The 223,049-nt window shown below is 74.8% G+C and carries 203 protein-coding genes and 2 pseudogenes (2 of these 205 running past the window's edge); 99 read left to right on the forward strand and 106 right to left on the reverse strand.

Going from position 1 to position 223,049, the window contains the following annotated elements; all coding sequences use genetic code 11:
- The 10 genes in view from ACZ6CZ_RS14015 to ACZ6CZ_RS14060 are tightly spaced (at most 34 nt apart) and all read right to left on the reverse strand, a layout consistent with a single transcriptional unit that may run on beyond the window.
- On the reverse strand, positions 1-715 hold the 5' portion of the coding sequence (locus ACZ6CZ_RS14015; protein WP_469019404.1) for a glycosyltransferase family 9 protein. 278 nt of this gene lie to the left of the window's left edge; 715 of the gene's 993 nt are visible here — the first part of the coding sequence; its start codon is at positions 713-715; its stop codon lies beyond the left edge, outside the window.
- Positions 712-2,151, reverse strand: coding sequence for a PfkB family carbohydrate kinase (locus ACZ6CZ_RS14020; RefSeq protein ID WP_469019407.1), 1,440 nt, complete (start codon positions 2,149-2,151; stop codon positions 712-714). Before ACZ6CZ_RS14020 ends, ACZ6CZ_RS14015 begins: the two co-directional genes overlap by 4 nt.
- Complete coding sequence (locus ACZ6CZ_RS14025) at positions 2,148-2,861, reverse strand: D-sedoheptulose-7-phosphate isomerase (protein WP_469019409.1); 714 nt, start codon at positions 2,859-2,861, stop codon at positions 2,148-2,150. The genes ACZ6CZ_RS14020 and ACZ6CZ_RS14025 overlap by 4 nt, the downstream gene beginning before the upstream one ends.
- Entirely contained in the window at positions 2,858-4,090 is a 1,233-nt protein-coding gene (locus ACZ6CZ_RS14030) for a glycosyltransferase (protein ID WP_469019413.1), read from the reverse strand. Before ACZ6CZ_RS14030 ends, ACZ6CZ_RS14025 begins: the two co-directional genes overlap by 4 nt.
- Positions 4,087-5,049, reverse strand: coding sequence for a glycosyltransferase (locus tag ACZ6CZ_RS14035; RefSeq protein ID WP_469019415.1), 963 nt, complete (start codon positions 5,047-5,049; stop codon positions 4,087-4,089). The genes ACZ6CZ_RS14030 and ACZ6CZ_RS14035 overlap by 4 nt, the downstream gene beginning before the upstream one ends.
- Positions 5,046-6,056: a glycosyltransferase family 9 protein gene (locus ACZ6CZ_RS14040; RefSeq protein ID WP_469019417.1), complete on the reverse strand. Its 1,011-nt coding sequence runs from the start codon at positions 6,054-6,056 to the stop codon at positions 5,046-5,048. Before ACZ6CZ_RS14040 ends, ACZ6CZ_RS14035 begins: the two co-directional genes overlap by 4 nt.
- Positions 6,053-6,601 (reverse strand): D-glycero-alpha-D-manno-heptose-1,7-bisphosphate 7-phosphatase, encoded by a 549-nt coding sequence (locus ACZ6CZ_RS14045; protein WP_469020495.1) that lies wholly within the window; start codon positions 6,599-6,601, stop codon positions 6,053-6,055. The genes ACZ6CZ_RS14040 and ACZ6CZ_RS14045 overlap by 4 nt, the downstream gene beginning before the upstream one ends.
- Positions 6,602-6,606: 5 nt before the next feature.
- Positions 6,607-7,602 carry a glycosyltransferase family 2 protein gene (locus ACZ6CZ_RS14050; RefSeq protein ID WP_469019420.1) on the reverse strand — a complete coding sequence of 332 codons (996 nt, stop codon included), beginning with the start codon at positions 7,600-7,602 and terminating at the stop codon, positions 6,607-6,609.
- Positions 7,599-9,233 (reverse strand): carbamoyltransferase family protein, encoded by a 1,635-nt coding sequence (locus tag ACZ6CZ_RS14055; RefSeq protein ID WP_469019422.1) that lies wholly within the window; start codon positions 9,231-9,233, stop codon positions 7,599-7,601. The genes ACZ6CZ_RS14050 and ACZ6CZ_RS14055 overlap by 4 nt, the downstream gene beginning before the upstream one ends.
- 34 nt (positions 9,234-9,267) lie before the next feature.
- Positions 9,268-10,266 (reverse strand): NAD-dependent epimerase/dehydratase family protein, encoded by a 999-nt coding sequence (locus ACZ6CZ_RS14060; RefSeq protein ID WP_469019424.1) that lies wholly within the window; start codon positions 10,264-10,266, stop codon positions 9,268-9,270.
- 610 nt (positions 10,267-10,876) lie between these two features.
- Between ACZ6CZ_RS14060 and dhaK the strand changes: the two genes are divergently transcribed.
- Genes dhaK through ACZ6CZ_RS14075 form a run of 3 tightly spaced genes read left to right on the forward strand, consistent with a single transcriptional unit; the run spans position 10,877 to position 12,937 of the window.
- Positions 10,877-11,869: a dihydroxyacetone kinase subunit DhaK gene (dhaK, locus tag ACZ6CZ_RS14065; RefSeq protein WP_469019427.1), complete on the forward strand. Its 993-nt coding sequence runs from the start codon at positions 10,877-10,879 to the stop codon at positions 11,867-11,869.
- A 47-nt stretch (positions 11,870-11,916) separates the two neighbouring features.
- Positions 11,917-12,534, forward strand: coding sequence for a dihydroxyacetone kinase subunit DhaL (dhaL, locus tag ACZ6CZ_RS14070; protein WP_469019429.1), 618 nt, complete (start codon positions 11,917-11,919; stop codon positions 12,532-12,534).
- Positions 12,527-12,937, forward strand: a complete 411-nt coding sequence (locus ACZ6CZ_RS14075; protein WP_469019432.1) for a PTS-dependent dihydroxyacetone kinase phosphotransferase subunit DhaM — start codon at positions 12,527-12,529, stop codon at positions 12,935-12,937. Before dhaL ends, ACZ6CZ_RS14075 begins: the two co-directional genes overlap by 8 nt.
- 81 nt (positions 12,938-13,018) lie before the next feature.
- Here ACZ6CZ_RS14075 and ACZ6CZ_RS14080 read toward each other — a convergent pair whose 3' ends face one another.
- Positions 13,019-13,795 carry a glycoside hydrolase family 75 protein gene (locus ACZ6CZ_RS14080; RefSeq protein ID WP_469019435.1) on the reverse strand — a complete coding sequence of 259 codons (777 nt, stop codon included), beginning with the start codon at positions 13,793-13,795 and terminating at the stop codon, positions 13,019-13,021.
- A 438-nt stretch (positions 13,796-14,233) separates the two neighbouring features.
- On the opposite strand from ACZ6CZ_RS14080, the gene ACZ6CZ_RS14085 reads away from it, so the two are divergent.
- Positions 14,234-15,241 carry a fibronectin type III domain-containing protein gene (locus ACZ6CZ_RS14085; protein ID WP_469019436.1) on the forward strand — a complete coding sequence of 336 codons (1,008 nt, stop codon included), beginning with the start codon at positions 14,234-14,236 and terminating at the stop codon, positions 15,239-15,241.
- A gap of 170 nt (positions 15,242-15,411) precedes the next feature.
- Entirely contained in the window at positions 15,412-15,951 is a 540-nt protein-coding gene (locus ACZ6CZ_RS14090; RefSeq protein ID WP_469019438.1) for a hypothetical protein, read from the forward strand.
- Between the two features lie 12 nt (positions 15,952-15,963).
- On the opposite strand, the gene ACZ6CZ_RS14095 is transcribed toward ACZ6CZ_RS14090, so the two are convergent.
- The 4 genes from ACZ6CZ_RS14095 to ACZ6CZ_RS14110 form a co-directional block, all read right to left on the reverse strand.
- Positions 15,964-16,536, reverse strand: coding sequence for a PadR family transcriptional regulator (locus ACZ6CZ_RS14095; RefSeq protein ID WP_469019439.1), 573 nt, complete (start codon positions 16,534-16,536; stop codon positions 15,964-15,966).
- 65 nt (positions 16,537-16,601) lie between these two features.
- Complete coding sequence (locus ACZ6CZ_RS14100) at positions 16,602-18,617, reverse strand: NADPH-dependent 2,4-dienoyl-CoA reductase (protein WP_469019441.1); 2,016 nt, start codon at positions 18,615-18,617, stop codon at positions 16,602-16,604.
- Positions 18,618-18,895: 278 nt separating this feature from the next.
- Positions 18,896-19,273 carry a hypothetical protein gene (locus ACZ6CZ_RS14105; protein ID WP_469019442.1) on the reverse strand — a complete coding sequence of 126 codons (378 nt, stop codon included), beginning with the start codon at positions 19,271-19,273 and terminating at the stop codon, positions 18,896-18,898.
- A 110-nt stretch (positions 19,274-19,383) separates the two neighbouring features.
- Entirely contained in the window at positions 19,384-20,268 is an 885-nt protein-coding gene (locus tag ACZ6CZ_RS14110; RefSeq protein WP_469019445.1) for a hypothetical protein, read from the reverse strand.
- A gap of 331 nt (positions 20,269-20,599) precedes the next feature.
- Between ACZ6CZ_RS14110 and ACZ6CZ_RS14115 the strand changes: the two genes are divergently transcribed.
- The gene (locus tag ACZ6CZ_RS14115) at positions 20,600-22,678 is read left to right on the forward strand and encodes a SpoIIE family protein phosphatase (protein ID WP_469019447.1); all 2,079 of its coding nucleotides are present in this window, start codon (positions 20,600-20,602) and stop codon (positions 22,676-22,678) included.
- A 99-nt stretch (positions 22,679-22,777) separates the two neighbouring features.
- Here the strand turns inward: ACZ6CZ_RS14115 and ACZ6CZ_RS14120 are convergent, their stop codons facing one another.
- The gene (locus tag ACZ6CZ_RS14120) at positions 22,778-23,527 is read right to left on the reverse strand and encodes a putative protein N(5)-glutamine methyltransferase (protein ID WP_469020497.1); all 750 of its coding nucleotides are present in this window, start codon (positions 23,525-23,527) and stop codon (positions 22,778-22,780) included.
- 419 nt (positions 23,528-23,946) lie between these two features.
- Here ACZ6CZ_RS14120 and ACZ6CZ_RS14125 point away from each other — a divergent pair, with 419 nt between their 5' ends.
- Positions 23,947-24,396, forward strand: coding sequence for a MarR family winged helix-turn-helix transcriptional regulator (locus tag ACZ6CZ_RS14125; protein ID WP_469020500.1), 450 nt, complete (start codon positions 23,947-23,949; stop codon positions 24,394-24,396).
- A 36-nt stretch (positions 24,397-24,432) separates the two neighbouring features.
- On the opposite strand, the gene ACZ6CZ_RS14130 is transcribed toward ACZ6CZ_RS14125, so the two are convergent.
- Positions 24,433-25,146: a GNAT family N-acetyltransferase gene (locus ACZ6CZ_RS14130; RefSeq protein ID WP_469019450.1), complete on the reverse strand. Its 714-nt coding sequence runs from the start codon at positions 25,144-25,146 to the stop codon at positions 24,433-24,435.
- Between the two features lie 367 nt (positions 25,147-25,513).
- Between ACZ6CZ_RS14130 and ACZ6CZ_RS14135 the strand changes: the two genes are divergently transcribed.
- The 5 genes from ACZ6CZ_RS14135 (at position 25,514) to ACZ6CZ_RS14155 (ending at position 30,326) form a co-directional block, all read left to right on the forward strand.
- Complete coding sequence (locus ACZ6CZ_RS14135; protein ID WP_469019452.1) at positions 25,514-26,119, forward strand: sulfite oxidase-like oxidoreductase; 606 nt, start codon at positions 25,514-25,516, stop codon at positions 26,117-26,119.
- Positions 26,112-26,918, forward strand: coding sequence for a ferredoxin reductase (locus ACZ6CZ_RS14140; RefSeq protein ID WP_469019454.1), 807 nt, complete (start codon positions 26,112-26,114; stop codon positions 26,916-26,918). The genes ACZ6CZ_RS14135 and ACZ6CZ_RS14140 overlap by 8 nt, the downstream gene beginning before the upstream one ends.
- A gap of 296 nt (positions 26,919-27,214) precedes the next feature.
- Positions 27,215-28,183, forward strand: a complete 969-nt coding sequence (locus ACZ6CZ_RS14145; RefSeq protein WP_469019456.1) for an acetylxylan esterase — start codon at positions 27,215-27,217, stop codon at positions 28,181-28,183.
- 102 nt (positions 28,184-28,285) lie between these two features.
- Positions 28,286-29,452: a serine hydrolase domain-containing protein gene (locus tag ACZ6CZ_RS14150; RefSeq protein WP_469019459.1), complete on the forward strand. Its 1,167-nt coding sequence runs from the start codon at positions 28,286-28,288 to the stop codon at positions 29,450-29,452.
- 130 nt (positions 29,453-29,582) lie between these two features.
- A complete protein-coding gene (locus ACZ6CZ_RS14155) occupies positions 29,583-30,326 on the forward strand; it encodes a GntR family transcriptional regulator (protein WP_469019462.1) in 744 nt (247 codons plus the stop codon).
- On the opposite strand, the gene ACZ6CZ_RS14160 is transcribed toward ACZ6CZ_RS14155, so the two are convergent.
- Complete coding sequence (locus tag ACZ6CZ_RS14160) at positions 30,296-31,054, reverse strand: class I SAM-dependent methyltransferase (RefSeq protein ID WP_469019464.1); 759 nt, start codon at positions 31,052-31,054, stop codon at positions 30,296-30,298. The genes ACZ6CZ_RS14155 and ACZ6CZ_RS14160 overlap by 31 nt on opposite strands.
- Positions 31,055-31,179: 125 nt before the next feature.
- Between ACZ6CZ_RS14160 and ACZ6CZ_RS14165 the strand changes: the two genes are divergently transcribed.
- Positions 31,180-31,578, forward strand: coding sequence for a nuclear transport factor 2 family protein (locus tag ACZ6CZ_RS14165; RefSeq protein WP_469019468.1), 399 nt, complete (start codon positions 31,180-31,182; stop codon positions 31,576-31,578).
- A gap of 35 nt (positions 31,579-31,613) precedes the next feature.
- Here ACZ6CZ_RS14165 and ACZ6CZ_RS14170 read toward each other — a convergent pair whose 3' ends face one another.
- On the reverse strand, positions 31,614-32,534 hold the full coding sequence (locus ACZ6CZ_RS14170) for a hypothetical protein (protein WP_469019470.1): 921 nt from the start codon (positions 32,532-32,534) through the stop codon (positions 31,614-31,616).
- A gap of 154 nt (positions 32,535-32,688) precedes the next feature.
- On the reverse strand, positions 32,689-33,924 hold the full coding sequence (locus ACZ6CZ_RS14175) for a cytochrome P450 family protein (protein ID WP_469019474.1): 1,236 nt from the start codon (positions 33,922-33,924) through the stop codon (positions 32,689-32,691).
- A 437-nt stretch (positions 33,925-34,361) separates the two neighbouring features.
- Here ACZ6CZ_RS14175 and rho point away from each other — a divergent pair, with 437 nt between their 5' ends.
- Both rho and ACZ6CZ_RS14185 read left to right on the forward strand, forming a co-directional pair.
- Positions 34,362-35,570, forward strand: a complete 1,209-nt coding sequence (gene rho / locus ACZ6CZ_RS14180) for a transcription termination factor Rho (RefSeq protein WP_469019477.1) — start codon at positions 34,362-34,364, stop codon at positions 35,568-35,570.
- 124 nt (positions 35,571-35,694) lie between these two features.
- Positions 35,695-36,858 (forward strand): D-alanyl-D-alanine carboxypeptidase family protein, encoded by a 1,164-nt coding sequence (locus ACZ6CZ_RS14185; RefSeq protein ID WP_469019482.1) that lies wholly within the window; start codon positions 35,695-35,697, stop codon positions 36,856-36,858.
- Between the two features lie 47 nt (positions 36,859-36,905).
- On the opposite strand, the gene ACZ6CZ_RS14190 is transcribed toward ACZ6CZ_RS14185, so the two are convergent.
- The 10 genes from ACZ6CZ_RS14190 to ACZ6CZ_RS14235 form a co-directional block, all read right to left on the reverse strand.
- A complete protein-coding gene (locus ACZ6CZ_RS14190; RefSeq protein WP_469019486.1) occupies positions 36,906-37,835 on the reverse strand; it encodes a glutaminase in 930 nt (309 codons plus the stop codon).
- Between the two features lie 55 nt (positions 37,836-37,890).
- Positions 37,891-38,907, reverse strand: coding sequence for an asparaginase (locus ACZ6CZ_RS14195; RefSeq protein WP_469019490.1), 1,017 nt, complete (start codon positions 38,905-38,907; stop codon positions 37,891-37,893).
- Positions 38,908-39,049: 142 nt separating this feature from the next.
- Positions 39,050-39,727, reverse strand: coding sequence for a FadR/GntR family transcriptional regulator (locus ACZ6CZ_RS14200; RefSeq protein WP_469020505.1), 678 nt, complete (start codon positions 39,725-39,727; stop codon positions 39,050-39,052).
- A gap of 195 nt (positions 39,728-39,922) precedes the next feature.
- Positions 39,923-40,759 carry an undecaprenyl-diphosphate phosphatase gene (locus ACZ6CZ_RS14205; RefSeq protein ID WP_469019494.1) on the reverse strand — a complete coding sequence of 279 codons (837 nt, stop codon included), beginning with the start codon at positions 40,757-40,759 and terminating at the stop codon, positions 39,923-39,925.
- An 84-nt stretch (positions 40,760-40,843) separates the two neighbouring features.
- Complete coding sequence (gene crcB, locus ACZ6CZ_RS14210; protein ID WP_469019498.1) at positions 40,844-41,197, reverse strand: fluoride efflux transporter CrcB; 354 nt, start codon at positions 41,195-41,197, stop codon at positions 40,844-40,846.
- Positions 41,194-41,574 (reverse strand): DUF190 domain-containing protein, encoded by a 381-nt coding sequence (locus ACZ6CZ_RS14215; RefSeq protein ID WP_469019502.1) that lies wholly within the window; start codon positions 41,572-41,574, stop codon positions 41,194-41,196. Before ACZ6CZ_RS14215 ends, crcB (ACZ6CZ_RS14210) begins: the two co-directional genes overlap by 4 nt.
- Positions 41,571-42,035, reverse strand: a complete 465-nt coding sequence (gene crcB / locus ACZ6CZ_RS14220; protein ID WP_469019504.1) for a fluoride efflux transporter CrcB — start codon at positions 42,033-42,035, stop codon at positions 41,571-41,573. Before crcB (ACZ6CZ_RS14220) ends, ACZ6CZ_RS14215 begins: the two co-directional genes overlap by 4 nt.
- An 80-nt stretch (positions 42,036-42,115) precedes the next feature.
- The gene (locus ACZ6CZ_RS14225) at positions 42,116-43,072 is read right to left on the reverse strand and encodes an SMP-30/gluconolactonase/LRE family protein (protein WP_469019507.1); all 957 of its coding nucleotides are present in this window, start codon (positions 43,070-43,072) and stop codon (positions 42,116-42,118) included.
- A 181-nt stretch (positions 43,073-43,253) separates the two neighbouring features.
- Positions 43,254-44,813 (reverse strand): glycoside hydrolase family 53 protein, encoded by a 1,560-nt coding sequence (locus ACZ6CZ_RS14230; RefSeq protein ID WP_469019512.1) that lies wholly within the window; start codon positions 44,811-44,813, stop codon positions 43,254-43,256.
- 119 nt (positions 44,814-44,932) lie between these two features.
- Positions 44,933-46,954 (reverse strand): beta-galactosidase, encoded by a 2,022-nt coding sequence (locus tag ACZ6CZ_RS14235; protein WP_469019514.1) that lies wholly within the window; start codon positions 46,952-46,954, stop codon positions 44,933-44,935.
- A 228-nt stretch (positions 46,955-47,182) separates the two neighbouring features.
- Between ACZ6CZ_RS14235 and ACZ6CZ_RS14240 the strand changes: the two genes are divergently transcribed.
- From ACZ6CZ_RS14240 to ACZ6CZ_RS14265, 6 genes are all read left to right on the forward strand, one after another.
- On the forward strand, positions 47,183-48,496 hold the full coding sequence (locus tag ACZ6CZ_RS14240) for an ABC transporter substrate-binding protein (RefSeq protein WP_469019517.1): 1,314 nt from the start codon (positions 47,183-47,185) through the stop codon (positions 48,494-48,496).
- A gap of 140 nt (positions 48,497-48,636) precedes the next feature.
- The gene (locus tag ACZ6CZ_RS14245; protein WP_469020508.1) at positions 48,637-49,503 is read left to right on the forward strand and encodes a carbohydrate ABC transporter permease; all 867 of its coding nucleotides are present in this window, start codon (positions 48,637-48,639) and stop codon (positions 49,501-49,503) included.
- A complete protein-coding gene (locus ACZ6CZ_RS14250) occupies positions 49,500-50,441 on the forward strand; it encodes a carbohydrate ABC transporter permease (protein WP_469019519.1) in 942 nt (313 codons plus the stop codon). The genes ACZ6CZ_RS14245 and ACZ6CZ_RS14250 overlap by 4 nt, the downstream gene beginning before the upstream one ends.
- A complete protein-coding gene (locus tag ACZ6CZ_RS14255) occupies positions 50,438-51,469 on the forward strand; it encodes a LacI family DNA-binding transcriptional regulator (RefSeq protein ID WP_469019523.1) in 1,032 nt (343 codons plus the stop codon). Before ACZ6CZ_RS14250 ends, ACZ6CZ_RS14255 begins: the two co-directional genes overlap by 4 nt.
- 161 nt (positions 51,470-51,630) lie before the next feature.
- On the forward strand, positions 51,631-51,981 hold the full coding sequence (locus tag ACZ6CZ_RS14260) for a VOC family protein (protein ID WP_469019527.1): 351 nt from the start codon (positions 51,631-51,633) through the stop codon (positions 51,979-51,981).
- Positions 51,982-52,086: 105 nt separating this feature from the next.
- Positions 52,087-52,503: a MarR family winged helix-turn-helix transcriptional regulator gene (locus ACZ6CZ_RS14265; protein WP_469019529.1), complete on the forward strand. Its 417-nt coding sequence runs from the start codon at positions 52,087-52,089 to the stop codon at positions 52,501-52,503.
- Positions 52,504-52,564: 61 nt separating this feature from the next.
- On the opposite strand, the gene ACZ6CZ_RS14270 is transcribed toward ACZ6CZ_RS14265, so the two are convergent.
- Both ACZ6CZ_RS14270 and ACZ6CZ_RS14275 read right to left on the reverse strand, forming a co-directional pair.
- The gene (locus tag ACZ6CZ_RS14270; protein WP_469019531.1) at positions 52,565-52,963 is read right to left on the reverse strand and encodes an SseB family protein; all 399 of its coding nucleotides are present in this window, start codon (positions 52,961-52,963) and stop codon (positions 52,565-52,567) included.
- A gap of 130 nt (positions 52,964-53,093) precedes the next feature.
- Positions 53,094-54,062, reverse strand: coding sequence for a pyridoxal-phosphate dependent enzyme (locus ACZ6CZ_RS14275; RefSeq protein WP_469019535.1), 969 nt, complete (start codon positions 54,060-54,062; stop codon positions 53,094-53,096).
- A gap of 275 nt (positions 54,063-54,337) precedes the next feature.
- Here ACZ6CZ_RS14275 and ACZ6CZ_RS14280 point away from each other — a divergent pair, with 275 nt between their 5' ends.
- Positions 54,338-54,739, forward strand: a complete 402-nt coding sequence (locus ACZ6CZ_RS14280; RefSeq protein WP_469020511.1) for a (2Fe-2S) ferredoxin domain-containing protein — start codon at positions 54,338-54,340, stop codon at positions 54,737-54,739.
- Positions 54,740-54,850: 111 nt separating this feature from the next.
- Here the strand turns inward: ACZ6CZ_RS14280 and ACZ6CZ_RS14285 are convergent.
- The 5 genes and pseudogenes from ACZ6CZ_RS14285 to ACZ6CZ_RS14305 all read right to left on the reverse strand — a co-directional run.
- Positions 54,851-55,480, reverse strand: a pseudogene (locus ACZ6CZ_RS14285) (DUF6629 family protein); the annotation flags it as partial.
- A 161-nt stretch (positions 55,481-55,641) separates the two neighbouring features.
- A complete protein-coding gene (locus ACZ6CZ_RS14290; RefSeq protein WP_469019538.1) occupies positions 55,642-56,055 on the reverse strand; it encodes a DUF7144 family membrane protein in 414 nt (137 codons plus the stop codon).
- Between the two features lie 34 nt (positions 56,056-56,089).
- Positions 56,090-56,560 (reverse strand): SHOCT domain-containing protein, encoded by a 471-nt coding sequence (locus ACZ6CZ_RS14295; protein WP_469019542.1) that lies wholly within the window; start codon positions 56,558-56,560, stop codon positions 56,090-56,092.
- Positions 56,561-56,687: 127 nt separating this feature from the next.
- On the reverse strand, positions 56,688-56,885 hold the full coding sequence (locus tag ACZ6CZ_RS14300) for a hypothetical protein (RefSeq protein ID WP_469019545.1): 198 nt from the start codon (positions 56,883-56,885) through the stop codon (positions 56,688-56,690).
- 127 nt (positions 56,886-57,012) lie between these two features.
- Positions 57,013-59,703 (reverse strand): helix-turn-helix transcriptional regulator, encoded by a 2,691-nt coding sequence (locus ACZ6CZ_RS14305; RefSeq protein ID WP_469020514.1) that lies wholly within the window; start codon positions 59,701-59,703, stop codon positions 57,013-57,015.
- A 285-nt stretch (positions 59,704-59,988) separates the two neighbouring features.
- Here ACZ6CZ_RS14305 and ACZ6CZ_RS14310 point away from each other — a divergent pair, with 285 nt between their 5' ends.
- Positions 59,989-62,205, forward strand: a complete 2,217-nt coding sequence (locus tag ACZ6CZ_RS14310) for an FUSC family protein (protein ID WP_469019549.1) — start codon at positions 59,989-59,991, stop codon at positions 62,203-62,205.
- A 153-nt stretch (positions 62,206-62,358) separates the two neighbouring features.
- Here ACZ6CZ_RS14310 and paaE read toward each other — a convergent pair whose 3' ends face one another.
- The 5 genes from paaE to paaA are packed head-to-tail and all read right to left on the reverse strand — an operon-like array spanning position 62,359 to position 66,114.
- Complete coding sequence (paaE, locus tag ACZ6CZ_RS14315; protein WP_469019551.1) at positions 62,359-63,477, reverse strand: 1,2-phenylacetyl-CoA epoxidase subunit PaaE; 1,119 nt, start codon at positions 63,475-63,477, stop codon at positions 62,359-62,361.
- Positions 63,477-63,992: a 1,2-phenylacetyl-CoA epoxidase subunit PaaD gene (gene paaD / locus ACZ6CZ_RS14320; protein ID WP_469019555.1), complete on the reverse strand. Its 516-nt coding sequence runs from the start codon at positions 63,990-63,992 to the stop codon at positions 63,477-63,479. The genes paaE and paaD overlap by 1 nt, the downstream gene beginning before the upstream one ends.
- Positions 63,986-64,819: a 1,2-phenylacetyl-CoA epoxidase subunit PaaC gene (gene paaC, locus ACZ6CZ_RS14325; protein WP_469019558.1), complete on the reverse strand. Its 834-nt coding sequence runs from the start codon at positions 64,817-64,819 to the stop codon at positions 63,986-63,988. Before paaC ends, paaD begins: the two co-directional genes overlap by 7 nt.
- 9 nt (positions 64,820-64,828) lie before the next feature.
- Positions 64,829-65,131, reverse strand: coding sequence for a 1,2-phenylacetyl-CoA epoxidase subunit PaaB (gene paaB, locus ACZ6CZ_RS14330; protein ID WP_469019562.1), 303 nt, complete (start codon positions 65,129-65,131; stop codon positions 64,829-64,831).
- Positions 65,128-66,114: a 1,2-phenylacetyl-CoA epoxidase subunit PaaA gene (gene paaA, locus ACZ6CZ_RS14335; RefSeq protein ID WP_469019565.1), complete on the reverse strand. Its 987-nt coding sequence runs from the start codon at positions 66,112-66,114 to the stop codon at positions 65,128-65,130. Before paaA ends, paaB begins: the two co-directional genes overlap by 4 nt.
- A 251-nt stretch (positions 66,115-66,365) precedes the next feature.
- Here paaA and paaI point away from each other — a divergent pair, with 251 nt between their 5' ends.
- Positions 66,366-66,755, forward strand: coding sequence for a hydroxyphenylacetyl-CoA thioesterase PaaI (paaI, locus tag ACZ6CZ_RS14340; RefSeq protein WP_469020516.1), 390 nt, complete (start codon positions 66,366-66,368; stop codon positions 66,753-66,755).
- Positions 66,752-68,095 carry a phenylacetate--CoA ligase PaaK gene (gene paaK / locus ACZ6CZ_RS14345; RefSeq protein WP_469019567.1) on the forward strand — a complete coding sequence of 448 codons (1,344 nt, stop codon included), beginning with the start codon at positions 66,752-66,754 and terminating at the stop codon, positions 68,093-68,095. The genes paaI and paaK overlap by 4 nt, the downstream gene beginning before the upstream one ends.
- Here paaK and ACZ6CZ_RS14350 read toward each other — a convergent pair.
- Positions 68,073-68,930, reverse strand: coding sequence for an oxygenase MpaB family protein (locus ACZ6CZ_RS14350; protein WP_469019569.1), 858 nt, complete (start codon positions 68,928-68,930; stop codon positions 68,073-68,075). The two genes, paaK and ACZ6CZ_RS14350, sit on opposite strands and share 23 nt — an antisense overlap.
- 136 nt (positions 68,931-69,066) lie before the next feature.
- On the reverse strand, positions 69,067-69,900 hold the full coding sequence (locus ACZ6CZ_RS14355; RefSeq protein ID WP_469019571.1) for a helix-turn-helix transcriptional regulator: 834 nt from the start codon (positions 69,898-69,900) through the stop codon (positions 69,067-69,069).
- A 104-nt stretch (positions 69,901-70,004) separates the two neighbouring features.
- On the opposite strand from ACZ6CZ_RS14355, the gene ACZ6CZ_RS14360 reads away from it, so the two are divergent.
- From ACZ6CZ_RS14360 to ACZ6CZ_RS14375, 4 genes are all read left to right on the forward strand, one after another.
- Positions 70,005-71,222, forward strand: a complete 1,218-nt coding sequence (locus ACZ6CZ_RS14360; protein ID WP_469019573.1) for an MFS transporter — start codon at positions 70,005-70,007, stop codon at positions 71,220-71,222.
- Between the two features lie 436 nt (positions 71,223-71,658).
- Entirely contained in the window at positions 71,659-73,020 is a 1,362-nt protein-coding gene (locus tag ACZ6CZ_RS14365; RefSeq protein ID WP_469019575.1) for a bifunctional o-acetylhomoserine/o-acetylserine sulfhydrylase, read from the forward strand.
- 5 nt (positions 73,021-73,025) lie between these two features.
- Positions 73,026-74,171, forward strand: a complete 1,146-nt coding sequence (gene metX, locus ACZ6CZ_RS14370; protein WP_469019577.1) for a homoserine O-acetyltransferase MetX — start codon at positions 73,026-73,028, stop codon at positions 74,169-74,171.
- A 121-nt stretch (positions 74,172-74,292) separates the two neighbouring features.
- On the forward strand, positions 74,293-75,372 hold the full coding sequence (locus tag ACZ6CZ_RS14375; protein ID WP_469019580.1) for an LLM class flavin-dependent oxidoreductase: 1,080 nt from the start codon (positions 74,293-74,295) through the stop codon (positions 75,370-75,372).
- Between the two features lie 69 nt (positions 75,373-75,441).
- Here the strand turns inward: ACZ6CZ_RS14375 and ACZ6CZ_RS14380 are convergent, their stop codons facing one another.
- Positions 75,442-76,863 (reverse strand): non-reducing end alpha-L-arabinofuranosidase family hydrolase, encoded by a 1,422-nt coding sequence (locus ACZ6CZ_RS14380; protein WP_469019582.1) that lies wholly within the window; start codon positions 76,861-76,863, stop codon positions 75,442-75,444.
- Positions 76,864-77,183: 320 nt separating this feature from the next.
- On the opposite strand from ACZ6CZ_RS14380, the gene ACZ6CZ_RS14385 reads away from it, so the two are divergent.
- Positions 77,184-78,572: an MFS transporter gene (locus ACZ6CZ_RS14385; RefSeq protein ID WP_469019585.1), complete on the forward strand. Its 1,389-nt coding sequence runs from the start codon at positions 77,184-77,186 to the stop codon at positions 78,570-78,572.
- A 60-nt stretch (positions 78,573-78,632) separates the two neighbouring features.
- On the opposite strand, the gene ACZ6CZ_RS14390 is transcribed toward ACZ6CZ_RS14385, so the two are convergent.
- The 4 genes from ACZ6CZ_RS14390 to lnt form a co-directional block, all read right to left on the reverse strand.
- On the reverse strand, positions 78,633-80,681 hold the full coding sequence (locus tag ACZ6CZ_RS14390; protein WP_469019590.1) for a helix-turn-helix domain-containing protein: 2,049 nt from the start codon (positions 80,679-80,681) through the stop codon (positions 78,633-78,635).
- 76 nt (positions 80,682-80,757) lie between these two features.
- Positions 80,758-81,567 (reverse strand): 3-hydroxybutyrate dehydrogenase, encoded by an 810-nt coding sequence (locus tag ACZ6CZ_RS14395; RefSeq protein ID WP_469019593.1) that lies wholly within the window; start codon positions 81,565-81,567, stop codon positions 80,758-80,760.
- Between the two features lie 54 nt (positions 81,568-81,621).
- A complete protein-coding gene (locus ACZ6CZ_RS14400; protein WP_469019595.1) occupies positions 81,622-82,101 on the reverse strand; it encodes an NUDIX hydrolase in 480 nt (159 codons plus the stop codon).
- A gap of 77 nt (positions 82,102-82,178) precedes the next feature.
- On the reverse strand, positions 82,179-83,789 hold the full coding sequence (gene lnt, locus ACZ6CZ_RS14405; protein ID WP_469019597.1) for an apolipoprotein N-acyltransferase: 1,611 nt from the start codon (positions 83,787-83,789) through the stop codon (positions 82,179-82,181).
- A gap of 264 nt (positions 83,790-84,053) precedes the next feature.
- Here lnt and ACZ6CZ_RS14410 point away from each other — a divergent pair, with 264 nt between their 5' ends.
- On the forward strand, positions 84,054-85,130 hold the full coding sequence (locus ACZ6CZ_RS14410) for an O-antigen ligase family protein (protein ID WP_469019600.1): 1,077 nt from the start codon (positions 84,054-84,056) through the stop codon (positions 85,128-85,130).
- 30 nt (positions 85,131-85,160) lie between these two features.
- Here ACZ6CZ_RS14410 and ACZ6CZ_RS14415 read toward each other — a convergent pair whose 3' ends face one another.
- Both ACZ6CZ_RS14415 and ACZ6CZ_RS14420 read right to left on the reverse strand, forming a co-directional pair.
- Entirely contained in the window at positions 85,161-85,706 is a 546-nt protein-coding gene (locus ACZ6CZ_RS14415; protein WP_469019602.1) for a hypothetical protein, read from the reverse strand.
- A gap of 120 nt (positions 85,707-85,826) precedes the next feature.
- Positions 85,827-86,612, reverse strand: a complete 786-nt coding sequence (locus tag ACZ6CZ_RS14420) for a glutamate racemase (RefSeq protein ID WP_469019604.1) — start codon at positions 86,610-86,612, stop codon at positions 85,827-85,829.
- 39 nt (positions 86,613-86,651) lie between these two features.
- Here ACZ6CZ_RS14420 and ACZ6CZ_RS14425 point away from each other — a divergent pair, with 39 nt between their 5' ends.
- On the forward strand, positions 86,652-87,845 hold the full coding sequence (locus tag ACZ6CZ_RS14425; protein WP_469019607.1) for a glycosyltransferase: 1,194 nt from the start codon (positions 86,652-86,654) through the stop codon (positions 87,843-87,845).
- Positions 87,846-87,854: 9 nt separating this feature from the next.
- Here ACZ6CZ_RS14425 and ACZ6CZ_RS14430 read toward each other — a convergent pair whose 3' ends face one another.
- Positions 87,855-89,144, reverse strand: coding sequence for a TerD family protein (locus ACZ6CZ_RS14430; RefSeq protein ID WP_469019609.1), 1,290 nt, complete (start codon positions 89,142-89,144; stop codon positions 87,855-87,857).
- A gap of 302 nt (positions 89,145-89,446) precedes the next feature.
- Between ACZ6CZ_RS14430 and ACZ6CZ_RS14435 the strand changes: the two genes are divergently transcribed.
- The 4 genes from ACZ6CZ_RS14435 to ACZ6CZ_RS14450 all read left to right on the forward strand — a co-directional run bounded on the left by ACZ6CZ_RS14435 (position 89,447) and on the right by ACZ6CZ_RS14450 (position 94,243).
- Positions 89,447-89,884 (forward strand): DUF6643 family protein, encoded by a 438-nt coding sequence (locus ACZ6CZ_RS14435; protein ID WP_469019611.1) that lies wholly within the window; start codon positions 89,447-89,449, stop codon positions 89,882-89,884.
- 42 nt (positions 89,885-89,926) lie between these two features.
- Complete coding sequence (locus ACZ6CZ_RS14440; RefSeq protein WP_469019614.1) at positions 89,927-90,754, forward strand: MOSC domain-containing protein; 828 nt, start codon at positions 89,927-89,929, stop codon at positions 90,752-90,754.
- Positions 90,755-91,027: 273 nt separating this feature from the next.
- Positions 91,028-91,633, forward strand: a complete 606-nt coding sequence (locus tag ACZ6CZ_RS14445) for an Rv1733c family protein (RefSeq protein ID WP_469019618.1) — start codon at positions 91,028-91,030, stop codon at positions 91,631-91,633.
- A 156-nt stretch (positions 91,634-91,789) separates the two neighbouring features.
- Complete coding sequence (locus ACZ6CZ_RS14450; protein ID WP_469019621.1) at positions 91,790-94,243, forward strand: right-handed parallel beta-helix repeat-containing protein; 2,454 nt, start codon at positions 91,790-91,792, stop codon at positions 94,241-94,243.
- Here the strand turns inward: ACZ6CZ_RS14450 and ACZ6CZ_RS14455 are convergent.
- The gene (locus ACZ6CZ_RS14455) at positions 94,225-96,546 is read right to left on the reverse strand and encodes a hypothetical protein (protein ID WP_469019624.1); all 2,322 of its coding nucleotides are present in this window, start codon (positions 96,544-96,546) and stop codon (positions 94,225-94,227) included. The genes ACZ6CZ_RS14450 and ACZ6CZ_RS14455 overlap by 19 nt on opposite strands.
- 291 nt (positions 96,547-96,837) lie before the next feature.
- Between ACZ6CZ_RS14455 and ACZ6CZ_RS14460 the strand changes: the two genes are divergently transcribed.
- The gene (locus ACZ6CZ_RS14460) at positions 96,838-97,680 is read left to right on the forward strand and encodes a DeoR/GlpR family DNA-binding transcription regulator (RefSeq protein WP_469019627.1); all 843 of its coding nucleotides are present in this window, start codon (positions 96,838-96,840) and stop codon (positions 97,678-97,680) included.
- 29 nt (positions 97,681-97,709) lie between these two features.
- On the opposite strand, the gene cds1 is transcribed toward ACZ6CZ_RS14460, so the two are convergent.
- Complete coding sequence (gene cds1, locus ACZ6CZ_RS14465; protein ID WP_469019631.1) at positions 97,710-98,834, reverse strand: L-cysteine desulfhydrase Cds1; 1,125 nt, start codon at positions 98,832-98,834, stop codon at positions 97,710-97,712.
- A gap of 369 nt (positions 98,835-99,203) precedes the next feature.
- On the opposite strand from cds1, the gene ACZ6CZ_RS14470 reads away from it, so the two are divergent.
- Both ACZ6CZ_RS14470 and ACZ6CZ_RS14475 read left to right on the forward strand, forming a co-directional pair.
- Positions 99,204-99,527 (forward strand): hypothetical protein, encoded by a 324-nt coding sequence (locus tag ACZ6CZ_RS14470; RefSeq protein WP_469019634.1) that lies wholly within the window; start codon positions 99,204-99,206, stop codon positions 99,525-99,527.
- Between the two features lie 197 nt (positions 99,528-99,724).
- The gene (locus ACZ6CZ_RS14475; protein ID WP_469019637.1) at positions 99,725-100,348 is read left to right on the forward strand and encodes an ATP-binding protein; all 624 of its coding nucleotides are present in this window, start codon (positions 99,725-99,727) and stop codon (positions 100,346-100,348) included.
- Positions 100,349-100,488: 140 nt separating this feature from the next.
- Here ACZ6CZ_RS14475 and ACZ6CZ_RS14480 read toward each other — a convergent pair whose 3' ends face one another.
- Positions 100,489-100,761, reverse strand: coding sequence for an SHOCT domain-containing protein (locus tag ACZ6CZ_RS14480; RefSeq protein ID WP_469019641.1), 273 nt, complete (start codon positions 100,759-100,761; stop codon positions 100,489-100,491).
- A gap of 178 nt (positions 100,762-100,939) precedes the next feature.
- Between ACZ6CZ_RS14480 and ACZ6CZ_RS14485 the strand changes: the two genes are divergently transcribed.
- The 5 genes from ACZ6CZ_RS14485 (at position 100,940) to ACZ6CZ_RS14505 (ending at position 104,000) form a co-directional block, all read left to right on the forward strand.
- Positions 100,940-101,497 carry a TetR/AcrR family transcriptional regulator gene (locus ACZ6CZ_RS14485; RefSeq protein ID WP_469019644.1) on the forward strand — a complete coding sequence of 186 codons (558 nt, stop codon included), beginning with the start codon at positions 100,940-100,942 and terminating at the stop codon, positions 101,495-101,497.
- An 80-nt stretch (positions 101,498-101,577) separates the two neighbouring features.
- Positions 101,578-101,973 (forward strand): (R)-mandelonitrile lyase, encoded by a 396-nt coding sequence (locus tag ACZ6CZ_RS14490; protein WP_469019647.1) that lies wholly within the window; start codon positions 101,578-101,580, stop codon positions 101,971-101,973.
- A gap of 26 nt (positions 101,974-101,999) precedes the next feature.
- A complete protein-coding gene (locus ACZ6CZ_RS14495; protein WP_469019649.1) occupies positions 102,000-102,584 on the forward strand; it encodes a DUF4865 family protein in 585 nt (194 codons plus the stop codon).
- A 71-nt stretch (positions 102,585-102,655) separates the two neighbouring features.
- Positions 102,656-103,555, forward strand: coding sequence for a phosphotriesterase family protein (locus ACZ6CZ_RS14500; RefSeq protein ID WP_469020519.1), 900 nt, complete (start codon positions 102,656-102,658; stop codon positions 103,553-103,555).
- Between the two features lie 250 nt (positions 103,556-103,805).
- Entirely contained in the window at positions 103,806-104,000 is a 195-nt protein-coding gene (locus tag ACZ6CZ_RS14505) for a DUF1272 domain-containing protein (protein ID WP_469019651.1), read from the forward strand.
- Positions 104,001-104,044: 44 nt separating this feature from the next.
- Here ACZ6CZ_RS14505 and ACZ6CZ_RS14510 read toward each other — a convergent pair whose 3' ends face one another.
- Positions 104,045-105,283 carry an ROK family protein gene (locus tag ACZ6CZ_RS14510; protein WP_469019654.1) on the reverse strand — a complete coding sequence of 413 codons (1,239 nt, stop codon included), beginning with the start codon at positions 105,281-105,283 and terminating at the stop codon, positions 104,045-104,047.
- A gap of 85 nt (positions 105,284-105,368) precedes the next feature.
- On the reverse strand, positions 105,369-106,028 hold the full coding sequence (locus tag ACZ6CZ_RS14515) for an alpha-ketoglutarate-dependent dioxygenase AlkB family protein (protein ID WP_469019656.1): 660 nt from the start codon (positions 106,026-106,028) through the stop codon (positions 105,369-105,371).
- A 108-nt stretch (positions 106,029-106,136) separates the two neighbouring features.
- On the opposite strand from ACZ6CZ_RS14515, the gene ACZ6CZ_RS14520 reads away from it, so the two are divergent.
- On the forward strand, positions 106,137-107,282 hold the full coding sequence (locus ACZ6CZ_RS14520) for a methyltransferase (protein WP_469020522.1): 1,146 nt from the start codon (positions 106,137-106,139) through the stop codon (positions 107,280-107,282).
- A gap of 50 nt (positions 107,283-107,332) precedes the next feature.
- On the opposite strand, the gene ACZ6CZ_RS14525 is transcribed toward ACZ6CZ_RS14520, so the two are convergent.
- Both ACZ6CZ_RS14525 and ACZ6CZ_RS14530 read right to left on the reverse strand, forming a co-directional pair.
- The gene (locus ACZ6CZ_RS14525) at positions 107,333-108,232 is read right to left on the reverse strand and encodes a class II fructose-bisphosphate aldolase (RefSeq protein WP_469019660.1); all 900 of its coding nucleotides are present in this window, start codon (positions 108,230-108,232) and stop codon (positions 107,333-107,335) included.
- A gap of 156 nt (positions 108,233-108,388) precedes the next feature.
- Positions 108,389-109,270, reverse strand: a complete 882-nt coding sequence (locus ACZ6CZ_RS14530; RefSeq protein WP_469019662.1) for an SIS domain-containing protein — start codon at positions 109,268-109,270, stop codon at positions 108,389-108,391.
- Between the two features lie 153 nt (positions 109,271-109,423).
- Between ACZ6CZ_RS14530 and ACZ6CZ_RS14535 the strand changes: the two genes are divergently transcribed.
- A complete protein-coding gene (locus ACZ6CZ_RS14535; RefSeq protein ID WP_469019665.1) occupies positions 109,424-110,203 on the forward strand; it encodes a DeoR/GlpR family DNA-binding transcription regulator in 780 nt (259 codons plus the stop codon).
- A gap of 70 nt (positions 110,204-110,273) precedes the next feature.
- On the opposite strand, the gene ACZ6CZ_RS14540 is transcribed toward ACZ6CZ_RS14535, so the two are convergent.
- A complete protein-coding gene (locus tag ACZ6CZ_RS14540) occupies positions 110,274-110,669 on the reverse strand; it encodes a luciferase domain-containing protein (protein WP_469019668.1) in 396 nt (131 codons plus the stop codon).
- Positions 110,670-111,056: 387 nt separating this feature from the next.
- Here ACZ6CZ_RS14540 and ACZ6CZ_RS14545 point away from each other — a divergent pair, with 387 nt between their 5' ends.
- Both ACZ6CZ_RS14545 and ACZ6CZ_RS14550 read left to right on the forward strand, forming a co-directional pair.
- Positions 111,057-112,292 carry an MFS transporter gene (locus ACZ6CZ_RS14545; RefSeq protein WP_469019670.1) on the forward strand — a complete coding sequence of 412 codons (1,236 nt, stop codon included), beginning with the start codon at positions 111,057-111,059 and terminating at the stop codon, positions 112,290-112,292.
- Between the two features lie 149 nt (positions 112,293-112,441).
- Positions 112,442-113,197: a maleylpyruvate isomerase family mycothiol-dependent enzyme gene (locus ACZ6CZ_RS14550; RefSeq protein WP_469020525.1), complete on the forward strand. Its 756-nt coding sequence runs from the start codon at positions 112,442-112,444 to the stop codon at positions 113,195-113,197.
- Positions 113,198-113,236: 39 nt separating this feature from the next.
- Here ACZ6CZ_RS14550 and ACZ6CZ_RS14555 read toward each other — a convergent pair whose 3' ends face one another.
- Positions 113,237-113,629, reverse strand: a complete 393-nt coding sequence (locus tag ACZ6CZ_RS14555; RefSeq protein ID WP_469019673.1) for a MarR family transcriptional regulator — start codon at positions 113,627-113,629, stop codon at positions 113,237-113,239.
- A gap of 86 nt (positions 113,630-113,715) precedes the next feature.
- Here ACZ6CZ_RS14555 and ACZ6CZ_RS14560 point away from each other — a divergent pair, with 86 nt between their 5' ends.
- Positions 113,716-115,206, forward strand: coding sequence for an MFS transporter (locus ACZ6CZ_RS14560; protein WP_469019675.1), 1,491 nt, complete (start codon positions 113,716-113,718; stop codon positions 115,204-115,206).
- Positions 115,207-115,302: 96 nt separating this feature from the next.
- On the opposite strand, the gene ACZ6CZ_RS14565 is transcribed toward ACZ6CZ_RS14560, so the two are convergent.
- The 3 genes from ACZ6CZ_RS14565 to ACZ6CZ_RS14575 form a co-directional block, all read right to left on the reverse strand.
- Positions 115,303-115,968 (reverse strand): response regulator, encoded by a 666-nt coding sequence (locus ACZ6CZ_RS14565; RefSeq protein WP_469019677.1) that lies wholly within the window; start codon positions 115,966-115,968, stop codon positions 115,303-115,305.
- Positions 115,965-117,197 (reverse strand): sensor histidine kinase, encoded by a 1,233-nt coding sequence (locus ACZ6CZ_RS14570; protein ID WP_469019680.1) that lies wholly within the window; start codon positions 117,195-117,197, stop codon positions 115,965-115,967. Before ACZ6CZ_RS14570 ends, ACZ6CZ_RS14565 begins: the two co-directional genes overlap by 4 nt.
- 108 nt (positions 117,198-117,305) lie before the next feature.
- Complete coding sequence (locus ACZ6CZ_RS14575) at positions 117,306-118,034, reverse strand: TetR/AcrR family transcriptional regulator (protein ID WP_469019682.1); 729 nt, start codon at positions 118,032-118,034, stop codon at positions 117,306-117,308.
- Between the two features lie 243 nt (positions 118,035-118,277).
- Here ACZ6CZ_RS14575 and ACZ6CZ_RS14580 point away from each other — a divergent pair, with 243 nt between their 5' ends.
- Positions 118,278-118,745 (forward strand): nitroreductase family deazaflavin-dependent oxidoreductase, encoded by a 468-nt coding sequence (locus ACZ6CZ_RS14580; protein ID WP_469019684.1) that lies wholly within the window; start codon positions 118,278-118,280, stop codon positions 118,743-118,745.
- Here the strand turns inward: ACZ6CZ_RS14580 and ACZ6CZ_RS14585 are convergent.
- Positions 118,735-120,057 (reverse strand): geranylgeranyl reductase family protein, encoded by a 1,323-nt coding sequence (locus ACZ6CZ_RS14585; RefSeq protein ID WP_469019686.1) that lies wholly within the window; start codon positions 120,055-120,057, stop codon positions 118,735-118,737. The genes ACZ6CZ_RS14580 and ACZ6CZ_RS14585 overlap by 11 nt on opposite strands.
- 131 nt (positions 120,058-120,188) lie before the next feature.
- On the opposite strand from ACZ6CZ_RS14585, the gene ACZ6CZ_RS14590 reads away from it, so the two are divergent.
- Together ACZ6CZ_RS14590 and ACZ6CZ_RS14595 are read left to right on the forward strand one after the other, a co-directional pair.
- The gene (locus tag ACZ6CZ_RS14590) at positions 120,189-121,544 is read left to right on the forward strand and encodes a M20/M25/M40 family metallo-hydrolase (RefSeq protein ID WP_469019689.1); all 1,356 of its coding nucleotides are present in this window, start codon (positions 120,189-120,191) and stop codon (positions 121,542-121,544) included.
- 62 nt (positions 121,545-121,606) lie between these two features.
- Complete coding sequence (locus ACZ6CZ_RS14595) at positions 121,607-122,323, forward strand: MBL fold metallo-hydrolase (RefSeq protein WP_469019692.1); 717 nt, start codon at positions 121,607-121,609, stop codon at positions 122,321-122,323.
- A 35-nt stretch (positions 122,324-122,358) separates the two neighbouring features.
- Here the strand turns inward: ACZ6CZ_RS14595 and ACZ6CZ_RS14600 are convergent, their stop codons facing one another.
- The 3 genes from ACZ6CZ_RS14600 to ACZ6CZ_RS14610 all read right to left on the reverse strand — a co-directional run bounded on the left by ACZ6CZ_RS14600 (position 122,359) and on the right by ACZ6CZ_RS14610 (position 124,763).
- Complete coding sequence (locus tag ACZ6CZ_RS14600; protein WP_469019694.1) at positions 122,359-123,399, reverse strand: NUDIX hydrolase; 1,041 nt, start codon at positions 123,397-123,399, stop codon at positions 122,359-122,361.
- 137 nt (positions 123,400-123,536) lie between these two features.
- Complete coding sequence (locus ACZ6CZ_RS14605) at positions 123,537-123,728, reverse strand: hypothetical protein (RefSeq protein ID WP_469019696.1); 192 nt, start codon at positions 123,726-123,728, stop codon at positions 123,537-123,539.
- Between the two features lie 81 nt (positions 123,729-123,809).
- The gene (locus ACZ6CZ_RS14610) at positions 123,810-124,763 is read right to left on the reverse strand and encodes an ROK family protein (protein WP_469019698.1); all 954 of its coding nucleotides are present in this window, start codon (positions 124,761-124,763) and stop codon (positions 123,810-123,812) included.
- Between the two features lie 293 nt (positions 124,764-125,056).
- Here ACZ6CZ_RS14610 and ACZ6CZ_RS14615 point away from each other — a divergent pair, with 293 nt between their 5' ends.
- Positions 125,057-126,118 (forward strand): LacI family DNA-binding transcriptional regulator, encoded by a 1,062-nt coding sequence (locus tag ACZ6CZ_RS14615; protein WP_469019700.1) that lies wholly within the window; start codon positions 125,057-125,059, stop codon positions 126,116-126,118.
- Between the two features lie 28 nt (positions 126,119-126,146).
- Here ACZ6CZ_RS14615 and ACZ6CZ_RS14620 read toward each other — a convergent pair whose 3' ends face one another.
- From ACZ6CZ_RS14620 to ACZ6CZ_RS14640, 5 genes are all read right to left on the reverse strand, one after another.
- Positions 126,147-127,445: a DUF6986 family protein gene (locus tag ACZ6CZ_RS14620; RefSeq protein WP_469019702.1), complete on the reverse strand. Its 1,299-nt coding sequence runs from the start codon at positions 127,443-127,445 to the stop codon at positions 126,147-126,149.
- Between the two features lie 159 nt (positions 127,446-127,604).
- Positions 127,605-128,567: an electron transfer flavoprotein subunit alpha/FixB family protein gene (locus ACZ6CZ_RS14625; RefSeq protein WP_469019704.1), complete on the reverse strand. Its 963-nt coding sequence runs from the start codon at positions 128,565-128,567 to the stop codon at positions 127,605-127,607.
- Positions 128,568-128,620: 53 nt separating this feature from the next.
- Positions 128,621-129,406, reverse strand: a complete 786-nt coding sequence (locus tag ACZ6CZ_RS14630) for an electron transfer flavoprotein subunit beta/FixA family protein (RefSeq protein ID WP_469019707.1) — start codon at positions 129,404-129,406, stop codon at positions 128,621-128,623.
- Between the two features lie 219 nt (positions 129,407-129,625).
- A complete protein-coding gene (locus tag ACZ6CZ_RS14635; protein ID WP_469019709.1) occupies positions 129,626-130,135 on the reverse strand; it encodes a flavin reductase family protein in 510 nt (169 codons plus the stop codon).
- Between the two features lie 208 nt (positions 130,136-130,343).
- Positions 130,344-130,757, reverse strand: coding sequence for a TlpA family protein disulfide reductase (locus ACZ6CZ_RS14640; protein WP_469019712.1), 414 nt, complete (start codon positions 130,755-130,757; stop codon positions 130,344-130,346).
- 75 nt (positions 130,758-130,832) lie between these two features.
- On the opposite strand from ACZ6CZ_RS14640, the gene ACZ6CZ_RS14645 reads away from it, so the two are divergent.
- The gene (locus ACZ6CZ_RS14645) at positions 130,833-131,249 is read left to right on the forward strand and encodes a DUF4395 domain-containing protein (protein ID WP_469019714.1); all 417 of its coding nucleotides are present in this window, start codon (positions 130,833-130,835) and stop codon (positions 131,247-131,249) included.
- 188 nt (positions 131,250-131,437) lie between these two features.
- On the forward strand, positions 131,438-132,166 hold the full coding sequence (locus ACZ6CZ_RS14650) for a lysophospholipid acyltransferase family protein (protein WP_469019720.1): 729 nt from the start codon (positions 131,438-131,440) through the stop codon (positions 132,164-132,166).
- 76 nt (positions 132,167-132,242) lie between these two features.
- Here the strand turns inward: ACZ6CZ_RS14650 and ACZ6CZ_RS14655 are convergent, their stop codons facing one another.
- From ACZ6CZ_RS14655 to ACZ6CZ_RS14670, 4 genes are all read right to left on the reverse strand, one after another.
- Positions 132,243-132,836 (reverse strand): transglutaminase-like domain-containing protein, encoded by a 594-nt coding sequence (locus ACZ6CZ_RS14655; protein ID WP_469019723.1) that lies wholly within the window; start codon positions 132,834-132,836, stop codon positions 132,243-132,245.
- A gap of 94 nt (positions 132,837-132,930) precedes the next feature.
- Positions 132,931-134,001: a threonine aldolase family protein gene (locus tag ACZ6CZ_RS14660; RefSeq protein ID WP_469019726.1), complete on the reverse strand. Its 1,071-nt coding sequence runs from the start codon at positions 133,999-134,001 to the stop codon at positions 132,931-132,933.
- Complete coding sequence (locus tag ACZ6CZ_RS14665) at positions 133,998-134,744, reverse strand: SDR family NAD(P)-dependent oxidoreductase (protein ID WP_469019730.1); 747 nt, start codon at positions 134,742-134,744, stop codon at positions 133,998-134,000. The genes ACZ6CZ_RS14660 and ACZ6CZ_RS14665 overlap by 4 nt, the downstream gene beginning before the upstream one ends.
- Positions 134,745-134,782: 38 nt before the next feature.
- The gene (locus ACZ6CZ_RS14670) at positions 134,783-136,180 is read right to left on the reverse strand and encodes a DUF6421 family protein (RefSeq protein ID WP_469019733.1); all 1,398 of its coding nucleotides are present in this window, start codon (positions 136,178-136,180) and stop codon (positions 134,783-134,785) included.
- A gap of 436 nt (positions 136,181-136,616) precedes the next feature.
- Here ACZ6CZ_RS14670 and ACZ6CZ_RS14675 point away from each other — a divergent pair, with 436 nt between their 5' ends.
- Positions 136,617-137,300 (forward strand): glycerophosphodiester phosphodiesterase, encoded by a 684-nt coding sequence (locus ACZ6CZ_RS14675; protein WP_469019735.1) that lies wholly within the window; start codon positions 136,617-136,619, stop codon positions 137,298-137,300.
- Positions 137,301-137,327: 27 nt separating this feature from the next.
- On the opposite strand, the gene ACZ6CZ_RS14680 is transcribed toward ACZ6CZ_RS14675, so the two are convergent.
- Positions 137,328-137,870: a GNAT family N-acetyltransferase gene (locus ACZ6CZ_RS14680; RefSeq protein WP_469019740.1), complete on the reverse strand. Its 543-nt coding sequence runs from the start codon at positions 137,868-137,870 to the stop codon at positions 137,328-137,330.
- 71 nt (positions 137,871-137,941) lie between these two features.
- On the opposite strand from ACZ6CZ_RS14680, the gene ACZ6CZ_RS14685 reads away from it, so the two are divergent.
- The 3 genes from ACZ6CZ_RS14685 to ACZ6CZ_RS14695 all read left to right on the forward strand — a co-directional run bounded on the left by ACZ6CZ_RS14685 (position 137,942) and on the right by ACZ6CZ_RS14695 (position 139,887).
- Complete coding sequence (locus tag ACZ6CZ_RS14685) at positions 137,942-138,334, forward strand: VOC family protein (RefSeq protein WP_469019743.1); 393 nt, start codon at positions 137,942-137,944, stop codon at positions 138,332-138,334.
- Positions 138,335-138,588: 254 nt separating this feature from the next.
- Positions 138,589-138,963 carry a VOC family protein gene (locus ACZ6CZ_RS14690; RefSeq protein WP_469019749.1) on the forward strand — a complete coding sequence of 125 codons (375 nt, stop codon included), beginning with the start codon at positions 138,589-138,591 and terminating at the stop codon, positions 138,961-138,963.
- Positions 138,964-139,122: 159 nt separating this feature from the next.
- A complete protein-coding gene (locus ACZ6CZ_RS14695; protein WP_469019751.1) occupies positions 139,123-139,887 on the forward strand; it encodes a VOC family protein in 765 nt (254 codons plus the stop codon).
- 12 nt (positions 139,888-139,899) lie between these two features.
- Here the strand turns inward: ACZ6CZ_RS14695 and ACZ6CZ_RS14700 are convergent, their stop codons facing one another.
- Positions 139,900-140,508, reverse strand: a complete 609-nt coding sequence (locus ACZ6CZ_RS14700) for a MarR family winged helix-turn-helix transcriptional regulator (RefSeq protein ID WP_469019754.1) — start codon at positions 140,506-140,508, stop codon at positions 139,900-139,902.
- Entirely contained in the window at positions 140,505-142,169 is a 1,665-nt protein-coding gene (locus ACZ6CZ_RS14705) for an FUSC family protein (protein WP_469019756.1), read from the reverse strand. Before ACZ6CZ_RS14705 ends, ACZ6CZ_RS14700 begins: the two co-directional genes overlap by 4 nt.
- Before the next feature lie 190 nt (positions 142,170-142,359).
- On the opposite strand from ACZ6CZ_RS14705, the gene ACZ6CZ_RS14710 reads away from it, so the two are divergent.
- The 7 genes from ACZ6CZ_RS14710 to ACZ6CZ_RS14740 all read left to right on the forward strand — a co-directional run bounded on the left by ACZ6CZ_RS14710 (position 142,360) and on the right by ACZ6CZ_RS14740 (position 149,361).
- Positions 142,360-142,926: a DUF5134 domain-containing protein gene (locus ACZ6CZ_RS14710; protein WP_469019761.1), complete on the forward strand. Its 567-nt coding sequence runs from the start codon at positions 142,360-142,362 to the stop codon at positions 142,924-142,926.
- A gap of 117 nt (positions 142,927-143,043) precedes the next feature.
- Positions 143,044-143,973, forward strand: a complete 930-nt coding sequence (locus ACZ6CZ_RS14715; protein WP_469019764.1) for a M56 family metallopeptidase — start codon at positions 143,044-143,046, stop codon at positions 143,971-143,973.
- Between the two features lie 51 nt (positions 143,974-144,024).
- Positions 144,025-144,720, forward strand: a complete 696-nt coding sequence (locus tag ACZ6CZ_RS14720; protein WP_469019769.1) for a phosphatase PAP2 family protein — start codon at positions 144,025-144,027, stop codon at positions 144,718-144,720.
- Between the two features lie 79 nt (positions 144,721-144,799).
- A complete protein-coding gene (locus ACZ6CZ_RS14725; RefSeq protein WP_469019771.1) occupies positions 144,800-145,576 on the forward strand; it encodes an HAD family hydrolase in 777 nt (258 codons plus the stop codon).
- Between the two features lie 113 nt (positions 145,577-145,689).
- Positions 145,690-146,352, forward strand: coding sequence for a TetR/AcrR family transcriptional regulator (locus ACZ6CZ_RS14730; protein WP_469019774.1), 663 nt, complete (start codon positions 145,690-145,692; stop codon positions 146,350-146,352).
- A 116-nt stretch (positions 146,353-146,468) separates the two neighbouring features.
- Complete coding sequence (locus tag ACZ6CZ_RS14735; protein ID WP_469019776.1) at positions 146,469-147,830, forward strand: FAD-dependent oxidoreductase; 1,362 nt, start codon at positions 146,469-146,471, stop codon at positions 147,828-147,830.
- A gap of 139 nt (positions 147,831-147,969) precedes the next feature.
- A complete protein-coding gene (locus ACZ6CZ_RS14740) occupies positions 147,970-149,361 on the forward strand; it encodes a nucleobase:cation symporter-2 family protein (protein ID WP_469019779.1) in 1,392 nt (463 codons plus the stop codon).
- On the opposite strand, the gene ACZ6CZ_RS14745 is transcribed toward ACZ6CZ_RS14740, so the two are convergent.
- Positions 149,278-149,634, reverse strand: a complete 357-nt coding sequence (locus tag ACZ6CZ_RS14745; protein ID WP_469020527.1) for an ArsR/SmtB family transcription factor — start codon at positions 149,632-149,634, stop codon at positions 149,278-149,280. The genes ACZ6CZ_RS14740 and ACZ6CZ_RS14745 overlap by 84 nt on opposite strands.
- A 139-nt stretch (positions 149,635-149,773) precedes the next feature.
- On the opposite strand from ACZ6CZ_RS14745, the gene ACZ6CZ_RS14750 reads away from it, so the two are divergent.
- Positions 149,774-150,853 (forward strand): NADH:flavin oxidoreductase/NADH oxidase, encoded by a 1,080-nt coding sequence (locus ACZ6CZ_RS14750; RefSeq protein ID WP_469019782.1) that lies wholly within the window; start codon positions 149,774-149,776, stop codon positions 150,851-150,853.
- A 75-nt stretch (positions 150,854-150,928) separates the two neighbouring features.
- Here ACZ6CZ_RS14750 and ACZ6CZ_RS14755 read toward each other — a convergent pair whose 3' ends face one another.
- Together ACZ6CZ_RS14755 and ACZ6CZ_RS14760 are read right to left on the reverse strand one after the other, a co-directional pair.
- Positions 150,929-155,332, reverse strand: a complete 4,404-nt coding sequence (locus tag ACZ6CZ_RS14755; RefSeq protein WP_469019785.1) for a cation-translocating P-type ATPase — start codon at positions 155,330-155,332, stop codon at positions 150,929-150,931.
- Between the two features lie 47 nt (positions 155,333-155,379).
- Positions 155,380-156,018: a hypothetical protein gene (locus ACZ6CZ_RS14760; protein WP_469019788.1), complete on the reverse strand. Its 639-nt coding sequence runs from the start codon at positions 156,016-156,018 to the stop codon at positions 155,380-155,382.
- 387 nt (positions 156,019-156,405) lie between these two features.
- Here ACZ6CZ_RS14760 and ACZ6CZ_RS14765 point away from each other — a divergent pair, with 387 nt between their 5' ends.
- Entirely contained in the window at positions 156,406-157,362 is a 957-nt protein-coding gene (locus ACZ6CZ_RS14765) for a pectate lyase family protein (RefSeq protein WP_469019791.1), read from the forward strand.
- 47 nt (positions 157,363-157,409) lie between these two features.
- Entirely contained in the window at positions 157,410-158,213 is an 804-nt protein-coding gene (locus ACZ6CZ_RS14770) for a pectate lyase (RefSeq protein ID WP_469019795.1), read from the forward strand.
- A 60-nt stretch (positions 158,214-158,273) separates the two neighbouring features.
- Here the strand turns inward: ACZ6CZ_RS14770 and ACZ6CZ_RS14775 are convergent, their stop codons facing one another.
- Positions 158,274-159,089, reverse strand: a complete 816-nt coding sequence (locus ACZ6CZ_RS14775; RefSeq protein WP_469019799.1) for a PaaX family transcriptional regulator C-terminal domain-containing protein — start codon at positions 159,087-159,089, stop codon at positions 158,274-158,276.
- Positions 159,090-159,161: 72 nt separating this feature from the next.
- Between ACZ6CZ_RS14775 and ACZ6CZ_RS14780 the strand changes: the two genes are divergently transcribed.
- Together ACZ6CZ_RS14780 and ACZ6CZ_RS14785 are read left to right on the forward strand one after the other, a co-directional pair.
- Positions 159,162-160,844: an acyl-CoA dehydrogenase family protein gene (locus tag ACZ6CZ_RS14780; protein WP_469019801.1), complete on the forward strand. Its 1,683-nt coding sequence runs from the start codon at positions 159,162-159,164 to the stop codon at positions 160,842-160,844.
- 145 nt (positions 160,845-160,989) lie between these two features.
- Positions 160,990-162,987: a HEAT repeat domain-containing protein gene (locus tag ACZ6CZ_RS14785; RefSeq protein WP_469019803.1), complete on the forward strand. Its 1,998-nt coding sequence runs from the start codon at positions 160,990-160,992 to the stop codon at positions 162,985-162,987.
- A gap of 78 nt (positions 162,988-163,065) precedes the next feature.
- Here the strand turns inward: ACZ6CZ_RS14785 and ACZ6CZ_RS14790 are convergent, their stop codons facing one another.
- Positions 163,066-163,653: an Rv1733c family protein gene (locus ACZ6CZ_RS14790; RefSeq protein WP_469019807.1), complete on the reverse strand. Its 588-nt coding sequence runs from the start codon at positions 163,651-163,653 to the stop codon at positions 163,066-163,068.
- A 275-nt stretch (positions 163,654-163,928) separates the two neighbouring features.
- Between ACZ6CZ_RS14790 and ACZ6CZ_RS14795 the strand changes: the two genes are divergently transcribed.
- The 4 genes from ACZ6CZ_RS14795 to ACZ6CZ_RS14810 all read left to right on the forward strand — a co-directional run bounded on the left by ACZ6CZ_RS14795 (position 163,929) and on the right by ACZ6CZ_RS14810 (position 167,844).
- Positions 163,929-165,014: a WD40/YVTN/BNR-like repeat-containing protein gene (locus ACZ6CZ_RS14795; RefSeq protein WP_469019810.1), complete on the forward strand. Its 1,086-nt coding sequence runs from the start codon at positions 163,929-163,931 to the stop codon at positions 165,012-165,014.
- Between the two features lie 106 nt (positions 165,015-165,120).
- Entirely contained in the window at positions 165,121-165,798 is a 678-nt protein-coding gene (locus tag ACZ6CZ_RS14800; protein ID WP_469019813.1) for a uracil-DNA glycosylase, read from the forward strand.
- The gene (locus ACZ6CZ_RS14805; protein WP_469019816.1) at positions 165,795-166,790 is read left to right on the forward strand and encodes an N-acetylglucosamine kinase; all 996 of its coding nucleotides are present in this window, start codon (positions 165,795-165,797) and stop codon (positions 166,788-166,790) included. The genes ACZ6CZ_RS14800 and ACZ6CZ_RS14805 overlap by 4 nt, the downstream gene beginning before the upstream one ends.
- A 133-nt stretch (positions 166,791-166,923) precedes the next feature.
- Positions 166,924-167,844 (forward strand): sirohydrochlorin chelatase, encoded by a 921-nt coding sequence (locus ACZ6CZ_RS14810; RefSeq protein ID WP_469019819.1) that lies wholly within the window; start codon positions 166,924-166,926, stop codon positions 167,842-167,844.
- A gap of 90 nt (positions 167,845-167,934) precedes the next feature.
- Here ACZ6CZ_RS14810 and ACZ6CZ_RS14815 read toward each other — a convergent pair whose 3' ends face one another.
- Entirely contained in the window at positions 167,935-168,966 is a 1,032-nt protein-coding gene (locus ACZ6CZ_RS14815) for a lactonase family protein (protein WP_469019821.1), read from the reverse strand.
- Between the two features lie 148 nt (positions 168,967-169,114).
- Positions 169,115-170,605: an FUSC family protein gene (locus tag ACZ6CZ_RS14820; protein ID WP_469019823.1), complete on the reverse strand. Its 1,491-nt coding sequence runs from the start codon at positions 170,603-170,605 to the stop codon at positions 169,115-169,117.
- A gap of 273 nt (positions 170,606-170,878) precedes the next feature.
- Here ACZ6CZ_RS14820 and ACZ6CZ_RS14825 point away from each other — a divergent pair, with 273 nt between their 5' ends.
- Both ACZ6CZ_RS14825 and ACZ6CZ_RS14830 read left to right on the forward strand, forming a co-directional pair.
- Positions 170,879-171,367 carry an Lrp/AsnC family transcriptional regulator gene (locus ACZ6CZ_RS14825; RefSeq protein WP_469019826.1) on the forward strand — a complete coding sequence of 163 codons (489 nt, stop codon included), beginning with the start codon at positions 170,879-170,881 and terminating at the stop codon, positions 171,365-171,367.
- Positions 171,368-171,565: 198 nt separating this feature from the next.
- Positions 171,566-173,152 carry an MFS transporter gene (locus ACZ6CZ_RS14830; RefSeq protein WP_469019828.1) on the forward strand — a complete coding sequence of 529 codons (1,587 nt, stop codon included), beginning with the start codon at positions 171,566-171,568 and terminating at the stop codon, positions 173,150-173,152.
- Between the two features lie 96 nt (positions 173,153-173,248).
- Here ACZ6CZ_RS14830 and ACZ6CZ_RS14835 read toward each other — a convergent pair whose 3' ends face one another.
- Positions 173,249-173,998 carry a LysR family transcriptional regulator substrate-binding protein gene (locus ACZ6CZ_RS14835; protein ID WP_469019830.1) on the reverse strand — a complete coding sequence of 250 codons (750 nt, stop codon included), beginning with the start codon at positions 173,996-173,998 and terminating at the stop codon, positions 173,249-173,251.
- 58 nt (positions 173,999-174,056) lie between these two features.
- Here ACZ6CZ_RS14835 and ACZ6CZ_RS14840 point away from each other — a divergent pair, with 58 nt between their 5' ends.
- From ACZ6CZ_RS14840 to ACZ6CZ_RS14875, 8 genes are all read left to right on the forward strand, one after another.
- On the forward strand, positions 174,057-174,455 hold the full coding sequence (locus ACZ6CZ_RS14840) for a DUF5997 family protein (RefSeq protein ID WP_469019833.1): 399 nt from the start codon (positions 174,057-174,059) through the stop codon (positions 174,453-174,455).
- Between the two features lie 259 nt (positions 174,456-174,714).
- Entirely contained in the window at positions 174,715-175,569 is an 855-nt protein-coding gene (locus ACZ6CZ_RS14845) for a DUF4132 domain-containing protein (protein ID WP_469019835.1), read from the forward strand.
- On the forward strand, positions 175,566-180,590 hold the full coding sequence (locus ACZ6CZ_RS14850; protein WP_469019837.1) for a hypothetical protein: 5,025 nt from the start codon (positions 175,566-175,568) through the stop codon (positions 180,588-180,590). Before ACZ6CZ_RS14845 ends, ACZ6CZ_RS14850 begins: the two co-directional genes overlap by 4 nt.
- Before the next feature lie 139 nt (positions 180,591-180,729).
- Positions 180,730-181,899, forward strand: a complete 1,170-nt coding sequence (locus tag ACZ6CZ_RS14855; RefSeq protein ID WP_469019840.1) for an ATP-binding protein — start codon at positions 180,730-180,732, stop codon at positions 181,897-181,899.
- 5 nt (positions 181,900-181,904) lie between these two features.
- Positions 181,905-185,600, forward strand: a complete 3,696-nt coding sequence (locus tag ACZ6CZ_RS14860; protein ID WP_469019842.1) for a vWA domain-containing protein — start codon at positions 181,905-181,907, stop codon at positions 185,598-185,600.
- A complete protein-coding gene (locus ACZ6CZ_RS14865; RefSeq protein ID WP_469019845.1) occupies positions 185,597-187,387 on the forward strand; it encodes a hypothetical protein in 1,791 nt (596 codons plus the stop codon). Before ACZ6CZ_RS14860 ends, ACZ6CZ_RS14865 begins: the two co-directional genes overlap by 4 nt.
- Positions 187,388-187,681: 294 nt before the next feature.
- The gene (locus ACZ6CZ_RS14870; RefSeq protein ID WP_469020533.1) at positions 187,682-188,434 is read left to right on the forward strand and encodes a helix-turn-helix transcriptional regulator; all 753 of its coding nucleotides are present in this window, start codon (positions 187,682-187,684) and stop codon (positions 188,432-188,434) included.
- 118 nt (positions 188,435-188,552) lie between these two features.
- Positions 188,553-188,966 (forward strand): VOC family protein, encoded by a 414-nt coding sequence (locus ACZ6CZ_RS14875; protein ID WP_469019847.1) that lies wholly within the window; start codon positions 188,553-188,555, stop codon positions 188,964-188,966.
- Positions 188,967-189,286: 320 nt separating this feature from the next.
- Here the strand turns inward: ACZ6CZ_RS14875 and ACZ6CZ_RS14880 are convergent, their stop codons facing one another.
- Positions 189,287-189,709 (reverse strand): secondary thiamine-phosphate synthase enzyme YjbQ, encoded by a 423-nt coding sequence (locus tag ACZ6CZ_RS14880; protein ID WP_469019850.1) that lies wholly within the window; start codon positions 189,707-189,709, stop codon positions 189,287-189,289.
- A gap of 94 nt (positions 189,710-189,803) precedes the next feature.
- Between ACZ6CZ_RS14880 and ACZ6CZ_RS14885 the strand changes: the two genes are divergently transcribed.
- The gene (locus ACZ6CZ_RS14885; RefSeq protein WP_469020536.1) at positions 189,804-190,880 is read left to right on the forward strand and encodes an NAD(P)-binding domain-containing protein; all 1,077 of its coding nucleotides are present in this window, start codon (positions 189,804-189,806) and stop codon (positions 190,878-190,880) included.
- Between the two features lie 93 nt (positions 190,881-190,973).
- On the opposite strand, the gene mltG is transcribed toward ACZ6CZ_RS14885, so the two are convergent.
- Both mltG and ACZ6CZ_RS14895 read right to left on the reverse strand, forming a co-directional pair.
- Complete coding sequence (mltG, locus tag ACZ6CZ_RS14890) at positions 190,974-191,945, reverse strand: endolytic transglycosylase MltG (protein WP_469019852.1); 972 nt, start codon at positions 191,943-191,945, stop codon at positions 190,974-190,976.
- A 43-nt stretch (positions 191,946-191,988) separates the two neighbouring features.
- Positions 191,989-193,791, reverse strand: coding sequence for an ABC transporter ATP-binding protein (locus ACZ6CZ_RS14895; RefSeq protein WP_469019855.1), 1,803 nt, complete (start codon positions 193,789-193,791; stop codon positions 191,989-191,991).
- Positions 193,792-193,905: 114 nt separating this feature from the next.
- On the opposite strand from ACZ6CZ_RS14895, the gene ACZ6CZ_RS14900 reads away from it, so the two are divergent.
- A complete protein-coding gene (locus ACZ6CZ_RS14900; RefSeq protein ID WP_469019859.1) occupies positions 193,906-194,355 on the forward strand; it encodes a MarR family winged helix-turn-helix transcriptional regulator in 450 nt (149 codons plus the stop codon).
- Between the two features lie 49 nt (positions 194,356-194,404).
- Here ACZ6CZ_RS14900 and ACZ6CZ_RS14905 read toward each other — a convergent pair whose 3' ends face one another.
- Together ACZ6CZ_RS14905 and ACZ6CZ_RS14910 are read right to left on the reverse strand one after the other, a co-directional pair.
- Positions 194,405-196,174, reverse strand: coding sequence for a peptide-N4-asparagine amidase (locus ACZ6CZ_RS14905; protein ID WP_469019861.1), 1,770 nt, complete (start codon positions 196,172-196,174; stop codon positions 194,405-194,407).
- Between the two features lie 99 nt (positions 196,175-196,273).
- Positions 196,274-196,993 (reverse strand): L,D-transpeptidase family protein, encoded by a 720-nt coding sequence (locus ACZ6CZ_RS14910; protein ID WP_469020539.1) that lies wholly within the window; start codon positions 196,991-196,993, stop codon positions 196,274-196,276.
- A gap of 374 nt (positions 196,994-197,367) precedes the next feature.
- Between ACZ6CZ_RS14910 and ACZ6CZ_RS14915 the strand changes: the two genes are divergently transcribed.
- The 4 genes from ACZ6CZ_RS14915 (at position 197,368) to ACZ6CZ_RS14930 (ending at position 202,286) form a co-directional block, all read left to right on the forward strand.
- On the forward strand, positions 197,368-199,395 hold the full coding sequence (locus ACZ6CZ_RS14915; RefSeq protein WP_469019863.1) for an ABC transporter ATP-binding protein: 2,028 nt from the start codon (positions 197,368-197,370) through the stop codon (positions 199,393-199,395).
- Positions 199,392-201,173, forward strand: a complete 1,782-nt coding sequence (locus ACZ6CZ_RS14920; RefSeq protein WP_469019867.1) for an ABC transporter ATP-binding protein — start codon at positions 199,392-199,394, stop codon at positions 201,171-201,173. The genes ACZ6CZ_RS14915 and ACZ6CZ_RS14920 overlap by 4 nt, the downstream gene beginning before the upstream one ends.
- Positions 201,174-201,506: 333 nt before the next feature.
- Complete coding sequence (locus tag ACZ6CZ_RS14925; protein WP_469019869.1) at positions 201,507-201,977, forward strand: DUF5709 domain-containing protein; 471 nt, start codon at positions 201,507-201,509, stop codon at positions 201,975-201,977.
- A gap of 42 nt (positions 201,978-202,019) precedes the next feature.
- On the forward strand, positions 202,020-202,286 hold the full coding sequence (locus tag ACZ6CZ_RS14930; protein ID WP_469019871.1) for a type B 50S ribosomal protein L31: 267 nt from the start codon (positions 202,020-202,022) through the stop codon (positions 202,284-202,286).
- Positions 202,287-202,303: 17 nt separating this feature from the next.
- Here the strand turns inward: ACZ6CZ_RS14930 and ACZ6CZ_RS14935 are convergent, their stop codons facing one another.
- Complete coding sequence (locus ACZ6CZ_RS14935; RefSeq protein WP_469019874.1) at positions 202,304-203,098, reverse strand: metal-dependent hydrolase; 795 nt, start codon at positions 203,096-203,098, stop codon at positions 202,304-202,306.
- Positions 203,099-203,243: 145 nt separating this feature from the next.
- Between ACZ6CZ_RS14935 and ACZ6CZ_RS14940 the strand changes: the two genes are divergently transcribed.
- Positions 203,244-205,757 (forward strand): DEAD/DEAH box helicase, encoded by a 2,514-nt coding sequence (locus tag ACZ6CZ_RS14940; protein WP_469019877.1) that lies wholly within the window; start codon positions 203,244-203,246, stop codon positions 205,755-205,757.
- A 19-nt stretch (positions 205,758-205,776) separates the two neighbouring features.
- Positions 205,777-206,643 carry an acyl-CoA thioesterase gene (locus ACZ6CZ_RS14945; RefSeq protein ID WP_469019880.1) on the forward strand — a complete coding sequence of 289 codons (867 nt, stop codon included), beginning with the start codon at positions 205,777-205,779 and terminating at the stop codon, positions 206,641-206,643.
- A gap of 16 nt (positions 206,644-206,659) precedes the next feature.
- Here the strand turns inward: ACZ6CZ_RS14945 and ACZ6CZ_RS14950 are convergent, their stop codons facing one another.
- From ACZ6CZ_RS14950 to ACZ6CZ_RS14980, 7 genes are all read right to left on the reverse strand, one after another.
- Complete coding sequence (locus tag ACZ6CZ_RS14950; protein ID WP_469019882.1) at positions 206,660-207,604, reverse strand: DUF6397 family protein; 945 nt, start codon at positions 207,602-207,604, stop codon at positions 206,660-206,662.
- A 126-nt stretch (positions 207,605-207,730) separates the two neighbouring features.
- Complete coding sequence (locus ACZ6CZ_RS14955; protein ID WP_469019884.1) at positions 207,731-208,144, reverse strand: roadblock/LC7 domain-containing protein; 414 nt, start codon at positions 208,142-208,144, stop codon at positions 207,731-207,733.
- A 220-nt stretch (positions 208,145-208,364) separates the two neighbouring features.
- A complete protein-coding gene (locus ACZ6CZ_RS14960) occupies positions 208,365-208,967 on the reverse strand; it encodes a GTP-binding protein (protein WP_469019888.1) in 603 nt (200 codons plus the stop codon).
- Between the two features lie 187 nt (positions 208,968-209,154).
- Positions 209,155-209,565, reverse strand: a complete 411-nt coding sequence (locus ACZ6CZ_RS14965) for a DUF742 domain-containing protein (RefSeq protein WP_469019890.1) — start codon at positions 209,563-209,565, stop codon at positions 209,155-209,157.
- Between the two features lie 19 nt (positions 209,566-209,584).
- On the reverse strand, positions 209,585-210,022 hold the full coding sequence (locus ACZ6CZ_RS14970) for a roadblock/LC7 domain-containing protein (RefSeq protein ID WP_469019892.1): 438 nt from the start codon (positions 210,020-210,022) through the stop codon (positions 209,585-209,587).
- Entirely contained in the window at positions 210,019-212,523 is a 2,505-nt protein-coding gene (locus ACZ6CZ_RS14975; protein ID WP_469019895.1) for a sensor histidine kinase, read from the reverse strand. The genes ACZ6CZ_RS14970 and ACZ6CZ_RS14975 overlap by 4 nt, the downstream gene beginning before the upstream one ends.
- Before the next feature lie 51 nt (positions 212,524-212,574).
- On the reverse strand, positions 212,575-213,348 hold the full coding sequence (locus ACZ6CZ_RS14980) for an MHYT domain-containing protein (RefSeq protein ID WP_469019899.1): 774 nt from the start codon (positions 213,346-213,348) through the stop codon (positions 212,575-212,577).
- Between the two features lie 152 nt (positions 213,349-213,500).
- Here ACZ6CZ_RS14980 and ACZ6CZ_RS14985 point away from each other — a divergent pair, with 152 nt between their 5' ends.
- Positions 213,501-214,100 (forward strand): class I SAM-dependent methyltransferase, encoded by a 600-nt coding sequence (locus ACZ6CZ_RS14985; protein WP_469019902.1) that lies wholly within the window; start codon positions 213,501-213,503, stop codon positions 214,098-214,100.
- Positions 214,101-214,115: 15 nt separating this feature from the next.
- Here the strand turns inward: ACZ6CZ_RS14985 and ACZ6CZ_RS14990 are convergent.
- Together ACZ6CZ_RS14990 and ACZ6CZ_RS14995 are read right to left on the reverse strand one after the other, a co-directional pair.
- A pseudogene (locus ACZ6CZ_RS14990) lies at positions 214,116-214,217 on the reverse strand (alpha/beta fold hydrolase); the annotation flags it as partial.
- Between the two features lie 24 nt (positions 214,218-214,241).
- Positions 214,242-215,147: an oxygenase MpaB family protein gene (locus tag ACZ6CZ_RS14995; RefSeq protein ID WP_469019906.1), complete on the reverse strand. Its 906-nt coding sequence runs from the start codon at positions 215,145-215,147 to the stop codon at positions 214,242-214,244.
- 96 nt (positions 215,148-215,243) lie between these two features.
- Between ACZ6CZ_RS14995 and ACZ6CZ_RS15000 the strand changes: the two genes are divergently transcribed.
- Together ACZ6CZ_RS15000 and ACZ6CZ_RS15005 are read left to right on the forward strand one after the other, a co-directional pair.
- The gene (locus ACZ6CZ_RS15000) at positions 215,244-215,540 is read left to right on the forward strand and encodes a hypothetical protein (protein WP_469019911.1); all 297 of its coding nucleotides are present in this window, start codon (positions 215,244-215,246) and stop codon (positions 215,538-215,540) included.
- Between the two features lie 138 nt (positions 215,541-215,678).
- Positions 215,679-216,521, forward strand: coding sequence for a hypothetical protein (locus tag ACZ6CZ_RS15005; RefSeq protein ID WP_469019917.1), 843 nt, complete (start codon positions 215,679-215,681; stop codon positions 216,519-216,521).
- 33 nt (positions 216,522-216,554) lie between these two features.
- Here the strand turns inward: ACZ6CZ_RS15005 and ACZ6CZ_RS15010 are convergent, their stop codons facing one another.
- Positions 216,555-216,737: a hypothetical protein gene (locus tag ACZ6CZ_RS15010; RefSeq protein WP_280885721.1), complete on the reverse strand. Its 183-nt coding sequence runs from the start codon at positions 216,735-216,737 to the stop codon at positions 216,555-216,557.
- A gap of 274 nt (positions 216,738-217,011) precedes the next feature.
- Between ACZ6CZ_RS15010 and ACZ6CZ_RS15015 the strand changes: the two genes are divergently transcribed.
- Complete coding sequence (locus ACZ6CZ_RS15015; protein ID WP_469019922.1) at positions 217,012-218,352, forward strand: esterase-like activity of phytase family protein; 1,341 nt, start codon at positions 217,012-217,014, stop codon at positions 218,350-218,352.
- Positions 218,353-218,358: 6 nt separating this feature from the next.
- On the opposite strand, the gene ACZ6CZ_RS15020 is transcribed toward ACZ6CZ_RS15015, so the two are convergent.
- Positions 218,359-218,670 (reverse strand): hypothetical protein, encoded by a 312-nt coding sequence (locus tag ACZ6CZ_RS15020; RefSeq protein ID WP_469019924.1) that lies wholly within the window; start codon positions 218,668-218,670, stop codon positions 218,359-218,361.
- A gap of 481 nt (positions 218,671-219,151) precedes the next feature.
- Positions 219,152-220,318 (reverse strand): xylose isomerase, encoded by a 1,167-nt coding sequence (gene xylA, locus ACZ6CZ_RS15025; protein WP_469019931.1) that lies wholly within the window; start codon positions 220,316-220,318, stop codon positions 219,152-219,154.
- Positions 220,319-220,504: 186 nt separating this feature from the next.
- Between xylA and xylB the strand changes: the two genes are divergently transcribed.
- Both xylB and ACZ6CZ_RS15035 read left to right on the forward strand, forming a co-directional pair.
- Positions 220,505-221,950 (forward strand): xylulokinase, encoded by a 1,446-nt coding sequence (gene xylB / locus ACZ6CZ_RS15030; protein ID WP_469019933.1) that lies wholly within the window; start codon positions 220,505-220,507, stop codon positions 221,948-221,950.
- A 37-nt stretch (positions 221,951-221,987) separates the two neighbouring features.
- On the forward strand, positions 221,988-223,049 hold the 5' portion of the coding sequence (locus tag ACZ6CZ_RS15035; RefSeq protein WP_469019936.1) for an ROK family protein. It continues 147 nt past the right edge of the window; only the first 1,062 of its 1,209 coding nucleotides appear in the window; it begins with the start codon at positions 221,988-221,990; its stop codon lies off the right edge, out of view.

Here is a 223,049-nt window from a genome sequence, read left to right on the forward strand (position 1 = left end):
TGAGCACCAGCGCGGCCCCCGCGACGAGTGCGGACAGCCGGCCGAAGGGCAGTCCGCCGCTCAGTACGTCCGCCTCGGTGAGTCCGCCGCGCTCGGCGACCGACCGGACGAGGGCGTCCTCGCCGGGGCCGCCGGTGAGCACCACGCGGTGGTCCGTCGCCCGCAGGCACCGCACGACCGCGGCGTACCGTTCGGCGGGCCAGCGCCGCGAGCCGGAGGCCGCGCCGGGGTGGACGAGGACGGCCCCCGGTGCGGGCGAGGGGCCGGGCGGGCGGGGCAGGCGCAGGTCGAGCGGGTCGGCGGGGATGCCGTAGGCGGCCAGGAAGGCGCACCAGCGCTCGCGTTCGTGGGCGTGCGCCTGCCACGGCGGGCCGTCCGGGCAGGCGTGGGCGAGCAGCCGGCCGGGGCGCAGGGCGGCGAGGGCGTCACGGCTCTCGGGTCCGTTGCCGTGCAGGTCGATCGCCACCTCGGGCGCGGGGCCCGGCCAGTGCGTGAGGGACGGCACGGCCCGGCCCGGCGCCCCCGCCGGGAACACGGTGTCGACCGCGCCGGTGGCCAGGGCGGCCTCGCGCAGCTCCGGCGGCACGGCCAGGACCAGCTCGTGGCCGGGATGCGCCCGGCGGATGCCGCGCAGCGCGGGGACGCCGGCCAGCAGGTCGCCCAGGCCCAGCGCGCGCAGCACCAGGACCCGCGGCCGGCGGTCGGCGGCGGTCACCGGGGCCGCCGTCCGCCGGGCGTGGCCGGCGCGGGTGCCAGGGCGGCGCGCCGGGCGAGGCCGGTGGTGGAGCGGCCGTCCAGGTAGGGCAGCAGCAGCACCTGTCCGCCCCAGCTCTCCACCAGGGGCTGCTCGGGCAGCCGGGTGCGGGCGTAGTCGCCGCCCTTGGCCCAGATGTGCGGGCGCAGCTCGGCGAGGATGCGTACCGGGGTGTCCTCGTCGAAGACGGCGACGGCGTCGACGCACTCCAGGGCCCGCAGCACCCGGACCCGGTCGGCGGCCGGGACGAGGGGGCGGCCGTCACCCTTGCGGCGGCGGACGGAGGCGTCGGAGTTGACGCAGACGATCAGGCAGTCGCCGGTGCGGCGGGCGGCCTGGAGTAGGGCCACGTGGCCCGCGTGCAGGAGGTCGAAGCAGCCGCCGGCGGCGACCACGGTGCCCCCGGCGGCCCGGACCCGCGCGGCCGTGCGCACGGCGTCGGCGGTGGCGTCGCCGTCGGCGGGGGCGCCGGGAGGCGTGCCGGGGGCGTCCTGAGCGGCGAGGCCGCGGGCGCCGCCCTCGGCGACGTACCGGGTGGCGGCGTGCACGGCTCCCTGGACGGCGGCCTCGGTGAACTCGCCGTCGGCGAGCAGTCCCGCCGCGCTCGCGGCGAAGCGGTCGCCGGCGCCGCACGGGTCGCCGGTGGCGGCGGCCGGGGTCGGCACCAGCAGGGGCGTCTCGCCGTGCGAGAGCAGCGCGCCCCGGTCGCCGAGGGTCACGGCGACGGCCTGGGCCTGCCAGGCCCGGACCAGGGTGCGGGCGTCCCCGGAGGCCGTGCGCAGGCCCGCCGCGCCGCCGGGTGTCTCGTCGCCGTCGAACTGCGCGGCGAAGGCGCGGGCCTCGGCGGCGGAGGGGGTGACCAGCCGGACGCCGGGGACGGGGGGTTCGCCGCGCGGGTGGGGGTCCCAGACGACGGGCGTGCGGGTGGCGGTCTCGGCCAGTGCCTCCCGCAGGACGTCGGCGGTGCCCCGGCCGTAGTCGGCGACCAGCACGCCCTGGGCGGCGGCGATCACGGCCACGGCCAGGTCCGTGGCCTTGCGGGCGCGGCCCTCGCCGTCGTCGAGGCGCAGCAGCGGCCGGTCCCCGGCGAGCACCCGGGTCTTGCTGCTGAGGGTGCCGTCGAGCGGCAGCTCGACCAGTGCGACCCGGCCGGCGAGCAGCTCCCGCAGGGTCTCGCTGGCCTCGTCGTCGCCGAGTGCCGTGACGAGCGTGACGGGCCGGCCGTCGGCGGCCGCGAGGCAGGCGGCGAGGGCGGCCCCGCCCGGCCGGGAGACCCGCCGGGTACGGTCGACGACCGGCACCGGGGCGTCGGGGGCGAGCCGTTCGGCACGGCCGGTGAGGTCGTGGTCGAGCAGGGCGTCACCGACGACGACGAGCGGGGTGCGGGGGGTGCTCATGTGCGCCTCTTCCGGGGTGCGGCCCGGTCACCGGACACCGCGAGCCGCGCCGGCTGGTCCGGCCGGCCCAGCCAGCCTTCCGCGGCCGCGCGTTCGACCGCCTGGTCGAAGTACTCGCAGAGCATGTGCACCGCCACCAGGTGCAGCTCCTGCACGGTCGCGGACACGGGCGCGTCCACGCACAGCGCCTCGTCGGCCTCCCGTGCCAGCGGGTTGGGGGCGCGGCCGGTCATCGCCCACACCGTCATGCCGAGGCCGTGGGCCCGCTCGGCGGCGCTGAGCAGGTTGGCGCTGGCGCCGCTGGTGGACAGCAGCATCAGGACGTCGCCGGGGCGGCCGTGGGCGGCGGTCTGGCGGGCGAACACCTCCTGGACGCCGTAGTCGTTGGCGATGGCGGTGGTGGCCGAGGTGTCGGCGTGCAGGGCGAACGCGGAGAACGGCGGCCGGTCGTCCCGGTAGCGGCCCACCAGCTCGGCGGTCAGGTGCTGCGCCTGCGCGGCGCTGCCGCCGTTGCCCGCGACCAGGAGGCGGGCGCCCGCGCCCAGCCGTCCGGCCAGCTCGGTGCCCCAGCGTTCGAGCAGGGGCCCGCAGTCGCGGAACGTCTCCAGCGCCTTCATCAGGTCGTCGCAGTGCGCGGCCTCGGCGGCGATGCCGGCCGGGCCGGTGGCGTCGGTCGGGCCGGTGGGGCCCGTGGATCGCGTCTGGTTCATCGGACCACTCCCGAGAGCGAGGGGATGGAGGCGACCGCGCGGTAGACCCCGCCGACACCGTCGGCCACGCGGTCCCACGTGTAGTGGGCCAGCACGCGCCGCCGGCCGGCTGCGCCGTACCGGGCGAGCCGGTCGGGGTCGGCGAGCAGCGCGCGGACGGTGGCGCTGATGTCGTGGTCGTCGTCGGCCGGGACCAGGACGCCGGTACGCCCGTCCACGACCGTGTCGAGCTGGCCGCCGACCGCGGTGGCCAGCACCGGGGTCGCACAGGCCATGGCCTCCAGGGGGACGATGCCGAAGGGCTCGTAGCGGGGCAGGGACAGCACCAGGTCCGCGCCGGACATCAGCCGGGGCATCCGGGTCCGGCTCACCCCGCCGAGCAGGGTGACCCGGTCGGCGACGCCGTACTCGGCGGCGATGCCGCACAGGCGCTCGGCCTCCGGCTCCGCGCCCAGCAGGCCGGCCTCGGGGCCGCCGGCGATGAGGAGTTCGGCGTCGGGCACCCCCGCCAGGGCGCGGATGGCGCGGTCGAAGCCCTTGCGGGGCACGAGCCGGCCGACGGCCAGCAGCCGCTTGCGCGCGCACGCGGGCCGGGCCCGGGACACCGGCGCGAACTGCTCGGGGTCGACCCCGCACGGCACGACGGTGACGCGGTCCTCCGGCAGTCCCATCGCCCGCAGCTCGGCGACCTCGTCGGTGCAGGTGGCGATGATCCGGGCGCACTCGTGCCCGACGGCCTCCTCGACGGTGACGCGCTGGGCGGGGCTGGTGTCGGCGGAGCCCTGGTAGCGGGCCTTCACGGTGCCCAGCGCGTGGTACGTCTGCACCACGGGGACGCCCAGGCCGTGCGCGCCGGTCAGCGCGGCGAGTCCGGACATCCAGAAGTGGGCGTGCACGACGTCGGGTGGCTCCACGGCCCACCGCGCGGCCAGGTAGGCGCCGAACTCGGCCATGTGGGGCAGCAGTTCGTCCTTCGGCACCGGGGCGGCCGGCCCGGCGGGGACGTGCACGACCTGCACCCCGTCGACGAGGGTCATCCGCTCCGGAAGGGTCGCGGAGTCGCGGCGGGTGTACACGGTGACCCGGTAGCCGCGGCGGGCCAGCTGCCGGGCGAGTTGGGCCACGTACACGTTCTGGCCGCCCGCGTCGGGGCCGCCGAGCGCGGCCAGGGGGCTGGCGTGCTCGGAGACCATGGCGACGCGGCCGGCCGTGGGCGGGGTGCGGCTCATCGGGTGACCTCCTTGATCAGGCGCTCCCAGTCGTCCAGGAAGCGCCGCTCTCCGTAGCGGGCCTGTGCCGCGGCTCGGGCGGCCTCCCCGGTGCGCCGCGCGTGCTCCGGCTCGGCGAGGAAGTCCCGTACGGCGTTCTCGAGGACGTCGAGGCGGTTGGAGACCACCCCGGCCGCCTCGGGGACCGCCTCGCGGACCTCGGTGGTGGCCAGGGCGACCACCGGCATGCCCAGGAACATGGCCTCCAGCAGGGACAGGCCGAGCGAGGTCCAGCGCACGGGGTGCAGATAGAGGCGGCAGCGGGCCATCGCCTCGTGCAGCGCGTGCTGCGGCAGGTCCCGGGTGCGGCACCGCCCGGGCGGCAGGCCGAGGTGCCCGGCGAGTCCTTCGGTGCGCATCCCGAACACGTCCAGCGACGCCGCCCCGGCGAAGCGGGGCAGCAGGTCCGTGCCGGTCGTACGGCCCCTGCGCACCGGCTCGTTGACGACGACCGCCGCCCGCGGCTCGGTGCCGGTGTACAGCCGCCCGGGGTCGATGATGCCGTGCTCGACGACCTCGGTCGGGGCGCTGCCGTTGTCCCACATGAGCCGGTTGAAGTGGGTGACGTGCACGACGGGGATGTCGGTGCGGTCGGCGAGGGGGTGGCGGGTGCCGACGGGCGTGCCGTCCGGGCAGTTGTGCTCGACGTACACGGCGGGCACGTCGGTGCCGGGGCGGCGGCCGGTCCAGCGGTGGGCCAGCTCGAGTTCGTGCGGCCGCTGGAGCACCATCAGGTCGATGTCGGCCTCCCGCAGCCGCCGCGGGGTCACCTCCCGCACCGAGGCGGGCCAGTCCCAGGTCAGCGCGCGGCCGAGGCCGTCGGGGCCGCGGTCCCCGGTGACCGGGACCAGGAAGTCGTGGGGGCCCTGCACGAAGGCGGTGAGCCACGAGCCGTGCACGTGCCAGACGAGGATGTTCATGGCTGCCGCTCCTGTATGAGCTTGTGCACCGCGGCGACCACGTCCTGGCCGGTGACCTCGTCCAGGCAGGGGTGGCCGGGTACCGGGCAGTGCCGGGCCCTGCTGTCCGCGCAGGGCGCCGACTGGTCGCCGAGGAGGATGGCGGGCACCCCGTAGGGCGCCCACCGCTCGGCCGGTACGACGGGCGCGAACAGCGACACCACCGGGGTGCCGACCGCGGCCGCCAGATGGGCGGGGCCGGTGTTGCCGCTGACCACGACGTCGGCCAGGCGCAGCACTCCGGCCAAGGTGCGCGGGGTGGTGCGGCCGCCCAGGTCCACCCCGGCGGTGCCGCTGACCCGCCGGGTGAGGCCCATCTCGCCGGGGCCGCCGGTGACGACGACCCGGTGCCCGGCGTCGGCGAGCAGGGTGACGGCCTCGGCGCACCGCTCGGGGCTCCAGGCCCGGGCGGGGCAGCTGGCGCCGGGGTGCAGGACCACGTAGGGGCCGCGTCCGGTCAGGGCGCCGGTGTCGGGGGGCGGCAGGACGCGGAGCCTGCCGTCGTCGCCGGGGGCCGGCGGGAAGCCCAGGGCGGCGGCCGTGTCCAGCGCGGCCTGCGTCTCGTGCCGGCCGGGCAGCCGGCGGTGGCGCACGTCCAGCAGCCGCCCGGGGTGGTCGGTGCTGTCGGCGCCGATGCGGCCGACGCCGGCGAGCCGCAGCAGCAGCGCGGTCGGCAGGGGGCTCTGATGGAAGGAGGTCAGGATCAGGGCGGTGTCGAAGGCCGCCGCGCGCAGCCGGCCGAGGAGGCCGTCGACGTCCGCCTCGTCGACGCGGGGCGGGTCGAAGCCCTCCCAGGGCGCCTCCCACACCCAGACGTCGTCGACGCCGGGCAGCAGCCGGGCGGCGTCGGCGCCACGCGGTCCGCACAGCAGCGTCACCCGGTCGCTGCCGGCGGCGACGGCGCGCACGGCCGGGCCGGCGAGCAGCACGTCCCCGAAGCTGTCGAGGCGGACGACGAGCGTGTTCACGGTGTTCCCCCGCCGATCGGGACGAGGGCCGCGCGCACCGCGGTGACCAGGTCGGGGGCCGAGTCCTCGGCGAACCGGGTCACCTCGTCCGGCGCGGTCGCCGCGTTGGGCACGAGGACGCCGCGGGCACCGGCCGCGCGGGCGGCCAGGACGTCGGCGGCGATGTCGCCGATGACCAGGCAGCGCTCCGGGGTGACGCCGAGCCGGGCGGCCGCGGTCAGCACGAGCCCGGGGCGGGGCTTGCGGCAGGCGCAGCCGTCGCCGGGGGCGTGCGGGCAGAACACCCAGGTGCCGATGCCGCCGAGCAGGGCGTCAGCCCGGTCGTTGACGCGGTGGACGTCGGCGGTGGTGAGCAGGCCGCGCCCGACGCCCGACTGGTTGCTGACGACGGCGGTGGCCAGTCCGGCGGAGCGGGCCAGGGCGACGGCCGCGCGGGCGCCGGGCAGCAGCCGGACCCGGGCGGGGTCGGCGTTGTAGGGCACGTCCTCGACGAGGGTGCCGTCGCGGTCGAACAGGACGGCGGCGAGCGGGGCGTGCCCGGACAGGGGGGTCACGGGATGTCTCCCAGGGGTTCGGCGTGGCGGTGGCGGATCACTCCGTGCAGCCAGTGCCGGACGGCGAGCGGCGGGATGAGCACGCTGGTGCCGACCATGCCGGCGATCTCGTGCACGGTCCGGGGGCCGGGCAGGATGCGGGCCAGGGCGAACTCGGCGGTGCCCAGCGCCCACAGGGCCGCGAGCGCGGCCGCCGGCCGGCGCCGGCCCGCGAGGGCGCAGCCCGCGGCGCCGAGTCCGGCGGCGGTCACGGCCAGGTGCCGGCGCAGCCGTCCCCGGGGCGCGCGGGCGCGGGTCCACCAGTCCGGCCCGTGCAGCCGGTTCATCAGGGCGTCGTCGGCGTTGCCGCGCTGGGCGGGCAGCGAGGCCCACCAGTGCGCGGGGCGGACCGGGTGGCGGGTGACCCGGCGGCCCCGGTGCAGGGTCCAGCCCGCCCGCTCGACGCGCAGGGCCAGGTCGGCGTCCTCCCGGAAGGCCCGCGGGAAGCGTTCGTCGAAGCCGCCGACCCGGGCGAGCGCCTCGGTGCGGTAGGCCATGTCGGCGGTGGCCCAGGCGGCCTGTTCCAGTCCGGCGGTGTTGCGTTCCCAGTCGGTGGGCCGGCGGTCGGCGGGCAGGGGTACGCGCAGCCGCCCCTGGATGCCGCCGGTGTCCTCGCCGGCGCCGGCCAGGTCGTCGGCGAGGAGGCGGGACCAGTCGGGCAGCACCTGGACGTCGTCGTCGAGGAAGACCGTCCAGGGTGTCTTCACCACGCGCCAGCCGGCGTTGCGGGCGGCGGCCGGTCCGCGTCCGCCGGTCCGCAGGGTCTGGAGCCGGCCGAGCAGCGGACCCGCGGCCTCGACCGGCAGTTCGGCCTCGGGGGCGGGGCGGTCGTCGACGAGGACGACCTGCTGCGGGGCGGGCCCCTCGGCGGCGGCCAGCGCGCGCAGGCAGTCGGCGAGGCAGGGCCGGCCGATCGTCGGGATGACGACGGTGTACTCGGGCGCGGGACTCATGCGAAGACCTTTCCGCGCCGGATCGCGAACGGGCCGAGGACGAGCAGGTCGACGGGGGCCGACCCGAAGCACTCCAGGGCGTCGCGCGGGTCGTCGACCATGGGCCGGCCGGCGGTGTTGAGGCTGGTGTTGACGATCACCGGCAGCCCGGTGCGCCGCTCGAAGCCGTCGATCACCCGGGCCACCAGCGGCTCGTCGGCGCGGTCGACCGTCTGGATGCGCGCCGTGCCGTCGACGTGGACGACGGCCGGGATGCGTGCGCGCCAGTCGGGCGCCACGTCGTGCACGAACAGCATGTGCGGGCTGGGCAGCGGCCCGTCGAAGAGTGCGGCGGCCCGTTCGGCGAGGACCATGGGGGCGACGGGCCGGAACTCCTCGCGCCCCTTGACCGCGTTGAGCCGCTCAACGTTGCGCGCGTGCCCGGGGTGGGCCAGCAGCGAGCGGTGCCCGAGTGCGCGGGGGCCGTACTCGCTGCGCCCCTGGAACCAGGCCACGATGCCGTCGGCGGCGAGTTCCGCGGCGGCCGTCTCGGCGATGTCGGCGGGCTCCTCGTACGGCACCGCCGCCCGCTCCAGCCAGTCGCGCAGCTCCGCGTCGCTCCACCCGCGTCCGAGGGCGGCGGTGGCCATCGGCTCCAGGGTGTCCTTCTCGCCCGCGACGTGCGCGGCCGCGCCCAGGGCGGTGCCGGCGTCACCGGCGGCGGGCTGCACCCAGATGTGCCGGAAGCCGCTCTCCCGGTACAGCCGGGTGTTGGCGACGCAGTTCAGGGCGACCCCGCCGGCCATCGTCAGCGCCTCCTCGCCGGTGCGTTCGCGCAGCCGGCGGGCCAGGTGGAGCATGACGTCCTCCAGGCACCGCTGGGCGCTGGCGGCGAGGTCGGCGTGGTCCTGGTCCCACGCCCCGCCGGGCGGCCGGGGCGGCACGAACGACGCCCAGGGCACCGGGCGGGCCCGGAAGCCGCCCCGCTCGCCCGCGTGGACGTAGGGGCGCAGCCGCTCGGCGAAGCGCGGGGTGCCGTAGGAGGCGAGCGCCATCACCTTGAACTCGTCGCTGCTGCGCAGGAATCCGAGGTGCTGGGTGAGGTCCTCGTAGAACAGGCCGAGGGAGTCGGGCAGTTCCTGGGTGTCGAGGACGGTGAGTTCCCGGTTGGTGTACCGGCCGGCCAGGTGGGAGCCGCACTCGCCGCGGCCGTCCAGGACGAGGACGGCGCAGTCGGGGTAGGGCGAGACGGCTCCGGCCGAGGCGGCGTGCGCCACGTGGTGGGGCACGAACCGGACCTTGGCGGGGTCCAGGCCGGGCAGTGCCTCGGCGAGGAAGCCGGGGGCCTGGCGGGCGTAGTCCTGGCGCAGGTGGTCCCAGGGATCGTGCAGTCCGAGCCGGTCGGCGGGGCGGGCCAGGGCGGGGTCGTAGGAGTAGGCGACCGCGTCCAGGTCGGCCGGACGCAGGCCCGCCTGCTCCAGGCACCAGCGGGCCGACTGCTCGGGCAGCTCCCAGGCGGAGAAGGGCAGCGGCCGCTTGCCGTGCTTACGGCGGGAGAAGCGCTCCTCCTCCGCCGCCGCCACGACACGGCCGTCCGTCACGAGGGCGGCTGCCGGGTCGTGGAAGAGTGCGTTGATACCAAGGACGTGCATGGCGCTGCCTCCAGGGCGGCCGGCTGGTGGGTGGTCAGGCCTGCGGCACCGGCTCCCGGCCCACGGGCAGGGCGGCGGCGAAGTAGGCGATGGTCTGCTTGAGCCCCTCTTCCCAGGGCACCTGGGGCGCCCAGCCGAGCAGTTCGCGCGCCAGGCTGGTGTCGGGGCGGCGCCGGCCGGGGTCGTCGACGGGGCGGTCGACGAAGGCGAGCGGGGAGCGGGAGCCGGTCAGTTCCACCACGCGCCGGGCCAGTTCACCCACGGTGATCTCGTCGCTGCCGCCGATGTTGACCGGCCGCACGGACCGGCTGGCGGCCACCCGCAGCACGCCCTCGACGGTGTCGTCGACGTAGCACAGCGAGCGGGTCTGGCTGCCGTCGCCGGCCACGGTGACCGGTTCTCCGGCCAGGGCCTGGCAGATGAAGGTGGGCACGGCACGGCCGTCGTGGGCCCGCATCCGCGGCCCGTAGGTGTTGAACAGCCGGACGATGCCGGCGTCGGTGCCCCGGGCCGCGGCGTGCGCGGTGACGAGTGCCTCGGCGAACCGCTTGGACTCGTCGTAGACGCTGCGCGGGCCGACGGGGTTGACGTTGCCCCAGTAGCCCTCGTGCTGGGGGTGGACGAGGGGGTCGCCGTACACCTCGGAGGTGGAGGCGAGCAGGAAGCGCGCGCCGTCGCGCTCGGCGACCGCGAGCAGGTGGCGCGTGCCGAGGCTGCCGGCGTCCAGCGTCTGCAGCGGCAGCCGCAGGTAGTCGGCCGGCGACGCGGGGCAGGCGAAGTGCAGGACCAGGTCGTACGGCCCCGCCAGCCGCTCCGGGCAGGCGGGGGCCGAGACGTCGCAGTCGACGTAACGGAAGCCGGGGCGGCCGTCGAGGTGGGCGACGTTCGCCCGGACGCCGCACGCCAGGTTGTCGGCGCAGTCGACTTCGACACCTGAATCCAGCAGCCGCTCGCAGAGGTGGGAGCCGAGGAAGCCGGCACCGCCGGTCACCAGGGCACGCCGCCAGGGGAAGGCCGGGGTGGCACCAGTCATAGGGGTTCCTTCGTCCGCACCCGTTCCGCCGCCGCGAGGGGGCGTCCGGGGCGTCGCGTGCGGCCGGGACACGGGGTCGGCCGGCCTGCGGGAAGACGAGGGCAGGGCGCGTGGTCCTCGCCGATGCGCGGGACCGCCCTGGTGGCGCCGCCGTTGGCTGGACGGCACCGGCTGGCAGAGTTCCCCTGCCAGTTGCTTTCACACCTTGGAACCTGATTGTCCGCACCTGCGGCCCTCTACGCGACTTGGGTGACGTTCGGCGACCCTCCGTGTGACGCGCGGGGCGGGCGGGCAGGCGGCGTTCCTTTTCCCGAAGCCGGCCTGACAGGCGTCCGCCGCGGGCGGGGCCCGGCACCCGCTCCGCGACCTCCACGAGCGTGGTGTCGCCCGGTGGGCGGGGTGGAGCGGCCGCGCGCCGGGCACGGGCTGCCGTGTGCCGGGCCGACCACGTGACCTCCGGGCCCGGGAGGGCAGATACTTCCCTCAGGGGCCTGTCGACATCCGCCCCGCCGATGACAAGCAGTCCGCCGCGACCGCGGCGCTCCGGCCCGGGCCGGCCGGCAGGGCCCCGGACCGGAGGGTCACCCGGCCGGCGCATGAGGAGGCAGGCATGAAGATGCTGATCAACGTCCCGGAGACCGTGGTGGCGGACGCGCTGCGCGGAATGGCGGCCGCGCACCCGGAGCTGACCGTGGACGTGGAGAACCGGGTGATCGTGCGCCGGGACGCCCCGGTGGCCGGGCAGGTGGCGCTCATCTCGGGCGGCGGTTCGGGGCACGAGCCGCTGCACGGGGGGTTCGTCGGCCCCGGCATGCTGTCGGCGGCCTGTCCGGGAGAGGTGTTCACCTCGCCGGTGCCGGACCAGATGGCGCGGGCCGCGGCCGCCGTGGACAGCGGCGCGGGCGTGCTGTTCGTGGTGAAGAACTACACCGGTGACGTGCTGAACTTCGACATGGCGGCCGAACTCGCCGAGGACGAGGGCATCCAGGTCGCGAAGGTGCTCGTCGACGACGACGTGGCGGTCACCGACAGTCTGTACACGGCCGGGCGGCGCGGCACGGGGGCCACCCTGTTCGTGGAGAAGATCGCGGGTGCCGCGGCCGCCGAGGGGCAGCCGCTGGAGCGGGTGGAGGCCGTCGCGCGGCAGGTGAACGGCAGCTCCCGCAGCTTCGGCGTCGCCCTCACCGCCTGCGCCACCCCGGCCAAGGGCAGCCCCACCTTCGATCTGCCGCCGGGCGAGCTGGAGCTGGGCATCGGCATCCACGGCGAGCCGGGACGCGAGCGGCGGGCGATGATGACCGCCGGTGAGATCGCCGACTTCGCGGTGCACGCCGTCCTGGACGACCTGCCCGTGCGCAGCCCCGTCCTGGTCCTGGTCAACGGCCTCGGCGCCACCCCGCTGCTGGAGCTGTACGGCTTCAACGCCGAGGTGCAGCGGGTGCTCGGCGAACGCGGGGTCACCGTGGCCCGCACCCTGGTCGGCAACTACGTCACCTCTCTGGACATGGCGGGCGCCTCGGTCACCGTCTGCCAGGTCGACGAGGAGCTGCTGCGGCTGTGGGACGCGCCGGTGCAGACGCCCGCCCTGCGCTGGGGGATGTGACACCCCCGGGCCGGGCGACCGACATCCCTACCACGCGAGGAGTTCCAGTGCTCGACGCCGACTTCTTCCGCCGCTGGATGACGGCGGCCGCCGCGTCCGTCGACCGTGAGGCGGAGCGGCTCACCGCCCTCGACTCCCCCATCGGGGACGCCGACCACGGCAGCAATCTGCAGCGCGGGTTCACCGCCGTCACGGCCGTCCTGGAGGAGGAGGCGCCGGACACCCCGGGCGGGGTCCTCACGCTCGCCGGACGCCGGCTGATCTCCACGGTCGGCGGGGCGTCGGGGCCGCTGTACGGCACGCTGCTGCGCCGTACCGGCAAGGCGCTCGGGGACGCGGCCGAGGTCAGCGAGGAGGAGCTGGCGGAGGCGCTGCGGGCCGGGGTGGACGCGGTGCGGGCGCTCGGCGGCGCGGCGCCCGGCGACAAGACCATGATCGACGCGCTGGTGCCGGCCGTCGACGCGCTCGCGGACGGCTTCGCCGCCGCCCGGACCGCCGCCGACCAGGGCGCGCGGGACACCGTCCCGCTCCAGGCCCGCAAGGGCCGGGCCAGCTACCTGGGCGAGCGCAGCATCGGGCACCAGGACCCGGGTGCCACGTCGGCGGCGCTGCTCGTCGCCGGTCTCGAGGAGGCGGCGGCGGGCGGGGAGGCCGGCGGTGAGTGACGACGGGCTGGTCGGGATCGTGCTGGTGTCGCACAGCGCGGAGGTGGCCGCGTCGGTCGCCGAGCTGGCGAAGGGCCTCGCGGGCGGCGGCGCGGCGGTGCCCGTCGCCCCGGCGGGCGGTACGGAGGGCGGCGGGCTCGGTACGAGCGCCGAGCTGATCTGCGCCGCGGCCGCGTCCGTGGACCGGGGTGCCGGGGTCGCCGTCCTGACCGACCTCGGCAGCGCGGTCCTGACCGTGAAGACGCTGCTGGCGGAGGGCGACGAGCTGCCGCCCGGCGCCCGGCTGGTGGACGCGCCTTTCGTCGAGGGCGCGGTGGCCGCGGTGGTGACGGCGTCGACGGGCGCCGACCTGGACGCGGTCGAGGCGGCGGCCGCCGAGGCGTACACCTACCGCAAGCAGTGAGGTCCGGGCGGCGAGGTGAGTCGGGTGGGCAGGTGAGCGGGTGGGCCGGTGTTCGAGTGGACTGCCGGACGCGGGGTACGGTCAGCCGCCGCGGACGAAGCGCCGGGCCAGCCGCTCGCCCGTCGCCACCGTGCCGGCGTGGCCCTCGATGGGCTCGGCCCGGGAGTCCCTGAAGACGATGTAGGTGACACCGGAGTCCGCCCCGCCCTCGCGCGGGTCGGGGCGGATGCCGAGGGCGCGGGCGGTGGCGTAGGAGGCCTCGCCGATGATGTCGCGCGGGCCGGTGTCGCCGACCACCGCGTACCGCACCCGGCCGCGGTAGACGACGGCCGCGACGGAGCCGCTCCGCACGCCGTGCGCCCGCGGGTTCCAGCGGGCGCTGGGCGCGGGTACGACGATGTAGGGGAGCCGTTCAGCGCTGGGGTAGCGGCCGTTCGACTGCGGGTAGGCGGTCTCGGCCAGGAAGCACGGGTCGGTGCGGCGGTTGCAGCGGGCGGTGGGACGGCCGTCGCAGTCGACGTCCAGGTCGGCCTTCCAGAACACGGCGTCCGGGGTGCCGCACACCGCGACGGCCGCGCGGGTGTCGGCGTCGGTGCGGTAGCGGCCGCGGGAGACCGGCGTGCAGTTCCGTGCCCGGGCCAGCAGCTCGGCGGCGGTGACCCCGCCCTCTTTCCGGGCCGCGGGGGCGGCGGTGCCGGTGCCGGTGGGACGGACCGCGGCGGTGCCGGTGGGACGGACCGCGGCGGTGCCGGTGGGACGGACCGCGGCGGTGCCGGTGGGACGGACCGCGGCCGCGGGCGGGCAGGGGGCGAGCAGGGCGGCTCCGGCCGCGGCGAAGGTCAGGGACTGCACACGCAAGGGGACACGCACGATGAGGAACCCTCTCCTCGGGGACATGGAGGACTGGCCAGGACTGGCCAGGACCAGCCACGATTCGGCCAGACGTAGCCACAATCTGGCGCAAAATAGGTCAAGTGCCATAAAGCGGCACCGCGAGAGGGCCGGATGGAGCACGCGTGTGACACGTCGTGAGGAATCGCGGGCAGGGAGCCGGGGTCCGGGGCCGGAACGGCCCCGGAGCGCCCCGGCCGCCCGCGGCGGCGCGGGACCGGCGACGACAGCGTGTCCGCGCCACTGGCTCAACCACTCCGCCGGGCAGGCGAGTTGAGCCGCACAGAACACCAGCATATGTAACACCCCAGGGCGCCGACGACGGCGGCCCTCTTGATGGAAGGGCCCCGTCCGCGCCATATTGGTCCGGACCATTGCCGTGCCGCCGTTCCGGGAGACGAAGCCGTGCGACACGTTGTCCCGCTCCGCCCCGCACTCGCCCTCGCGGTCTGCGCCGCGCTGCTCGCGCTGGCCGCCTGCGGCCGCGGCGCCGCCGGCGAGGACGGCGGGCGCCTGCCCGCGGCTCCGGCGGGCGTCAGCGCCACGGCCGGCAGCGCCACCAGCGTGCACGTGATGTGGAACGCGGTGGTGGGCGGCGGCTCCCGCGTCCGCGGTTACGAGGTGTATCGCGGCGCCACGAAGGTGAAGGAAGTCCCGGGCTCGCAGCACATGGTGGACGTCACCAGGCTCAGGCCGTCCACCCTGTATGTGTTCACCGTGCGGGCCCGGGACACCGACGGCCGTCTCGGCCCGGACAGCCGGGAGGTGCGGGCCCGGACGCCCGCCGTGACCGCGGCGGACCACGCGCCGCCCACCCGGCCGCGCGGTCCGGCCGGCCGGGCGGTCGGCAGCCGGGCGGTACAGCTGTCCTGGGGCGCGTCGCGGGACGACCGGGCCGTGCTGTCGTACGACGTCTGCCAGGGCGGGGTGAAGATCCACAGCGTGGGCGGGACCCAGACCGCGACCGTGGTCACCGGGCTGCGTCCCGGCACCCGGTACGTCTTCACCGTCCGGGCCCGCGACGCGGCCGACAACCTCTCGCCCGCGAGCACCCCGGTGCGGCTGACCACGCCGGGCCACGACGACGGCCGCGACACCGCGCCGACCGGCCTGCGGGTGACGAGCCACCGGGAGCGGGGGGCGTACTACCTCGACCTGTCCTGGATGCCGCCGCGCGTCGACGGGACGGTCACGGAGTATCAGATCCAGCTCGACGGCAGCGCGGCGACCTCCCTGGTGTGGGGCGGCACCCCGCCGCCGGGGCGGGCGCACACCAGCTTCTACGTGGGCCGGGAGGCGGGGGCCGGGCACCGGGTGCGCATCCGGGCGCGGCTGCCGGACGGCACCTGGGGCGGGTACTCGGCGCAGCGGGCCGTCACCACGGGCACCGGGGGCGCGGGCGCGGGACGTTGAGGACGGGCGGCGCGGGCCCGCGCCGGGGCGGGATCGGTCACCCGTACGGGCGCCGTCCGCATGCGGGCCGGGCCGGCGGGGAGTTGGCTGCGACTGAGGCAGCACGGCCGATCCCCGACCCCGAGGCGGCGCACGAGAGTTCCGCCGACCGTGCCGCCGGAGGGCAGCCCATGCGTACTACACGATTCATTCTCCGCTCCGGCCTGACCCTGGCGGCAGCCGCCGCGCTCCCCACCGCCGTCGCCGGCCCGTCCGCCGCGGTCTCCGGTATCTCGGTGAGCACGACCGGCTCCACGGTCTCGGTGGTCACCAGCGCGTGCACCCAGAACAACGGCAGCTGGGGCAACGCCTCCCTGCTCAGCAGCAGCCAGACCAGCTTCGCCCAGGGCCGCCAGACGGCCCTGTCCGGCACCAGCGTCAGCCAGTCCGCGGCCTGGTCGGGCATCAGCCCGGGGACGTACACCGTCGTCGTGGTGTGCTCCAACGGCACGACCGCGGGCAGCCAGTCGGTGATCGTCTCCTCGCCCTCGCTGCCGACGATCTCGTCGACCTCGACGGCCGCGCCCGCCCGGGGGGTGATGGGCGGTCTGGGCGGCGCCGCCCGCGACTACGGCCCGCTGACGCTGGGGGTGGGCGCGGCGCTGGTGGGTACCGGGATCGTGGCCACGGGCTGGGTCCTGCGCCGCCGGTCGAAGCCGTACCGGCTCTGAGGCGGCCGGGGTTCAGCCGGACGCGCCGGCCGCCGGTCCGCTCCCGTGGGCCGGCAGACCGCCGAACTCCTCGAGCGCGTGGGTGAGCCACTGCGTCCAGAAGGTCTCCAGGTCGATGCCCGCCCGCAGCACCAGGTGGCGCAGCCGGTCCTGGGGACCGTCCTTGCCGGGCGGGAAGTCGCGCCGTTCGATCTCCTCGTACTCCGCCAACTGCCGCCGATGCAGCTCGAGATGGCGGCGCAGATCGCTCTCCAGGCCGGCCGTGCCGACCACCGCGGCCGCCCGCAGCCGCAGCAGCAGGACGTCGCGCTGGGGCTTGGGGTCCTGGGACGCGGCGGTCCAGCGGGCCAGTTCGGCGCGGCCCGCGGGCAGGACCTCGTACCTCTTCTTCTGCCCGCGGGCCGGCTGGTCGGCGGGCAGCGCGCGGATGTGGCCTCCGGCCTCCAGCTTCCCCAGCTCGCGGTAGATCTGCTGGTGCGTCGCGGACCAGAAGTAGCCGATCGACCTGTCGAACCGCCGGGTCAGCTCCAGCCCCGACGACGGCTTCTCCAGCAGGGCGGTGAGGATCGCGTGCGGCAGTGACATGGCCTCATCCTAGGGACGCGCCGCCGGGCCCCTGACGGGCCGGACGGCAATTGCCGGACGGCCCTTTAGAGCGCCGCCGCCACTTCCGTGCCCTGCTTGACGGCGCGCTTGGCGTCCAGTTCGGCCGCCACGTCGGCGCCTCCGACCAGGTGGGCGCTGCGGCCCGCGGCGACCAGCTCGTCGTACAGGTCCCGGCGCGGTTCCTGGCCGGTGCACAGCACGACCGTGTCGACCTCCAGGACGGTGCTGCTGCCGTCGACGGTGACGTGCAGCCCGGCGTCGTCGATGCGGTCGTACCGGACGCCCGGGACCATGGTGACGCCGCGCTGCTTCAGTTCGGTGCGGTGGATCCAGCCGGTGGTCTTGCCGAGTCCGGCGCCGACCTTGGTGGTCTTGCGCTGGAGGAGGTGCACGGTGCGGGGCGGCGCGGGGCGCTGCGGGGCGGCGAGGCCGCCGGGCCCCTGGTAGTCCAGGTCGACGCCCCAGTGCCGGAAGTACGTCGCCGGGTCCTCGTGCGCCTTGTCGCCGCCGTCGGTGAGGTACTCGGCGACGTCGAAGCCGATGCCGCCGGCGCCCAGGACGGCGACGCGGTCGCCGACGGGGGCGCCGTCGCGCAGGACGTCGAGGTAGCCGAGGACGCGGGGGTGGTCGATGCCGGGGATGTCGGGGGTGCGCGGGGTCACGCCGGTGGCGACCACGACCTCGTCGTAGCCGTCGAGGTCGGCCGCGGTGACCCAGGTGCCCAGCCGTACGTCCACGCCCTCCTCGTCGAGCCGGTGGCGGAAGTAGCGCAGCGTCTCGTCGAACTCCTGCTTGCCGGGGACCTTGCGGGCCACGTTCAGCTGGCCGCCGATCTCGCTGCCGGCGTCGAACAGCGTCACCGCGTGGCCGCGTTCGGCGGCGCCGACCGCGCAGGCCAGGCCCGCCGGTCCGGCGCCGACGACGGCGACGCTCTTGCGCAGCCGGGTCGGCGAGAGCACCAGCTCGGTCTCGTGGCAGGCGCGGGGGTTGACGAGGCAGGAGGTGATCTTGCCGCCGAAGGTGTGGTCCAGGCAGGCCTGGTTGCAGCCGATGCAGGTGTTGATGGCCTCGGGGCGCCCCGCCGCGGCCTTGGCGACGAAGTCGGGGTCGGCGAGCATCGGGCGGGCCATGGACACCATGTCGGCACAGCCCTCGGCGAGCAGTTCCTCGGCCAGTTCCGGGGTGTTGATGCGGTTGGTGGTGACCAGCGGGACGGACACCTGGCCCATCAGCTTCCTGGTGACCCAGGTGTAGGCGCCGCGCGGCACGGAGGTGGCGATGGTGGGGATGCGGGCCTCGTGCCAGCCGATGCCGGTGTTGATGATCGTCGCACCGGCGGCCTCCACGGCCCGGGCGAGCGTGATCACCTCGTCCAGCGTCGAGCCGCCGGGCACCAGGTCCAGCATGGACAGCCGGTAGATGATGATGAAGTCCTCGCCGACGGCCTCCCGCACCCGCCGGACGATCTCCACGGGGAAGCGCATCCGGTTCTCGTACGAGCCGCCCCAGCGGTCCTCGCGGTGGTTGGTCTGCGCGGCGGTGAACTCGTTGATCAGGTAGCCCTCGGAGCCCATGATCTCCACGCCGTCGTAGCCGGCCCGGCGGGCGAGGCGGGCGGCGCGGGCGTAGTCGTCGATGGTGCGCTCGACGTCGGCGTCACTGAGTTCGCGCGGCACGAAGGGGCTGATCGGGGCCTGCAGCGCGCTGGGCGCGACCAGGTCGCGGTGGTAGGCGTACCGCCCGAAGTGCAGGATCTGCATCGCGATCCGGCCGCCCTCGCGGTGCACCGCCTCGGTGACGGCCGTGTGCTGGTCGGCCTCCGCCTCGGTGGTGAGCCTGGCGCCGCCCTCGTAGGGCCGGCCCTCGTCGTTGGGCGCGATGCCGCCGGTGACGATGAGGCCGACTCCGCCGCGGGCCCGGGCGGCGTAGAACGCCGCCATCCGCTCGAAGCCGCGCTCCGCCTCCTCCAGGCCCACGTGCATGGAGCCCATGAGCACCCGGTTGGGCAGGGTGGTGAAGCCCAGGTCGAGCGGGGTCAGCAGATGGGGATAGCGGCTCATCGGGGGCCCTCCGTACACGGTGTCGTCCCCGTAGTTGTAGAGGACGCGCGGCGGGTTGTGCAACTAGTTGCACAACCGGGCCGCGGTGACTCCCGCCACCTTTCGCGCTCCGGGACCTCAGCCTTCCGCCTCCCGGTCCGCCCGCCGGCACGTCCGCCGTCCGGGCACACCGGAACGCCCCGGCGGGCGAGGGGCCGGCCGGGGCGTACGGGTGCTTCTCTGTACGGGTGCTTCTCTGTACGGGTGGTGGGGTCGGCCGGAGCCTCGCCCCGGGCGCGCTACTGGGCGGCGCGGGTCTCCAGCCGCAGGTGCAGGTCCCGTTCCTGGTCGCCGGAGGCGCTGGTCTCGTGGACGGTGAACATCGCGTCCAGGGACTGCCGGAACCGGTCGACGGCCCAGTAGCCGCCCTGGACGTCCGCCTGGACGGCGGAGCCCAGCCGTACCGGCGGGCACTCCTTGTCCCGGGGTTCTCCGACCTCGTAGGTGCCCATCCACACCATGGGACGGTTCTCGTGGGTCTGCTGGGGCACCTCGTCGTCACCCCGGTCGGACGTGAAACAGGTGCTCAGGGCGTCGAAAACGGCCCGTGCGTCCTCCGCGGACCCGCTCAGCTCCACCGAGACGGTCTCCGGATGCGACCGCTCCGCGTTCGCCATGATCGCTCCTTTCGTAGCCGCGCTGCAGTGGGAAGGGGTACCCCGCGAAACCGCTTCCATCCTCAGCAAAGCACCATCTCCCCGCGGTCACTACCGGTGCGCGGCGCCGCTCACCCCTCGGTGAACTTGTACGTCTTGCTGTCCGTGAGCACGCAGAACCCCGGTGACACGACGATCACGCGCAGGATGCCGGTGCGGCGGTCGTAGTCGATGCCCTCGGACTCGAAGTTCCCCGAGCAGGAGCTGCGCAGCGGCAGCTGGCGGAGTGCCGTGACGTGGCCGGTGACGTCGGCCGTCCCGTCCGGCGCCGCGGACAGGTCGATCCGCAGCAGCGGCTTGGTGATGCCGAAGAGGGCGCCTTCGGGGTCGTCGGAGGAGCACAGCAGCGTGGTCGGCCCGGAGAAGTCGCAGCCCTGGACGTCGCGCACGGCGTGGTCGAGGCGGACGTCGGAGACGCGCGGCAGGTTCACCGAGGGCGAGGTGACCGGATTGACGCCGGGGGTCGGGAAGACCAGCAGGCGGGTCATCGTGCCCCACTCCCCCGCGAGCATCCAGCGGCCGTCCGGCGAGACGGCGTCCCAGGAGTTGTTGAGGGCCTCGCCGGGGCCGAGCGTGTGGACGTACTCCGACCAGGCGCCGCCGGGGGCCTGCACCCGGAACATCTTGGCGTTGCCGGAGTCGCGCTGGTAGGGCTCGATGTAGTAGCCGTTGTACGAGGCGTCGGGGTCGCCCACGTGATTCCAGCCCCGGGCGCTGAGGCCGACGGGGACGGTGCCGATGCCGGTGTAGCGGTTCGGGCTGCCCGCCGGAACCTCCACGGAGGTCAGGCCCTGGCTCTCGGTCAGCGGGTCGGCGCGGTCGGAGCCGGTCTCGGTCCAGGTGCCGGCGGCGGCAGCGGGCGCGGCGGGTACGGCGAGGGACACGACGGCAGCGGTGGCGAGCGTGACAAGTCCGGTCAGGACTGCGTGACGGCGTCGCCGGGTGGGCGCGGGCATGGCCGACTCCTCGGGCGGGGGGTGGAGACACTCGGTCGGCGGACAGTCTGGCGCGACCGGATAGTCATGTACATAGCAAGCGGGCACCATGGCGGTGAACGGCCGGCGAAGCGGTCCCGGGTCCACGGGGGCCGGTGGCCGGTGGCCGGTGGCCGGTGGCCGCACGAAAGGCGCCCGGCGCGCGCGGGCGCACAGGCAGACGCGGACCCTCGTGTTGAGAGATGGTGGAGATAGCCCCCGTCGGCGTCCGGGAGCCGGGCGCCGACGCGGTAGAACAAGGGGAGTCGGCACGCCGGTCGTGCCGTGCCGAGGGTCGAAGGCGGTGCGTGGCATGAGTGCAGCCGGGGCTCCCGTGGCCGGGAGTGGCGAGCCCGTGCGCGGGCCGGTGCGGCCGGGCGGGCTGCTGGACGTGCTGGGCGTGGCCTCGGTGGTGCTGGACGCCCAGGGGCGCATCGTCCTGTGGAGTCCGCAGGCCGAGGAGCTGTTCGGCTACACCGCGCGGGAGGCGCTCGGGCAGTACGCGGCCCGGCTGATGGTGCATGAGCGGCACATCGGGCTGGTCGGTGAACTGTTCGCCGACGTGCTGCGCACCGGGCAGAGCTGGGCCGGCGGGTTCCCGATCCGGATCAAGGACGGCTCCACCCGTCTGGTGGAGTTCCGCAACATGCGGCTGCTGGACGACCGCGGCGAGGTGTACGCGCTCGGGCTCGCGGCCGACCAGACCACGGTCCGCCGGCTGGAACAGAACGTCGCGCTGTCGGAACGGATGGTCGAGCAGTCCCCGCTCGGGCTCGCCGTCCTCGACACGCGGCTGCGGTTCGTGTCGGTCAACCCGGCGCTCGAGAGGATCACCGGGATGCCGGCCGGGGAGCACGTGGGCCGCACCCTGCGCGAGGTGCTGCCGCGGCTGGACGCCGACGCGCTGGAGTCGGCGGCCTGCCGGGTGCTGGAGACGGGCACGCCGCTGGTCGACCGCTCCCTGGTCGGCCGCACCCCGGCCGACCCGGACGAGGACCACGTGTGGACGCTGTCGCTGTACCGGCTGGAGGACGCCACCGCCCATGTGCTCGGCGTGGCCGCCTCCCTGGTGGACGTGACCGAGCAGTACCGGGCGGGCGTCGAGGCCGAGGCCGCGCGGCGCCGGCTCGCCGTCGTCGCCGACGCCTCCGCCCGCATCGGCACCACCCTGGAGCTGGACCGCACCGCCTGGGAACTGGCCGACGTGGCGGTGCCGGAACTCGCCGACGTGGCGGCGGTGGACCTGCTGGACGCCGTGGTGGAGGGCCGCCGCAGCACGCTCGGCCCGTCCGAGCCGGCGATGCTGCGCGCCCTCGCCGTCCGCGCCGAGCCCGAGTCGGACGCCGCCCGGGCCGCCGACCCGCCCGGCCGGATCGCCCGGTACGCACCCGACCGCCTGGTCACCGAGTGCGTCCGCACCGGCGAGGCGGTCCTGGTGCCCCAGGTCAAGGACGACGACCTGGCCCGGATCGCCCGCTCACCGGAGGCGGCCGTGCTGCTGGGCCGGGCGGGGCTGCACTCGTATCTGGCCGTGCCGCTGATCGCGCGCGGCGAGGTGCTGGGCGCGCTCGACCTCAAACGCACCAGCAACCCGGTCCCCTTCGACGAGGACGACCTGCTCCTGGCGCGCGAGCTGGCCGCCCGGGCCGCGGTGCAGATCGACAACGCGCGCTGGTACCAGAACGCCCGCAGCACCGCCCTGACCCTCCAGCGCAGTCTGCTGCCGACCCATCCGGCGGTGACCACCGGCCTGGAGGTCGCCTCCCGCTACCAGCCGGCGGGCGCCACCAGCGAGGTGGGCGGCGACTGGTTCGACGTCATCCCGCTGGACGGCGGCAGGACCGCGCTCGTCGTCGGGGACGTCATGGGCAGCGGGATCAGCGCCGCGGCGACCATGGGACGGCTGCGCACCGCCACCACCACACTGGCCGCCCTCGGCCTCGACCCCGCGCTGCTGCTGACGCACCTCGACCGGACCACCTCGGGCCTCGACCACTCCATCGCCACCTGCGTGTACGCCGTCCACGACCCGCATCTGCGGCAGTGCCGGATCGCCAACGCCGGGCACCTGCCCCCGGCCCGGGTCCGCCCCGGCCGCCCGCCGGAGCTGCTCGACCTGCCGACCGGGGTGCCGCTGGGGGTGGGCGGGGTCGCCTTCTCCACCATCACCGTCGGTTTCGAGCCCGGGGACGAACTGGTCTTCTACACCGACGGACTGGTCGAGACGCGCCGGCACTCGCTGGACGAACGGCTGGACTTCCTGCTGTCCCTGCTCGACGACCCCGCCCGCCCCCTCCAGGAGTCCTGCGACCTCCTGCTGAGCACCCTGCACCACCCCGACAACCACGACGACGTGGCCCTGCTCATCGCGCGGGCGCAGGAACTGCCGTGACCGCGCGCCCGGCCGCGACGGACAGGCACGCGGCCAGAGCGGACGGGCGCGCGGCCGATGTCCCGCGCGCGGCGTCCACACCCGTCCGCGCCTGCCGGGTCAGGCGCGCACGCCGATCACGACTCGTGCGTACAGCTCCTCCGACACCGCCAGCCGGGTCACCAGTCCGGCGTCGGTGAACGCCTCGACGGCGGCCGCGGCCTGACGTTCGCTCGTCTCGGTGAGCAGACAGCCGCCCGGGGCGAGCCAGCCGGGTGCGTCCGCGGCGACGCGGCGCAGGACGTCGAGGCCGTCGGGGCCGCCGTCGAGGGCGGTCAGCGGCTCGTGGTCGCGGGCCTCGGCGGGCAGCAGACCGACGTCGGAGCTGGGCACGTACGGCACGTTCGCCGCGAGGATGCCGACGCGGCCGCGCAGGGCCGCGGGCAGCGCCTCGAACAGGTCGCCGGTGTGGACCTGGCCGCCGAAGGCGGCGAGGTTGCCGCGGGCGCAGCGCACCGCCTCGGCGTCGATGTCGGCGGCGTGCAGCTCCACCCCGCCCAGCGCGGCGGCGAGTGCGGCGCCGACCGCGCCGGAGCCGCAGCAGAGGTCCACGACGACGGACGCGCCGGGGGCCTGGGCCAGCGCCTGGTCGACGAGGAACTCGGTGCGGCGGCGCGGGACGAAGACGCCCGGCGCCACGGCGATCCGCAGTCCGTGGAACTCGGCCCAGCCGACCACGAGTTCCAGGGGCAGGCCGCCGGCGCGCCGGTCCACCAGCGACATCAGGTGCTCAGGCGATTCGGCGGCGGCGAGCAGCAGCCGCGCCTCGTCCTCGGCGAAGACGCAGCCGGCGGCCCGCAGCGTGCTCACCACGGCGGCGAAGGAGGGCGGCGGCTGCGGGGGTCCGGCGGGCCGCGCGGGTGCGGGACGCACAGGACGCGGGGGCCTCGACGGGTGCGGGGGGCGCGGGGGTCCGGCGGGATGCGGGGGCTGAAGGGGCATGGAGGCGGAGAGCCTTTCGGGAACCGGGGAACCGAAGGGCGCTCTCGCGCTCACCGCTACCGGTGATCCGCGCCGTCGCGGAGGGAGAGCACCCGAACTGACACAGCGGTAACGGGTCTCACCTCCTCGGCAGCCGGCGGCCGCACCTGTCCACGGCCGGACGGCCACCCTACCCCGGCCGGCGGGCGCCCCGGGCGCGGAGCCGGTGAGCGCCCGCGGACTCCCGTCCTCCGGATCAAGTTGTAGTGTGCAACGAGAACGTGCGAGGAGGTGTGCCCGTGACATCCGTGGACGCGGCGGAGGCGGCCGTCGAGACCATCCAGCGCGAGATGACGGCCTTCGCCCGCCGGGCGCGGGCCTCGGCGGGCCGGATGCACCCCGAGCTGTCGCTGGTCTCCTACACGCTGCTCGGGCACCTGGAGGAGAGCGGCGGCTGCCGCGCCACCGACCTGGCGGCGCACTACGCGCTGGACAAGTCCACGGTCAGCCGCCAGGTGGCCGCGCTGGAGCGGGCCGGGCTCGTCGGACGGCGCCCGGACCCGGGGGACCACCGGGTCCAGGTGCTGCACCTCACCGGCGCCGGGCAGGAGATCCTCGCCCAGGTGACGCGCAGCCGCCACGCCGCCTTCCGGGAACGGCTCGCGGACTGGCCGCCGCAGGACCTGGTCCGGTTCGCCGCCTACCTGGAGCGCTACAACGCGGCCCCGCCGGACGCCACCGCCACCGCCACCGGCTGAGGGACCGACCGACGGGACGTTCGCGGCAGGCCGGTCCTAGCCGACCGGTACGGCCTCCCGTCCGTCGGCCAGGCGCTGCGGCGCGCGGGCCGCGAGGAACGCCGTGCGGCGGCGCAACCGGAAGCCCAGCGCCTCGTACAGCCGGATGGCGGTGGTGTTGCCGGCGCTCGTGTGCAGGAACGGGGTCTCCCCACGCTCCCGGATGCCGTGGGCGACGGCGAGGATCAGCCGGCTCGCCAGACCCTCGCCGCGGTGGGCGGCGTCGGTGCAGACGGCGCTGATCTCGGTCCAGCCCGGCGGGTGCAGCCGCTCCCCCGCCATGGCGATCAGGGCGCCGTCACGGCGGATGCCGAGGTAGGTGCCGAGTTCGATGGTGCGGGGCAGGAACGGCCCGGGCTGGGTGCGGGCGACCAGGTCGAGCATCTCGGGTACGTCGGCCGGGCCGAGACGGACCGCCTCCGGGTCCGGTGCGGCGGCCAGGCCGTCGTCGACGAACTGGACGCCGTCGATGCGGGCGGTGACCTCCCAGCCGTCCGGCACCGGGCCGCCGTAGCCGGGCAGCGGCACCTCGGCGCCCGGTCCGGCGAGCGCCGCGAGGTCCGCCCAGTCGGCGGCCTCGGGCTCGTCCGGCAGGGCCAGCCACGGCGACACGTCGAGCGGGTAGCGCAGGACCCGGCCGCGCCGCTCGGCGAAGCGGGCGTGCGGGCCGGTCAGCGCGGCGAGGGCGGGATTGTCCAGGACGTGGCTCATACGGCGGCCCCGGTCACGGTCGCGCCGCGGGCGTGGCCGCGGGTTCCGCTCTCCGGTCCGCCGCACCGCGTGCGGGCGCACCGCGTGCGGACGTACGCCTTGCGCATGTGTTTCCTCGCTCTCCTCGCCGTTTCCACCGGGACGCACCACCGGGACGGGGCGGTGCCGGCACTCAGCGGCAAGGAGCGGCGCGCGGCCGCTATTCCCGAGCGCGCGCAGACTTCACACAGCCGCAATGTTCGCCGCCCGGTCGCCCCGCCCACCGCGCTGACCAGCGGTGGAGCAGGGCCGGGGCGGGACCGGCAGGAGGCCGGGGCCACGCCGGCGGGGGGACGGAGCACGGGCGCCGAAGCCTTAACGTTGAAGTATGAACGTCACCCGAGGCTTCACGGGCCGCCCGCGCGTGGACAACCCGGGGCTGCCGCCCGGCCAGTACGACGCCGGCGACGACTGGCCCGTCCTGTCCGCCGAGGTCACGCCCGCCCTGCTGCCCGCCGACTGGTCCTTCCGCGTCGACGGACTGGTGGAGCGGGAGCACACCTGGGACTGGGACGCGGCGCACGCGCTGCCCGCCTCGGCGTACGCGGGTGACATCCACTGTGTGACGGGCTGGTCGAAGTTCGGGGTGCGGTTCGGCGGTGTCTCGCTGGACGCCTTCTTCGATGTGGTGCGCCCCCATGTGTCCGCCACCCATGCCGTCGCCTGGTCGCACACCGGGTACACCGCGAACCTGCCGCTCGCGGACCTGAGGGGCGGCCGGGCGTGGATCGCCTGGGAGTACGACGGCGCGCCGCTGCCCGCGGAGCACGGCGGACCGGCGCGGCTGGTGGTGCCGCACCTGTACTTCTGGAAGAGCGCCAAGTGGATCGCGGGCATCACCCTGCTCGACCGCGACGAACCGGGGTTCTGGGAGCGCAACGGCTATCACGCGCGGGGCAACCCGTGGGAGGAGCAGCGGTACTCCGGTGACTGAGACGACGACCGGGGCGTTCGCGCCCCCGACCCGGTTCGCGGTGCCCGGGCGGATTCCGGTGAGCGACCAGGCGGCCTCGCGCTGGCAGACCGCGACGCTCACCGCGATCCGGCGCGAGACGCCGCGCGCGGCGACCTTCCGCTTCGCGGTCCCGGCCTGGGCGGGACATCTGCCCGGCCAGCACCTGATGCTGCGGCTGACCGCCGCCGACGGCTACGTGGCCCAGCGCCACTACTCCATCGCCTCGCCGCCGGACGACGCCGGGCACGTGGAGCTGACCCTGGACCACCTGACGGACGGCGAGGTCTCGGGCTGGTTCCACACGGTGGCCCGGCCCGGGGACACGGTCGAGGTGCGCGGCCCGCTGAGCGGTTTCTTCGCCTGGCCCGGCGACCGGCCCGCGCTGCTGCTGGGGGCCGGTTCCGGGGTGGTGCCGCTGATGTCCATGGTCCGCCACCACCGGGCGCGGGGCCTCGACGTCCCGCTGCGGCTGCTGGTGTCGGCGCGCGAGCCGGGAGAGCTGATCTACGCCCGCGAACTCGGGCTGGCGCCGGGGCGGGGTCCGGGGCCGGGCGGGACCGGCGTGGAGGCCGCGGCCGTGTTCACGCGGCGGGCGCCGGACGGTGTGCCGGTGGGCCGTATGACCGCCGCACATGTGGCCCCGCTCCTGGCCGAGCAGCCCCCTGGTGGGTGGGAGGCCTATGTGTGCGGCTCCAACGGTTTCGCCGAGCACGCCTCGCGGCTGCTGGTGGCGGCCGGACAGCCCGTGGACCGCATCCGCATCGAACGCTTCGGCTGAGCCCGCCTCCCCGGCGCCCTTCCCCCGCGCCACCCCGGCACCGCCCTCCCCCTGAGCCCCGCCGCGAGGTACCCCACCCCGCGCGAGGCGAGGCGAGGGTGACCCGGCCACCCGCCGTGCCGCCCGGCGCCCCGGTCCGTCCCGCGCCGCGCCCGGTCCACCGCCGTGAGCAGCGCATCGGCCCCGGACGGCGGCGGCCGCCGGTGGCGTGGTCCACCGCGCGACCCTGGCGACTCGTCCGACCACTCACCTACCGTGTGATGATCCGCAGGTTTCCCTCCCCAAGGCGGTTGTACATGGCCCTTTTCGACCTCCCCCTCGACGAACTCCGCGCGTACCGCAGCGGCTCCACCGAGCCCGAGGACTTCGACGCCTTCTGGTCGAAGACCCTGGAGGAGGCCCGCGAGTTCGACCTGGACGCCCGCTTCGAACCCGTCGACACGGGGCTGTCCACGGTGCGGGTGTACGACGTGACGTTCGCCGGCTTCGGCGGTCACCCGGTCAAGGGCTGGCTGCGGCTGCCGGCCGGGGCGCGGGAGCCGCTGCCGCTGGTGGTGGAGTTCGTCGGGTACGGCGGCGGGCGCGGTCTGCCGCACGAGAACCTGCTCTGGGCGTCGACGGGCCGGGCGCACTTCACCATGGACACCCGGGGGCAGGGCAGCGCCTGGGGCGGCGGGGGCGCCACGGCCGACCCGGTGGGCGCCGCTCCCTCGTACCCCGGTTTCATGACCCGGGGCATCGACGCCCCCGAGCACTACTACTACCGGCGGGTGTTCACGGACGCGGTCCGTGCGGTCGAGGCGGCGCGCTCCCACCCGCTGACCGACGCGGCGCGCACCGCGGCCATCGGGTCGAGCCAGGGCGGCGGCATCAACATCGCCGTCGGGGGCCTGGTCCCCGACCTGGTCGCGGTGGCGCCGGACGTACCGTTCCTGTGCGACTTCCCGCGCGCCGTGCCGCTGACGGACCGTCACCCGTACCGGGAGATAGGCCTGTTCCTTCAGACGCACCGCGGCCGCACGGCGGAGGCGCTGCGCACGCTGTCCTACTTCGACGGTGTCCACTTCGCCGCCCGCGGCCGCAGCCCGGCCCTGTTCTCGGTGGGCCTGGAGGACCAGACCTGCCCGCCGTCCACCGTGTTCGCGGCCTTCAACGCCTGGGCGCACCAGGACAAGGCGATCGAGGTGTACGACTTCAACGACCACGAGGGCGGCGGCCCCTTCCACGAGGCCGAGAAGGTGCGCTGGCTGCGCTCGTACGTCTGAGACCGCGCACTTCCCTCCAGTCCGACCAGTCGGTACGTTCGGGGGGCCCGGGCCGCGGTGTGGCGGGCCGGGGTCTTTACTGCGACGGCGGAGGTCCGGCCCATGTCCGATTCCGAGTACAGCGTGCACGGCCACTGCGACGAGCGGTTCGCCGCGGTACGGGAGGCGTTCGAGGAGAACTTCCGGGCCCGGGACGAACTCGGCGCCGCGGTGGCCGTGACGGTCCGCGGGCGGACCGTGGTGGACCTGTGGGGCGGCTGGGCGGACGCCGCCCGCACCCGGCCCTGGGAGCGGGACACCGTGGTCAACGTGTGGTCGACCACCAAGGGGCCGGTGGCGCTGTGCGCGCACATCCTGGCCGACCGGGGCCTGCTCGACCTCGACGCGCCGGTGGCCGCGTACTGGCCGGAGTTCGCCGCGGCGGGCAAGGAGAAGGTGCTCGTGCGGCACCTGCTGTCGCACCGGGCCGGGCTGGCCGGGCTGCGTGAGCCGCACAGCTTCGCCCAGCTCTGCGACTGGGAGCTGACCACGGCCCGGCTGGCGGCCACCCGGCCCTGGTGGGAGCCGGGCACCCGGTCGGGTTACCACGCGCTGACCTACGGGTTCCTGGTCGGTGAGGTGGTGCGCCGGGTCTCGGGGCTGCTGCCGGGGGCCTTCCTGGAGCGGGAGGTGACCGGGCCGCTCGGCATCGACTTCACCATCGGGCTGCCCGAGAAGGAGTCGGGACGCGCGGCGGAGCTGGTGCCCGCTCACCTCGGGGCGAACGGGCAGCAGGCGTCCGCCGCACGCCAGTTGCCGCCGGTGGCGCTGGCGGCGCTGGCGAACCCGCCGGTGGGCGCGGCCGAGGCCGGCACCGCGCGGTGGCGGGCGGCGGAGATACCGGCCGCCAACGGGCACGGCACGGCACGCGCGGTCGCCGCGCTGTACGGCGTCTTCGCCGGGCGCGGCTCGTTCGGCGGCCGCCGGGTGCTGTCAAAGGCGGCGGCCGAGCGGGTGCGGGAGGGGCAGGGCGCCTGCCGCGACCTGGTGCTGGGGGCGGGCCTCGATCGCGACATGGAGATCGGGCTCGGCCTGTGGCTGAGCGGTCCGCACGGCTCCTACGGACCCGATCCGCGGGCTTTCGGACATGACGGGTTCGGCGGCTCCTGCGGGCTGGCCGACCCGGACGCCGGGGTGTCGCTCGGGTACACGATGAACCGGATGGGGCCGCACATCGCCGACGACCCGCGCAAGACGGCCCTGGTCCGGGCGGTGTACAGCGCCTTGTGAGCGGGGGTGGCGCGGGACGGGTTTCGGCCGAACCGGGGGGCACCTCTTCCCAACTGGTTTAGACCAATGCTAGATCTGGTCGCGCAATGAGCCCGTACGGCTACGTCCCGTGACCACCAGGAGGCGCGGCATGGACCGCACCACCCCCTACGACCACCAGCCGACCGACGACCGGCCCCTGTACTGGAGAATCGCGGCGCAACTGCTCGGCGAACTGCGCGACGGCACCGTCCCGCCCGGCGAACGACTGCCCGGCGAGCGGGAGCTGGCCACCCACTACGGGGTCAGCCGGGAGACCGTCCGGCAGGCGCTGGAGGTGCTGCGCCGCGACGGCCTGGTCAGCACCGACCGGCGGGGCAGCCACGCCACCCTGCCCGGCCGGCCGGTGGAGGACCCGCTCTCCCTCACCTTCCCCGTGGGCGCCCGGACGGCGGACCCGTGCGCGGTCGACCGGTCCACCGTCACCTGGGAGGCGCCGCCGGCCGCCCACGCCTCGGCGCTCGGCCTCGACCCGCACCGCCCGACACTGGTCCACCGCTACCAGTCCGCCGCGCCCGACGGCCGCACCCTGCGGACCGCGGTGACGTCGTTCTCGGCCGTCGCCCTGGCCGAGGTGGCGGAGCTGGGCCGCTACCGCGACCGGGCCGACGGCGCGGCCGCCGCCCAGCTGCGGCGTGCCTACGACTGGATGCGCAGAGCCGGTCTGACCCTGCACCACCGCGACGCCATCACCCCGGCCGTGGACGCCGCGTCGGTCCGGGTGACGCGGCGCGTGCACGACCAGTACGCCCGGCCGCTGGAGATCACCGACCTGACGGTGAACGCCCAGCAGGACGCCCTCGTCTACGAGTTCACGCTGCCCGCCGCCGGCTGACCACCGGCGCGGCGCCGCGCCACCACCATCCGCGCCCGGGGGCTGCCGTCGTCGCGCGTGCCGAACTCCGGCAGGGCGTAGAGGTCCACGGCGAAGCCGGTCCGCTCCAGCGCGGCCAGCACGTCCCCGAGCCGGAAGGCGCGGTAGTACATGACGAACGGCGGCCGCCACAGGGCGTTGCGCACCCGCATCACCGCGTCGAAGCCCAGCAGCGCCCAGAAGGCCGGGCGGGACGGACGGGGCGGCGCGAGCACCGGGAAGGCGAAGCGCCCGCCGGGCCGCAGCGCCGCGTGCACCTGGGCGAACAGGCCCGGCAGCTCACGCGGCAGGAAGTGGCCGAACGCCCCGAAGCTGACGACCAGGTCGAAGCGGGCCGCGAACGGCAGGGCCCGGGCGTCGCCGCGCACCCAGGCGACGTCCGGGGTCCCGGGCCGCTCCTGCCGGCGGGCCACGTCGAGCATGCCGGCGCTGAAGTCGAGGCCGGTGACGCTGCGGCGGCACAGCCGCGCCAGCGCCCGCGTACCGGCGCCCGTGCCGCAGCACAGGTCGAGCCCGTCCTCGAACGGGCCGAGCGGGGCGAGCGCCGCGGTGACGGAGTCGAGCACCGCGGCGGGGGTGCGGAAGGGGGTGTGGTCGAACTTCGGGGCGAGCAGGTCGTAGCCGTGCTCGACGGACGACAGGGCCTGCACGGCGAGTTCGCGGAGGCTGGGGCCTTCGGGGCTGAACATCCGGCCAGCTTAGGGCTGCCGGGAAGGCGCCGGGGCCCGTCGCCGGTACCGCCGTCCGGCTCGCGCAGAGCGCGGCGTACGCTCGGCTGCGCCCGTTGCACCCGATGGACCACGAGGTGATCCCCATGCGCGCGTTCCGTGAGGCGGTCGAGGCCGGCGCTCTCGACACCGTCGAGACCCTGCTGGCCGAGGACGTCGTCTTCACCAGCCCGGTGGTGTTCAAGCCGTACGCCGGGAAGGCGATCACGGCGGCGATCCTGCGCGGTGCCTGGCGCGTGTTCGAGGACTTCCGCTACGAGCGCGAGCTGGCCGGGGCCGACGGCCGCGACCACGCGCTGGTCTTCCGCGCCCGGGTGGGCGAACGCGAGTTGACCGGCTGCGACTTCATCCACCTCGACGAGGACGGGCTGATCGACGCGTTCACCGTCATGGTGCGCCCGCTGTCCGGCGCGCAGGCGCTGGCCGAGGCGATGGGCGCCCAGTTCGAGCGGATCGCGCAGGAGGCGGCGGCGCGGCAGGCCTGACCGCCGCGCCGCCGCGCCGCCGCGAAGGGCGGCTGTCAGTCCTTCAGCTCCCGCAGCGTCGCCTTGGTGTCCGTCTTCAGCCAGTCGGACACCTCCGGGATGGTCGGCGGGTTCTTGTCGGTGTCGTAGGACGTCAGGTAGACGCTGTAGCTCATGGTGTACGTGGTCCAGCCGTCCCGGACGGCGAGCGTGGCGTAGCGGGAGCCGCTGGTGGCGGAGGACCCGGTGGTGGTGTCCTGGCTGACGAGGTACGCCTCGTCCCCGATGCCCTCGACGGTGTCCACGTCGTAACCGGTGTGACTGTCGCCGTAGTTCTTCCACGCGGCCGTGAACTCCGGCCCCGGGTCGGTCCTCTTGTGCAGGTCGACGTCGAGGGAGAGGTAGGCGTCGGCGTAGCTGGACCCGGTCTTCTTCAGGCTGAGGCTGCACGAACTCTGGTCCAGCGCGTCGTCCCGCAGGGCGTTGTGCCCCGGGGCGGTGTCGTCGTCCGGGTACTCGCCCTTGAAGGCGGAGAGATCGGCGGTGGTGCAGAGGTTGGAGGGTGCCGTGTAGCCGCGCAGGTCCGCGGTCGCGTCGTCCCCGGCGCCGCCGAGCGCGAAGACCCCGGCCGCCCAGGCGGCGGACGCCACCACCGCGCCGACCGCGGCCCACAGCACCGCCCGCCCGGCGCCGCCGCCACCGCCGTGGGGCGGCGGCGCGGGTATGGAGGCGTACAGCGGCGGCTGCGCGTACGGATTGCCCGGCGGCAGCTGACCCGGCTGCACCGGGCCCGGCGCGCCGATGAGCGTGGGATGGGCGTAGAAGTCCTGCTGACCCGGTGCCTGCGGACCCGGTGCCTGCGGGCCGGGGCTCTGCGGATGGGGGTAGGGGGCGGTCGGCTGCTGGGGAACCGCGGGCGGCTGCCCGGGCTGCTGCGGCGGCTGGGGTTCGTTCGGAGACTGCGGCGGCGTGGACATGGCGTGAAGATAATGGACCGGAGTAGGGCCAAGTGCCCCGTCGTCCACGATCGTTATGGTCCGGGGACAACTGGTACGGATCTCTGACAACCCCGGCCACAGCTGGACCACCGGCCCCGGACAGGCCGGCCCGGCCCGGGCGGCGCTGTGGCGCTCAGGGCACCGGCCGCACCGGCAGGGCGCGCACGCTGTTGCCGACGAACCCGGTGTGCGGCACGAGATCCGCCTCCGGCACGGCGAGATCCAGCCCGGGGAACCGCGTGAAGATGCGCTCCAGCGCGACGGTGGCCTCCAGGCGGGCCAGCGGGGCGCCCAGGCAGTAGTGGGCGCCGTACCCGAGCGAGAGGTGGCGTACGGCGCCCGGGCGGCAGGGCCGGGTGACGTCGAAGCGGTCGGCGTCGGGGCCGTGGGCGGCCGGGTCGCGGCCCGCGGCGGAGTAGCCGGCCAGCACCGGGGTGCCGCGCGGGACGAGGGTGCCGCCCACGGTGAGGTCGCGCACCGGGTAGCGGAACGGGAAGCAGCTCACCGGCGCGTCCCAGCGCAGCGTCTCCTCCACCACGTCGCCCCAGCTCGCCGCCCCCTCCCGGACCATGCGGAGCTGGTCGCGGTGCGCGCACAGGGCGCGTACGGCGTTGGTGATCAGGTTGAGCGTGGTCTCGTGCCCGGCGATGACCAGCAGCATCAGCGTGCCGATCAGCTCGTGCGGGGCGAGCCGGTCGCCGCCCTCGTCGCGGGCGGCCGTCAGCGCGCCGATCAGGTCGTCGCCGGGGTGCGCCGCCTTGGCCGCGGATATCTCGCCCAGGACGGCGGCGAGTTCCCGGGATGCCGCCACGGCCTCGCGCGGCCCGGTGCCGGTGGCGACGACCCGGCTGCTCAGCCGGTGAAGCCGGTCCCGGAACCCGGGCGGCACACCGAGGAGTTCGCAGATGACGCTCATCGGCAGGGGCAGTGCCACGTGCCGCCGCAGGTCGGCGACGCCGCCGCCGGCCGCCGCGGCCCGCTCCAGGTCGTCGAGCAGCTCGGCCGTCAACTCCTCGACCCGCGGCCGCAGTCGCCCGACCCGGCGCGGGGTGAAGGCCCGGCCGACCAGCGAGCGCAGCCGCAGGTGGTCGTCACCGTCGGCGGTGCTCATGCCGGGTACGGTCGCGAAGGTCAGCAGCGGCCAGCCCTCGGCTATCCGGCCCTCGCGCAGGGCGGTGAAGTGCCGCGGGTCCTTGGCGACATCGGGGTGCTGGAGGAACTCCCGGAGCGCGTCGTGCCCGAGCACGGCCATGCCCTCGACACCGCCCGGCAGCAGGACCGGGGCCACGGCGCCGCGGGCCAGCAGCCGGGCGTTGTCCGCGTGCGGGCAACCCGCCTCGCCGGGTGCGGGGGCGGGCGTGTTCTGCACCGGGTCTCCTGACGGCCGTACGCGGACGGAACGTGGCCGATGGTAGGCGTACGCCTGTCGGCGCGGGGCCGGATTCCGGCACCTCGGCTCCTCGGCACGTCAGTACGTCGGCACCTCGGTACGTCGGCCGGGGCCCCGGGAATACCGGCCCGCGGCGCCGTGTTGACCGGACCAGGACGACCGGTATAGTGCGAGCAGCACAGGTGAGCGCCCCCCTTTGTCGGGCGCCGGTGCCGATCTCCTTCATCCAGCTCCGCGCGGCTCGCTCCGCGAACCCGCTCGGGCTTCTCCGCACCACCTCCGCGACCAGGCCCCGTGTGCCCGTGTCCCAGGTGCTGCTCATGCCGCCCGGAGGCAGGTGGACCCGCCTCCCGCTCGCGGCCCTCCCCCTCGCGTCCCACCGTCTTCGGCTCGCGTCCGTGAAAGGACCACCCCTCATGACCACCACACTCGAACCCACCGCACTCGAACCCACACCCGGACACACCGCACCCGGACACACCACACTCGGACACCCTCCCGTGGCACGGCGGACCGAGGCCGCCAGGCCCCTCGTGACCGGCGTCCTCGACATCGGCCCGGGCGGGAAGGGACACCTGCGGGGCGCGGGCCTGCTCGCCGCTCCCGCCGACCCGCAGGTCCCCGCCGCCCTGATCCGGCGGCACGGGCTGCGCACGGGCGACGCCGTCGAAGGCGTCCTCGGGGCGCAGCGCGCGCTGGCCGAGGTCGCCCGGGTCGACGGCCGGGCCCCCGGCGAACTGCGCGGACGCCGCCACTTCCGTGACCTCACCCCGCTGCACCCGCACGAGCGGATCCGCCTGGAACACCCGGCCTCCGGCCTCGCCGGACGCGTCACCGACCTGCTGGCGCCGGTCGGGAAGGGGCAGCGCGGGCTCATCGTGGCGCCGCCCAAGAGCGGCAAGACCGTGCTGCTCCAGCAGATCGCCGCCGCCGTCGCCGGCAACCACCCGGAGTGCCGCCTGATGGTGGTGCTGCTCGACGAGCGCCCCGAGGAGGTCACCGAGATGCGGCGCTCGGTGCGCGGCGAGGTGTACGCCTCCACCTTCGACCGGGCGCCCAAGGACCACATCGCCCTCGCGGAACTGGTCGTCGAGCGGGCCAAGCGGCTCGTCGAGGCCGGCGAGGACGTCGTCGTGCTGCTGGACTCCCTGACCCGGCTGTGCCGCGCCCACAACAACGCGGCGGGCGCCGGCGGGCGCACCCTGAGCGGCGGCGTCGACGCGGGCGCGCTGCTCGGCCCCAAGCGGTTCTTCGGCGCCGCGCGCCAGGCCGAGGAGGGCGGCTCGCTGACCGTGCTGGCCACCGCCCTGGTGGACACCGGATCGCGGGCCGACGGCTACTTCTTCGAGGAGCTGAAGGGCACCGGCAACATGGAGCTGCACCTGGACCGGGAGGCGGCCGGCCGCCGGGTGTTCCCGGCCGTGGACGTCACCCGCTCCGGCACCCGCCGCGAGGAACTCCTGCTCGCCCCGGCCGAGTTGACCGCCGTACGCGGTCTGCGCCGGGCCCTTCGGCCCCGCGACGGCTCGCCCTTCGCCCTGGAGACGCTGCTGGAGCGGATGCGGGCGACCCCGGACAACGCCGCGTTCCTGCGCCAGGTCCGGCCGACGCTGCCCGCCGGCTGAGCACCGACCGCCGTCCGTCCGGCCCGGCCTGCGCCCGGCCCGGCGTGCGGCATCCGGGTTGCCCTCGGCGGCCGTCCGGCCCGGGCAGCGCGGTGTACGGCGGCTCGATTCCTACGTTGATCGTATGACGATCAGATTCTCTCACCGGGTGGCCGTGACGACCTGCGCACTCTGCGTGGCGGGGATGCTGACGCTGCTGCCGGCCGCGGCCGGCTCCCGGACGGCGGAACCCGCCCCGCCCGGGCCGCCGGCGGCGGTCCCGCGGCCGGCGCTGCTCTACCACTCCGGCCTCCAGGTCCGGCCGCGCCCCGGCGCGCCCGGGGTTCCGGACGTCTCCGCGCTGTCCTGGCTGGTCGCCGACGCGGGCACCGGCCAGGTGCTGGCCGCCGAGGACGCGCACCGCGGGCTGCCGCCGGCCAGCACCCTCAAGACGCTGTTCGCGCTGACCGTGCTGCCCGCCCTGCCGGGCGGCGTCCGGCACACCGTCAGCGAGGCGGAGCTGGCCGACGTGGCCGAGGGCAGCAGCCTGGTCGGCGTCGAGGAGGGGCACACCTACCGGGTCTCCGACCTGTGGCACGGCGTCTTCCTCAGCTCGGGCAACGACGCCGTGCACGTCCTGGCCGCGCTCAACGGCGGCTGGCAGACCACGGTCACCCGCATGCAGGCCAAGGCCCGCTCGCTGGGCGCCCTGGACACCCACGTCGTCTCCCCCGACGGCTACGACATGCCCGGCCAGGTCTCCTCGGCGTACGACCTGGCGGTCTTCGGCCGGGCGGGGCTGCGCAACCCCGACTTCGCCCGGTACTGCTCCACCGTCGAGGCCGAGTTCCCCGGGGACGGTCCGCCGTACCCGATCTCCAACACCAACCGGCTGCTGACCGGTGAGGACGGCGTGGCCCCCTACCCGGGGCTGATCGGCGTCAAGAACGGCTACACCAGCGACGCGGGCAACACCCTCGTCGCCGCCGCCCGCCGGGGCGGCCGCACGCTGCTGGTCACCGTGCTCAACCCGCAGGACGGCGGTGGCTTCGCCGTGTACGAGGAGGCGCGCGCCCTGCTCGACTGGGGCTTCGCGGCGGCCGGCCGGGTGGACCCGGTGGGCTCGCTGGACGGCCTGCGCAGCAAGCCCGCACCGCCCGCCGCGCCGGTGGCGGCGGCCACCTCCCCGGCGCCGGAGGACGACACCGACTGGTCACAGGCGGGTGCCGTCGCCGGCTTCGTGGTGCTGGGCGCCGGCGCCCTGGCGCTGGCCCGGCGCGGCCGCACCGGCCGGTCCGGGCGGGACTGAGTTCCTGGCGGTCCCGCCGGCGCCGGTCAGCCGGCGGACGGCGCCGGTCAGAAGACGGACAGGCCGGTGAGCGTGGTGAACCGGTCGAGGGCGGCGACCCCCGCCACCGAGTTGCCCCGCTCGTCCAGCCCCGGGCTCCACACGCACAGCGCGCAGCGGCCCGGTACGACGGCGATGATCCCGCCGCCGACGCCGCTCTTGCCGGGCAGGCCGACCCGGTAGGCGAAGTCGCCGGCCGCGTCGTAGGTGCCGCAGGTCAGCATGATGGCGTTGATCTGCTTGGCCTGGCTGCTGCTGAGCAGGCGGGTGCCGTCGGCGCGGATGCCGTGCCGGGCCAGGAATCCGGTCGCGAGGGCCAGGTCGGCGCAGGAGGCGGTGATGGAGCACTGGCGGAAGTACTGGTCGAGCAGGACCGGGACCGGGTTGTCGATGTTGCGGTAGGACGCCATGAAGTGGGCCAGGGCGGCGTTGCGGTCACCGTGCGCGGCCTCGGAGGCGGCGACCTCGCGGTCGAAGTCCAGCGACGGGTTGCCGCTCTCGGTCCGCAGGAAGGCCAGCAGTTCCCCGGCCGCGTCCCCGGTACGGGTCTGCAGGCGGTCGGTGACCACCAGGGCGCCCGCGTTGATGAAGGGGTTGCGCGGGATGCCGTTCTCGTACTCCAGCTGGACCAGGGAGTTGAAGGGGTTGCCGGAGGGTTCGCGGCCCACGTGCTCCCACAGTTCGTCGCCCTCGCGCGCCAGGTCCAGGGCGAGGGTGAAGACCTTGGTGATGGACTGCGTCGAGAACGGCTGCCGCCAGTCCCCCACCCCGTACACCGTGCCGTCCGGCTCGGCCACGGCCATGCCGAAGCTGCGCGGATCGCGGGCGGCGAGCGCCGGGATGTAGCCGGCGGGCCGGCCGCGCCCCGGCATCCGGTCGATCTCCGCCGCGATCCGGTCCAGGACCGGCTGGAACTGGGCAGACATGATCGTCATCATGCCGCACCCCGGCACCGGGCGCCCCGCCGCCTCGGCATACTCCGCACGACGGCCTCTAGGCGCAGGCCAGGGCCGCGTCCGGGTCCAGGGCGGGGACCACGCGGACGCTGCCGACCGGCCTGCCGCCGCCGAGCAGCGGCTGGCCCGCGAACGCGGTGAGCAGGGCCGGGTCCACACCGGCCCGGACCAGGGCGGCCGCGGCGACCGGGACGCGGGCCCGGTCGGCGCCGTCGGCGATCTTGACGGCGACGGCCCGGCCGTCGGGCAGCGCGGCGACCTGGACGCCCTCGAAGCCGTCCTTGGCGAGCAGGCCCGGGACGGCCCGCATCAGGGCGGCGACGTCCCGGCGGGAGCCGGAGGCCATCTCGGCGTGCTCGCGCATGGCGTCGGCGACGCGGGCCTCGGGGGTGCCGGGCGCGGCGGTCGTGATGCGGGCGGCGGCGCGGGCGAGGCCGCGCAGGGAGACGGCGAACAGCGGGGCGCCGCAGCCGTCGACCGTGACCCGGGCGACGCGCCGGCCGGTCAGGTCCTCCACGGTCTCGGCGACGGTCCGCTGGAGCGGGTGCCCGGGGTGCAGGTAGTCCTCCAGGGACCAGCCGTTCAGCCGGGCGGTCCAGAGCATGGCGGCGTGCTTGCCGGAGCAGTTCTGCGCCGTCCGCGAGGGCGCCCGGCCCGCGCGGATCCACTCGTCGCGGACGACCGGGTCGAAGGGGAGGTCGGGGACGTTGCGCAGGTCGGCCTCGGTGAGGGAGGCGAGGGCGAGGATGCGCCGGGTGCCGGCCAGGTGCCGCTCCTCACCGGAGTGGCTGGCGGCGGCGAGGGAGAGCAGCTCGCCGTCGAGCGGCAGCCCGGCGCGCAGCATGGCCACGGCCTGGACGGGCTTGACGGCCGAGCGCGGATAGAAGGCCGCCTCGGTGTCGCCGTGGCTCAGGAGCACGTCGCCGTCGCCGTCGAGGACGACGACGGAACCGTGGTGGACGCCCTCGACCATCCCGCCGCGTATCAGGTGGGCGACGGGGGCGTGGTGGGGCGCGCGGAGGACGGGTGGGTCCGCGGGAGGGCTGCTGTGCATGACTGCCTGCATCACTGGGAGGTGGGGCGGGCCGGGGGCGCGGGTCACGCGCCGGGCCCGGTGGACGTGCGCGCCGTACGGCCGCGCGGGATGGGGCGGTCCGGCGGGCGGTGGCCGGGCCGGGCCGTGGGGTGCGGTCGGCTCATGTCCGGGGGCCGCCGTCCCCGGAGGCGGGCGCGGGCGCAGGGCGCACGATGTCGGTGAGGGCCGTCGCGACGCGGTCGAGGTGGTGGCTCATGGCGCGGGTGGCGTCGGTCTCGGATCCGGCGGCCAGGGCGTCGAGGACCGCCCGGTGCTCGCGGTCCGACTGCTCCCGGCGGCCGCCCAGCTCGTTGAGGAAGGCCGACTGGCGGGCCAGCGCGTCCTGGATCTCCTCGATGAACCGGCGGAAGACCGGGTTCCGGGCGGCCTCGGCGAGGGTGAGGTGGAAGAGGGAGTCCATCGCGGCCCACGCGGCGGGGTCGGTCTCCCGCTCCATGCGGTCCAGCAGCCGGGCCAGCCGGTCGAGGTCCTCGGGGGTGCGGCGCAGGGCCGCGTACCCGGCGACCGGGATCTCGATGTGGCGGCGCACCTCGAGCAGGTCGGCGGCCGCGTAGTCGCCGAAGGTGGGGTCCTGGACGGCGCCGGCGACGACGAAGGTGCCCTTGCCGGTGCGGGAGACCGTCAGGCCCATCGTCTGGAGCGCGCGCAGCGCCTCGCGCAGCACGGGCCGGGAGACCGCGAGGGTGCGGCACAGCTCGGCCTCGGAGGGGAGCTTGTCCCCGATCGCGTACCGGCCGTCCTCGATGGCGGCGCGGAGGTGGCCGAGGACGGCCTCCAGGGCGCTGACACGCTGCGGGACCCGACCACCTGTCTGGCTGTCTGACAGGTTCACGGAAGCGATGGTGCGGCGTGCGGGACGGGACTGTCAAGCGGCGCCGGTCCGGCCGGGAGCCGTGGTGCGGCACGGACCGGACCCGGGGCGCGTCGCCGTGGTGCGGGCGGGCGTCTTCCCCGGGTCCGGGCGGTGACGGCGTCAGCTGCTGACGGTGCCGGTGGCCAGCAGGCCCAGCAGGGCCGCGCCGATGACGAGCCGGTAGATCACGAAGGCGTTGAAGGAGTGCTTGGCGACGAACTTCAGCAGCCAGGCGATGGAGGCGTAGGCGACCACGAAGGAGACGATCGTGCCGACGGCCAGCGGGGCGGCGCCCACCCCGGCGCCGAGGGCGTCCTTCAGCTCGTACAGGCCGGCGCCGGTCAGGGCCGGGATGCCGAGGAAGAACGACAGCCGGGTGGCGGCGACGCGGTCCAGGTCGAGGATGAGCGCCGTGGACATGGTGGCGCCGGAGCGGGAGAAGCCGGGGAAGAGCAGGGCGAGGATCTGCGAGCAGCCCACCAGCATCGCGTCCTTGAAGGACGTGTCGTCCTCACCGCGCTTGTGCCGGCCCATCTGGTCCGCCGCCCACATCACGCCGCTGCCGACGATCAGCGAGCCGGCGACCACCCACAGCGAGGCGAGCGGGCCGTCGATCAGCGGCTTGGCGGCCAGGCCCACCAGCACGATCGGCACGGTCGCGGCGATCACCCACCAGGCGAACTTGTAGTCGTGGTGGTAGCGCTCCTCGCGGTCGGTCAGCCCCCGGAACCAGGCGGTGACGATCCGCTTGATGTCCTTGAAGAAGTACACGAGCACGGCGGCGATGGCGCCGACCTGGATGACGGCGGAGAACCCGACGACCGACGCGTCGTCGACGGGGATGTCCATGAGCCCTTCGACGATCTTGAGGTGGCCGGTGGAGGACACCGGGAGGAATTCGGTCACCCCCTCGACTACTCCTAGGACGACGGCCTGACCGACGGAGATGGCGCTCATGGGATCCAGTTCTGAAAAGTGGTCGACAAAGCTGTAGACAGTCTTACTATGCCGTGCGGGCGACCGGCGCGGGACCCCGGTGCCTCACACGGCTCCGGCGAGCCAGACCCCGGCGAAGGCGGCCCCGAGCCCCGCCGCCACACTGACGACGGCGTTCGCCGCAGCGTAGAGCCCCGCCCCCGCCTCCGTCAGCCTCAGGGTCTCGTAGGAGAAGGTGGAGTACGTCGTCAGGGCCCCGCACAGGCCGGTGCCCAGCAGAAGCCGCAGGTGGGGTCCGGCGACGCCGGTGAGCACGCCGAGGACCAGGCAGCCGGTGACGTTCACCACGAAGGTGCCCCAGGGGAACAGTGAGTCGTGCCGCGCCTGCACGGCCCGGTCGGTGAGGTGGCGCAGCGGAGCGCCGACCATGGCCCCGAGGGCGACCAGCAGCCAGTTCACAACGGTTTCTCACCCTCCGGCCCGGTGTCCCGCGCTTCCGCCCGGCGGCCCACGTACCGCACGACCTCGCACGGCTCGAGGGTGACGAGTCCCTCGTCGACGAGTTCGTCGAGCTGCGGCAGGAACGCCCGCACGCGCGCCTCGGTGTCGACGACGACGACCGCGACCGGCAGGTCCTCGCTGAGGGTGAGCAGCCGGGAGGTGTGGATGCGGGAGGAGGCGCCGAACCCCTCGATGCCCCGGAACACGCTGGCGCCGGCCAGTCCGGCGGCACGGGCCCGGTGCACGATCTCGGTGTAGAGGGGCTTGTGGTGCCAGGTGTCGTCCTCGCCGAGGTAGACGGTCAGCCGCAGGGCCCGGCCGGTCGGGTCGCTCATCGCCGCCCTCCGGTCAGCACCCGGCGGGTCGCCGCGGCGGCCAGCCACACCGCCGCCAGGGCCGCGCACAGGGTGGCGGCGAGATAGGCGAGGGCGGTGCCGGGACGGTGGTCCGCGAGGAGTTGCCGGATGTCGACGGCGTAGGTGGAGAAGGTGGTGAAGCCGCCGAGCACCCCGGTGCCGAAGAAGGGGCGGACCAGGCGGTGGGCGGCCCGCGCCTCGGTGACGAGCACCATGAACGCGCCGATCACGGCGCAGCCGCTGACGTTGACCGCGAAGGTCGTCCAGGGGAAGTGCCCGGGCGGGGTGGGACAGGCCAGGGACAGCGCGTACCGGGCGCCGGCGCCGAGGGCTCCGCCGAGCGCGACGGCCGTGAGCACGGGAGCCTGGACGAGCCGGCCGGGCCGCCGCGGCGGGCCGCCGGGACGGGCGCGGAGGCTCTCGGCTTCCGGGACGGTCATGGTCGTACGTCTCCTGTTCGGGCCCGTCCGCACGAGGTGGCGACGGCCGGGCCCAGTTTACCGCCGGTCGTGGGCCGCGATCATGTCGTGGGGGCCGCGCAGACGGCCACGCCCCGCTCGTGGATGCTGCCCAGGACCAGGTGTCCGCCGGTCTCGCAGACGCTGGTGACCATGCGGAAGCGGGAGTGGCGGCGGGCCAGGTGGTGGACGACCCGGCCGTCGTCGTCGACGGCGAGGACGGCGGCGCTGCCGCCGGGGCGGTAGGGGGCGCGTACGGCGGCCCGGGCGGCGGCGCGGCGGACGGCGGGCGGGCTGCGGTGCAGCAGTTCCAGCGGGGGCACGCGAGGCGCGGCGAGGGCAACCCAGATGGGGCCGCCGCGGCGGTCGCGCCAGAGGTTGTCGGGCATGCCGGGCAGGTCGGCGAAGGGCTCCCGGTGACCGGCGCGCGGGCCGGTGAGCCAGTAGCGGGTGAGGCGGCAGAGGCCGGTCTCCGCGATCACCAGGAAAGAGCCGTCGCGGCCGGCCACCAGCCCGTTGGCGAACTGAAGATCCTCCAGCAGGACTTCGGGCCGGCCGCCGCCGGGCGGCAGGCGCAGCAGGCGGCCGGTGCCGGTGTGCTCGACGATGTCGCCGATCCACCGGTCGAGGGGATGGCGGCGGCTGGAGACGGTGAAGTACACCGTGCCGTCGGGCAGGGCGACGGCGTTGCTGCAGAAGCGCAGCGGCTCCCCCGCCACCGAGTCGGCGAGGACGCGGACGGCGCCGTCGGCGGGGTCGACGCGCAGCAGGCCGCGGTCCGCGTCGCACACCAGGACGTCGCCGCCGGGGAGGAGTTCGAGGCCGAGCGGGCGGCCGCCGGTGTCGGCGAGCACCTCGACGCGGGCGGCGGCCGGGTCGGCCGGGTGGTGCAGCCGCAGGATGCGGCCGTCCGCGACGCCGGTCAGCACGCGGCCCTGTGCGTCGGCCACCACGTCCTCCGGGCCGTGACCGCCGAGGGCGACGCAGTGCAGCAGGGCGAGCGGGGTGGGTCGGTGCATGCGGGTGCCCTTCGGCGTCGGCGGCGCTGTCGCCCCACTGTGGCGCGGCGGGCGCCGGGCCGCCCGCCCCTCGGCGGATCGTGTCCGGTACCGGACGGTCCGGCCCGTACGGGCGGCGGGCGCGGCGGCGTTCGGGGGGCCCGGCCGGTCCCCTTACCGGCCGGGCCCCGTCACGGGCGGTTCAGCGGTGGCCGAACCACGACATGGAGGAGAGCGCCTTGTCGTCGTAACCGAACAGGGCCTGGTTCTCCCAGCCGTTGCCGGAGGTGGCGTCGGCCGGGTCCCAGCCGTTGCCGGTGACGGCGGTCCAGGTGGCCTCCCAGTAGAAGACGCCGAGGCCGCGGCCGCCCGGTACGGCCTCCACGACGCTCGCCACGTCGTTCATCCACCGGGTCTGCCCGGCCACCGTGGCGGGGTAGCCGGCGACCAGTTCGGCGCTGGTGTCGATCTGGTTGGTGAGCGCGTCGTCGCTGTCCAGACGGAAGGGGTAGGCGGTCTCGGCGACGAAGACGGGCTTGCCGTAGCGGGAGGCGGTGTCGTCCAGGGTGGTCTGGGCGGCGGCCAGGGAGCCGTGCCAGTAGCCGTAGTACGACAGGCCGATCGCGTCGTAGGTGACGCCGTTGGCCTTGGCGTTGTCGAACCACCAGCGGACGGTGGCGTCGTCGCCGGCGTTGGCGAGGTGCAGGGCGACCTTGGTGGACGAGGACACCGCCTTGACGGCGCTGTAGCCGGAGTTGAGCAGCCCGGCGAGCTGCGGCCAGTTGTCCGTGGAGCCCTCGGACCACAGCATGCCGCCGTTGATCTCGTTGCCCACCTGCACCATGTCGGCCGTGGTGCCCTGCGCCTCGAGGGCGTTCAGGACGTCGTAGGTGTGATGGTAGACGTCCGTCTTCAGCTGGCTGTAGGAGTGCCCGGACCAGGCGGCGGGCTTGGTCTGCTTGCCCGGGTCCGCCCAGGAGTCCGAGTAGTGGAAGTCGACCAGCAGCTTCATCCCGGCGGCCTTGACGCGCTTGGCCAGGGCCAGGACGTGCGCCTTGTCGTTGTAGCCGTCGGCCGGGTTCACCCAGACCTTCACGCGCGCGTAGTTCATGCCGGCGCCTCTGAGGATGGTGACCGCGTCGCCCGTGGTGCCGGAGGTGGTCCGGTACACGCCGCCCCTGGCCTCGCTCTTGGGGAGGGAGGAGATGTCGGCGCCCTTGACGGCGAGGCCGGTGGAGCCCGCGGTGAAGGTAAGGTCGTCGACGTTGATCCAGTTGCCCGCGTTGGCGTCGGAGGTGACGCTGATCGTGCACTGGCCGGCCGTCACCGCCACGGAGGTGACGATGCGGACCCAGCCGTCGGCGGACACCGGGATGTCGGTGCGCTGTTCGGCGCTCCCGCAGTTCTTCAGGGCTATGTAGGCGGCGTTCTGCCCGCCGCCGGAGCGGACCCAGGCGGTGAGCGTGTAGGTGCCGTTGGCCAGGCCCGAGAGGTACTGGTACGTCTCCACCTTGTAGGCGGTGGACGCGTAGTGGCTCAGCCGGTAACTGCCGCCGTGACCACCGGACTCGGTGTACGAGGCGCCGGTGGCGCCGTACTCCGACCAGCCGGCCGGGGCGGCCGTGGCGGCGCCGCCGGACTCGAAGCCGCCGTTGGTGAGCGTGCTCGCCGCCTGCGCGGTCTGGGCGGGCAGGGTGGTGAGGGCGAGAGCGGCCAGCGGCGGCAGCAGCAGGGCGGTGAGGGTGCGTCTGGGATGGAACATCGTCGTCCGTCGTCCCTTCGACGTGGGCGGGGTGGGGTGACCTCCGCCGGGAAGCGGAGGAGATCGGGGGGCGCCGCCGCCCCGCGGCCGAGCGGCTCGCGCGGGGCGGCGGGGCCGGCTCAGCCGTCGAGCCGTACGACCCGGACGGCTCCCGCGGGGACCGCGAGGCGGCCCGCGGCGCGTTCGCCCGTCAGCAGTTCGGTGCCGGGCGCGTCCAGCGCCACCTTCGCCTCGGTGGCGGTGTGGTTGATCGCGAACAGGAAGCTGCCCTGCTCGCCCGTGCGGCGGACGACCTCGACGTCCCGGGGCAGGTCGGCGCGGGGGGCGATCCGCGCGTCGTCGGCGGCGGCGCCGAGCAGCGTGTCCAGGCCGGCCGCGTCGAGCCGGGTGGACACGTACCAGGCGGTGCCCCGGCCGAACGCGTGCCGGGTGATCGCGGCGCCGCCCGCGGTCAGTCCGTCGGCGTAGCTCCACACCGTCTCGGCGCCGTGCGGGCGGACGAACTCCGTCCACACGTCACCGCTCGGCCCGTCGCCGTCGGGCCCGCTCAGCCGCACCCGTTCGCTGTGCAGCAGCGGCGAGAACTCCTCCACCTCCAGGCCCAGGACGTCCCTGAGGGGCCCGGGGTAGGCGCCCTCGTGCACGGCGTCGTGCTCGTCGACGATGCCGGAGAAGTAGGACACCACCAGGGTGCCGCCGTCGCGGACGTACCCGGCGAGGTTGCGCCCGGCCGCCTCGGTCATCAGGTAGAGGGCCGGGACGACGACGAGGGGGTAGGCCGACAGGTCGGCCTCCGGGTGGGCGAAGTCGACCGTGAGGTGGCGGTCGTAGAGCGCCTCGTAGAAGGCGTCGGCGCGCTCGCGCGGGTCGTGGTCCTCGGTGGGGCGCCACTGGAGGTTCTGCGCCCACCAGGACTGCCAGTCCCACAGCACCGCCACGTCGGCCCGGGTGCGGGTGCCCCGCAGCGGGGCCAGGGAGTCGATCGCCGCGCCGAGTTCGACGACCTCCCGCCACACCCGGGTGCCGGTGCCGGCGTGCGGCAGCATCGCCGAGTGGAACTTCTCGGCGCCGCGCCGGGACTGCCGCCACTGGAAGAACATGGCGCCCTCGGAGCCGCGGGCCACGTGGGCCAGGGAGTTGCGGGCCATCTGGCCGGGGGCCTTGGCGGGGTTGCGGGGCTGCCAGTTGACGCCCGAGGTGGAGTGCTCGAGCAGCAGCCAGGGGGCGCCGCCGGCCACGGAGCGGGTGAGGTCGGCGGCCATGGCGAGGTTGACGTGGGTGCGGCGGCCGTCGGTGATCAGGTAGTGGTCGTTGGTGACGAGGTCGACCTCGCGCCCCCACGCCCAGTAGTCCATGGAGTCGCACTGGCTGAGGGCGGTCATGAAGTTCGTCGTGACCGGGACGCCGGGCGAGAGGCGGTGCAGGATGTCCCGCTCGGCGCGGAAGTTCTCCCGGATGGTGGCGTCGGTGAACCGCCGGTAGTCCAGGGCCTGTCCGGGGTTGCCGACGGTCGGGGTGGCCCGGGGCGGGTTGATCTCGCCGAGGTGGGCGTAGCGCTGTCCCCAGAAGGCGGTGCCCCAGGCCGCGTTGACCTCCTCGACGCCGCCGTGGGTGTCCGCGAGCCAGCGGCGGAAGTGGGCGGCGCAGGAGTCGCAGTAGCAGGCGGAGACGGGGACGCCGTACTCGTTGTGCACGTGCCACAGCGCCAGCGCCGGGTGCGTGCCGTAGCGCTCGGCGAGCTTGGCGGTGATGTTCGCGGCCGCCGCGCGGTAGTCGGGGTTGCTGTGGCAGATGGCGCCGCGGGAGCCGAACTCGTAGCGCACGCCCTCCGCGGTGACCGGCAGCGCCTCGGGGTGGGCGCGGTAGAACCAGGCGGGGGGCGCCACGGTGGGCGTGCCGAGGTCGACGCGGATGCCGTTGTCGTGCAGCAGCCCGAGGACCCGGTCCAGCCAGCCGAAGTCGTAATCCCCCGGCGCCGGTTCGAGCAGGGCCCAGGAGAAGATCCCGACGCTCACCATGGTGACGCCGGCCTCCCGCATCAGCCGGACGTCCTCCTGCCAGAGCTCCTCCGGCCACTGCTCGGGGTTGTAGTCCCCACCGAAGGCGAGGCGGCTGAGGCCCCTAGGGCTGGTGTCCGGCATGGATCTCTCCCGGGTATCGATCATCTGGGAACGTGCACACACATCGTCGGCGGCGTCAGCCCAACATAACCGCACAGCAACAACCATTGACAAGTGTCCGGGATGTTTCTCTACTGTGAACGCTCACAGAAGCATGGCAGGGCCTCGCACCGCGATTCCGGCCCGCGGTCATGCGTATCCACGGCAGGTCTCCGCAGCAGGCGGGGACCCCGGTCAGGGGAGAGATCCATGCCGCACACGAAGCGCCGACGCCTCGTGACCACCGCCCTCGCCGTCTCGCTCGGCGCCACCGCTCTGGCCGCCTGCGGCTCCGGGGACGGCGAGGCCGGGTCGGGCCCGGTGTCGCTGACGTACTGGACCTGGACGCCCGGCATGGACAAGGTCGTCGACCTGTGGAACAAGGGGCCGGGCAAGGACAAGCAGATCACCGTCACGGTGAAGAAGCAGGCCTCCGGCGACACGCTGGTCACCAAGATCCTCACCGCGCACAAGGCCGGGAAGGCGCCGGACCTGGTGCAGGCCGAGTACCAGGCGCTGCCGACGCTGGTCAGCAACGACGCACTGGCCGACATAGCCGGGGACGTCGGTGACGTGCGCAGCAAGTTCGCCGACGGCGTCTGGCAGCAGACCACGCTCGGCACGGACGCGGTCTACGCGGTGCCGCAGGACATCGGACCGATGATGTTCTACTACCGCGCCGACCTGTTCAAGAAGTACAAACTGACGGTCCCCACCACCTGGGACCAGTTCGCCGAGACCGCCCGCAAGCTGAAGAAGGCCGACCCCGACCGGGCTCTGACCACCTTCTCCGCCAACGACTCCGGTCTCTTCGCCGGGCTGGCCCAGCAGGCCGGCGCCAAGTGGTGGACCACCTCCGGCGACACCTGGAAGGTCGCGATCAACGACACGGCCACCCGCAAGGTCGCCGACTTCTGGGGCGGACTGGTCAAGGAGGGCGTCATCGACAACCAGCCGATGTACCAGCCCGCCTGGAACAAGGCGCTGAACACCGGCAAGGAGATCGCCTGGGTCAGCGCCGTGTGGGCACCGGGCACGCTGACCACGGCCGCGCCCGACACCAAGGGCAAGTGGGCCATGGCCCCGCTCCCCCAGTGGTCGCCCGACAAGGACGTCACCGGCAGCTGGGGCGGCTCCTCCACGGCCGTGACCACCGACTCCGCCCACCGCGGCGCCGCCGCCGAGTTCGCGGCCTGGCTGAACACCGACCACGACGCCCTCAACGCGCTGGCGAAGGAGGGCGGCATCTACCCGGCCTCCACCTCCGCCCAGCTCAGCGGCGCCTTCTCCAACCCGCCGGCGTTCTTCTCCAACCAGCCCGACTTCTACACCAAGGCCGCCGACATCGCGCGCACCACGGCGCCCTCCGCGTGGGGCCCGAACGTGAACGTCGCCTACGCCACCTTCAACGACGCGTTCGGCGCCGCCGCCAAGAACAAGTCCGGCTTCGGCGCCGCCCTGGACCGCATGCAGCAGGCCACGGTCGCCGACATGAAGAAGCAAGGCTTCGGAGTCTCCCGGTGACCAGCACCACCAGCGAGGCGGCGTACGGGGCCGAGGGGGCCCCGTACCGCCGCCCGTCCCCCGCCGCACCCCGCGCCACGGCGCGGACCGGCCGCCGGCGTGCGCGCGGCGCGCCCTACGCCTTCCTCCTCCCCGGCGCGCTGCTGTTCGCCCTGTTCTTCGCGCTGCCCATCGGGTACGCGCTCTGGCTCAGCTTCCGCAAGGTGCGCATCTCCGGCCTGGGCCTCGGTTCCGGCGCCCGGCACGAGGTCTGGGCCGGCTTCGAGAACTACACCGGCGCCCTCCACGACCCCGAACTGCTGCACGGAGCGCTGCGCGTGCTCGGCTACGGCTGCATCGTCGTCCCGGTGATGCTGGGCCTCGCGCTGCTGTTCGCGCTGATGCTGGACTCCGAGCGGGTGCGGTGCACCCCGTTCACCCGGCTCGCGATCTTCCTGCCGTACGCCGTTCCCGGTGTGGTGGCCGCGCTGATGTGGGGCTTCCTGTACCTGCCGGACGTCAGCCCCTTCTACTTCGTGCTCGACCGGCTGCACCTGCCCCAGCCCGACCTGCTGGACGGCGGCCCGCTCTACCTCGCCCTGTCGAACATCGCGGTCTGGGGCGGCACCGGCTTCAACATGATCGTCATCTACACCTCGCTGCGGGCCATCCCGGCCGAGGTTTACGAGGCGGCCCGGCTGGACGGCGCCACCCCGCTGCAGACCGCGGTGCGGATCAAGATCCCGATGGTGATGCCCTCGCTGGTGCTGACCTTCTTCTTCTCGATCATCGCCACGCTGCAGGTGTTCAACGAGCCCACCACCCTCAAGCCGCTCACCAACTCCGTCAACACAAGCTGGAGTCCGCTGATGAAGGTGTACCAGGACGCCTTCGGCCGCAACGACGTCTACTCGGCGGCCGCCGAGGCGACGCTGATCGCCCTGGTCACGCTCGTGCTGTCGTTCGGCTTCCTGCGGGCCGCGAACCGCCGCGACGCGCGGGACGACCGTCAAGGAGCCGCACGATGAGTTCTCTCGCCGTCCCCCAGGCCGCCCCGGACGGCCGTCCCCCCGCCCGGGCGGAGTCGGGCGCCGGGCGGCGCATCGCGCCCGGCGCCGCCCGGCGGCCGCCGCTGCGCCGCCGGATCGCGCTGGTGCCCACGCTCACCCTGCTGCTCGGCGCGGTGTACACGCTGCTGCCGGTGGCGTGGGTGGTGATCGCTTCCACCAAGTCCGGCAGCGAGCTGTTCTCCACCTTCACCTTTCTGCCGGGCAGCGGCTTCGCCGGCAACGTCAGGGACCTCGACGCCTACCGCGACGGCATCTACTGGCGGTGGATGGGCAACTCCGCGCTGTACTCCGGGCTCGGCGCGCTGCTGTCCACGGCCGTCTCCGCGTGCAGCGGGTACGCGCTGGCGGTGTACCGGTTCCGGGGCCGCGAGGCGCTGTTCAACGTGCTGCTCGCCGGTGTGCTCATGCCGCCGGTGATCCTGGCCGTCCCGCAGTACCTGCTGCTGGCCAAGGCAGACCTCACCGACTCCTACCTGTCGGTGCTGCTGCCGCAGATCCTCTCCCCGTACGGCGTCTACCTCGCGCGGGTCTACGCGGCCGCCGCCGTGCCCGCCGACGTGGTGGAGGCCGGGCGGATGGACGGGGCGGGGGAGTGGCGGATCTTCACCCGGATCGCGCTGCCCATGATGATCCCGGGCATGGTCACGGTGTTCCTGTTCCAGTTCGTGGCGGTGTGGAACAACTTCCTGCTGCCGTACATCATGCTCAGCGACGACGAGAAGTTCCCGCTCACGCAGGGCCTGTACACGCTGCTCGAGCAGGGATCGAACACCCCGGCGCTGTACACCCTGGTGATCACCGGCGCGTTCCTGGCGGTCCTGCCGCTGATCGTCCTGTTCCTCGTGGTGCAGCGTTTCTGGAGTCTGGATCTGCTGTCGGGGGCCGTAAAGTCATGACCATGAGCAATCCGGGGGGCCGGCGCAGACCGCCGACGATCCACGACGTGGCACGGGAGGCAGGCGTGTCACGGGGCACCGTCTCGCGTGTGCTCAACGGCGGCCACTACGTCAGCCCCGCCGCGCAGGAGGCGGTCAACGCCGCCATCCGCCGGACCGGATACGTGGTCAACCGCCACGCCCGCTCCCTGATCACCGGGCGCTCGGACTCGGTCGGCTTCCTGCTGACCGAGCCGCAGGAGCGGTTCTTCGAGGACCCCAACTTCAACGTCCTGCTGCGCGGCTGCACCCAAGCGCTGGCCGCGCACGACATCCCGCTGCTGCTGATGCTGGCGGGCACCGAGGACGAACGGCGGCGCATAGCGCGGTACATCACGGCCGGTCACGTCGACGGGGTGCTGCTGGTCTCCAGTCACTCCGGCGACCCGGTCGCCGAGGAACTGCGCGAGGCGGGGGTGCCGCTGGTCGCCTGCGGCAAGCCGATCGGCCTGGGCTCGAAGACGAGTTACGTGGCCGCCGACGACCGGGACGGCGCCCGGGACATGGTCCGGCACCTGCTGTCGCTGGGCCGGCGCCGGATCGGCGTGGTCACCGGCCCACTGGACACCCCCGGCGGTGTGGAACGGCTCGCCGGGTACCGGGAGGTGCTGGCCGAGGCGGGCATCGAGGCCGACGAGCGGCTGATCGTCTCCGGCGACTACAGCCGGGCCAGCGGCGAGGCCGCGGCGGACCGGCTGCTGGCGGGGGCGCCGGACGTGGACGCGGTGTTCGTCGCCTCCGACCTGATGGCGCAGGGCGTGCTGGACGCGCTGCGGCGGGCGGGCCGCCGGGTGCCGCAGGACATCGCCGTCGGCGGTTTCGACGACTCCCCCGCGGCGACCTCCGCCACCCCGGCGCTGACCACCATCCGCCAGCCCTGGGACCGGATCAGCAACGAGATGGTGCGGGTGCTGCTGGCCCAGATAGGCGGCGAGGACCCGGCCGCGGTCATCCTGCCGACGGAGCTGGTGCGGCGCGAGTCGACCTGAGCGGGGCCCTCCGCCCGGCACCGGCGCCGGGCGGAGGGCCCGGGGAGCGGCGGCGGCAACCGGTCAGGATCGGAGAAGCCGCGGGGGAGCCGGGCGCCCTAGCGTGGGAGCACCGGCGGGAGGAAGCCCGTCGGCCACGCATCCAAGAAGGAGTGGGTCCCATGACCGCCGGCCTGCAGACGATCATCTACCCCGTCAAGGACCTGGACCGGGCCAAGGCCCTGTTCACCGCGCTCCTCGGGACCGGGCCCCAGGTGGACGAGGCCTACTACGTCGGTTTCAAGGCCGCCGGGCAGGACGTCGGCCTCGACCCGAACGGGCACGCCAAGGGCATGACCGGTCCGGTGCCGTACTGGCACGTGCCGGACATCCGGCAGCGGGCCGCCGCCCTGGTGGAGGCCGGCGGCGAACTGCTCCAGGACGTCCAGGACGTCGGCGGCGGCCGGCTGATCGCCTACCTGAAGGACGCGGACGGCAACCACGTCGGGCTCCTCCAGGACGGCACCGCCTGAGGCCGCGGGCGCGTACCGCCCGGCGGCACCGCGGCCGCCCGCCGCCACTGCATCCGCATTAGTTGCACACTCAACGATTGGCTGATTCGGTGCTACCGTGCGGGTATGGCAGTCAAGACGGCCGGGGCCCGGCTCGAGGAACGGTGGCGGGACATCCTGGCGGTGCACGCCCGCACGATGTGCGAGATCGACCGGGCCCTGCACCCGCACGGCCTGGGCGCGAGCGACTTCGAGGTGCTCGACATCCTCGCCGCCGAATCCCCCGCCGAGGGTGACCAGTGCCGGGTGCAGAACCTGGTGGGACGCGTCCACCTCAGTCAGAGCGCGCTGTCCCGGCTGATCGGGCGGCTGGAGAAGGACGGGCTGATCGAGCGCTCGGTGTGCGCGGAGGACCGGCGCGGGGTGTGGGTGGCCCTCACCCGCCGGGGCCGTGAACTGCACGCCGAGGTGCTGCCCTTGCAGCGGGCGGTGCTGGAACGGGCACTCGCAGACGCTACCGACGACACCGACGACGCGGACTGAGCCGCGGGCGGCCCGGCGGCCGGGGTCTGCCCGGCCACCGGGCCGGTGGCGGCCACCGGCTTCAGCGGACCAGCAGCGTGCGCACGCCCTCCGAGGTGAGCGTCAGCCCGTGCGCGGAGCTGCCGTCGATGGCGAGCGAGAGGTTGTCGTCCGGCCACTGCGAGGCGAGCGCCGCCAGCGGCACCAGACGGTAGCGGGAGATGAACGGCAGCAGTTCGGCCATCGTCCCCTCCGAGGTGAACACGGGGACGATGGGCCGGCCCCCCGGCTGTTCCAGGACCGGCAGGGCGACCGTCGAGGAGTCGGCGGGCTCCGCGTCGGCGGCGTCGTCCGGCACCGGGATCAGCACGTCGCTGTGGGCCAGCGCGTCCAGCGCGGCCTGGTCCTCGGCGTTCTCGGCAAGCGCGTCGAGCGCCTGCTGAGCGGGCGTCGGCAGGTCGTCGTGTGCGGGTGTCTCCATGGCAGATCCCCAGGTAGCGGGCGTTCGTACGGGCCACCCGGTCGGTGGGACCCGGGCGGGCTCCCGCGACGCGTACCCATTCGGGAGGGGGGCATGCGCGTCGCGCCCGCCGGGCCGGGTCGCCGCGTCGTCAGCCCTGGAGGATCTCGGCGAACCGCTCGGCGCCCACGTTGCCGCCCGACAGGATCACGCCGACCCGGCGCGGCAGCGGCCCGGCCCGGTGCGCGAGGAGCGCGGCGAGGGCGCTGGCGCCGCTCGGCTCGAGGACGAGCTTCATCCGCTCGAAGGCGAACCGCATCGCGTCCCGGATCTGGTCGTCGCCGACCAGGCAGACGTCGTCCAGCAGCCTGCGGTTGACGGAGAAGGTCAGCTCGCCGGGGATGTCCGCGGCCTGGCCGTCGGCGATGGTGCGGGGCACCGGGACGGACACGCGGCGGCCCGCCTCCAGGGAGCGCTTGGTGTCGTCGCCCGCCTCCGGCTCGACGCCGATGACCCGGATGCCGGGCAGCAGCCCCTTGGCGGCCGTCGCGCTGCCCGCGATCAGCCCGCCGCCGCCCACCGGCGCCAGCAGCGCGTCCAGTTCGCCCGCCTCCTCGATCAGCTCCAGGGCCGCCGTGCCCTGTCCGGCGATGACGTGCGGGTGCTCGTAGGGCGGCACCAGCGCCAGGCCCCGTTCGGCCGCGAGGGCCTCACCGATCGCGACCCGGTCGCCGGTGTAGCGGTCGTAGGTGACGATCTCCGCCCCGTACCCGGCGGTCGCCTCCAGCTTGGCGCGGGGGGTGTCCTCGGGCATCACGATCACCGCGGTGGTGCCCAGCTCCCGGGCGGCGAGGGCGACGGCCTGGGCGTGGTTGCCGGAGGAGTAGGCGGCGATGCCCCTGGCCAGCTGGTCGGCGGAGAGCCGGGAGGCGGCGTTGTAGGCGCCGCGGAACTTGAAGGCGCCGACGCGCTGGAAGTTCTCGCACTTGACGTACACCTCGGCGCCGACGAGGGCGTCCAGGGTGCGCGAGCGCAGCACGGGGGTGCGGTGGGCGACCCCCTTGACGCGCGCGGCGGCGTCCTGGACGTCCTCGAGGGTGACGCGCTGGGTCTCGGACATGGGCGTACTCCGTTCTGGACTCGCGCGGCCGCCGGGACCGCCGGCCGCGAGCCTCCGGGCGGGAAAAGATCACCGGGACGGTGGAATTATCGCCCGACGGGCCGGCGGCGAACGCCCGGAGATGTTCCGCTACCTCGGCCGGCCGGGCGGCTTCGCCGCGAACCGGCCGCCCGCCTCCCGCGCCTCCGCCCGCAACTACCCGGCGGCCGCCCGGGGTTCCGCGGACGGCCGCCGGCGCGGGGACGGTCTCCTGGTGCGCGTCGCACCACCGTACGATGCCCACCGTGATGATCGGATCAGCAGGCAACAGGCCCTGCACGCTGGTGGTGTGCCGGGGCTGCTGCTGCGGGAACTCCCGCAAGCTTCCCGGTATGGACCACGGTTGGCAGGAGGACCGGCTGCGCGCCGCGGCGGCCGAGCACGGCTTCCAGGTGCGCACCACGGACTGCCTCGGCCCCTGCGACCAGGCCAACGTCATCGTCGTGCAGCCCTCCGCCGCCGGACGGCGGGCCGGTGGCAGGGCGACCTGGATCGGCTTCGCCCTGGACGACGACTGCACCGAGGACGTACTGCGCTGGGCGGCCGAGGGCGGCCCGGGGGTGGCGCGGCCGCCGGCCGCCCTGGAGCTGCAGTTCGTCCGCCCGCCCCGGGAGACCGTTCGCCGCACACGCCGCTGACCCGGCAGGGGCCCGGCGACGGCCGCGACAGGCCCAGGGCATGCCCCAGGCACCCTGGGCACCCTCTCCGGATCGCGTCCCGGAGGTGGCGCCCCCGGAGTGTCCGGCCGGCTCCGGCGCAGGGGGGCCGGGGGCCGGGCGGTGGCGGACCCAGTCGAGCAGTGCCACCGAGCACAGCGCCGCGAACGCGCACCAGGTCGAGACGAACTCCAGCCGCCACAGCGCCCAGCAGACCGACGCGCCCGACGCCATCAGGCACCCGAGCACCACCAGCCGCCGGTCGCCGGACAGCAACAGGGAGCCGACGGTGGCGAGCAGGTAGCCCGCGCCGAGCACGGCCGGGTGGGAGAGGCCGAGCGCGTAGCCGACCGTGTGGCCGCGGATCTCGGCCGTCACCGGGGCGGTGGCCAGGTGACCGGCGAGGACGGCGGCGATCGCGACGCCGACGGCGAGCGGCACGGCCGGCCGGCGCCGTGCGGGCCGGGGCCCCGCGCACAGCACCGCCGCCGGCACCCATACCGCCGGCAGCGGCAGCGCGATGACGGCCCAGGCCAGGGTGGCCGGTCCGCCGCCCCCTCCGGAGTCCCAGACCGCCGCCTCGACGAGCTGATGGGCTCCCAGCAGCAGCGGCACCGCGGCGAGCGGAAGGTCCCGCGGGGCCCGGACCCGGGCCACGCAGACCACTCCCACGGCCGCGATCCCGGTGCCCGCCACGAGATCGGCCGTCGCGCTCCAGCACATCGCGCCCCCCGGGTCCGCCGTCGTACGCGCCGTCATCGCCGCCGACCACGGTACGTCGGTCCGTCCGGCGGGGCGCGGCTTGCCGGCGACGCGCCGGAAAAGGGGCCCCGGCCCGGATCGCTCCCGGCCGGGGCCCGCGCGCCGTTCGCGGGTCTGCCCGCTCAGTCGGTCAGCGGCCGCTCCGCGCACAGCGCCCAGATGATGAAGCCCGAGACGGCGATCATCACGACCGACCACACCGGGTAGTACGGCAGGGAGAGGAAGTTGGCGATGACGACGAGCCCGGCGATGACCACACCGGCCACCCGCGCCCACAGCGCCGCCTGCATCAGCCCGACGCCGACGAGCACCGCGACGATGCCCAGGACGAGGTGGACCCAGCCCCAGCCGGTGAGGGAGAACTGGAAGACGTAGTTGGGCGTGGAGAGGAAGACGTCGTCCTTCGCGATGGCCGCGATGCCCCGGCAGATGCTGAGGATGCCGCCGATCATGAGCATCACCGCCGCGAAGGCCGTCAGGCCCTCGGCCCACGCCCGCCCGGCCGTGTGCCCGTGCCCGGTGTGTGTCGCTGTCATCCTGCTACCTCGATTCCTCGGTGTGTGAAGGCGCTCAGCGGTTCTGGGCCGCCGGGCCGGTGTCCGCGGGCCCCGCGGCGCCGTGGCCGCTCAGCACCAGCTCCTTGGCCCTGCGGAACTCGTCGTCCGTGAGGTCGCCGCGGGTGCGCATCTCCGACAGCTTGGCGAGTTCGTCGGCCCGGCCGGCCGGGCCGCCCGCTCCCTTGGCCGTCTCGCGCACGTAGTCGGCGAAGCTCTCCTGCTGCGCCCGCGCCTGGGCCACCTCGCGGCTGCCCATGCCCCTGCCGCGGGCGATGACGTAGACGAGGACGCCCAGGAAGGGAACGACGATGACGAACAGCAGCCAGCCCGCCTTGGCCCAGCCGCTCATGCCGTCGTCACGGAAGATGTCGACGACGATCCGGAAGAGCAGGATGAACCACATGATCCACAGGAAGAACCACAGCATGGACCAGAAGACGCTCAGCAGCGGATAGTCGTAAGCGAGGGTGATCTGCCCACTCATGTCCGGCCTCCCGGCCTCCGTCCCGGGCCTTCGCCCGGAAGCCTTGTCTGCCGCTCTCAGCCTGCCGCCGCCGGCCACCGCCCGCCTCACCCGGAGCGGGTGAACGCACCGCGCGCCGGGGCGGGCGTCACTCCGGCAGCCGGCGCATCTCCAGGATCCGCAGCCCCAGCGACTGGCAGCGGGCCAGCAGGCCGTACAGGTGCGCCTCGTCGGTGACCGGGCCGTACAGGATCGTCTGCCCGGACATCAGGACGTGGTCGAGTTCCGGAAAGGCTTCGGCCATCGTGTCGGACAGGTGTCCGTCGACTCGGATCTCGTAGCGCATCGGCTGCACTCCCCGCGGGGCCGGGACAGGCGGGCTGCGCCCCTTTGCCGCGATGGTCCGTCCCCCGGGTGGCGCCCGGCCTCACCCCGGGCAGGTGATACGCCGTCCGGCCGGCGGCGTCGGGCCGTCACAGCAGGTGCAGCTCCCGGGCACGGTGCACCGCGTCGTGGCGGCGGTTGACCGCGAGCTTGCGGTAGACGCTCTTGAGGTGCGTCTTGACGGTGTTGACCGACACGTACAGATCGGCGGCGATCTCCTCCGTCGACATCATCTCGGCCAGCCTGCGCAGCACGTCGCGTTCGCGGGCGCTCAGCTCCTCCACGACCGGCGGCGCACCCCGGTCCGCGGGGCCGGTGAGATCGCGGTGCCGGGCGGCGCCGGGGGTGAGCCAGCCCTCGGCCAGCCCTCGCAGCGGCGCCGCGTCCAGCAGCGGCGCGAGCCACGGCCCGGCCTCACGGAAGGGGCGCCGCAGCCGCTCGCGGCGGGCCTCGGTGAGTGCCCGCGCCACCACCCGGCGGGCGGTGGCGAGGTCCCCGGCCTGCGCGGCGGCCTGCCCGCGCACCAGCGACGCCCGGACGGTCACCGCGGGACCCGCACCGGCTCCGCGGCGCAGCGCGTCGAGCAGGTCGAGGGCGGCCGCGGGGCGGCCGGCGGCGAGCTGCGCGCGGGCCGCGCCGACCGTGCACACCGCCTGCTCGCCGTCCACGTCCAGCAGGACCTTGACGGCCGCCTCCGGCCGGCCCTCGGCCAGGTGCGCGGCGGAGGCCACCAGCGCCGCGTGCCCCTCCGCCCAGGGCGAGGCGACGTCGGCGGCGACGTCGGGCTCGACCGCAGCGAGCGCTCCCCGGGTGTCACCGCGGGCCAGCCGCAGCCGGGCGACGGTGAGGGCCCGTGCCGCTTCCCGCACCGGGTCGCGCAGCGTGTGCCGGGCGCCGGCGGCCGCGTCGAGGAGGGTCTGGGCCTCGGCGAGCTGGTCACGCTCGACGGCGACGGCCGCCAGGACCAGCAGGGCGAGGCCGGACCCGGCGTCCTTCGGCAGGCCGAACCGCTGGGCCTCGGACATCGCCGCCAGGGCCGTGCGCTCGGCCCGGCCGAGGCGGCCGTCGAGGTGGTCGATCAGGGCCAGGTGGCCCAGCGACTCCATGCGCGCCAGTGCCGTCGCGGCTCCCGCCGGGCGGCCGGTCACCGCGGTCAGCGCGGCCCGGGCGTCCGCCGGCCGGCCGGCCCACAGCCGGGTGGCGCCGAGGTGGGTCAGCAGCAGGGCGGTGAGTTCGGGGTGTTCGTCCAGGAGGCGGGCGGGCAGGTGCGCGCGCAGTCTCCCGGCCGCCTCGGCGGCCTGCTCGGCCCGGCCCGGCGAGCCGGTCAGCCGGGCCGCCAGCGCCTCCAGCAGGGCGCAGCTCAGCCGGGCCGCCGCCGCTCCGGGCGCGTCGTCGTCCGCCGGTGCCGCCTCCCGCGCCAGGCTCCGCTCCGCGCGGCGCAGCTGGGCCAGGCCGCGCTCCACGTCGCACTCGGACAGCGCCCGGGCCGCCCGGACCAGGTCCGTGGCCGGGCCGTGCGCCTCGGGGCCCATCCGGGAGAACAGCCCGCCCAGCTCGTCGCTTGTCAGGCCGGTGAACAGCCGGCCGATGGCCAGGTCGTCGACGAGCACGCGCGCCGTGAACGCCCAGTCGCCCGCGGCCGCCGCGTGCCCGAGCGTCTCCGCGAGGCCCCCGGAGTCCCGCAGCCAGCGCGCGGCCCGGCGGTGGAGTTCGGGTTCCAGCCCCGTGCGGCGCACCCGCAGATGCGCGTGCAGGATCTCCCGGAACAGCGGGTGGAGCCGGTACCAGAAGTGCCCGAGGTGCTCGACGAACGCGTTCTCCCGGTGCAGTCCGGCCAGGATGGCCCCGGCGTCCGCGCGCCCGGTCAGGGCGTCCGCCAGCTCGGGGCAGAACCGGTCCAGGACGCTGACCCGCAGCAGCAGGTCCTGGGTCTCGGCGGTCTGCCGCTTGAGCACTTCGGCCAGCAGGAAGTCCGCGACCGTGGTGCGGTCGGCCTCGAAATCCGCGAGGAACCTCTCCGGGTCGGGGCTGTCCAGGGCGGCCAGCGCGGACAGGCGCAGCCCCGCGGCCCAGCCCCGGGTGCGTTCCACGAGGGCGTCGGTCACCCGCGGCGGCAGGCGCAGCCCGTGCAGGGCCAGCAGCGCGGCGGCCTCCTCGGGCGTGAAGGCCAGCTCCGCGTCGCGGATCTCGGTCAGCTCGCCCGCCGCCCGGTGGCGGTGCAGCGGCAGCAGCGGCTCGGTGCGGGTGACCAGGATCAGGCGCAGGCCGCCGCCGGCGTGGCGCAGGAGGAACTCCAGCTGCTCCGCCGCCTCCGGATCGGTCACCCGCTCGTACTCGTCGAGCACCACGATCACGGGCCGTTCGAGGGCGGCGAGTTCGGCGGCGAGCCGGGCCGGCAGCGTGGGCTGCACCCGGGTCGCGTCGGCCGGGGAGCCGACGGTGGCGGGGACCGGGACGCCGGCGGCGCGCAGGGCCTGGAGCAGGTACGCCCAGAACATGCCGCAGCCCTGGTTCGCCTCGTCCGTGGTGAGCCAGGCGACGGGCCGGTCGCGTGCCGTGGCCCAGTCGGCGACCAGCAGGGTCTTGCCGGCGCCCGCCGCTCCGCTGACCACGGTCAGCGGGGTGTCGAGGGCGTGGTCGAGGTGGCGGGCCAGCCGCTCACGCGGCAGATAGGTCACCGGGCGCGCCGGCACGGCGAACCGCGTCCGCAGGAACGGCTCCCCGCAGGGGTCCGCGCCCGGCCCGGGTGACCCCGGACCGCTCTCCTCCAGCCCGGCCATGGCGCTCACCGCCCTTGTGGATCAGGTCATGAGCAGCGCTCGCTCCCTGCCAGCTTCCCAGTGTTCCCCGCACCGCGCTCGCCGCCCGGCCCCGCGTGCTCCTGCCCGCCGCCGGGTCGGTGTGTCCCCGGCTCCCGGGCCAGGAGGTGGTGACGGCGGTCCCCCGGGGCGCCGGCCCCGGTACGGCCGGGGCGGGCCGTCCTCGCGCTGCTCCGGCCGGCGCCGGAGCCGACAATGGACGTACGGCGGGGAAGCGCCCGGGGGGCGCCGGGAAAGGAGCGGCCCATGCCGAAGCGGCTCCTGTCGCCGCGCCGGGTGCGGGCGGCGCGGCAGGCCGTCCGCGTCAGCGCCGCCGCCGCGGTGGGCTTCTACTGCGCCCTGTACCTGCTGCACCAGCCGGTGGTCGCGCTGTACGCCCTCTTCGCGCCCATCGCGTTCGGGGTCCTCTCCCCGCTGCCCGGCGGGGCCGCGGTGCGGGCCCGGACCGTCCTCCTCGTGCTGCCGGCGGCGCTGGCGCTGACCGCCCTGGGCACCGCGCTCGCGGTGACGACCGGCGCGGCGGTGGCGGGCACGCTGCTGGTCGCCCTGGTCGTGTCCTTCGGCGCGTCCTGCGGACCGGCGCCGGCCGGGGTGGTCCCCGGGCTGCTGCTGTTCTACGTCCTGTCCTGCTTCCCGCCCTACGTCCCCGACACCCTGCCGCAGCGCCTCGGCGGCCTGACCGCCGGCCTGGTGCTGCTGGCCCTGTGCGAGGTGACGCTGCTGCCGGCCCCGCCGGACCCGTCCTACCGGGGACGGGTGGCCGACGCGCTGGACCTCGCGGGCGCGGCGGCGCTCGGTGTGGCGCGGGGCCGCGGTCCCGACCCCGGGCGGGCCCGGCGGCTGCGCGCGGCCGGCGGGGAGCTGCGGCTGTCGCGGCAGCCGCCGGGGGCCCGTCCGACCGGGCCGGACCGGACCGACCGCGCGCTGGCGCAGGCCGGTTCGGCGACCCGGCGGGTGCTGGACCAGCTGGCCGGGCTCACCGGGGCGGCGCCGCCCGCCGCGGGCCGTGCCCCGGCCGCCGAGGAGCTGCTGCGGGGCGTCGCGGCCCAATGCGCGGCCACGGCGGGCGCCCTGCGCGGCCGCCGGGCGGTGCCGGGTCCCGAGGCGCTGGAGGAGATGGTCGCCCACTTCCTCGCCGTCCGCGGGCACCGGACGGACCTGCGTGATCCGCCGTCGGCGGACCTGCTGCGGTTCGGATCGGCCGTGCTGGTCACGGCGGCGTCGGCGGTGACCGCGCAGGCCGCGGTGGCCGTGGCGGTGGGCGGGCGGCGCGACGCGCCGGGGCTGCCGCCGGAGCAGTTCTGGTACGCGCGGCTGCCGGCCGTCCGGCTGTGGCGGGTGCGGCTGACCGGGAACCTCACGCCGCGCTCGGTCGTCCTGCAGAACGCCGTACGGACGGCGACGGGCCTCGGGGCGGCCCGGCTGGTGGCGGGGCTGCTCGATCTGACGCACGGCTTCTGGGTGCTGCTGGCGGTGCTGACCCTGGGGCGCACCACCGCCGGGGCGACGTGGTCCACGGTGCGGTCGGCGGCCGTCGGCACGCTGGCGGGCGCGCTGGCCGCCGGGGCGCTGCTGTTCGAGGTGGGCGGCGCCACGGGCGTCTACGCGGCGCTCCTGGTCCCGGCGATGCTGCTGGCCTTCACCGTGGGCCCGGTCGCGGGGCCCGCCTGGGCGCAGGGCCTGTTCACGATGGTCGTGTCGACCGCGTTCAGCCAGCTCGCCCCGGTCACCTGGCGGCTCGCGGAGGCCCGTCTGATCGATGTGCTGACGGGGTGCGCGATCGGGCTGCTGTGCGGACTGCTCGCCTGGCCGGCGGGCGCCCGCCGGGAGGTGCGGCGGAGCATGGCGGAGCTGCTGTGCTCGGCGGCGCCGCTGGTGGAGGCCACCACGGCCGCCGTGGTCGCCCCCGGCGGGCGGGGGCCGGGACAGCGGCCGTACCCGCAGGCGCTGTGGCGGACGCTGCACCGGCTGCGTATCGCGGAGGCCGCCTACACGCAGTACCGCACCGAGGGCGGCGGGCACCCCGCGGACGACGGCCCCGACTGGCACGCGGCGCTCAACTGCGCCGCCCACGTCCTGGTCGGCGCGCACTGGCTGCCGCGTCAGAGCCTGCTGCCGGCGCCGCCCGACGCGTCGCGCTGGGCGCAGGAGTCGGCGGCGGACGTGGCCACGGGGATGATCCGCGCGGCCGGTCTTCCGCCCGGCGGGGTCCGGGTGCTGCCGCCCGCGCTGCCCGCGGCGGTCGCCTCCTCGGTGCCCCCGCAGGTGCTGCCGGGCCTGGTGGACGCCCACGCCTGGCTCCGCAGTCTCGCGGCGGACCTCGCGGCGATCGGCGCGGTACATCCGGTGCGCGCGCCCGACGGGTGGGAGGAGCCCGGGGCGGCCGGGGTGCCCGTGGTGCGGGAGGTCGCCGGGGGCGCGGAGACCCGGGGGCACCGGGCGGTGGGGCGGTCGGCGCGGTAGCGGCGGACCGCCCCGAAGCGCCTCGGGCCGCGGGGACGCGGCGGCCGCTTCGGCCGGGCCGGGCGGGCGCCGGCGTCCGGGGCGCCCGCTCCCGCCGGCCGAGGACGGGCCCGCCGGTCGGGGTCGGGCCCGTCGCTCGGCTGTCGATGTCGCTCAGCTGTCGAAGTCGACGGTCAGGGTGTCGGAGACGGGGAAGCTCTGGCAGGTCAGCACATAGCCCGCGTCCACTTCCGCGGACTCCAGCGCGTAGTTGCGGCGCATGTCCGCCTCGCCGTCGGTGATCCGGGCCCGGCAGGTGCCGCAGACGCCGCCCTTGCAGGCGAAGGGCAGGTCGGGGCGGACGCGCGAGGCGGAGTCCAGCAGCGTGGACTCCCGGGGCAGAACGGAGGTCGTCGAACGGCCGTCCAGCACCACGGTGACCTGGCTGACCGGCCCGTCGGCCGGGGCCTCCTCCGGCCGTACGGCGGCCACCGGTTCCTCGCCGGCGAAGAACAGCTCCTGATGGACCCGGTCCGGGGGCACGCCCAGTCCGGCCAGCACCCGCTGGGCGTCCACGACCATGCCGTGCGGGCCGCACAGCCACCAGTGACCGGCGCCGCGCACGTCCACCAGCGCGTCGACGAGGGCGGCCAGCCGGCCGGCGTCCAGGCGTCCGGTCAGCAGCTCGGCCTCGCGCGGCTCCCGGGACAGCACGTGCGCGAGCTGGAACCGGGCCGGATACAGGTCCTTCAGGTCCGCCAGTTCGTCGGCGAACATCACCGAGCCGGTACGGCGGTTGCCGTAGAAGAGGGTGACGCGGGAGCGTTCGTCGGCGGCCAGGACCGACTCGGCGATGGAGAGCATCGGGGTGATGCCGGAGCCGGCCGCGATCAGCACGTGGTGCGCGGGGGTGGTCAGGTCGGGGGTGAAGGCGCCGGTCGGGGCCATCACCTCGACGCTGTCGCCGGGCCGGACCTCGTGCACCAGCCAGGAGGAGAACAGGCCGCCGGGCACCGCCCGCACGCCGATCCGGAGCCGGGAGCCCACCGGGGAGCAGATCGAGTACGAGCGCCGCTCGTCCCGTCCGTCCACCCGGCGCCGCAGGGTGAGCGACTGGCCGGGTGCGAACGCGAACTCCCGCGCCAGATCGCCGGGGACGTCGAAGCTCACCGCGACGGCGTCCTCGCACAGCCGCTCGACCGCCGCCACCCGCAGAGTGTGGAAGGCCGGGCGGCGCCGCGCGCGCCGCACCGGGGCGGGAGCGGCGGGGCCGGGGGCCAGCACGTCCTCCATCAGATCTCCTTGAGGTACTCGAACGGTTCGCGGCAGGCGCGGCAGCGCCACAGGGCCTTGCAGGAGGTGGCGCCGAAGCGGGAGGTCTCCTCGGTGTCCGCCGCGCCGCAGCGCGGGCACGGCACCACGCGCCGGATGCCGGACAGCACCAGCGGCACGGGTCCGGGGGCCGGGCGCGGCGCCGGTCCGGGCGGGGCGATGCCGTGCTCGGCGAGTTTGCGGCGGCCCTCGGCGGTGATCCAGTCGGTGGTCCACGGCGGGTCCAGCACCGTGCGCACCCGCACCTCGGGGAATCCGGCGTCCGTCAGCCGCGCGGCCACCGCGGCCCGCATCTCGGACATGGCCGGGCAGCCGGAGTAGGTCGGCGTGAGGTCCGCGACCACCGTGCCGTCGGCCGTCACCGTCACCTCCCGCAGCACTCCGAGGTCGGCGAGGGTGAGCATGGGCAGCTCCGGGTCGGGCACCTGCGCGGCGATCCGCCGGGCGCGCCGGACGTCGGCGAGGGCGGTCACCATGTCGCCTCCGGGTGGGCGCGGGCCAGGCCCTGCAGCTCCGCCAGCAGCGGGGCGAGGTGCTCGGTGTGGTGGCCGTCGCGGCCACGGCCGGCGGCCGGCGGGGGCACGTCCGGCAGCGGCAGGCCGGCCGCGCCGGTGACCTGCCGCAGCACCGCGAGGACCTCCTCCCGCGCGTCGTGGGCCGCGAACAGCTCCCCGAGGTGGGGGACGACCTGCTCGAGACCGGCGCTCATCCGGCGGTGGGACTCCTCGGTGCCGTCACCGAGCCGGACGACCCACTCGGCCGCGTACTGCCGGTGGTACGTCAGTTCCTTCACGCCCTTGGCCGCCACGGCCGACAGCACCGGGTCGGCGCCCGTGGCGAGCCGCTCGAAGTGGGCCAGCCGCCAGGAGGCGAACACCAGCAGCCGGGCGAGGGAGAACGCGAAGTCCCCGTTGGGCAGCTCGGCCAGCCTGACGTTGCGGAACTCGGCGGGGTCGCGGAAGTAGGCGTAGGCGTCCTCACCGCGGCCGGTGCCGTCGACCTGGCCGCAGCGGGCGTACAGCAGGCGGGCCTGGCCGAGCAGGTCGAGCCCGATGTTGGCCAGCGCGACCTCCTCCTCCAGCTCCGGCGCGCGCGTGGTCCACTCGGCCAGGCGCTGGGCGGACACCAGGGCGTCGTCGGCGAGCGCCAGGCAGCAGTCCGTCAGCGCGGTCCGGTCGACGTCCTCGGGGACGGCCGTGGACACGCCGTACAGGGGGTCCTCGAAGCCGGTGCCGAAGGCCCAGCGGGCGTCGCCGTCCTCGTGTCCCTCGGCCAGGGACAGGTAGACGTGATCGTCGCTCATGGCCTGCTCCTAGATGTGCGGGACGTCGTCGGGGATGTCGTAGAAGGTGGGGTGGCGGTAGACCTTGTCCGCGCTCGGGTCGAAGAAGGGGTCCTTCTCGTCGCGGCTGGAGGCGGTGATGTGCTCGGAGCGCACCACCCAGATGCTCACGCCCTCGTTGCGCCGCGTGTACAGGTCGCGGGCGTGGGTGAGGGCCATGCGCTCGTCGGCGGCGTGCAGGGAGCCGACGTGGACGTGGTTGAGGCCGCGCTTGCCGCGTACGAAGACCTCGTACAGCGGCCAGTCGCCCCTCGTCGCCTGCGTGTCGCTCATGCCGCTCCCTCCGTCGTCCGGGCGGCCTGCTTGGCGGCGTGCGCGGCGGCCGCCTCGCGCACCCAGGCGCCCTCCTCGTGCGCGGCCCGGCGCCGCGCCACCCGTTCGGCGTTGCACTGCCCGCCGCCACTGATGACCCGTTTCAGCTCGGCCCAGTCGGGGGTGCCGAAGTCGTACCGGCCGCGCTCCTCGTTCCAGCGCAGCTCGGGGTCGGGCAGGGTGACGCCGAGCTTCTCGGCCTGCGGCACGGTCATGTCGACGAACCGCCGGCGCAGCTCGTCGTTGCTGTGCCGCTTGATCTTCCAGGCCATGGACTGCGCCGAGTTGGGCGAGTCGTCGTCGGGCGGCCCGAACATCATCAGCGACGGCCACCACCAGCGGTCCACCGCGTCCTGGACCATCTCGCGCTGGGCCGCGGTGCCGCGCATCATCGTCATCAGCAGTTCGTAGCCCTGCCGCTGGTGGAAGGACTCCTCCTTGCAGATGCGGACCATGGCGCGCGCGTAGGGGCCGTAGGAGCTGCGGCACAGGGGGACCTGGTTGCAGATGGCGGCGCCGTCCACGAACCAGCCGATGACGCCGACGTCGGCGAAGGTCGGGGTGGGGTAGTTGAAGATCGACGAGTACTTCTGGCGCCCCTCGATCAGCCGCTGGGTGAGGTCGGCGCGGTCCGCGCCCAGGGTCTCGGCCGCCGAGTACAGGTACAGCCCGTGGCCGGCCTCGTCCTGGACCTTGGCGAACAGGATCGCCTTGCGGCGCAGCGACGGCGCGCGGGTGATCCACTCGCCCTCCGGCTGCATGCCGATGATCTCGGAGTGGGCGTGCTGGGCCACCTGGCGGATCAGCGTCCGGCGGTAGCCCTCCGGCATCCAGTCGCGCGGCTCCACGCGCTGGTCGCGCGCGATGGTCTCGTCGAAGTGCCGCTGGAGTCCGGGCGGCGCCTCGTCCGCCGCCGGCGGCGAGCCGGCCTGCCGTGCAGTCATCCCTACCACCAATCCCAACCGACCGTTCGTTCGGTACATGATAGGGCGACACCCACCGGTTCCGGCAAGTGCCGGGGCCCGGCGACTTCCGTGCGCGCTCACCTCTTGACAGGCGACGGACCGGCTTGGTTACTTGGCCGTGCCGCACGCTAACCGAATGTTCGGTCGGGAGACAAGGTGGTGGAGAGGTGACGGAAGCCGGAGAGGTGGCGCGAGCCGCGCACCCGGCGGCCCCGGGGCCGGCGGCGCGCATGTTCGCTGCGGACCGGGCCTCCCGGCTGCTCGGCGTCGAGCTGCTGGAGCAGGGCGAGGGAAACGCCGTCGCGCGCATGACGGTGACGCCCTCGATGGTCAACGGCCACGGGATCGCGCACGGCGGGTTCGTGTTCCTGCTCGCCGACACCGCCTTCGCCTGCGCCTGCAACAGCCACGGCCCCGTCACCGTCGCCGCCGGCGCGGACATCACCTTCGTCGCCCCCGCGCGCGAGGGCGACGTCCTGGTGGCCACCGCCCGGGAGGTCACCCGCTTCGGCCGCAGCGGCCTCTACGACGTGCGCGTCACGCGCGGCGACGCGGTGATCGCGGAGTTCCGCGGCCGCAGCCGCAGCCGCCGCGGCACGGAACCCGAGGAGCCCCGATGACCAGCGAACCGATCACACCGGCGGCCCCCCGGCGCCGCGGCGAGCCGCTTCCGGCGGACCTGCTGGACGACGCCGAGCGGATGCCGCGGCAAGAGGTGCTCGACCTCCAGCTGCGCCGCCTGCGGCAGACCCTCGCGCACGCCTACGCCAACGTGGAGCTGTACCGCAGGAAGTTCGACGCGGCCGGCGTGACGCCCGGCGACTGCCGCTCACTGACGGACCTGGCGCGGTTCCCCTTCACCACCAAGGCCGACCTGCGCGAGACGTACCCCTTCGGGATGTTCGCCGTCCCGATGTCCGACGTGCGGCGCCTGCACGCCTCCAGCGGCACCACCGGGCGCCCGACGGTGGTCGGCTACACCGAGAACGACCTGTCGGTCTGGGCCGACCTGGTCGCCCGCTCGATCCGGGCCGCCGGCGGCCGCCCCGGCCAGCGGGTCCACATCAGCTACGGCTACGGCCTGTTCACCGGCGGGCTCGGCGCGCACTACGGCGCCGAGCGGGCCGGCTGCACGGTGATCCCGGCCTCGGGTGGCATGACCGCCCGCCAGGTGCAGATCATCCGGGACTTCGAGCCCGACATCATCATGGTCACGCCCTCCTACCTGCTCACCCTGCTCGACGAGTTCGAGCGGCAGGGCGTCGATCCCCGCTCGACCTCGCTGCGGACCGGCATCTTCGGCGCCGAACCGTGGACCGAGGAGATGCGCCGCGAGATCGAGGAGCGGATGGACATCGACGCCGTCGACATCTACGGGCTCTCCGAGGTGATGGGCCCGGGCGTCGCCCAGGAGTGCGTGGAGACCAAGGACGGGCTGCACGTGTGGGAGGACCACTTCTGCCCGGAGATCGTCGACCCGCTCACCGACGGCGTCCTCGCCGACGGCGAGAGCGGCGAGCTGGTGCTCACCTCGCTCACCAAGGAAGCGCTGCCCGTCATCCGCTACCGCACCCGGGACCTGACCCGGCTGCTGCCCGGCACGGCCCGGCCGGGCTTCCGCCGCATCGAGAAGATCACCGGCCGCTGCGACGACATGATCATCCTGCGCGGGGTGAACGTGTTCCCCACGCAGATCGAGGAGATCGTGCTGCGCACCCCCGGCGTCGCCCCGCACTTCCAGATCCTGCTCGACCGGCGGGGCCGGATGGACCACATGACCGTGCGCGTGGAGGCGGACCGCGGCGCCGGGCCCGAGCAGCGCGACGCGGCGGCCCGGTCGGTCGCCCAGGGGGTCAAGGACGGCGTCGGGGTGAGCGTGGACGTGGTCGTCGTGGAGCCCGGGACACTGGAGCGCTCCCTCGGCAAGATCCGCCGGGTCAAGGACCTGCGGGGCGCGTGAGGGAACGGGCCGCCCGGCGGGCCTCGCGCGCGGTGGGCAGATAGCGCAGCCGCTCGGGCAGCCGCGGGACGACGGTGCGCACCACGGCGCCGAAGAGGCGCAGCCGCCGCTCGTCCCGGCGGGTCCAGGCCAGGCCGAGGCGGTCGCGGACGACGGGCGGGAGCAGCCCGGTCGTGACGAACACGTGCAGCCGGGCCAGCGGCGGGCGCAGCACGGGCCACAGGGCGCGCAGCGGCCGGCCGGCGCCGGGCGGCGGCGGCAACGGCCGGCGTGGATCGAGCAGCTCCCGGGCGACGGCCGTCATCTCCAGCTCCTGGCGGACCATCGTGTCGAAGTAGGCCCAGTACTCCTCGGGCGTGGCGGGCATGTCGCGCCGGCGGATGCCGAGGATGTCGCCGAGCCGCAGCAGCTCGTCGTAGAGGCGGCGTTCCTCCTGCTCGTCGAAGGGGCGGGAGAGGTAGCGGGCGGCGGTGAGGAAGGCGGGGTAGGCGGTGGCGTGCACCCACGCGTACGGGGCGGGGGCCAGCGCGTGGTAGGCGCGGCCGCGGGTGTCGGTGCCGCTGACGGTCCGGTGCAGTGTGCGCAGCCTGCGGCCCTCCTCGACGGCCCGGGGGCCGCCGTAGACCCACAACTGGAGGGAGTCCAGCGAGCGCTCGGCCCGGCCCCAGGGGTCGGTGCGGAACACCGAGTGCGCGTCGACGCCGGCGCCGACGGCCGGGTGGGCGACCTGGAGCACGAGGGCGGGCGGCAGCGACAGCAGCAGGCGTACGTCGCCCGCGATGTCCCACAGGAGGGAGCCCGGGGCGAACGGGACGGGTGCCGGCCTGGTTCCCATACGACCACGCTCCCAGCGGTTGCTCGGCTGCCCCGGCGATGCGCACGGCCACGGCACCGTCACCTTCCAGCCTCACCCCGTCCCGGCCGGGACGGAAGCGCGGGGCGGGGTGGAGGCCGGGGCGCGGTGGAAGCCCCTACGGCAGGGCCGCCTGCGGGGACTCGGCGACCAGCCGGGCCAGCGCCCGCTCGTCCGCCTCGGACGCGGGCATGAACACCACCAGGTGCTGGCCCGGCGCCTCCGCCACGTCCAGCTTGGCGTAGTCCAGGTCCAGCCGCCCGGTCGCCGGATGGCTGAAGCGCTTCATGGTCGGCCGGAACGCCCGCACCGGATGCTCCGACCACAGCGCGCGGAACTGGCTGCTGGACCTGGTCAGGGTGTCGATGAGCGCGGTGGTCCGCGGGTCGTCGGGGTGGCGGCCGACGGCGATGCGGAACTGGCCGAGGATGTCGCGCACCTCGTGCTGCCAGTCGACGAGCAGCGACTGCATCTGCGGGCGGGTGAACAGCAGCCAGATGCTGTTGCGTTCCTCCGGCGGCAGCTGTTCCAGGCCGCCCACCAGGGACGCGTAGGCGCGGTTGGCGGCCAGCACGTCCCAGCGGTCGTTGATCACGTGCGCCGGGTTGGGGTCGAGGGTCGCCACCAGTTTGCGGAGGGTCGGGTTCACCGCCGCCGGCTGCGCGGGCTCGGCGGGCAGCGCCGTCTCCGCGAGGGTGAACAGGTGCCGGCGTTCGGCCGGGGTGAGCCGGAGCGTCTGGGCGAGGGCGTCGAGGACCTGCCGGCTGACCCGGATGTCGCGGCCCTGCTCCAGCCAGGTGTACCAGGTCAGGCTGACGCCGGAGAGCTGGGCGACCTCCTCGCGGCGCAGTCCGGGGGTGCGGCGGCGCGGGCCCGGGTTCAGTCCCAGCTCCGCCGGGGAGAGCGCCTCCCGCCGGGATCTCAGGAACGCCGCCAGAAGCTCTCGCTGCATGCCGGCCACCCAACCATCCCCCTCACGGCCGTGTCCTGGTGGTCATTACACCAGCATGACTGGCCCTCTGTACCCCCCTCGCGCGCGGGGCCACCCTCGTTCGTATGACCACCGAATCGACCACCACGGGGGCGAACAGCCCCACCGCGGTACCGGCGTCCTCGCCCTCCTGGGGACGGCCCGTCGCCGTACTCGCCCTCGGCTCCTTCGCCATGGGCACGGACTCCTTCGTGCTGGCGGGCATCCTCCCCCAGATCGCCGGCGGGCTGCACGTCTCCACCGGCGCCGCCGGACAGACCATCACCGCGTTCGCCCTGACCTACGGCCTGGCGGCACCGTTCCTGGCCGTACTGACCAGCCGGCTGCCCCGCAAGCCCCTGCTGGCGGTCGCGCTCGCCCTGTTCGTCCTCGCCAACCTCGCCTCCGCCGCCGCGCCGAACCTGTCCTTACTCCTGGCTGCGCGGGTCGTCGCGGGTGTCGGCGCGGCCCTGTACACGCCGAACGCCTCCGCCGCGGCGGCCGCGCTCGCCGGACCCGCCGCCCGGGGCCGCGCGCTGTCGGTGATCCTCGGCGGCCTGACCGTCGGCACCGTCTTCGGCGTCCCCGTGGGCACGGCCATCGGCCAGCACGTCTCCTGGGAGGCGAGTCTCGTCTTCGTGGCCGCCGTCGGTGCGCCGGCGCTGCTCGGCGTCCTGCTGGTGCTGCCGGCCCTGCCGATCCCGCCGGCCGTCCCCATGGCGCAGCGGTTCGCGGTCCTGGCCGACCGCCGGGTCCTGGTCATGGCCCTGTTCATGCTGCTGGTCAGCGGCGCCGGCATCATGGTCTACACCTACACCGCGACCGTGCTCGCGCAGATCGCCGGCATCCACGGCACCGCCCTCGCGGCCGCGCTGCTCGCCTGGGGCGTCGGCGGCATCTTCGGCTCCTTCGGCAGCGGTCACCTCACCGACCGGCTGGGCGCGGCCCGCACCCTCACCTGCGCCGTGGCCCTCCTCGTCGTCACCCTCGCTCTGCTGACGGTCTGCACCTCCATCGTGCCGGTGATCGTCGTCATGGTGCTCAACGGCGCCGCCGGCTGGGCGGTGGCCACCCCGAACAACCACCGGCTGACCGCGCTGGTGCCGACGCTGCCCAGTGTCGTCATCTCCTTCAACTCCTCCGGCATCTACCTCGGCCAGGCGCTCGGCGCCGCCCTCGGCGGCATCCTGGTCGACCACGACGTCACCGCCCGCGCCCTGTGCCTGACCGGCGTCGGCATCGCCGTGGTGGCCGGCGTCGTGCACGCGCTGATCCCGCGGCCGGCCCCGGAGTCCCACAGCTGACCCGCCGAGGCCGGCGCCCCGCCCGCGGTCCCCAAGCCGTCGGCCGTCCGCAGCAGTCGATGAACCGAAGGCGGTAAGGCTGGTGCGCCGCCGCCTCCGTGTGGTTACCTGGCTCCATGACCGTGCTCGTGACCCGCCGCCACGTTGACTACGTGCGTGTCACCACCACGTGTTGTCCGGCCGTCAGCTGAGCCCCGACTCCGGCTGCTGACCAGCCCTTTCCTCACCGCGCCGCGCTGACGGCCGCCCTTGTGCGGCCCGGCCTCGCGGTGCCGCGCCTCCCGCGCGCCCGGCCTCCCCGTGCCCGCGCCGCGCACCACCCCGCCTCACCGTCTGCCCGCCTCCCGGCATCTGCGCGATGCCGCTGCCCGGCGGCGCCGTTCGTCCGCACTCCGGGTTTTCCGTACTCCGGCTTTCCGCACAAGGGAGCACCACCATGAGCCAGCCCGTCGACTCCGTCACCGCCGGACACACCCCCGAGGACGAGCCCGCCGGTCCCGACACGTCCGCGTGGTCCTTCGAGACCAAGCAGATCCACGCCGGCGCCGTGCCCGACCCGACGACCGGTGCCCGGGCCACGCCCATCTACCAGACGACGTCGTTCGTGTTCCGCGACACCCAGCACGCCGCCGACCTGTTCGCGCTGGCCGAGCCCGGCAACATCTACACCCGCATCCACAACCCCACCCAGGACGTCTTCGAGCAGCGCGTCGCGGCGCTCGAAGGGGGCGTCGCGGCGGTGGCGCTGTCCTCCGGGCAGGCGGCGGAGACCCTGGCGATCCTGACCCTGGCGAGCGCCGGCGACCACATCGTCTCCAGCACCTCCCTGTACGGCGGCACGTACAACCTGTTCCGGCACACGCTGCCGAAGTTCGGCATCGAGGTGTCGTTCGTGGACGATCCGGACGACGCGGAGGCCTGGCGGGCGGCGATCCGGCCGAACACCAAGGCCCTGTTCGCGGAAACCCTCGGCAACCCGCGCGGCAACGTCCTGGACGTGCGGGCGGTCGCGGACGTGGCGCACGCGGCCGGGCTGCCGCTGATCGTGGACAACACGGTGCCGACCCCCTATCTGCTGCGGCCCCTGGAGCACGGGGCGGACGTCGTGGTCCACTCGGCGACCAAGTTCCTCGGCGGGCACGGCACGGCCATCGCGGGCGTGGTCGTCGACGGCGGCACCTTCGACTTCGGGGCGCACGCCGAGCGGTTCCCGGACTTCAGCGAGCCCGACCCCAGCTATCACGGGCTGCGGTACTGGCCCGCGCTCGGCCCGGGCGCGTTCGCCGTGAAGCTCCGGGTACAGCTGCTGCGCGACCTGGGACCGGCCCTCTCCCCGCACTCCGCCTTCCTGCTGCTGCAAGGGGTGGAGACGCTCAGCCTGCGGATCGAACGCCACTCCGCCAACGCCCAGGCCCTGGCCGAATGGCTGGAACAGCGCGACGAGGTCGCCGCCGTGCACTACCCGGGGCTGGCGAGCAGCAGGTGGTACGAGGCGGGGCGGAAGTACCTGCCCCGGGGCGCGGGCGCCGTGGTCTCCTTCGAACTGCGGGACGGTGTCGAGGCCGGCAAGCGGTTCGTGGACGCGGTGGAGCTGTTCAGCCACCTCGCCAACATCGGTGACGTGCGCAGCCTCATCATCCACCCGGCGTCCACGACCCACAGCCAGCTCGACGAGGAGCAGCTCGCGGCCACCGGCGCCTCCCCGGGCCTGGTGCGCCTGTCCGTCGGCATCGAGAACCTCGCGGACCTCAAGGCCGACCTGGAGGCGGGGTTCCGCGCGGCGAAGGGCGCGTCCTGAACACCGTGCTCACGCCCGCCGAGGTCCCCCTCCCGCCGGCCTCCGGGGCCTGGCGGGAGGGGGACCCGCCGGGGCGCCGCCAGTGGTACGAGCACCCCGGGCCGCTCGCGCTGGAGGCGGGCGGTGAACTCCCCGGTGTGCGGCTCGCGTTCGAGACGTGGGGGCGGCTCGCACCCGACCGGTCCAACGCGGTGCTGGTGCTGCACGCCCTGACCGGTGACAGTCACGTCGCCGGCCCCGCCGGACCCGGCCACCCCACCCCCGGCTGGTGGGACGGGCTGGTCGGCGCGGGGCGCGCGCTCGACACGGACCGCTGGTTCGTCGTGGCTCCGAACGTGCTCGGCGGCTGCCAGGGGAGCACCGGCCCGTCGTCCCGCGCACCCGGCGGACGCCGCTGGGGCGGCGCCTTCCCGTTCCTGACCCAGCGTGACCAGGTGGCGGTGGAGGCCGGCCTGGCCGACGCGCTCGGCATCGAGCACTGGGCGCTGGTCGCCGGCGGGTCGATGGGCGGCATGCGCGCACTGGAATGGGCCGTGTCGCGTCCCGAGCGGACCCGGGCGCTGCTGCTGCTCGCCACGACGGCCGCGGCGAGCGCGGAACAGATCGCCTGGGCCGACGTCCAGCAGCACGCCATCCGCAGCGACCCGCACTGGCGCGGCGGCGACTATCACGACGCCGGTCCCGGGCACGGCCCGCACGCGGGACTCGGCCTGGCCCGCCGCCTCGCCCACGTCACCTACCGCAGCGAACCGGAGCTGCGGGCCCGCTTCGGCCGCGCGCCGCAGGGCCCGCAGAACCCCCTCGACGGCGGCCGCTACCAGGTCGAGTCCTACCTCGACCACCACGCCGGCAAGCTGGTGCGCCGCTTCGACGCGGGCAGTTACGTGACGCTGACCCGCGCCATGAACAGCCACGACATCGGGCGCGGCCGCGGCGGCAGCGGCGCCGCACTGAGACGGGTGACGGCCAGGACGCTGGTCGCGGGGGTCGACTCCGACCGCCTCTACCCCCTGTACCAGCAGGCCGAGCTGGCGGCCGGCATCCCCGCGGCGGACGGGCTCCGCGTGATCACGTCCCCCCACGGCCACGACGGCTTCCTCCTCGAAGTGGAGCAGGTCGCCGCGCTGGTGGGCGAACTGCTGGAGACGTGATCCCGGTGCGCCTGCCGGCCGACCGAAGACGACCTCCGGCCCGCCCGGCTGCCCGCCGTGACCGGCCGGGCAGGCGGGGACGCCGGCCCACCCAGCAGCGACAGCAGCGACGGGACGCACGATGAGCCTCGAATTCCTCTGGTACATCCCCAACACGGTCGAGCCGGGACACCGCGGCGACGACACCACCACCGGCTGGGGGTCGGTCGAGTACTCGACCGGCCTCGCCCTGAGCGCGGAGCGGCACGGCTGGGGCGGCGCCCTGCTCGGCACCGGCTGGGGGCGCCCGGACACGTTCACCGTCGCCGCCGCGCTGGCGGCCCGGACCACGACGTTCAAGCCGCTGATCGCGGTCCGCCCCGGTTACTGGCAGCCGGCCCACTTCGCGAGCGCGGCGGCGACACTGGACCAGCTCAGCCGCGGACGCGTCCTGGTGAACATCGTCACCGGGCTGGACGACCCGGCGGCGTACGGGGACACGACCACCGACCCGGCGCGGCGGTACGCCCGTACCGAGGAGTTCCTGCGTCTGGTGCGGCGGCTGTGGACGGAGGAGGACGTCACCTTTCACGGCGAGCACTTCCGGGTGACCGGCTCCACGGTCGCGCCGCGTCCGTACGTCACCGGCGCCCGCACGCATCCCACGCTCTACTTCGGCGGCGCGTCCGAGGCCGCCGAGCGGGTGTCGGCCGCCGAGGCCGACGTCCAGCTGTTCTGGGGCGAGCCACTGGAGGGGCTCGCCGAGCGCATCGACCGCCTCAGGACGCTGAGCCGGCAGGTGGAGCGGCGGCACGAGCCGCTGGAGTTCGGACTGCGGATCACCACCGTGGTGCGGGACACCACCGAGGAGGCGTGGCGCGCGGCCGAGGAGCGGGTCGCGAAGATGGCGGCCGGCGCCGGCGGCGAGGGTGCCACCTGGTCGGCGGACCGCGGCACGGCCGTGGGACAGCGGCGGCTGCTGGAACTCGCCGAGCGCGGGGAGGTGCTCGACACCTGCCTGTACACCACCCCGGGCAGGTTCGGCGGTGGCGGAGCGGCGACCACCTGGCTGGTGGGCTCCGCCGACGACGTCGCCGCCGCCCTGCGCGCCTACCGCGCGCTCGGCATCACGCACTTCGTCCTGTCCGACACCCCGTACAAGGAGGAGATCGGCCGCATCGGCGACCAGTTGCTCCCCAGGGTGCTGGACCCGGCGGCCTGACGGGCGCACCGGCCACCCCCTCGGCGGAGCGGGCGGCCGGTGCGCGGCCGGCTCAGTGCTGCGGCCGGTTCAGTGCTGCAGGGTGAGGACGCCCGGACGCCACGGCAGCTGGTCGTAACTGCCGCTGGCGTTCGGGGACTTGCCCTGGTAGAGGAATTGCAGGTTGCAGGGGTCGACGGTCATGGTCTGGTCGGGGTTGTTGCGGACCAGGTCACCGTGGCTGATGTCGTTGGTCCAGGTGGCGCCGCTGTTGGCCTTGCCCGCGAAGGGGTTGCTCTCGCTGGCGGCCTGCGGGGTCCACGAACCGCTCAGGCTGGACGCGGTGAACGAGCGGAAGTAGCGCCCGTTCGCGCCCATCGCCTCGACGATCATCAGGTACTGGTTCTGGCCCTGCACCTTGTAGACCTGCACCGCCTCGAACAGGTTGTTCGTCGTGTCGCTCATGACCGTCGTGTACGACGAGCCGAAATTGCCGGGGAAGTTGCCGATCGGCATGCTCGCCCGGTAGATCTTGCCGTTGTCCCCGGCGAAGAAGAGGTACATGTTCTGGCCGTCGCCGATCAGGGTCTGGTCGATCGGGCCGGTGCCGGAGCCGGAGATGGAACCGGTGAACAGCGGCTGCGGCGCGGACCAGCCGTTGGGGTTGGTGGGGTCGCTCGACGTGCGGTAGCTGAAGGCCGTCGAACCCCACTGGTAGGCCAGCACCCAGATGTTCTTGGGCGCGAAGTAGAACAGCGTGGGCGCCACGGCGCTCTGGCTCATCCCGGTCTGTCCGGCCGACGCCATGTCCGACCAGTTCGTGAAGGGTGCGAACGCCATGGAGCCGTACGACGAGCCCGAGACGTTCGAGGCGTAGACCAGGTGCTTGCCGTTGTAGACCACGTCGGTGTAGTCCTTCAGCGCCACCCACCCGTGCGCGGGCTGCGCCAGCACACCCGTGGAGGTCCACCGGTACGTCGAGGGAAGGGCGCAGGTGCCGCCGCCCCCGGTGCCCGACAGGCCGCTCCACTTCTGGTTGCTGCCGCCGTTGCACGTCCAGATCTCCACCGCCGTGCCGTTGGCGGTGCCGGAGCCCGTCACGTCCAGGCACAGCCCGGACTCCACGGCGACGATCGTGCCGTCGGAGTTCACCCGCCACTGCTGGTTCGCACCGCCGCTGCAGGTCCAGGTCTGCACCCGGGTGCCGGCCGTGGTGGCGTGGCCCGGGACGTCCAGGCACTTGTTGCCGGACACCGTCAGCTGGTTGCTGTCGGTCAGCGTCCACTGCTGGTTGGTCCCGCCCGAGCAGTCCCAGATCTGCAGGTACGTGCCGTCGGTCTGGCCGGCGTTCGGCACATCGAGACACCGGCCGGAACCGGCACCGCGCAAGGCGCCGCTGGTGGCCGCCTGGGCGGGGCCGGCGACGAGCGTCGCCGCCAGCGCGACCAGGACGGTGACGGCAGCGGCGAGCACCGTGGACAGACGTCCGCGGCTGGAACTTCGTCGGCGCATGGGGACCTCGTCATCCTCGAGTGGGTGGATGTTCGATATCACGAACGTGGGTCGAGCTGTCGAGCACTCGGGATGATTGGGGAGGCGTTCGGCGGTGTCAATGAGTTGCGCATGATTCGCTACACACGGCGAAACATTCGGTGGCGTCGAGCGAACGATCCCCGAGCCCGCCGAACCGCCTTTCCCGCGAGCTGGCATGGTGGCCGCGCGCATAGCCAACGGCCGAACTATGGTGCTCCACCACATGTGCCCCTGACGTGCGGCTTCCTACCGTGTGCCGACACGTACCCGTCCCCACCGCACACGAGGAAGTGGCGCACATGGCCTCCGGAACCACCGCTCCCCCACCCCCCGCCAGCCTCCCCCGTATCGTCGCCGCCAGCCTCATCGGCACCACCATCGAGTGGTACGACTTCTTCCTGTACGGCTCCGCCGCCGCGCTCGTCTTCAACAAGCTGTTCTTCCCGGGCTCCGACCCGCTCGTCGGCACCCTGCTGTCGTTCCTGACCTACGCCGTCGGGTTCGCCGCCCGGCCGCTGGGCGCCCTGGTGTTCGGGCACTACGGCGACCGGCTCGGCCGCAAGAAGCTGCTGGTGCTGAGCCTGCTGCTGATGGGCGGGGCGACGTTCGCGATCGGGCTGCTGCCCACGCACGCCACCGTGGGCAGCGCCGCGCCGGTACTGCTGACCACCCTGCGGCTGGTCCAGGGTTTCGCGCTCGGCGGGGAGTGGGGCGGTGCCGTGCTGCTGGTGAGCGAGCACGGGGACGCGCGGCGCCGCGGGTTCTGGGCGTCGTGGCCGCAGACCGGGGCGCCCGCGGGGCAGTTGCTGGCGACCGGTGTGCTGTCCCTGCTGACCGCCCTGCTGTCCGACGACGCGTTCGGCAGCTGGGGCTGGCGGATACCGTTCCTGCTCTCCGGGGTGCTCGTGATGGTGGGTCTGTGGATCCGGCTCTCCGTCGACGAATCACCCGTGTTCAAGGAGGCGCTGGAGCGCTCCGAGGCCCGCCGCGGGTCCTCGGCGACCGACGAGGCGGAGCAGCTGCCGCTGGTCTCCGTGCTGCGCCACCACTGGCGTGACGTGCTGGTCGCGATGGGCGCGCGGATGGCGGAGAACATCAGCTACTACGTCATCACCGCGTTCATCCTGGTGTACGCCACCACCTCCGCCGGCGTCTCCAAGCAGACGGCGCTGAACGCCGTGCTGATCGGCTCCGCCGTGCACTTCGCCGTGATCCCGGCCTGGGGCGCGCTCTCCGACCGGGTCGGACGGCGGCCCGTCTACCTGTTCGGCGCGGCCGGGGTGGGCCTGTGGATGTTCCCCTTCTTCGCGCTCGTCGACGCCGGCACGTTCGGCCGGCTGGTGCTGGCGGTGACCGTCGGCCTGGTGCTGCACGGCGCCATGTACGCGCCCCAGGCCGCCTTCTTCTCCGAGATGTTCGCGACCCGGATGCGGTACTCCGGCGCCTCCATCGGCGCCCAGTTCGCCTCGGTGGCGGCCGGTGCCCCGGCCCCGCTGATCGCGACCGCGCTGCTCTCCGACTACGGCAGCTCCACCCCGATCGCCCTGTACGTGATCGGCGCCGCGGTGCTGACCCTGATCGCCGTCGGGGTGGCCCGGGAGACCCGGCACCGCGACCTCGCCGACGTGGCGGACGCGGCTCCCGGGGCGGCCGCCCCCAGCACGGCCGAGGAGGCCCGCACCGCCTGACCCGCCCGCGCTGCCGCGGTTCCCGGCAGCGGTTCGCGGTCCCGGCGGACCCCCGTACGGTCACACGTGCGGGGGTCGGTGCCGTTCCGGTGCGGCCAGCCGGTGCAGCCGCAGCGCGAGCTGGATCTCCAGGGCGCGAGCGGGTTCCTGCCAGTCGCCGCCGAGCAGGCGGCCCACGCGCTCCAGCCGCTGCGCCACGGTGTTCACGTGGACGTGCAGGTCCTCCTTGGTGCGGGCCGGACTCATGCCGCAGGCGAAGTACGCGTCCAGGGTGCGCAGCAGCTCCGTACCGCGCCGTTCGTCGTAGGCCACGACGGGGCCGATGGTGCGGTCCACGAAGCCGGCGACGTCCCGTTCGCCCGCCAGCAGCAGGCCGAGGAAGCCGAAGTCCTCCGCGGCGGCGCCGTCACCGCACCGGCCCAGCAGGTGCAGCGCGTCCAGGCAGCGGCGGCCCTCGGCATAGGCGGCGGCCACGGTGCGGGGGTGGGCGGCGAGGTCCGCGACGGGGGCGGAGGCGCCGACGGTGACGGGCTGGTGGACGGCCGTGGTGAGCTGGCGGGCGGTGCGGCGGGCCAGGTCCGTTGCGGTGTCGCGGGCACCGAGCGGCAGCATCAGGACGGTGCCGCCGTCACGGGCGGCGGCCAGGCCGTGCCGGGTGGCGGCCAGGTGGGAGGCGGCGGACCACAGCCGGCGCCGGGCCGCGGCCTCCTCCTCGGCGTCGGCCGCCGGGCCGTCGAGGCGGGCGGCGAGCACCACGTGGGTGGCGTCCAGGTCGGCCCGCAGCCGGGCGGCCCGCTCCCGCAGCAGGCGGGGATCGCGGTCGCGGACGTCGAGCAGGTCGTCCAGCAGCTCGCCGCGCACGCGCTGTTCGGCCTCGGCGGCGGAGCGGCGGGCGAGCAGCAGCAGGGAGGTCACCATCGCGGCACGCTCCAGGGTGCGCTGGTCGACGGGGTCGAGGCCGGGGTGGCCGCGCAGCACGAGCGCGCCGAGCAGTTCACCGCCCGCGGTCACCGCCGCGATCCAGTCGTCGCCGTGCCGGACGGCGTGCCCGTCGGCGCGGGAGGCCTCCAGCGCCTCCGGGGGCGCGCCGCCGGCCGCGCCGCCGGCCGCGCCGGTGACCACGCCGGCGTCCGCGGCCGCGTCGAGGACCTCGGTGAACTCGACACGGCCGTCGAGGACCTCGGACACGGCGGCGGCCACGTCGTGGACGCCGCCGCCGCGCAGGACGAGTTCGGCGAGCCGGTCGTGGACGTCCGAGGCGCGTTCGATGACCGCGCTGCGGTCCTGGATGATCTCGTTGGCGCGCTCCAGGCCGGCCAGGGCCGAGCGGGTCTCGGTGAGGAGGTTCGCGGTGTCGATGGCGGCCGCGGCGAGCGCGGCGAACGAGCCGAGCAGCGCGATCTGCTCCCGTTCGAAGACCCGGGCCCGCCGGTCGGCGGCGAACAGCACGCCGATGACATGCGGCCCCAGCATCAGCGGCACGCCGAGGATGGCGACCAGGCCCTCGTCCCGGACGCCGGTGTCGATGCTGAGCGTGTGCTGGAAGCGGTCGTCGCGGAAGTAGTCGTCCGTGACGTACGGCCGCGCGGTCTGCGCGACCAGGCCGCCCAGGCCCTCGCCCATGCCCAGGCGCAGTTGCTGGAAGCGGGCCGCGACCGAGCCCTCGGTGACCCGCATGTAGGTGTCGCCCCGGGCGGGGTCGTTGAGGCTGAGGTAGGCGACGTCCGTGCGCAGCAGGGAGCGGGCGCGCTGCACGATGGCCTGCAGCACGGCGTCCAGGTCCCGCAGCCCGGCGAGGTCGTGCGCGGTCTCGAAGAGGGCGGACAGCTCGGCCTCGCGCCGCCGCCGTCCCTCCAGCTCCGCGCGGACCCGCAGCGCCAGCCGCTTGGCGTGTTCCAGCGCGGCGATCCGCTCGGCGGAGCGGCCGTCGGCGCGGGCCAGCAGCACCGGCTGCTCGTACGCCTCCGCGGCGGCGCCCCTGGCCAGCAGGTCGAGGAAGGGCGCCTCGGCGCCGCCGCCGGCCGGGGGGACGTACGGCGCCCCGGCGCCACCGGCGGCCGCGGGGGCCTGGGGCGCCTCGGTGTCTGAGTGCACGTGATCGCGGGACATGCTCACAGGATCACGCATCGGCCGCCGGGCCGGCCGGGCCTGTGGAAAAGTCCCGGCGCTCCGGCCGGGGCGCCGTTCAGTGGGCCGTCCATCCGCCGTCGAGGACCAGCGAGGTGCCGGTGACGAAGGACGTGTGCGGGCCGCACAGGTAGGCCACGGCCTCGGCGACCTCCTCGGGTTCGATCAGCCGCTGGACGGCGCTGTCCTTGAGGAGGACCTCGGTGAGCACCTGCCGCTCGGGGATGCCGTGGGCCCGGGCCTGGTCGGCGAGCTGCTTCTCGACCAGCGGGGTGCGCACATAGGCCGGGTTCACACAGTTCGAGGTCACTCCGTGGGGTGCTCCCTCGAGCGCGGCGGTCTTGGACAGGCCCTCCAGACCGTGTTTGGCGGCCACATAGGCCGACTTGTAGGCAGAGGCGCGCAGTCCGTGCACGGAGGAGACGTTGACGATGCGGCCCCAGCGCTGTCCGTACATGTGGGGCAGGGCGCCGCGGATGAGCCGGAAGGGCGCCTCGAGCATCACGGTCAGCACGGTGTGGAAGACGTCGGGCGGGAACTGCTCGAGGGGCCGCACCAGCTGCAGTCCGGCGTTGTTGACCAGGACGTCGGTGCCCGCGGCGGCGTGCTCCGCGGCGTCCAGGTCGGTGAGGTCCAGCACGTGCGGTTCGACCGCGCCCGCCGGGTCCCCGGCCCGTGCGGCCAGCTCGGCCGTCTCCTCCAGGCCGGCCGCGTCCCGGTCGACCGCTCTGACCTTGGCCCCGGCGGCCGCGAGCCGCAGCGCGCAGGCGCGCCCGATGCCGCTGGCGGCACCGGTGACGAGGGCGGTACGGCCGCCGAGGTCCAGGGGGACGGTGGGGAGACCGGGCAGGTCACTGGGCGAGGTCATGGGGCGACCCTAGGCCGCCCTGGGCGGCTCCCACATATGGTCCCCACACACACTTCAGCCGACAGTCGTAGGGTCGAACCATGTGGGTGCATCCGACAGGGCTTGCTTGATCCGGAACAGGCCGAACTCGTTCAGCCCGGGCAGCGCGTCCACCGCGAACCACCCGACCTCCAGCGACTCGTCGTCGTTGACCCGTGCCGTACCGCCCACGGCCCGGCAGCGGAAGGTGATGTCCATGTACTGGCAGACGTCCGCGTTGGGGTAGGTGACGGGCTCCAGCGCCTGCACGAGGACGACCCGCTCGGCGACACAGCGCACGGCCGTCTCCTCGAAGACCTCCCGTACGGCGCAGGCGGCGGGCTGCTCGCCGGGCTCCGGGATGCCGCCGATCACCGACCAGCGGCGGGTGTCGGTCCGGCGGCCCAGCAGCACGCGGCCCTCGTCGTCGAAGACGACGGCGGTGACGCCCGGCAGCCACAGCAGCTGGTGGCCGGCCGTGGCCCGGACGGTACGGATGAAGTCGGGAGTCGCCATGCGCCGACCCTAACGGGCCGCCGCCCGCGCTCCGCGGGCGTCCGGGAGGCGTCCGGGAGGACCCGGTGGGCGTGCGGCTACACGCCACCGGCGCGCCGACCGCGCATCCCGGCGCCGATCGCCCAGCCGAGGCCGCCCGCCGCGACCAGCACCAGGGCGATCTCCGGGAGGATGCCCAGCCGCGTGGCGGGCGTCTCGGAGCTGCGCAGCGGCACCTTCTGCACCAGGTAACCCGGCACGAACATGCCCGTCCGCCGGGAGATCGTCCCGTCCGGCAGGATGATCGCGCTGACCCCGCTGGTGACCGGTACGGTCACCGTCCGGCTGTGCTCGACGGCCCGGATGCGGGACATGGCGAGCTGCTGGTAGGTCATCTCGCTGCGGTCGAAGGTGGCGTTGTTGCTGGGTACGGAGATCAGCTGCGCCCCGTGCGTGACGGTGTCGCGCACGGCCCAGTCGAAGGCGGCCTCGTAGCAGGTGGCCAGGCCGATCCGGGTGCCGTCGGCATGGAACACGCCGGGTGTGCGGCCGCGGCTGAAGTCCTGGCGGACCATGCCGGTCCAGTTCTCGTTGAGCGTGCCGATCAGCGAGCGCAGCGGGAGGTACTCGCCGAACGGCTGGATCTGCCGCTTGTCGTAGGTCTGCACGGGCCCCTTGACCGGGTCCCAGAGGATCTGCTCGTTCAGCAGCCGGCCGTCCTTCTCCACGACACCGCCGACCGAGATCGGCACGCCGATCGCCTTGGCCGTGTCGCCGATGACGAGGGCGGCGTCGGGGTTGGCGAAGGGGTCGATGTCGGAGGAGTTCTCCGGCCAGAGGACGAAGTCCGGGCGGGCCGCCTTGCCCGCCTTGATGTCGGCGGCGAGCTTGCGGGTCTCCCGCGCGTGGTAGTCGAGCACGGCCCGCCGCTGGGCGTTGAACTCCAGCCCGGAGCGCGGCACGTTGCCCTGGACGACCGCCACGGTGGCGGTGCCGTCCTCGGCCCGGTCGCTGACCAGCGCGCGGGCGGCGAAGGACCCGGCCACCGGGACGGCCACGCTCAGCAGCGCGGCGGCCGCAGCACCCCGCCGTACGGCCCGGGTGCGGCGCCCCTCGGCGATCAGGCGCCCGGCCTCGTACAGGCCGAAGCCGCACAGCACCACGGCGAACCCGAGCACCGGGGTGCCGCCGACGGCGGCCAGGGGCAGGAAGACGCCGTCCGCCTGGCCGAAGGCGATCTTGCCCCAGGGGAAGCCGCCGAACGGCACGCGCGCGCGCAGCGCCTCCGCGGCGATCCAGACCGCGGCCGCCCACACCGGCCAGGCCGGCAGCTTCGACACCGCGCGCACCCCCACGCCGGCCACGGCCACGAAGACCGCCTCGATGACCACCAGGGCGATCCAGGGCACGGGCCCGACCTCCACGCCCGTCCACACCAGCAGCGGCAGCAGGAAGCCGAGCCCGAACAGGTAGCCGAGCCCGAGGGCCGCCTTCCAGCTGCGGCCGCGCAGCACCCACGCGAAGCCCGCGAAGGCGGGCAGCGCCAGCCACCACAGGGTGCGCGGCGGGAAGCTCACGTACAGCAGCACTCCGCAGAGCGCGGAGGCAGCGGCCGGGACCAGGCTCAGGAGCCGGCCGGCCCACGCGGGGCGCGTGGCAGCGGGCCGGAGCCGATCGGGCTGGTCGACGGGGGGTGCGGTGACGGTCACCCGGGGAGTGTACGGCGGTCACCTGCGGGGCTGACAGTTCGGCCGCCGCCGTCCCGGCCCGCGCACCGGGCCCCGGCAGCGGTACGGCCGGGCCGCCGGGCCGGGTGGCGCCGGGCCGGAGTCGCACACCGTTTCTGCGCAAGTCGTCCACAAACCGGCCATCAGCCGTTACCGTGTGCCGGAGCCTCAGTCGTGCGGCCCGCTCGCGGCACCGGCGGCCGGGGTCTGCCACAGGTCGGGGGACCGGGTACGAGGGGCGACGGGGTGGGCTCGACGGAGATGGTGTCCGTGGCCGGCGCGGCGGCGGACAGTGACAGCGACAGCGACAGCGGCAGCCGAAACGTTTCCGACGCGGTGGGCGGGGTGGTCCTGGGCGCGTGCGCCGTGTGGTCCCTGATCACCGCGGCGGCCCACGACGGCCGGCCGGAGGGCGTGCTGCTCGCGGTGCTCGCCGTGGCCGCGGGCTACGCCTCGGGCCGGATCTCGGGGGCGCTGCTGCCGGTGGCCGCGCCCTGTGCCGGTGCCGCGGCCGGGCTCGGGCTGGCCGTGGCCGTGCCGCACCTCGCGCCCGGGCCGCCGTCCGCCGCGCCGCTCGGATCGGCCGGAGCCACGGCCGCCCTGCTGGCCCTGGCGACGGGCGCCGTCTGCTGCGCGGCCTGGGCCACGCCCTCGCCCGGGCTGCGGCTGGGCCTGCGGCTGTGCGCCGTCGCGATCGTGGTGAGCGCGGCCGCGGAGGGCTCGGCCGCCGGGTGCGTGACCGCCTCCGCCGTCCTGCTGTGCTCGCTGGCCGCGGCCCGGACCCGCCGGCGCGGCCCCGCCCTCGCGGGCCTGGCGCTGGCCGCGGCCGTGGTGACCGGGGTGACCTGGGCGATCGCCGGTGACACGCTGCCCGGCGCCACCGTGCCGCTGTCCGACGGGCTGACCCCGCGGCGGGTACGGCTGTGGCACGACGCCCTCGGCCTGCTGCGCCACGACCCCGCGCTGGGCGTGGGCCCCGGCCGGTTCGGCGAGCTGAGCGGCACCGCCCGGCAGGCGCTCCTGCCCGACGGCAGGCCGCACTCCGCCACGCTCCAGCAGGCGGCCGAGCAGGGTCTGATCGGGGTGCTCCTGCTGGCCGCCGCGTTCTGCTGGGTCCTGTACGCCCTCTGGCGCACCCCCCGCTGCACCCCGGTCGCGCTGACCGCGGGCGCGGCGCTCACGGCCCTGGCCGCCGTCGCCTCGGTCGGCAACGCGCTCAGCTTCACCACGGTGTCCGCGGGCGCGGGGCTGCTGGCGGGGTGGGCGACGGCCCGGCCGTGGGTGGCGGCGGGCGAGTGGGCCGGCGACCGCCGGCGCGGCTGAGCGCTCCGCCGGAGTGCTGGGCGAGGGGCCCTACGCCGCGCCGCCCGGCGCGGTGGTGCGCAGGCGGGAGCGGATGACGGTGACCGCCGACTCGGCGTTGTCGACGGTGACGGTGAACGTGTGGCCGTCCCACAGCCGCAGGACGATGCCCTCGCCGCGGCGGACGACGACCGCGGTGCCCTTCTCCGGGAGCCAGCGGTAGCCCCAGCCGCCCCAGTGGCAGGGGGTGACGTGGGCGGTGAACTCGGCGCCGACGACCTCGGAGAGCGGGATGCGGCGCCGGGGCAGCCCGATGTGGCCGCAGCGCACCTCCAGGGAGTCCCGGTCCAGGCGGAGGTCGACGTGGACGAAGGCCAGGGTGCCGAAGAGGACCAGCAGACCGGCGGCGATGCAGCCGACGACCGACATGACCAGCGGGGCGACGCCGGAGGTCCAGGCGGAGTCCACGGCCAGCTCGATGCCGAGCGCCATGCAGGCGGCGCCGACCAGCGCCAGCAGCCACTGGACCCGGTTGGTGGCCCGTCCGGTCCAGACGTCGGGGTGCGAGGAGTCCTCGGGGTGGGGATGGTCCCTCATGCCTATGAGGTTACCCAGGTTCCGCTGCGCGGGCAGGCGCTCGCACAGCGTGACTCCGCCGCTCGTCGGGTCCTCGGCCCCCGTGCCTGCCGTTTGCGGACCGGGCGCGGGTGCGCGGGCTCAGCCGGCCGGGGTGGCGGCCTGGAGCAGGCGGCCCTCGGCGTAGCTCAGCGCGGGGGCGGGCAGCTCGCCCTCGTGTCCGCTGAGCAGCACGGTCACCGTGCCCTCGGCCGGCGCGTCGGGGGCGGGCGGCTCCCCGATACGGCGCAGGGCCTGGGCGGCCACCGCGGCGGCGGAGCCGCGCAGGACCAGCGGGGTGGCGCCGGGCCGCTGCACGGCGGCGCGGATACGTTCCGCCACGAGTTCGTAGTGGGTGCAGCCGAGGACGACGGTCGTCACGTCGTCCGGGGTGAGCGCGGCCGCCGCGGCGACGGCGGCGTCGATGGCCGCCTCGTCCGCGCGCTCGACGGCTTCGGCCAGGCCCCAGCAGGGCACCTCGGTGACCGGGACGCCGCCGGCGAAGTCGTCGATGAGACCGCGCTGGTAGGGGCTGCCGGTGGTGGCGGGCGTGGCCCAGATCGCGAAGGGCCCGCCGCCGGCCGCGGCCGGCTTGATCGCCGGTACGGTGCCGATCACCGGCACGCCGGGCTCCAGCCGGGCGCGCAGGGCGGGCAGGGCGTGGACGGTGGCCGTGTTGCAGCCGATGATCAGCGCCTGGGGGTCGTGGGCGGCGGCCGCCTCGGCGACCGCCAGGGCCCGCCGTGTCAGGTCCTCGGGGGTGCGCGGCCCCCAGGGCATGCCGTCGGGGTCCAGGGAGAGGACGAGATCCGCGTCGGGCCGCAGGCGCCGTACCTCGGCGGTCGCCGCCAGCAGGCCGATTCCGGAGTCCATGAGCGCGATCTTCACCCGGCCACGATAGACGATGGCCCCGTCCGGGCCGGTCCGGTGGGGCAGACTGCGCGCGTGAGCGCCTTCGTGTGGATCGCCGTCGTGTCCCTCGCCGCCTGGCTGTGGCTGCTGCTGTGCCAGGGCTTCTTCTGGCGCACCGACGTACGGCTGCCGCCGCTCGCCGAGCCGGCGCGGTGGCCGGCGGTGGCTGTCGTCGTGCCGGCGCGGGACGAGGCCGGGGTGCTGCCCGCGAGTCTGCCGTCGCTGCTGGCGCAGGACTATCCGGGGCGGGCGGAGGTCGTCCTGGTCGACGACGGCAGCTCGGACGGCACCGGGGAGCTGGCCCGCGAACTGTCCCGGCGGCACGGCGGGCTGCCGCTCACCGTCACCTCCCCCGGTGAGCCGCCGGCGGGCTGGACGGGCAAGCTCTGGGCGGTGCGGCACGGCATCGCCCTGACCGGCGCGGGCGACCCGGAGTACCTGCTGCTGACCGACGCGGACATCGCCCACGCGCCGGACAGCCTGCGCCGGCTGGTCGCGGCGGCCGGATCCGGGGGCTTCGACGCCGTGTCGCAGATGGCCCGGCTGCGGGTGGAGAGCCTGTGGGAGCGGCTCGTCGTCCCGGCGTTCGTCTACTTCTTCGCGCAGCTCTACCCGTTCCGCCGGATCGGCCGCGAGGGGACGCGGACGGCGGCCGCCGCGGGCGGCTGCGTGCTGCTGCGCGCGGACGCCGCCCGCCGGGCGGGCGTCCCGGACGCGATCCGGCACGCCGTCATCGACGACGTGGCGCTCGCGCGCGCGGTGAAGGCCTCGGGGGGCCGTGTCTGGCTGGGCCTCGCCGAGGGCGTCGAGAGCGTGCGCCCGTACCCGCACCTGAGCGACCTGTGGCGGATGGTCGCGCGCAGCGCCTACGCGCAGCTGCGGCACAGCCCGCCGCTGCTGCTCGGCACGGTCGCCGGGCTGGTGCTGGTCTACCTGGTGCCGCCCGCCGCGGTCCTCGCGGGCGCGGCACTGGGCGTCCCGGCGGCCGCGGCGGCCGGTGCGGCGGCATGGCTGGTGATGACGCTGACGTACGTGCCGATGCTGCGCTACTACCGGCAGCCGCTGTGGCTCGCGCCGCTGCTGCCGTTCACCGCGTCGCTGTACCTCCTGATGACGGTCGACTCGGCGGTACGGCACTACCAGGGGCGCGGGGCCGCGTGGAAGGGCCGTACGTACGCGCGTCCCGGGGCCGTGCCCGACGAGGGCTGAGCCCGGTGCTCACTTGCGTCCGGGGGTCCAGTCCATGCCCCATCCGTAGGCGCGGTCCATGGTCCGCTGCGGGCTCACCCCGCGCTCCGGGACCAGGTACCGCGCCTCGCGCCGGACGACCAGGTCGCCGCCGGTGTTGGTGAGCAGGGCGAGCGCGCAGACCGTCGAGGGGACCGTGCACTCGTCGAGCGAGAAGTCGATCGGGGCGCCGTGCTGGGGCTGGAGGGTGACGGTGGCGTGCAGGCCGGCGAAGGAGGTGGCGCCCTCGTAGATGGTGACGAAGACGAGGATGCGCCGGAAGTCGCGGGTGTGGTCGAGGCTGACGGTGAGGTTCTCCCCGCTCACCACGGCACCGGTGCGGTCATCGCCGTCGAGGTGGATGTACGGCGGCCGGTGCAGCGCGCCGAAGGAGTTGCCGAGCGCCTGGACGACCCCCTTGCGGCCGTCGGCGAGTTCGTAGAGGGCGCACAGGTCGAGGTCGATGTCCGGCCGCGCGCCGCCCCGGCGGCCGCCCCAGCCCGGGAACTGCTGGTGCACCTGCCAGTTGAGGTTGACCCGCAGCGCTCCGGAGGTGCCGCCCTGCTTGGCCAGGGAGACCGAGGGGGCCGCCTTGGTGAGGGTCACCTTGGACAGCCGCACCGGCGGTGCGGCCGGCACGGGCGGCGGCGTCATGGGAGCGGCCGGGACGGGCGGCGGCACGGTGACCGGGGGCGGCACGGTGACCGGGGGCGCAGTGGGGGCGGGCGGCGGGGCCGCGGGGGTGGTGCGGGCCGCCTGCCGGGGCTCGTCGACGGTGATCCCGAAGTCCGTGGCGAGGCCCGCCAGTCCGCTGTCGTAGCCCTGGCCGACGGCGCGGAACTTCCAGCCGCCCTGGCGGCGGTAGAACTCGCCGAGCACGAAGGCGGTCTCGACCGTCGCGCCGGGGCTGTCGAAGCGGGCGACCACCTCGCCCCGCGCGGCGTCGCCGACCTCGATGTAGAGGCCGGGCACCTGGCCGAAGGAGCCGCCGTCGGCGGAGGCGGCGAGCACCACCCGGTCGATCGCGGCCTCCACGCGCGCGAGGTCCACGAGCAGGGTGTCCGTCACCTGCCCGCCGGCGTTCCGCTTTCCCTCGTGGCGGACCGCCGAGGAGGGGTGGACGGGCTGGTTGTAGAAGACGAAGTCCTCGTCGGAGCGAACCTTTCCGGCCACCAGCAGCAGCGCCGAGGCGTCCGCGTCGGGCACTCCGGGGCCGGAGCGCCAGCCCAACTCGACGCGCAGGGCCGTCGTGGGCACCGGCGCGTTCGATCCCTTCGGCATTGACATGTCCGCCCCCAAAGCGTCGTGTTCGCGCCGGACTCGGCCGGCGCGCGGTCCTAGGTCATTCCTACCCGTTCAGGCAGTTCCCGGGCACGGCGAGGTGCCGGCCGAGCGGACGGGGAGATCGCCGCTCAACCGCCGGTAACCCCCCAGGAACTCGGCTTTTACCCGATCCGTACGCCGATCGGCGCCCCTTTTCGCCGAGTTCGCTCGGATTGGGGACGCCAGGCCACTGCCGACACGGAAAACAACCCTCTTATCGGTCTCCCCAACCAGCACATCGTGGGCTTAACTTATGTGCCATGACCTCCCCCCGCTCCACTTATGGTGGCGGCTATTACTCCGCCTCCTTCCCGGACACTCCGATCTACGACTCCCTCGTGGCCGAGCGGGGAACCCCGCAGATCGCCCCGATCCGGGTCCCCGCCGCCTACGACACGGGCAACCACCTGCCCGCGCTGCCGTCGGCGCTGCCCGCGCTCCCCTCGGGCCCCTCCCAGCACGCTCCCATGTACGGCTACCCGCAGGCGCAGCAGCCCGCGCCCCTGCAGCAGGCGCCCGCGGCCTACATCCCGCAGCAGGCCTCCGCGCCGCGCGGTTACCCCGGGCCGCAGGCACACCAGCAGCCGCAGCGCCCGATGGCGGGCAACGGGTACGAGGCGATGCGCCCGGCCGCCCCGCGGCCCGCGCCGGCGCCCTACCAGGACCCGTACAACAACCAGCAGTACCGCGGTTACTAGACCGGTCCTCCGGCCGCCGCCGCCACCTGGCACGATGGCGGCATGGGGAATGCCGCGCTGCAGTCGATCCACGTCCATCCCGTCAAGGCGTTGCGGGGCCTCGCGCTCCGTCAGGCCGAGGTGGAGCCGTGGGGGCTCGCCGGGGACCGGCGCTGGGCACTGGTCGACCACGGGGGAAAGGTCGTCACACAACGCGAACAGCCGCGCCTGGCGCTGGCCGCCGCCGAGCTGCTGCCCGGCGGCGGCCTTCGTCTGTCCGCGCCCGGACGGGCCCCGCTGACGGTGTCCGTCCCGGAGCCGGGCGGTACCGTCCCGGTGAACGTCTTCGGCACGAAGGTCGAGGCCGTCCCGGCCGCGCGCGCCGCCCACGACTGGTGCGGCGCTTACCTGGAGGCGGACGTCCGCCTGGTCCACCTGGACGATCCGGCCACCCGCCGCCCCATCGACCCCGCGTACGCGCTGCCCGGTGAGACGGTCAGTCTCGCCGACGGCTACCCGCTGCTGGTCACCACGCTCGCCTCCCTCGACGCGCTGAACGAGCTGATCGCCCGGGGCGACCACCCCGGCGAGGGCTCGCTGCCCATGAACCGGTTCCGGCCCAACGTCGTCGTGTCCGGCACCGACGCCTGGGCGGAGGACCGCTGGACCCGCGTCTCCATCGGCGAGGTCGACTTCCGGGTCGCCAAGATGTGCGGGCGGTGCGTGGTCACCACGACCGACCAGAGCAGCGCCGAGCGCGGCCGGGAGCCGCTGCGCACCCTGGCCCGGCACCGCAGGATCGCCGGGAAGCTCGTCTTCGGGCAGAACCTGGTGCCCCTCGCGCGCGGCACGATCCGGGTCGGGGACCCGGTGCGCGTCCACGAGCGGTGACGGCGCGGGGACGTCCGCCCGGACAGGGGCGCGAGCGGGGCCGGAGGAGCACGCGGTCCGCCGGCCGGACGGCGCGGCTCCGGATCCGGTGCCGATCGGGGTCGCCGCTGCGGGAACCGGAGGGCCACGGCCGGTCGTTGACGCTGTGACACATGCGTGAGGGTCCCGGTCACGGCCGCGTCGCGGACGGCGGCGCCGCCCCGGCCGCCGGACCCGCGGACGGGAGCGCTCCGGCGGGGGTTCGTCACGGAGCGGGGGAAGGGGGTGCGGGACGTGCGAGCGATGAGCGGCCTGTGGCGCTGGCGGCGCAACCCGCTGCGCCGCGCGACCGATCTGGCCGAGGCCTGGCTGGCCCTGGTGGCCCTGCTGCTGATCGCGGTCGCCGCGCCGGTGGCCGGCTCGCTGGCCGGCGCCGCCGCCCAGGACTCCCTCCAGCGATCGGTGCGCGAGCAGCAGCACACCCGCCACCGCCTGACGGCGACGGTGGTCCGCGCCCTGGGCGGCGCGGTGCCGGACCCCGACCCGGACGCCACCACCGCGCACGACGCGCGCACCCGGGTGCTGGCCGACTGGACCGCCCCGGACGGCACCCGGCGGCACGCGCCGGTGCTGGCCGCGCTGCGATCGCCGCACCGGGGCGACCACTTCACCATCTGGACGGACGCGCACGGCCGCATGGCGGCCCGCCCGCTGGACGCCGCGACCGCGACGGCGCACGCGGTGCTCGCCGGGTTCGGTGCGGCGCTGGTCTCGGCCGGCCTCGTCGAGGGCGGCAGACGGCTGATCGTCTGGCGGATGGTCCGCCGCCGGTACGCGCGCTGGGACCAGGCCTGGGAGCGGGCGGGACCGGACTGGGGCAAGGCCGGCACGGGCAGCTGACGGCCTTCCGGCTCTGGTCAACCCATCACCCGCGCGCACGCTACGGTGGACCGGCCGGCACGCGTCCGGCATCGGCGGCGCGCGAACGAGCCGGCCGGGGCACGCCCCGACGGCGGACGAGCCATCAGTACGACGAGGCGGGGGCACAGCAACGCCATGGCACAGGGCACGGTCCAGGTGACGCACACCGGTACCTCGCGGTGGCGGCGCCGCACGGGTGAGTACGCATCGCTCGCCGCCGCCCTGGAGGCCGCGGCCGACGGCGACGTCCTCACCGTCGCCTCCGGCACCTACCGCGAGAACCTCGTCATCCAGCGGGCGGTGACGCTGCGCGGCCCCGAGGGATCACCGGGTTCGGTGCGCATCGCGCCCGTGGACGGCGTGCCGCTGACCGTGCGCGCCACGGCCGTGGTGCAGGACCTGCACATCGAGGGCCAGGACGCGGCCGCCCCCGCGCTGCTGATCGAGGAGGGCACGCCGGAGCTGGCGGACCTGCGGATCGTCACCCGGTCCGCCGCGGGCATCGAGGTGCGCGGCGGCGCCCGTCCGACCGTGCGCCGCTGCACCGTGGACAACCCGGCCGGCATCGGCATCGCCGTGGTCGACGGCGGCGGCGGGGTGTTCGAGGAGTGCGAGGTGGTCGCGGCCGGGCAGGCGGGCGTGGCGGTGCGCGGCGGCGGCCATCCGCGCCTGGAGCGCTGCCGGGTGCACCACGCCTCGGGCACCGGCCTGTCGGTGACCGGGGAGAACTCCGCGCTGGAGGCCGTCGGGTGCGAGGTGTACGAGGTGCGGGGCTCGGGCGTGCACGTCACCGCGCGGGCCACGGCGCACCTCACCGACTGCGACGTGCACCGCACCACCGCCGACGGCGTCACCCTGGACACGGACGCGGTGCTCACGCTCGCCGACTGCCGCATCCACGACATCCCGGAGAACGCGGTCGACCTGCGCTCCCGCTCGGTGCTGACGCTGACCCGCACGACGGTGCGGCAGTTCGGGCGCAACGGCCTGTCGGTGTGGGACCCGGGGACGCGGGTGGACGCCAACCAGTGCGAGATCTTCGACAGCACCGGCGACTACCCGGCGGTCTGGGTCAGCGACGGCGCCACCGCGGTGCTGGACTCGTGCCGGGTGCACGACGTGCCGGACGCCTTGTTCGTGCTGGACCGCGGCTCACGCGCGGACGTCGTGGACAGCGACCTGTCGCAGGTGCGCAACACGGCCGTGTCGGTGAGCGACGGCGCGACCGCGCAGCTCGACGACTGCCGCATCAGCAACGCGGCCACCGGCGCCTGGTTCCGCGACCACGGCAGCGGCGGCACCCTCAGCAACTGCGTCCTGGACGGCACCCAGACCGGTGTCATCGTCACCAAGGGCGCCGACCCGGCCATCGAGCGCTGCACCGTCGACTCGCCCGCGGAGGCGGGTTTCTACATCTCCGCGGGCGGCCGGGGCTCCTTCCTGGACTGCCGGGTCACCGGCAGCGGCGGCTACGGCTTCCACGTGATCGACGGCTGCCGCGCGACCCTGCGCAAGTGCCGTACGGAGCGCTGCGCGCGCGGGGGCTACGAGTTCGCGGAGGGCGGGCCCGACGCCGGGTCCGGCGCGGGGCCGGTCGTGGAGGACTGCACCAGCGACGAGAGCGGCGCCCTCCGGCCGGCCGCGGCCCGCGAGCCGGCCGTGCAGACGACGGACCACTCCCCCGGCCTGCTGAGCCCGGTCCCGGAGCAGCGCGCCGACGCGCCCCTTCCGGCCGCGCCCGAACAGCCGCCGCAGCCGGTGCGGACGTCGAAGGACGTGCTCGGGGAGCTGGACGCGCTGGTGGGCCTGGACAGCGTCAAGCGCGAGGTGCGGGCGCTGACCGACATGATCGAGGTGGGCCGGCGCCGGCAGCAGGCGGGCCTGAAGGCGGCGTCGGTCAAACGGCACCTGGTCTTCACCGGCTCCCCGGGCACCGGCAAGACCACGGTGGCCCGGCTGTACGGGGAGATCCTGGCCTCCCTCGGGGTGCTGGAGAAGGGCCATCTGGTCGAGGTGTCCCGGGTGGACCTGGTCGGCGAGCACATCGGCTCGACCGCGATCCGTACCCAGGAGGCGTTCCAGCGGGCCCGGGGCGGTGTGCTGTTCATCGACGAGGCGTACGCGCTGTCCCCCGAGGACGCCGGGCGGGACTTCGGCAAGGAGGCCATCGACACGCTGGTGAAGCTGATGGAGGACCACCGGGACGCGGTCGTGGTGATCGTCGCCGGGTACACGGCGGAGATGGAGCGGTTTCTCTCCGTGAACCCCGGCGTGGCCTCCCGCTTCTCACGGACCATCACCTTCAGCGACTACGACCCCGACGAGTTGCTGAGCATCGTGCGGCAGCAGGCCGACGAGCACGAGTACCGGCTGGCGCCGGGGGCGTCCCAGGCGCTGGTGGAGTACTTCACGGCCCTCCCCAAGGGCGCCGCGTTCGGCAACGGCCGTACGGCGCGGCAGACGTTCGAGGCGATGGTGGAGCGCCACGCCAGCCGTGTCGCCCAGCTCCCGGACCCGACCACCGACGACCTGACCCTGCTGTACGCGCAGGATCTTCCGGAGCTGCCCGGTCAGGTCTCCGGCCGCTGACCGGGCAGGTCGGGCCGCAGCCTCGCCAGCAGCCGGGCCCGTTCCCGCGCGAAGGCCGGGTCCGCCTGGTAGTCGGAGTGGCCGCGGATCGGCGCCGGGAGCGGGTGCTCGGGGGTGCGGCCGTAGGCGAGGGGGTCGCGCAGCGGCTCGTGGTCGACCACCGGGCCGTCGTCGCCGGGGAGCCGGACCGGGCCGCCGATGGGGTCGGTGGGGCGGTAGAGGTTGCGCCAGCAGGCGACCTGGCGGTGCAGTGAGCCGAGGGCGGCCGGCCCGAAGTGGGCCGGGAACCAGCGGCCGTAGAGGCGTTCCAGCGGGGAGCCGTAGGTCAGCAGGGCCACGCGGCCGCGGACGGCCGGCGTCAGCTGCCAGGCGGCCGCGGCGGCGAGGACGCTGCCCTGGGAGTGCCCGGACAGCACCAGCCGGCCGCCGGTGCGCTCGGTCCAGGTCGCCATCCGCCAGGTCAGGTCGGGTACCGCGCGCTCGGCGTAGCAGGGCGGTGCGAAGGGGTGGGCGGCGCGCGGCCAGAAGGTGCCGATGTCCCACAGGATGCCGATGGTGCGCCGGGCGGAGGCGTCCTTGTAGGCCCGCCGGCCCCAGGCGACGAACAGTATGAAGCCGAGGCCGGCCAGCCAGGAGCCCAGTGTCTGCGAGGTCTCGGCGGCGGCCCGGACGACGGCGGTGGTCCGCCGGGCCGCCTCGCCGGGGGTCCGCCCGGTGGCCAGGGCGCCCACCAGCGCAGCGGCTCCCAGGGCCAGCGTGGCGGCGGTGAGGGCGGCGACGGCGAGCGGCGCCCGGTCGGTGAGGGTGGCCATCGCCCGCGCGTGGGCGATGCGGGAGGTGCGGGCGGGGTCCTCGGGTTCTCCGGGGTGACCGCGGCGCACCGCCTCGCGTTCGGCGCGGCTGAGCCTCCGCGTCCGCCAGGACAGCCGGGCGGCCAGGGTGAGCAGCACCAGCAGCAGCGGCGGGATCACGGACGCCTGCCAGGTCAGCAGCACGGGCGGGCCGCCGATGGAGGCGCCGGTGCCGTCCAGCCAGTCGGCGACGCGCTGGGCGAGGCCGCCGGAGATCACTCCGCCCACCGCGCAGGCGAGCAGCGCGACCGCCGGTCCGCCCAGGCCGCGCATGCTCGCGCGCGGGTCGGGGTGGCGCCGGTGGAGGTCGTGGGCGACGGCGCCGAGGGCGAGGACGAGCACGCCCTGGGCGAGCATGACGGCGCCGAAAGCGGCGTCGCCGGGCAGGCGCCCGGACGAGTGCCAGCCAGGGCGCGACCAGCCGGCGTACCCGAGCGCGAGCAGCAGCAGGGCGAGGGCGCCCAGCGGCAGGCGCCGTACGAGACCGGCGTCGAGGCGCCGGTCGAGGCGGTGCTCGCTGCGGCCGCGGCCGCAGACCACGGCCACCGTGGCGGCCGCCCAGCCGAGCAGCGCGACGGCCAGGACGAGGCCCGCCGTCCGCAGTGCCGCGGGGCCGCCGGGGCGGTGGTCGAAGCGTGCCGCCGGGAGGGTGACCGCGGCGGCGACCGTCAGCAGGCCCGCCGCGGTGTGGGCGGCGCGCAGCCGGGCCACCAGGCGGCGCCCGTACCAGAAGCCGGGCCGGCCCAGGGCGGTGCTGTCGTCCTCGGTCTCGCTCTCGGGAGCGCGGGAGACCGGCTGGTGGGACTCGTAGGCACGCCAGGTGCGGTGGGAGAGGTACCAGAGCAGGCAGGTGAGCGCGGCCGGGAGCAGGGCGGCGAGGGCGAGGCGGCGGCCCGGCGCGCTCCACCAGCCGCCGGAGCCGGCGGGCGCGAGGAAGCCCAGCCAGGAGTGGCGGCGGGCGCAGGCGGCGGTGCCCGCGCACTGCCAGGCGGTGAGGTCCAGGGCGACCTCGCAGACGGCGGCCACCAGCAGCACCGTCAGGGTGAGCGCGGCGAGCCGCACCAGCAGGCCGTACAGCCGCACGGTGCGCTGCCGGCCGTGGGCGGCCGGGCGCATCCAGTGGGCGAGGTTGACGACCATGAAGGGCAGCAGCAGGAGCCACAGCGCGCGGGTGCCGTTGCCGGAGGTGAGGTTGCACCAGACGTACGCCTCGGGCACCGGCCCGTCCCGCCGGTCGCGCCGGTGTTCGGCGTGGGCGTCCTCGGCGCGCCGGAAGACGGCCGCCGTGTCGTCGCCGGTGATCCGCACCGTGCGCGGGTCACCGAGCATCCGCTCCGGGGTGGCCCCGCCGACCCCGTGCACCAGCAGTTCCAGGTCGACCGCGGCGCCGTCGGGCGGCGCGGCGAGGGCGTCCGCCTCGGCCCCGGCGGTTGGCTCCTGCGCACGTTCCACTGTTCCCGCACTTCCCCGTGTGGTGGTGACGGCATGTCCGCGTGCGGGCATCAGCATCCCGCTCGGCGGGCCCGGGCGCACCGCCGCGCGCGGAATTTCCCCGATCCGGGTGACCCGGCGCGCCGGGCCCATCCGGATGGCATGTACGCATCGAAGCGGGGAGTGGCGCAACCCGAGGCCACCCGTGAAAGGATGGGACGCCCGCGCACCGGAGCCCGGCTGCAACGCCCTGCTCGCGGCAGGTGCGCGGGGCGGGTCGGACGGCTGGGCGGCGAAAGGACCGGAGCGTACGTGAGCGAGAATCAGAACCTCCTCGCGGAGCAGCGCCGCGCTCTCATCCTGGACGAGGTCCGGCGCCGGGGCGGCGTCCGGGTCAACGAACTGACGCGCAAACTCGGTGTGTCGGACATGACCGTCCGCCGCGACCTGGACGCGCTGGCCCGCCAGGGCGTGCTGGAGAAGGTGCACGGCGGCGCGGTGCCGGTGGTCGAGGCGAGCACGCACGAGCCGGGGTTCGAGGCCAAGTCGGGCCTGGAGCTGACCGCCAAGGAGGACATCGCGCGCACCGCCGCCGAGCTGGTCAGCCCGGGCACGGCGATCGCGCTCTCGGGCGGCACGACGACGTTCGCGCTCGCCCACCACCTGCTGGAGGTGCCCGACCTGACCGTGGTGACGAACTCGGTGCGGGTCGCGGACGTCTTCCACGCCGCGCAGCGCACCTCGGGGCAGCGGCAGGGCGGGGCCACGGTCGTGCTGACCGGCGGGGTGCGCACACCGTCCGACTCGCTGGTGGGCCCGGTGGCCGACCAGGCGATCGCGGCCCTCCACTTCGACCTGCTGTTCCTCGGCGTGCACGGGATATCGGTCGAGGCGGGCCTGTCCACGCCCAACCTGGCGGAGGCCGAGACCAACCGGCGGCTGGTGCAGTCGGCACGGCGGGTGGTGGTGGTCGCCGACCACACCAAGTGGGGGACGGTGGGCCTGAGTTCGTTCGCCGCGCTGGAGCAGGTGGACACGCTGGTCACCGACGCGGGCCTGCCGGCCGGGGCGCGGGCGGACATCTCCGAGCACCTGCGCCGGCTGGTGGTGGCGGGCGAGCCCGAGCCGGACGACGACCCGGACACCGACGGCTGACGGTCCGCCGGCCGGCGCCCGGCGGACCGTCAGCCCGGCCAGACCCCCGTGTCCAGCAGCGAGTCGATCGCCGTCGCGTACGGCGCGATGTCCAGGCCCTGCTGCGCGAGCCAGGCGTCCGAGTAGTACTTGTCGAGGTAGCGGTCCCCGGGGTCGCAGAGCAGGGTGACCACGCTGCCCGTGCGGCCCTCGGCGGCCATCTCCGAGACGATCTTCAGGGCGCTCCACAGGCCGGTGCCGGTCGAGCCGCCCGCCTTGCGGCCGATGACCCGGTCCAGGGCGCGTACGGCGGCCACACTGGCCGCGTCCGGGACCTTCATCATGCGGTCGACGGCGCCGGGGACGAAGCTCGGCTCCATGCGCGGGCGGCCGATGCCCTCGATACGGGAGCCGCAGTCGCAGGTGACGTCCGGATCGCCGGTGGTCCAGCCCTCGAAGAAACAGGAGTTCTCCGGGTCGGCGACGCAGATGCGGGTGTCGTACTGCATGTAGTGGACGTAGCGGGCGAGGGTCGCGGAGGTGCCGCCGGTGCCCGCGGTGGCGACGATCCACGCCGGCTCCGGGAACCGCTCCAGCCGCAGCTGCCGGAAGATCGATTCGGCGATGTTGTTGTTGCCGCGCCAGTCGGTGGCCCGCTCGGCATAGGTGAACTGGTCCATGTAGTGGCCGCCGGTGCGCACCGCGAGCCGGGCGGACTCCTCGTACATCCTGCGCGGGTCGTCCACGAAGTGGCAGCGGCCGCCGTGGAATTCGATCAGGCGGATCTTCTCGGCGCTCGTCGTGCGCGGCATGACCGCGATGAACGGCACGCCGATCAGCTTGGCGAAATACGCCTCCGAGACGGCCGTGGAACCGCTGGACGCCTCGATCACCGGGCGGTCCGGCCGGATCCAGCCGTTGCAGAGGCCGTAGAGGAAGAGGGAGCGGGCCAGGCGGTGCTTGAGGCTTCCGGTGGGGTGGGTCGACTCGTCCTTCAGGTACAGGTCGATGCCCCAGCGCTCGGGCAGCGGGAACCGCAGCAGGTGGGTGTCGGCCGAGCGGTTGGCGTCCGCCTGGACCTTGCGGACGGCCTCTTTCAGCCAGTCCCGGTAGCTCGCGTCGCTGCGGTCGACGTCGAGGGTCTCTCCGGTCCGGATCTGACGGGTAGTGCTCACGGCGGGGCTCCTCACGGTGGACGCCGACGGCGCCCGGCGCGGCCGACACTCCGACTATAGGCAGCTCTCACACCACTTCCCACCTGCATAAACGCATCTTTGAGCCACCCAAAGGCACCACTGGGGCACAGGCGTGCGAACCGCGGGGGCGGATTCACGCCAATGCGCCGGACATCGCCCCCGGAGCCCCGTGCGCACTGGTGCCGTCCGCCGGGTGCGGGCAGACTGCACCGGGACGGGACGATTGTCCCGGACGGGGGCGAACACTGGATCACCGCGGGACCACTGGACCACCGCGGGAGCGGGACATCGCCGGAGCCACGGCCGCACGGCCGGTCCGGCGGCCGACGCGCAAGGGGGCGGCGGAGCATGGCGGAGCCGGAGTTCACGGCCACGGGCGTGCGGATCGGCAGGCGGCTGCGTTCGCTGACCCGGGCCGGCCAGGTCCGGATCAGCGGCGGGAGGGTGGAGCTGCTCACCAGTTACGGCAGCGAGATCGACAGCGCGCCGGTGCAGGCGGTGCGCGCCTCCAGGCCGTGGTTCGCCGCGGACGGCCGGGCCCTGGCCGACCTCAACGGCAGCCGCTACTCGCTCACCCTGGGCGACCACGACCCCGCTCCGGGCGAGCCGGGGCCGCCGGCGGCGCGCCGGTTCATCGAGGCCGTGCGCAGGGCCGCCGGGCGCGGCGGCTGAGCGGCACGCGGAGTTGCGGGACCGCACCCCCTGGGTCACTCTGGTCTCACGTCACTCTGGGTTTACCGGCGATAACGCTGCGAACCAGCCCGCCGGCCACGACAGCAGGCGGCCGTTTGGACGCAAGCTCCCTGCTGGATCCGTTGTTCTCCGTGTTCCTCCGGTCGTTCCGGACCTCACATCGGGGAGTCGCAGTCGTGATCACTCACCCAAGCAGGCACTGCACAGTGGAGCTCCAAGCCCTGCCGTCGCGGATCGGCCAGGTCCGCAGAATCGTATCTGCGCAGTTGCGCTACTGGCATATGGACGCGTTGATAGACCGCGCCGCGCTCGGTGTGACCGAGTTGCTCAGCAACGTCCACCGGCACGCCCAGCCCGACAAGTCGTGCGTGGTCGAGCTGGAACTGCTGCTCGACCGGCTCACCGTCTCGGTGCACGACCACGATCCGCGCCTGCCCGAACCGGCGGACGCGCGGGACATCGGTCCGATGGCCACCTGCGGCCGCGGGCTGGCGATGGTGGCCGCGGTGAGCGAGAGCTGGGGAGTGCGCCCGGACGGCGACAACGGCAAGGTCGTCTGGTTCACGCTGCCCGCCCCGTCACCGGTGCTCAAGGAGCCGGCCCACCCGCCACGCCGTACGGCCGAGCAGCCCACGCCCCGGTTCGTCGAGGTGGAACCGGCCGCCCGGGCCGCGACACCGGCACCCGCCCCGGCGCACGCCGCCGCCGTGGCCCACACCTCCACCCCGGCGCACACCCCGGCCGTGGCCCACGCGGCGGCCGGAGCGCACGCTCCCGCCCGGTCGGCCGTCGCCGGCTGACCGGGCGGTGACCTCCTCCGCCGTCACCGTCCCCGCCCGCGGCCGCCGCCCCTCCGGGCGGCGGCCGCGGGGGCTGCCTCGACTCGTCGTTCCCTTCAGACACTGTTCCCTTCGGACACCGAGGCGTTCGGCGAGCGTCCTCATTGCCTCGAAGGCGACTCCTCCAGGACGGACAGCCGGCGCCAGTACTCGTCCTCGTCGATCTCACCGGAGGCGAAGCGCCGGCCGAGGACGGCGAGCGGTGAGTCGCCCGCCGGGCGGCCGCCCTCGACGGGCCGCCAGGGGCCACCGCGCCCGCGTCCCGCGCCGCGCCGCAGGACGGTGACGGCGCCGATCACGGCGGCCGCCCAGATCAGCGGGAAGAACAGCACCCACGGGCCGGGGCCGCCGTTCCAGTTCGCCAGGGTCTGCATGCCGGACTCATCTCCTTCGTCGCGCCTCTCGGACCTCTCCGAGCCTGGCCGGGGCAAGGGGTCCGCGTCGTCGTGCGGGCGGCGGTGGCCTGCGTACGCCTCCGGGAGTACGGAGGCCGGGATGAGGGGCGCGTTCCCACGGCTGGATTCTGTAACTACTAGTATGTACAGTGATCCCATGAGCACCCCGGAGCGTCTGATCGAGTCCACCCGCGAGCTGCTGTGGGAGCGCGGCTATGTGGGTACCAGCCCCAAGGCGATCCTGAAGCGGGCCGGAGCCGGACAGGGCAGCATGTACCACCACTTCAAGGGCAAGCCGGAGCTGGCGCTGGCCGCGATCCGGCGCACCGCCGAGGAGTTGCGGGCCACCGCCGCGGAGGTGCTCGGCGGTCCGGGGACGCCGTACGAACGCATCGAGGCGTATCTGCTGCGTGAGCGCGACGTGCTGCGCGGCTGCCCGATCGGACGGCTGACCATGGACCCGGACGTGATCGCCAGCGACGAACTGCGCGCCCCCGTCGACGAGACGATCGCCTGGATCGGCGACCTGATCGCGGACATCGTCGAAGAGGGCAAGCGGCAGGGGCAGTTCGCCGCCCACCTGGACGGCGCCGAGATCGCCGCGGCCGTCCTCGCGACCGTGCAGGGCGGCTACGTGCTGGCCCGCGCCGCCGGCTCGCCCGCCGCCTTCGACGCGGGCGTCCGCGGACTGCTCTCGCTGCTCGCGGCGCGCTGACCCACCGCACCGGCCGCTTCCCCGTGCTCCGTCAGGACCGGGCCGGCCGCTTCCTCCAGACCGACAGGAGTCACCCGCCCGTGCGCATCACCGGAGAACGTCCCGTCAGCGTGCCCGGCCCGGCCGGCAACTTCACCGGCCAGGTCTGGCTGGAGGAGACAGCGGCGCCCGAACCCCCCTCCCGGCTGCGGATGTTCACCGTCCGCTTCGCGCCCGGCGCCCGCACCGCCTGGCACCGGCATCCGCACGGGCAGGTGCTGCACGTGCTCGCGGGCGAGGGGCTGGTGCAGCGCGAGGGCGGCGCGGTGGAGACGATCCGGGCGGGCGACACCGTGTGGATCGAGCCGGGCGAACGGCACTGGCACGGCGCCGCACCCCGCACGTTCATGACGCACCTCGCGGTCGTCGAGGCCGCGCCGGACGGCACGACCACCCTGTGGGAGGCGCACGTCGGCGCCGACGAGTACCCGGCCTGACGCCCGGCACCGGAAAGGACTCCGCCATGCACGCCATGCAGTACGAGCTGACCCTCCCCGCCGACTACGACATGGACGTCATCCGTGCCCGCGTCGCCCGCGTCGGTCATCTGCTCGACGACTGGGACGGGCTGGGCCTGAAGGCGTACCTGATACGCGAACGCGGCGTCCGGGACTCGCCCGTCAACCAGTACGGGCCGTTCTACCTCTGGAACACGGTGGACGGCATGAACCGCTTCCTGTGGACAGGCCCGTTCCAGGGACTGGCCGACGACTTCGGGCGGCCGGCGGTACGGCAGTGGACGGGGGTGTCCTACCAGGAGGGCGGCGCGCACGCCTCCCCCGCGGTCCGCGCGGTACGCCGCCGGCAGCCGGTGCCCACGAGTGCGCCGCTGTCCGCCCGGATGGCGGACGCGGTACGGGAGACGGAGCGGCTGGCCGCCGAGGACGGGGCGGTGCTGGCGGCGGCGGCCGTGGACACGCACCGCTGGGAACTGGTGCACTTCTCGCTCTGGGCGCACCAGGCGCCCCCGGCCGAGGGTGACGTCTTCGAGGTGCTGCACCTGTCGGCGCCCGGCCGGGACGCGCTGCCGCGCGGGCGGCAGTGGTGAGCGCGGCCGAGGGCGGCGCGGCGGGCCCGGACACGCGGGGGCCGGGCCCGGGCTCGGGAGGCGAGCCGGCGGTGCGGACGGTCCTCGGTGATCTGCCGCCCGGGGAGCTGGGCGTGTGCGACGCGCACGACCATCTCTTCCTGGCCAGCCCGCAGTTGCCGGGCCAGGAGCTGGACGACGTGTCCGCGGCGCGGGCGGAGCTGGCGGCGTTCCGCGCGGCGGGCGGAGGGGCGGTGGCGCAGTGGACGCCGCACGGCATGGGGCGGCGGGCGGCCGACCTGCCGGCGCTGTCCCGGGACACCGGTGTGCACGTCGTCTGCGCGACGGGGCTGCACCAGGCGGCGCACTACCCGCCCGCGGTGCTGGGGCGGCTGCGCGGCACCCTCGCCGAGGTGTTCGTCGCCGAACTCACCGAGGGCATCGGCACCTCGGGGGTGCGGGCCGGGCTGATCAAGGTGGCGGGCGGCTTCCACGGCCTCGACGCGCACGCCCGCTGGACGATGACGGCGGCGGCCGAGGCCCACCACGCCACCGGCGCGACCGTCGCCGTCCACCTGGAGCACGGCACGGGCGCGCTCGACGTCCTGGACCTGCTGTGCGGGGAACTGGGCGTGCCGGGCCACCGGGTCGTCCTCGGGCACCTCAACCGCTCACCCGACACCGTCGTGCACCGCCAGGCGGCCGAGGCGGGCTGCTGGCTGGCCTTCGACGGTCCTTCCCGCGCCCACCACGCCACCGACTGGCGGCTGCCGGACGCCGTACGGGCGCTGGCCGAGGCCGGGTTCGGGCACCGGCTGCTGCTCGGCGGGGACACGGTGGTGGCCGGTGCGCGCTCGGTCGACGGCGGACCCGGCATGCCCCACTTGCTGCGGCGCCTGCGTCCGCGGCTCGCGGCGGAGCTGGGCGCGGAGCTGGTGCACCGCATCCTCACCGAGCACCCGGGGCAGGCGTTCGGCGTGGCCTGGCGGTGACGGCGTGCGGGCGTCGGCCGGTGCCGCGGAGTCGGTGGCGTGCCGCGTCGGCCGGCGATCCGGCGGGCGGCCCGGGCCGCTGGTGACGACGGGCGGCCTGGGCCGTGGGTGACGGGCGGGCGTGGCCCGATCGTGCGGGAGGTTGGCCCTCCGGGCGGGTTCCGGGCCGGGTCGGCGTGCCGAGGATGGGTGGGGGCGCCTCCGCGGGCGTTCCGGCCGAAGCCGTACGACCCGAGGAGACGGACACGCCATGGCCCTGGAGATGCGCGACCGGTGTGAGCGTTGCGCGACGGCCGCGCTGCCGCCGGACGCCGCGGCCCGGATCTGCTCGTACGAGTGCACGTTCTGCGTCACCTGCGCCGAGGCGTTGGGCGACGTCTGCCCGAACTGCGGGGGCGAACTCCTCGCCCGGCCCCGCCGCGACCGCCCGGCGGCGCATGCCTGATCAGGACACCCGGCGCCGCACCGCCGGGGCGGCCGGCCCGGGCGTCACCGCAGCGCCCCCAGCGGGTCGTCCAGCACCGGCTGCCAGGCCAGTTCGGCCGCGCCGACCAGGCTGTTGTGGTCCAGGGTGCACGGCAGGATCGGCACGCCGCCGCTCTGTCCCCACAGGCTGCGGTCGGCGACGACCGCGCGCAGCCGGCCCGGGTCGGCGTCCAGGAGCGTGCGGTGCAGGCCGCCGAGGATGATCCGGTCCGGGTTGAGGATGTTCACCAGCCCGGCCAGGCCCAGGCCCAGCCGGTCGGTCAGCGCCTCGGCCGCCCGCCGCACGGCCGGGTCGGCGTAGTGGTTGCGGAGCAGGTCGTCGGCCTGCTTCAGCAGGGACACCTCGGGTCCCGGGTCGCGGCCCGCCTCGATGAGCAGGGCCAGCGGATCGGCCTCGACGTCCAGGCAGCCCCGGCCGCCGCAGTGGCAGGGGCGGCCCTCCGGGTTGACGGTGAGGTGGCCGACCTCCAGCGCCAGACCGGAACTGCCGCTGTGCAGGCGGCCGTCGAGGACCAGCGCGCCGCCGACGCCCCGGTGCCCGGTGGCCACGCACAGCAGGTCGCGGGCGCCGCGTCCGGCGCCGTGCCGGTGCTCGGCGAGCGCGGCGAGGTTGACGTCGTTGGCCGCGAACGCCGGGCCGGTGATCCCGGCGGCGCGCACGCACTCCGCGAAGATCCGGCGGACCGGCGCTCCCACCGGCCAGGCCAGGTGCAGCGGGTTGAGGGCCAGACCGCCGGGTTCGGCGACGGCGGACGGGACGGCGAGGCCGGCGCCCACGCAGCGGCGGCCGGTCGTCCGCAGCAGCTCGGCACCCGCTTCCACGACGGAGCCCAGCACCTTCGCCGGGTCGGCGTCGACGGTCTCGCAGCCGGGCGCGGTCGCCACGATCCGGCCGCCCAGGCCGACCAGCGCGGCCCGGAAACCGTCGGCGTGGACCTGCGCGGCGAGGGCGACGGGCCCGGACTCGGCGACCTCCAGCCGGTGCGAGGGACGGCCCTGCGACCCGGCGGCCGCGCCGGGCCGGGCGTCGACCCGGATCAGGCCCAGCGCCTCCAGCTCCGCGGCGACCGCGCCGGCCGTCGCCCGGGTGACGCCGAGTTCGGCGGTGAGCACGGCCCGGGTCGGCGCCCGCCCGGTGTGCACCAGCTCCAGCGCGGGCCCGAGCGCTCCGCGCCCCCGGTCCAGCCGCGTCCTCGAGGTGGTCCCTTCCCCCGCCGTCCGGGGGTCCGCCTTGCCGCTCATGAGGGCGAGTCTCCCATGATCCGCAGCCCGCGGGGCGCGGGCCGGGGCCCGTGCGCAGGCCCGCCGGTGCCGATGCCGGGCCTGATCACGGCGCCCGATGGCCACTCACCCGCAGGGTGATGTTCAGCCGGCCGGTCAGCCCCAGCTCGGGTGGCGCGGTGCCCGGGTGGACGCGCGGGACGCCGTGGTGGGCGAGCCGGGCGGGGCCGCCGAAGACGAACAGGTCCCCGCTGCGCAGCTCGACGTCCGTGTACGGCCGGGTCCGCGTCTCGGTGTTGCCGAACCGGAAGACGCAGCTGTCGCCCAGGCTCAGCGACACCACCGGCGCACCGGAGTGCTCGTCGGCGTCCCGGTGCATGCCCATGCGGGCGTCGCCGTCGTAGAAGTTGATCAGCGCGATGTCGTACGGCTCCCCGGCGGCCGCCTCGGGACCGAGCGCCTCGGCGACCGCGCGGCGGCCCAGTTCGCCCAGCCACGCCGGGAAGGGCTTCACGGGAGCGCCGTCCCCGTCCACGACGGTGCGGGCATAGGCGTACGGATACCAGTGCCAGCCCAGGCAGACCTGGCGGGCGGTCATGGTGCCGCCGCCCGGTGTGCGCACCGTGCGCAGTCCGGCCGGCGGGCGCGCCCACTCCCGGCAGGCCGCGAGCAGCCGGCGCTGCTCCCCGGCGTCCAGCCAGTCCGGGACGTGTACGGCGCCCGGTGCGATCCGCGTCCGGGCCCGGGGGAACAGCTCGGCGTCCATGTTTCCCATCCTGCCCGAGGGACGTGCGCGAGGCTGAGGGCCCGGTGGGGCCGGGCGGGCGGGCCTGAGCTGCGGCTCGGCTAGCCTGGACGCACGATGAACGACCGTATGACGACGCCCTGGGGCGAACTCGAGCTGTCCCGCTTCCCCGAGGAGCCGCGCGGCGCGCTGCGCGCCTGGGACGCCTCCGACGCCTACCTGCTGCGGCACCTCGCCGAGGAGAAGGTCGCGCTGTCCGGCGCGGTCGTGGTCGTCGGCGACCGCTGGGGCGCGCTGGTGACGGCGCTTGCGGAGCACCGGCCGACGCAGATCACGGACTCCTTCCTCACCCAGGAGGCGACCCGGGCGAACCTGGCGCGGGCCGGCGTCGAGCCCGGTGCGGTGCGCCTGCTGACCACCCGGGAACCGCCGCCCGAGCGGGTGGACGTGCTGCTCGTACGGGTGCCGAAGAGTCTGTCGCTGCTGGAGGACCAGCTGCTGCGGCTGGCGCCGGCGGTGCACGCGGACACCGTCGTCGTCGGCACCGGAATGGTGAAGGAGATCCACACCTCGACGCTGCGGCTGTTCGAGCGCATCCTGGGCCCGACGCGCACCTCGCTCGCCGAGCAGAAGGCACGGCTGATCTTCTGCACCCCCGATCCGGCGCCGGCACGGCCCGCGAACCCGTGGCCGTACAGCTACCCGCTGCCCGACGGCATCGGGGCGGTCTCCGGGCGCACGGTCGTCAATCACGCCGGGGTGTTCTGCGCGGACCGCCTGGACATCGGCACGCGGTTCTTCCTGGGGCACCTGCCCGGGCCACGGGGCGGCCGGGTGGTCGACCTGGGCTGCGGCAACGGCGTGGTGGGCACGGCGGTGGCACTGGCCGACCCGGGTGCGGAAGTGCTGTTCGTGGACGAGTCGTTCCAGGCGGTGGCCTCGGCGGAGGCGACCTACCGGGCCAACGGGGCGCCCGGGCGGGCGGAGTTCCAGGTCGGCGACGGGCTGGCCGGGGTGGCGCCCGGCAGCGTGGACCTGGTCCTCACCAACCCGCCGTTCCACTCCCACCAGGCGACGACCGACGCCACGGCGTGGCGGATGTTCACCGGGGCGCGGCGCGCGCTGCGGCCCGGCGGCGAGCTGTGGGTGGTCGGCAACCGGCACCTGGGCTACCACGTGAAGCTCAAGCGGCTGTTCGGCAACAGCGAACTGATCGCGGGCGACCGCAAGTTCGTGGTGCTCAAGGCCGTCCGGCAGGCGGAGAAGCCGAGTTGAACCGTCGGGCGCAGGCGCCGAGTTGATCCGTTCGACGGGTTCGGCGGGCGTCAGGCGGGGTCCGCTGGGCTGAGCGTCCGGTCGGCGGGGGCGGCGGGGGCGCGGCCGAGGACGCCGATGATCCGGGCGGCCTCCCGGGCCATCGCCTCCCGGCCCACGGCGAGGTACGTGCGGCAGTCCACGGCCTCGGGGCGGGCGGCGAGGAATTCCCGGACGGCGCCGGTCATCGCCGCGTTCAGGGCGGTGCCGACGTTCACCTTGGTGATGCCGCCCGCGACGGCCGCGACCAGTCCGTCGTCCGGCACGCCGGAGGAGCCGTGCAGCACGAGCGGCAGGGGCAGCGCGGCGGACAGGCGCCGCAGGAGCCCGTGGTCGAGGACCGCCGTGCGGGTGGTCATGGCGTGCACGCTGCCGATGGCCACGGCGAGGGCGTCGACGCCGGTGCCGGCCACGAAGGAGCGCGCCTCGTCCGGGTCGGTGCGGGCGCCGGGCGCGTGGGCGTCCAGCGGCGCGCGGCCGTCCTTCCCGCCCACCTCTCCCAGCTCCGCCTCGATCCAGAGGTGCCGCGCGTGCGCCCAGTCGGCGGCGGCGCGGGTCGCGGCGAGGTTGTCCGCGTAGGGCAGCCGGGACGCGTCGTACATCACGGAGCTGAACCCGGCGTCGGGCGCCTGCCGCAGCAGATCCTCGCTCCGCACGTGGTCGAGGTGCAACGCGACCGGCACGGCGGCGCGTTCGGCGGCGGTCACGGCGGCACGGGCCAGCGGGAGCAGTCGTCCGAGGCGGAACTTCACGGCGTTCTCGCTGACCTGGAGGACGACGGGCGAACCGGCCGACTCGGCACCGGCGACGACCGCCTCCACGTGCTCCAGGGTGACGACGTTGAACGCGGCGACGGCGCGGTGCGCCGCGGCGGCACGGCTGACCAGCTCGCCGGTGGACGCGAGGGACACGGCTGCTCCTTGGGCGGTCGGGACGGGACACGCGCGGCGAACGGAACTGCCGGCGGCGCGAGTCGGGCGGAGGCGGGAAAGCGCGGGGCGGGAAAGCGCGCGGAGGCGGGGAAACGCGCGGAGGCGGGAAAGCGCGCGGAGCGGAGGTGCGCGGGGTCAGGGGGCGAGGACGACGGAACGGGTCAGATGCCGCGGCCGGTCCGGATCGAGGCCGCGGGCGGCGGCGACCGCTACGGCGAGGCGCTGGGCGCGCACCAGTTCGGCGAGCGGGTCGAGGTCGCTCTCGATCCACCGTCCCCCCGTGGCGCGGACCTGGTCGGCGAGGCCGTCGGGGGCCCGGCCGAGCGTCCAGGCGGCCGTGGACCGGGTGGTGACGCTGATGGGGCCGTGCCGGTACTCCATCGCCGGGTAGGCCTCGGCCCAGGCCAGCGCGGCCTCGCGCATCTTCAGCGCCGCCTCGTGGGCGAGCCCGACGCTCCAGCCGCGCCCGAGGAAGGTGACCTGGGTGCACGCGACGAGGTCCGGCGGCACGGGCCCGGACAGGGCGGTGCGGGCGTCCGCGACGACGTCGTCGGTGTGCAGGCCCAGGTGGGCGCGCAGGAGGGTGAGCGCGGTGGTGGCGAACCGGGTCTGGACGACGGAGCGTTCGTCGGCGAAGCCGAGCACGACGAGGTCGTCGGCGGCCGCCTGCACGGGCGTGTGCGGATCGGCGGTGATCGCGGTCGTCCGGGTGTGCGCCCCGACCTGCCCGAGCAGGTCGAGCACCTCGGTGGTGGTGCCGGAGCGGGTGAGGGCGACGACCCGGTCGTAGCGGCGGGCGCGCGGGAACTCGGAGGCGGCGAACGCGTCCGTCTCGCCCTGCCCGGCGTCCTCGCGCAGGGCGGCGGCCGCCTGTGCCATGAAGTACGAGGTCCCGCACCCCACGATCGCGACCCGCTCCCCCGGCTCCGGCAGCGCGCCGGCCCAGCGCCCCGCCTCCTCGGCCGCCCGGGTCCAGCACTCGGGCTGGCTGTTCAGCTCGTCCTCGACATGGCTCATGCCACACCTTCCCCTGAGTGGTCGGCTGATGGTCTCCTGACGGCCTGCTGAGTGTTCTTGCAAGATATAGCCGCCTTTCGAGCACAATCAAGCATGGGGCAGATGAACGGGGTGCGTTAGGGTCGCGGGAGATCGACGGAACGGAGGCCGCGGATGTCCCGGGACGCCCGCTGGAAGACGCTGCTGGAACTGCTCGTGGAGCGCGGCCGCCTGGAGGTCGAGGAGGCGGCGGCCGACCTGGGCGTGTCGGCGGCGACGGTCCGCCGGGACTTCGACCAGCTCGCCGAGCAGCAGATGCTGGTGCGCACCCGGGGCGGCGCGGTGGTGCACGGGGTGTCGTACGAACTGCCGCTGCGCTACAAGACCGCCCGCCGCGCCTCCGAGAAGCAGCGCATCGCCAAGGCGGTCGCGGACCTCGTCGCACCGGGCGAGGCGGTGGGGCTGACCGGCGGTACGACCACCACGGAGGTGGCCCGCGCCCTGGCCGTGCGCGGCGACCTCGCCACCGGCTCGCCGGCGCTGACCGTCGTCACCAACGCGCTCAACATCGCCAACGAACTCGCCGTACGGCCGCAGTTCAAGATCGTGGTGACCGGCGGGGTGGCGCGTCCGCAGTCCTACGAGCTGGTCGGACCGCTCGCGGACGGGGTGCTCGGGCAGATCACCCTGGACGTGGCGGTGCTCGGCGTGGTCGCCCTCGACGTCACGCACGGCGCGGCCGCGCACGACGAGGCCGAGGCCGCGATCAACCGGGTGCTGTGCGAGCGCGCCGAACGCGTGGTGGTGGCGGCCGACTCCAGCAAGCTGGGCCGCCGGGCGTTCGCCCGCATCTGCGCGGCGGAGCTGGTCGGCACGCTCGTCACGGACACGGCGGTGGAACGGGACACGGTGCGCCGCTTCGAGGAGGCGGGTGTCCGGGTCGTCGTCGTATGACCCGCCCGTCCACGCCGCGGCACCGGCCCCGCTGACGGCCGTCCGGCGCGGTCAGCCGTGGCCCGGGCCGTCAGACACCGCCCGGCACCGCCCGTACGAATCCCGCGCCCCGTTGGTCGTTGCAGCCGACGACGGGCCGGTCGACGGGGTCCTGCCAGGTCTGCTGGGCCTGGAGGGCCACGCTCACCAGGGTCAGCAGCAGGTCGACGTCGCTCGCGGCGTCGAGGCGTATGGTCACCCACTGCGAACCGGGCACGATCCGGACCGGGCCCGATCCCTTGAGGTCCTGGGCGAAGCGGCGGATGGCACGGTCCGTCAGATGCAGGTCGACGTCCCGCTCCGAGTGGAAGTGGACGATCTCACCACGGGTCGAGCTGAGCGCCTGTCCCAGGCCGCAACTCGGGACGGTCCCGTTCAGGTCCGGCCAGGTCGCCAGTTGCGCGAAAGCGCGCGAGGCCAACTTCATGGGCTCATCATGACGGGCTCACCCCCCGGCAACCAGCCGGTGCGCACGCATTAACCGACCAGTTTCCGGAAATCGCGGTGCCATGTCACTCAGAGCGCTCACCTGTCGCCCGATCGGGCTCACTCATTCACCCGTACATCTCCGGTAACCGTGCTCTAGCGGACGGCAGATCCGGGCCAGGCCTCGCATCCCGCGCCACGTCCGTGGAACCGCGGCGCGGGCGGTGGCGCCGTGGCACGGGCCCGTGGAAGCCCGGTGCGGGCCCGTGAGCCCCGGTGCGGTCCCGGCCCGTGAGCCCGATGCGGGCCGGTGACCCTTGCCCCGGCCGCACCTCCACCCTAAGCTCCTTTTGTGCCGCTAATAAACAAATCCCGTACGCACAGCGTGGTGCCGGGAACCGCTGCCGACCTCACCCGGCTCCGCGTCGCGATCACCGCGTTTTTCGCCCTGGACGGCTTCGTCTTCGCGGGCTGGGTCGTGCGCATCCCCGCGATCAAGCACCAGACCCACGCCTCCGCCAGCGCGCTCGGCCTCGCCCTCCTCGGCGTCTCCGCCGGTGCCGTCGTCACGATGACCCTCACCGGCCGCCTGTGCCGCCGTTACGGCAGTCATCCGGTGACCGTGATGTGCGCGGTGCTGCTCTCGCTCAGCGTGGCGCTGCCGCCGCTCACCCACTCGGCACCGGCGCTCGGTGCCGCGCTGCTGCTGTTCGGCGCGGCCTTCGGCGGGATCAACGTGGCCTTCAACAGCGCCGCCGTCGATCTGATCACCGCGCTCGGCCGGCCCGTCATGCCGGGGTTCCACGCGGCCTTCAGCCTGGGCGGAATGCTCGGCGCCGGACTCGGCGGACTGGTCGCCGGCTCCCTCTCGCCGACCCGCCACCTGCTGGGCCTGGCCCTGGTCGGCCTGCTGGTCACCGCCGTCGCCGGCCCCGCCCTGCTGCGCCACGAGCCACCGGCCCGGCCGACCCCGCCGACCCCGCCGGACCGGCAACTGCCCAGCGCGACCGGCCCGCACGGCGCGGACGCCTCCGCCGCCGCCCCCGCCCACAGCCACGCCGGCACCAGCCCCCGCACCCGCACGCGCGGCCTGGTCGTGGTCTTCGGCCTGATCGCCCTGTGCACGGCCTACGGCGAAGGGGCCATGGCGGACTGGGGCGCCCTGCACCTCCAGCAGGACCTCTCCGCCTCCTCGGGTGTCGCGGCCGCCGGTTACTCGTGTTTCGCCCTCGCCATGACGGTGGGGCGACTGACCGGCACGACACTGCTGCAACGCCTCGGCCGCACCCGGACGGTGATCGCCGGAGGCGGTACGGCCGCCGCCGGCATGCTGCTCGGCTCGCTCGCCCCGTCGGTCTGGGCGGCGCTGATCGGCTTCGCCGTCACGGGACTCGGCCTCGCCAACCTCTTCCCGGTCGCGGTGGAACGCGCGGGCTCGCTGGCCGGTCCGTCCGGCGTCGCCGTCGCCTCCACCCTCGGCTACGGCGGCATGCTCCTCGGGCCGCCCGCGATCGGCTTCATGACCGACTGGTTCTCCCTGCCCACCGCGCTCACCAGCGTCGCCGCGCTGGCGGCCGTCGCCACGGTCATCGGCGTGACCACCCGGCGGGCGGTGAACGACTGAGCCAGGGGGCGCGAGGGGCACGGCGCCGGGACAACACCGGTGCCCGTGACGGCTCCTGGCGCCGGGGGCGGACCATGGCGCGGACGCGGACTCCGTCCGGCACACTCACTCCCATGGAGATCAAGGAGACCAAGGAGAGCAAGGAGACGCTGGAGACCGCGGAGTTCCTGCGGACCCTCGACGTCGAGGGCCGCGGGCTGGCGGCCGCCGCCGAGGCCGCGGGGACCGGCGCCGAGGTGCCGACCTGCCCCGGGTGGCAGGTGCGGGACCTGCTGCGGCACACGGGCGCGGTGCACCGCTGGGCCACCGCGTTCGTCGCCGAGGGGGCCACCGCCCCGCGCCCCATCGGCGACGCGCCCGACCTGGACGGGCCCGAGCTGGTGGCCTGGTACCGGGACAGCCACCGCACGCTCGTCGACACCCTGGCCGCCGCGCCGGCCGACCTGGAGTGCTGGACGTTCCACCCGGCGCCCAACCCCTCGCCGTTGGCGTTCTGGACCCGCCGGCAGGCCCACGAGACCACCGTCCACCGCTACGACGCCGAGTCGGCGCGCGGCGGCGCGGTGTCCGCGGTGGCCGCCGCTCTCGCGGTGGACGGCATCGACGAGCTGCTGCGCGGCTTCCACGCCCGCCCCCGCAGCAGGGTGCGCACGGAGGAGCCCCGGGTCCTGCGCGTGCGGGCCGTCGGCAAGGAGACGGACGCGGTGTGGACCGTAAGGCTGTCGGCCGGGCCGCCGGTGACGACGCGGGAGTCCGCCGGGGAGGCCGCAGGGGACGCGGACGCCGAACTGTCCGGACCAGCCGACCAGTTGTACCTCGCCCTGTGGAACCGGGTGCCGGTGCCGCACGTGTCCGGTGACCGGTCGCTGGCCACCCTGTGGCGGGAGAACTCCGCGATCGGCTGACCCGGCCCCGGCTCGGGCCCGGGCCCCGCCGGCCGGTGGTCAGTCCGCCAGCATCCGGGCCAGCACCGCGCGCTGCACGGGCAGCATCTCGCCGTGCAGCGCGCGCCCGCGCGCCGTGAGCGCCACGCGTACGCCCCGCCGGTCCTCCGGGCACATGGCCCGCTCCACGAGACCGTCCTTCTCCAGCCGGGCGATGAGCCGGGACAGGGCGCTCTGGCTGAGGTGGACCCGTTCCGCGATCTCCTGCACCCGGTAGGCGCACTCGCAGTCCGCCGCCGACGCCTCGGCCAGCAGGTCCAGCACCTCGAAGTCACTGGCGCACAGGCCGTGTCCGTTCAGGGCGCGGTCCAGCTCGCACTGGGTGCGGGCGTGCAGCGCCAGGATGTCCCGCCACCGTTCCGCGAGCGCCTGCTCGGCCTTCTTCGCCGCCATGGCTGGCACCGTAGCAGAGAAGGATGATTGTTGCATCGTAATTAAATGCATTTGCATCTCATGCATGCGCATGTACTGTCTGCGGCATGACCTCTCCGCTCACCCACCCCGCGGCACCGCCCTCGACGGTCCGCTGGACGCCCCGGCTGTGGGGCACCCTGCTGGTGCTGTGCGCCGCGATGTTCCTGGACGCGCTCGACGTGTCGATGGTCGGTGTCGCCCTGCCGTCGATCGGGTCCGACCTCCACCTGTCCACGTCGACCCTGCAATGGATCGTCAGCGGTTACATCCTGGGATACGGCGGGCTGCTCCTCCTCGGCGGCCGCACCGCCGACCTGCTCGGCCGGCGCCAGGTGTTCCTGGTGGCGCTGGGCGTCTTCGCGCTCGCCTCACTGCTCGGCGGGCTCGTCGACTCCGGCCCGCTGCTCATCGCCAGCCGCTTCATCAAGGGCCTGAGCGCGGCGTTCACCGCGCCGGCCGGGCTGTCGATCATCACCACGACCTTCCCGGAGGGCCCGCTGCGCAACCGGGCGCTCTCCATCTACACCACCTGCGCGGCCACCGGCTTCTCCATGGGCCTGGTGCTGTCCGGCCTGCTCACCGAGGCCAGCTGGCGCCTCACCATGCTGCTGCCCGCTCCCATCGCGCTGATCGCGCTACTGGCCGGCCTCAAGCTGCTGCCCCGCAGCGCCCGCGAGGAGACCCACGCCGGCTACGACGTCCCGGGCGCCGTCCTCGGCACCGGTTCCATGCTGCTGCTGGTGTTCACCGTCGTCCAGGCGCCCGGGGCGGGCTGGACCTCGGCGCGCACCCTCCTGTCCTTCCTGGCCGTCGCCGCGCTGCTGACCGTCTTCGTCCGGGTCGAACAGCGGTCCCCCAGCCCGCTGATCCGGCTCGGCGTACTGCGCTCGGGCAGCCAGATCCGCGCCCAGCTCGGCGCCGTGGCGTTCTTCGGGTCCTACGTCGGCTTCCAGTTCCTGACCACCCTGTACATGCAGACCCTGCTCGGCTGGTCGGCCATCCACACCGCCCTCGCCTTCCTGCCGGCGGGCGCGCTGGTCGCGGTCTCCTCCGCGAAGGTCGGCGCGCTCGTCGACCGGTTCGGCACCGCGCGGCTGATCGCGGCGGGCTTCGCGCTGATGGTCGTCGGCTACGCGCTGTTCCTGCGCATCGACCTCGACCCGGTGTACGCGGCCGTCGTCCTGCCCTCGATGCTGCTGATCGGCGCCGCCTGTGCGCTCGTCTTCCCCTCCCTCAACATCCAGGCCACCAACGGGGTCGACGACCACGAGCAGGGCATGGTCTCCGGGCTGCTCAACACCTCGGTGCAGGTGGGCGGCGCGATCTTCCTGGCGGTCGTGACGGCGGTCGTCACCGCGGGCGCCCCCGCCCACCCGACCCCGCAGGCCGTCCTCGACAGCTACCGGCCCGGCTTCGTGGTCGTCGCCTGCGTGGCCGCGGCCGGACTGCTCCTCACCCTCACCGGACTGCGCGGCCGCCCCGCACGGCCGTCGGTCGTCGTGGCGAGGTCCACGGCCGCGGTGACGGACGCGGAACCCGTAGGAGTACCCGACTAGTCCGGAGGAACTGCTCCGTGTCCGCGTCCGGCGGGGGCTCCGGCCGCCCGCCGGACGCGCACGGCCGCGTGCGGTGGGCGCCTCGCCGCGAACCGCTCAGCCCAGCCAGCCCGGCCGGACCAGCCCCGACTCATAGGCGAGGACGACGAGTTGGGCGCGGTCCCGGGCGCCGAGCTTGACCATGGTGCGGCTGACGTGGGTCTTCGCGGTGAGCGGGCTGACCACCAGGCGGCGGGCGATCTCGTCGTTGGACAGTCCGATGCCGACCAGGGCCATCACCTCCCGCTCCCGCTCGGTGAGCCGCGCCAGGTCACCGGCGGCCGCGGGCTCCTTGGAACGGGCCGCGAACTCCGCGATCAGCCGGCGGGTGACACCCGGTGACAGCAGCGCGTCACCGTCCACCACGGCCCGTACCGCGCGCAGCAGTTCGGCCGGCTCGGTGTCCTTGACCAGGAACCCCGAGGCGCCCGAGCGGATGGCCTCGAAGACGTACTCGTCCAGCTCGAAGGTGGTGAGCATGACGACCTTGACGTCTCCCAGCTCCGCGTCCCCGGTGATCCCCCGGGTGGCGGCGAGGCCGTCCATGACCGGCATACGGATGTCCATCAGCACGACGTCGGGCCGCAGGTCGCGCACCGCTCTCAGGGCCCCGGCGCCGTCCGCCGCCTCCCCGGCCACGACGATGTCGGGCTGCGCGTCGAGCAGCGCCCTGAACCCGGCCCGTACCAGCGACTGGTCGTCGGCGAGCAGTACGCGGATCACCGGTCCTCCCCCGGGTGCGACGGCAGCAGGGCGAGCACCCGGAACCCGCCGTCGGCGCGCGGGCCCGCCTCGATGGTGCCACCCAGCGCGGCCGCCCGCTCCCGCATGCCGGCCAGCCCGTTGCCGGTGCCGCCCGCGTCCGCGCCGGTCGCCGGTCCGTCGTCCTCGACCAGCAGCCGCAGCGCGCCGTCGCCGTCCGCGAACCGCACGCGCGCGTGCCGCGACCCGGAGTGCCGTACGACGTTGGTCAGGGCCTCCTGGACGATCCGGAAGGCCGCCAGGTCGGCCCCGGGCGGGAGGCGGGGCGGCTCGCCCTCGACGGTGACCGCCAGTCCGGCGGCCGCCGCCTGCTCCACCAGTTCCGGCAGCCGGTCCAGGCCGGGGGCAGGGGTGCGCGGCGCGTCCCCGGGGGTCCGCAGGCTGTCCAGCACCTGCCGGACCTCCCCGAGGGCTTCCTTGCTGGCGGCCTTGATGGTGGTGAGCGCCGCGCGCGCCTGCCCCGGGTCGCTGTCGAGCAGCGCGAGGCCCACGCCCGCCTGGACGTTGATCACCGAGATGCTGTGCGCGAGGACGTCGTGCAGTTCGCGGGCGATCCGCAGCCGCTCCTCGTCCGCCCGCCTGCGGGCCGCCTGCGCGCGGTCGGCCCGCTCCCGCGCCCATTGCTCCCGCCGCACCCGGACCAGTTCGGACACCGCGAGCACGGCAAGCACCCAGGTGGCGACCACGATCTCCTGGCCGATCCGCGCGCCCCGGTCAGCCGTCCGCGGAAGCCAGGGGAACACCCGGAGCGAGACCAGGACGTGCCCCGCCCACAGCAGCCCGACGGCCGTCCAGGCGGCCCGCCGGTGTCCGGCGGCGACGGCGCCGACGCAGGCGACGGCGACGGCCAGGAAGACCGGCCCGTAGGCGTAGCCCGCCCCCAGGTACACCAGGGTCAGCGCCGCCGCGCCGCAGACGGCGGCCGCCGGGTGCCGGCGCCGCCACAGCAGGGCGGCGCAGACCGCGACCAGCAGCACCCGCCCGAGGACGCCGAGCGGCTCGCGCTGCGGCTGGGCGTGTGCGGCGAAGTCCGAGCCGATCAGCACGAACACGGTGATCAGGAGGGTGGAGCGCCAGGGCGGCCGGGTGGACGCGGACCCGGACTCGGCGCCGTCGTGGCGGTCCGCCCACGCGGGGCCGTACCGCCACCACCGCACGGGGTCGCGCCCCCGGCCGCGCTGCTCGTCCATGCCCGCCACGCTAACGCCGCCGGCCCGGCGGGGCGTCCGCCGGGCGGGGTGATCACCGGTACTCCCCGGGGAGTACGCCCGCGAACGCCCTCTTCCCTGCCCGCCGCGTCAGGGGAAGACCAGACCCACGCCCTGGGCGAGCTGCGCGGCCGCGTGCCGGAAGAAGGGCTCACGGTCCTCCACGACCCGGTTGAACTGGCCGAACAGCTCGAACCCGATCAGCCCGAACAGCTGGGCCCAGGCGGCGACCAGCGCCACGGCCGCCTCGGCCGGCAGGTCGGGCGCGAGGTCGGCGGCCATGCGGCGCGCCTCCTCCGCGAGGTCGGCGGGGACCGGCGTACGGGCCACCCCGCGCTGCCGGTAGGCGTCCCGCACGATGCCGATGAGCAGGACGCCCACCCGGGCGGCCGGCGGAACGGTGCTCTGCGGCGCCGAGTAGCCGGGCACGGGCGAGCCGTAGATCAGCGCGTACTCGTGCGGATGCGCCAGCGCCCACGCACGCACCGCCAGACAGACGGCGACCCAGCGCCGGGCGGGCGCGGCGTCGCCGGGTTTCGCCGCCTCGGCGGCCTCTGCGGCCTCCGCGGCCTCGCCCAGGGAGTCGTAGGCGTCGATGATCAGGGCGGTCAGCAGGTCGTCCCGGCTGGGGAAGTAGCGGTAGAGCGCGGAGGACACCATGCCGAGTTCGCGGGCCACGGCCCGCAGGGACAGCTTGGCGGCGCCTTCCGCGGCGAGCTGTCTGCGCGCCTCGTCCTTGATGGCCGCGGTCACCTCGGCGCGGGCTCGGGCGCGGGCTCCTTGGGGGGTGCTCCTGCCTGGGGGGGTGCTCTTGCTCATGCCCCCAGTGTGCCATCGAATCGGAGCACTGCACACAAACGAGAGCGGCGCTCCAAAAGGGGACGGCCAGTCCCGGAAGAGAGCGGCGAACTAAAAGAAGAGCACTGCTCTTGCTTTGGAGCACCGATCGCGCCCATACTCATCACAAGCGAAGCGAGAGCACCGCTCACGCAAGCCGTCGCAAGTCGCCGCCGCCAAGACACCCCCGCCAAGACACCGTCCGCGCCCCCAGGAGGCCCCGCCATGTCCGCATCCGCATCCGCATCCACCCACGTCCAGAAGCCCGGCTGGTTCACCGTCAACGTCTTCAACCGGGCCGTGGCCTGGATGACCCGCCGCGGCATCAGCGTCTGGGGCTCCCGCGTCCTGGCGGTGCGCGGCCGCAAGAGCGGCGAGTGGCGCACCACCCCGGTCAACCTGCTGACCGTGGACGGCCGGCACTACCTGGTCGCGCCGCGCGGGCACGTCCAGTGGACCCACAACATGCGGGCGGCCGGCGGCGGCGAGCTGCGGCTCGGCCGCGACGCGGAGGCGTTCACGGCCGTCGAGGTCACCGACGACGACAAGGTCCCGGTGCTGCGCGCCTACCTCAAGCGCTGGAAGGCCGAGGTCGGCGTCTTCTTCAAGGGCGTCGGTCCCGACTCGTCCGACGCGGACCTGCGGCGCATCGCCGGCGACCACCCGGTCTTCCGGATCACGCTCACGAGCTGACACCGTCCGGCGCGGCTCCCCGGTCCCCCTCGGCACCCCGGTCCCCCGCGGCCCCTCGGCCCCCCTCGGCACTCCGGTCCCCCGCGGCCCCCCGGCTCCGGGCGGCTCCCCGGTCAAGCGCGGTCAGGGCGCGCTGGGCGAGCGGGTGGGAGCGGACCAGTTCACCGAGGGACGTCGACCCCTGGGTGATGTCCGCGAAGGCCCGCCAGGCCGGCCGGAAGCCGGTCAGCACCGCGTGGAACACACCGGGACGGCGCTCGAAGGCGGCGAGCATCCGCTTGCCGACGCTCATCTCGACGCCGAGCCCCGCCTTGATGGCGAAGGCGTAGTTCAGCGCCTGGCGGCGGGCGTCCACGGCGTCGTGCGCCTCCGCGACGCGGACCGCCCACTCCCCCGCGAGCCGGCCCGAGCGCAGCGCGAAGGAGATGCCCTCACGGGTCCACGGCTCCAGCAGTCCGGCGGCGTCACCGCAGACGAGGACGCGGCCGCGGGACAGCGGCGAGTCGTCGGCACGGCAGCGGGTGAGGTGGCCGGAGGAGATGTCCGGTTCGAAGCCGGCCAGCCCGAGGCGGGCGATGAAGTCCTCCAGGTACCGCTTGGTCGCCGCGCCCTCGCCGCGCGCGGAGATCACGCCGACGGTGAGCGTGTCGCCCTTGGGGAACACCCAGCCGTAACTGCCCGGCATCGGGCCCCAGTCGATGAGCACCCGGCCCCGCCAGTCCTCGGCGACCGTCTCGGGCACCGGGATCTCCGACTCCAGGCCGAGGTCGACCTGGTCCAGCTTCACCCCGACGTGCGCCCCTATGCGGCTGGCGCTGCCGTCGGCGCCGACCACCGCCCGGGCCAGCACCGTCTCGCCGCCTTGCAGGACGACGGCGACCGTACGCCGGTCCGGCACCGCCGACCCGTGCTGCTCGACCCGCTGGACCGCGGCGCCCGTACGCAGCTCGGCGCCCGCCTTCTGGGCGTGCTCGACCAGCTGCTGGTCGAACTCGGGCCGGTTGATCAGGCCGAAGAGCATCTGCCGGGAGCGGCGGGTGCGGCTGAAGCGCCCGTTGTGGGAGAAGGTGACCGCGTGCACCCGGTCCCGCAGGGGCAGTTCGAAGCCGGGTGGCAGGGAGTCGCGCGAGGGGCCGATGATGCCGCCGCCGCACGTCTTGTAGCGCGGCAGCTCGGCCTTCTCCAGCAGCAGTACGCGCCGTCCCGCGACCGCCGCCGCGTAGGCGGCCGAGGCCCCCGCGGGTCCCGCGCCCACCACGACGACGTCCCACACCTGCTGCACGTCGTCCGCCGAAGAGTTGTCGCCGCTCACGATGGTCTACCGCTCCGATCAAGCCGCTGCCGCACCTGTCCCCCGCATCCTACGGCGGTCGTCGGCGCAGGCCACTGTGGGAGGATCGGTCCACTCACCTGGTCAACGTCGCACCCACAAGGAGCGTGCCCATGTCGTCGAATCCGGTCGCCGAGACCGTCGCCTCGCTGCTGCCCCGCGCGAAGGCGGAGTTGGCCGAGCTGGTCGCCTTCAGGTCGGTGGCGGACTTCGACCAGTTCCCCCGGAGCGAGAGCGAGGGCGCCGCGCGCTGGGTCGCCGACGCGCTGCGCGCGGAGGGCTTCGCCGACGTGGCGCTGCTGGACACGCCGGACGGCACGCAGTCGGTGTACGGCTTCCTGCCGGGCCCGGAGGGCGCGCGGACGGTGCTGCTGTACGCCCACTACGACGTGCAGCCCCCGCTGGACGAGGCGGCCTGGAGCACTCCGCCGTTCGAGCTGACCGAGCGCGACGGGCGCTGGTACGGCCGCGGGGCCGCCGACTGCAAGGGCGGCCTGATCATGCACCTGCTCGCGCTGCGCGCCCTGAAGGCGAACGGCGGGGTCCCGGTGCACGTGAAGGTGATCGCCGAGGGGTCGGAGGAGCAGGGCACGGGCGGTCTGGAGCGGTACGCCGAACAGCACCCGGAGCTGCTGGAGGCGGACACCATCGTGATCGGCGACACCGGCAACTTCCGGGTCGGCCTGCCCACGGTGACCACCACGCTGCGCGGCATGGCCATGGTCCGGGTGGAGATCGACACGCTCGAGGGGAACCTGCACTCGGGCCAGTTCGGCGGTGCCGCCCCGGACGCGCTGGCCGCGCTGATCCGCGTCCTGGACTCGCTGCGCGCCGAGGACGGCTCGACGACCGTGGACGGGCTCGCCGCCGACGCCGCGTGGGACGGCCTGGACTACGCCGAGGAGCAGTTCCGCGCCGACGCCAAGGTGCTGGACGGGGTCGGGCTGATAGGGGACGGCTCGGTGGCCGACCGCGTCTGGGCGCGCCCGGCCGTGACCGTCCTGGGCATCGACTGCCCGCCGGTGGTGGGCGCCACCCCGTCCGTGCAGTCCAGCGCCCGCGCCCTGATCAGCCTGCGGGTGCCGCCGGGCGTGGACGCGGCGGAGGCGGCCGGACTGCTCCGGGCCCACGTGGAGGCGCACACGCCGTGGGGCGCCCGGGTGCGCACCGAGCAGATCGGCCAGGGTCAGCCCTTCCGTGCCGACACCTCCAGCCCGGCCTACCGGGCGATGGCCGAGGCGATGGCCGTCGCCTACCCGGGCGAGGCGATGCAGTACGCCGGTCAGGGCGGCTCCATCCCGCTGTGCAACACCCTCGCCGGTCTCTACCCGAAGGCCGAGATCCTGCTCATCGGCCTGAGCGAGCCGGAGGCGCAGATCCACGCCGTGGACGAGAGCGTCTCCCCGCAGGAGCTGGAGCGGCTGGCCGTGGCGGAGGCGCTGTTCCTGCGCGGCTACGCGGCGAGCTGAACGGTTCTGCCGGCAGCAGAGGGCCCTCGCCTCCGGGCGGGGGCCCTTCCTACGGTCGGCGCATGGACGTCATCGAGCTTCTTCCCCGGCTGCACCTGCTGCGCTTCCCGGTGGGGCAGGCCTACCTCTGGCACGACGCCGACGCGCTGACCCTGATCGACGCCGGGCCGCCCGGCGCCGGGCCGCGGATCGCCGACGCGGTCACGGCGCTGGGACGGGCCCCCGCGGACGTACGGCGGATCGTGTTGACCCACTTCCACGAGGACCACGTGGGCGGGGCGGGCGAGTTCGCCGCGCTGAGCGGCGCCGAGGTGCTGGCGCACCACCTCGACGCCCCGTACGTCCTGGGTGAACTGCCCGGCCCCGAGCCGGTGTTCGAGGACTGGGAGCTGCCCATCCACGCCGCGGCGCTCGAACTGCTGCCCCCGGGCCGGCCGGCGCCGCCCGAGCGGCTGACGCGGGTGTCGGACGGTGACGTGCTGGACGTCGGCGGCGGCGCCCGGGTCGTGCACGTGCCCGGCCACACGGACGGCAGCATCGCACTGCATCTCCCGGCGCACGGTGTGCTGTTCACCGGGGACACGGTGGCGGCGGCGCCGGTGACCGGGGCGGTGATGCCGGGCGTGTTCAACCTCGACCGAGGCCGGGTCCTGGCGGCGCTGCACCGGTTGGCGGCGCTGGACGCCGAGGTGGCGTGCTTCGGCCACGGCGACCCGGTGGTGGGGCGGGCCTCGGCGGCGCTGCGGAAGGCGGCGGACGCCCACCCGGCGCCGCGCTGACCCGCCCCGGCCCGCTCTGGGGCCCCGGCCGGGGCTCAGCCGAGCGGGACTCCCGCTTCCAGGTACAGCGCGGTCCCGCGCTCCCGGGCCCGCAGCGCCCAGCGCAGCCGCTCGTGACGGACCGGGGGCAGCAGGTCGGCGGCCTCCTGCTCGGTGACGAAGCGCCAGCCGCGCAGCTCGGGGCCGGGCAGGAGCACCCGGGCGGCCGCGCCGGAGTCCAGCCGCCCGCCGTCGAAGAGGAGCCGCAGTCCGCCGAAGCCGGGGGGCACGGGCCGCTCCCAGTCGATCACGAGCAGCCGGGGCACCTCCGCCAGCCGTATCCCGGTCTCCTCGGCCACCTCGCGCATGCCGGCCCGGGCCGGGGCCTCCCCGGGCTCGACGACGCCGCCGGGGAACTCCCAGCCCGCCTTGTAGGTGGGGTCGACGAGCAGCACCCGGTCCCGCTCGTCGAAGAGGAGGACACCGGCGGCGAGGGTCTCGGCGGTGGGCTCCGGGGTCTGCACGATGTCACACACCGGGACGGTCCCGCCGGCGACGGCCTCGGCGATGCGCGCGGCCGTCTCGTGGGGGGTGAGGGCGCTGGTGTCGACGAGGTGGGCGTCGGCGGTGAGCCAGGAGGCGAGGGCGGCGCGGTAGGGCTCGATCCGGTCGTACGACCACTGCCGTGCCCGCGGCTCGCCGCCGTCCGGGCCGGACGGGGCCTCCCGTGCGGCCGTCCGCTCCCGCAGGATCGTTTCGGCCGGGGCGAGGAGCAGGTGGCGCACGGTGATCCGGCGGGCGGCGAGCCCGCCGAAGATCTCGTCGCGGTACTCCTGGCGCAGCAGGGTCATGGGGACCACGAGGGTGCCGCCCAGCTCGGCCAGCATCGCGGCGGCCGTGTCGATCACGAGCCGCCGCCAGATCGGCAGGTCCTGGACGTCGCCGACCTGGGCGAGGTGCTTGGCGGGCAGGAGCTGTGCGAGCGTGCCGCCGAGGACCTCGGGGTCGAAGAGCGTGCTGTTCGGGATCAGTTCGATCAGTTCCCGTGCGGTGGTCGTCTTGCCGGCACCGGACGCACCGTTTATCCAGACGATCACGTGTCCCCCTCTTCTGTTGGCCCCCTGTGGCTTGCCCGCTCCACACTGCCACGGAAACCGGCTCCCGTTGAGGGCGCCGCCGACGGGTACCGGCGTCCCCTCGGCGGGGGCACCGGCACCCGGTCGCGGCCGGGGCGCTATCCCTGACCGAGGGCGTTCTCGTCCACGTCGAAGCTGTCCTGGCTGACCAGGTGGTCGACCGTGCCGGCGGTGTCCTGGATCTTGAGGTCGTCGACGACGGCGTGGCCGGCGGCGTGGGAGGGGGTGACGGCCGCCACGACGAATCCGGTGGCGAGGCTGGCGATGGCGAGCATGCTGCGCTTCTTCATGCCCGGCTCAACTGCGCAGCGGCGCCGGGGTCACGCGGATACCCGCGTCCGGACCACACCGGCTCGCGCGACCGGACCGGATCAGACCCCCGCGATGGTCGCGTCCGGCCTGCGGGTCAGTGCCGCCGCCGCGGCGCCGACCAGGCCCGCGTCCGTGCCCGTCCGCGCCGGGGCGACGGTCAGGCGCCGGACGAAGGACAGGGTCGCGTAGTCGGCGAGGGCCGTGCGCAGCGGCGTGAACAGGACGTCACCGGCCTTGGCCACGCCCCCGCCGACGACCGCGATGTCGATCTCGACCAGGGTCGCGGTGGCCGCGATCCCGGCGGCCAGCGCCTGTGCGGCCCGTTCGAAGGAGGCGACGGCGACCGGGTCGCCGTCCCGGGCGGCGGCGGCCACCGCGGCGGCGGAGGTGTCGCCGTCCGGGCCGGGCCGCCAGCCCTGCTCCAGCGCACGGCGGGCGATGTTCGGACCGCTGGCGATGCGCTCGACGCAGCCGCGGGCGCCGCACGGGCACGGGTCTCCGTCCAGGTCGACGCTGATGTGGCCGATGTGACCGGCGTTGCCCGTGGGCCCGGGGTGCAGCCGGCCGTTCAGCACCAGTCCGCCGCCCACTCCGGTGGAGACCACCATGCACAGCGCGTTGTCGTGGCCGCGCGCCGCGCCCTGCCAGTGCTCCGCCGCGGTGATGGCCACGCCGTCGCCGATCAGCTCGACGGGCAGACCGCCGGTGGCCGCGCGCACCCGCTCGACCAGGGGATAGTCACGCCAGCCCGGCACGTTGACCGGGCTCACGGTGCCCGCCGAGGCGTCCACCGGACCGGCGCTGCCGATGCCCGTCGACACGACGCGTCCCCACTGCGGCGCCCCGGCGAGTTCACCGAGCACCTCCTCGACGGCCCGCATGACCGTCTCACCGTCCTGCCGCGCGGGCGTCGCGCGCTGCGCCCGCACCTGGATCCGTCCGTGACCGTCCACCAGGGCGCCGGCGATCTTGGTGCCGCCGATGTCCAGGGCTGCCACGAGGTCGGTGTGCATCAGAGTCAGATCTCCCCGTCAACCAATCGAATGCCATGAGAAGGCGCAGGCCGGTCGCGGTGGGGGCGCGGGCCGGAGATAGCGGTGGACAGTCTCTCCCGCATCTGACAACGTTGTCCAGGCTCTATGCTCGACGCCACATCCTCATACAACCGCACAGATCTCCGCACCCGTTCCGCAGCCCTCCTCCGCTTTCTCCGACTTTCCCGCCTCCAGCGCGACTTCCCTCCGTTCTCCCAGGCTCTCCTCGGCTTCTCCGGCTCCCTCCCCGCATCAGGACAGGACTCCGCATCGTGCCCGACACCACCCGCCGCGCAGACCGTCTCGCCGACCGCCTCCCGGGCAGTCGCTACGGCAACCGTCCGACCATGAAGGACGTGGCGGCCCGCGCCGGGGTCGGACTCAAGACGGTCTCCCGGGTGGTCAACGGCGAGCCGGGGGTCACCCCGGACACCGAGCGCCGGGTGCAGGAGGCGATCGAGGCGCTCGGCTTCCGCCGCAACGACAGCGCGCGGGTGCTGCGCAAGGGCCGCACCGCGAGCATCGGCCTGGTCCTGGAGGACCTCGCCGACCCCTTCTACGGCCCGCTCAGCCGCGCGGTCGAGGAGGTCGCCCGGGCGCACGGCGCCCTGCTGATCAACGGCTCCAGCGCGGAGGACCCGGAGCGTGAGCAGGAGCTGGCGCTGGCGCTGTGCGCGCGGCGGGTGGACGGCCTGGTGGTCATCCCGGCCGGTGACGACCACCGCTACCTGGAGCCGGAGATCAGGGCGGGCGTCGCGACGGTGTTCGTGGACCGCCCGGCCGGGATGATCGAGGCGGACGTCGTGCTGTCCGACAACCACGGCGGCGCCCGTGACGGCGTCGCCCACCTGATCGCGCACGGCCACCGCCGGATCGGGTTCATCGGCGACATGCCCCGCATCCACACCGCCGCCGAGCGGCTGCGCGGCTACCGGGCCGCCATGGAGGACGCCGGGATATCCGTCGAGGACGCGTGGATGTCCCTCGGGGCGACGGACCCGGAGCGGGTGCGCCGGGCGACACAGGAGATGCTCTCCGGCCCCTCCCCGGTCACGGCGGTCTTCGCGGGCAACAACCGGGTGACGGTGACCGTCATCCGGGTCCTGGCCGAGCAGGCGCGGCCGGTCGCCCTCGTCGGCTTCGACGACATCGAGCTGGCCGACCTGCTGCGGCCGGGGGTCACGGTCGTCGCCCAGGACGCGGCCGCCCTCGGCCGTACGGCCGCCGAGCGGCTGTTCCGGCAGCTGGACGGCGTGGCCCTCGCCCCGGAGCGGATCGAGCTGCCGACCCGGCTGATCACCCGCGGCTCCGGCGAGCTGCCGCCCGCCGACTGAGCCGCGCCCGGGGTGGTGGCGCGGGCCGCTACTTGACGGACGCCGTCAGGTCACCGCGCCGGGGTGCCGCGAAGCCCTCCAGGTCGGCCCGGGTCAGCCCGGACAGCCGGGCGACCTCGGCGACGTCGAGGGCGCCGCAGTCCAGTCCGCGCAGCAGGTAGCCGCTGAGGGCCTTGGCCGTGGCGGGCTCGTCCATCACGTCACCGCCGGCCCGGTCGGCGTAGCGGGCGAGGCGGCCCGCGGCCTGTGCGAAGCCCTCGCGGTAGAAGGCGAAGACGGCCGCGTACCGGGTGGGGAGGTGGCCGGGGTGCATGTCCCAGCCCTGGTAGTAGGCGCGGGCCAGGGCGCGGCGGGTGAGGCCGTAGTGCAGCCGCCAGGCGTCGTGGACCTTCGCGGTCGGGCCGACCGGCAGCACGTTGGTGGAGCCGTCACAGACGCGGACGCCGGTGCCGGCCGCCGCCACCTGCATGACCGCCTTGGCGTGATCGGCGGCCGGGTGGTCGCTGGCCTGGTGGGCGGCGGAGACGCCGAGGCAGGCGCTGTAGTCGAAGGTGCCGTAGTGCAGTCCGGTGGCGCGGCCCTCGGCGGCCTGGATCATCCGGGCGACGGTGGCGGTGCCGTCGGTGGCCAGGATGGACTGGCTGGTCTCGATCTGGATCTCGAAGCCGATGCGGCCGGGCTCGAGACCGCGTGCCTTCTCGAACGCCTCCAGCAGGCGGACCATGGCGCCCACCTGCTCGGGGTACGTCACCTTCGGCAGGGTGAGCACCAGCCCGTCGGGCAGGCCGCCGGCCTCCAGCAGGCCGGTGAGGAAGATGTCCAGGGTGCGGATGCCGCGGTCGCGCACGGCGGCCTCCATGCACTTCATGCGGATGCCCATGTACGGGGCCGCCGTGCCCTGGGCCGAGGCCTCGGCGACGATCCGGGCCGCGCGGACCGCGTCCGCGTCCTCCTCGGCGTCGGAGCGGGGGCCGTAGCCGTCCTCGAAGTCGACGCGCAGGTCTTCCACCGGCTCGCGTTCGAGCTTGGCGCGGACGCGGGAGTGGACGGGCTCGGCGAGGTCGCCGTCGAGGCCGAGGACGGCGGCGAAGGAGGCGGCGTCCGGGGCGTGTTCGTCCAGGGCGGCGAGTGCCCGGTCGCCCCAGGTGCGGACGGTGTCGGCCGCGAAGACGTCGCCGGGGACGTACACGGTGTGGACGGGCTGCCGGGTGCCGGGGTCTCCCGGGTAGCGGCGCTCCAGCTCCGCGTCGACCGGTGCGAGGGAGGCGCTGATCTCCTCGCTGACGGCGCCCGCGAGGCTCGTCGCCACCTTCTCCTGCTGACCCATCCCACACCCTCCAATTTTCCGCTGTACGGAATCAACAATCCGTAGAATGAAGTTATCCGGGGTGGTTCCCGCCGGTCAACACCTGCCGGGCCGTCTCCAGGATGCACCGAGGCCCCCGTGACCGTGCCGGTCGCGGGGGCCTCGTACGCCGGGGCGGGATCAGCCCTTGCGGGCCTTGATCTCCTCGGTGAGCTGCGGGACCACGTCGAAGAGGTCGCCGACGACGCCGTAGTCGACCAGGTCGAAGATCGGGGCCTCGGCGTCCTTGTTGACGGCCACGATCGTCTTCGAGGTCTGCATGCCGGCCCGGTGCTGGATCGCACCGGAGATGCCGTTGGCGATGTACAGCTGCGGCGAGACCGACTTGCCGGTCTGGCCGACCTGGTTGGTGTGCGGGTACCAGCCCGCGTCCACCGCGGCGCGCGAGGCGCCGACGGCCGCGCCGAGGGAGTCGGCGAGCGCCTCGATGATCGAGAAGTTCTCCGCGCCGTTGACACCGCGGCCGCCCGAGACCACGATCGCGGCCTCGGTCAGCTCCGGGCGGCCCGTCGACTCGCGCGGCGTGCGGCCGGTGACCTTGGTGCCGGTCGCCTGCTCCGAGAAGGAGACGGACAGGGCCTCGACGGCGCCGGCGGCCGGAGCGGCCTCCACGGCGGCCGAGTTCGGCTTGACGGTGATGACGGGGGTGCCCTTGACGACGCGGGACTTGGTGGTGAAGGACGCGGCGAACACCGACTGGGTGGCCACCGGGCCCTCGTCGCCGGCCTCGAGGTCGACGGCGTCGGTGATGATGCCGGCGCCGATGCGCAGCGCCAGGCGGGCGGCGATCTCCTTGCCCTCGGCGGAGGACGGGACCAGCACGGCGGCCGGGGAGACGGCCTCGTGGGCGGCCTGGAGGGCGTCGACCTTCGGCACGACGAGGTAGTCGGCGTACTCGGCGGCGTCGTGCGTGAGGACCTTGACCGCGCCGTGCTCGGCGAGCGTGGCGGCGGTGTCACCGGCACCCGGGCCGAGGGCGACCGCGACGGGCTCGCCGATGCGGCGGGCCAGGGTCAGCAGCTCCAGGGTGGGCTTGCGGACGGCGCCGTCCACGTGGTCGACGTAGACGAGGACTTCAGCCATGGGATTGCTCTCCTGCGTAACGAAGTTGAGGGGCGGTCGGCGGGCGCGGACTCTTAGATGAACTTCTGGCCCGCGAGGAACTCAGCGAGCTGCTTGCCGCCCTCGCCCTCGTCCTTGACGATGGTGCCGGCCGTGCGGGCCGGACGCTCGGTCACGGTCTTGACCTTGGTGAACGCGCCGTCCAGACCGACCTCTTCGGCCTCGATGTCCAGGTCGGACAGGTCCCAGGACTCCACCGGCTTCTTCTTGGCCGCCATGATGCCCTTGAAGGACGGGTAGCGCGCCTCGCCCGACTGGTCGGTGACGGACACGAGCGCCGGCAGGGAGGCCTGGAGCTGCTCGGAGGCGGCGTCGCCGTCGCGGCGGCCGGTGACCGTGCCGTCCTCGACCGAGACCTCGGACAGCAGCGTGACCTGCGGGACGCCCAGACGCTCGGCGACCAGCGCGGGGACGACGCCCATGGTGCCGTCGGTGGAGGCCATGCCGGAGACGACCAGGTCGAAGCCCGCCTTCTCGATCGCCTTGGCCAGCACCAGGGAGGTGCCGATGGCGTCGGTGCCGTGCAGGTCGTCGTCCTCGACGTGGATCGCCTTGTCGGCACCCATCGAGAGGGCCTTGCGCAGCGCGTCCTTGGCGTCCTCGGGGCCGACCGTCAGCACGGTGACCTCGGCGTCGTCCGCGGCCTCGGCGATCTGCAGCGCCTGCTCGACCGCGTACTCGTCCAGTTCGGAGAGCAGACCGTCCACGTCGTCGCGGTCGACGGTCAGGTCATCGGCGAAGTGCCGGTCGCCAGTGGCGTCGGGCACGTACTTCACAGTGACAACGATCCTCAAGCTCACGCCGGCTCTCCTACTGCATCGTCATTTCCGGGCTGCCTCTTGCAGGCAGCATAGGCGCCTGAAGCGGCCGGTCCCGGTCGGGGCGTCCGCGCGCTCCGACCGAAACATTACTCGTCAGTACACCCAGTTCGTTCCCGCTAAGCAAGCGCTTTGAACTGTGACCTTCGCAACGCAGCGTAACCGGAACCCGACGACCGCGCAGACCGGGGGCGCGGGGTGTCAGTCGCGCAGTGCGGTGAAGCCGCCCTGGTGGTAGAGGAGCGGCCGGCCGGCTCCGGTGGGGTCGCCCGTGACGACCTCCGCCAGCACGATGCGGTGGTCACCGGCGGGGACGCGCCCGACGGTCCGGCACACCAGCCAGACCAGGACGCCGTCCAGGACGGGGACGCCTTCGGGGCCCTCGCGCCAGGCCGTGTGCGGGCCGAAGCGGTCGGCGCCGCTGCGCGCGAAGGTGGCCGCCAGCTCACCCTGGTGCTCGCCCAGCACATGGACGCCGACGTGGTCGGCCCGGGCTATCGCGGGCCAGCTGGACGCGCCGGTGCCGATGCCGAAGGAGACCATCGGCGGGTCGGCGGAGACGGAGGTGAGGGAGGTGGCGGTGAAGCCGACCGGTCCCGCGTCGCCGCGGGCGGTGATCACCGCGACCCCCGCGGCGTGCCGCCGGAAGGCGGAGCGCAGCAGGTCGGGAGAGGCGAGCCGGGGAGTGCCGAGGCCGGGCGTGGCCGTCATGGAGTTGTCCTTCTGCGGGAAGTGGCGTCGGGGTCCGCTGCTGCTCAACAGCCCGGACAGCACGCGCTCGCGGTGCGGACGAGGTCGACGTGGGCCCGCCCGGAGAGAAGGAGTCTGCTCACCATGGGGCCAGGCTGACGAGAGGCGGCGGGTCCCGTCAAGGAGGTACGGGCAGGTGGGAGATGACTCACCGTCGTCCGCGTCACCGTCAGACCGCCTCCGCCAGCGCGGCGATGACGTCCGCCTTGCGCGGCTGTCCGGTCGCCCGGCGCACCACCCGGCCGTCCGCGTCCAGGACGAGCACGGTGGGGGTCTTGAGGATCTCCAGTTCACGGACCAGGTCCAGCCGGGTCTCGGCGTCGATCTCGACGTGGGTGACGCCCGGAACCATGCCGGCGACCTCGCCGAGGACGCGCCGGGTGGCGCGGCAGGGCGCGCAGAAGGCACTGGAGAACTGCACCAGCGTGGCCCGCGGCCCGAGTTCCCCGCCCAGCTCGGCCGCGCCGAGCCGCTTGCCGTCGTCCCGCCCGCGCACTCTCACTCTCCCGCTCCGCCGCTTGTGCAGCACTCCGTAGGCGCTCGCCACCGCGAGCACCGCCACGCACACCACGAGTCCGGTCATCCTCCGCGTCAGCATTCATCAGACTGCAAAGATTCCCGGCTGCCCGGCGGGTTTCCCGTGCGGAATGCTTGATTCATGGACATCGATGTGAGGGGGCCGCGCTTCGGGGCGGCCGTGACGGCTCTCGTCCTGGCGGCCACGCTCGTCACCGGGAGCCCCTGGCCGCTGGCCTGGCAGGCGCTGGCGTTCGCGCTGGGCGCGGCCGGGGGCGTGCACCGGTCACCGTACGGCGTGCTGTTCCGCGCCGTGGTACGGCCGCGGCTGGGGCCGCCGACGGAGTTCGAGGCGCCCGGGCCGCCCCGGTTCGCGCAGGCGGTGGGGCTCGGCTTCGCCGTGCTGGGGCTCGCGGGCTTCCTCACCGGGACCGGATGGCTGGCGCTCGCGGCGACCGGGGCGGCGCTGGCGGCCGCCTTCCTGAACGCGGCGTTCGGGTACTGCCTGGGCTGCGAGATGTTCTTGCTGGTCCGCCGCGTGACGGTACGCGCGGAGTAAAGGGGACGCAAAAGCCCGAGGTGGGTGGATCACGGTCGACGTGACGAGAATCTCGCCACACCGGGGCACTGGGACTGGCTACCCGTCCGTTCTTCGGGCACCATCTGCGAGACGCCGTAAACCTACGGCTCCGTAACTTCCCGCCGGGATCCCTTTTCCAGGCAGAGCAGAAAGGGTCCACGCCGCCCATGGCAGAGCTGGTCTACCGTCCCGTCATCGGTTTCGCCAGGACCTTGTTCAAGGTCTGGGACCTGAAGATCGATTGCCAGGGTTCGCAGAACATCCCGCGCACGGGCGGCGCCGTGCTGGTGAGCAACCACATCAGCTACCTGGACTTCGTCTTCAACGGCCTGGCGGCGCTGCCGCAGAAGCGCCTGGTGCGCTTCATGGCGAAGGAGGCCGTCTTCCGCCACAAGGTGTCGGGGCCGCTGATGCGCGGGATGAAGCACATCCCGGTGGACCGCCAGCAGGGTGAGACCGCCTACGCCCACGCGCTGGACTCGCTGCGCTCGGGTGAGGTCATCGGGGTCTTCCCCGAGGCCACGATCTCGCAGTCCTTCACCCTCAAGAGCTTCAAGTCCGGCGCGGCCCGGCTGGCCCAGGAGGCCGGCGTCCCGCTCGTCCCCATGGCGCTGTGGGGCACGCAGCGCCTGTGGACCAAGGGACAGCCGCGCAACTTCCGGCGCAGCCACATCCCGATCACCATGCGGGTCGGCGAGCCGGTCGAGGCGCCCCGTGACCAGTACGCGGGCGCCATCACCCGCCGGCTGCGCGAGCGCGTCGGGGAGCTTCTCGACGCCGCCCAGCGCGCCTACCCCGCCCGCCCCAAGGGCGCCGAGGACACCTGGTGGCTGCCGGCCCACCTCGGCGGCTCGGCCCCCACCCAGGAGCAGCTGCGCGCGGCCGAGGCCCACTGACGCGGCGCTTCGGGCGGCCCGGGCCCACCGGCACAGCGCTGTGGGCCCGTGGGCCCGTGTCCGCGCCGGAGCGTGCTCAGAGCGCGGCGGGGAGCGCCTTCCACAGGGACGCCCGGTCCGGCGCCGCCTTCAGGGCGGCGAGCACGCCCCCGTGCGGCGCGGCGTACAGGGCCGGGTAGTCCACCTCGCCGGCTCCCCGGTCCGGGATCCAGGCCAGCCGCTCACCGCTCAGCGAGAACCGGGCATCGACGCCGGGCTTGTTGCCCCGCACGTCCTGGCGGTGCCACGCGCCCTTGAACCGCACCGCCACCAGCCCGTGCAGGACATGTCCGCAGCCGTCGTCGTGCGTCAGCCGCTGGTAGCACAGCGCCGCCGGGATGTCCTCCGCGCGCAGCAGCGCGGCGAACGCGTGCGCCTTGGCGTGGCAGATGCCGGTGCGCCGCTCGAGCACGTCGGAGGCGCGCCAGGTGACGCGCAGGTCCCCGGAGTCCTGCGAGTGGGGGATCGCGTCCCGTACGAACGTGTAGGCCGCGCGCGCATACTCATACGAGTCGGACACCTCCCCGGCCAGCCGGGCGGCGGTGCGCCGCACCACCGGGTGGTCGTGGTCGATGACCTCGTCGGCGGCCAGATAGGCGGACAGGTCGGCGGTTTCCTGGATCAGCTCCATGGCCGCAGAGCATAGAAACGCGATCACCCGAGAGTCAATGACTTTTCAGGCGACCGCATATCTATGCATCAGATGAGAGGTGCGCACCCGGGTCCTAGCGGGCCATCTCCTCCTTCAGTGCCCCCAGGAAGGCGTCCACGTCGTCCTCCGTCGTGTCGAAGGAGCACATCCAGCGCACGCTCCCGGCCTTCTCGTCCCAGAAGTAGAACCGGAACCGCTTCTGCAGCCGCTCGCTCACCTCGTTCGGGAGCTTGGCGAAGACGCCGTTGGCCTGCACCGGGTAGAGGATCTCCACCCCGTCCACCGCCCGCACGCCCTCCGCGAGGCGCTGGGCCATCGCGTTGGCGTGGCGGGCGTTGCGCAGCCACAGGTCCTTGGCGAGCAGCGCCTCCAGTTGCACCGACACGAACCGCATCTTCGAGGCGAGCTGCATGGACAGCTTGCGCAGGTGCTTCATGCGGCGCACGGCGTCGGGGTTGAGGACCACGACCGCCTCGCCGTACAGGGCGCCGTTCTTCGTCCCGCCGAGGGAGAGCAGGTCGACGCCGGCCGCGTTGGTGAACGTCCGCATCGGCACGTCCAGCGAGGCGGCCGCGTTGGCTATCCGGGAGCCGTCCAGGTGCACCCGCATGCCGTGCGCGTGGGCGTGCTCGCAGATCGCGCGGATCTCGTCGGGCGTGTACAGCGTGCCCAGCTCGGTGCTCTGGGTGAGGGAGACGACCTGCGGCATGGCGCGGTGCTCGTCCTCCCAGCCGTACGCCTGCCGGTCGATCAGGTCGGGGGTGAGCTTGCCGTCGGGCGTGGGCACGGTGAGCAGCTTCAGCCCGCCGACCCGCTCGGGCGCCCCGCCCTCGTCGACGTTGATGTGCGCGCTCTCGGCGCAGATCACCGCGCCCCAGCGGTCGGTGACCGCCTGGAGCGCGACGACGTTCGCGCCGGTGCCGTTGAACACCGGGAACGCCTCGGCCGTGGAGCCGAAGTGGCTGCGGATGATCCGCTGCAGGTTCTCGGTGTACTCGTCCTCGCCGTACGCCACCTGGTGGCCGCCGTTGGCCAGGGCCAGGGCGGCCAGCACCTCCGGGTGGGCACCGGCGTAGTTGTCACTGGCGAAACCGCGGACCTCGGGGTCGTGATGACGACGCGCGTCGGTCCTGGGAGGGTTCACGGCTTCTCGGTCAGCCACAGACGGTTTCCGTTCACTTCGGCGGCGGGCTTGTCCCAGACGCCCTCGATGGCCTCGGCCAGGTCCTCGACGTCCGTGAAGCCCGCGAACTTCGCGTTGGGGCGTTCGGCGCGCATCGCGTCGTGCACCAGCGCCTTGACCACCAGGATGGCAGCCGCGGACGTGGGCCCGTCGGGGCCCCCGGCCTTGCGGAAGAAGTCGGCCATGGCGAGCGTCCACGCCTCGGCCGCGGCCTTGGCGGCGGAGTAGGCGGCGTTGCCGGCGGTGGGCCGGCTTGCGCCGGCGGCGCTGATCAGGACGTACCGGCCGCGCTCGCTGCGCTGGAGGGCTTCGTGGAAGGCGAGGGAGGTGTGCTGCACGGTGCGTACGAGCAGCAGCTCCAGGAAGTCCCAGTCGTCGAGGCTGGTCTTGGTGAAGGTCTCGCTGCCGCGCCAGCCGCCGACCAGGTGCACCAGACCGTCGACCCGGCCGAAGTCCTTCTCGATGTGCGTGGCCCAGTCGCGGGTCGAGCCCAGGTCCAGCAGGTCCACCGTGTCGCCGGTGACGGCGGCGCCGCCGGAGGCGTACCGGGCCGCGTCCACGGCCTCGGACAGCCGCTGCGGGTCGTTGTCCGCCCCGACGACGGTCGCGCCGGCCTCGGCCAGCCGGATCAGTGCCGCCCGCCCCGCGGGTCCGCCGGCGCCGGCGACCGCGATCACCGCACCGCTGAGAGCCCCGTTCCCCATGATCTTCCCCTCTGCAGCCGAGTTGTGGACGCGGTCGCTCACGCGGCGATCCGCTCGGCGCTGTCCGCGGTGATGCCCTTGGTGGAGGCGATGACGTTCTTCAGCTTCTTGGACAGGGCCTCAAAGAACATGCTGAGCGGAAACTCGTCCGCCAGCACGTCGTCCACCAGCTTGCGCGGCGGCTGGGTCAGGTCGAGGGCGTCGGGGCCCTTGGCCCACTTGGAGCCCGGGTGCGGCGCGAGGTAGGTGGCGACCAGCTCGTAGCCGGCGAACCAGTGCACCAGCTTGGGGCGGTCGATGCCGTCCTTGTAGAGCTTCTCGATCTCGGCGCACAGCTGGTTGGTGACCTGCGGGGCGCGCTCCCAGTCGATGGAGAGCCGGTTGTCCGTCCACCGGACCACGTCGTGCTTGTGCAGGTAGGCGAAGAGCAGCTGGCCGCCGAGGCCGTCGTAGTTGCGCACGCGCTCACCGGTGACCGGGAAGCGGAACATGCGGTCGAACAGCACCGCGTACTGCACGTCACGGGCCTGCGGGACACCGTCCGCCTGGAGCTTCACGGCCTCGCGGAAGGCGGTGAGGTCGCAGCGCAGCTCCTCCAGGCCGTACATCCAGAACGGCTGGCGCTGCTTGATCATGAAGGGGTCGAACGGCAGGTCGCCGTGGCTGTGGGTGCGGTCGTGGATCATGTCCCACAGCACGAACGCCTCTTCACAGCGCTTCTGGTCGTGGACCATGGCGGCGATGTCCTCGGGCAGCTCCAGGCCCAGGATGCCGACGGCCGCGTCGGTGACCCGGCGGAAGCGGGCGGCCTCGCGGTCGCAGAAGATGCCGCCCCAGGAGAATCGTTCCGGCGCCTCGCGCACGGCGATGGTCTCCGGGAACAGCACGGCGGAGTTGGTGTCGTACCCGGCGGTGAAGTCCTCGAAGGTGATCCCGCAGAACAGCGGGTTGTCGTACCGGGTGCGCTCCAGCTCGGCCAGCCAGTCCGGCCAGACCATGCGCAGCACGACCGCTTCGAGGTTGCGGTCGGGGTTGCCGTTCTGGGTGTACATGGGGAAGACGACCAGGTGCTGGAGACCGTCGGCGCGGTGCGCGGCGGGCTGGAAGGCCAGCAGCGAGTCCAGGAAGTCCGGCACCTCGAAGCCGCCGTCGGCCCAGCGGCGCAGGTCCCGCACGAGCGCCCGGTGGTAGTCGGCGTCGTGCGGCAGGAGCGGGGACAGCTGCCCGACCGCCTCGACCACACGGGCGACGGCCGCCTCGGCGTCGGCGCGGGCGGGAGCGCCGTCGGCCTCGAGGTCTATGGAGCCGTCCTTGGACTGCCATGGCCGGATCCGCTCCACCGCATCCTTGAGCACGGGCCACGCCGGGTGCTCGATCACCCTGGCCGCAGGAGGAACCTGCGCCTCCGGACCCACCTGCACAAGAATTTCCGTCATGTCCCATCCTCCACGGGCGAAGCTCATCTGAGGACACCGTACGCACAGGTGCTTTCAGCCAGCAAGAGGGGACTCCGCAAATTATCCTGCCTGTCCGCATCGTTACCGATGTTTTTCCTGCGGTAAACCGTGACGGCGCTCACTTCGGCCGCATTCGGGGGTCGGCACCAACCGACGGGGGCCGGCGCCCAGGGCCGGGTGCGGTCCGGCGGCCGATCGCGTCCGGCCGAGTCAACGCCGGGGAGACTCGCCCACCTGCGGGTGACCGCCGGGGCGGGCACGGGCCCGCGCCCGCCCGCGCGTCACTCCAATCGCGCGTGTACGCGCGGGTTCATCGCCGGACCCGGCCATTAGGCTGCGAGCCTGCTGCGTGGACGACGGCGTCCCCGTCGGGTCCGCGCGCGCCGAGCCGCCGTCGACGGAAGCGAGTTGAACCTTGAACTTCCTTACCATCGGTCACCGCGGTGTCATGGGCGTCGAGCCCGAGAACACCCTCCGCTCCTTCGTCGCCGCCCAGCAGGCCGGCCTCGACCTGATCGAACTGGATCTGCACCTGAGCAAGGACGGCGCGCTCGTCGTCATGCACGACGCGGAGGTGGACCGGACGACCGACGGCACCGGTCCGATTGCCGAACTGACCCTCGGCGAACTGCGCGCCCTCGACGCGGGCCGGGGCGAGCGCGTCCCGGTCTTCGAGGAGGTCCTGGACGCGGTGAAGTCGCCGCTGCAGGCCGAGATCAAGGACGTCGCGGCCGCCCGGGCGCTGGCCGAGGTCATCCGGCGCCGGGACCTCGTCCCCCGGGTGGAGGTGTCGTCCTTCCACGACGAGGCCCTCGCCGAGATCACCCGGCTGGTGCCCGGGGTGCGCACCGCGCTGGTGGCCAGCCGGTTCGGCGCGGACGTGGTGGAGCGCGCGCGGGACGTGGGCGCGGCGACCCTCTGCCTCAACATCCGGCGGCTGACCCTGGAGGTCGTCGAGCACGCCCGCAAGGCCGATCTGAAGGTCATCGGCTGGGTGGTCAACACCCAGGACCAGCTGCGGCTGGTCCGGGCGCTCGGGCTCGACGGCGCGACGACCGACTACCCGGAGATCAAGCGCACGGGCCGCTTCACCGCGTGACCCGGCGCCCGGCCCACCGCGCGGGCCTCACACCAGCGGCTTGACCAGCAGCTCGAACTCCAGGTCGGCACGTTGCGGGACGCCGAAGCGCTCGTCGCCGTACGGGAAGGGCGTCATCCGTCCCGTACGGCGGTAGCCGCGGCGCTCGTACCAGGCGATCAGCTCCTCGCGCACCGATATCACGGTCATGTGCATCTCGGTGACGCCCCAGGTCTCGCGGGCCCGCCGCTCGGCCTCCGTGAGCACGATCCGGCCCAGACCTCCGCCCTGCCGGTCGGGACTGACCGCGAACATGCCGAAGTAGGCGTGGCCGCCGCGGTGCTCCAGCTGGCAGCAGGCCACCGGGCGGCCGTCCCGCTCGACGACCAGCAGCCGGCTGTCGGGCGACGTGATCACCGCGAGTACGCCCTCCGGATCGGTCCGCTGCCCCTGGAGGATGTCCGCCTCGGTGGTCCAGCCGGCCCGGCTGGCGTCTCCCCGGTAGGCCGACTCGATCAACGCGACCAGCGCGTCCACGTCGGCGTCGGTGGCGTCGCGGAAGGTGAGTCCGGTGGCGGCGGCGGTGTCCATGGGGCGGATCTCCGATCGGGGGCGCGGCTGAACCAGGACGAAGGGTAACCCTGCCAGTAGTCTCCGGGTGCATGGTGCATGTACTGAGCAGCCGGATCCTCCTCCAGCCCGCCGACCCCGAGCGGTCCCGCGTCTTCTACGGCGAGCAGCTCGGCCTCGCCGTCCACCGCGAGTTCGGCACCGGCCCCGAGCGCGGGACCGTGTACTTCCTCGGCGGCGGCTTCCTCGAGGTCTCCGGGCGGTCCGCGACGCCGCCGTCCCCGGCCGTGCGGCTGTGGCTCCAGGTCCAGGACGCGGCGGCCGCCCAGGAGGAGCTGCTGGCCAAGGGCGTCGAGATCGTCCGGCCGCCGGTGCGCGAGCCGTGGGGCCTGATCGAGATGTGGATCGCTGACCCCGACGGCACCCCGATCGTCCTCGTCGAGATCCCCGCGGACCATCCGCTGCGCCACCGGCCGGGGATCTAGGACCTGCCCACGCGGAACCAGTTGGGCGCGGGCGCCCGACCGGCCGGGACGCGGTGGTTGTGGTACCGGGGCCTGATCGCCTACGGTTCCGGCGTGAACACCGGACCGGCGCGACGACGCCACACACGGATCGGCGACCCGGTGGTGGACTGAGCGGGCGGCGCGGGCGCCGCCCGCCTCCGGCACGCGGACCTCCCCGTGGTCGTGCACCACGACGCGTCCCTTCCGTGCCGAACCGCAGTGAGGTCCACCGCATGACAGCCACCTTCAACCACACCATCATCGCCTCCCGGGACCGCGAGGAATCCGCCCGGTTCTTCCGCGAACTGCTGGAAGTTCCCCCGGCGCCGTCCTGGGGCCCCTTCACCAACATCCGGCTCACCGACGGCGTGCTGCTCCAGTTCGCCGAGCCGCCGGTGGAGATCCAGATGCAGCACTACGCGTTCCTGGTCGACGACGACCTGTTCGACCGGGCGTACCGGCGACTGTGCGATCACGGCATCGAGCACTGGGCCGATCCGCAGATGCGGCGCCCGGGCGAGACCAACGACGAGCACGGCGGCCGCGGGGTGTACTTCAAGGACCCCTCCGGCCACGCCATCGAGCTGATCACCCGCCCGTACCTGTGACCGGGGCCGGTGACCGGAAACCCCCTGGCGGGAGCCGGTCACCGGGCCGGGTACGGGGGCCTGCGACGGCCGCCGTGCGAGGCGGCGGCTAGCGTGCCAGGGGGTCCTGGACCGCCGCGTCGGCGGGCGACGCCCGGCCGGGGCCGGAAGGGTGTTGCCATGCGACTCGACGAGCCGGTGACCGGCGGTCCCTGCTGGACGGAGCTGGGGACCAGTGACCTGGACGGCGCGGGACGGTTCTACGCGGACCTGTTCGGCTGGCGCCCCGAGCGGGACCCGCGGCCGGAGGCGGGCGGCTACACGGTGGCGCACCTCGGGGACGCGCCGGTCGCCGCGCTCAGCCCGCTGTACCAGGAGAGCCAGCCCGTCGCCTGGAACGTGTCCTTCGCTGTCCCGGACGCCGACGAGGCGGTACGGCGCGTTCGGGAGGCGGGCGGCACCGTGCTGCTCGCCCCCACGGACGTCTTCGACGCGGGCCGCTTCGCCGTCGCCGCGGACACGGCCGGTGCCGCCTTCCAGCTGTGGCAGGCGCGGGCCTTCCGGGGCGCCGGGCTGTTCAACGCGCCCGGGTCGCTGGGCTGGGTGGAGCTGGCGACCCGGCAGCCCGACGGGGCCCGGGACTTCTACCCGGCGGTGTTCGGCTGGAGCGTGAACGCCTCCGAGTGGTACACGCAGTGGGGCGTCGACGGCGCGGACTTCGGCGGCATGACGGAACTCGGCGGGCGGTACGCGCCCGAGGTGCCCGCGCACTGGCTGCCGTACTTCGCCGTGGCCGACGTGGACGCGATCGCGGACGCGGCGGTACGGGCGGGCGGGAGCGTCTTCATCGAGCCCACCTCGGTGCCGCACGGCCCGCGCACCGCGGTCCTGCGCGATCCGCAGGGTGCGGCCTTCGGTGTGTACCGGGCGGGCGACGAGGGCTGAGGCCGGGCCCGCTCAGGCGCGCAGGGCGCCCAGCTGTCCCTCCAGCCGGCCGAGCAGGTCGGCCAGGAGCGAGGCCAGTTCGCCCTGGCCCTCGGGGGCCAGGACGGACAGCACGGCCGTCTCGTAGGCGAGCTGCTCGGGCAGGATGCCGTCGACGAGGTCGCGTCCGGTGTCGGTGAGGCGGACGTGGGCGACCCTGCGGTCCCGGGTGTCGCCGCGCCGCTCCACCAGACCGCGCTCGGTCAGCTGCTTGAGCCGCTTGGTGACGGCGGCCCCGGAGGAGAAGGTCTCCCGCGCCAGCTCGCTCGGGGTCAGCTCGTGGCCGGTGCGGCGCAGCGCGCCGAGCAGGTCGAACTCGGGGCGGCTCAGCCCGGCCCGGCGCAGCGGGGCGTCCTCGGCCTGTTGCAGGAGGGCGGCGCAGCGGTTGATGCGGCCGATGACCTCCATGGGGCCGGTGTTCAGCTGGGGGTGCACGGCCCGCCACTGCCGGACCACGGCGGCGACGGTGTCCTTCCCGGCCGGGCCGCCGCCGGCCGGGAGGCGTCCCTCCGCCTCGGTGCGCGACCGCGCCGCCGCCTCCGGGTCCCCTCCGGCCGGCGGTCGTTCGTTCCTCGGCGTCATGGCCGTGCGCCCTCCGATGTCCTGTCCGCGTCCTGGTCCAGAGGGGTCCGCCCCCGGGCTCGTACCGTCGCGGCGAGCGTACGGTGTGCGGACTGCTCGGCGAGCACGACCCGCTCCTGGGGCCAGGCACGCTGCCACCACTCACCTGACGCGGCGTCGGCCGTGGCCCGCAGGTCGACCAGGGCGGCGGCGAGCCGGTGCCGGGCGGCGTCCAGGGCGCCGGGCCCGGGCCGGTCCCCGGCGAGCAGGCGGGCGGTGTCCTCGCGGGTGCGCTCCAGTGCGGTCAGCGCCCGTTCCACGCGGTCGCCGGCGCGCCGGTCGGTGACGACGACGGCGGCGACGAAGCCGACCAGCGCGCCGACCAGGGTGTCCAGTACGCGCTCGGTGATCAGCCGGCCGGAGTCCTGGGTGCGGGCGAACTCGGTGACGAGCAGCGCCATCGGGGTGACGCAGACGCTGCCGAGCCAGTAGTTGCGGGCGATCAGCGCCTCGGCGCCGAAGTTGAAGGCCACGCAGGCGAGGACCGGCAGCGCCGGGTGCAGCCGGGCGAGCGGGACGACGGCGGCGAAGACCAGGACGCCGAGCAGGTTGCCGACGACGCGCTGCACGGCCCGGCTCCAGGTGAGGGTGATGTTGGCCTGGTAGAGGGAGGCGGCGGTGACCAGGGCCCAGTAGGGGCGGCCCACGCCGAGCGCGAGGGAGGCGTAGCCGGCGAGGGCGCAGCCGATCGCGGTGCGGGCGGCGAGGGGGGCGAGCGGGCCGGGGCGGCGCCACCAGGGGCGGCGCGGGAAGGCGAGTTCGGCGTCCACGCCGCGCAGTTCGTCGGCGTCCGCGCGCGAGGCGCCGGCCTCCGGCACGCGTCCGGTGCCGCGCAGGTCGCGGGCCCAGGCGCGCAACCGCTCCGGGTCGCTGTCGGCGGGGGCCGCGAGCGCCACCTCGGCGCGGACCAGGAGCCGTTCGAGGGCGCGGCGGGTGCGGTCGGGGCGGGCGCCGGCCGCCAGCAGGGACTGCCAGGCCGCGTGGACGGCGCCGCCCGCGGCGGCGCGGGCGGCGGTGTGCCCGTCGCCGGTCCCGCGCGTGGCGGCGTACGCGGCGGCGGCGTTCAGGGCCTGTGCGGTGGCGCGCCGTTCCGGCCCGTGCGGGCGCAGCAGCCCGGGCGCCATGGCGACCACCCAGGCCCAGGCGCCGGCCGCGAGGGCCAGAGCGAGGTGTCCGGGGACCTGGCCGAGGGTCTGCGGCGCGAAGAGGGAGGCGGAGCCGATGAAGGTGAGGACGATGTTGCCGGGCGGCCCGATGCGGGTGGCGTCGCACACCGTCTTCTGCGCGGCGGCCATCAGGGCGCCGACGGTGACCAGCACGACGGCGTCGTGGGTGAGCGAGGCGGTGACCAGCGCGAGGCCCAGTCCGCCGACCATGCCGAGCACGACCCACACCAGGACGCGGGCCCGGGCGGCGTAGGGGCGGTTGTGGCCGTAGAGCGCGCACAGCGACCCGGCCATCGTGTACATGACGAGGTCGAGGCGGCCCAGGGCCAGCAGGAGCAGATTGGGCGGGGCGACCGAGGCGACCACGCTGAGCGCGGGCTTGAACCAGATGTCGGAGGGACGGCCGAGGCGGAGGGCACCCAGAAGGGGCAGACGGAAGCGGGTCGCACTGCTCATAACGGAAATCTAGCACATGCTTCACTGGTAAACCACTCGTGAAGCGCTTTGCCCACCGGGCGATGCCCTCACGCCCGTTCACCCACCGCGCTCCCCCCGATGCACCCCGTGTACATCCTTGCGCCCGCGTGCGCGCCGACCGCCGCGGGCATCGCAACCCTCGACCGACCGTCGATAGGGGGAGGCGCGCGTGCACGGACCGGCTTCGACCGGCTGGCTGCTGATGGCGTTGTGCGCGGCGACCGGGGCCTACTGCCTGCTGCGGATGCGCAGCGACGTGACGGAGCAGCGGCGCGCCGCGGGCGGCGAGGCGCTGATGGGGTTCGGCATGGCCGCGATGGCGGTGCCCGCCGCGGTGTTCACCCCGCCGCCGTGGACGTGGCCGCTGTACGCGGCCGTGTTCGGGGCGGCCGGGCTGCGCGCCCTGTGGACCGCGCCGGGCGGCGGGCACCATCTGCACCATCTGGTGGGGACGTCGTCGATGGTCTACATGGCCGTCGTGATGGCCGCCTCCCCCGCCGGTCACCACGCGCACGACGGCTCCGGGGTACCGCTGGTGAACGGGGCGCTGCTGCTGTACTTCACCGGCTACGTCCTGGTGACCGGCGCCCGCCTGGTCCCGGTCGCCGCGGCGGACGGGCCGGGGGGCACGGCGGGCGGACCGGGGACCGCCCGGTGGGGCGACCGGCCCGAACTGGCGCGGGCCTGCCGGCTGTCCATGGGGATCGGCATGGTGGCGATGCTGTTGGCCCTGTGACCCGGTGACCCCGCGGCCCGGCCACGCCGAGCGGTCGCCGCGCGCGGGCGTTGCCTGCGTCACTTTGCCCCGGCGGACCGTACCGGTGAGCGGCCCCGCGCTCATAGGGTGCGGGACATGATGGTCCCCGTGGCCCTGTTGCTGCTCGGCGCGCTGACCGCCGTCGTCGCCCCGCGGCTGCTCGCCCGGGCCGACTGGCCGGACCGCGAGCCGGTGGTCGCGCTGTGGGTGTGGCAGTGCGTGGTGGCCGCCGTCCTGCTGTGCTGCGCCCTGTCGATGGCGCTCAGCGGGGCCGCCGCCTGGCGGGCGGGACACGGGCGGGCCCTGGGGACCGGCCGCGCGGCCGGCGGCGCCCACCTCGGCCCGGCCGCGCCCTGGGCGGCGGTCACCGCGGTGATCCTCGCCTGCGCCGGGCTGTGGAGCCTGGTGATGCTGGTGCGCGAGGTCGTACGGGCGCGGAGCGGGCGGCGCCGGCGGCGCACCGACCTGCTGGGGCGCGCTCCGCTGCTGCCGGGCGAGGAATCCGCGCACGACCGGCCGGTGGTGCTGGAGGGCGAGCGCGCCCACGCCTGGTGGCTGTCCGGGGCGGCGCCCCGGCTGGTCGTCACCACGGCGGCCATGCGGCGGCTCAAGGGGCGTCAGCTGGACGCCGTCCTCGCCCATGAGCAGGGACACGCCCGGGCGCGGCACGACTGGCTGCTGCACTGTTCGGCCGCGCTGGCGGACGGATTCCCGCGGGTGCCGGTGTTCGCCGCGTTCCGCGGCGAGATGCACCGGCTGGTCGAACTGGCCGCCGACGACATGGCCTCCCGGCGCTTCGGCCGGCGCACCACCGCGCTGGCGCTGGTGGAACTGAACGAGGACCGCGGCGTGTTCGGCCCGGGTGCGGCCGCCCAGGCACAGCTCCCGCAGCGCGTGCACCGGCTGCTGGCGCCCCCGGACCGGCTCACCGTGCCGCACCGTCTGCGTCTGACGGCGGCCGCGGCGCTGGTGCCGGCCGTCCCGGTGCTGGTGGCCGTCGTTGCGGGCCTGCGCGCCCTCGGCTGACCAGCCGCCCGCCGGACGCCCCGCGGCCTCCGTCTGGGCGAGGATCGCGGAATGCACCGCCGTCCCATCCGCCCGCCGCCCCGTCCCTCGGTCCCGCGCACCGCGCTCCTCGCCGCGGCCGCCCTCGCCGGGTGTTCGGCCCTGCTGCTGACCCTCGTCGCGACCGCCTGGCATCCGCTGGCCGCGCTCGACGGCTCCGTCGCCCGCGCCACCCACCGCTGGGCCGTCCGCGACCCCGGCGTCACCCACGTCCTGCGCGTCCTGAGCGACTGGGTCTGGGACCCGTTGACGATGCGTCTGCTGTGCGCCGCCGCCGCGGTGTGGCTGGTGTGGCGCCGGTCGGCGTGGTGGACGGCGGCGTGGCTGGCGCTGGCCTGCGCGCTGGCGGCGGTGGCGCAGCAGGCGATCAAGGCGGTCGTCGACCGCCCCCGCCCGGTGTGGCCCGTCCCGGTCGACTCGGCCCGCTACGCGGCCTTCCCCTCGGGCCACGCCATGACCGCCACCGTCGTCTGCGGCCTGCTGCTGTGGCTGCTGCGCCACTTCGGCGCCGGCCGCGCCCTTCGGCGTACGGCGCTCGCCGTGGCGGTGGTCTCGGTGTTCGGTGCGGGTCTGACCCGGGTGTGGCTGGGGGTGCACTGGGCCTCGGACGTGGTCGGCGGCTGGCTGCTCGGCGCGCTGCTGGTGGCGGTGGCCGTGTCGGTCCACGAGTGGCCCCGGGACGACGGGACGGGCACCGGCGCGCGGTGACGTCAACGCGCCGCACGGGTCCCCCCGCGCCGCCGGTCCGCGCGTCGCGCCGCGCGACGGCCCCGGTAGGGTCCGGCGCATGACCGCCGTGCTGTTCGACTTCTCCGGGACCCTCTTCCGCATCGAGTCCGCCGAGCCCTGGCTGCGGGCCGTCCTGGCCGGGGCGGGGCACACGCTGCCCGAGCCGGAACTGGCGGCGGCAGCGGCGGCGCTGGAGGCGGCCGGGGCGCTGCCGGGCGGGGCCGCACCGGCCGCGGTGCCCGCGGACCTCGCCGGTGTGTGGGCGGTCAGGGACGAGAGCGCGGAGCTGCACCGGGCCGCCTACACCGGCCTGTCCCGGCAGGTGCCGCTGCCCGACCCGGCCCTCCACGACGCGCTGTACGAGCGGCACATGCTCCCCGCCGCCTGGTCCCCGTACCCGGACGCCGCCGAGGTGCTGCGCACCCTGCGCGCGCACGGCGTCAAGGTGGCCGTCGTCAGCAACATCGGCTGGGACCCGCGCCCGGTGTTCCGCGAGCACGGTCTCGATCCCTACGTGGACGCGTACGTGCTGTCGTACGAACACGGGGTGCAGAAGCCGGACCCCCGGCTGTTCGGGGTGGCCTGCGAGGCGCTCGGCACGGCGCCGGGCGAGGCGCTGATGGTCGGGGACGACCGGCGCGCCGACGGGGGCGCGGCGGCGCTGGGCTGCCGGGTGCACTTCGTCGACCACCTGCCGGTGGCCGAGCGGCCGCACGGGCTGCTGCCGGTGCTGGAACTGCTGGGCCTGCCGCGCGCGGGCGGTCCGGGTGGGGCGCCGGGCGAAGGCGGCGGGGCATCCGCCGCGGCCGGGCACGCGCATGAGCCGTCCGCCTGAGACGATCCCCCGTGTCGCCCCAGACGGACGGCAGCTCTGTGCGGCTCCGTAGGAGCCGTACCCGCTGCGCTGAGTATAGTTGGCTGGCAGCCAGTCAACGCAGGAGTTACAGCATGTCCCCGCGCAGCGCCTCGGTCAATGAAGAGTTGCGGCGGCGTTCCCGGGAGCGGCTGCTGCAGGCCGCGGTCGAGCTGGTCGACGAGCACGGTTTCGAGGCCACCACCTTGGGCGACATCGCGGACCGCGCCGGTTCCGCACGGGGGCTGGTCTCGTACTACTTCCCCGGCAAGCGCCAGCTGGTGCAGTCCGCCGTGCACCGGCTGATGCACCGCACGCTGGAGGAGGCGCTGGAGCGGGAGCCGCACACCGACGACGGCCGCGAGCTGCTCGCCCGGGCCATCGACGCGGTCCTGGGCCTGGCCTACGACCGGCCCGTGCTCATGCGGCAGCACATGGCCGGACTGCTGCACGGCGAAGGCTTCCTGCAGTGCCCCGAACAGCGCCGGCTGAGCGAACTGCTCAGCCAGACGGTCGCCCGGTACGGCTCCACGGACGTGCCGGCCGACTACCCGGTGCTGCGCTCGCTGCTGATGGGGGCAGTGTACGCGGCGGTGGTGCCGGGCGCCCCGATGCCGGTCGCGGTGCTGCGGGCGGAGCTGTTCAAGTGGTACCGGCTCGACTGGGAGCTGGGCACGCCGCCGGAGAGCCGGCCGGACGCCGCGTCGTGCGAACGGGACCTGTCCCGCTTCTTCGCCACGCGGGAACCGCCCGGGTAGCGCCCGCCGGCCCCGCCGGGACGTCACTCCGCCGGCCCCTGCCGCCGGGGCCCGTCCGGTGCCATGCTGGAAAGCACCTGCGATCTCCCGTGATCCCTCGGGTAAGGAGCTGCGCCGTGCTGCGTGTCGCCGTGGTCGGGTCCGGTCCGAGCGGGTGCTACACCGCCCAGAGCCTGGTGGGCGCGGACTCCGGCGTGCTCGTCGACGTCCTGGACCGGCTGCCGTGCCCGTACGGCCTGGTGCGCTACGGCGTCGCCCCGGACCACGAGAAGATCAAGTCCCTCCAGGGCAGCCTCCGCACGGTCCTGGAGCACGAGCGGGTGCGTTTCCTCGGCGGCGTCCCCGTCGGCGGCCCCGGCGGTGTGTCCCCGGCGCGGCTGCGCGAGCTGTACCACGCGGTGGTGTACTGCGTGGGCGCCGCGACGGACCGGCACCTCGGCATCCCCGGCGAGGAGCTGCCGGGCAGCTGGTCGGCGACCGAGTTCGTGTCCTGGTACAGCGCGCACCCGGACGCCGCCCGGGACGACTTCGTGCGCGGCGCCCGGTCGGCGGTGGTCGTCGGCATGGGCAACGTGGCCGTCGACGTCGCGCGGATGCTGGTGCGGGGCGCGGCCGAGCTGGCCCCGACCGACATGCCGCAGGCGGCGCTGGACGCCCTGGCGGCGAGCGGGGTGAGCGAGGTGCACATGGTGGGCCGGCGCGGCCCCTCGCAGGCCCGTTTCACCACGAAGGAGCTGCGCGAGCTGGGCGGTCTACCGGACACCGACGTGCTGGTCGACCCGGCCGAGGCGGCGCTGGACCCGGCCTTCGACGATCCCTCGGCGCTGCCCGCGGCGCAGCGCCGCAACGTGGAGGTGCTGCGCGGCTGGACGTCCCGGCCGGCCGGGACGGCGGCGCGCCGGATCCGGCTGCGCTTCTTCCTGCGGCCCGTGGAGATCCTGGCCGCGGCGGGCCGGGTCGGCGCGGTGCGGTTCGAGCGGACCGTGCCGGACGGCCGCGGCGGGGTGACGGGGACCGGACGGCACGAGGACGTCCCGGCGGAGCTGGTGCTGCGCTCGGTGGGCTACCGCGGGGTGCCGCTGGAGGGGCTGCCGTTCGACGCCGAGCGCGGCACGGTGCCGAACGAGGCGGGCCGGGTCGTCCGCGACGGCGCCGGCGCGCCGGGTGAGTACGTGGCCGGGTGGATCAAGCGCGGTCCGACCGGTGTCATCGGCACCAACCGCCCCTGCGCCAAGGAGACCGCGCTGACGCTGCTGGCGGACGCCCCGGCGCTGGTGGGCCGGGAGGTGCCGGCCGACCCGGTCGCCGTCCTGCGGGCCGAGGGCATCGATCCGGTGCCGTGGACGGGCTGGCTGGCGATCGAGCGGGCCGAGGCGGAGCTGGGGGCGCGGCTCGGGCGCGGTGTGGTCAAGCTGGGCGACTGGGAGGCGCTGCTGGCGGCGGCCCGCTCGGCCGCGGCGGAGTCGAGCCCTTCCTAGCCGTACGGCAGCGCGGGGACGCGAATCCCGCCGGTGGGCGGGACACACAGTGGCAACCCTGCGGACATCAACAACCTGTTTAACACCTTTACGGTCTCGTGCTGTCCGGATCTTTTCCGTCCGCCGTCCTGGAGTGCCCATGGCCACGACCGCAGAGATACACCCCGTCGACGAGGTGCCGCCCGTACGGCAGCTGGCCGCCTTCGGGATGCAGCACGTGCTCGCGATGTACGCGGGCGCCGTCGCCGTACCGCTGATCGTCGGCGGCGCGATGAAGCTGCCGCCCGCCGACCTGGCCTACCTGATCACCGCGGACCTGCTGGTGTGCGGCATCGCGACGCTGATCCAGTGCGTCGGCCTCTGGCGGTTCGGCGTCCGGCTGCCGGTCATGCAGGGCTGCACGTTCGCCGCCGTGTCCCCGATGGTCCTCATCGGCACGACCGGCGGCGGACTGCCCGCGGTCTACGGCTCGGTGATCGTCGCCGGACTCGCGATCATGCTGCTGGCGCCGGTCTTCGGCCGGTTGCTGCGCTTCTTCCCGCCCCTGGTCACCGGCACGGTGATCCTGGTCATCGGCGTCTCCCTGCTGCCGGTGGCGGGCAACTGGGCGGCCGGGGGCGCCGGCGCGAAGGACTTCGGCGCGCCGCGGAACCTGGCCCTCGCGGGCTTCGTGCTGGCCGTGGTGCTCGCCGTACAGCGCTTCGCGCCCGCGTTCCTGAGCCGGATCGCGGTACTGACCGGCATCGTGGCGGGGCTGGCGGTGGCCGTCCCGTTCGGCTTCACCGACTTCGGCGGGGTCGGGGACGCGGACTGGGTGGGTGTCAGCACGCCGTTCCACTTCGGGGCGCCGGAGTTCCGGGTGTCCGCGATCGTGTCCATGCTGGTGGTGGCCCTGGTGACGATGACCGAGACCACCGGTGACCTGATCGCGGTCGGTGAGCTGACCGGGCGGCCGGTCGAGCCGCGCCCCCTGGCCGACGGGCTGCGCGCGGACGGCCTGTCCACGGTGCTCGGCGGGGTCTTCAACACCTTCCCCTACACGGCCTACGCGCAGAACGTGGGCCTGGTCGGGATGACCCGGGTGCGCAGCCGCTGGGTGGTGGCCGCGGCCGGCGGCATCCTGGTCCTGCTCGGCCTGCTGCCCAAGCTGGGCGCCGTGGTCGCGGCGGTGCCGGCGCCGGTGCTGGGCGGGGCCGGGCTGGTGATGTTCGGCACGGTCGCGGCGAGCGGGCTGCGGACGCTGGCCCGGGTGGACTTCGCGGACAACCACAACCTCACGGTGGTGGCGGTCTCGGTGGCGGTCGGCGTGCTGCCGGTGGGCGTGCCGACGGTGTACGCGAAGTTCCCGGACTGGTTCCAGACGGTGATGAACAGCGGGATCAGCGCGGGCTGCCTGACCGCCATCGTGCTGAACCTGCTGTTCAACCACCTTCCGGCGAGGGCCGGTTCAGCCGCCGTCCCGGACCCGGAGGGCCTGGCGGTCGGCGGCGGCGAGCAGGCTGTCGAGCAGCCCCGGGAAAAGGTCGTCTAGGTCGTCCCGGCGCAGGCCGTTCATCTTGGCCGTGCCCCGGTAGACCTGCCGGACCACCCCGCTCTCCCGCAGCACCCGGAAGTGGTGGGTGGTGGTGGACTTGGTCACCGGCAGGTCGAAGTAGGAGCAGGACAACTCCGCCGCGCCGGCGGCGAGTTCCCGCACGATCCGCAGCCGCACGGGGTCGGAGAGCGCGTGCAGCACGGCCTCCAGGCGGATGTCCTCGCGGGCGGGGTGCGGCAGGCCTCGGCCCGGCGCGGGAGAGGCGGTCACGTCGGTCACGGCGGTCCCTTTCGTACCGGGCCCTCATTGTACGACTGGTCGTACGACTGGCTTCGTAGTTTGACATCCACCGTACTACGAGACCTATCGTACGAGAGGAACACCGGTGCCGTGACGAATGGAGTCCGCCGTGAGCGCGCTTTTCGATCCCTTCACCCTGCGGGGAGTGACCGTCCCGAACCGCGTCTGGATGCCTCCGATGTGCCAGTACTCGGCCGCCCCGGAGGGTCCGTCGGCCGGCGCCCCGCACGACTGGCACCTCGCCCACTACGCGGCCCGGGCGGCCGGCGGCACCGGCCTGATCATCGTCGAGGCCACCGCGGTCTCGCCCGAGGGCCGCATCTCGCCGTACGACCTCGGGCTGTGGAACGACACCCAGGTGGAGGCCTTCCGCCGGATCACCCGCTTCCTGTCCGCCCAGGGCACGGTGCCCGCGGTCCAGCTCGCGCACAGCGGCCGCAAGGCGTCGACCGACCGGCCCTGGAAGGGCGGCGCGCCGCTCGGCCCGCGGGATCACGGCTGGCAGCCGCTCGCGCCGAGCCCGCTGGCCTTCGACGAGCGGCACCCGGTCCCGACGGAACTGACCGTGGAGCAGATCCGGGAGATCACCGGGCAGTTCGCGGACGCGGCGCGCCGGGCGCTCGCCGCCGGCTTCGAGGCCGTCGAGATCCACGGGGCGCACGGCTACCTGATCAACGAGTTCCTCTCCCCGCACTCCAACCACCGCACCGACGCCTACGGCGGCTCCTACGAGCACCGCGCCCGCTTCGCGCTCGAGGTGGTGGACGCCGTACGGGCGGTGTGGCCCGAGGACAGGCCGGTGTTCTTCCGCGTCTCGGCGACCGACTGGCTGGACGAGGGCGGCTGGACCGCCGACGACACGGTCCGGCTCGCCCGCGACCTGCACGCCCACGGCGTCGACCTCCTCGACGTCTCGACCGGCGGCAACGCCTCCGGTGTCACCATCCCCGGCGGGCCGGGCTACCAGGTGCCGTTCGCCGCCCGGGTGAAGGCCGAGACGCCGATGCCGGTCGCCGCGGTCGGACTGATCACCGAGACCGGGCAGGCGGCGAAGATCCTGGCCAATGGCGAGGCCGACGCGGTGCTGCTGGGCCGGGAGCTGCTGCGCGACCCGTCGTGGGCGCGGCGCGCGGCGCGCGAACTCGGCGCCGAGATCCGGGTGCCGGAGCAGTACCACCGCTCGGTCTGAGTGCGTCCGGCCGGTCCGGGCGCCTGCCGCCGGCCGGCCGGGGCCTTACTGAGCAACGGACCGGTCGGGCGCGGCTCAGGCCGTGCGGGCGCGCGCCTCACGCTGTGCGAGCCGGACGAGCCGCTCGACCGACTCCTCCAGGCGGGGCAGCGTGCGCTGGCCGGCCAGCGCCAGGGCGATCGCCGCGACGACACCGGCCCACGCGACCGGGCCCAGCGGGGTGCAGCCGAAGACCCGGCTGAGGCCCGGCGTCTGCACCATGGCGACGAGGGCGGCGGCGGAGCCGAGCGAGGTGATCCGCACCAGCCGGCTGTCGCGGCGGTCGAGCAAGGTCTGGGCGAGCTGGGTGCCGACCACCCCGCACAGCGCCATGGTGCTGGAGCGGCGGGCGGTGCCCGGCGTGAAGCGGCCGATCAACCAGGCGGTGACCGCGCCCAGACAGGTGGTGAGGGCGCGGTGGCGGATCTGCCGCAGCAGGGGCTCGCCGAGCACGTCCGAGGCGTCCTCGGGTGACCCGACGTCCGCGTGCGCGGCCTCCCTCGCGTTCTGCGGGTGCTGCGCGCCGTCCCGCTCGGTCACCGCGACCGCCATCGACGGGAACAGGTCGGTGAACAGGTTGACCATGAGCATCTGACGCGTGGACAGGGGCGACCTGCCGGACAGCAGCGTGCCCACGATGCCGAAGCCGACCTCGCCCGCGTTGCCCCCGATCAGGATGGCGATGGCGTCGGCGACGCTGTGCCACAGGGCGCGGCCCTCGCCGACCGCGTCGATCAGGACGGTGAGGTCCTCGTCGGTCAGGACGATGTCGGCGGCGTTGCGGGCGGCCGCCGAGCCGCGGGCGTTGATGCCCACGCCGATGTCGGCGGCGCGGATGGCGGCGGCGTCGTTGGCTCCGTCGCCGACCATGCCGACCACCCGGCCCGCGTCCCGCAGCGCCTCGACGACCTGGAGCTTCTGCTCGGGCGCGACCCGGGCGACCACACCGGCGTCGCGCAGCATCCGGGCCCGCGACGAGCGGTCGGCGGCGGCCAGTTCGTCCCCGGTGACCACCACGGTGTCCTCGGGCCAGCCCAGTTCGGCGGCGATCGCCCGGGCGGTCTGCGGATGGTCACCGGTGAGCATGACCGGCCGTACGCCCGCCCGGTACAGCCCAGAGACCAGGGCGGTGGACGTCTCGCGCGGCACGTCGGACAGGGCGAGCAGGCCGGTGAAGCGCAGTTCGCGCAGCGGCTGCTCCAGGGCGTCCGGCTCCGTCTCGTCGTCGGCGAGGCGCCGTTCGGCCACGGCGAGGACGCGCAGGCCGTTGCCGGCCAGCGTGTGCGCGGCGTCCCAGATGTGCTCGGACAGGCCCGGGCAGGCGGGCAGGACGGTCTCCGGGGCGCCCTTGACCACCAGTACGCGGGGCTCGTCGCCGGTCCGGCCGACGGCGGCGGCGTAGCCGCGGCCGGCCTCGAAGGCCTGCTCCTCCAGCTGCGTCCACTCCGGATCGGGGCCGGCCGCGTCCAGGACCGCCTCGTCGGTGGCGTGCACCGGCCGGCCGGAGCCGCCGTCGGGGCGCGGACAGGCCCGCGCGGCGGCGCGCACGGTGGCCGCGGACCCGGCGTCGCCCGCCGCCCGTACGGTCCCCTCGGCGTCGGAGGCCCTGACCACGCGCAGCCGATTCTCGGTGAGGGTGCCGGTCTTGTCGAAGCAGATGGTGTCCATGCGGCCCAGCGCCTCCAGGGTGCGCGGGGTGCGCACCAGGACGCCGCTGCGGCTCAGCCGCCGGGCCGCCGCGAGCTGTGCGACCGTGGCCACCAGCGGCAGGCCCTCGGGGACGGCGGCCACCGCCACGGACACGCCGCCGCTGACCGCCTCCCGGATGGGGGTGCCGCGCAACAGGGCCAGGCCCGTCACCGTGGCACCGCCCGCCAGCGTCAGCGGCAGCGCCTTGCGGGTGAGTTCCTGGAGCCTGGCCTGCACCCCGCCGGCCGGGGGCGTGCGGGCGGCGAGGTGGACGGCGCGGGCGGCCTCGGTGCGGTCGCCGATGTCCACCACGACCGCCCGGGCCTGCCCGGCCACCACGGTCGTGCCCTCGAAGACCATGCAGCGCCGGTCCGCGACCAGGGCGTGCGGCGTGGGGTCCGTCTGCTTCTCCACCGGCAGGGACTCCCCGGTCAGCGCGGACTCGTCGACCTCCAGACCGTCCTCCCACATCAGGCGGGCGTCGGCGGGCACCACGTCGTCACCCTTGAGTTCGATCACGTCACCGGGCCGGAGCTGCCCGGCGTCCACGGTCCGCACGCCGTCCGGTGCCTGCGTACCGTCCGCCGCCTGCGTACCGTCGGCCGCCCGCGTACCGTCCGGTGCCTCGGTGGCCCGGGTGGCCAGGCGGGCCTTGCGCTTCTGGTCGGCGAGCAGCCCGGACATGGCCCGTTCGGCGCGCAGCCGCTGGAGGCCGCCCACCAGGGCGTTCAGGTCGAGGGCGCCGACGACGAGCAGGGCGTCCACGGTGGAGCCGAGGATCGCGGACGCCGCCGACCCGACGGCCAGCACCGGGGTCAGGGGATCGTGCAGCTCGGTGCGGGTGGCCCGGCCGAGTTCCAGCACCCACCGCGCCGGGGTGGCGAGCGGGTGCCGGTAGATGCCGGTGGCGGTCCCGCGCACGCGCGCGGCGGCCTGCTCGAACTGGCCGGGCTCGGCGGCCGTCTCGTGCTCCAGCCGCTCCCGCGCCTCCTCCGGCCGCAGCTCGTGCCAGTGCACACGCGGACGCGGATGCGGGGCACGGGCCGCCGCCACACCGAGCGCGGCGCGGGCCCCGGACAGCAGGGCGGCCGCCGCGGCCGCGTCGACGGGCGCGTGCCGCAGTCCCGGCAGGAGGGACCGGCGGCCGCGGCCGCCCCGGGACTCGCCGACGGCCACCAGCAGCCCGGACAGCGCGGCACCGGAGCGGGCCAGGGTCTGCGCCCGGCTGCCCACCCCGCGGGCGGCGGGTACGGCGTTCAGCAGCCGCCAGACGTCGGGCAGGCCGTGCAGGGCCAGGATGTCCGCGCCCCACACGACGGCGGCACCGGGGTCGGTGAGGGCGACGGCGACGTCGCTGCCCCGGAGCCCGGACAGGACAGCGTGGTCGTCGGCCGAGCGCACCCGGGCGACCGTGACGACGGCGCCCTCGTCGCGCAGCCCGTACACGACGTCGTCCAGCGGACGCCGGGCGTCCACCACCTGGTCGGCGAGCGCGGTCAGCTCCTCCAGGGCCGGGTCGTCCACCACCACGACCCGCAGCCGGGCCCGGCGCGCCGCGTCCAGCACCGCCTCGGCCCACGGGTCCGCCTCGCCGTCCCCGGTGCACAGCGCGCTCGGGTGCAGGACGAGGGTGCCGGCCATCTCCAGCTGCCGCAGCCGGTCCGGGTCCCGCACCAGGACGCCGGTGCGGGCCAGGGCGGCGCTGAGCACGGCGTGGAAGGCCGCGGGTCCGTAGCGTGCGGCCTTCGGGGAGCCGGCGAGCACCGCTTCCGCCGCCTCGGCCGCGTTGTGCTTGACCAGCAGGGTGACCGCCGCGCCCAGCACGCTGCCGGTGGAGGCGTGGGAGGCGTACTCCTGGGCCGGGGAGACGCGCAGCGGCGGGCGCGGCGAGCCGTCGGCCGGGCAGCTGGGGCGGTCGGGGGCGCACAGGGCGTCGTGGACGGTGTCGAAGGCGGCCGCCCGGGCCACGGTCTCGGCCAGCTGGAAGGCGCGCAGCGTCCCGTCGAGCACGAGCGACGAGGGACTCTGGCCGGCGGCGTGGGCGGCCGCGTTGGCGCAGGCCAGCACGAGGTCCATGCGGGAGCCGCCTAGCCGTTCGCCGAGCCGGCCGCGGAAGCGGGGGTTCTCCCGCAGCAGCGTCACCACGGCCGTCACCAGCCGGGGCGACGGCGGCAGGCGCAGGTGGTACGCGGCCAGGGCGGCGCCGATGCCCGCCAGGTCGGCGGCGAGCGTGGCGGCGGCGGCGCGGACGCCGGCCGGGTCGGCCGGGTGCGTGGTCTCGTCGACCTCCTCGTCCGCCAGGACCAGGCCGTGGCGCTCGGCCAGGCCGGCGGCGTGCTCCACCACCCGGTCGGCCGCCTCCGTCTCGGTGGCGGTCACCACCAGGCGCGTCAGGCCCTCGTCCCAGTACGCGAAGAGCACGTCGGGATGGTCCGCCAGCGCCTCGGCCAGCCGCCGCGCCAGTTGCCCGGTGCCGCCCGCCTGCCGCAGCCGCTCGGGCTCGGCGGGCCGCAGCACGAGGTGGGCCCGCGCGCCGGAGCGCCAGTGCGCCCCGGCGCCGGGCCGGGAGTTGCGCAGGACCCGGGCCACCCGGGCCGCGGCGTCCGCGCCGCGAACCCCGGCACGAGCCGTCCCGGCCACCGCTGCGGCGGCCGCCCCGATCACCGGCGGGGTGGCCCGCGCGAGCAGCCGGGGCGCCGCGGGCAGCAGCCGGACGGCGGCGGCGGGAGCCGTCAGCAGACCGAGCGCCATGGCGTCCTCTCCGAGATGGTGCGGTCAGGAAGGGCTGTGGTGGGGGTTCAGAGAGACGTGCGGTCGGGCCGCGCCGTCGGGCCGAGGCGACCCGCGTGCACGCCATCCTTCGACGACTTGCCGTGCTTGTCCTTCTTGTCTTTCTTTTCCTTCTTGTCCTTCGACTTCGACCCCTTCGGAGCCTTCACCGCGTCCGGCGCGTCCGGCGCGTCAGGCGTCGCCGCCGTCCCGGGCGTCTGCGGTGCGTGCGGTGCGTGCGTGGCGGCTTCCAGCAGGGCTTCGTCCGAGGGCGGGGCCGCGTCCGGGGCCAGGACCTCGTCCGTCGCCCGCACCTCGTCCGCGGCCTGGGCCTCGTCCGAGACCTCGGGTCCGCTCAGCGCGTGCGGGGGCGCGGTCGGGGGCGAGGGCCGCGCGGCCTCCGCGGGACCCTGCGGCCTGGGCTGGGTGAGCCAGGCGACGGCGGCGCCGGTCATCGCCACGGGCCACTCCACGACGCCCGCGACGCCGAGCACCCCGGCGCCCGTGTACACCGCCAGCCGCCGCGTACGCGGTGACATGGCACCGACCTTGTCCAGTGTTCCTTCCGCGGCCCTGCCGACCATGCCCGCGCCGGGCACCCGGCGCAGCACCGACGCCGCGCCGTGCACCGGCGCCGTGAGGACCGACGACGACTTCCGCTCAGCCATGACTCTCCTCGCCCGGTGAGATCGCCATCCGTGTCCGCCGCGGCCCCGCTGCGGGATGTCCCGGCAGGGACCGCGAGGCTCCTGTCCCCAGGAGACGCCACGCCCGGCGCCCGCGCCACCGGGCGGCCCGCGAGCCCCGCGTTCCGGCGGGGCGCCAGAGGACGGCACTCCGGGGAGTGCGGTCCGCGGCAGCCGGTCCTTGGCCGAAAACGACTGTGCGGGAGGCGTTGACCAGAAAGCGCTTTCACTTTACGGTCCGTTCATAAGCGTGACCGTCAGGCCCGCCAGTCGGGCTCAGTTGGCCACTCGCTGCACAACGCGTTCCACATGGCGTACATCGTTCATGTACATGACCCACTCCATCCCCACTGGAAGGGACGCACCCGCATGCGTACACCACGTTCTCCCATGACGGCGGCCGCCACCGTCGCCCTCGCGGCCGCGGCCGTGCTCGCACTCCCCCAGAACGCCGGCGCGGCCGAGACCTCCCCGGTCGGCTACGGCGCCGGGACCACCGGCGGCGGCAGCGCCACCGCGGTCACCGTCTCCACGCTCAGCGCCTTCAAGTCGGCCGTCACCGGCAGCACGGCCAAGGTGGTCAAGGTCAGCGGCCTGATCCCGCTGAGCGGGCAGGTCGACGTCGGAGCCAACACCACGGTGCTCGGCGTCGGCTCGTCCTCCGGGTTCACCGGCGGCGGCCTGCGGCTGAAGAAGGTCTCCAACGTCGTCATCCGCAACCTGAACATCAGCAAGGCGAAGGGCACGGACGCCATCACCGTGCAGCAGTCGACGAAGGTGTGGCTCGACCACAACGCCCTGTCGTCGGACCGGGACCACGGCAAGGACTACTACGACGGCCTGGTCGACATCACCCACGCCTCCGACTACGTCACCGTCTCCTGGAACACCTTCAAGAACCACTACAAGGGCTCGCTGGTGGGCCACAGCGACAGCAACTCCAGCGAGGACACCGGACACCTGCGGGTGACGTACCACCACAACTGGTTCGACAACGTCAACTCCCGCATCCCCAGCCTGCGCTTCGGCACCGGGCACTTCTACGACAACTACGTCGTCGGCGCGGAGACGGCCGTCCACTCCCGGATGGGCGCCCAGATGCTGGTGGAGAACAACGTCTTCCGCAGCACCCAGGTCGCCGTCACCACCAGCCGGGACAGCGACGTGGACGGCTACGCCAACCTGCGCGGCAACGACCTCGGCGGCGCCGCGACGGAGATCTCCCAGGTCGGCACCTTCACCAGCCCGCCGTACAGCTACACCGCCGAGGCCGCCTCGACGGTCGTCGCCTCGGTGACGTCCGGCGCGGGCACCGGCAAGATCTGATCCCCCCTCCCGACCGACCCCTCACCACGGAAGAAGGCACACGGGACATGAGTTCACGAGCACGGACCGGCACGCGCGCGGGACGGGCGCTGCCGGGCACCCTCGCCGCCCTCGGCCTCACTGTTGGCATGATCATGACTAGCGGCGCCACGGCGAATGCCGCCACCTGGCCCACGGCCTCCGGCAGCCAGGCCGTCTCCGCCACCATCTCGGTCTCCGGCACCAAGGACTACGGGATGAAGCGCCTGTACGGCACCGGTGACCTGGGCTCCGGCAGCCAGGACGAGGACCAGGGCCCGATCCTGGAACTGGCGGCCGGCACGGTCCTGAAGAACGTCATCATCGGCTCCCCCGCCGCCGACGGCATCCACTGCCTGGGCAGCTGCACCCTGCAGAACGTCTGGTGGGAGGACGTCGGCGAGGACGCGGCCACCTTCCTCGGCTCCTCCTCCTCGAACGTCTACACGGTCTCCGGGGGCGGCGCGAAGGAGGCCAGCGACAAGGTGTTCCAGTTCAACGGCGCCGGCACGCTCAACGTCTCCGGCTTCGCGGTGCAGAACTTCGGCACCTTCGTCCGCTCCTGCGGCAACTGCAAGACGCAGTACAAGCGGTCGATCAACCTCAGCACGATCGAGGCCACCTACAAGGGCAGCCGGCTCGTCGGCATCAACACCAACTACGGCGACAGCGCGACCCTGAGGGGCATCACGATCGTCGGCGACAGCAGCAAGAAGATCGTTCCGTGCCAGAAGTACATCGGGAACAGCACCGGCGCGGAACCGACCAAGAACGGCACGGGTGCCGACGGGACCTACTGCAAGTACGCGTCCTCGGACATCACCTACAAGTGAGCCCGCCCCGCGCCCCGCAGGCCGTCGCCCCGCACGGGCGGCGGCCTGCGGCCGCCGCCCTCACCCCTCGCCCGCCCGCCGTCCGACCACGGCGGTGAGGTCCCGGCGGTACCCGGCGTAGGCCGCGCGCAGGGCCTCGCCCGGCCAGTCGGCGGGCAGCAGCCGCGGCGGCAGGACGGGGTCGGTGACGAGGTGGCGCACCACGGCGGCGAAGGCGGTGAGGCGGTCGGCCGGGCGGTGCGCACCGGCCGCGCGCGCGAGCAGCGTCCGGGCGGTCGCCGCCCAGGCGTCCAGCGGCCACAGACGGGCGGCCAGGTCGCGGGAGGTCTCGTCCGGGCTGCCGTGCGCGGGTGCCCCGGAGCCGTCGGACGGCAGCTCGCCGGGGCGGGCGGTGAAGGCCTGCGCCACCCGGTGCAGGCCGTCCGGCAGCGGCCGGGCCAGGTTGGCCGGGCGCAGCCACACGCCTTCGCGCAGCTCCGCCAGGCGCAGCGCCGCCAGCCGGGCGCGGAGGTCGGCGCGTTCGGCGGGGCCCCGGCCGGTCGCCGTGATCACCAGCATCTCCCAGTCGCCGTCCCACGCGCGCGTGCGCGGGTGCACCGCGTCGTCCTGCCGGCGCCGGCGGGCCAGCAGCCGGTCGCTGAGGCCGTAGACACCGGCCGTGCGCCGGAGGTCCCCGGCGGCCACCATCCGGCTCAGGGCGGCCCGCAGGGTGGAGCCGCCCACTCCGAAGGGCTCGACCAGCCGGACGAGGTCCGCCACCGGAAGCTCCGGGGGATGCGCGCCCAGCAGCAGGCTCAGCACGACCGACCGCGCGGACAGCGGCCGCAGCCCCGCCTCGGCGGCCCCACCGGCCCCGTCCGTCACGTTCATACGCATGGGCACGTACTGTACGGGCGACGGCGTGTTGCATCCGTTGCTACGGTCGCGCGAAGAGTGCAACATGGCCGCATGGTCTCGCATCCCGCAACACAGCCGCCGCAGCCCGCCCACGTCACGCACGACGTCACCAACCAGGCCCCGCCGCTGCCGCCCTACGACGCCTCCGACGACGCCGCCCTGCTGGAAGGGCTCCGCCGGGAGGGCGCCGGGTGGGCCGAGGACGGCATCCGGCGGCTGGGGCTGCGCGCGGGCAGCGCCGAGGCCCAGGAGTGGGGCGAGCTGGCCAACCGCCACGAGCCGGAACTGCGCACCCACGACCGCTACGGCAACCGGATCGACGAGGTGGAGTTCCACCCCAGCTGGCACCACCTGATGCGCACCGCCGTCGCCGAGGGCCTCGCGGGCGCTCCCTGGGCGGACGGCCGGCCGGGCGCCCACACCGCCCGGATCGCGGGCGCGCTGGTGTGGGGGCACACCGAGGCCGGGCACGGCTGTCCGACGTCGATGACGTACGCCGCCGTCCCCGCGCTGCGCGCCCAGCCGGACCTCGCCAAGGTCTACGAGCCCCTGCTCACCAGCCGCGCCTACGAGCCGGGGCTGCGGGTGCCGGCCGAGAAGCCCGGGATCCTCGCCGGGATGGGCATGACCGAGAAGCAGGGCGGCTCCGACGTCCGGACCAACACCACCGAGGCCACGCCCACCTCGGAGCCGGGCGTGTACACGCTGCGCGGGCACAAGTGGTTCACGTCGGCGCCCATGTGCGACGTCTTCCTGGTGCTCGCGCGGACGTCCGCCCCGGGGCAGGCCGGCGGCCTGTCCTGCTTCCTGGTGCCGCGGGTGCTGCCGGACGGCAGCCGCAACACCTTCCGCATCCAGCGGCTGAAGGACAAGCTCGGCAACCGCTCCAACGCCTCCTCCGAGCCCGAGTTCGACCGGACCGTGGCCTGGCTGGTCGGCCCCGAGGGGCAGGGTGTGAAGACGATCCTCGAGATGGTCAACTGCACCCGGCTGGACTGCGTGATGTCCTCGGCGACGCTGATGCGCAAGACGCTCGTGGAGGCCGGGCACCACGCGCGCCACCGCACCGCGTTCGGCGCGCGGCTGCTCGACCAGCCGCTGATGCGCAACGTCCTGGCCGATCTCGCGCTGGAGTCGGAGGCCGCGACGACGCTGACGCTGCGGCTGGCCGGAGCGGCGGACCGGGCGGCCGCCGGGGACGCCGCGGAGCGCGTCTTCCGGCGGATCGCGACGGCCGTCGGCAAGTACTGGGTCACCAAGCGCGGCCCCGCCTTCACCGCGGAGGCGCTGGAATGCCTGGGCGGCAACGGCTACGTCGAGGAATCGGGCATGCCGCGCCACTACCGGGAGGCCCCCCTGCTGTCCATCTGGGAGGGCTCGGGGAACGTCAACGCGCTGGACGTGCTGCGGGCGCTGGGCCGGGACCCGGGCACCGCCGACGCCCTCTTCGGCGAACTGGACCTGGCGCGCGGGGCGGACGCCCGGCTGGACGCGGCCGTGACCGCACTGCGCAGCGAGGTGGCCGGGACCGGTCAGGCGGGAGCGCGCCGGCTGGTCGAGCGGATGGCGCTGGCCCTCCAGGGCAGCCTGCTCGTCCGGCACGCCCCGCACCCGGTCGCGGACGCCTTCTGCGCGTCCCGCCTGGGCGGCGACTGGGGGCACGCGTTCGGCACGCTGCCCACCGGAGCCGGACTGGACGCCATCCTGGAACGGGCCCTGCCCGGCCGGAACTGATCCCTTCGCGGCCACCCGGCCGGCGCGCCGGCCGGGTGGCCGGGGACAGCCGACGGATCGCACACAGTCGCCGCCCGGTTCCGGTGCGTTGTCAGTGCCGTGGTGCACACTCCCGAGCAGGTGGCACTCGTTCGGGGAGGGCAACGTGTTCACGGGGATCGACGAGGTCGACTGGGCCTCGCTGCGGCATGCCCACGGCAGCGCGGAGGACGTGCCCGCACTGCTGCGCGGGCTGGCCTCCGCGGTGGCGGCCGAGCGGGAGACCGCGCTCGACGGGATGTACGGCGCGGTGCACCACCAGGGCAACGTGTACGACTCCACGCTGGCCTGCGTGCCGTTCCTGCTCGCCCTGGCCGCCCGACCGGAGGTGCCGGACCGCGGCGGCATCGTCGAACTGCTGGTCAGCATCGGCTCGGAGAGCGTCGGGGGCGGTGGTCCACGGGCGCGGGACGCGGTGCGCGCGGGCGCCGGGGCCTTCGTCGCGCTGGCCGCCGACCCGGACGCGGGCGTGCGCCGGGCGGCGGCCCGGGCGGTCGTGCGGTTCCTCGACGATCCGCCGCGCGTCCTGACACTGCTGCGGCAGCGGCTGGCGGTCGAGCGGGACGCGCCGGTGCTGCCGGCGCTGACCGAGGCCCTCGGCCTGTTCGCCCGCCGCCACCCCGCGCACGCCGCGGCGGCGGTGGAGCTGCTGGTGGCGCTGGCCGCCCCGCCGCACGACCCCGGCCTGCGCCTGGCCGCGCTCGGCCGGCTGGCCCTCGCCGCCCCGGACCGGCTCCCGGCCGACCTGGTGCCGACCGCGGTCCGGCTGCTGAGGGAACGCTCCGCGCACCGCTCGGGCGGCCCGGACGCACCCGCGCAGCCGGACCCCGACACCCTGGTGGGGCGGATACGGCGACTGCGGCCCTCGGACGAGGAGGGCTCCCAGCTGCTGCGCACCCTGCACACCGGCCTGGGCGACCGGGTGGCCGACCGGATCGCGCTGCTCGCCGGGCAGCTGACCTGTCCCGACCCGGTGGACCGGTGCAACGCCGTGTGGATGGCGGCCGGGCTGGTGCGCGAGTGGCGCGCCGACTACGGCCCGACCGTCACCCTGCTCGGCGCCCAATTACAGGCTCCCGAGGACCGGTTGAGAGACGCCGCGGGGACGGTCCTGGCCGAGCTGTTCGCTCTCGCCGCGCCCGCCGCCGACGCGCTGCACACCCTGGTGACCGGCCGGCCCGACCTGTGGACGCACCGCTGGGAGCGCGGATCGGCCGTGCTGGGCGCCCCGCTCAAGGCCCTGGCCCGCACCGGTGATCCGCGCGCGGTGCCGGTCCTCGCCCAGCTGCTGGCGGGCCCCGCCGTGCCCGGCGGCCTCGGCTTCGAGGTGGCCCACCTGGGCCGGGCCGCCGCGCCCCTCGCCCCCGCGTTACGGCACCGGCTGGGCCGGGTCCCGCCGCACTCCCCCGACGCCCCCGCTCTCGCCGGTCACCTGCTGTCGGCGCTCAGAGCCCTGAAGGACGAGGCGGCGGTGCCAGAGGTCCTGCGGCTGCTGCGCGGCACACCGGGCGAGCTCGGCCCCCGGGAGAGCCTCGTCGGCCCGGCGCTGCGGACCCTGGACGCGTTCGGCCCGGCCGCGCGGGCGGCGGCGCCGGTGCTGCGCGGGCTGCTGGACACCCGGCACGCGGCCCTGGCGGCGGGTGCCCTGTGGGCGGCGGAGGGGGAGGCCGCCGCCGTGCTGCCGGTGCTGCTGCGGGAAGTCCGGGAGGGGCGGCCGGGAAGCGTCCGGCTGGCCGCCGAGCAACTGGGCCGCCTCGGTCCGGCCGCCCGGGCCGCCCTGCCGGAACTGCGCCGGCTGGCGGCGTCGGGGGGCCTGTGGGAGCGGACCTGGGCCGCGGGCGCCCTGTGGCGCATCGCCGGGGACCCGGAGCCGGTGCTCCCCGTCCTGCGGGCCGCCTGGTCCGAGGACCGGCGCACGCGCACCACTATCGCCGGTTTCCTGGCCGGCATGGGCCCGGCCGCGGCGCCGCTGCACGACCTGGTGCGCGCGGAACTCGCCGGCAGGCGGCGGCACACGGCACTGGCGGGCCGCTACGGCAGCCATGACATCGCCACCGACGAACGGCTCCTCGCACGCTGCGCCGGCCTGCTGGCGGCCCACTGAGGGCAGTCGCGGCGCGTGATCCCGGCGCCGGGCCGTGGACGGCCCCCGCCCGCGGGAAACCGCGGGGCGATGGGCGGTTCAGCCGGTGGTGCGGCCCCACTGCGGGCCCAGCCGCGCCCACTCCGCGTCCCAGCCGGCCATCCGGCGCCGCTCCAGCCGGCCGCGCAGGACGAGGCCCCCGACGAAGGGCACGGCGGCCGCGCCCGTGCCGACCAGGCCGCCGACGAGAGCGGCCCGCACACGGGCCTCGGAGGCGTCGGCCGGCCGGCCGGCGAGACGGCCTCGGGAGTCGGTCCAGACGGTGACGGCCGAACCCGCCGCAGTGCCGCGCTCGACCCGGACGTTGCCGGTGTGCGCGAAGCCGTCGGCGGCCGTCCAGCGCACCTTCGCCCAGACCCGTTCGGCCCGGGAGGCACGGCTGCCCGACGAGGGCCACGCCGGCACCTTGCCGACGACCCGGGCGACGGACGGGTGCCGGGCGGCGCGTTCGCGGGCCAGCCCGTGCTCGACCGAGCCGGACGCGAGGAGCCCGGCCAGCGTCCCGACGAGGACGGTGAGCAGCCAGGCGCCCAGCAGCACCCAGGCCTCGACCGTGTCGGCGCGCCGTTTGAGCGGGTTGCGCCGCCAGCGCCACAGCCACACCTTGGGACCACGTGACGCCCTCACGGCATCCTCCTCACGCGCGCATGGACAGGCCGGACGCTCTCCGGTACGGAAGGAGCCGCCCCCTTGCTCATCACGAGTCTTCCCGCCGACGGTCGCACGAGTCCCCCCGATCGCGCAGGCCCATCCCGCATCGAATCGAGCGATCTTCACCCGCACCGGCCACACCGCCCTGAGCTGCGGCGACGTCGTTCCGGGGGGTGACTGTCAGTGGCGGGGTGCAGACTGACCGGTGTCCGAAAAGCACCTGTGACAACGACGTCCCGGAGGTGGTCGGCATGACCGAGGTACTGCTCGCCGTGGGTACCCGAAAGGGTCTGTTCCTCGGAAGGCGGCGAGGCGGCGCCTGGGAGTTCGACAGCAGCCCGTACTTCAACGCGCAGGCCGTGTACTCGGTCGCCATCGACACCCGGGGCGCCACGCCCCGGCTGCTGGCGGGCGGCGACAGCGCGCACTGGGGGCCGTCGGTGTTCCACTCCGACGACCTGGGCCGCAGCTGGAGCGAACCGGCCCGGCCCGCCGTCCGGTTCCCCAAGGACACGGGCACGTCGCTGGAGCGGGTCTGGCAGCTGCACCCCGCGGCCGCCGAACCGGACGTGGTGTACGCGGGGACCGAACCGGCCGCGCTGTACCGCTCCGAGGACCGCGGCGAGAGCTTCGAGCTGGTCCGCCCCCTGTGGGAACACCCGACGCGCTCCCGGTGGGTGCCGGGCGGCGGCGGTGAGGGCCTGCACACCGTGGTGACCGACGCGCGCGACCCGCGCGCGGTGACCGTGGCCGTCTCCACCGCCGGGGTGTTCCGGACCACGGACGGCGGCACGAGCTGGACGCCGTCGAACTCCGGTGTGTCCGCGGTGTTCCTGCCGGATCCCGACCCGGAGTTCGGGCAGTGCGTGCACAAGATCGCCCAGGACGCGGGCAGCGCGGACCGTCTCTACCTGCAGAACCACTGGGGGGTGTACCGCAGCGACGACGCCGGCGCGCACTGGAGCGACATCGGCGCGGGCCTGCCGTCCACGTTCGGCTTCGCGGTGGCCGCCCATCCGCACCGCGGCGGGACGGCGTACGTCTTCCCCATCAACGCCGACGCGGACCGGGTGCCCGCCGGGCACCGCTGCCGGGTGTTCCGCACGGCGGACGCGGGCGAGACCTGGGAACCGCTGTCGGCGGGACTGCCGCAGGAGCACCACTACGGGACCGTGCTGCGCGACGCGCTCTGCACCGACGACGCCGACCCCGCGGGCGTCTACTTCGGCAACCGCAACGGCGAGGTGTTCGCCTCGGCCGACGACGGTGACAGCTGGCGGCAGTTGGCGTCCCACCTGCCGGACGTGCTGTGCGTGCGGGCCGCCGTCGTCGGGTGACACGGACGGGAGGCCGGCGGTCCGTTTCCGGTCGTTTCCGGTCGTGTTCGGACGGGTGGGGTCACCGCGTGATCGCCGGACCTTCCGCGGCAGTAGGGTGACGGCCGTGGCACCACGACCCTTGAACGAGATCGTCGAAGCAGGCTGGGCGCAGGCCCTGGAACCCGTGGCCGGACGGATCGCCGCGATGGGCGACTTCCTGCGCGCGGAGATCGCCGCCGGACGCACCTACCTGCCGGCCGGGCCGGACGTCCTGCGGGCCTTCCAGCAGCCCTTCGACGACGTACGCGTCCTCATCGTCGGCCAGGACCCCTACCCGACCCCGGGGCACGCGATGGGCCTGTCGTTCTCGGTCGCACCGGAGGTGAGGCCGCTGCCGCCGAGCCTGGTCAACATCTTCCGGGAGCTGCACGACGACCTGGGGCTGCCGCAGCCGTCCGGCGGGGACCTGACGCCGTGGACGCGGCAGGGCGTCCTGCTGCTCAACAGGGCGCTGACCACGGCGCCGCGCCGCCCGGGCGCGCACCGTGACAAGGGCTGGGAGGAAGTCACCGAGCAGGCGATCCGCGCGCTGGCCGCACGTGGGAAACCGCTGGTGTCGGTGCTGTGGGGCCGCGACGCCCGCAACCTCCGCCCGCTGCTGGGCCGGCTGCCTGCCGTGGAGTCCGCCCACCCGTCGCCGATGTCGGCGGACCGCGGTTTCTTCGGCTCGCGCCCGTTCAGCCGGGTCAACGACCTGCTGATCGAGCAGGGCGGACAGCCGGTGGACTGGCGCCTGCCGTGACCGGCGCCGGCGCGCCGCCCGGTCTCCTCGCCGTCGACTCCGGCGGCTCGGGTCTCCGTGTCGTCGTCGCCGTGCCCGGGCGGGCGGCGCCGCGGCCGCTGGTGTCGCGGGACGCGGTGCGCACCGGCCCGCGGGGCATCGACCCCGGACACCTGCTGGAGCAACTGCTGCCCATGGCCCGCGCGTCGGCCGCCGCCGCCGGGGTCGGCGAGCTGTCCGCTGCCGTCGTCGGCGCCGCCGGGTTCGCCACCCTTGGCGACGCCCTGCGCGCCGAACTGCCGGGCGCCCTGGCCCGGGAACTGGGCGTGCGCGCCGTGGCGCTGGCCGCCGACGCCGTCACCGCCTACGCCGGCGCCCTCGGCGCGCGCCCCGGAGCGGTGGTCGCGGCCGGGACGGGACTGATCGCCGTGGGCACCGATCTGACGGGCTGGCGGCGGGCCGACGGCTGGGGCCATCTGCTGGGCGACTGCGGCGGCGGCGCCTGGATCGGGCGGGCCGGTCTGGAGGCGGCCCTGCGCGCCCACGACGGGCGGGACGGCGGCTCACAGCCCCTGCTGGCGTGCCTGCGGGAGCAGTTCGGGCCCGTGCGGGACCTGCCCGGCCTGCTCTACCCGCGCACCGACCGGCCCTCCGTCCTGGCCTCCTTCGCGCCCCGCGTGGCCGCCTGCGCCGGGCACGACCCCGTCGCGGCAGCGATCCTGCGCGCGGCCGCGGCCCACATGGCCGACTCCGCGGCCGCGGTCTGCCCGCCGGACGGCGAGCCCCGCGTCTGCCTCACCGGCGGCCTGGCCGGGCTGGGCGACCCCCTCCTCGTACCGCTGGGCGAGGAGTTGGCGCGACGGCTGCCGCACGCCAGGCGGGTGCCCGCCGAGGGCGACCCGTTGCACGGCGCGGTGCGGATCGCGGCCGAACTGGCCGCCGGGCGGCTCGCCCTGCCGGACGAGCCGGCGATGCTCCACGTGACATCCGCGGACCGGGACCGATCCCCCTGACGGGACATCTGTCCGGCAAGTGCCGCGATCACTGACGATCCGTACGTAACTCATCAGACAAAACCGGACGGATACCGCTCACCTGCACCCTCCCCGAACAGGGGAGCCCAGGAAGCCAGTAACATGCGGCGCCATGAGCTCCCCCACTGGGCCCGCGTCCGGCCTGCCAGTACGAATGCCGCGACCCCGCCAGCCCGGACGGCACCGCCGCCCCGAACCGCTGGTGGCTCCCGAGCACGCGCCCGCGCTCGTTCTCGCGGTGCCCGGCGCGCCCAGCGCCACCACCCGCGGCCTCGCCGAGGAGGTCGTGAGCATCGCCCGTTCCGAGCTTCCCGGCCTGGATGCCCGGATCGGGTACCTCGACGGCGACGACGCGGAGTTCCCCACCCTCCGGTCGGTGCTGGTCCGCACCGCCGAGGAGCGCACCGCCCGCTACGAGCAGGCCCTGGCCGCCGGCCTGGAGGCCAAGGAGCCCGACGGCCCCGTCGCGGTGGTCGTGCCGCTGCTGGCCGGTCCGGACGGCGCGCTGCTGCGCCGGCTGCGCCAGGCCGTCATGGACAGCCGGGTCGCCGCCGAGCTGACCGACGTGCTCGGCCCGCACCCGCTGCTCGCCGAGGCGCTGCACGTGCGGCTGTCCGAGGCCGGCCTGGCCCGTGCCGACCGCGCCCGGCTGTTCACCGTGGCCACCGCCGCCGACGGCATCATCCTGGCCTCGGTGGGCGGCGAGGAGGCGGTGCAGGCGGCCGGGATCACCGGCATGCTGCTGGCCGCGCGACTGGCCGTGCCGGTGATGGCTGCCGCCCTGGACCAGGAGGGTTCGATCGCCTCCGTCGCCGAGCAGCTGCGCTCCGCGGGCGCGCAGCAGCTGGCCCTGGCCCCGTATCTGATCGGTCCGGAGATCGGCCCCGGTCTGCTGGCGGCGGCCACCGAGGAGGCGGGCTGCTCCGCCGCCGAGGCGCTCGGCCCGTACCCGGCGATCGGCAAGCTCGCCCTCGCCAAGTACACGACGGCGCTGGGCATCGCCCCGCAGCCGCAGGGCGCCCCGGTCCGCTGAGACCACCGCCGCCCCCCGACACGGCCGAGGGCCCGCTCCTGCGCGGAGCGGGCCCTCGGCCGTGTCGGGGGGGCGGGACCGGTGCGGGGTTCAGCCGAAGACGACGCAGGACGCCGCCGCCACCGCCACCGAGCCGTCGTAGCGGGGCAGTCCGGTCGCGGGGTCGAGCGCGAACCAGGTGACGTCACCGGAGCGCTCGTTGGCCGCGTAGAGGTAGCCGCCGCACTGCGCCAGCGCGCGCGGCCAGTGACCGCCGCACGGCACGGTGGCGGTCAGCCGCAGGGTGTCCCCCTCGACGGCGAACACGCTCAGCACGTCCTCGCCGCGGGTGGCGGTCCACACGAAGCGGCCGTCGGGCGCGACGACGACGCCCGAGGGGTAGGCGTCCCCGGCCGGGGCGTCCCGCAGGACCGGGACCTCGCTCAGCGGCTTCAGGGAGCCGCTGTCGGCGTCCCAGCGGCAGACGGTCACGGTGGGGGTCAGCTCGTTGACCACGTAGGCGTGCCGGCCCCCGGGGTGGAAGGCCAGGTGACGCGGGCCGGACCCGGGCCGCAGCGCGACCTCGCGGTGCACGGCGGGCCGGCCGTCGTCGAGGGTGCACACGCGCACCGAGTCGGTGCCGAGGTCGACGCTGACCGCCCAGCGCCCGCTGGGGTCGGCCTGCACCTGGTGGGCGTGCGGGCCGCGCTGGCGCCGCTCGTGCGGCCCGGCACCGGAGTGCTGGAGCAGGCCGGACGCGGCGGTGGCGAGGGCGCCGTCGGGGCGCACGGGGACGGCCGTGACGCTGCCGGAGCCGTAGTTGGCGGTCAGCACGTGCCCGGCGTACAGGCCGAGGTGCGTGGGTCCGTTGCCTCCGACCGGCACCGGGGGTCCGGCGAGCCGCGGCTTGCCGCCGTCGACGCGGTAGGCGGCGACCGCGCCGTCGGCGGTCTCGCTGACCGCGTACAGCGTCTCGCCGTCGGGCGACAGGGCCAGGTAGGAGGGGTCGGGGACGGAGTCGACGCTGCCGAGCAGGGTCAGTGCGCCGCTGTGCGGGTGCACCTCGGCCAGCACGAGGCCGGGTCCGCCCGCCGCCGTGAACGACCCGATGAACGCTCTCAGCCGCCTGCCGTCGTCTGCCACCGCAGTCCCCTCTCGGTCCGTGCCCGTCAGTGGCCGACGGTAGCAGTCGATCACCGGCGGTCTAGACCAAGAGAGGCGCGATGTCGCCGGGCCGTGGGGCGCCGCCCCGCCCGGCCGTGCCGCGGCAGGCCGGGCGGGACCGTGGGCGTCAGGCCTCCACCAGCCGCGACCGTGCGGGGGCGCGCAGCGGCTCGGCCAACTCGGCCAGGGCGCGTTCCAGGCCGTGCAGATGGGCCAGCGCCGGTTCGGCCGGCGGCTCGGCGGGGCGGCTGACGTACTCGGAGCCGCCCTGGGTGAGGGCCTCGACGGCGGTCTCCACGCGCCAGCAGGCGGCGGCCAGCCGCGCGTCGTGGGAGGCCTCGGGGTCGGCGGCCACCGCGACCAGGCCGCGGACCTCGCGGGCGCAGTCGTCGAGCAGGGCGAGCACCCGGCGGGCGCGCCGCTTGCGGCCGCGCGCGGGGTTGAGCGGGTGCACGAGGGGGGCCACGGAGAGCCGCACCCGGCCGAGCAACTGCTCCAGTTCGGCCACGCGCGGTGCCGGGTCGGCGGCCGCGGAGCCCGCGAGGCGGGCGGCCGCCTCGGCCGTGCAGGCGTGGACGCAGCGCAGGGCGCGCTGGATCCAGGCGTCGGTGGTGGCGTGCGTGGTGACGGGCAGGACGAACAGCACGGCCAGCACGGCACCCAGGGCGCCGACGCCGGTCTCGGCGAGGCGCAGGGCGAGCAGGCCGGGGCTCAGGACGCCGAGGAGGCCGTAGAGCAGTCCGGCGAGCAGGGTCACCCAGAGCATCATCCAGGTGTAGGAGACGGCGGCCGTGTAGAAGATGCCGAAGACGGCCACGGCGACGAGGGCGGCGGTGGGGACGGGCGCCCCGTGCACCGGCAGGGCGACGACCAGGCCCAGGCCGATGCCGATGACCGTGCCCAGGACCCGGCGGAAGCCGCGCACCAGGGTCTCGCCGCGCGAGGTGGTGTTGACGAAGATCCACCAGGTGGCGCCGACGGCCCAGTACCAGCGCTGTCCGGACACCAGCTGGCCCACCACCAGCGCGAAACCCGCTCCGGCGGTCGCCTGGACCGCCTGCCGGGTGGTCACCCGGGCCAGGCCGGTGCCGGCGGGCGGGGCGGGCACCACCGCCGCCGGGCGGCGGCGTTCGTAGCACCACAGCCCGAAGCGCACGGTGGCCGCACCGAGCACGGACAGCAGGACGGCGGCGTACAGCCCGGGCAGCTGCCCGGCGGTGGCGTGCAGGAACTGGGCCACGAAGAACGTCATGAAGGCGAACACCCCGAGGCTGTGCCCGCGAGGCCCCCAGCGGCGCGCGTACACACCGGCGCCGACCACGGCGAGGAAGGCCGCGTCCCGCGCGACGGGCACGTCGTGCAGCGCGGCGGCCACGGTGAGCACCGGCAGGCCGACGGCGGGCAGCAGCGCGGTGGTGAGCGCCTGTCCGCGCACGGTGGCGTCGGCGACGGTGAACAGGGCGAGCAGCGCCGCCAGCCCGCCGGCGACGGTTCCCGCGAGGGACTGTCCGGCCAGGGCGCAGACCGCCACGGCGACACCGATCCCGAGCACGGCCCGGGCGGCGAAACGCAAGCGCGTCCGCCCCGGGTCCGGCGCCATGAACACCCTCTTCAGCACTGCTTACCGCCCCCTGTGGACATCGGTGTGGACCTCGGCACGAAAAAGGCGCCGCGGAGTCCGCAGCGCCATCGACGGCTCCATCAGAGCATCCCGGGGGCGGGTGGCTCAAGTGATCGCTCGAACGCTGGTCCATTGGCCCAGCCGGAACGATCGGCGAGCGACGCGCTACGAGCCAACGGACCAGGTGAGGGGTGCAGTGGGCCGGGGCGAGGGCTGAGCCATTGGTACAGTCGGGGCTGATCGCCGTCGGCACCAGGAGGCCGGAACACCATGGCCGTGGACGAACTCGACACCCGCATCCTGCGGCTGCTGCTGGAGCAGCCGCGCACCAGCGTGCGCGAGTACGCCCGCGTCCTCGGTGTCGCCCGGGGCACCCTCCAGGCCCGGCTGGACCGCCTCGAACGGGACGGTGTGATCACCGGCACCGGCCCCTCGCTGTCCGCGGCCGCGCTGGGCCACCCGGTGCTGGCGTTCGTGCACATCGAGGTCACCCAGGGCCACCTGGACGACGTGGGGGACGCGCTGGCCGCCGTACCGGAGATCGTCGAGGCGTTCTCCATCACGGGCGGCGGGGATCTGCTCACCCGCGTGGTGGCGCGGGACAACGCCCACCTGGAGGACGTGATCCAGAAGCTGATCAGCCTGCCGGGAGTGGTGCGCACCCGTACGGAGGTGGCGCTGCGCGAGCGCGTCCCGCACCGGCTGCTGCCGCTGGTGGAGTCGATCGGCCGAGCCGGCGGCGTCCGGACCCGGGGCTGAGGGCCCCGCACGCGTGCGGCGAGGCTGAAGGGCCCGCACGCGTGCGTGGAGGTGGCGGACGCGGCGTCCGCGGGTGACCCGGCGCGGTGCGTGCTGGGCCGTCCGGGTGACGGGCCTCGCCCGGGCGCCGCTTGGCCGCGGCCGCCGGCGGGCACCTCTCACCGAGCGCGACCGGTCGTGACTCCCTAGCGTGGGCGCATGACCACAGACCAGGGCCGGTCCCCCGGCCCGGCCGCCGGCAACCGGCGGTGGCAGGCGCTCGGGGTCTGTCTGACGGCGGGCTTCATGACCCTCCTCGACACCTCGATCGTCAACGTGGCCCTGCCCTCCATGGAGCGCGGGCTGGGCGCCGACGAGGCCGCCCTGTCGTGGGTGGTCTCCGGGTACGCCCTCGCCTACGGGCTGGTCCTGGTGCCCGCGGGACGCCTGGGCGACCTGCGCGGCCGCCGAGAGGCCTTCCTGCTGGGGCTGACCCTGTTCACGCTCGCCTCGGCGGCCTGCGGACTCGCGCCCGGCGCCGGCTGGCTGGTGCTGTTCCGGCTGCTCCAGGGCGCCGCGGCGGGCATGGTCGCGCCGCAGACCTCGGGGCTGATCCAGCAGATGTTCCAGGGCTCCGAGCGGGCCCGGGCGTTCGGCATGTTCGGCAGCGTCGTCGGCATCTCGACCGCGATCGGCCCGCTGGTCGGCGGCCTGCTCATCGAGGCCTCGGGCGGCGAGGACGGCTGGCGCTGGGTGTTCTACGTCAACCTGCCCATCGGCGCGGCCGCGCTCCTCGCCGCGCTGCGGCTGCTGCCCCGGCAGGCGCCGTCGCCCGGGAAGCGGGAGGGGTTCGACCTGCCCGGCGTGCTGCTGCTGGGAGCGGGTGTCTTCGCGCTGCTGCTGCCCCTGGTGCAGGAGCAGGAGTGGTCCGGACGGCTCAAGTGGGCGCTGCTGCCCGTGGCGGCGGGGCTGCTGGGGTCCTTCTGGGCGTGGGAACGGCGGCAGGTGCGGCACGGACAGGCCCCGGTGGTGGACCTGCGCCTGTTCGGGCTGCGGTCGTTCACCCTCGGCGCCCTGCTGAGCCTGGTGTACTTCGCCGGCTTCACCACGGTCTTCTTCGTCTACACGCTGTTCCTGCAGAACGTGGCGCACTACAGCGCGCTCGGCGCGGGACTGGCGTCGCTGCCCTTCGCCGTCGGATCGGCCGCGGCGGCGGCCGCGGGAGGCCGGCTGGTCGTCCGGTACGGGCGCGCGCTGGTCGTCATAGGGCTGGGCGCGGTGGTGGTGGGGCTGCTGGGCGCGCTGCTGGCCGTCCGGTGGGTGTCGGAGCCGGACGTCGGCTGGGCGGCGGCCTTCCCCCTGCTGATCGGCGGCATCGGCTCCGGGCTGGTCATCTCGCCCAACACCACCCTGACCCTGGCCCGCGTCCCCGTGCACCGGGCGGGTGCGGCCGGCGGGGTGCTGCAGACGGCGCAGCGCATCGGTTCCGGCGCCGGCATCGCCGTCGTGGGCGCGGTCTACTTCGCCCATCTCGCCAACCACGGCCGACCCGCCGAAGCCCTTCAGCTGGGCATGCTGACGGCCGTCGGCATCATCCTGATCGCCATGGCCCTGGCCGTCGCCGACCTGCGGGAACGCCGGTCCGAAGGGGACCCCGGCGGCGGCTGGGACGGCGGGGCGAGCCGCCCGGGGCCGGGCGAGGGCCAGGGCTCGGCGCGGGCGGGTCCGGATCCGGGGACGCCGAAGGCGGGTCCGGGGACCCCGAAGACCGGCAGTCCGGGCGGGTGGGGGCCCGGAGCGGCCTGAGGCCGGGCCCGGTGTTCCGCCCGTGGCTCACGGACGGCGGCTCACGGACGGCGGCCGCGGCGAACGGCTCAGGAACGCCGGCCGGCGAACAGCGGCTCAGGAGCGGCGGCGGGGCTTGCCGCGGCGCGGGGGCTTGGGCGCGCCGGTGCGGCCCCGGGGAGTGCGGCCGGTGGTCCTGGCCGCCGGGGGCTTCTGCCGGGTGGCGGTCTTGTCGGGGCGCTGCTGCTGCTCGGACGCGCGGCCCCGGGTGCTGTTGACGGTCCGGCCGCGGACGATGCCGATCAGATCCTCGACCAGGTCGGTGGTGGCGTCCTGCGGCCAGGAGAGGGCCACGGTCGAACGCGGTCCGTCGGTCAGCGGGCGGTAGGTGAGGTCCTTGCGGTGGTGCAGCCGGGCCAGCGACTGCGGCACGACGAGCAGACCGACGCCCGCGGCGACCAGCTCGACGGCGTCCGCCGTGGTGGCGGGCCGCTCGAAGGCCGGCTCACCGGGCGGGCCGTCCCAGTCGAAGACGTCGTCCAGGGGGTGGAAGAGGACCTCCTCGGCGAGGTCGTCCACGCTCACCTCGTCCACCGCCGTGATCAGGTGGTCCTTGGGGGCGACGACCACCGTCGTCTCCTCGTAGAGGGGGATCGCGCTGAAGAACGTGCGGTCCACGGGCAGCCGGACGAAGCCCGCGTCCGCGTCGCCCGCCCGCAGCACGCCGGACACCTCGCCGGCCGGGACCTGGACGAGGGTGAGCGGGGTGCCGGGCAGCCGCTCGTTCCAGATCCGCACCCACTTGGCGGGCGTCACTCCGGGGACGTACGCGAGCCGGAACGACGGTGATTCCTCCGAGCCTGTCACCGGGCCAGGCTACCGGCCGTGGTCGGCCGTCCCGCACCCGGCCGATACCCTTGGCCCCATGAAGTCGCACCAGACCACCCAGACGATGAAGGCCGCGACCGCGGCGAAGAAGCTGGGTGTGTACCTGCCCGCCACCCCGGCCGAGTTCCAGGAGGGCGTGGTCTCGCGCGCCGAGCTGAACGCGCTGCAGACCGACCCGCCCGCGTGGCTGCGCGAACTGCGGGCGAACGGCCCGCACCCCCGCCCGGTGGTCGCGGCGAGGCTCGGCATCTCCATCGCGGGCCTGGCGCGCGGTGGCGTCACCGAGGCCCTGACCACCGAGCAGATCGAGGCGCTGCGGGACGAGGCGCCCGAGTGGCTCGAGAAGGAGCGCGCCACCCAGGCCGAGGTCCGCAAGGAGGCGGCGCGGCTGAAGGCGCTGAAGCAGGCGAAGGAGAAGGGCGCCGAGCAGGACTGACTCGCCCCGGGCGCGCGGGCCGGGCAGGCGTCCGCGCGGGGACCCTGGAATGTCTCCCGGTGATCGGTCCAACCGGTCCCCCGTCCCGTCCCCCGCTGGTCCGCCATCTCCCCACGGGACGGACGGAACCTTTCTGCACAGGCCCGTCACATAGGCCCGTTTGCGCTGGTGGAACGTTTCTCCACAGCCTCGGACCGCGCTGTCAGTGGCCTCCCCTAGAGTTCCCGTCACTTGATCACTGCGGTGCGGGGAGGCACGTATGGGGTGGGTGTCGGCCGGTGACTACGAGGTCGCCCTCGACAGCGGCAAGGTGGTGTGCCGCAACGCGTCCGGACGGCGGCTGAAGTCCGTCCCGCCGAAGATCGCCGACGATCCGGCGGTCATCGGGCTGCGGCAGCTCGCGGAGTGGCTGGAGCGGCACGACCGGCAGTGCCTCGCGGACGTGGAGCGCTGGATGACCCGCTCCCTGCCGGTCCCGCTCGCCGTCCTGACCCGGGTCTGGCCGGACCCCGCCTGGCAGGCCGCCCTGCGCGACCTCGTGGTCACCGGCGCCGACGGCACGGTCGCCGGATTCCTGCGGGACGCCGACGCCGGGCGCGGACTCGGCCTGGTCGACCTGGACGGGGACACCGTCCGCATCGCTCCGGACCCGGTCCGCATCCCGCACCCGGTCCTCCTCGAGGATCTCGCGGAGCTGCGCGAGTTCGCCGTCGAGCTGGGTGTGGAGCAGCGCGCGCAGCAGCTGTTCCGCGAGGTGTGGCACCGCCCGGCCGCCGTCGACGCCGAGGCCACGCAGATCGAGGAGTACGCGGGCGGCTCGTACAAGGAGCTGCGCTTCCTGCACGGCCGCGCCACCCAGCTCGGCTACCGCGTGCGCGGCGGACACGCCGTGTGCCCGGTCGTGGAGGACGGCCGGAGCGTCGAGGCCCGCGTCTGGATCGGTGACTACGACGGCTACGACGAGACGGAGACGGGCCCCCTGATGTGGGCCGGCCCGGCCGGAAGCGCCCTGCGGCTCGGTGAGATCGGGCCCGTGGCCTGGTCGGAGGGCATGCGCATGGCGGCCGCGCTGTATGCCGGGCGGGACATCGAGGACGAGGAGCGGGCGGCATGACGGCCACGACGACGTACGACGAGACCACCGCCGCCGCCCTGCTGGACGCCGGCGCCGTGCTGCCCCCGGGCAGCACCGCGCGGGAGGACGCCGACGTCCTCACCGTCCGCGCCTACACGCACCCCGCGCTGGACGGCCGGCGCGTGGTCCGGCTGGTGCCCGGCACCCTGGGCGAGGCCGAGGACCTGGCCCTGGACTTCCTCGGCCTGTCCCGTGAGCCCGAGGTCCCCGAGGTGGGCCAGGTGCGCCGCGAGACGCTGGGCTTCCCCGCCTGGGCGCTGGTCAACGACCCGGCGAACGGCCACCACGCGCTCGCCCTGGTCAAGGACGTGGAGCGGCTGGCACGCCAGGCCACGTCCCGTCCGGGCAACGCCAAGGAGGGCTTCGAGGCGCTCGGTGAGCAGCTCGGGCGGGCGGTGCCGCACTTCCTGCCGACGTTCTACGAACAGGCCGCGCGGGTCTTCCTCCAGCACGAGAACACGACGTACGCCGGGGCCTTCTTCGGCAAGGCCCGCGAGGCCGAGCGGGTGCACGCGCTCGCGGTGGACGAGGAGCGGCAGCGGGCGGTGTTCCTGGAGTTCGCCTTCGCCGGGGCGCTGACGGTGAAGGCCCTGAAGGAGCACGTGAAGGACCTGGCCCGGCGGCTCGACCCGGCGGCGGCCTGGGCCCAGTTCCGGCAGCTGACGGTGGAGCGCTGCGCGGCGGGCATGCCGCCGTACGCGTCGCTGCCGCAGGACGCGCGCGGTCTGATCAGGGCCGCGGGCCTGGACCGGGTCACCGAGGAGTGCGCCCTGGTCGCGGACCTGCTCGCCTCCCCCGCCGCCGTACGCGCTCCCGCGTCCTTCTGGACCGCCTACCGTGCCGTCCTGCCGGTGCTCGCGCGCCGGCGGCCGGGTGTGCGGGCGCGCCTGCTGGAGATCATGCCGGCCGGGCTCGGCAGGGAGGTCGAGGACGAGGAGTCCTGGCTGGCGCTGCTGGCGGAGGCCGGGGCCGACCGGTTGCTGACGGCAGCGGCGCCGGACGGCGCGGCGACCGGGGAGACGGACGGCGCGGCCCAGGGTGTCGACGCAGCGGAGTGGCTGAGCCGGTGGGCGGCGTTCCGCAAGCGCGGCAGGCCGTCCTCACGCCGATCGCCGGCCACCCTCGCGCTCGTGGAGCGGATGGCTCCCGGGCTGCGCGCCGCCGGCCGCCCGGTCGACCTGTTCGCCGGACGCCGGTATGCCGGCGCCGACCTGGATCTGCTGGATCTGTGTGCGTCGCTGGGTGTTCCCCTGTCGGTGCCCGGTCCCGAGGCGCGGGTCCGGCTGCCGCTGGGTGACTGGCTGGAGGACGGCCGGGCCGGGCGCCGCGACCTGACGGCCGTCGGCGCGGACCCCCGGCTGCGGCGCCTGCTGCACGAGGCCGTCGGCGCCGTCGGCGACGACCGCAGGGGGCCCGGCGCGCTGACGGAGATCGCCGCGCACCCCGTCCTGTCCGGGGTGCTGCGGGAGTGGCTGGAGGAGGCCGCCGGGGAGTTCACGCGCGCGCCGGGCCTGCCCGGGGCCCGCACCGCGCTGTCCCGGCTGCGTCCCTTCCGGACGATCGCCTCCGAGGCCGCCCCCGCCGCGGTGACCCGCGTGGCCCGGCAGCGGATCGCGCCGCTGCTCGGCCGCACCCTGCGCGCCGGCATCCTCGACGAACTGGGCTGGGACGCCCTGGACGAGGCGCTGCGCCTGCTCGACGCCGAGGTGAGGAAGGGCGACGACGACGCGCTGACCGTGCACGAGGCGTGGCCCGCGCTGATCCTGGCCCGCCGGCACAAGGTGGTCGTGGCGGGTCCGGAGAAGGTGCTGCTCGTGCACGACCTGCGGCTGCCGGTCGAGCCGGACCGCTGGCAGCGTCCGCGGTTCCGTTACGTGGACGGCGAGCTGCTGGTGATGTGGCGCCAGGGCGGCGCGCAGTACGGATACTGGTCCGCGCGGCCCGCCGAGGTGTTCACCCTCGGCGGTGAGCAGCTCCCCGGCTGGTGGTCGGGCCATGACGCCGGTGTTGCCTCGATCCCGCTGCCGGGCGGCGGCCGCGCCACCGGTGGCCGCACCCTGCACGCCGGTGACACCGTCCTGCCGCCGGGCCGCGCCGTGCTCGGGGACGGCACGACCTACTGGCGCCGGGGCAGGCAGGGCCGGGACGCGGTGTGGCTGGAGTACGACCCGGCCACCGGGACGCACGGGCGCGCGTCCCTGCCCGCCCTGCTGCGCGCCGGAATCGTCGACGGCGCCTCGCTGCTGCCCGGCCACTGCGAGGTGCTGCCCCTGCAACCCGGTCTGGAGCACAGCCCGTTCGGCACCGACGGCACGGTACTGGGCCGCTGGGTGCGCCGCGAGGGTAAGGGCGCCGAGACGCGCACAACCGCGGGAACGCCCGACGGGCGGACGGTGACCGTGCCGGCGCCCGGCGGGCGCATGGATGCGGTCCCGCTCGGCGCGCTGCGGCTGCCCGGAGGCGCCGAGCCGGTCGCGGCGGAGTCGTACCCGCACATCGCGCTGCTGGCGGCCGACGGCAGCGCGGCCGGCGCGGAACTCGGCCGGGTACGGCCGCTGGAGCGGGGCGGCGAGTTCGCCGCCGGTACCCGGCTGGTGCCGCCGCTCGCCTTCTGGCACGCCCTGCGCCCGCGCGACGAGCGGGGATCGGCCGTGCTGCGCGCCCTGACCGACGAACAGGCCGATGGGCTGCTGCGGCGCGCGGCGGCGGCGCTGGCCGGACGGCAGGAGGCGCTGGACCGGGCCGGGACCGACCGGGCCGCGAGGTCCGCCGTGCCGTCCGCGGACGAGGTCGCCCTGGGCGCGGTGGCCTCCGCCCTGCCGGACATCACCGACGGACGTCTGCTCACCGGCGTGACCTCGCTGGTCCGCTCGGCGCTGCACATCGCCGAGACGGCCACCGCGTTCGCCGCGCCGCCCGCGGAGCGCTCGCGGCGGCCGCGCAGCGAGATCGAGGGCATGTTCGCCGACCACAGCCCCGAGCACGGTGACGACCGCGCGCTGTACGAGGCCGCCTCCGGGATCGCCGGGCTGACCGGCTGGTGGCACGGGCAGGGCTGGAGCGCGCTGCGCCAGATCCGCGCGGTCAACCACGTGCTGTCCGGCCGGCTCGCCGCCGGTCCGCCACTGCCAGAGCCGGAGCGGCTCGCCGCCGGGGACGGCTGGCGCGGCGACGCCCGCGCGATCCCCGGTGTCGGCCTCGTCTGGACGCCGGCGCTCGGGACGCTGCGGGCCCTCGCCTTCAGGGCCGCCTCGCCCGCCCTGGACGACGCCCGGCGGGAGGCGTTGCTGCTGCTGCTTGAGGCGATTGCCGAAGGCCCGCTCGCCACGCCGGACGGCACGCTGCGCCAGGTCCTGCTGGGCGAGCCGCACGAGAAGCAGCAGCGCGCGGGCCAGGTCCTGCGCCGGGGCGACCGTACGGTGGTCGTCCTCGGCTGCCAGAACGTCGACGGACAGCGCGGCCGCGTCAACTGGCTGGCCCTGGACCACGACCCGTCCGGCGCGTTCGGCCCCGTCGGGCACTTCGTCCTGGACCAGGAGGTCCGGTACGCTCCGGCCGTCCCCGCCGGGCAGCTGGCCGCCCTGGTGAGGCTGGTCCGGGACAAGGGCGCCGCGCCCTGGTGGGCCGGGGCGGCCGAGGAACTGGCGGCGGCGACCGGCGGCGCGCTCGGGCCGCTCCAGGCCACCGTGCTGCTGGCCGGGCAGCCGCCCGAGCCCGGCGCGGCCGCACTCGCCGGCATCGGTCTCAAGCCGCGTCAGCACACCTACGGCGTCGGCAGACTGTCCTCGTTCGGCAGCAGCGAACGGGCGGCGCTGACGGGCGCGTTGTTGCCCGCGGACCCCGCCGGGCTGTGGACCACCGGTCCGGACACGGCGGCCGCCGGCCGGATGTGGGCCGAGCGCTTCGGCCCCCTCGTCCGGGTGCCCGAGGACCGCGGCGACGACCTCGCCGGCCTCAGCACCGGTGGCGCCGAGGACGTGCTCAACCCGTCCCGTACGCCGTGGCTGAGCCGCACCACGGTGCTGCGGCCCGACGCCGACGGCACCCTGTCGCCGCAGGACCCCGAGGCCGTACCCGGCAGGGGCCGGCTCAGCGGTGCCGTCAGCGCCCTGGCCGCGCTCGCCTACGCCCTGCCGTACGACCACCCGCTGCGCGCGTCGCTGCCGGCCGGTCTCGCCGCGGTGCGCCATCGCCTGACCGATCCGGAACTGCTGCTCGACCTCGACGTGGAGTGGACGGAGAAGGGCGGCTCGACCGCCGCCGAACTGCGCAGGACGTACGGCCTGCCCGAGACCGGCGGGGCCGACGCGCACGGCCTGACCCGGGTCGGCGAGGCGCTGGTCCTGCGCCCCTGGTACCGCGACACCGAGACCGTGCTGCTCCGCCCGGCCGCGCTCGGCGGCCCGGACGACCCGGTCCTCGGGCTCCTCGAAGGCCTGGTCGGACCCGCCCGCGGCCGCGGCCTGCGCACGCTGCGCACCCTCCTCGGCGACGAGCTGGCCCGGGCGGTCGCGGCGGGCACGGACACCGACGGCCCCTCGGGATACGCCCAGGACCCGGCGCTCACCGTGCCCGCGCTGGTCGCCGAGGTCGCCGGGGCGCACGGCCTGGGCGAGGACGCGGCGGCGCTCTACCTCCAGCTGCTCGCCCTGCCCGACCCGACGGACCGCAACTGCGCCCGCTGGACCGGCTGGAGGCCCGCCCGGCTGAAGAAGGCCCGCGCGGAACTGGCCGCGACGGACCTGGTCGTGGAGGCGAAGCGGCCACGCGCGGGGCGGACCCTGTTCCTGCCGTGCGGCTGGCGCGACCTGAAGTCGCCCGCGCTGCCGGTGGAGACGTGGAAGGAGGGCCTCGGCCCGTCCGACCACCAGGGCCGCGCCGTCCCGGTGATCCCGGTGCCCGAGCTGTTCGCTCGGGCGTGGGACCGCGTCCGCGCGGGCGACATACCGGCGTACGAGGAACTGACGACGCGGGCGACGCGCAAGGGGCGGCGCCGATGAGCCGGGCCTCCGCGTCACCGGTACGCGGGCTGCCGGATCCCGAGCCTGCGCCGGTACGCCGGCTGCTCGGCTCCGCACCGGCGCCGGCCGGGCCCGCGCCGACGACCACCATCCGCACCACCGTGAAGGGCCACCGCCGATGAGCACCGTCCTCGTTCCCGACGTGAACCGGCAGATCGTCCCGCCCGAGGACCGGTATGCCACCGAGCTGGCCTTCCTCGCCGCCCACGACACCGGGCCGCGTCCGCCCGCCTGGCGGCTCACGCCCCGGGCCGTCGTCACCTTCGTCATGGGCAGCGACGGCCGGGCGCTGCGGCTGCCCGAGGACGCCGAGGTACCCGAGGGGGTGCCGCGCCGGCTCGTGGTCGAGGGCAAGTTCGTCGGGGACCGGGCGCTGGTGGAGCGGTGCGTCGTCACGCTCGCCGGTGAGCGGGGCCTGCTGCTCGTCGGTGAGCCGGGCACCGCCAAGTCCATGCTGTCCGAGCTGCTGTCGGCCGGTGTGTGCGGCACCAGCGGGCTGGTCGTGCAGGGCACGGCGGGCACCACCGAGGACCAGCTCAAGTACGGCTGGAACTACGCCCTGCTGCTCGCCCAGGGCCCGTCCCGCGCGGCGCTCGTCCCGTCACCGGTGCTCACCGCGATGTCCCGGGGTGCGATCGCCCGGGTCGAGGAGGTCACCCGCTGTCTGCCCGAGGTGCAGGACGCGCTGGTGTCGCTGCTGTCGGAGCGGCGCATCGCCGTACCCGAACTGGCGGGCAGCGCCGACGGGTTGGCGCACGCCGCACCCGGGTTCAACCTCATCGCCACCGCCAACCTGCGGGACCGGGGCGTGTCGGAGATGTCCGCCGCGCTCAAGCGCCGCTTCAACTTCGAGACGGTCGGTCCCATCCCGGACCTCGACGCCGAGACCGCGCTGGTGCGCGGCCAGGCCCGGGCGTCGGTGGAGCGGGCCGGGGCGCCCTTCGACGTCGACGACGCGGTGCTGGAGGCCCTGGTCACCGCCTTCCGCGACCTGCGGGAGGGGCGGTCGGCGGAGGGCTGGGAGGTGGAACGTCCGTCCACGGTGATGAGCACCGCCGAGGCGGTGTCCGTGGCGGGCGCGCTGGGGCTGGCCGCCGCGTACTTCCCCGGGGACCGGGACGTGCTCGGGCTGCTGCCCGGTCATCTGCTCGGTGTCGTGCGCAAGGACGACCCGGCCGACGCGGCCCGGCTGCGCGGCTACTGGGACGGGCCCGTCCGGCGGCGCGCCGAGCAGGGCTCCGCCACCTGGCGCACCCTGTGGGACCTGCGCACGGTCCTGGAGGGCTGACGGCCGTGTCCCCCTCCCCCGCCGAGGAAGCCGTCGAGGCGCTCACCGACCCGGCCGCGCCGTACCTCATCGGCGTACGGCACCACTCGCCCTCGCTGGCCGCCGCCGTGCCCGCGCTGCTCGCGTCCGCCGGTCCGGACGTCCTCCTGGTGGAACTGCCCGCCGAGTTGCAGGAGTGGCTGCCCTGGCTCGCGCACGAGGAGACGCGGGCCCCGGTCGCCCTGGCCGCCGCACCCGGTGACGGCAGCGGCGGCCCGGCGTTCTACCCCTTCGCCGACTTCTCCCCGGAGCTTGCCGCGGTGCGCTGGGCGGCACGGCACGACGTACCGGTCGTCGCCTGTGACCTGCCGCTCGCGGACCGGGGGTGGCGCGACGACGACGCGCCGCACGAGCCCGGGGCCCCGTCGGGAGCCACGGGAGGGGCCGGTGTGCCCCGCCTCGCCGACACCCTCCGTTCCCGGCTCACCGGGCGGCCCGGGGACGACCTCTGGGACCGGCTCGTCGAGGCCGCCGCCCCCGGTTCACCGCCCGGGGCCCTGCGGCGCGCGGCGCTGCTGACGGGCTGGGCGCTGCGCCGGGACGCGGTCGCCGCGGGCGGGGTCGCCGCGCTGGACCTGCGGCGTGAGCGGTGGATGCGGTCCTGCCTGGCCGCAGCCAGCGCCGGCGGACAGCGGGCGGCGGTGGTCGTCGGCGCCTTCCACGCACCGGCGTTGCTCACCCGGAGGGGAGCGGCGGACGGGACGGCGGGCGTCGCGGAGCGCACCGCGGACGTCCCGCACGGGGAAGCCGGCCGGCCGGTCCCTGGGGGCGCCCCCGCCGGCGCCCCTGCCTGGACCACCTCCCTGATCCCCTACACCTACGCCCTCCTGGACGCGCGTTCCGGCTATCCGGCGGGCATCCGGGACCCCGAGTGGCAGCATCTGGTGCTCGACGCGGCGGGCGACGTGGGTGCCATGGAGTACGCGCTGACCCGGGCTGCCGTACGGGTGTGTGCCGAGCTGCGTGCCCTCGGGCACCCCTCCGGTCCGGCCGACGCTCGGGAGATCACCCGGCTCGCCGGAGACCTGGCCCGGCTGCGCGGGCTGCCCGCCGCGGGCCGGGGCGAACTGGTGGAGGCGGTGCAGACGGTGCTCGCGCAGGGCGAGCCGTACGGGCGGGGGCGTGCGGTGGCCCGGGCCATGGAGCGGGTGCTCGTCGGGACCCGGGCCGGCCGTCCGGCCCCGGGGGCGCCGCGCAGCGGTCTCGCTCCGGCGGTCGAGGCGGAGCTGGCCGCGCTGGGGCTGCCCGGGCCGGCGGACGGCGGGCCCGGCGGTGCCCGGGAGCTGCGCCTCGATCCGCTCCGCTCCGACCTGGACCGGCGCCGCGAACTGCTGCTGCGCCGCCTGACGGTGTGCGGGGTGCCGTACGCCGAGCGCCGGGAGGTCACCGGCACGGGCGGCGCCGACGCCCTCACCACCCGGTGGGAGGTGCGGTTCACGCCCGCGACCGCCGCCATGCTGACCGCGGCCGGAGTCCGCGGCGTCACCGCGTCCCAGGCCGCCGAGGGTCTGCTGCGCGAACGGCGGCGGAGCGAACGGGAGGAGGGCGGTCCCACGGCGGCGCAGGCCCTGAACGGCCTGGAGCAGGCAGCGGAGTGCGGCCTGCCCGGTCTGGCCGACGAACGCCTCGACGACATCGCCGAGGTGCTGCCGGACACCGGGACCCTGCCGGAACTCCTCGCCGGGCTCGCCCTGTTGGACCGGGTACGGGCGGGACACATCGCCGGGCTCGCGGCGGCGGACGACAGCCCCGGCCGTGCGGCGCGGGCGACGGCGGTGGCCGAGCTGCTCACCGCCGCGGCGGTACGCCAGGTGGACGGCCTCGCCGGCTCCGAGGACCCGGCCGACGCGCGCGCCCTGCTGGAACTCGCCCACCGCGCCGACCTGCTGGGCGGCATCCGGCTCGCCGACGCGCTCGCGCGGTTGGCGGCCGGCGGTTCCCCACTGATGCGCGGCGCCGCCGGAGCCGTACGGGTCCTGCTCGGGCAGGAGGATCCCCGGACCTTCGGCGACCGGGTCGCCTCCTGGGTGGACGGGGCCGGCGACCCCGGCTCCCGGACGGCGCTCACCGCCCGGCTCGCCGGGGTGCTGACCGCCGCCGGGCAGTTGCTGGAGTCGGCGGCGCCCGCGCTCGATCCCCTGCTGGCCCGGGTGGCGGAGCTGTCCGACCGTGACTTCCTGGACCGGCTCCCGGCACTGCGGGGCGGTTTCGACGCGCTCAGCCCGGCCGGCCGGCAGCGGCTGCTGGACACCGTCGAGGAACGCGTCGCCGAAGATCACCTGGCCGACACCGGCGCCCTCGACCCGGTCGCGCTGGCCACCTGGACCCGCGCCGACCTCACGGCCCGCGCGGCCCTGCGCGCACTGGGACTGCTGCCGCCGCCCCGGGAACCGGAACCGGACGAGCCGGGCACCGCCGCGCCCGGTCCCGACGGGGCGACCGGCGCCGGAACGGCCGCTGCCGCAGTGGCCGGTGGCGTGACCGCCGGTGACGGGACGGCAGCTGAGGCACCTGCGGGTGACGGGGCGGTCGCGTCGGCTGCCGCTGAGGAGCACCGGGTTGCGGCCGCGGACCGGTGGCGTCTGCTGCTGGGCCGCCGGACGGACCGCCTGCCCGCGTCGTCCCGCCCGCTGGCCACCGCGCTGGACGAGCTGTACGGCAGCGGGCGCGGCGAGGGCAGCCGGGGCGACCTCACCGGCGCGGGGCGCGGCGGCGGACGGGAGGCGCCGTACCCCGGTGTGCGGGAGTGGTCGCGGGAGCTGGCGGCGCTGTTCGGACCGGGCATCCGGGAGGAAGTGCTGGCGGCGGCCGCGGCGACGGGCCGCCAGGACGTGTTCGCGGAACTGGACCCGGACAGCGTGCGGCCCTCCGTCGACCTGCTGCGCTCCGTGCTGCGGCACGCCGGCGGGCTGCCCGAGGCCCGGCTGGCCGCGCTGCGTCCGCTCGTCCGGCGCCTGGTCGACGCGCTCACCCGGCAACTCGCCACCCGGCTGCGGCCGGCGCTGCACGGCACCGCCCTGCCGCGCCCGAGCCGGCACCCGGGCGGCGGCCTGGACCTGCCGCGTACGCTGCGGGCCAATCTGGCGACGGCGCGGCGCGCCCCGGACGGCACGGTCCGGGTGATCCCCGAGCGGCCCGTCTTCCGTGCCCGTGCCCGGCGGGCCGCCGACTGGCGGCTGATCCTGGTCACGGACGTGTCGGGGTCCATGGAGGCGTCCACCGTGTGGGCCGCGCTCACCGCCTCGGTGCTGGCCGGGGTGCCCACCCTGTCCACGCACTTCCTGGCGTTCTCCACCGAGGTCATCGACCTCACCGACCACGTCGACGACCCGCTGTCGCTGCTGCTCGAGGTCAGCGTGGGCGGCGGCACCCACATCGCGGCGGCGCTGCGGCACGCGCGCGAGCTGGTCACCGTGCCGTCCCGGACCCTCGTCGTGGTCGTCAGCGACTTCGAGGAGGGCTATCCGCTGGGCGGTCTGCTCGCCGAGGTCCGCGCGCTGATCGGAGCCGGCTGCCATGTCCTGGGCTGCGCCGGCCTCGACGACGCGGGCCGCCCCCGCTACTCCACCGGGGTCGCGGGGCAGCTGGTCGCCGCCGGGATGCCCGTCGCCGCCCTCAGTCCGCTCGAACTGGCCCGCTGGGTAGGGGAGAAGATCGCATGAGCCCGGTGCCGGACCTGCCTCCGGTCGCCCCGTCCGTGACCGCCGAACTCGTCGCCGCGCTCTCCCCCCGGCTGCGCAAGCGGCTCGACGCCGGGATCGCCAAGCTGGCCGGCCGGCCCGTCGCATGCGACGGCGACACCGTACGCATCGCCGTCGACGACAGCACCGAGGTGGCGCTGCACACCGTCGGCGGCGTCGTGACCGGGGTGGACGCCGTCCGCTGCGGCTGCCTGCTGGCCCCGGACTGTCTGCACCGGGCGGCGGCGGCCTGCGCGGCACCGGTCGCGGAACCCGGCCCGGACCCCGCCGACACCGGTACGGCAGCCTCCGCCCCGGCAGCCTCCACCCCGGCCACGTCCGCCCAAGACCCGGAACCGGACCCGCAGCCGGCCCCCCAGCCCGAGTCGGCCGCTCCCGCGCAGGTCGCCGCGGCCGGGGTCCTGTACGCCGCCGCGGCCGCCGTACTGGAGGCAGGTGCCGACGGTGCGGGAGCCGTGCTCCAGGCGGAGGTGCTGCGGGCCGCGCACACCGCGCGGCTGGCGGGGCTGCCGAGGGCCGCGGGCACCGCCGTCTCCGTGGTCACCGCTCTGCGCGCGGCCCGCTGCGCCGACCCGGCGTTCCGCCTCGCCGACCTGGTCGCCGGCCTCCGGGACCTGCTGTCCGTCGCCCACCGCCTCCCGTACGCCACCGGGTCCGAACTGGCCGCCCTGCGCGGCACGGCACGCCGGCCGTACACCCCGGACGGTTCCCTGCGCCTGTACGGCGTGTTCAGCGAGCCGGTGCTGACGGCGAGCGGTCACGCCGGTGCCGTCACCTGGACCGCCGACGCGGGGGGCCGTCTGTACCAGGTCTCCGACGTGGCCCCGGGCGGCGCCGGGCGGGCGGCCGGCGCCGCCGAGCGGGCGGTACGCGTCGGCGACACGGCGCTGACCCACCGGGAGCTGGCGCGGGCGGGACTCGCCGTGTCCGGTGCCACCGTCTCCACGACGGGGCGGCTGGGCGCGGGGGCCGCGGTCCGGGCGGTACGCGCGTCCGGTGCCACGTGGCACGCCGAGCCGCTCGACCGGCTGTGGGCGGTACCGGTCGCCGAGCAGGTCGCCCGCGCCCTGAACGGCGGCCACGGCCTGCTGTTCCTGGACGTCACGCTGACCGGCACGGTGCGGGAGGCGGCCGGCGACTGCCTGCTGGCCGACTGCGCCGGGATACCGCTGCGGCTGACCGCCGCCCATGACCACCCCGCCCTGCCCGACCGCGACAACCTGCGGCTGCTGGCCGAGGCGCGGGGCAGCAGGCTGCGGACGGTGGTCCGTCTGGTCCCGGCCGCGCATGCCCGCGCCCGGCTCCTGGCCACGCAGCACCCCCGGGACCCCGCCGCCCGCGTCGACCTGGGCTCGGACCGGCTCCAGCGGGCCGACCTGCCCGATCCCCTGCCCTCCCCCGGGCCGTCGGTCGCCCCGACCGCCGTTTCCGGCCCCGTTCCGGTCCTTGACGAGGCTCCCCTGCACCTGGTGCGCCGCCGCGTGCACCAGGCGGCGTCCGGTGGCCGCCGCGTACTGGCCTTCCCGGGGGACGCCGCCGCCGACGTCCGGCGGCTGGGGCGGCACGGGCTGGCGACCGCGGGTGAGGTCCTCGGCGAGCTGCACGCCGCGGCGGCGGACCGCTCCCGTGACGCGTTCGGGCGGCTGCTCCCGGCCGACCAGGAGCGTTTCGCCCGGGCCTGGCTGGCCGCCGCACGGTACACGGAGGAGGTGGAGCGTGCGCTGTGCGCCGCCGCGTGGGGCGTGTGACGCCCCGCGCGGGCGGGCCACGGCGTGCGGGCCGCCGCTCCCCCGTGTCGGCGGCCCGCTGGGACGGAGCGCGTCCGGGCAGGCCGGAGTCGCTCCGGAAGAAGTCTGCGACAGGGACGGCACCCACGGGTATGCGTACAACTGCGTACGCACGACGGCCGATGACAGGGGGACGACGGAAGACGGACGACGCCGGCACAAAGGGCCGGGACCGCTGGAGAGGAACACGTGGGACACGGGTCGGACAGGCCGGCACCCGGGGCACAGGGGCTCGACCGGGCGTACGAGCGCCTGATGTCGGTCGCGGTGGCGGCGCTCCACGAACGCGACCCCGAGCGCCTCTGGCCGCTGCTCGCCACCGCCCTGGCCGACCTGTGCGGGGGTGAGGCGGTGATCCACAAATTGGACGAGTGGAGCGAGGAGGAGGGCACGGTCGGCGTCTCCCCCGGTGCCGCCGCCGCGGAGCTGGAGCGGCTCGGTGCGGCGGGGCTGGGTCTGCTGCGCGCGGGGTATCCGTTCGCCCGGCACTACGCGCGCCGGCCCGCCCGCACGCCCGTCACCGCGCACCGCGCGGCGGGACGGGCCTGGCCCGTGAGCGCGACGGCCCGGCTGCTCGACGCGGTCCTGGACGTGGACCACGTGATGGGCGTCCCGCTCCCGGCGACGACGCTGCCGGTCACCGGCTGTCTCGTCTACCGTTCCGGCGCGGACTTCACCGACGACCACCTCCGGGTCGCCGAGCGCGCGCAGCCGCTGCTGGCCGCGGTCGAACAGCAGCGGCAACTGCTCACCCGGTGGCGGCGATCGCTGCCCGCGGACGGCACGCCGGACGCGCGGGCCGCGGACTGCGCGCTGACGCCGCGCGAGACGACCGTCCTGCTCCTGCTCACCGAGGCCCTGACCGCCGACGCGATCGGCCGCCGCCTGCGGATCTCGCCCCGCACGGTGCACAAGCACGTCGAGAACATCTACCGCAAGCTCGGCACCCGCGACCGCGTCGGCACCGTGCTGCGCGCCCAGCGGCTCGGCCTGGTCCCGGGGCCGTGACACACGTCCGCGCGCCGGGTCCGTAGGGCCGGTACGCCGCCGCTCCAGGAGGCGGTCGCCGGGGTCCCGCGTTACGGTGCCCGCGGACGACCTTCTGACCCCCTCCAGGGAGGTTCGCATGGCCTCGCGTCTCAATCCGTACCTCAGCTTCGACGGCACCGCCCGGCAGGCGCTGGAGTTCTACCGCGACGTCTTCGGCGGCACCCTGGCCGTCAACACCTACGGCGACTTCGGCCACCCGGACAGCGGGCACGCCGAGCGGATCATGCACGGCATGCTGGAGACCCCGAGCGGTTACACCCTGATGGCCGCGGACCTGCCGCCCGGCACCGACCGCGTCGCGGGCACCGACATCGCGCTGAGCCTCAGTGGCGACGACGAGGCCGAGCTGCGCGGCTACTGGGAGAAACTGTCCTCGGCCGGCTCGGTCTCCATGGCGCTGGAGAAGCAGATGTGGGGCGACGTCTTCGGCATGTGCACGGACCCGTTCGGCGTCTCGTGGCTGGTGAACATCGCCGGCACACAGACCTGACGCCCCGTCGGCCCGGCGCCCCCACCGGGCGGTGATCCGGCGGGGACGACCTCAGCCGAGGGAGAGCGAACCCAGCGCTCGACGGCCCTGACAGGGCGCTCCGAACGGGCAGTTCTCCTCACCGGCACCCCGCTGGAGGTGTTCGGGCCCCTGACCGGCTCCGTGCCCGCCGCGACGCGGCCGAGCATGGTCGACGAGTTCTCCCGGGCCGCCCAGGGGGCCGTCCTCGCCGCACAGATCGGGGCAGGCGGCGTCGGCCTGAGGCCGTCGGCTCAAGTGGTCGGCCCAGCCGGTGCGGCCGCGCCCAGGGCGGCCCTTGCTCAGCCCAGGAAGCTGAGCCGCACCTGACGGTCGGGGTTGTCCTTGTTGGTGTCGACCAGGCACACCGACTGCCAGGTGCCCAGCTCCAGCCGTCCGCCGATCACCGGCAGGGTGGCGTGCGGGGGGACGAACGCCGGCAGGACGTGGTCGCGGCCGTGGCCGGGGCTGCCGTGCCGGTGCTGCCAGCGGTCGTCGGCGGGCAGCAGGGTGTGCAGGGCGGCCAGCAGGTCGTCGTCGCTGCCGGCGCCGGTCTCGATGACGGCGACACCGGCGGTGGCGTGCGGGACGAAGATGTTCAGCAGGCCGTCCCGGCCGCCCGCCGCCTCGCGCAGGAAGGCCTCGCAGTCGGCGGTGAGGTCCACGACCCGCTCCCGGGAACCGGTGGCCACGTTCAGGGTTCGCGTGGTGAAGGCATCTGGCATGCCCCCATCCTGACCCATACGCCGGCTTTCACACGTCACCCGGGCACCGGCAGGCGGCGGGAAGACCCACGGCCGTCCCGCTGTTGGCGTGGTCGTGAACGCTGCGCGCGAGGTCGAGACCGTCGTCGTGGGCGCCGGGCAGGCGGGCCTGTCCAGCGCCTACCACCTGCGCCGCGCCGGTTTCCAGCCGGACCGCGACTTCGTCGTGCTGGACCACGCCCCCGCCCCGGGCGGCGCCTGGCAGTTCCGCTGGCCCTCGCTGACGTACGGCAAGGTGCACGGCATGCACGCGCTGCCGGGGATGGAGCTGACGGACGCCGACCCGGCGCGGCCGTCGGCCGAGGTCGTGGGGGCCTATTTCGACCGCTACGAGCGCGCCTTCGACCTGCGGGTACGGCGTCCGGTGGACGTGCGGGCCGTGCGCGAGGGAGAGGCCGGCCGGCTGCTGGTCGAGACCTCGGAGGGTGACTGGTCGGCCCGGACGCTGATCAACGCCACCGGCACCTGGGACCGTCCCTTCTGGCCGCGCTACCCGGGGCAGGAGACGTTCCGGGGGCGGCAGTTGCACACCGCGCGGTACGCCGGGCCGGAGGAGTTCGCGGGGCAGCGGGTCGTGGTGGTGGGCGGCGGTGCGTCCGGGACGCAGCACCTGCTGGAGATCGCCCCGTACGCGGCCGCCACCACCTGGGTCACCCGGCGGCCTCCGGTATTCCACGAGGGCCCGTTCGACGAGGACGCGGGACGCGCGGCGGTGGCGCTGGTGGAGGAGCGGGTCCGGCAGGGGCTGCCGCCGCAGAGCGTGGTCTCCGTCACGGGACTGCCGCTCGGCGACGCGATCCGGCAGGGGCTCGCCGACGGGGTGCTGGATCGGCGGCCGATGTTCGACCGGCTCGTCCCGGACGGCGTGGAGTGGAGCGACGGGCGCCACGTGCGGGCCGACGTCGTGCTGTGGGCGACCGGTTTCCGGGCGGCCCTGGACCACCTGGCCCCGCTGCGCCTGCGCGAGCCGGGCGGCGGAATTCGGCTCGAGGGCACCCGGGTGGTCGCCGATCCCCGGGTCCACCTCGTCGGCTACGGCCCCTCGGCCAGCACCGTCGGCGCCAACCGGGCGGGACGCGCGGCCGTCCGGGACATCAGGCGGCTGACGGCGCGGGAGCCGGTCGCGGCGTGACGCCCCGGCGGGCGGCCGTCGCGGCGTCCGCCGGCCGGGACCGCGGGCACCGGCCCCGGCCCGCGGTGGGCACGGGGCAGGTGCGGTGCCGGATCACCGCGGGGGCCGGGTGAGCGGCTGGACGCCCGGCGAGCCCTGCGGACTCCCGCTCCCGTCCGGCTGTCCACTCCCCTGCGGCTGCCCGCTCCCCTCCGGCTGCTGTCCGCTCTGCTGCGGCTGTCCGCTTCCCTGCGGCTGCCCACTGGCCTGCCGGCGGGCATTGAACTCCGCGACGTTGCGCAGGTGCTCGTTGTAGTCGGCGGAGAAACGGGTGTCGCCGGGCTTGACCGTGACGAAGTACAGCCAGTCGCCCGGCGGCGGGTTGATCGTGGCGCGCATCGCGTCCTCGCCGGGGTTGTCGATCGGGGTCGGGGGCAGCCCCATGCGCTGGTAGGAGTTGTAGGGATTCTCGATGCTGGTGTCGGCCGCGGTGGTCGTCAGGGTCGTGCGGTTGAGCGCGTAGTTGATGGTGGAGTCCATCTGCAGCGGCATGCCGCGCTCCAGCCGGTTGAAGACGACCCGGGCCACCTTCCCCATGTCGGCCTTCGTCGCGGCCTCGGCCTGCACGATGCTGGCGATGGTGACGGCCTGGTAGACGTTCATGGCGTTGCGCTGCGCCCCGGCCGCGATCGGTGCCCCGCTGAACTTCCGGTTGGCGGTGTCGATCATGAACTGCAGCAGCGATTCGGGGGTCGCGCCCTCGGCGACGGGATAGGTCGCCGGGAACAGGTAGCCCTCCGGGTTGCCCTCGGCGTCGCTCGGCAGCTTCAGCGTGGCCTTGCCGATGGACTTCCTGGTGCTGCCGGACGGCAGCGCGAGGGCCTTGTCGATCGCGTCGTAGACCTGGCCCGCCCGCCAGCCCTCCGGGATCACCAGGGTCGCGGGCTTGGCTTCCTCGTCACTCCCCGGGCTCAGCAGCGGCACCGCCACGGCGGTGCCGGCCAGGACGGCGCCGGTCACGACGAGGACGAGCCTGCCCCTGCGCGTCAGTCGGATCGTCTTCCGCGGCCGAGTGTTCGTGTGCATGCGGGCACGGTAACGCGCACAACGTCACAAAAGCGGCATATCGTCAGCTCGTCGGTTCCAGTTGCGCGTCCCGCCGGACCAGCGCGGCGTACCGCCCGTCCAACTCCAACAGCTCCTCGTGCGTACCCCGTTCCGCGATGCGCCCGGAGTCCAGGACGACGATCTGGTCGGCGGCGCGGACGGTGGACAGCCGGTGCGCGATGGTGAGCGTCGTCCGGTTGGCCGACAGCGCGTCGATGGCCTCCTGGACGGCGTGCTCGGTGCGCGTGTCCAGGGCACTGGTCGCCTCGTCGAGGATGAGGACCGGCGGATCGCGCAGGATCGTGCGCGCGATGGCGAGGCGCTGCTTCTCGCCGCCGGAGAACCGGTGGCCGCGTTCACCGACGACCGTGTCGTAGCCGTCGGGCAGCGCGGCGATGTGGTCGTGTATCTGCGCCGCACGGGCCGCCGCGTGGAGTTCCTCGTCGGTGGCGTCCGGCTTCGCGAAGCGCAGGTTGTCGGCGACCGAGGCGTGGAAGAGGTACGTCTCCTGCGAGACGACGCCGACCGCGCGCGCGAGGGTGTCGAAGTCGAGGTCACGCACGTCGACGCCGTCCAGGGTGACCCGGCCGCCGGTGACGTCGTACAGCCGGGGCACCAGGTAGCCGAGGGTGGACTTGCCGGCGCCGGTCGGGCCGACGACCGCCAGGCTGCTGCCCGCCGGCACGGTCACGTCGATACGGTCGAGGACCGGGTCGCCCGTGCCGTCGTAGCGGAACTCGACGTCCTCGAAGCGGACCTCGCCCTTGACGCGGTCGAGGCGCACGGGGTTGTCGCGCTCGGTGATGTCGACGGGCAGGTCGAGGTACTCGAAGATGCGCTGGAACAGCGCGAGGGAGGTCTGGATCTGGACGCCCGTCGACAGCAGGCTCACGGCCGGGCGGAACAGGCCCTGCTGCAGCGAGACGAAGGCGACGATGGTGCCGAGCGAGACGTGCGGGCCGCCCGCCCGGAGGGTCATGCCGGCGGTCCAGTAGATGACGGCGGGCATCGCGGCCATGACGACGGTGATCACGGCCATCCGCCAGCGGCCTGCCATGTTCGACCTGACCTCGAGATCGACCAGGCGCTCGGACTCCGCGGCGAAGGACGCCGTCAGCGAGTCGGAGCGGCCCATGGTGCGGCCGAGCAGGATGCCGCTGACCGACAGCGACTCGGTGACGGTGGCCGCCATGGCCGCCATCTGCTTCTGGCGCTGGGTGGTGATCTTCTTGCGCTCGTTGCCGACCCGGCGGCTGATCCAGACGAACACCGGCAGCAGGAGCAGCGAGACGACGGTCAGGCGCCAGTCGAGGGCGGCCATGGCCACGATCGTGGCGACGACACCGGTGAGATTGGAGACCAGGGAGGTGGCGGTGGAGGTGACGGTCGCCTGCATGCCGCCGATGTCGTTGGCGATCCGGGACTGCACCTCACCGGTGCGGGTGCGGGTGAAGAAGGCCAGGGACATGCGCTGCAGGCGGCCGTAGACGGCGGTGCGCAGGTCGTGCATGACGCGCTGGCCGACGGTGGTCGAGATCAGCGTCTGCAGCACGCCGAAGACGCTGTTGAGCACCGCGCTGACGATCATGCCGAGGGCGAGCAGGCTCAGCAGACCGGTGCGGCCCTGCGGGATCGCGACGTCCAGGATCTCGCGCAGCAGGAACGGCGTGGCCACCCCGACGAGCGAGGAGGCGCCGACCAGCAGGCCGACGACCGCGAGCCGGCCGCGGTAGGGATGGAAGAGGCGCAGGATGCGGCGCACCTGCCGGGGCTGTTCCGTGCTCTCGGCAGGCGGGGTCCAGGAATTCTCACGGTCGGGATGCATGGGCTCCTACGGAGGTGCGGGGACGCCGGCGCGGACGCGGCCGGCGGCGGCTGACGGATCCTAGCTCATTGTTACCTAAGCTCACAATGAACTTCATCCTGATATTGTTCCCGCATGACCACCCCCGATCGCGACGGCGCGCTCGCCGAGCAGTTGCTGCGGCTGACCCGCCGGGTGCACCGCATCCAGAAGCACCATCTGGAGCAGCGCGACGTGGGCGTGACCCCGGCCCAGTCCCGCCTGCTGCGCACCCTGGCGCACTACGGATCGCCGCCGCGGATGGCCGACCTCGCCGAGCGCCTGGAGGTTGTGCCGCGCGCGGTCACGACGCTGGTCGACGCACTCGAGGCGGGCGGCAAGGTGTGCCGGGTGCCGGACCCGACGAACCGCCGGGTGACCCGCATCGAGCTGACGGACGAGGGGCGGGCCACGCTCCGGGAACTGCGCGGCGCCCGCCGGTCGGCCGCGGAGGAGATCCTCGCCCCGCTCTCACCGGAGCAGCGGGACGCGCTCGGCGGACTGCTGGACACGCTCATCGACGGTACGGCGGCCGGCCCTTGCTGAGCCGACCGGTCCCAGGTGCGGGTGCGGGAGGGATCAGTGCACGGGCTGTTCAGCAGCGGCTGAGGTCCCGCGTCAGGACGCCCTGGACCGTCGTCAGCGAACGGTCGTAGCAGCCGCCCGGGCCGAGGCGGCGGTAGCGCTCGCCCGTCGTGCCGACCGCGTGCCGCTGGTCGCGGGGCACACCGGTCGTGTACGCGGCATCGCCCCGGTAGGTGTCGTCGACCCGTGACCACGTGGTGCGCCGGCCGCCCCGATCCTCGGTGACGGCGGTGCGGTCGCCGAGGGTCAGCACGGTGCGCAGGCGGTCGTCGTCGCCCAGGGTGGTGGTGCCGTTCATGGTGTACGTCCGGTGCGTGTGCGCGGTCCGTGCCGGTCCCGGCCCGTCGGCCGTGACCGTCTCGTCGTCCGTCCAGACGGCGTCCAGGCCGTCGGTCGTCTCGCCGTCGTTCCAGCGGTGCGCGGAGGTGGTGGCCACGGAGCGGTCGACCGTGGTCGTGACGCGGCCGTGCGAGGTGTCCACGTATCCGGTGACCGTGAGCCGGTGCCCGGCCCGGGTGTCCACCCGGTGCTCGGCACCCGGTGTGTACACGGACGAGTCGACCGGCTCGGTCGCCGTGGCGCCCGTGAGCCCCCCGGTGAGGCGGCTTCTCCGGGCGTCCTGCCAGACCAGCACGTTCACCGGTGTGCTCCACCCGGCCTGGCCCTCCGGCACGCCCGCGACGGACACCTCGACGCGGTGCGGGTTCCCGTCGTCGAACAGCCCCGCGAACGGTGTGAGGTCGTACTCGATCGGCTGGACGTCGAAGGCGCGCGGAGCCGGAAGGACGTACCAGAGGTACGGGTTCGACCAGCCGCCGGTCCAGACGTGCGGGTACGGCGCCGCGATCCCGGCGAGCCGGCCGTCGACCGTGATTTGCACCTCGCGGTAGGGGCCGCGGTCGGCCTTGCAGGAGTACGGCGCCGGGTCCGCCACGGTCAGGTACCAGAACTCCTCGCAGCCGCCGCCGGACCCGGTGGCGTACACCTCGGCGACGATCCGCTCGCTGTTGCGCGGCGTGGTGAGGGTCGTGGCACCGCCGGCGGTCGCCGGCCCGTCGAGGGTGAGGACCCGGTCCGGGACCGTCGCGGCGGGGCGGCCCGCGTAGAAGGTCAGCGTGACCGTCACGTCGATGACACCGGTGTAGGTGTCGTCGACGACGTTCCCGATGAGCATCTCGACGTCCTGCGGGTCGCGAAGGGTGCCGCTGTAGCGCGAGACGTCCTTCTCGACGTGCCAGGCGATGCCGTCCGGCGAGGGTTCCGGCGTCGAGGTGCGCAGGATCTCGACGCCTCCGACGCTCACATGGCCGAGCCGGTCGTACTGCCGGCCGCGCACCGTGCCGTCGAGGCGCAGCACGACCTTGCTCCACCGGTCGCCGCAGCCGTGCGGTGGGGTGTACGTCCCGCGGTACGGGGTGAAGTCCTGGAACCGGGCCGCCGCGAGCGTGACCCGGCAGGACCTGGCGTGAACCGGGCGGTCGGGCGGCGGCACGGCGGTCACCGGGTCGTGCCAGTCGCTGCCGAATTCCGCGGGAACGTCGGCTCCGGTGGTGACTCGGGTTCTGCTGGTGCCGCGAGCTCCCGTGGCGAGGCCGGTTCCGGTGGCGAGGTCGGTTCTGCCGGTCACGCCGGTTCCGGTGGGGCCCTCGGTTCCGGTGCCGGCGTACGACCCGGCGGGGGCGTCCGCGGCCTGTACACCGGGCGCGCCGCCGGTACCGAGGAGCGCGCCCGCCACGAGGGCGGCACCGGCGAGCATGGACATGATAATCCGGCTACTCATGGCCGGTGTTCTACGGGCAGCCGGGCTCCGCCGCAATGAGGCCGGTGACGAATCGGCCGACCGGCGCCCCTCCTCCGGGCGCTCTGTCCCGCTCCGCCGTCAAGCACCCAGCGCCGCCCTGTCGCCCATCACGATCACCGGATGCCGGGCGGGGTCGAGCGAACGCAACAGGAACTCCATGGCCTCCTTGGAGACACTGACGCAGGCCGAGGTGCCGCTGCCGTGGTCCAGGTGCAGCCAGATACCGCCTCCCTTCTCGTCGCCCTCCGGGCGGGCCGGGTCGGCCGGCGGGCTGCCCGGCACACGGTTGTAGTCGATGGCGATGACGTGGTCGAAGTCGTGCCGGCGCGACGGACCCCACTCCCGCGGTGTCGCGTACGTCTCGGCGCTCCGGTCGTACGGCAGCCTGCTGCCCGGGTCCTCCAGCGCGCCGCCCGCGTCGGAGAGGGTGAACACGCCGACCGGGCTGCGCTCGTCGCCCATGCGGTGGTGGGCGGTCCAGCCCTTGCGGCCGTTGTGCGCGGGCCAGGTACGCACCCGCGTCCAGCGCACGCCCCGCCTGATGTAGAGCACGAGGGAGGAGTCGGGCGAGTCCTTCCGGTCGCCGTAGACGGCCACGACCTGGCGGGAGCCGGCCGGGATGCGCCGGGACAGCCGGTCACCCACTCCTGGGACTCGGGTGGGGTCCGCGGCGGGAGCGGTCGCACCATCGGCCCGGCCGGCGGCCGCGGAACCCCGGGAGTCCGGCCGGTCACCGTCGTCCCGGGCGGCCCGGTGCCCCGGACCACCGCAGGCGGTCAGGGCGGCCAGCAGGGTCATCGAGGCGGCCACCGCGGCCGTCGCACGCCGCACGCTCTTGGTCTGCACCGGCTCATCGTGGCACCGCGTCCGCTGCCGTCTCGCCGTCTTCCGGACGGCCACCCCCGATGGGGTGACGCCGGAGTGACGAGACTCTGGCCGGAAGTCGGCGGACCGCGCGAGCCGCCGGGAAAACCGTTTGATTTCGACCGCGCGGCGACGCGAACCTTTCACCGCCCGTAACCGCCGCTGCCGTACCCGCCCCGCTCCCGCCGGCCCCTCCCCGGCCCCCTCCCCGCTCCGCCACTCGCCTCTCCCCGTCCACTGCTTCCCCTTCTCCGCTCCAGCTCGCCTTCTCCGCTGTCCGATGTCGTCGACCGAGCCCCTGGGACGTCATGCAGATCCAAGACCTTCCGTATCCCGACCCCGGCGTGCCGGACGCGCGCTCGGGTCCTCGCTTCCTGTGGTGGCTGTGGCGCAACCAGCTGGGCGGCCAGCTGAAGGCGCTGGCCTGGGGCCTGCTGCACTTCGTCTCCGTCTCCGCGCTGCCCTTCTGCGTGGGCCTCGCGGTCCAGGCCGTCATCGACCGCTCCGGCACCCGGCTCGCCCTGACGGGCTGTCTGATGCTGCTGTGCGGAACCGGCATCGCCCTCGGCGACACCTTCCTGCACCGCACCGCCGTCACCAACTGGATCACCGCCGCCGCCCGCGTCCAGCAGCTGCTGGCCCGTCAGGCCGCCCACCTGGGCTCGGCGCTGACCCGGCGGGTGGCGGCCGGTGAGGTCGTGGCCGTCTCCACCGGTGACGTGGAGAAGATCGGCTGGTTCGTCGAGGGCGTCTCCCGCTTCACCGCGGCCGCCACCGCCGTCGTCGTGGTCTGTGCCGGCCTCCTCGTCTACCAGCCCGCCCTCGGAGTGGTCGTCGCGGTCGGGCTGCCCGCGGTCGCTGTCGCCGTCCTGCCCCTGCTGCCCCGGGCGACGCGCCGCGCCGACGTCCAGCGCGAGAAGGCCGGCCGGGCGACCGAGCTTGCTTCCGACACCGTCGCCGGACTTCGGGTGCTGCGTGGCATCGGCGGCGAGGAGCTGTTCCTCGACCGCTACCGCAGTGCCTCCCAGGACGTCCGGCACGCGGCCGTGCGCAGCGCCAGGATGTGGTCGCTGATCTCCGCCATCCAGGTGCTGCTGCCCGGGCTGCTGCTGATCGCGGTCGTCTGGCACGGCGTCCAGCTGGCCCGCCAGGGCCGGATCACCGTCGGCGAGCTGGTCACCGTCTACAGCGCGGTGATGATCCTCAACTACCCGCTGCGGCACTTCGAGGAGATCGCCATGGCGTACTCCTTCTCGCGTCCCTCGGCCGGCCGCGCCGCGCGCGTGCTGTCCCTGCGACGCACCACGGACGCCCGCGGCTCCGGGAACGCCGGTGACGCCCGGGACGCGGACGCCGGGGCACCGGCGGGTGACCTGTACGACCCGGCCACGGGTCTGCTCGTGCCCACCGGGCGGCTCACCGCCGTGGTGTGCGGCGACCCGGACGCGGCCGGACGGCTCGCGGAACGGCTGGGCGGCCACCCCGCCGAACCGGGTCCCTCGGTGCTGCTCGGTGGCGTACCGCTGGACGACCTCCCCCTCGACTCCGCCCGCACCGCGGTCCTCGTCCAGGACAAGGACCCGGTCCTGCTGTCCGGCTCCCTGCGCGACCTGCTCGACGTGCCCGCCTCCGGGGCCGTGCATGCCGAGGAGGCGCTGTCCGCCGCGCAGTGCGGGGACGTGCTGGACGCGCTCGCGCAGGGGTCGCTGGGCGCCGACGATCCGATGGACGCCCGGATCACCGAGCGCGGACGCTCCCTGTCCGGCGGCCAGCGCCAACGGCTCGCCCTGGCCCGGTCCCTGATCACCGACCCCGAGGTGCTCGTCCTGGACGAGCCGACCTCAGCGGTGGACTCCCACACCGAAGCGCGGATCGCGGAGGGGCTACGGCGGTTGCGGTCGGGCCGCACGACGGTGGTCTTCACCTCCTCCCCCCTGCTGCTGGACCGCGCGGACCGGGTCGTCCTCGTCCTCGAGGGCGAGGTCGCGGCGGTCGGGGCGCACCGCGAACTCCTGCACGGCGATCCCCGGTACCGGGCGGTCGTGACCCGGGAGACCGAGGACGAGACCGTCGGCAGCCGACCGGGTGAGCGGGTGAGCGTGGCCGCGGGCACCGGTGCCTTCGCCGGTGAAGGCACCGGCCTCGGCACGCGCGCCGAGGCACCGCGAGCTCCCCGGGAGGCGCTCGACGGACCGGAGGAACTCGGCGCACTCGGCGGACTCGATGCACTCGATGCACTCGATGCACTCGATGCACTCGATGCACTCGACGAAGGTGCCGAACTCGACGAAGCCGCTGAACTCCAGGAACTGGAAGAGATCGAGGAGAGCGCATGATCGGCGTTGCGCCACCTGCGTACGACCCGGCGGCACCGACGACGGCCACCACCCTGCCCGTCGGCTCCGCCGCCACCGTCCGCGCCTACGTGGCCGAGCTGTTCCGCCGCCACCGGCGGGCCTTCCTGCTCCTCATCGGTGTCAACACGGTGGCCGTGGTCACCTCCATGGTGGGCCCCTACCTGCTGGGCGGACTCGTGGAACGGGTCTCCGACGGCGCGCGCGAGGTGCATCTGGGCGCGACCGTCGGGATCTTCGTGCTCGCGCTGGCCGTGCAGGCCGTGTTCGTGCGCCAGGTGCGGCTGCGGGGTGCCATGCTCGGCGAGCGGATGCTCGCCGACCTGCGGGAGGACTTCCTCGTCCGGTCGGTCGGGCTGCCTCCGGGCGTACTGGAGCGGGCCGGCACGGGTGACCTGCTGTCCCGGATCACCACCGACATCGACCGCCTGGCCAACGCCATGCGCGAGGCCGTGCCCCAGCTGTCGATCGGAGTCGTGTGGGTGCTGCTGCTGCTCGGCGGGCTCGTGGTCACCGCTCCGCCGCTGGCGGCCGCGGTGCTGATCGCCGTGCCCGTGCTGGTGGCGGGATGCCGCTGGTACTTCAGACGGGCGCCCTCCGGTTACCGCTCCGAGGCCGCCGGGTACGCCGCCGTCGCCGCCGCGCTCGCGGAGACCGTGGACGCGGGTCACACCGTCGAGGCCCACCGCCTCGGCGGCCGCCGCATCGCGCTGTCGGAACGGCGGATCGAGGAGTGGACGGCCTGGGAGCGCTACACCCTCTGGCTGCGTTCGGTGCTCTTCCCGGTCATCAACACCGTGCACCTCCTGGTGCTGGGCTCCGTCCTGATGCTCGGCGGCGCGTTCGTCCTGCACGGCTGGGTGAGCGTGGGCGAGCTGACGACGGGCGCGCTGATCGCGCAGATGCTCGTGGACCCGGTGAACCTGATCCTGCGCTGGTACGACGAGGTGCAGGTCGCCCAGGTCTCGCTGGCCCGCCTCGTCGGAGTGCGCGAGATCGAGCCGGAGGCGGCGGACGCCTCGGTGGCTCCCGAGGGGCGCGAGGTGCACGCCGACCGGGTGCACTTCGGCTACCGCGAGGGCGTCGACGTGCTGCGCAAGGTCTCCCTGGAGGTCGCGCCCGGCACCCGGATGGCCCTGGTCGGCCCCTCGGGGGCGGGCAAGTCGACCCTGGGCAGGCTGCTGGCCGGCATCTACGCCCCCCGGGACGGCCGGATCACCCTGGGCGGCGCCGAGCTGTCCCGGATGCCCGCGGAACGGGTGCGCTCGCACGTCGCCCTGGTCAACCAGGAGCACCACGTCTTCGTCGGCTCCCTGCGCGACAACCTCCTGCTGGCCCGGACCGACGCGTCCGACGCCGAGCTGTGGGCAGCCCTGGGCGCGGTGGACGCGGACGGGTGGGCACGCGCGCTGGACGACGCGCTGGACACCGAGGTCGGTTCCGGCGGGCAGGCCCTGACCCCGGCCCAGGCCCAGCAGATCGCGCTGGCCCGGCTGGTGCTGGCCGACCCGCACACACTGGTCCTGGACGAGGCGACCTCGCTCCTCGACCCGCGCGCGGCACGCCATCTCGAACGCTCCCTGGGCCGGGTCCTGGACGGCCGCACGGTGGTCGCCATCGCCCACCGGCTGCACACCGCCCACGACGCCGACGTCATCGCCGTCGTGGAGGAGGGCCGCATCAGCGAACTGGGCAGCCATGACGAGCTGGTCGCGGCGGACGGCGCCTACGCGGCGCTGTGGCGGTCCTGGCATGGCTGAGCGGCCTGGCCGGGGTCCGGTTGCCGCCGGGGAGCGGGCCGGCTCGGGTCCGGTTGCCGCCGGGCGGCGGGCCGGCGCCCCGCTGGTGCGTCCCGGCACCGGTGGGCCCAGGCCCGCTCGCGCACGCCACCGGTACGGGCCGGGCAGGGTGGCCGCGGTCGCGGGCGGGCGGCTGTGCCGTTGCGCGCCCCCGAAGCGGGGTGGAAGGGTGGATAGCGGCACCGGCTCGGGGAGCGCGCGTGAGTCCTCCGGTTCGCGCCGGGTCAGACGCGTGCAGACGGCTCGCCGCACGCCACGGCGACAACGGGCCGTCCCCACCACCTGGAGGTATCCGTGGACAGCGCCGACGGATGGGGAGACGACGTATACCAGCCCGACAGTTCCGAGATCCAGGACGACTCGGGCCTGCTCGACGTGGAGGACACTCTGGACTCCGACGACGTCAACGATCCGATGGACCGCGGCTGGTCCCCTCCGGAGCGGCCGCTGGCGGTGGAGCACACCGGTGTGACGGCCGCGGAGCGGCACCGGGGCGAGACGCTGGACCAGCGTCTCGCCGAGGAACTGCCTGACCCGGGTGTGCCCGGCGGCGACGGCATCGGCGACTGCCAGGACACCGACGGTGAACCGCTCGACAACGAGGTCGGCGCCCTGCGCTCCGGCCGGCTGGTCGCCCCCGACGAAGGCGCCCACGACGACGAGGAGAGCGCCCTCGTCGCCACCGACGTCGGCATCGACGGCGCCGCCGCCTCCGCCGAGGAGGCCGCGATGCACGTCGTCGACGAGGACGCCCTGTACACCTGACGCCCACGCCCCCTGTCCGACCACCCCGCGCGAGGAGCCGCCATGCAGCAGGACAAGCACCCCGAGTACCGCTTCGTGGTCTTCCGCGACCGTGCCGCCGGGTACGCCTTCCTGACCCGGTCCACCGCGAACAGCGAGCAGACCATCGAGTGGGACGACGGCGAGACCTACCCCGTGGTCGACGTGGAGATCTCCTCCGAGAGCCACCCGTTCTACACGGGCAAGGCCCGCACGGTCGACGCCGAGGGCCGCATCGCCCGGTTCGAGCGCCGGTACGGCGGGGCGGGCTCCGGTGCGCAGTCCGGCTGAGCCGTCCGGTCCGCGCCTCAGATCACGTTGAGAGCGGCCGCGCAGCCCACGCCTCCGGCCAGCATGAACACGGGCATCAGCACCTTCACCTCGATCCAGCTGCCCGCCCGGAAGCGCATCGCCTTCGGCGGTCCCAGCGGGTACCAGCGCTTGCGACCGACCGGGATGGGCCACAGGATCGGGCAGCCGGAGACCGTCAGCGCGTCCCCGATGTCGTGCACCAGGGCGCCCAGCACGACCGGCAGTCCCAGCCACAGGTAGCTCTGTTCCGGCGCGGTGAACAGCCAGTGGGAGCCCCTGCCCGGCTCGTCCAGGATGCCCGCGATGATCCATGCCGTGGTCGCCGCCAGCAGCCACACCAGCACGTCGCTGCTGGAACCCCGGGCGGCCCGCCACAGCAGGCCCTCGATCGCCAGCACCAGATGCACGAAGAGGATCGCCAGTACCGCCCAGCGGCCTCCGCCGACCGCCGCCCCCGAGCAGCCCGCGCCCAGCAGGACCGCCCACAGCCAGGTGTGGGTGAGGGTGCGGTGGCCGCCGGCCCGGCGCGGGTCGCCCTGCTTCCTGGTCGCCTTGTAGACGGCGTAGGACAGCTTGTCCACGACCTCGCAGATCCAGCGCGAGAGCGGCCCGAAGGACCGCGAGATGGTGGCCGCCTTGTGGTCCAGGTCCGGGGTGAGCGCGGCACCGGCACAGATCAGGGCTCCGGCGAGGAGGACCGGCCAGGGCATCGTGTGTCCCGCGGCCGCGGCGGCCGCTCCGACGCCCAGCCAGGCCGCGGCCCCCGACAGTGAGTGTGCTGGTCCCATCATGGCCGCTGTCCGCCCCGTTCCTCGTGTCACGCCGACCAGTTGACCTGGTGCGCCGGCGCCGCCCCGGCGACACAGCGTAGCGGTCATGATCGTCGCGCTCGCAGCCGATTCCCTCCTGGGCGGCAAGGCCAGGCAAGATGGGTGCGTGACCCTCATCGATCAGCTCCCGCCGACCGCCGACCCCGACGCCCTCTACGAAGCCTTCGAGTCGTGGGCCCAGGAGCGCGGTCTCACCCTCTACCCCCACCAGGAGGAGGCGCTGATCGAGGTGGTCTCCGGGGCGAACGTGATCGTGTCGACGCCGACCGGTTCCGGCAAGTCCATGATCGCCGCGGGTGCGCACTTCGCGGCGCTGGCCCGGGACGAGGTCACCTTCTACACCGCTCCGATCAAGGCTTTGGTGTCGGAGAAGTTCTTCGAGCTGTGCAAGCTCTTCGGCACCGAGAACGTCGGCATGCTCACCGGTGACGCCTCGGTCAACGCCGACGCGCCCGTGATCTGCTGCACCGCCGAGGTACTGGCGTCCATCGCGCTGCGGGACGGCAGGAACGCCGACGTCGGCCAGGTCGTGATGGACGAGTTCCACTTCTACGCGGAGGGTGACCGCGGCTGGGCCTGGCAGATCCCGCTGCTGGAGCTGCCGCAGGCGCAGTTCATCCTGATGTCGGCCACTCTGGGCGACGTCTCCTTCTTCGAACAGGACCTCACCCGCCGCACCGGCCGTCCCACCTCGGTGGTGCGCTCGGCCACCCGCCCGGTGCCGCTGTCGTACGAGTACCAGCTCACTCCGCTCACCGAGACCCTCACCGAGCTGCTGGAGACCAAGCAGGCGCCGGTGTACATCGTGCACTTCACGCAGGCGCAGGCCGTGGAGCGGGCCCAGGCGCTGATGAGCATCAACATGTGCTCGCGCGAGGAGAAGGACCGGATCGCCGAACTGATCGGCAACTTCCGCTTCACCACGAAGTTCGGCCGCAACCTCTCCCGGTACGTCCGCCACGGCATCGGCGTCCACCACGCCGGGATGCTGCCCAAGTACCGGCGCCTGGTGGAGAAGCTCGCGCAGGCCGGCCTGCTGAAGGTCATCTGCGGCACCGACACCCTCGGAGTGGGCGTCAACGTACCCATCCGCACCGTGTTGTTCACCGCCCTGGCCAAGTACGACGGCAACCGCGTGCGCACCCTGCGGGCCCGGGAGTTCCACCAGATCGCGGGCCGGGCCGGCCGGGCGGGCTTCGACACGGCGGGCCTGGTCGTGGCGCAGGCGCCGGAGCACGTCATCGAGAACGAGAAGGCCCTGGCCAAGGCGGGCGACGACCCGAAGAAGCGCCGCAAGGTGGTGCGCAAGAAGGCGCCGGAGGGCTTCGTCGGCTGGACGGAGAACACCTTCGAGAAGCTGATCACGTCGGAGCCGGAACCGCTGACCTCGCGCTTCCGGGTCACGCACACGATGCTGCTGTCGGTGATCGCCCGGCCCGGCAACGCCTTCCAGGCGATGCGTCACCTGCTCGAGGACAATCACGAGCCGCGCAAGCAGCAGCTGCGGCACATCCGGCGTGCCATCGCCATCTACCGCTCGCTGCTCGACGGCGGCATCGTCGAGAAGCTCGACACGCCGGACGCCGAGGGCCGCATCGTCCGGCTCACGGTCGATCTCCAGCAGGACTTCGCGCTCAACCAGCCGCTGTCGACGTTCGCGCTCGCCTCGTTCGAGCTGCTCGACCCGGAGTCGCCGTCCTACGCGCTCGACATGGTGTCCGTCGTCGAGTCCACCCTGGACGACCCGCGCCAGATCCTGGCCGCCCAGCAGAACAAGGCGCGCGGCGAGGCGGTCGCCGCGATGAAGTCGGACGGCGTCGAGTACGAGGAGCGCATGGAGCGCCTCCAGGACGTCACCTACCCGAAGCCCCTGGAAGAGCTGCTCTTCCACGCCTACGACACGTACCGCAAGAGCCACCCGTGGGTCGGCGACCACCCGCTGTCGCCGAAGTCGGTCGTGCGCGACATGTACGAGCGCGCCATGTCGTTCACCGAGCTGGTGTCGCACTACGAGCTGGCCCGCACCGAGGGCATCGTGCTGCGCTACCTGGCCAGTGCCTACAAGACCCTCGACCACACCATCCCGGACGACCTGAAGTCGGAAGACCTGCAGGACCTGATCGAGTGGCTCGGCGAGATGGTGCGCCAGGTCGACTCCAGTCTGCTGGACGAGTGGGAGCAACTGGCCAACCCCGAGGAGATGACCGCGGAGGAGGCGCAGGAGAAGGCCGACGAGGTGAAGCCGGTCACCACCAACGCCCGCGCTTTCCGCGTCCTCGTCCGCAACGCGCTGTTCCGCCGCGTGGAGCTGGCCGCCCTCGACCAGGTCGACCAACTCGGCGAGCTGGACGCGGAGTCGGGCTGGGACGCGCAGGCCTGGGGCGAGGCGATGGACAAGTACTGGGACGAGTACGACGACCTCGGCACCGGCCCCGACGCGCGCGGCCCCAAACTGCTCGTGATCAAGGAAGAACCGCAGCACGGTCTGTGGCGGGTCCGTCAGATCTTCGACGACCCCGCCGGCGACCACGACTGGGGCATCAGTGCGGAGGTCGACCTGGCGGCCTCCGACGCCGAGGGCCGTGCGGTCGTCCGGGTCACCGATGTCGGTCAGCTGTGAGCACAGGAGAACATCACCCATGACGAATCCGGCCGAGAGGCTCGTCGACCTGCTCGACCTGGAGCAGATCGAGGTCAACATATTCCGCGGCGCGAGCCCGCAGGAGTCCCTGCAGCGGGTCTTCGGCGGCCAGGTGGCGGGCCAGGCGCTGGTCGCCGCCGGACGCACCACGGACGGCGAACGCCCCGTGCACTCGCTGCACGCGTACTTCCTGCGCCCGGGGCGGCCGGGCGTGCCGATCGTGTACCAGGTGGAGCGCGTTCGCGACGGCCGGTCCTTCACCACCCGCCGGGTCACGGCCGTCCAGCAGGGCCGCACGATCTTCAATCTGACCGCCTCCTTTCACAAGCCTGAGGAAGGACCGTTCGAACATCAGCTGCCGCCGGCCCGCGAGGTGCCGGACCCCGAGGCGCTGCCGACGGTGACCGAGGAGGTCCGCAAGCATCTGGGCGCGCTGCCCGAGCAGTTGGAGCGGATGGCGCGCCGCCAGCCCTTCGACATCCGGTACGTCGACCGGCTGCGCTGGAACGCCGAGGAGATAGCGGGGGCGGAGCCGCGCAGCGCGGTGTGGATGCGTGCGGTGGGGCCGCTGGGTGACGACCCGCTGGTGCACACCTGCGCCCTGACCTACGCCAGCGACATGACGCTCCTGGACGCCGTGCGCATCCCGGTGGAACCCCTGTGGGGGCCGCGCAACTTCGACATGGCCTCGCTGGACCACGCCATGTGGTTCCACCGCCCGTTCCGCGCCGACGAGTGGTTCCTGTACGACCAGGAGTCCCCCGTCGCCACCGGCGGCCGCGGTCTGGCCCGCGGGCGCATCTACGACCTTCAGGGGCGCCTGCTCGTCTCGGTCGTGCAGGAAGGCCTGTTCAGGTCCCTGTGAGCACGGGGCCCCCGGTTCAGGTCGTCCCGGGCCGGGGGCTTCCGCGGCGCAGCCAGGACAGCAGTCCCCGGGCCGGGCCGGTGGCCGGCGGCTCAGCGGTGGCGGCACCGGGCTGCGCCTGCGGGACCGCGGCGGGTTTTCCGTGCCGCTGCGCCGCTGCCCGGCCGTGCCGCGGAGTGGGGCGTGGGGCGGGGCCCAGGGCGCGCGCCTCCTCCACCGTGCGCGCCAGCTCGTGCCGCAGCCAGGTCCGCTCATCGGGGTCGTCCGCCGTCATGAGCTGTTCGGCCAGGTCCGCCGCGGGTGTCCCCGGTGTGCCGTGGGTGGGCGATCCCGGCCGGAACCGGTTGACCTGCGCGCGCTCGTGGGGGTCCGTGACGACGTCCGCCACGTCCATCGGGGCGAGGAAGGCGGCGATGACCCCGGCGTGCGCCCAGGGCTGCTCGGACCCGCGCAGCAGGAATCCCAGATGGCGGCCGCGCCAGTTGCGGGCCCGCAGGTCCAGGCCCGTGGCCAGCTGGTCGCGCAGCGTTTCGGGCGTGCGACCGGTGAGCAGGAACGCGTTCTTGTCGTCGCGGGCGAACTCCCGCAGTTCCTCGGCCAGATACAGCCACACGACGGCCCGGTAGCGGTTGAGGTAGAACGTCACCGGCGTGACCAGGCCCAGCCGTGCCAGGCGGGTGAACCTGCCCGCCGGCACGTTCATGAGGGCCGCGGCTTCCGCGCTGCCCACTGCCCTGACCTGTTCGCGCAGCGCGTCGGGGAAGCCCGTCCGGGAGCGCAGCCGCTCGATCTCGGCGCGCTCGACCCGGCGGCCGCCCCCGCCTCCGTCGTCGGGCACGGTGCGGACCCGGCCGAGGTGGACGGCCAGGTCGAACTCGCCGCGCCTGAGGCCCAGTTCACGTGCGGCCCGGCCGGGCGTCCAGGTGAGCGGGCGGGCTGGGGTCATGGTGCTGCCGGACATGGTGGTTCTCCCCCGTGGAGTCGGTGGCCCACGCGGTCTGCGGTGGCCGTGGAAAAACCGTAGCCGGTCCGGCGCTCGGCCCGGCGAGCCTGTGGATAACTCACCGCGTCCGAGAGAAATACCAGGTCAGAGGTCGGTGGGCGAGATCCGTTCAGGTTGCCGGGCGTCCACGGCGAGGTGCTCGCCGACGCGGTTGACGAGCAGGGTCATCTCGTATCCGATCTGGCCGATGTCGGCCTCCGCGCCGCTGAGGACGCACAGACAGCTGCCCGTGCCGGCGGCGGTCACGAACAGGACGGCGTCGTCGTACTCGATCATCGTCTGGCGTACCTGGCCGGCGCCGAAGTGGCGGCCGGATCCCTTGGCCAGGCTGTGCAGGCCGGAGGCGACGGCGGCGAGGTGCTCCGCGTCCTCACGGCGCAGCCCGGTGCTCGCCCCGGTCACCAGTCCGTCGTTCGACAGGACCAGTGCGTGCCGTACGTGGTCCACCCGCTGGGTCAGGTCGTCCAGGAGCCAGCCGAGTCCCTGGTTCTGCGCCATGTCGGTCTCCCCGTGTCGCGTCTCCCCCTGGCTGAAGGATCTGCGGCCAGCCTTCACCACCACCGCCGTCCCGGCAAGGAGAACGGGGGCACGGCGCGGAAGATGACCGACGGACGACGGCAGGCACCGGACTCCCGGGCGGCTGGGCACCGCTGCACGGACCGGCACAGGCCGGCCTTGCGGGCGGGCGGTGGCCGGGCGACCGTCGGGGCGGGCAGTGTCAGCCGACGGAGTCGAGGAGCCGGGCCGTGTGCATCCGCCCGGCGTACTCGACGAGCCGGATCAGCACCTCCTTGCCCGAGTCCCGGTCGCGGGCGTCGCACAGGACCACCGGTGTGCCCCGGTCCAGGTCGAGGGCGCGCGAGACGTCCTGGGCGCCGTAGCTCCGGCTGCCGGTGAAGCAGTTGACGGCCACGACGAACGGGATGTGCCGGTGCTCGAAGTAGTCGACCGCCGGGAAGCAGTCCTCCAGCCGCCGGGTGTCCGCGAGGACCACGGCGCCGAGGGCTCCTTGCGACAGTTCGTCCCACAGAAACCAGAAGCGGTCCTGTCCCGGTGTCCCGAACAGGTACAGGGAGAGGCCGGAACGGATGGTGATCCGGCCGAAGTCCATGGCGACGGTGGTGGTGACCTTGTGGTCCACGCCGTCGGTGTCGTCCACCGACTGGCCCGCCTCGCTGAGCAGTTCCTCGGTGCGCAGCGGCCGGATCTCGCTGACGGCCCCGACCAGGGTCGTCTTGCCGACGCCGAATCCGCCGGCGACCAGTATCTTCAGCGCCATGGCGGACGTGTCGCCGGCGGCGTCGAGGTGCTCGGAGGCCATGATCACTTCTCTCAGGTGGGCCGGGTGCGATCGTCGTCGGGTTGCGGAGCCAGCATCATGACGCCTGCGGCGGCGCCGCGGGCGGCAGGACCGGTATGGGTCCGATGTGGCCGGTGCGCGTCGGGTTCGGGTCGGAATTGGCCGCGGAACGGGGGCGGTGGGCGTCCGATTGACCGTGAAGCTTCATCTACAGCGCCCGCAGTCCCGCGATGACCTCGCGCAGTATTCGTTCGTCGGGCAGGTGCGCGGGAGGTACCGGGCGGCTGACGGTGACGCAGCCCAGTTCCATGAGGTCGCCCACGAGCACCCGGACCACTCCCACGGGCAGGTCGGCGCCCGCGGCGAGTTCGGCGACCGACTGCGTCTCGGGCCGGCACAGGTCGATCAGCGCCCGGTGTTCGGGGCCGAGCGCGGTGTCGCCGGCCGGGGGGCCGGCGGGGTCGAGCGTGACGAGGGAGATCAGGTCGAAGCGCACCCCGGCGGGGCCGGGCCGGGTGCGGCCGCCGGTCATGGCGTAGGGGCGGACCAGGGGTCCGGCCTCGCCGTCGTACCACTGGCTGCCCTGCTCGTGCGGGGCGTCCGTCGTGTCGTCGGTCATCGGTGGCGCTCTCTTCGGCTCATCCGGCCGCGGGCGGCCGCGCGGCGGCGCGCGGCGCCGTGTACAAGTGCTCGCCCACGCGCTTGACCAGCCTGGCCATCTCGTAGGCGACGAGGCCGATGTCGGCGCTCACCGCGGTGAGCAGGGAGAGGCAGGAGCCGTCACCCGCGGCGGCCACGAACAGGAACGCCTCGTCCATCTCCACCATGGTCTGGCGTACGCCGCCCGCCCCGAAGTGCCGTCCCGCGCCCTTGGCGAGGCTGTTGAAGCCGGAGGCGACGGCGGCGAGGTGCTCGGCGTCCTCGCGCCGCAGGGCGGACGAGGAGCCCACGGCCAGGCCGTCGTTGGACAGTACGACGGCGTGCCGTATCTCGCTGACGCGCATCACCAGGTCGTCCAGCAGCCAGTCGAGTTCGCCTGAGCGCTGGGCGGCTCTCATGTCGGGGTCCTGGATCATGCGCGGTCTCCTTCGGTGAGGTCGCTGTCCGGCGGGGTGGCGCGGCCGGGCCGCGTGCCGCCGCCGCGGGCCCAGCCGTCGCGGTAGGCGGCCATGCGGTCGCGGACGAGTTCGGGTGTGCGCCGCTCGGTGCCGTCGGGCGCGGCGGTCCGGGCGGGCGTCGCGGCCGGCTCGTGACGCAACTGGGGGGCGAGGCTGGCCTGACGCACCCGGCGCGGAAGGTCGTCGCAGGACTCGGAGGCGTTCGGTGGGCGGTGCGGCCTCAAGGCGGTGACTCCGGGGGGTGGCGGGTCGGTCGCGGGGTGCGTGGCGGGCGGCGCGGTGGCCGTGAGGACGGGTCGCTGGGCCGGGGCCGTGACTGCTTCCCGTGGCGGTGCCGTGCCGGACGCGCGCGTGTGCTCGCGCCGCGGCGCCCCGGCCGGGACGGCGGAGTGGTCCGCGCGGTCCGCCGGGCCGCTGTGCAGCAGGGCCGTGGGCAGCAGCACCACGGCGGTGGTGCCTCCGTAGGGAGAGGTCCGCAGGTGCACCTTGATGCCGTGACGGGCCGCGAGCCTGCTGACCACGAAGAGGCCGAGGCGGTCGCTGTCGAACAGGTCGAGCGTCTCGGACTGCTCGATGCGCCGGTTGGCCTCCGCGAGGGTGTCGGCGCCCATGCCCAGGCCCCGGTCCTCGACCTCCAGCGCGTAGCCGCTGCCGACGGGCTCGCCGGTGACCTGGACGCGGGTGTGCGGTGGTGAGAACTGGGCCGCGTTCTCGATGAGTTCGGCGAGGAGGTGGGTGAGGTCGGCGACCGCGGTGCCGGTGACGGACGCCTCGGGGAGCCGGCGTACCTCCACGCGTGCGTAGTCCTCCACCTCGGAGACGGCCGCTCGGACCACGTTCGTGAGGGACACCGGCATTCGCCAGGCTCTGCCGGGTGCCGCGCCGGAGAGGATGATCAGGCTTTCGGCGTGGCGCCGCATGCGGGTGGTGAGGTGGTCGAGCCGGAAGAGGTCGCTCAGCTCGCCCGGGTCCTCGGACCGGCGTTCCATGCTGTCGAGCAGGCTCAGCTGACGGTGGACGAGGACCTGGCTGCGGCGGGCGAGGTTGACGAAGACGCCGGAGATGCCGCTGGCGAGTTCGGCGCGCTCGACGGCGGCGCGCAGGGCCGCGCGGTGGACGGTGGCGAGGGCCTCGGCGACCTGCCCGGTCTCGTCCTCCGCCGGTGTTCCGGGGGGCGCCTCGGCCTGGATGTCGATCTCCTCTCCCGCGCGCAGTCTGCGCATCGCCTCCGGGAGTTCGCGGCGGGCGATCGCCAGGGCGTGGTTGCGCAGGCTCACCAGCTCGACCACGAGGGCGCGTCCGATGCGCACGGAGATGACGAGCGAGGCGGCGACGGCTGCGAGGCCGAAGAGGACGGCCGCGCCGGCCGGAGTGAGCAGGCCGCGGGTGACGGGGTCGGCGCGGCCCGCGACGACGCGGCCGGTGCCGGCGGCGACATCCCGCATGCCGTCCCGCACGCGTGCGTGGGCGGTGTTCCAGGTGGCCTCGGGCACCGCGTCGGCGGCCCGGGCGCCCGGGCCGCCGAGGACGTCGTCCTCGGCGGCGCCCAGGGTGGTGTAGGCGCGGCTGCCGGCCAGCCGGCGCCAGGCTCGGCTCTGGGCGCCGGGCAGATCGGCGACGGCCACGTCGGTGAGGGCGCGGCGGATGGCGACGGCACTGGTGAACAGCCGCAGCCGGTCGCCCTGGAGAGCGCCGGTCCGGTGGGCACCGGCGAGGAGCACGTCCTCCTGGGCCAGTGCCTCGCCCGCGCGGGAGAACTCCAGCAGCACGCGCGCGTCGGACCCGACGTCGGCCTGCTGCACTTCGGTGAGGGCCCCGTCCACCGCGAAGGCGGTGCCGATCACCCGGGTGTAGCGCTGGTAGGCCGTCTCCCAGCCCGAGCGGTGGTCGAGCACCGCGGTCCGCAGGGCGCCCAGGTCTTCGACGCCGTCGACGAAGGCCTTGAGACGTCGTGCGACACCGGGGGGCAGTTCCTGGCTGTCGGCGACGGTGTGGTCACCGCCGAGCCGCAGCCCGGACACGGCCCGGTCGGTTCGCGTCGCGAGGCCGCGGAGGTCGCCGCCGTGCCCGCTGCCCGGATCGGTGGCGTAGCGCACGGCGGCGGCGCGCTCGGCCTGCAGCGCGGTGACGGCCGCGGCCACGGGGGTGCGCAGTTCGGCGTCGACGCGCTGCGACTGGCGGAGCCTGGCGACGTCCTGGGCGGTGCTGACGGTGGCGTAGGCCCACAGGGCGAGCAGGGAGACGACGGGCACCATCAGCAGGCAGACGACCTTGGCCCGGACGGTACGGGGGCGGGTGCGCCGGCGGCCCTGACGCGCGGGCGCGTTGTCCGGCCGTTCGTGGGCGGCTTCGCCGGGGCCTTCGTCGGCCGGGGCTCCGGCGTGGGCGCGGCGCCCGCGCGCGGGCTTCGGGGACGGCGTCCTGGCGCCGGCTGCGGCGTTCCTACGGGGTGTGCGCATGGCCTCCTCGCTCGGTCGGTGGGGTCGCGGGCGCTCTGTCTCGAGGACGCGCTAGCTGGTGGCGCTCTCGACCGGCCGCTGGGCCGGGGCGGTCGCCTCCCGCTCCCCGGTGGACGGTGAGAGGGCGACGTAGGCCGAGGTGAGGAACAGGTAGGACCCGAGGCCGACGGCGAGGGGGAAGATGAACTGCATCGCCGTGGCCCCGGGAAGGAGGTCACCGGACGGGGTGACCCGCACGCCGACCGCGAACATTCCCGTGTAGTGCATGCTGCTGACGGCCGCTCCCATGACGAGGGAGGCGAGGGCGACCGCGCGGGGCGACTTGATGTTGAGTCCGGCCCACAGGGCGGCGGTCGCGGCGACGACGGCGATCAGGACGGACAGTGCGACGAGCACCGGGTCGTAGGTCACGTGCCCGTGCAGCCGGACGGCCGCCATGCCGAGGTAGTGCATGCTGGCGACGCCCAGCCCGGTGGTGAGGCCGCCGAGCAGGAGTGCGCGGTTGCGGTCCCGGCTGTAGCCGACGGCGAAGACGCCGGCGCAGACGACGACCATGGCGACGAGCAGGCTGAGGATGGTCAGCGGCACGTCGTAGCGGATGTCGGTGCCGCTGACCCGGAAGCCGAGCATGGCCACGAAGTGCATGGTCCAGATGCCGGTGCCGATCGCGGAGGCGGCGGTGACGAGCCAGTTGCGGCGCGCCCGGCCGGTGCTGCCGAGCGCGCGGACGGTGCAGCGCAGTCCGAGCGCGGCGCCTATGCAGGCCATCGCGTACGACAGCGCGGGGGTCAGCCAGCCGAAGGCGGCGTGGTCCAGGTGTCCCATGGCCCCGGGACGCTAGCCGGGGCAGGGGCGCACAAAGGGGGCGCATTTCGAAAGTCGTTGGAACATGACACAGGAATGTCCCTGAACGACCACGTTCGGTTCGAACATGCGCACAGCGGTGTCCCTCGTGACAGTGAGGGATCATGCGAGGCATGAGCGACGACCACACACGCGTGCAGGAGTTCTTCGCGTCCCGGGCGGCGGACTGGGACGGCAGGTTCCCCGGGGACGGCCCGGCCTACGAGGCCGCCGTCGCGGATCTGGGACTGCGCCCGGGCGACCGCGTGCTCGACGCCGGCTGCGGTACGGGGCGCGCCCTGCCGCCGCTGCGCGCCGCTGTGGGGCCCTCCGGCGTGGTGGCCGGCCTCGACCTGACACCCGCGATGCTGCACGCCGCCGTACGGGCCGGGAGAGACCGCCACGGGCTGCTGCTGCTCGCCGACGTGGGCGCGCTGCCTTTCAGGGCGCGGTCCTTCGACTCCGTGTTCGCCGCCGGTCTCGTCTCCCATCTGCCGCGTCCCGAGGAGAATCTGCGCGAACTGGCGCGCGTGGTGCGGCGGGGCGGCACGCTCGCGCTGTTCCATCCCATCGGGCGGGCCGCCCTGGCGGCCCGTCACGGCCGGCAGGTCACCGAGGACGACCTGCGCGCCGAAGCCAACCTGGAACCGCTGCTTGCCCGCGCGGGATGGCGCATGGCCTCGTACACCGACGAGGACGCCCGGTTCCTGGCCCTGGCGGTCCGGGAAAGCTGACGGCGGACGGCGCCCTCACGTCCCGGCGACCGCCGCGGCGAAGGCGTCGGGGTCGTCGAACATGACGTCGTGGCCCGCTCCGGGCACGGTCACCACGCGCACCCGGCGGCCGGCCGCGCCGGGGTGCGCCACACCGTCGCCTCACTCGACGGCGTCGACCGCCGAGGCGTCCAGGTGGCGCACCGGGCAGCCGCCCCGGCCGGGAACGGGGCGGGTGCCCAGGTCCGCCAGCCGGTAGCCGTCGGGATAGCTCTTGATCTCCCAGTTCTGCCGGCCGTAGTGCGGCGTCCGGCGCGGTGGCAGCAGGCGTACCAGCCGTCCGCGTGCGCGCACCACCCCGCGTACGACGGCGGAGGTGACGGGACCCGGGGCCTCGTACCGGAAGGCCCGCAGCAGCGGCTCGTCCAGCAGGGCCAGCGTGGCGGTGCGCAGGACGGGGGCCAGCGGACGCGGGTACCAGGACGTCATGAGGCCGAGGGTGGCGTCGGAGACCTGCCGTGACCGCTCGTCCCAGGCGAAGTGGGCCTTCTCGTAGCTGTCGAGGCAGTCCTCGAAATCCTCGAAGGTCTCCGGGATGTCCCGGATGCCCATGTGGCGGCCGAGGGTGCGGTAGTACTCGGTGATCGCGACGATCTCGTGGCGGGACAGGCGGCGCCAGCCGTAGGCGTCGATCCAGCGTTTCGGTATCACGACGAAGGTGCTCAGCACATAGCGCATCTCGTCGTTGCTGATGTCGTAGCTGCGATGCATCTGGTTGATGCGGCGGATCGCGGTCCGGCCCTCCTCCGAGGCGAAGCCGTGCTCGATGACGGCGTCGAGGAGCAGCGAGGTGTCGTCGTAGCGCCGCTGGGTCCGCTCGGTCAGCTCGGCCGTCTCGGCGAGCAGCCGCCCGATGCTGGGCACCGCGTAGGTGCGGTACAGGGCCAGCTCCAGGGCCCGGCTGAAGTCCCAGGGGAATTCGAACGCGACGGTGAGCCGGTGTATCTCCGCGGCGTCCGCCACCGGATCCATGCGCCGGATCTGACCGAGCCGCTCGAAACGCTTCACCGCTGCGTCCCCCTTCTGTCGCCGAAGCTCGAACCTTACGTTGAATGAAGGCAGATGCCGATCAGTGGGGCAAGTATCAGGGGGAAGGTGGTTCACGTGCTGCAGACGATCCGCGCGTATGTCGCCAGGTTCCGCACGGCCGGTGCCGCGGCACCGGGGGCCGGCCGCGAGAAGCGCGCACACAACTTGTTCGAAGCCGCGGCCGTCTATGTGGCGGCGTGCGCGGACGACGACCAGGACCGGATCGACGAGGCCACGGCCTGGGTGTCGCCGGAGGCGCTGTCGTTCGGGGTGAGTGAGCTGGCCTGCCGGGCCGTCATCGCCCTGGCGCGGGAGCGCGACGAGTCGCCGCAGGCGGTGGCCCGTGACCTGCTGGGGCTGCCGGCCGCCTGAAACGTGACCTGTGACCAAGGGTGTTTCGCCCCCCTCCAGGTGGAAAACTGCAGCTCCGAGAGTGGTGGGCAGTCGTGACAACGGCCTTCCGCGCGCATTAGGGTGCGCGCCGATGGACGAACCACTGGGGAGGCAGGGATGGCCGGGACGGACGAGGAGGCCGTCGCCGTAGCGGACGATGCGCTGTATGTGCTCACGGCGGTGCTGCTGACGCCGGCGAAGTTCCCGAGCGTGCTGGGCGACGACTACCCGGAGGCCTGCGCGGCCCTCGGTCTCGCGCCGCGCGCCGACGGGTACGGGCTGGTGCTCGGCCAGGACGGCGACGGCGCTCGGTGGACGGTCGTGATCGACGACGTCTCGCTGGTCGCCGTGGCGATCGCGTCGTGGGACTGCGGGATGGAGTACGACCTCTCGCCGGACGAGCGCACGGTCGTGGCCGCCCTGCCGGGCTGGCCGCTGGCGGTCGCCGTCGCCGCCCCGGGTGTGCCCGCACCGCACGACCCCCGCCCCGAGGAAGCGGACGGTCCCGCCCTGACGCCGCCCGACACCAGTTCCTGGGGCCCGGCGCAGCGCCGCCTCGGTGCGGATGAGATCGCGCTGCAGTGGGCGGTGTGGCGGGAGCAGATCGACGACGCCGAGTTCCCCGTCCCGGACGGTCCCGCCGCGCCGGCGGAGCCCGCTGCGGACGGACAGGACTCGCCGGCACCGACCGGGCACAGCGGGGTGCGGCGCGTGCTGGCGGAGGCCCGGGCCTACGTCGACACCCCACCGCCGCTCGGCCGGGTCCGCTCGTCGTTCGCCCCGGGCGACGCCCGCACCCTGCGCGCGGACGGACCCGGCTGGTCGATGGTGGCCCGCACCGACGACATCGCGTTCGTGCTGCTGGACGACGAACCGGGCGAGGTGCTGCCGGTCGGCCGGGGCCCGGAGCTGCCCGGGCTGCTGGAAGCGCTCGACAAGATGGCCGTACGGCCCCTCTGAGCCGCTGCCGGGGACCTGACCGACCGCCGGGCGTCAGCGGCCGATCTCCTTGCGTGTCACACGGCGCAGCCGGCGCCGTTGCGAGGGGTCCAGCGTCAGATAGGCGGCCGCCGGCACCCCCAGCACGATCAGGAGCGCCGCCCACCAGGGCAGCCAGATCAGCAGGATGAGCCCGACCGCCACACCCCCTGCGGCGATCTTCGCGTTCTTCGACATGAGCGTCGCCTCCTTCGCGGCCGCTGCCGCTCTCTGCTGTGAAAACGGGCCCGCGCGTCCCCCGGTTCCGGACCCGGACCCTGAGACTTTCCTGAGCCGTGTCCCCTACGGGCCCGCCCGACGGGCTGCTGCCGGGCCTGCCGGACTCCGGAGAGCGTGCGGGAGCGTCCGACCGACGAGCTGTGGTCACCGCCCGTTCACCGGGCGGCCGGGAGGCGTTCCTCCCGAGGTCCGACCCTGGCCGCTGCTGACGCACTTGTCCACAGGAGGCCCGATGTTCCCGCACGCCGCCGGCCGGCACCATCTCCACCGTTCCCTCGTGACCGGCCTGCCCCTCGCCCTGGCAGCCACCCTCGCCGTGGCCGGCCCGGCCGGGGCGGCGCCCTCCGGCGAGGCCCGCGTCGTCCGGACGGCCACCCTCGGCGACATCCCGCTCGGTGCCTTCAGCAACGCCCTGCTGCCGGGCGGAGTCGACGACGACCGCGGGGTGGACCTCGGCGGCATCGGCAGCGACATCTACCCGGCGGACCGCACGGGCGAGTACTGGACGGTCACCGACCGCGGGCCCAACGGCCAGATCAAGGTGGACGGCACGAAGCGCCGCACGTTCCCGGTGCCGGGCTTCGACCCCGCCATCGTGAAGATCCGCGTGGCCGGGGACGAGGTGCGGGTCCTCGACGCGATACCGCTGACCACGGCCTCCGGGAAGGCGGTCACCGGGCTGCCGAACCAGCCCGGCCGCGACGAGGCGCCGTACGCGTACGACGCGCGCACCGCTCTGGCGTACGACCCGGACGGTCTGGACACCGAGGGCATCGTGCGCGCCGCGGACGGCACCTTCTGGCTCGTGGACGAGTACGGGCCCTCGCTGGTGCACGTCTCCGCGCGCGGGAGGGTGCTCACCCGCTACGTGCCCGAGGGGCTGCGTCTGACGGGGGCCGACTACCCGGTGGTGGAGGCGCTGCCGTCCGTCCTGCTGCACCGCAAGGTCAACCGCGGCTTCGAAGGGCTGGCGCTGCTGCCCGGCGGCGACCTGGTGATGGCGCTGCAGAGCCCGCTGTCGCTGCCGGACACGGACGCCGGGAACGCCTCCCGCACGACCCGCCTGGTGCGCTTCTCGCCGCGGAAGAAGGCGGTCACCGCCGAGTACGCCTACCGGTTCGACCCGGTGGGCGTCGTCGACCCGGGCGAGGACGACACCTCCGAGCTGAAGATCTCGTCGGTGGTGGCCGTGGGAGCCGACCGGCTGCTGGTGGAGGAGCGCACCGACAGGTCGGCGCGGCTGCTGCTGGTGAAACTGGACCGCCGGGCCGACATCCTCGGCGGTGCCTACGACGACGACACCACCTCACCCGCGCTGGAGCAGCTGGACGATCCGGCCGCCGCGGGTGTCCCGGTGCTCGCCAAGCGGCTCGTCGTCGACCTGGGCACGGTCAGCGGCGTTCCCGGGAAGATCGAGGGGATCGCGCGCGTGGACCACGACACGCTGGCCCTCGTCAACGACAACGACTTCGGCATGTCGGACGGGTCCGGTGCGTTCGACGCGCAGGGCCGCCTGGTCGACAGCGGCATCGAGACGACCGTGACCTACGTCCGACTGCCCAAGGGGGTCTGAGGACGCTCAGGGTGCCTCGCCCGGCGGGGAGGCCGACAGGAACGATTCCAGTCCGCTCGTCAGGGCGCTGGGGAACTCGGACGGCAGCTCGGTGGGGAACCCGGACGGCAGCTCGGTGGGCAGCTCGCTGGGGAGGCCGGACGGCAGCCCGCTGGGGAGCCCCGAGGGCAACCCGCTGGGCAGGTCACTGGGCAGACCGGGCGAAGGCCCCGGAGAACGGCTGGTGCCGCTGTCCGCGGGCCCCTTCTCGTCCGGGGAGTCGTCCCCGGACGAGACGGTCAGCACCACGGCCAGGACGGCCGCGACGGCCACCAGCACGGCGAGCACCGTGAACAGGGGCCCCCGGCGCCTTCGGGGTGGCTCCGGGTACCGCGGGCCGGCCGTGCCGCCGGGTCCGGGAGGTCCGAAGCCGTCCGGCGCCGGTCCGTAGCCATCGGCCGGCCAGGGAGCATGACCGTCGGACGGCCACGGATCAGGGCCGTCCGACGGCGGCTCGTATCCTCCGGACGGGGGCGGAGGGCCTCCTGGAGGTCCGGGCGGCCGGGGCGGTACGGGCGGTGTGGTCATACCGATCACAGTGGCGGGGAACCGGCCGCATGACGAGATCCACGCGGACGTTGGTACCGGCTCATGCCGGTGAACGCACGATTCCGCAGCATTCCGTGCGCAGCGGCGCGGCCGCGGGACCTCGTGCGGGCCGTGCGCGGCGCGGTCGGTGTCGCACCGCGGCGCCGGGCAGCCCGCACGCGCGCACGGCGCCGGGGCGGCCGCCCGGATCGGCCGCCCCGCGCGCGTGCGCTCAGCCGCGGGCGCCGAGGAGGTGGTCCATGGCGAGCTGGTCGAGGTGTTCGAAGGCCATGCCGCGGGCGGCGGCGGCGTCGACGTCGAAGTCCTCGAAGGCGGTGCGGTCGCCGAGGAGGTCCTGCAGGCCGTCCGCGGCGGTGGGCTCGGCCAGTTCGTCCAGGCGGGAGGCGCGCAGGGCGTCCTGGACGTCCGGGTCGGCGCGGAAGGCGGCGGCGCGCTCCTTGAGGATGAGGTAGTTGCGCATGCAGCCGGCCGCGGAGGCCCACACCCCGGTGAGGTCCTCGGTGCGCGGGGGCTTGAAGTCGAAGTGGCGCGGGCCGTCGTAACCGGCCGTCTCCAGGAGGTCGACCAGCCAGAAGGCGGCGCGCAGGTCACCGGCGCCGAAGCGGAGGTCCTGGTCGTACTTGATGCCGGACTGGCCGTTGAGGTCGATGTGGAACAGCTTGCCCGCCCACAGGGCCTGGGCGATGCCGTGCGGGAAGTTCAGGCCCGCCATCTGCTCGTGGCCGACCTCCGGGTTGACGCCGTACAGCTCGGGGCGCTCCAAGCGCTCGATGAAGGCCAGGGCGTGGCCGACGGTGGGCAGCAGGATGTCGCCGCGGGGCTCGTTGGGCTTGGGCTCGATGGCGAAGCGCAGGTCGTAGCCCTGGGTGGTGACGTACTCGCCGAGGAGGTCGAAGGCCTCCTTCATGCGGTCCAGCGCCACGCGCACGTCCTTGGCGGCGCCCGATTCGGCGCCTTCGCGGCCGCCCCAGGCGACGTAGGTCTTCGCGCCCAGCTCGGCGGCCAGGTCGATGTTGCGGATCGTCTTGCGCAGCGCGTAACGGCGGACGTCGCGGTCGTTGGCGGTGAATGCGCCGTCCTTGAACACGGGGTGGGTGAAGAGGTTGGTGGTGGCCATCGGCACCGTCATGCCGGTGGCGTCCAGGGCCTGGCGGAAGCGCTTGATGTGCGCCTCGCGCTCGCTCGCCGAGGAGCCGAAGGGGATCAGGTCGTCGTCGTGGAAGGTCACGCCGTAGGCGCCCAGCTCGGCCAGGCGGCGGACCGTCTCGGCCGGGTCCAGGGCTCCGCGGGTGGCATCGCCGAAGGGGTCCCGTCCCTGCCAGCCGACGGTCCACAGGCCGAAGGTGAACCTGTCCTCGGGGGTGGGCTGGTAGTTCATGTCGCGGCTCCTCGCTGCTGTCGATCCTGTCCGTGCGATCTATTTCGTCATCGCGCTTTACAAATTAGTATGCGATCGCAGCGCTGGGAAGAGACACCGACGGGAAGACTTCGGAGAGTCGTCGCCGGCGGAGCCCGCACCACCCGTACAGCCTCATCAACAAGAGCCGCATCAAGGGAGAGCCCGATGTCAGCAGCCGAGGGACCGCTCGTCGTCGGCGTGGACACATCCACCCAGTCCACCAAGGCGCTGGTCGTCGACGCGTCCACGGGACAGGTCGTGGCGAGCGGCCAGGCCCCGCACACCGTGTCCTCCGGCGCGGGGCGGGAGAGCGACCCCCGGCAGTGGTGGGACGCCCTGGGCAAGGCGCTGGACCAGTGCGGTGGCGCCGCGCGCGAAGCGGCCGCGGTGTCGATCGGCGGCCAGCAGCACGGCCTGGTCACCCTGGACGCCCGCGGTGAGCCGGTGCGTCCGGCCCTGCTGTGGAACGACGTCCGCTCGGCGCCGCAGGCGCGTCGCCTGGTGGAGGAGCTGGGCGGACCGAAGGCCTGGGCGGACCGCACGGGCAGCGTGCCGGGCCCGTCCTTCACCGTCACGAAGTGGGCCTGGCTGGCCGAGCACGAACCGGAGGCCGTCCGCGCCACCAAGGCCGTGCGCCTGCCCCACGACTACCTCACGGAACGGCTCACGGGTCAGGGCACCACCGACCGCGGGGACGCCTCAGGCACCGGCTGGTGGGCGTCCGGGACCGAGGCGTACGACGAGGAGACGCTCGCCCGCATCGGCCTCGACCCCGGGCTGCTGCCCCGGATCGTCCGGCCCGGCGAGGTGGCCGGCACCGTTCGCGACGGCCACGACCTGCCCTTCTCCAAGGGCACCCTGGTCGCGGCCGGCACCGGCGACAACGCGGCGGCCGCGCTCGGCCTCGGGCTGCGTCCGGGCACCCCGGTACTGAGCCTGGGCACGTCGGGCACGGTGTACGCGGTCTCCCGGCACCGCCCCGCCGACCCGACCGGCACGGTGGCCGGCTTCGCGGACGCGCGCGGGGACTGGCTGCCGCTGGCCTGCACCCTGAACTGCACCCTCGCGGTGGACCGCTTCGCCGCCCTGCTGGGCCTGGACCGCGACGCCGTAGAGACCTGCGCCTCGGTCACCCTCCTGCCGTACCTGGACGGCGAGCGCACCCCCGACCTGCCGCACTCCTCGGGGCTGCTGCACGGCCTGCGCCACGACACGACCGCGGGCCAGATCCTGCAGGCCGCCTACGACGGCGCCGTGCATTCGCTGCTCGGCGCCCTCGACCTGGTCCTCGACGCGGACGCGGACCGCAGCACCCCGCTGCTGCTGATCGGCGGCGGCGCCCGGGGCGCGGCCTGGCGGCAGACCGTACGGCGGCTGTCCGGGCGGCCGGTCCAGATTCCCGACGCGGCGGAGCTGGTCGCGCTGGGCGCCGCGGCCCAGGCGGCGGGGCTGCTGACCGGTGAGGACGCGGCCGCGGTGGCCCGGCGCTGGAACACGGCCGCCGGTCCGGTGCTGGAGGCCGTGGAACGGGACGAGGAGACGCTGGCCAGGATCTCCGGGGTACTCTCCGACGCGGCACCGCTGCTGGAGCGGGCCACGGACGCCGGCTGACCGGCCACCGCCGAGGACCCGAGGACTGACTTCAGGGATGACCGCACCGCTGCACGAGGCACGACCGCCCGGCGCCGGGCGGTCCCTGCCGGACACCCAGCAGGGCATGCGCCGGCGCAATCTGGCCCGGGTGATGCACACCGTCAGCGCGGAGGGGCCGCTGTCCCGGGCGGCCGTCGCCTCCCACATCGGGCTCACCCGCGCGGCGGTGTCGACCCTGGTCGACGAACTGATCCGCTGGGGCCTGCTGGAGGAACTCGGCCCTGAACGGCCCGGCCGCGTGGGCCGCCCCGGGTCGGCGCTGGCGGTCAGCGCGCAGGGTCCGGCCGGGATCGGGGCGGAGGTCGGCGTCGACCACCTCGCCGTGTGCGCCGTCGACCTGCGCGGCACGGTCCGCGCGCGAGCGGTGCGGCACGGCGGCAACCGCGGCCGGGCCCCGGAACCGGTGCTCACGGAACTCACGGCGCTGATCCGCCGGGTCGTGGCCGAGGCCGAGCGGGAAGGGCTGTGGCCGGCCGGGCTCGCGGTCGCCGTGCCGGGCCTGGTGGCGCGCGACGGCCGTACGGTCGTTCGCGCGCCGAACCTCGACTGGCGCGACACCGACCTCGGCGCCCTGCTGCCCGCCGGCCTCGCGCCGGCCGTCGACAACGAGGCCAACTTCGGCGCACTCGCGGAACTCTGGCTCGGAGCCGGCACCCCGCGCGACTTCCTGCACGTGTCGGCGGAGATCGGCATCGGTGCCGCGCTCGTGGTGGACGGGCAGCTGCTGCGCGGCACCCGGGGCTTCGCGGGCGAGCTGGGCCACGTGCCGGTACGGCCGGACGGTCCCCGCTGCGCGTGCGGCGGACGCGGATGCCTGGAGCAGTACGCCGGTGAGGAAGCGGTCCTGCGCGCGGCCGGCCTGACCCCGGGCGAGGATCTCGTGGGCCTGCTCGCGCAGCGCGCGGACGACGGTGACGAGAGCGTGCGCCGGGCCCTGCGGGACGCCGGCTCGGCCCTCGGGATAGCCCTGACCGGAGCGGTCAACCTGCTCGATCCGGAGGGCGTGGTCCTGGGCGGCGCCCTGGCGGAACTCTCACCCTGGCTGCTGCCCGCCCTG

Source organism: Streptomyces sp. NPDC041135 (assembly GCF_055592085.1).

Bases quoted from the DNA above. Each gene is read 5' to 3' on its own strand.
- ACZ6CZ_RS14020 (WP_469019407.1), bottom strand. From the start codon at position 2,151: ATGAGCACCCCCCGCACCCCGCTCGTCGTCGTCGGTGACGCCCTGCTC.
- ACZ6CZ_RS14025 (WP_469019409.1), bottom strand. From the start codon at position 2,861: ATGAACCAGACGCGATCCACGGGCCCCACCGGCCCGACCGACGCCACC.
- ACZ6CZ_RS14030 (WP_469019413.1), bottom strand. From the start codon at position 4,090: ATGAGCCGCACCCCGCCCACGGCCGGCCGCGTCGCCATGGTCTCCGAG.
- ACZ6CZ_RS14035 (WP_469019415.1), bottom strand. From the start codon at position 5,049: ATGAACATCCTCGTCTGGCACGTGCACGGCTCGTGGCTCACCGCCTTC.
- ACZ6CZ_RS14050 (WP_469019420.1), bottom strand. From the start codon at position 7,602: ATGAGTCCCGCGCCCGAGTACACCGTCGTCATCCCGACGATCGGCCGG.
- ACZ6CZ_RS14055 (WP_469019422.1), bottom strand. From the start codon at position 9,233: ATGCACGTCCTTGGTATCAACGCACTCTTCCACGACCCGGCAGCCGCC.
- ACZ6CZ_RS14060 (WP_469019424.1), bottom strand. From the start codon at position 10,266: ATGACTGGTGCCACCCCGGCCTTCCCCTGGCGGCGTGCCCTGGTGACC.
- dhaK (WP_469019427.1), top strand. From the start codon at position 10,877: ATGAAGATGCTGATCAACGTCCCGGAGACCGTGGTGGCGGACGCGCTG.
- ACZ6CZ_RS14090 (WP_469019438.1), top strand. From the start codon at position 15,412: ATGCGTACTACACGATTCATTCTCCGCTCCGGCCTGACCCTGGCGGCA.
- ACZ6CZ_RS14095 (WP_469019439.1), bottom strand. From the start codon at position 16,536: ATGTCACTGCCGCACGCGATCCTCACCGCCCTGCTGGAGAAGCCGTCG.
- ACZ6CZ_RS14100 (WP_469019441.1), bottom strand. From the start codon at position 18,617: ATGAGCCGCTATCCCCATCTGCTGACCCCGCTCGACCTGGGCTTCACC.
- ACZ6CZ_RS14105 (WP_469019442.1), bottom strand. From the start codon at position 19,273: ATGGCGAACGCGGAGCGGTCGCATCCGGAGACCGTCTCGGTGGAGCTG.
- ACZ6CZ_RS14110 (WP_469019445.1), bottom strand. From the start codon at position 20,268: ATGCCCGCGCCCACCCGGCGACGCCGTCACGCAGTCCTGACCGGACTT.
- ACZ6CZ_RS14115 (WP_469019447.1), top strand. From the start codon at position 20,600: ATGAGTGCAGCCGGGGCTCCCGTGGCCGGGAGTGGCGAGCCCGTGCGC.
- ACZ6CZ_RS14130 (WP_469019450.1), bottom strand. From the start codon at position 25,146: ATGAGCCACGTCCTGGACAATCCCGCCCTCGCCGCGCTGACCGGCCCG.
- ACZ6CZ_RS14135 (WP_469019452.1), top strand. From the start codon at position 25,514: ATGAACGTCACCCGAGGCTTCACGGGCCGCCCGCGCGTGGACAACCCG.
- ACZ6CZ_RS14145 (WP_469019456.1), top strand. From the start codon at position 27,215: ATGGCCCTTTTCGACCTCCCCCTCGACGAACTCCGCGCGTACCGCAGC.
- ACZ6CZ_RS14150 (WP_469019459.1), top strand. From the start codon at position 28,286: ATGTCCGATTCCGAGTACAGCGTGCACGGCCACTGCGACGAGCGGTTC.
- ACZ6CZ_RS14155 (WP_469019462.1), top strand. From the start codon at position 29,583: ATGGACCGCACCACCCCCTACGACCACCAGCCGACCGACGACCGGCCC.
- ACZ6CZ_RS14160 (WP_469019464.1), bottom strand. From the start codon at position 31,054: ATGTTCAGCCCCGAAGGCCCCAGCCTCCGCGAACTCGCCGTGCAGGCC.
- ACZ6CZ_RS14165 (WP_469019468.1), top strand. From the start codon at position 31,180: ATGCGCGCGTTCCGTGAGGCGGTCGAGGCCGGCGCTCTCGACACCGTC.
- ACZ6CZ_RS14170 (WP_469019470.1), bottom strand. From the start codon at position 32,534: ATGTCCACGCCGCCGCAGTCTCCGAACGAACCCCAGCCGCCGCAGCAG.
- rho (WP_469019477.1), top strand. From the start codon at position 34,362: ATGACCACCACACTCGAACCCACCGCACTCGAACCCACACCCGGACAC.
- ACZ6CZ_RS14185 (WP_469019482.1), top strand. From the start codon at position 35,695: ATGACGATCAGATTCTCTCACCGGGTGGCCGTGACGACCTGCGCACTC.
- ACZ6CZ_RS14190 (WP_469019486.1), bottom strand. From the start codon at position 37,835: ATGATGACGATCATGTCTGCCCAGTTCCAGCCGGTCCTGGACCGGATC.
- ACZ6CZ_RS14195 (WP_469019490.1), bottom strand. From the start codon at position 38,907: ATGCACAGCAGCCCTCCCGCGGACCCACCCGTCCTCCGCGCGCCCCAC.
- ACZ6CZ_RS14205 (WP_469019494.1), bottom strand. From the start codon at position 40,759: ATGAGCGCCATCTCCGTCGGTCAGGCCGTCGTCCTAGGAGTAGTCGAG.
- ACZ6CZ_RS14215 (WP_469019502.1), bottom strand. From the start codon at position 41,574: ATGAGCGACCCGACCGGCCGGGCCCTGCGGCTGACCGTCTACCTCGGC.
- crcB (WP_469019504.1), bottom strand. From the start codon at position 42,035: ATGACCGTCCCGGAAGCCGAGAGCCTCCGCGCCCGTCCCGGCGGCCCG.
- ACZ6CZ_RS14225 (WP_469019507.1), bottom strand. From the start codon at position 43,072: ATGCACCGACCCACCCCGCTCGCCCTGCTGCACTGCGTCGCCCTCGGC.
- ACZ6CZ_RS14230 (WP_469019512.1), bottom strand. From the start codon at position 44,813: ATGTTCCATCCCAGACGCACCCTCACCGCCCTGCTGCTGCCGCCGCTG.
- ACZ6CZ_RS14235 (WP_469019514.1), bottom strand. From the start codon at position 46,954: ATGCCGGACACCAGCCCTAGGGGCCTCAGCCGCCTCGCCTTCGGTGGG.
- ACZ6CZ_RS14240 (WP_469019517.1), top strand. From the start codon at position 47,183: ATGCCGCACACGAAGCGCCGACGCCTCGTGACCACCGCCCTCGCCGTC.
- ACZ6CZ_RS14250 (WP_469019519.1), top strand. From the start codon at position 49,500: ATGAGTTCTCTCGCCGTCCCCCAGGCCGCCCCGGACGGCCGTCCCCCC.
- ACZ6CZ_RS14255 (WP_469019523.1), top strand. From the start codon at position 50,438: ATGACCATGAGCAATCCGGGGGGCCGGCGCAGACCGCCGACGATCCAC.
- ACZ6CZ_RS14260 (WP_469019527.1), top strand. From the start codon at position 51,631: ATGACCGCCGGCCTGCAGACGATCATCTACCCCGTCAAGGACCTGGAC.
- ACZ6CZ_RS14265 (WP_469019529.1), top strand. From the start codon at position 52,087: ATGGCAGTCAAGACGGCCGGGGCCCGGCTCGAGGAACGGTGGCGGGAC.
- ACZ6CZ_RS14270 (WP_469019531.1), bottom strand. From the start codon at position 52,963: ATGGAGACACCCGCACACGACGACCTGCCGACGCCCGCTCAGCAGGCG.
- ACZ6CZ_RS14275 (WP_469019535.1), bottom strand. From the start codon at position 54,062: ATGTCCGAGACCCAGCGCGTCACCCTCGAGGACGTCCAGGACGCCGCC.
- ACZ6CZ_RS14280 (WP_469020511.1), top strand. From the start codon at position 54,338: ATGCCCACCGTGATGATCGGATCAGCAGGCAACAGGCCCTGCACGCTG.
- ACZ6CZ_RS14290 (WP_469019538.1), bottom strand. From the start codon at position 56,055: ATGACAGCGACACACACCGGGCACGGGCACACGGCCGGGCGGGCGTGG.
- ACZ6CZ_RS14295 (WP_469019542.1), bottom strand. From the start codon at position 56,560: ATGAGTGGGCAGATCACCCTCGCTTACGACTATCCGCTGCTGAGCGTC.
- ACZ6CZ_RS14300 (WP_469019545.1), bottom strand. From the start codon at position 56,885: ATGCGCTACGAGATCCGAGTCGACGGACACCTGTCCGACACGATGGCC.
- ACZ6CZ_RS14305 (WP_469020514.1), bottom strand. From the start codon at position 59,703: ATGGCCGGGCTGGAGGAGAGCGGTCCGGGGTCACCCGGGCCGGGCGCG.
- ACZ6CZ_RS14310 (WP_469019549.1), top strand. From the start codon at position 59,989: ATGCCGAAGCGGCTCCTGTCGCCGCGCCGGGTGCGGGCGGCGCGGCAG.
- paaE (WP_469019551.1), bottom strand. From the start codon at position 63,477: ATGGAGGACGTGCTGGCCCCCGGCCCCGCCGCTCCCGCCCCGGTGCGG.
- paaD (WP_469019555.1), bottom strand. From the start codon at position 63,992: ATGGTGACCGCCCTCGCCGACGTCCGGCGCGCCCGGCGGATCGCCGCG.
- paaC (WP_469019558.1), bottom strand. From the start codon at position 64,819: ATGAGCGACGATCACGTCTACCTGTCCCTGGCCGAGGGACACGAGGAC.
- paaB (WP_469019562.1), bottom strand. From the start codon at position 65,131: ATGAGCGACACGCAGGCGACGAGGGGCGACTGGCCGCTGTACGAGGTC.
- paaA (WP_469019565.1), bottom strand. From the start codon at position 66,114: ATGACTGCACGGCAGGCCGGCTCGCCGCCGGCGGCGGACGAGGCGCCG.
- paaI (WP_469020516.1), top strand. From the start codon at position 66,366: ATGTTCGCTGCGGACCGGGCCTCCCGGCTGCTCGGCGTCGAGCTGCTG.
- paaK (WP_469019567.1), top strand. From the start codon at position 66,752: ATGACCAGCGAACCGATCACACCGGCGGCCCCCCGGCGCCGCGGCGAG.
- ACZ6CZ_RS14350 (WP_469019569.1), bottom strand. From the start codon at position 68,930: ATGGGAACCAGGCCGGCACCCGTCCCGTTCGCCCCGGGCTCCCTCCTG.
- ACZ6CZ_RS14355 (WP_469019571.1), bottom strand. From the start codon at position 69,900: ATGCAGCGAGAGCTTCTGGCGGCGTTCCTGAGATCCCGGCGGGAGGCG.
- ACZ6CZ_RS14360 (WP_469019573.1), top strand. From the start codon at position 70,005: ATGACCACCGAATCGACCACCACGGGGGCGAACAGCCCCACCGCGGTA.
- ACZ6CZ_RS14365 (WP_469019575.1), top strand. From the start codon at position 71,659: ATGAGCCAGCCCGTCGACTCCGTCACCGCCGGACACACCCCCGAGGAC.
- ACZ6CZ_RS14375 (WP_469019580.1), top strand. From the start codon at position 74,293: ATGAGCCTCGAATTCCTCTGGTACATCCCCAACACGGTCGAGCCGGGA.
- ACZ6CZ_RS14380 (WP_469019582.1), bottom strand. From the start codon at position 76,863: ATGCGCCGACGAAGTTCCAGCCGCGGACGTCTGTCCACGGTGCTCGCC.
- ACZ6CZ_RS14385 (WP_469019585.1), top strand. From the start codon at position 77,184: ATGGCCTCCGGAACCACCGCTCCCCCACCCCCCGCCAGCCTCCCCCGT.
- ACZ6CZ_RS14390 (WP_469019590.1), bottom strand. From the start codon at position 80,681: ATGTCCCGCGATCACGTGCACTCAGACACCGAGGCGCCCCAGGCCCCC.
- ACZ6CZ_RS14395 (WP_469019593.1), bottom strand. From the start codon at position 81,567: ATGACCTCGCCCAGTGACCTGCCCGGTCTCCCCACCGTCCCCCTGGAC.
- ACZ6CZ_RS14400 (WP_469019595.1), bottom strand. From the start codon at position 82,101: ATGGCGACTCCCGACTTCATCCGTACCGTCCGGGCCACGGCCGGCCAC.
- ACZ6CZ_RS14415 (WP_469019602.1), bottom strand. From the start codon at position 85,706: ATGAGGGACCATCCCCACCCCGAGGACTCCTCGCACCCCGACGTCTGG.
- ACZ6CZ_RS14430 (WP_469019609.1), bottom strand. From the start codon at position 89,144: ATGCCGAAGGGATCGAACGCGCCGGTGCCCACGACGGCCCTGCGCGTC.
- ACZ6CZ_RS14435 (WP_469019611.1), top strand. From the start codon at position 89,447: ATGACCTCCCCCCGCTCCACTTATGGTGGCGGCTATTACTCCGCCTCC.
- ACZ6CZ_RS14440 (WP_469019614.1), top strand. From the start codon at position 89,927: ATGGGGAATGCCGCGCTGCAGTCGATCCACGTCCATCCCGTCAAGGCG.
- ACZ6CZ_RS14450 (WP_469019621.1), top strand. From the start codon at position 91,790: ATGGCACAGGGCACGGTCCAGGTGACGCACACCGGTACCTCGCGGTGG.
- ACZ6CZ_RS14470 (WP_469019634.1), top strand. From the start codon at position 99,204: ATGGCGGAGCCGGAGTTCACGGCCACGGGCGTGCGGATCGGCAGGCGG.
- ACZ6CZ_RS14480 (WP_469019641.1), bottom strand. From the start codon at position 100,761: ATGCAGACCCTGGCGAACTGGAACGGCGGCCCCGGCCCGTGGGTGCTG.
- ACZ6CZ_RS14485 (WP_469019644.1), top strand. From the start codon at position 100,940: ATGAGCACCCCGGAGCGTCTGATCGAGTCCACCCGCGAGCTGCTGTGG.
- ACZ6CZ_RS14495 (WP_469019649.1), top strand. From the start codon at position 102,000: ATGCACGCCATGCAGTACGAGCTGACCCTCCCCGCCGACTACGACATG.
- ACZ6CZ_RS14505 (WP_469019651.1), top strand. From the start codon at position 103,806: ATGGCCCTGGAGATGCGCGACCGGTGTGAGCGTTGCGCGACGGCCGCG.
- ACZ6CZ_RS14510 (WP_469019654.1), bottom strand. From the start codon at position 105,283: ATGAGCGGCAAGGCGGACCCCCGGACGGCGGGGGAAGGGACCACCTCG.
- ACZ6CZ_RS14515 (WP_469019656.1), bottom strand. From the start codon at position 106,028: ATGGACGCCGAGCTGTTCCCCCGGGCCCGGACGCGGATCGCACCGGGC.
- ACZ6CZ_RS14520 (WP_469020522.1), top strand. From the start codon at position 106,137: ATGACGACGCCCTGGGGCGAACTCGAGCTGTCCCGCTTCCCCGAGGAG.
- ACZ6CZ_RS14530 (WP_469019662.1), bottom strand. From the start codon at position 109,270: ATGAGCCATGTCGAGGACGAGCTGAACAGCCAGCCCGAGTGCTGGACC.
- ACZ6CZ_RS14535 (WP_469019665.1), top strand. From the start codon at position 109,424: ATGTCCCGGGACGCCCGCTGGAAGACGCTGCTGGAACTGCTCGTGGAG.
- ACZ6CZ_RS14540 (WP_469019668.1), bottom strand. From the start codon at position 110,669: ATGAAGTTGGCCTCGCGCGCTTTCGCGCAACTGGCGACCTGGCCGGAC.
- ACZ6CZ_RS14555 (WP_469019673.1), bottom strand. From the start codon at position 113,629: ATGGCGGCGAAGAAGGCCGAGCAGGCGCTCGCGGAACGGTGGCGGGAC.
- ACZ6CZ_RS14560 (WP_469019675.1), top strand. From the start codon at position 113,716: ATGACCTCTCCGCTCACCCACCCCGCGGCACCGCCCTCGACGGTCCGC.
- ACZ6CZ_RS14570 (WP_469019680.1), bottom strand. From the start codon at position 117,197: ATGGACGAGCAGCGCGGCCGGGGGCGCGACCCCGTGCGGTGGTGGCGG.
- ACZ6CZ_RS14575 (WP_469019682.1), bottom strand. From the start codon at position 118,034: ATGAGCAAGAGCACCCCCCCAGGCAGGAGCACCCCCCAAGGAGCCCGC.
- ACZ6CZ_RS14580 (WP_469019684.1), top strand. From the start codon at position 118,278: ATGTCCGCATCCGCATCCGCATCCACCCACGTCCAGAAGCCCGGCTGG.
- ACZ6CZ_RS14590 (WP_469019689.1), top strand. From the start codon at position 120,189: ATGTCGTCGAATCCGGTCGCCGAGACCGTCGCCTCGCTGCTGCCCCGC.
- ACZ6CZ_RS14595 (WP_469019692.1), top strand. From the start codon at position 121,607: ATGGACGTCATCGAGCTTCTTCCCCGGCTGCACCTGCTGCGCTTCCCG.
- ACZ6CZ_RS14605 (WP_469019696.1), bottom strand. From the start codon at position 123,728: ATGAAGAAGCGCAGCATGCTCGCCATCGCCAGCCTCGCCACCGGATTC.
- ACZ6CZ_RS14610 (WP_469019698.1), bottom strand. From the start codon at position 124,763: ATGCACACCGACCTCGTGGCAGCCCTGGACATCGGCGGCACCAAGATC.
- ACZ6CZ_RS14620 (WP_469019702.1), bottom strand. From the start codon at position 127,445: ATGGGTCAGCAGGAGAAGGTGGCGACGAGCCTCGCGGGCGCCGTCAGC.
- ACZ6CZ_RS14625 (WP_469019704.1), bottom strand. From the start codon at position 128,567: ATGGCTGAAGTCCTCGTCTACGTCGACCACGTGGACGGCGCCGTCCGC.
- ACZ6CZ_RS14635 (WP_469019709.1), bottom strand. From the start codon at position 130,135: ATGACGGCCACGCCCGGCCTCGGCACTCCCCGGCTCGCCTCTCCCGAC.
- ACZ6CZ_RS14640 (WP_469019712.1), bottom strand. From the start codon at position 130,757: ATGACCGGACTCGTGGTGTGCGTGGCGGTGCTCGCGGTGGCGAGCGCC.
- ACZ6CZ_RS14645 (WP_469019714.1), top strand. From the start codon at position 130,833: ATGGACATCGATGTGAGGGGGCCGCGCTTCGGGGCGGCCGTGACGGCT.
- ACZ6CZ_RS14650 (WP_469019720.1), top strand. From the start codon at position 131,438: ATGGCAGAGCTGGTCTACCGTCCCGTCATCGGTTTCGCCAGGACCTTG.
- ACZ6CZ_RS14655 (WP_469019723.1), bottom strand. From the start codon at position 132,836: ATGGAGCTGATCCAGGAAACCGCCGACCTGTCCGCCTATCTGGCCGCC.
- ACZ6CZ_RS14665 (WP_469019730.1), bottom strand. From the start codon at position 134,744: ATGGGGAACGGGGCTCTCAGCGGTGCGGTGATCGCGGTCGCCGGCGCC.
- ACZ6CZ_RS14670 (WP_469019733.1), bottom strand. From the start codon at position 136,180: ATGACGGAAATTCTTGTGCAGGTGGGTCCGGAGGCGCAGGTTCCTCCT.
- ACZ6CZ_RS14680 (WP_469019740.1), bottom strand. From the start codon at position 137,870: ATGGACACCGCCGCCGCCACCGGACTCACCTTCCGCGACGCCACCGAC.
- ACZ6CZ_RS14685 (WP_469019743.1), top strand. From the start codon at position 137,942: ATGGTGCATGTACTGAGCAGCCGGATCCTCCTCCAGCCCGCCGACCCC.
- ACZ6CZ_RS14690 (WP_469019749.1), top strand. From the start codon at position 138,589: ATGACAGCCACCTTCAACCACACCATCATCGCCTCCCGGGACCGCGAG.
- ACZ6CZ_RS14695 (WP_469019751.1), top strand. From the start codon at position 139,123: ATGCGACTCGACGAGCCGGTGACCGGCGGTCCCTGCTGGACGGAGCTG.
- ACZ6CZ_RS14700 (WP_469019754.1), bottom strand. From the start codon at position 140,508: ATGACGCCGAGGAACGAACGACCGCCGGCCGGAGGGGACCCGGAGGCG.
- ACZ6CZ_RS14705 (WP_469019756.1), bottom strand. From the start codon at position 142,169: ATGAGCAGTGCGACCCGCTTCCGTCTGCCCCTTCTGGGTGCCCTCCGC.
- ACZ6CZ_RS14715 (WP_469019764.1), top strand. From the start codon at position 143,044: ATGATGGTCCCCGTGGCCCTGTTGCTGCTCGGCGCGCTGACCGCCGTC.
- ACZ6CZ_RS14720 (WP_469019769.1), top strand. From the start codon at position 144,025: ATGCACCGCCGTCCCATCCGCCCGCCGCCCCGTCCCTCGGTCCCGCGC.
- ACZ6CZ_RS14725 (WP_469019771.1), top strand. From the start codon at position 144,800: ATGACCGCCGTGCTGTTCGACTTCTCCGGGACCCTCTTCCGCATCGAG.
- ACZ6CZ_RS14730 (WP_469019774.1), top strand. From the start codon at position 145,690: ATGTCCCCGCGCAGCGCCTCGGTCAATGAAGAGTTGCGGCGGCGTTCC.
- ACZ6CZ_RS14740 (WP_469019779.1), top strand. From the start codon at position 147,970: ATGGCCACGACCGCAGAGATACACCCCGTCGACGAGGTGCCGCCCGTA.
- ACZ6CZ_RS14755 (WP_469019785.1), bottom strand. From the start codon at position 155,332: ATGGCGCTCGGTCTGCTGACGGCTCCCGCCGCCGCCGTCCGGCTGCTG.
- ACZ6CZ_RS14760 (WP_469019788.1), bottom strand. From the start codon at position 156,018: ATGGCTGAGCGGAAGTCGTCGTCGGTCCTCACGGCGCCGGTGCACGGC.
- ACZ6CZ_RS14765 (WP_469019791.1), top strand. From the start codon at position 156,406: ATGCGTACACCACGTTCTCCCATGACGGCGGCCGCCACCGTCGCCCTC.
- ACZ6CZ_RS14770 (WP_469019795.1), top strand. From the start codon at position 157,410: ATGAGTTCACGAGCACGGACCGGCACGCGCGCGGGACGGGCGCTGCCG.
- ACZ6CZ_RS14775 (WP_469019799.1), bottom strand. From the start codon at position 159,089: ATGCGTATGAACGTGACGGACGGGGCCGGTGGGGCCGCCGAGGCGGGG.
- ACZ6CZ_RS14780 (WP_469019801.1), top strand. From the start codon at position 159,162: ATGGTCTCGCATCCCGCAACACAGCCGCCGCAGCCCGCCCACGTCACG.
- ACZ6CZ_RS14795 (WP_469019810.1), top strand. From the start codon at position 163,929: ATGACCGAGGTACTGCTCGCCGTGGGTACCCGAAAGGGTCTGTTCCTC.
- ACZ6CZ_RS14810 (WP_469019819.1), top strand. From the start codon at position 166,924: ATGAGCTCCCCCACTGGGCCCGCGTCCGGCCTGCCAGTACGAATGCCG.
- ACZ6CZ_RS14825 (WP_469019826.1), top strand. From the start codon at position 170,879: ATGGCCGTGGACGAACTCGACACCCGCATCCTGCGGCTGCTGCTGGAG.
- ACZ6CZ_RS14830 (WP_469019828.1), top strand. From the start codon at position 171,566: ATGACCACAGACCAGGGCCGGTCCCCCGGCCCGGCCGCCGGCAACCGG.
- ACZ6CZ_RS14840 (WP_469019833.1), top strand. From the start codon at position 174,057: ATGAAGTCGCACCAGACCACCCAGACGATGAAGGCCGCGACCGCGGCG.
- ACZ6CZ_RS14845 (WP_469019835.1), top strand. From the start codon at position 174,715: ATGGGGTGGGTGTCGGCCGGTGACTACGAGGTCGCCCTCGACAGCGGC.
- ACZ6CZ_RS14850 (WP_469019837.1), top strand. From the start codon at position 175,566: ATGACGGCCACGACGACGTACGACGAGACCACCGCCGCCGCCCTGCTG.
- ACZ6CZ_RS14855 (WP_469019840.1), top strand. From the start codon at position 180,730: ATGAGCACCGTCCTCGTTCCCGACGTGAACCGGCAGATCGTCCCGCCC.
- ACZ6CZ_RS14865 (WP_469019845.1), top strand. From the start codon at position 185,597: ATGAGCCCGGTGCCGGACCTGCCTCCGGTCGCCCCGTCCGTGACCGCC.
- ACZ6CZ_RS14870 (WP_469020533.1), top strand. From the start codon at position 187,682: ATGTCGGTCGCGGTGGCGGCGCTCCACGAACGCGACCCCGAGCGCCTC.
- ACZ6CZ_RS14875 (WP_469019847.1), top strand. From the start codon at position 188,553: ATGGCCTCGCGTCTCAATCCGTACCTCAGCTTCGACGGCACCGCCCGG.
- ACZ6CZ_RS14880 (WP_469019850.1), bottom strand. From the start codon at position 189,709: ATGCCAGATGCCTTCACCACGCGAACCCTGAACGTGGCCACCGGTTCC.
- mltG (WP_469019852.1), bottom strand. From the start codon at position 191,945: ATGCACACGAACACTCGGCCGCGGAAGACGATCCGACTGACGCGCAGG.
- ACZ6CZ_RS14895 (WP_469019855.1), bottom strand. From the start codon at position 193,791: ATGCATCCCGACCGTGAGAATTCCTGGACCCCGCCTGCCGAGAGCACG.
- ACZ6CZ_RS14900 (WP_469019859.1), top strand. From the start codon at position 193,906: ATGACCACCCCCGATCGCGACGGCGCGCTCGCCGAGCAGTTGCTGCGG.
- ACZ6CZ_RS14905 (WP_469019861.1), bottom strand. From the start codon at position 196,174: ATGAGTAGCCGGATTATCATGTCCATGCTCGCCGGTGCCGCCCTCGTG.
- ACZ6CZ_RS14910 (WP_469020539.1), bottom strand. From the start codon at position 196,993: ATGACCCTGCTGGCCGCCCTGACCGCCTGCGGTGGTCCGGGGCACCGG.
- ACZ6CZ_RS14915 (WP_469019863.1), top strand. From the start codon at position 197,368: ATGCAGATCCAAGACCTTCCGTATCCCGACCCCGGCGTGCCGGACGCG.
- ACZ6CZ_RS14920 (WP_469019867.1), top strand. From the start codon at position 199,392: ATGATCGGCGTTGCGCCACCTGCGTACGACCCGGCGGCACCGACGACG.
- ACZ6CZ_RS14930 (WP_469019871.1), top strand. From the start codon at position 202,020: ATGCAGCAGGACAAGCACCCCGAGTACCGCTTCGTGGTCTTCCGCGAC.
- ACZ6CZ_RS14935 (WP_469019874.1), bottom strand. From the start codon at position 203,098: ATGATGGGACCAGCACACTCACTGTCGGGGGCCGCGGCCTGGCTGGGC.
- ACZ6CZ_RS14945 (WP_469019880.1), top strand. From the start codon at position 205,777: ATGACGAATCCGGCCGAGAGGCTCGTCGACCTGCTCGACCTGGAGCAG.
- ACZ6CZ_RS14950 (WP_469019882.1), bottom strand. From the start codon at position 207,604: ATGTCCGGCAGCACCATGACCCCAGCCCGCCCGCTCACCTGGACGCCC.
- ACZ6CZ_RS14955 (WP_469019884.1), bottom strand. From the start codon at position 208,144: ATGGCGCAGAACCAGGGACTCGGCTGGCTCCTGGACGACCTGACCCAG.
- ACZ6CZ_RS14960 (WP_469019888.1), bottom strand. From the start codon at position 208,967: ATGGCCTCCGAGCACCTCGACGCCGCCGGCGACACGTCCGCCATGGCG.
- ACZ6CZ_RS14965 (WP_469019890.1), bottom strand. From the start codon at position 209,565: ATGACCGACGACACGACGGACGCCCCGCACGAGCAGGGCAGCCAGTGG.
- ACZ6CZ_RS14970 (WP_469019892.1), bottom strand. From the start codon at position 210,022: ATGATCCAGGACCCCGACATGAGAGCCGCCCAGCGCTCAGGCGAACTC.
- ACZ6CZ_RS14975 (WP_469019895.1), bottom strand. From the start codon at position 212,523: ATGCGCACACCCCGTAGGAACGCCGCAGCCGGCGCCAGGACGCCGTCC.
- ACZ6CZ_RS14980 (WP_469019899.1), bottom strand. From the start codon at position 213,348: ATGGGACACCTGGACCACGCCGCCTTCGGCTGGCTGACCCCCGCGCTG.
- ACZ6CZ_RS14985 (WP_469019902.1), top strand. From the start codon at position 213,501: ATGAGCGACGACCACACACGCGTGCAGGAGTTCTTCGCGTCCCGGGCG.
- ACZ6CZ_RS15005 (WP_469019917.1), top strand. From the start codon at position 215,679: ATGGCCGGGACGGACGAGGAGGCCGTCGCCGTAGCGGACGATGCGCTG.
- ACZ6CZ_RS15010 (WP_280885721.1), bottom strand. From the start codon at position 216,737: ATGTCGAAGAACGCGAAGATCGCCGCAGGGGGTGTGGCGGTCGGGCTC.
- ACZ6CZ_RS15015 (WP_469019922.1), top strand. From the start codon at position 217,012: ATGTTCCCGCACGCCGCCGGCCGGCACCATCTCCACCGTTCCCTCGTG.
- xylA (WP_469019931.1), bottom strand. From the start codon at position 220,318: ATGAACTACCAGCCCACCCCCGAGGACAGGTTCACCTTCGGCCTGTGG.
- xylB (WP_469019933.1), top strand. From the start codon at position 220,505: ATGTCAGCAGCCGAGGGACCGCTCGTCGTCGGCGTGGACACATCCACC.